The sequence below is a fragment of the Stenotrophomonas sp. GD03819 genome (genome assembly GCF_029841665.1).
Taxonomy (GTDB): domain Bacteria; phylum Pseudomonadota; class Gammaproteobacteria; order Xanthomonadales; family Xanthomonadaceae; genus Stenotrophomonas; species Stenotrophomonas geniculata.
The window spans coordinates 1-206,258 of record NZ_JAOCEW010000003.1 but is presented as its reverse complement, the minus strand read 5'-3'; the positions used below and the strand labels follow the sequence as shown (position 1 = coordinate 206,258).

Annotated in this window: 171 protein-coding genes, 1 other RNA gene, 3 pseudogenes and 2 riboswitches; of the genes and pseudogenes, 104 read left to right on the top strand and 71 right to left on the bottom strand. The window is 67.3% G+C overall.

Going from position 1 to position 206,258, the window contains the following annotated elements; genetic code table 11:
* On the top strand, positions 1-562 hold a 562-nt coding region (locus tag N5D45_RS03230; protein ID WP_279938456.1), incomplete at its 5' end, for an alpha-ketoglutarate-dependent dioxygenase AlkB.
* A 4-nt stretch (positions 563-566) separates the two neighbouring features.
* Here the strand turns inward: N5D45_RS03230 and N5D45_RS03225 are convergent.
* Genes N5D45_RS03225 through N5D45_RS03210 form a run of 4 tightly spaced genes read right to left on the bottom strand, consistent with a single transcriptional unit; the run spans position 567 to position 4,085 of the window.
* Positions 567-1,208 (bottom strand): ABC-type transport auxiliary lipoprotein family protein, encoded by a 642-nt coding sequence (locus N5D45_RS03225; RefSeq protein WP_049455356.1) that lies wholly within the window; start codon positions 1,206-1,208, stop codon positions 567-569.
* On the bottom strand, positions 1,205-2,131 hold the full coding sequence (locus tag N5D45_RS03220) for an MlaD family protein (protein ID WP_010480691.1): 927 nt from the start codon (positions 2,129-2,131) through the stop codon (positions 1,205-1,207). The genes N5D45_RS03225 and N5D45_RS03220 overlap by 4 nt, the downstream gene beginning before the upstream one ends.
* A 3-nt stretch (positions 2,132-2,134) precedes the next feature.
* Positions 2,135-2,962, bottom strand: coding sequence for an ABC transporter ATP-binding protein (locus N5D45_RS03215; protein ID WP_010480693.1), 828 nt, complete (start codon positions 2,960-2,962; stop codon positions 2,135-2,137).
* A gap of 1 nt (position 2,963) precedes the next feature.
* Entirely contained in the window at positions 2,964-4,085 is a 1,122-nt protein-coding gene (locus N5D45_RS03210) for an ABC transporter permease (protein WP_010480695.1), read from the bottom strand.
* Positions 4,086-4,177: 92 nt separating this feature from the next.
* Between N5D45_RS03210 and N5D45_RS03205 the strand changes: the two genes are divergently transcribed.
* Positions 4,178-5,437: a threonine/serine exporter family protein gene (locus N5D45_RS03205; protein ID WP_010480697.1), complete on the top strand. Its 1,260-nt coding sequence runs from the start codon at positions 4,178-4,180 to the stop codon at positions 5,435-5,437.
* A 135-nt stretch (positions 5,438-5,572) separates the two neighbouring features.
* Here the strand turns inward: N5D45_RS03205 and N5D45_RS03200 are convergent, their stop codons facing one another.
* The 3 genes from N5D45_RS03200 to N5D45_RS03190 all read right to left on the bottom strand — a co-directional run bounded on the left by N5D45_RS03200 (position 5,573) and on the right by N5D45_RS03190 (position 8,925).
* Positions 5,573-5,956 (bottom strand): H-NS histone family protein, encoded by a 384-nt coding sequence (locus N5D45_RS03200; protein WP_049398421.1) that lies wholly within the window; start codon positions 5,954-5,956, stop codon positions 5,573-5,575.
* A gap of 222 nt (positions 5,957-6,178) precedes the next feature.
* Entirely contained in the window at positions 6,179-7,882 is a 1,704-nt protein-coding gene (locus N5D45_RS03195) for a proline--tRNA ligase (RefSeq protein ID WP_164193497.1), read from the bottom strand.
* Positions 7,883-8,550: 668 nt separating this feature from the next.
* On the bottom strand, positions 8,551-8,925 hold the full coding sequence (locus tag N5D45_RS03190) for a DUF4124 domain-containing protein (protein WP_029379706.1): 375 nt from the start codon (positions 8,923-8,925) through the stop codon (positions 8,551-8,553).
* Positions 8,926-9,005: 80 nt separating this feature from the next.
* Between N5D45_RS03190 and pssA the strand changes: the two genes are divergently transcribed.
* Genes pssA through rimI form a run of 3 tightly spaced genes read left to right on the top strand, consistent with a single transcriptional unit; the run spans position 9,006 to position 10,782 of the window.
* On the top strand, positions 9,006-9,782 hold the full coding sequence (pssA, locus tag N5D45_RS03185) for a CDP-diacylglycerol--serine O-phosphatidyltransferase (RefSeq protein WP_057504174.1): 777 nt from the start codon (positions 9,006-9,008) through the stop codon (positions 9,780-9,782).
* Positions 9,779-10,288 carry a hypothetical protein gene (locus N5D45_RS03180; protein WP_049482122.1) on the top strand — a complete coding sequence of 170 codons (510 nt, stop codon included), beginning with the start codon at positions 9,779-9,781 and terminating at the stop codon, positions 10,286-10,288. The genes pssA and N5D45_RS03180 overlap by 4 nt, the downstream gene beginning before the upstream one ends.
* Positions 10,285-10,782: a ribosomal protein S18-alanine N-acetyltransferase gene (rimI, locus tag N5D45_RS03175; protein ID WP_010480714.1), complete on the top strand. Its 498-nt coding sequence runs from the start codon at positions 10,285-10,287 to the stop codon at positions 10,780-10,782. The genes N5D45_RS03180 and rimI overlap by 4 nt, the downstream gene beginning before the upstream one ends.
* Before the next feature lie 104 nt (positions 10,783-10,886).
* Here the strand turns inward: rimI and N5D45_RS03170 are convergent, their stop codons facing one another.
* The 4 genes from N5D45_RS03170 to N5D45_RS03155 form a co-directional block, all read right to left on the bottom strand.
* Positions 10,887-11,708, bottom strand: coding sequence for an EamA family transporter (locus tag N5D45_RS03170; RefSeq protein ID WP_057504175.1), 822 nt, complete (start codon positions 11,706-11,708; stop codon positions 10,887-10,889).
* 106 nt (positions 11,709-11,814) lie between these two features.
* Positions 11,815-14,643, bottom strand: coding sequence for a valine--tRNA ligase (locus N5D45_RS03165; RefSeq protein ID WP_164193808.1), 2,829 nt, complete (start codon positions 14,641-14,643; stop codon positions 11,815-11,817).
* A 72-nt stretch (positions 14,644-14,715) separates the two neighbouring features.
* Positions 14,716-15,141: a DNA polymerase III subunit chi gene (locus N5D45_RS03160; protein ID WP_010480719.1), complete on the bottom strand. Its 426-nt coding sequence runs from the start codon at positions 15,139-15,141 to the stop codon at positions 14,716-14,718.
* A gap of 82 nt (positions 15,142-15,223) precedes the next feature.
* Positions 15,224-16,702, bottom strand: coding sequence for a leucyl aminopeptidase (locus N5D45_RS03155; RefSeq protein ID WP_164193811.1), 1,479 nt, complete (start codon positions 16,700-16,702; stop codon positions 15,224-15,226).
* Between the two features lie 104 nt (positions 16,703-16,806).
* On the opposite strand from N5D45_RS03155, the gene lptF reads away from it, so the two are divergent.
* Both lptF and lptG read left to right on the top strand, forming a co-directional pair.
* Positions 16,807-17,889 (top strand): LPS export ABC transporter permease LptF, encoded by a 1,083-nt coding sequence (lptF, locus tag N5D45_RS03150; RefSeq protein WP_049410571.1) that lies wholly within the window; start codon positions 16,807-16,809, stop codon positions 17,887-17,889.
* A complete protein-coding gene (lptG, locus tag N5D45_RS03145; protein WP_043403322.1) occupies positions 17,886-18,992 on the top strand; it encodes an LPS export ABC transporter permease LptG in 1,107 nt (368 codons plus the stop codon). Before lptF ends, lptG begins: the two co-directional genes overlap by 4 nt.
* Positions 18,993-19,082: 90 nt before the next feature.
* Here lptG and N5D45_RS03140 read toward each other — a convergent pair whose 3' ends face one another.
* Positions 19,083-19,574, bottom strand: coding sequence for an RDD family protein (locus tag N5D45_RS03140; protein WP_164193813.1), 492 nt, complete (start codon positions 19,572-19,574; stop codon positions 19,083-19,085).
* A 56-nt stretch (positions 19,575-19,630) separates the two neighbouring features.
* Between N5D45_RS03140 and xerD the strand changes: the two genes are divergently transcribed.
* Both xerD and N5D45_RS03130 read left to right on the top strand, forming a co-directional pair.
* Positions 19,631-20,608 carry a site-specific tyrosine recombinase XerD gene (xerD, locus tag N5D45_RS03135; protein WP_010480724.1) on the top strand — a complete coding sequence of 326 codons (978 nt, stop codon included), beginning with the start codon at positions 19,631-19,633 and terminating at the stop codon, positions 20,606-20,608.
* A gap of 100 nt (positions 20,609-20,708) precedes the next feature.
* Positions 20,709-21,494 carry a thioredoxin fold domain-containing protein gene (locus N5D45_RS03130; protein WP_010480725.1) on the top strand — a complete coding sequence of 262 codons (786 nt, stop codon included), beginning with the start codon at positions 20,709-20,711 and terminating at the stop codon, positions 21,492-21,494.
* Positions 21,495-21,614: 120 nt separating this feature from the next.
* Here the strand turns inward: N5D45_RS03130 and N5D45_RS03125 are convergent, their stop codons facing one another.
* On the bottom strand, positions 21,615-23,714 hold the full coding sequence (locus N5D45_RS03125) for a glycosyl hydrolase family 18 protein (protein WP_279938455.1): 2,100 nt from the start codon (positions 23,712-23,714) through the stop codon (positions 21,615-21,617).
* 458 nt (positions 23,715-24,172) lie between these two features.
* Between N5D45_RS03125 and purL the strand changes: the two genes are divergently transcribed.
* From purL to pncB, 17 genes are all read left to right on the top strand, one after another.
* The gene (gene purL / locus N5D45_RS03120; RefSeq protein ID WP_197656647.1) at positions 24,173-28,057 is read left to right on the top strand and encodes a phosphoribosylformylglycinamidine synthase; all 3,885 of its coding nucleotides are present in this window, start codon (positions 24,173-24,175) and stop codon (positions 28,055-28,057) included.
* Between the two features lie 438 nt (positions 28,058-28,495).
* A complete protein-coding gene (locus tag N5D45_RS03115) occupies positions 28,496-35,677 on the top strand; it encodes an ESPR-type extended signal peptide-containing protein (protein ID WP_279938454.1) in 7,182 nt (2,393 codons plus the stop codon).
* A gap of 157 nt (positions 35,678-35,834) precedes the next feature.
* The gene (locus tag N5D45_RS03110; protein ID WP_010482036.1) at positions 35,835-37,688 is read left to right on the top strand and encodes a S8 family peptidase; all 1,854 of its coding nucleotides are present in this window, start codon (positions 35,835-35,837) and stop codon (positions 37,686-37,688) included.
* A 136-nt stretch (positions 37,689-37,824) separates the two neighbouring features.
* A complete protein-coding gene (gspE, locus tag N5D45_RS03105; protein ID WP_043402652.1) occupies positions 37,825-39,549 on the top strand; it encodes a type II secretion system ATPase GspE in 1,725 nt (574 codons plus the stop codon).
* Positions 39,550-39,573: 24 nt separating this feature from the next.
* Entirely contained in the window at positions 39,574-40,794 is a 1,221-nt protein-coding gene (locus N5D45_RS03100) for a type II secretion system F family protein (protein WP_057504182.1), read from the top strand.
* 49 nt (positions 40,795-40,843) lie between these two features.
* Positions 40,844-41,287 (top strand): type II secretion system major pseudopilin GspG, encoded by a 444-nt coding sequence (gene gspG, locus N5D45_RS03095; RefSeq protein WP_010482031.1) that lies wholly within the window; start codon positions 40,844-40,846, stop codon positions 41,285-41,287.
* A gap of 6 nt (positions 41,288-41,293) precedes the next feature.
* The gene (locus tag N5D45_RS03090) at positions 41,294-41,788 is read left to right on the top strand and encodes a GspH/FimT family pseudopilin (RefSeq protein WP_010482028.1); all 495 of its coding nucleotides are present in this window, start codon (positions 41,294-41,296) and stop codon (positions 41,786-41,788) included.
* On the top strand, positions 41,785-42,204 hold the full coding sequence (locus tag N5D45_RS03085) for a prepilin-type N-terminal cleavage/methylation domain-containing protein (RefSeq protein ID WP_010482027.1): 420 nt from the start codon (positions 41,785-41,787) through the stop codon (positions 42,202-42,204). The genes N5D45_RS03090 and N5D45_RS03085 overlap by 4 nt, the downstream gene beginning before the upstream one ends.
* Entirely contained in the window at positions 42,201-42,833 is a 633-nt protein-coding gene (locus tag N5D45_RS03080; protein ID WP_010482024.1) for a type II secretion system protein J, read from the top strand. The genes N5D45_RS03085 and N5D45_RS03080 overlap by 4 nt, the downstream gene beginning before the upstream one ends.
* Positions 42,830-43,693 (top strand): general secretion pathway protein GspK, encoded by an 864-nt coding sequence (locus tag N5D45_RS03075; protein WP_010482023.1) that lies wholly within the window; start codon positions 42,830-42,832, stop codon positions 43,691-43,693. Before N5D45_RS03080 ends, N5D45_RS03075 begins: the two co-directional genes overlap by 4 nt.
* Positions 43,690-44,835: a PilN domain-containing protein gene (locus tag N5D45_RS03070; RefSeq protein WP_019338027.1), complete on the top strand. Its 1,146-nt coding sequence runs from the start codon at positions 43,690-43,692 to the stop codon at positions 44,833-44,835. Before N5D45_RS03075 ends, N5D45_RS03070 begins: the two co-directional genes overlap by 4 nt.
* Positions 44,816-45,523, top strand: a complete 708-nt coding sequence (gspM, locus tag N5D45_RS03065) for a type II secretion system protein GspM (RefSeq protein ID WP_032952327.1) — start codon at positions 44,816-44,818, stop codon at positions 45,521-45,523. Before N5D45_RS03070 ends, gspM begins: the two co-directional genes overlap by 20 nt.
* On the top strand, positions 45,513-46,307 hold the full coding sequence (locus N5D45_RS03060; RefSeq protein WP_159359783.1) for a general secretion pathway protein GspN: 795 nt from the start codon (positions 45,513-45,515) through the stop codon (positions 46,305-46,307). The genes gspM and N5D45_RS03060 overlap by 11 nt, the downstream gene beginning before the upstream one ends.
* A gap of 9 nt (positions 46,308-46,316) precedes the next feature.
* Positions 46,317-48,518, top strand: a complete 2,202-nt coding sequence (gspD, locus tag N5D45_RS03055) for a type II secretion system secretin GspD (protein ID WP_260364036.1) — start codon at positions 46,317-46,319, stop codon at positions 48,516-48,518.
* 606 nt (positions 48,519-49,124) lie between these two features.
* Positions 49,125-49,979, top strand: a complete 855-nt coding sequence (locus N5D45_RS03050; RefSeq protein WP_019338031.1) for a glycosyltransferase — start codon at positions 49,125-49,127, stop codon at positions 49,977-49,979.
* Complete coding sequence (locus N5D45_RS03045; protein ID WP_057504211.1) at positions 49,976-50,815, top strand: glycosyltransferase family 2 protein; 840 nt, start codon at positions 49,976-49,978, stop codon at positions 50,813-50,815. Before N5D45_RS03050 ends, N5D45_RS03045 begins: the two co-directional genes overlap by 4 nt.
* A 107-nt stretch (positions 50,816-50,922) precedes the next feature.
* Complete coding sequence (gene pncB / locus N5D45_RS03040) at positions 50,923-52,101, top strand: nicotinate phosphoribosyltransferase (RefSeq protein ID WP_010482009.1); 1,179 nt, start codon at positions 50,923-50,925, stop codon at positions 52,099-52,101.
* Positions 52,102-52,126: 25 nt separating this feature from the next.
* On the opposite strand, the gene N5D45_RS03035 is transcribed toward pncB, so the two are convergent.
* Positions 52,127-52,492, bottom strand: a complete 366-nt coding sequence (locus N5D45_RS03035) for a hypothetical protein (RefSeq protein ID WP_279938453.1) — start codon at positions 52,490-52,492, stop codon at positions 52,127-52,129.
* Between the two features lie 459 nt (positions 52,493-52,951).
* On the opposite strand from N5D45_RS03035, the gene N5D45_RS03030 reads away from it, so the two are divergent.
* The 8 genes from N5D45_RS03030 (at position 52,952) to N5D45_RS02995 (ending at position 66,607) form a co-directional block, all read left to right on the top strand.
* Positions 52,952-53,491, top strand: a complete 540-nt coding sequence (locus N5D45_RS03030; protein ID WP_010482005.1) for a fimbrial protein — start codon at positions 52,952-52,954, stop codon at positions 53,489-53,491.
* A gap of 85 nt (positions 53,492-53,576) precedes the next feature.
* Positions 53,577-54,305, top strand: a complete 729-nt coding sequence (locus N5D45_RS03025) for a molecular chaperone (RefSeq protein WP_049411192.1) — start codon at positions 53,577-53,579, stop codon at positions 54,303-54,305.
* Positions 54,306-54,397: 92 nt separating this feature from the next.
* On the top strand, positions 54,398-56,962 hold the full coding sequence (locus N5D45_RS03020; RefSeq protein WP_057504212.1) for a fimbria/pilus outer membrane usher protein: 2,565 nt from the start codon (positions 54,398-54,400) through the stop codon (positions 56,960-56,962).
* On the top strand, positions 56,953-57,987 hold the full coding sequence (locus N5D45_RS03015; protein WP_010481999.1) for a fimbrial protein: 1,035 nt from the start codon (positions 56,953-56,955) through the stop codon (positions 57,985-57,987). The genes N5D45_RS03020 and N5D45_RS03015 overlap by 10 nt, the downstream gene beginning before the upstream one ends.
* Positions 57,988-58,254: 267 nt before the next feature.
* Complete coding sequence (wecB, locus tag N5D45_RS03010) at positions 58,255-59,439, top strand: UDP-N-acetylglucosamine 2-epimerase (non-hydrolyzing) (RefSeq protein ID WP_010481998.1); 1,185 nt, start codon at positions 58,255-58,257, stop codon at positions 59,437-59,439.
* A complete protein-coding gene (locus tag N5D45_RS03005) occupies positions 59,436-61,637 on the top strand; it encodes a hypothetical protein (RefSeq protein WP_279938452.1) in 2,202 nt (733 codons plus the stop codon). The genes wecB and N5D45_RS03005 overlap by 4 nt, the downstream gene beginning before the upstream one ends.
* A 6-nt stretch (positions 61,638-61,643) precedes the next feature.
* A complete protein-coding gene (locus tag N5D45_RS03000; RefSeq protein WP_279938451.1) occupies positions 61,644-63,791 on the top strand; it encodes a glycosyl transferase family protein in 2,148 nt (715 codons plus the stop codon).
* Positions 63,788-66,607, top strand: coding sequence for a hypothetical protein (locus N5D45_RS02995; protein WP_057504215.1), 2,820 nt, complete (start codon positions 63,788-63,790; stop codon positions 66,605-66,607). Before N5D45_RS03000 ends, N5D45_RS02995 begins: the two co-directional genes overlap by 4 nt.
* On the opposite strand, the gene N5D45_RS02990 is transcribed toward N5D45_RS02995, so the two are convergent.
* The 3 genes from N5D45_RS02990 to ettA form a co-directional block, all read right to left on the bottom strand.
* Positions 66,601-67,605: a DUF4434 domain-containing protein gene (locus N5D45_RS02990; RefSeq protein ID WP_231298670.1), complete on the bottom strand. Its 1,005-nt coding sequence runs from the start codon at positions 67,603-67,605 to the stop codon at positions 66,601-66,603. The genes N5D45_RS02995 and N5D45_RS02990 overlap by 7 nt on opposite strands.
* Before the next feature lie 115 nt (positions 67,606-67,720).
* A complete protein-coding gene (locus N5D45_RS02985) occupies positions 67,721-69,037 on the bottom strand; it encodes an NCS2 family permease (RefSeq protein WP_279938450.1) in 1,317 nt (438 codons plus the stop codon).
* Positions 69,038-69,120: 83 nt separating this feature from the next.
* Positions 69,121-70,785: an energy-dependent translational throttle protein EttA gene (gene ettA, locus N5D45_RS02980; RefSeq protein WP_010481992.1), complete on the bottom strand. Its 1,665-nt coding sequence runs from the start codon at positions 70,783-70,785 to the stop codon at positions 69,121-69,123.
* 254 nt (positions 70,786-71,039) lie between these two features.
* Between ettA and N5D45_RS02975 the strand changes: the two genes are divergently transcribed.
* From N5D45_RS02975 to ribD, 6 genes are all read left to right on the top strand, one after another.
* The gene (locus tag N5D45_RS02975; protein ID WP_019338039.1) at positions 71,040-71,513 is read left to right on the top strand and encodes an RcnB family protein; all 474 of its coding nucleotides are present in this window, start codon (positions 71,040-71,042) and stop codon (positions 71,511-71,513) included.
* 184 nt (positions 71,514-71,697) lie between these two features.
* Positions 71,698-72,951: a serine hydroxymethyltransferase gene (glyA, locus tag N5D45_RS02970; protein ID WP_010481990.1), complete on the top strand. Its 1,254-nt coding sequence runs from the start codon at positions 71,698-71,700 to the stop codon at positions 72,949-72,951.
* Positions 72,952-73,018: 67 nt separating this feature from the next.
* A complete protein-coding gene (locus tag N5D45_RS02965) occupies positions 73,019-73,438 on the top strand; it encodes a hypothetical protein (RefSeq protein ID WP_279938449.1) in 420 nt (139 codons plus the stop codon).
* A 27-nt stretch (positions 73,439-73,465) separates the two neighbouring features.
* Positions 73,466-73,915, top strand: coding sequence for a hypothetical protein (locus tag N5D45_RS02960; protein WP_049482087.1), 450 nt, complete (start codon positions 73,466-73,468; stop codon positions 73,913-73,915).
* A gap of 149 nt (positions 73,916-74,064) precedes the next feature.
* Positions 74,065-74,586: a transcriptional regulator NrdR gene (gene nrdR, locus N5D45_RS02955; RefSeq protein WP_010481984.1), complete on the top strand. Its 522-nt coding sequence runs from the start codon at positions 74,065-74,067 to the stop codon at positions 74,584-74,586.
* 128 nt (positions 74,587-74,714) lie between these two features.
* Positions 74,715-75,800, top strand: a complete 1,086-nt coding sequence (ribD, locus tag N5D45_RS02950; RefSeq protein ID WP_279938448.1) for a bifunctional diaminohydroxyphosphoribosylaminopyrimidine deaminase/5-amino-6-(5-phosphoribosylamino)uracil reductase RibD — start codon at positions 74,715-74,717, stop codon at positions 75,798-75,800.
* Between the two features lie 36 nt (positions 75,801-75,836).
* On the opposite strand, the gene N5D45_RS02945 is transcribed toward ribD, so the two are convergent.
* The 3 genes from N5D45_RS02945 to N5D45_RS02935 form a co-directional block, all read right to left on the bottom strand.
* Positions 75,837-76,505, bottom strand: a complete 669-nt coding sequence (locus tag N5D45_RS02945) for a hypothetical protein (protein WP_279938447.1) — start codon at positions 76,503-76,505, stop codon at positions 75,837-75,839.
* A gap of 131 nt (positions 76,506-76,636) precedes the next feature.
* Positions 76,637-77,521, bottom strand: coding sequence for a hypothetical protein (locus tag N5D45_RS02940; RefSeq protein WP_279938446.1), 885 nt, complete (start codon positions 77,519-77,521; stop codon positions 76,637-76,639).
* Positions 77,522-77,672: 151 nt separating this feature from the next.
* On the bottom strand, positions 77,673-78,293 hold the full coding sequence (locus tag N5D45_RS02935; RefSeq protein WP_010481980.1) for a hypothetical protein: 621 nt from the start codon (positions 78,291-78,293) through the stop codon (positions 77,673-77,675).
* A 188-nt stretch (positions 78,294-78,481) separates the two neighbouring features.
* A riboswitch (FMN riboswitch) is annotated at positions 78,482-78,627 on the top strand.
* 74 nt (positions 78,628-78,701) lie between these two features.
* Between N5D45_RS02935 and N5D45_RS02930 the strand changes: the two genes are divergently transcribed.
* From N5D45_RS02930 to thiL, 5 genes are all read left to right on the top strand, one after another.
* Entirely contained in the window at positions 78,702-79,328 is a 627-nt protein-coding gene (locus N5D45_RS02930) for a riboflavin synthase (RefSeq protein ID WP_164192276.1), read from the top strand.
* Positions 79,325-80,425, top strand: a complete 1,101-nt coding sequence (gene ribB / locus N5D45_RS02925) for a 3,4-dihydroxy-2-butanone-4-phosphate synthase (protein WP_279938445.1) — start codon at positions 79,325-79,327, stop codon at positions 80,423-80,425. Before N5D45_RS02930 ends, ribB begins: the two co-directional genes overlap by 4 nt.
* A 179-nt stretch (positions 80,426-80,604) precedes the next feature.
* Positions 80,605-81,072 (top strand): 6,7-dimethyl-8-ribityllumazine synthase, encoded by a 468-nt coding sequence (gene ribH / locus N5D45_RS02920; RefSeq protein ID WP_005408061.1) that lies wholly within the window; start codon positions 80,605-80,607, stop codon positions 81,070-81,072.
* Positions 81,069-81,548, top strand: coding sequence for a transcription antitermination factor NusB (gene nusB, locus N5D45_RS02915; RefSeq protein ID WP_005408062.1), 480 nt, complete (start codon positions 81,069-81,071; stop codon positions 81,546-81,548). The genes ribH and nusB overlap by 4 nt, the downstream gene beginning before the upstream one ends.
* A gap of 130 nt (positions 81,549-81,678) precedes the next feature.
* Positions 81,679-82,644 carry a thiamine-phosphate kinase gene (gene thiL, locus N5D45_RS02910; protein WP_057504223.1) on the top strand — a complete coding sequence of 322 codons (966 nt, stop codon included), beginning with the start codon at positions 81,679-81,681 and terminating at the stop codon, positions 82,642-82,644.
* 10 nt (positions 82,645-82,654) lie between these two features.
* Here the strand turns inward: thiL and N5D45_RS02905 are convergent, their stop codons facing one another.
* From N5D45_RS02905 to N5D45_RS02895, 3 genes are all read right to left on the bottom strand, one after another.
* Positions 82,655-85,645, bottom strand: coding sequence for an ATP-binding protein (locus N5D45_RS02905; RefSeq protein ID WP_279938444.1), 2,991 nt, complete (start codon positions 85,643-85,645; stop codon positions 82,655-82,657).
* A gap of 99 nt (positions 85,646-85,744) precedes the next feature.
* Entirely contained in the window at positions 85,745-86,467 is a 723-nt protein-coding gene (locus tag N5D45_RS02900) for a fimbria/pilus periplasmic chaperone (protein WP_197656662.1), read from the bottom strand.
* A 60-nt stretch (positions 86,468-86,527) separates the two neighbouring features.
* On the bottom strand, positions 86,528-87,040 hold the full coding sequence (locus N5D45_RS02895) for a fimbrial protein (protein WP_279938442.1): 513 nt from the start codon (positions 87,038-87,040) through the stop codon (positions 86,528-86,530).
* Between the two features lie 274 nt (positions 87,041-87,314).
* Between N5D45_RS02895 and N5D45_RS02890 the strand changes: the two genes are divergently transcribed.
* The 3 genes from N5D45_RS02890 to N5D45_RS02880 are packed head-to-tail and all read left to right on the top strand — an operon-like array spanning position 87,315 to position 91,326.
* A complete protein-coding gene (locus N5D45_RS02890) occupies positions 87,315-88,265 on the top strand; it encodes a fimbrial protein (protein WP_279938441.1) in 951 nt (316 codons plus the stop codon).
* Entirely contained in the window at positions 88,262-90,778 is a 2,517-nt protein-coding gene (locus N5D45_RS02885; protein WP_279938440.1) for a fimbria/pilus outer membrane usher protein, read from the top strand. Before N5D45_RS02890 ends, N5D45_RS02885 begins: the two co-directional genes overlap by 4 nt.
* A 38-nt stretch (positions 90,779-90,816) precedes the next feature.
* Positions 90,817-91,326, top strand: a complete 510-nt coding sequence (locus N5D45_RS02880; protein ID WP_279938439.1) for a fimbrial protein — start codon at positions 90,817-90,819, stop codon at positions 91,324-91,326.
* A gap of 95 nt (positions 91,327-91,421) precedes the next feature.
* Here the strand turns inward: N5D45_RS02880 and N5D45_RS02875 are convergent, their stop codons facing one another.
* Both N5D45_RS02875 and N5D45_RS02870 read right to left on the bottom strand, forming a co-directional pair.
* The gene (locus N5D45_RS02875) at positions 91,422-91,832 is read right to left on the bottom strand and encodes a hypothetical protein (RefSeq protein WP_279938438.1); all 411 of its coding nucleotides are present in this window, start codon (positions 91,830-91,832) and stop codon (positions 91,422-91,424) included.
* A gap of 544 nt (positions 91,833-92,376) precedes the next feature.
* The gene (locus N5D45_RS02870) at positions 92,377-94,767 is read right to left on the bottom strand and encodes an autotransporter outer membrane beta-barrel domain-containing protein (RefSeq protein WP_279938437.1); all 2,391 of its coding nucleotides are present in this window, start codon (positions 94,765-94,767) and stop codon (positions 92,377-92,379) included.
* 347 nt (positions 94,768-95,114) lie between these two features.
* Between N5D45_RS02870 and N5D45_RS02865 the strand changes: the two are divergent.
* Positions 95,115-98,341, top strand: a pseudogene (locus tag N5D45_RS02865) (autotransporter outer membrane beta-barrel domain-containing protein).
* 163 nt (positions 98,342-98,504) lie between these two features.
* Here N5D45_RS02865 and N5D45_RS02860 read toward each other — a convergent pair.
* The 4 genes from N5D45_RS02860 to N5D45_RS02845 all read right to left on the bottom strand — a co-directional run bounded on the left by N5D45_RS02860 (position 98,505) and on the right by N5D45_RS02845 (position 102,721).
* Complete coding sequence (locus N5D45_RS02860; protein ID WP_279938436.1) at positions 98,505-99,890, bottom strand: FAD-linked oxidase C-terminal domain-containing protein; 1,386 nt, start codon at positions 99,888-99,890, stop codon at positions 98,505-98,507.
* On the bottom strand, positions 99,887-100,531 hold the full coding sequence (locus tag N5D45_RS02855; protein ID WP_010481952.1) for a metal-dependent hydrolase: 645 nt from the start codon (positions 100,529-100,531) through the stop codon (positions 99,887-99,889). The genes N5D45_RS02860 and N5D45_RS02855 overlap by 4 nt, the downstream gene beginning before the upstream one ends.
* 110 nt (positions 100,532-100,641) lie before the next feature.
* Positions 100,642-101,010 carry a YraN family protein gene (locus tag N5D45_RS02850; protein WP_181299171.1) on the bottom strand — a complete coding sequence of 123 codons (369 nt, stop codon included), beginning with the start codon at positions 101,008-101,010 and terminating at the stop codon, positions 100,642-100,644.
* The gene (locus N5D45_RS02845; protein ID WP_164192211.1) at positions 101,000-102,721 is read right to left on the bottom strand and encodes a penicillin-binding protein activator; all 1,722 of its coding nucleotides are present in this window, start codon (positions 102,719-102,721) and stop codon (positions 101,000-101,002) included. Before N5D45_RS02845 ends, N5D45_RS02850 begins: the two co-directional genes overlap by 11 nt.
* 81 nt (positions 102,722-102,802) lie before the next feature.
* Between N5D45_RS02845 and rsmI the strand changes: the two genes are divergently transcribed.
* The gene (gene rsmI, locus N5D45_RS02840; RefSeq protein ID WP_005412235.1) at positions 102,803-103,621 is read left to right on the top strand and encodes a 16S rRNA (cytidine(1402)-2'-O)-methyltransferase; all 819 of its coding nucleotides are present in this window, start codon (positions 102,803-102,805) and stop codon (positions 103,619-103,621) included.
* 134 nt (positions 103,622-103,755) lie between these two features.
* An RNA gene (gene rnpB, locus N5D45_RS02835) (RNase P RNA component class A) lies at positions 103,756-104,107 on the top strand.
* An 89-nt stretch (positions 104,108-104,196) separates the two neighbouring features.
* Here rnpB and N5D45_RS02830 read toward each other — a convergent pair.
* Both N5D45_RS02830 and N5D45_RS02825 read right to left on the bottom strand, forming a co-directional pair.
* Positions 104,197-104,676 (bottom strand): DM13 domain-containing protein, encoded by a 480-nt coding sequence (locus N5D45_RS02830; protein WP_279938435.1) that lies wholly within the window; start codon positions 104,674-104,676, stop codon positions 104,197-104,199.
* 101 nt (positions 104,677-104,777) lie between these two features.
* The gene (locus N5D45_RS02825; RefSeq protein WP_043397934.1) at positions 104,778-105,530 is read right to left on the bottom strand and encodes an NRDE family protein; all 753 of its coding nucleotides are present in this window, start codon (positions 105,528-105,530) and stop codon (positions 104,778-104,780) included.
* A gap of 323 nt (positions 105,531-105,853) precedes the next feature.
* Here N5D45_RS02825 and mraZ point away from each other — a divergent pair, with 323 nt between their 5' ends.
* The 15 genes and pseudogenes from mraZ to lpxC all read left to right on the top strand — a co-directional run bounded on the left by mraZ (position 105,854) and on the right by lpxC (position 122,681).
* The gene (gene mraZ, locus N5D45_RS02820; RefSeq protein ID WP_004143635.1) at positions 105,854-106,300 is read left to right on the top strand and encodes a division/cell wall cluster transcriptional repressor MraZ; all 447 of its coding nucleotides are present in this window, start codon (positions 105,854-105,856) and stop codon (positions 106,298-106,300) included.
* 14 nt (positions 106,301-106,314) lie between these two features.
* Positions 106,315-107,283, top strand: a complete 969-nt coding sequence (rsmH, locus tag N5D45_RS02815) for a 16S rRNA (cytosine(1402)-N(4))-methyltransferase RsmH (protein WP_010481940.1) — start codon at positions 106,315-106,317, stop codon at positions 107,281-107,283.
* On the top strand, positions 107,280-107,543 hold the full coding sequence (ftsL, locus tag N5D45_RS02810; RefSeq protein WP_005412242.1) for a cell division protein FtsL: 264 nt from the start codon (positions 107,280-107,282) through the stop codon (positions 107,541-107,543). Before rsmH ends, ftsL begins: the two co-directional genes overlap by 4 nt.
* Positions 107,540-109,384 carry a penicillin-binding protein 2 gene (locus N5D45_RS02805; protein WP_043397940.1) on the top strand — a complete coding sequence of 615 codons (1,845 nt, stop codon included), beginning with the start codon at positions 107,540-107,542 and terminating at the stop codon, positions 109,382-109,384. The genes ftsL and N5D45_RS02805 overlap by 4 nt, the downstream gene beginning before the upstream one ends.
* Entirely contained in the window at positions 109,381-110,889 is a 1,509-nt protein-coding gene (locus N5D45_RS02800) for a UDP-N-acetylmuramoyl-L-alanyl-D-glutamate--2,6-diaminopimelate ligase (RefSeq protein WP_029379787.1), read from the top strand. The genes N5D45_RS02805 and N5D45_RS02800 overlap by 4 nt, the downstream gene beginning before the upstream one ends.
* Complete coding sequence (murF, locus tag N5D45_RS02795) at positions 110,886-112,280, top strand: UDP-N-acetylmuramoyl-tripeptide--D-alanyl-D-alanine ligase (protein ID WP_164192213.1); 1,395 nt, start codon at positions 110,886-110,888, stop codon at positions 112,278-112,280. The genes N5D45_RS02800 and murF overlap by 4 nt, the downstream gene beginning before the upstream one ends.
* Positions 112,270-113,355: a phospho-N-acetylmuramoyl-pentapeptide-transferase gene (gene mraY, locus N5D45_RS02790; protein WP_010481929.1), complete on the top strand. Its 1,086-nt coding sequence runs from the start codon at positions 112,270-112,272 to the stop codon at positions 113,353-113,355. The genes murF and mraY overlap by 11 nt, the downstream gene beginning before the upstream one ends.
* A 1-nt stretch (position 113,356) precedes the next feature.
* The gene (ftsW, locus tag N5D45_RS02785) at positions 113,357-114,676 is read left to right on the top strand and encodes a putative lipid II flippase FtsW (protein ID WP_049411261.1); all 1,320 of its coding nucleotides are present in this window, start codon (positions 113,357-113,359) and stop codon (positions 114,674-114,676) included.
* Positions 114,673-115,758: an undecaprenyldiphospho-muramoylpentapeptide beta-N-acetylglucosaminyltransferase gene (murG, locus tag N5D45_RS02780; protein WP_164192216.1), complete on the top strand. Its 1,086-nt coding sequence runs from the start codon at positions 114,673-114,675 to the stop codon at positions 115,756-115,758. Before ftsW ends, murG begins: the two co-directional genes overlap by 4 nt.
* Before the next feature lie 40 nt (positions 115,759-115,798).
* Positions 115,799-117,235, top strand: a complete 1,437-nt coding sequence (murC, locus tag N5D45_RS02775) for a UDP-N-acetylmuramate--L-alanine ligase (protein ID WP_043397956.1) — start codon at positions 115,799-115,801, stop codon at positions 117,233-117,235.
* Positions 117,232-118,194 carry a D-alanine--D-alanine ligase gene (locus tag N5D45_RS02770; RefSeq protein WP_164192218.1) on the top strand — a complete coding sequence of 321 codons (963 nt, stop codon included), beginning with the start codon at positions 117,232-117,234 and terminating at the stop codon, positions 118,192-118,194. Before murC ends, N5D45_RS02770 begins: the two co-directional genes overlap by 4 nt.
* Positions 118,191-118,865: pseudogene (locus N5D45_RS02765) on the top strand (cell division protein FtsQ/DivIB); the annotation flags it as partial. The gene N5D45_RS02770 and the pseudogene N5D45_RS02765, both read left to right, overlap by 4 nt.
* A 71-nt stretch (positions 118,866-118,936) precedes the next feature.
* The gene (ftsA, locus tag N5D45_RS02760; protein WP_005408083.1) at positions 118,937-120,172 is read left to right on the top strand and encodes a cell division protein FtsA; all 1,236 of its coding nucleotides are present in this window, start codon (positions 118,937-118,939) and stop codon (positions 120,170-120,172) included.
* 170 nt (positions 120,173-120,342) lie between these two features.
* Positions 120,343-121,578, top strand: a complete 1,236-nt coding sequence (gene ftsZ / locus N5D45_RS02755) for a cell division protein FtsZ (RefSeq protein WP_043397963.1) — start codon at positions 120,343-120,345, stop codon at positions 121,576-121,578.
* Between the two features lie 191 nt (positions 121,579-121,769).
* Complete coding sequence (gene lpxC, locus N5D45_RS02750) at positions 121,770-122,681, top strand: UDP-3-O-acyl-N-acetylglucosamine deacetylase (protein WP_164192221.1); 912 nt, start codon at positions 121,770-121,772, stop codon at positions 122,679-122,681.
* 282 nt (positions 122,682-122,963) lie between these two features.
* On the opposite strand, the gene N5D45_RS02745 is transcribed toward lpxC, so the two are convergent.
* A complete protein-coding gene (locus N5D45_RS02745) occupies positions 122,964-123,413 on the bottom strand; it encodes a DUF721 domain-containing protein (protein ID WP_029379786.1) in 450 nt (149 codons plus the stop codon).
* A gap of 12 nt (positions 123,414-123,425) precedes the next feature.
* Between N5D45_RS02745 and N5D45_RS02740 the strand changes: the two genes are divergently transcribed.
* The 3 genes from N5D45_RS02740 to N5D45_RS02730 all read left to right on the top strand — a co-directional run bounded on the left by N5D45_RS02740 (position 123,426) and on the right by N5D45_RS02730 (position 128,452).
* A complete protein-coding gene (locus tag N5D45_RS02740; RefSeq protein WP_043397967.1) occupies positions 123,426-124,382 on the top strand; it encodes a M23 family metallopeptidase in 957 nt (318 codons plus the stop codon).
* A 267-nt stretch (positions 124,383-124,649) separates the two neighbouring features.
* Complete coding sequence (secA, locus tag N5D45_RS02735; protein WP_057504234.1) at positions 124,650-127,382, top strand: preprotein translocase subunit SecA; 2,733 nt, start codon at positions 124,650-124,652, stop codon at positions 127,380-127,382.
* A 113-nt stretch (positions 127,383-127,495) separates the two neighbouring features.
* Positions 127,496-128,452 carry a Nudix family hydrolase gene (locus tag N5D45_RS02730; RefSeq protein WP_010481915.1) on the top strand — a complete coding sequence of 319 codons (957 nt, stop codon included), beginning with the start codon at positions 127,496-127,498 and terminating at the stop codon, positions 128,450-128,452.
* Between the two features lie 44 nt (positions 128,453-128,496).
* Here N5D45_RS02730 and N5D45_RS02725 read toward each other — a convergent pair whose 3' ends face one another.
* Complete coding sequence (locus N5D45_RS02725; protein ID WP_019338075.1) at positions 128,497-129,081, bottom strand: DUF4124 domain-containing protein; 585 nt, start codon at positions 129,079-129,081, stop codon at positions 128,497-128,499.
* A 40-nt stretch (positions 129,082-129,121) separates the two neighbouring features.
* Entirely contained in the window at positions 129,122-129,949 is an 828-nt protein-coding gene (metF, locus tag N5D45_RS02720; RefSeq protein WP_004143823.1) for a methylenetetrahydrofolate reductase [NAD(P)H], read from the bottom strand.
* Between the two features lie 203 nt (positions 129,950-130,152).
* Here metF and N5D45_RS02715 point away from each other — a divergent pair, with 203 nt between their 5' ends.
* The 3 genes from N5D45_RS02715 to N5D45_RS02705 are packed head-to-tail and all read left to right on the top strand — an operon-like array spanning position 130,153 to position 132,881.
* Complete coding sequence (locus N5D45_RS02715; protein WP_279938434.1) at positions 130,153-131,079, top strand: alpha/beta hydrolase; 927 nt, start codon at positions 130,153-130,155, stop codon at positions 131,077-131,079.
* A 24-nt stretch (positions 131,080-131,103) separates the two neighbouring features.
* The gene (locus tag N5D45_RS02710; protein WP_279938433.1) at positions 131,104-132,153 is read left to right on the top strand and encodes a histidine kinase; all 1,050 of its coding nucleotides are present in this window, start codon (positions 131,104-131,106) and stop codon (positions 132,151-132,153) included.
* A complete protein-coding gene (locus N5D45_RS02705; protein ID WP_279938432.1) occupies positions 132,150-132,881 on the top strand; it encodes a LytTR family DNA-binding domain-containing protein in 732 nt (243 codons plus the stop codon). The genes N5D45_RS02710 and N5D45_RS02705 overlap by 4 nt, the downstream gene beginning before the upstream one ends.
* A 6-nt stretch (positions 132,882-132,887) precedes the next feature.
* On the opposite strand, the gene N5D45_RS02700 is transcribed toward N5D45_RS02705, so the two are convergent.
* Positions 132,888-134,405, bottom strand: a complete 1,518-nt coding sequence (locus N5D45_RS02700) for an amidohydrolase family protein (RefSeq protein WP_279938431.1) — start codon at positions 134,403-134,405, stop codon at positions 132,888-132,890.
* Between the two features lie 136 nt (positions 134,406-134,541).
* On the opposite strand from N5D45_RS02700, the gene N5D45_RS02695 reads away from it, so the two are divergent.
* Both N5D45_RS02695 and N5D45_RS02690 read left to right on the top strand, forming a co-directional pair.
* A complete protein-coding gene (locus N5D45_RS02695) occupies positions 134,542-135,099 on the top strand; it encodes a DUF3228 family protein (protein ID WP_099590105.1) in 558 nt (185 codons plus the stop codon).
* A 90-nt stretch (positions 135,100-135,189) separates the two neighbouring features.
* The gene (locus N5D45_RS02690; protein WP_080354940.1) at positions 135,190-135,822 is read left to right on the top strand and encodes an energy transducer TonB; all 633 of its coding nucleotides are present in this window, start codon (positions 135,190-135,192) and stop codon (positions 135,820-135,822) included.
* Here the strand turns inward: N5D45_RS02690 and N5D45_RS02685 are convergent.
* From N5D45_RS02685 to ahcY, 4 genes are all read right to left on the bottom strand, one after another.
* Positions 135,819-136,322: a hypothetical protein gene (locus N5D45_RS02685; RefSeq protein WP_279938430.1), complete on the bottom strand. Its 504-nt coding sequence runs from the start codon at positions 136,320-136,322 to the stop codon at positions 135,819-135,821. The two genes, N5D45_RS02690 and N5D45_RS02685, sit on opposite strands and share 4 nt — an antisense overlap.
* Positions 136,322-136,795, bottom strand: a complete 474-nt coding sequence (gene ybaK, locus N5D45_RS02680) for a Cys-tRNA(Pro) deacylase (protein WP_019338083.1) — start codon at positions 136,793-136,795, stop codon at positions 136,322-136,324. The genes N5D45_RS02685 and ybaK overlap by 1 nt, the downstream gene beginning before the upstream one ends.
* Before the next feature lie 79 nt (positions 136,796-136,874).
* Positions 136,875-138,053 carry a hypothetical protein gene (locus N5D45_RS02675; RefSeq protein ID WP_141097673.1) on the bottom strand — a complete coding sequence of 393 codons (1,179 nt, stop codon included), beginning with the start codon at positions 138,051-138,053 and terminating at the stop codon, positions 136,875-136,877.
* 144 nt (positions 138,054-138,197) lie between these two features.
* A complete protein-coding gene (gene ahcY, locus N5D45_RS02670; RefSeq protein ID WP_279938429.1) occupies positions 138,198-139,643 on the bottom strand; it encodes an adenosylhomocysteinase in 1,446 nt (481 codons plus the stop codon).
* 36 nt (positions 139,644-139,679) lie between these two features.
* Positions 139,680-139,763: riboswitch (S-adenosyl-L-homocysteine riboswitch) on the bottom strand.
* Between the two features lie 120 nt (positions 139,764-139,883).
* Here ahcY and N5D45_RS02665 point away from each other — a divergent pair.
* The gene (locus N5D45_RS02665; RefSeq protein WP_279938428.1) at positions 139,884-142,400 is read left to right on the top strand and encodes a prolyl oligopeptidase family serine peptidase; all 2,517 of its coding nucleotides are present in this window, start codon (positions 139,884-139,886) and stop codon (positions 142,398-142,400) included.
* 234 nt (positions 142,401-142,634) lie between these two features.
* Positions 142,635-145,346 (top strand): phosphoenolpyruvate carboxylase, encoded by a 2,712-nt coding sequence (gene ppc / locus N5D45_RS02660; protein WP_279938427.1) that lies wholly within the window; start codon positions 142,635-142,637, stop codon positions 145,344-145,346.
* A gap of 67 nt (positions 145,347-145,413) precedes the next feature.
* Here ppc and N5D45_RS02655 read toward each other — a convergent pair whose 3' ends face one another.
* Positions 145,414-145,920: an acyl-CoA thioesterase gene (locus N5D45_RS02655; protein WP_005415314.1), complete on the bottom strand. Its 507-nt coding sequence runs from the start codon at positions 145,918-145,920 to the stop codon at positions 145,414-145,416.
* A 140-nt stretch (positions 145,921-146,060) separates the two neighbouring features.
* Complete coding sequence (gene metK / locus N5D45_RS02650; protein WP_010481882.1) at positions 146,061-147,272, bottom strand: methionine adenosyltransferase; 1,212 nt, start codon at positions 147,270-147,272, stop codon at positions 146,061-146,063.
* 326 nt (positions 147,273-147,598) lie between these two features.
* On the opposite strand from metK, the gene N5D45_RS02645 reads away from it, so the two are divergent.
* The 3 genes from N5D45_RS02645 to N5D45_RS02635 all read left to right on the top strand — a co-directional run bounded on the left by N5D45_RS02645 (position 147,599) and on the right by N5D45_RS02635 (position 151,277).
* Entirely contained in the window at positions 147,599-149,314 is a 1,716-nt protein-coding gene (locus N5D45_RS02645) for a lysophospholipid acyltransferase family protein (protein ID WP_279938426.1), read from the top strand.
* Positions 149,311-150,111, top strand: a complete 801-nt coding sequence (locus N5D45_RS02640; RefSeq protein ID WP_279938425.1) for a UDP-2,3-diacylglucosamine diphosphatase — start codon at positions 149,311-149,313, stop codon at positions 150,109-150,111. Before N5D45_RS02645 ends, N5D45_RS02640 begins: the two co-directional genes overlap by 4 nt.
* 119 nt (positions 150,112-150,230) lie before the next feature.
* Positions 150,231-151,277 carry a metal-dependent hydrolase gene (locus N5D45_RS02635; RefSeq protein WP_010481878.1) on the top strand — a complete coding sequence of 349 codons (1,047 nt, stop codon included), beginning with the start codon at positions 150,231-150,233 and terminating at the stop codon, positions 151,275-151,277.
* A 44-nt stretch (positions 151,278-151,321) separates the two neighbouring features.
* Here the strand turns inward: N5D45_RS02635 and N5D45_RS02630 are convergent, their stop codons facing one another.
* From N5D45_RS02630 to N5D45_RS02615, 4 genes are all read right to left on the bottom strand, one after another.
* On the bottom strand, positions 151,322-152,149 hold the full coding sequence (locus tag N5D45_RS02630) for a class I SAM-dependent methyltransferase (RefSeq protein ID WP_005415318.1): 828 nt from the start codon (positions 152,147-152,149) through the stop codon (positions 151,322-151,324).
* A 62-nt stretch (positions 152,150-152,211) separates the two neighbouring features.
* Entirely contained in the window at positions 152,212-153,207 is a 996-nt protein-coding gene (dusB, locus tag N5D45_RS02625) for a tRNA dihydrouridine synthase DusB (RefSeq protein WP_279938424.1), read from the bottom strand.
* 147 nt (positions 153,208-153,354) lie between these two features.
* A complete protein-coding gene (locus tag N5D45_RS02620) occupies positions 153,355-153,786 on the bottom strand; it encodes a hypothetical protein (protein ID WP_049482040.1) in 432 nt (143 codons plus the stop codon).
* 109 nt (positions 153,787-153,895) lie between these two features.
* Positions 153,896-154,813, bottom strand: a complete 918-nt coding sequence (locus N5D45_RS02615; protein ID WP_279938423.1) for a LysR family transcriptional regulator — start codon at positions 154,811-154,813, stop codon at positions 153,896-153,898.
* A gap of 94 nt (positions 154,814-154,907) precedes the next feature.
* Between N5D45_RS02615 and N5D45_RS02610 the strand changes: the two genes are divergently transcribed.
* A complete protein-coding gene (locus N5D45_RS02610; protein ID WP_345782123.1) occupies positions 154,908-156,128 on the top strand; it encodes an MFS transporter in 1,221 nt (406 codons plus the stop codon).
* A 64-nt stretch (positions 156,129-156,192) separates the two neighbouring features.
* Here N5D45_RS02610 and N5D45_RS02605 read toward each other — a convergent pair whose 3' ends face one another.
* Both N5D45_RS02605 and N5D45_RS02600 read right to left on the bottom strand, forming a co-directional pair.
* Positions 156,193-157,158, bottom strand: coding sequence for a ribokinase (locus tag N5D45_RS02605; protein WP_010481872.1), 966 nt, complete (start codon positions 157,156-157,158; stop codon positions 156,193-156,195).
* 25 nt (positions 157,159-157,183) lie between these two features.
* Complete coding sequence (locus N5D45_RS02600) at positions 157,184-158,482, bottom strand: nucleoside transporter C-terminal domain-containing protein (RefSeq protein WP_049453452.1); 1,299 nt, start codon at positions 158,480-158,482, stop codon at positions 157,184-157,186.
* A gap of 193 nt (positions 158,483-158,675) precedes the next feature.
* Between N5D45_RS02600 and N5D45_RS02595 the strand changes: the two genes are divergently transcribed.
* The 5 genes from N5D45_RS02595 (at position 158,676) to N5D45_RS02575 (ending at position 164,090) form a co-directional block, all read left to right on the top strand.
* A complete protein-coding gene (locus tag N5D45_RS02595; RefSeq protein WP_241877337.1) occupies positions 158,676-159,647 on the top strand; it encodes an aldo/keto reductase in 972 nt (323 codons plus the stop codon).
* Between the two features lie 247 nt (positions 159,648-159,894).
* The gene (locus tag N5D45_RS02590) at positions 159,895-160,089 is read left to right on the top strand and encodes a hemin uptake protein HemP (protein ID WP_005412278.1); all 195 of its coding nucleotides are present in this window, start codon (positions 159,895-159,897) and stop codon (positions 160,087-160,089) included.
* Between the two features lie 189 nt (positions 160,090-160,278).
* Positions 160,279-162,486 carry a TonB-dependent hemoglobin/transferrin/lactoferrin family receptor gene (locus N5D45_RS02585; protein WP_279938457.1) on the top strand — a complete coding sequence of 736 codons (2,208 nt, stop codon included), beginning with the start codon at positions 160,279-160,281 and terminating at the stop codon, positions 162,484-162,486.
* A gap of 4 nt (positions 162,487-162,490) precedes the next feature.
* On the top strand, positions 162,491-163,090 hold the full coding sequence (locus N5D45_RS02580; protein ID WP_109815228.1) for a Hemin transport protein: 600 nt from the start codon (positions 162,491-162,493) through the stop codon (positions 163,088-163,090).
* Between the two features lie 73 nt (positions 163,091-163,163).
* Positions 163,164-164,090, top strand: a complete 927-nt coding sequence (locus tag N5D45_RS02575; RefSeq protein ID WP_279938421.1) for a DUF6607 family protein — start codon at positions 163,164-163,166, stop codon at positions 164,088-164,090.
* 107 nt (positions 164,091-164,197) lie between these two features.
* Here N5D45_RS02575 and N5D45_RS02570 read toward each other — a convergent pair whose 3' ends face one another.
* Together N5D45_RS02570 and N5D45_RS02565 are read right to left on the bottom strand one after the other, a co-directional pair.
* Entirely contained in the window at positions 164,198-166,714 is a 2,517-nt protein-coding gene (locus N5D45_RS02570; protein ID WP_279938420.1) for an FtsX-like permease family protein, read from the bottom strand.
* Complete coding sequence (locus N5D45_RS02565; protein WP_134959139.1) at positions 166,711-167,358, bottom strand: ATP-binding cassette domain-containing protein; 648 nt, start codon at positions 167,356-167,358, stop codon at positions 166,711-166,713. The genes N5D45_RS02570 and N5D45_RS02565 overlap by 4 nt, the downstream gene beginning before the upstream one ends.
* 75 nt (positions 167,359-167,433) lie before the next feature.
* On the opposite strand from N5D45_RS02565, the gene N5D45_RS02560 reads away from it, so the two are divergent.
* From N5D45_RS02560 to N5D45_RS02550, 3 genes are all read left to right on the top strand, one after another.
* A complete protein-coding gene (locus N5D45_RS02560; RefSeq protein WP_279938419.1) occupies positions 167,434-168,078 on the top strand; it encodes an arylesterase in 645 nt (214 codons plus the stop codon).
* Positions 168,079-168,165: 87 nt separating this feature from the next.
* Positions 168,166-168,879, top strand: a complete 714-nt coding sequence (locus tag N5D45_RS02555) for a response regulator transcription factor (protein ID WP_002811889.1) — start codon at positions 168,166-168,168, stop codon at positions 168,877-168,879.
* Between the two features lie 155 nt (positions 168,880-169,034).
* Positions 169,035-170,306 carry a HAMP domain-containing sensor histidine kinase gene (locus tag N5D45_RS02550; protein ID WP_032129926.1) on the top strand — a complete coding sequence of 424 codons (1,272 nt, stop codon included), beginning with the start codon at positions 169,035-169,037 and terminating at the stop codon, positions 170,304-170,306.
* Positions 170,307-170,442: 136 nt separating this feature from the next.
* Here the strand turns inward: N5D45_RS02550 and N5D45_RS02545 are convergent, their stop codons facing one another.
* Positions 170,443-171,144, bottom strand: a complete 702-nt coding sequence (locus N5D45_RS02545) for an SGNH/GDSL hydrolase family protein (RefSeq protein WP_043398040.1) — start codon at positions 171,142-171,144, stop codon at positions 170,443-170,445.
* Positions 171,145-171,357: 213 nt separating this feature from the next.
* Between N5D45_RS02545 and N5D45_RS02540 the strand changes: the two genes are divergently transcribed.
* From N5D45_RS02540 to N5D45_RS02495, 10 genes are all read left to right on the top strand, one after another.
* Positions 171,358-171,753, top strand: coding sequence for a diacylglycerol kinase (locus N5D45_RS02540; protein WP_010481854.1), 396 nt, complete (start codon positions 171,358-171,360; stop codon positions 171,751-171,753).
* A 32-nt stretch (positions 171,754-171,785) separates the two neighbouring features.
* Entirely contained in the window at positions 171,786-172,535 is a 750-nt protein-coding gene (locus N5D45_RS02535; RefSeq protein ID WP_043398043.1) for a TerC family protein, read from the top strand.
* Between the two features lie 225 nt (positions 172,536-172,760).
* Positions 172,761-173,921 carry an MFS transporter gene (locus N5D45_RS02530; RefSeq protein ID WP_164192270.1) on the top strand — a complete coding sequence of 387 codons (1,161 nt, stop codon included), beginning with the start codon at positions 172,761-172,763 and terminating at the stop codon, positions 173,919-173,921.
* A gap of 659 nt (positions 173,922-174,580) precedes the next feature.
* Positions 174,581-175,198, top strand: coding sequence for a LemA family protein (locus N5D45_RS02525; RefSeq protein ID WP_164194539.1), 618 nt, complete (start codon positions 174,581-174,583; stop codon positions 175,196-175,198).
* A 3-nt stretch (positions 175,199-175,201) separates the two neighbouring features.
* Positions 175,202-176,089 carry a TPM domain-containing protein gene (locus N5D45_RS02520; RefSeq protein ID WP_279938418.1) on the top strand — a complete coding sequence of 296 codons (888 nt, stop codon included), beginning with the start codon at positions 175,202-175,204 and terminating at the stop codon, positions 176,087-176,089.
* Positions 176,089-176,583, top strand: coding sequence for a TPM domain-containing protein (locus N5D45_RS02515; protein ID WP_125438285.1), 495 nt, complete (start codon positions 176,089-176,091; stop codon positions 176,581-176,583). The genes N5D45_RS02520 and N5D45_RS02515 overlap by 1 nt, the downstream gene beginning before the upstream one ends.
* A 51-nt stretch (positions 176,584-176,634) precedes the next feature.
* Positions 176,635-177,522 carry a prolipoprotein diacylglyceryl transferase gene (lgt, locus tag N5D45_RS02510; protein ID WP_049411645.1) on the top strand — a complete coding sequence of 296 codons (888 nt, stop codon included), beginning with the start codon at positions 176,635-176,637 and terminating at the stop codon, positions 177,520-177,522.
* Positions 177,519-178,313 (top strand): thymidylate synthase, encoded by a 795-nt coding sequence (locus tag N5D45_RS02505; RefSeq protein ID WP_012479193.1) that lies wholly within the window; start codon positions 177,519-177,521, stop codon positions 178,311-178,313. The genes lgt and N5D45_RS02505 overlap by 4 nt, the downstream gene beginning before the upstream one ends.
* Complete coding sequence (locus tag N5D45_RS02500) at positions 178,310-178,873, top strand: hypothetical protein (RefSeq protein ID WP_231298644.1); 564 nt, start codon at positions 178,310-178,312, stop codon at positions 178,871-178,873. Before N5D45_RS02505 ends, N5D45_RS02500 begins: the two co-directional genes overlap by 4 nt.
* 13 nt (positions 178,874-178,886) lie before the next feature.
* On the top strand, positions 178,887-179,378 hold the full coding sequence (locus tag N5D45_RS02495; protein ID WP_164194269.1) for a dihydrofolate reductase: 492 nt from the start codon (positions 178,887-178,889) through the stop codon (positions 179,376-179,378).
* 88 nt (positions 179,379-179,466) lie between these two features.
* On the opposite strand, the gene N5D45_RS02490 is transcribed toward N5D45_RS02495, so the two are convergent.
* From N5D45_RS02490 to N5D45_RS02445, 10 genes and pseudogenes are all read right to left on the bottom strand, one after another.
* Positions 179,467-180,111, bottom strand: coding sequence for a DUF1287 domain-containing protein (locus N5D45_RS02490; RefSeq protein ID WP_099560575.1), 645 nt, complete (start codon positions 180,109-180,111; stop codon positions 179,467-179,469).
* Positions 180,108-181,130 (bottom strand): symmetrical bis(5'-nucleosyl)-tetraphosphatase, encoded by a 1,023-nt coding sequence (locus N5D45_RS02485; RefSeq protein ID WP_164194266.1) that lies wholly within the window; start codon positions 181,128-181,130, stop codon positions 180,108-180,110. The genes N5D45_RS02490 and N5D45_RS02485 overlap by 4 nt, the downstream gene beginning before the upstream one ends.
* A gap of 15 nt (positions 181,131-181,145) precedes the next feature.
* Positions 181,146-181,529 carry a Co2+/Mg2+ efflux protein ApaG gene (gene apaG, locus N5D45_RS02480; protein ID WP_005412297.1) on the bottom strand — a complete coding sequence of 128 codons (384 nt, stop codon included), beginning with the start codon at positions 181,527-181,529 and terminating at the stop codon, positions 181,146-181,148.
* Between the two features lie 13 nt (positions 181,530-181,542).
* Complete coding sequence (gene rsmA / locus N5D45_RS02475) at positions 181,543-182,346, bottom strand: 16S rRNA (adenine(1518)-N(6)/adenine(1519)-N(6))-dimethyltransferase RsmA (protein WP_005408139.1); 804 nt, start codon at positions 182,344-182,346, stop codon at positions 181,543-181,545.
* Complete coding sequence (gene pdxA, locus N5D45_RS02470; RefSeq protein ID WP_164194263.1) at positions 182,343-183,323, bottom strand: 4-hydroxythreonine-4-phosphate dehydrogenase PdxA; 981 nt, start codon at positions 183,321-183,323, stop codon at positions 182,343-182,345. Before pdxA ends, rsmA begins: the two co-directional genes overlap by 4 nt.
* An 18-nt stretch (positions 183,324-183,341) precedes the next feature.
* A pseudogene (locus tag N5D45_RS02465) lies at positions 183,342-184,673 on the bottom strand (peptidylprolyl isomerase); the annotation flags it as partial.
* Positions 184,670-187,171: an LPS-assembly protein LptD gene (gene lptD / locus N5D45_RS02460; RefSeq protein WP_082587878.1), complete on the bottom strand. Its 2,502-nt coding sequence runs from the start codon at positions 187,169-187,171 to the stop codon at positions 184,670-184,672. The pseudogene N5D45_RS02465 and the gene lptD, both read right to left, overlap by 4 nt.
* An 89-nt stretch (positions 187,172-187,260) precedes the next feature.
* Positions 187,261-188,199, bottom strand: coding sequence for a histone deacetylase family protein (locus N5D45_RS02455; protein ID WP_010481827.1), 939 nt, complete (start codon positions 188,197-188,199; stop codon positions 187,261-187,263).
* Positions 188,200-188,208: 9 nt separating this feature from the next.
* Positions 188,209-188,763 carry a cob(I)yrinic acid a,c-diamide adenosyltransferase gene (locus tag N5D45_RS02450; RefSeq protein ID WP_043398096.1) on the bottom strand — a complete coding sequence of 185 codons (555 nt, stop codon included), beginning with the start codon at positions 188,761-188,763 and terminating at the stop codon, positions 188,209-188,211.
* A gap of 8 nt (positions 188,764-188,771) precedes the next feature.
* Positions 188,772-189,356 carry a hypothetical protein gene (locus tag N5D45_RS02445; RefSeq protein WP_019338105.1) on the bottom strand — a complete coding sequence of 195 codons (585 nt, stop codon included), beginning with the start codon at positions 189,354-189,356 and terminating at the stop codon, positions 188,772-188,774.
* A gap of 106 nt (positions 189,357-189,462) precedes the next feature.
* On the opposite strand from N5D45_RS02445, the gene ubiH reads away from it, so the two are divergent.
* On the top strand, positions 189,463-190,671 hold the full coding sequence (ubiH, locus tag N5D45_RS02440) for a 2-octaprenyl-6-methoxyphenyl hydroxylase (RefSeq protein WP_043398102.1): 1,209 nt from the start codon (positions 189,463-189,465) through the stop codon (positions 190,669-190,671).
* A complete protein-coding gene (locus N5D45_RS02435; protein ID WP_043398105.1) occupies positions 190,668-191,849 on the top strand; it encodes a UbiH/UbiF family hydroxylase in 1,182 nt (393 codons plus the stop codon). The genes ubiH and N5D45_RS02435 overlap by 4 nt, the downstream gene beginning before the upstream one ends.
* Before the next feature lie 107 nt (positions 191,850-191,956).
* Here N5D45_RS02435 and N5D45_RS02430 read toward each other — a convergent pair whose 3' ends face one another.
* The 6 genes from N5D45_RS02430 to N5D45_RS02405 all read right to left on the bottom strand — a co-directional run bounded on the left by N5D45_RS02430 (position 191,957) and on the right by N5D45_RS02405 (position 197,330).
* A complete protein-coding gene (locus tag N5D45_RS02430; protein WP_010481819.1) occupies positions 191,957-192,352 on the bottom strand; it encodes a hypothetical protein in 396 nt (131 codons plus the stop codon).
* Positions 192,353-192,401: 49 nt separating this feature from the next.
* Positions 192,402-193,469, bottom strand: a complete 1,068-nt coding sequence (rlmM, locus tag N5D45_RS02425) for a 23S rRNA (cytidine(2498)-2'-O)-methyltransferase RlmM (RefSeq protein WP_197657308.1) — start codon at positions 193,467-193,469, stop codon at positions 192,402-192,404.
* Positions 193,453-194,013, bottom strand: a complete 561-nt coding sequence (locus N5D45_RS02420) for a nucleoside deaminase (protein WP_004154307.1) — start codon at positions 194,011-194,013, stop codon at positions 193,453-193,455. The genes rlmM and N5D45_RS02420 overlap by 17 nt, the downstream gene beginning before the upstream one ends.
* Before the next feature lie 98 nt (positions 194,014-194,111).
* Positions 194,112-194,834: a DUF6348 family protein gene (locus N5D45_RS02415; RefSeq protein ID WP_057503663.1), complete on the bottom strand. Its 723-nt coding sequence runs from the start codon at positions 194,832-194,834 to the stop codon at positions 194,112-194,114.
* A gap of 50 nt (positions 194,835-194,884) precedes the next feature.
* Entirely contained in the window at positions 194,885-195,538 is a 654-nt protein-coding gene (locus N5D45_RS02410) for a hypothetical protein (protein ID WP_279938417.1), read from the bottom strand.
* A gap of 43 nt (positions 195,539-195,581) precedes the next feature.
* Positions 195,582-197,330 carry a glutamine--tRNA ligase/YqeY domain fusion protein gene (locus tag N5D45_RS02405; RefSeq protein ID WP_197657306.1) on the bottom strand — a complete coding sequence of 583 codons (1,749 nt, stop codon included), beginning with the start codon at positions 197,328-197,330 and terminating at the stop codon, positions 195,582-195,584.
* 153 nt (positions 197,331-197,483) lie between these two features.
* Here N5D45_RS02405 and N5D45_RS02400 point away from each other — a divergent pair, with 153 nt between their 5' ends.
* Both N5D45_RS02400 and msrA read left to right on the top strand, forming a co-directional pair.
* Positions 197,484-197,747 (top strand): DUF2007 domain-containing protein, encoded by a 264-nt coding sequence (locus tag N5D45_RS02400; protein ID WP_010481810.1) that lies wholly within the window; start codon positions 197,484-197,486, stop codon positions 197,745-197,747.
* 30 nt (positions 197,748-197,777) lie between these two features.
* Positions 197,778-198,443, top strand: a complete 666-nt coding sequence (gene msrA / locus N5D45_RS02395) for a peptide-methionine (S)-S-oxide reductase MsrA (RefSeq protein WP_197657310.1) — start codon at positions 197,778-197,780, stop codon at positions 198,441-198,443.
* 646 nt (positions 198,444-199,089) lie between these two features.
* Here the strand turns inward: msrA and N5D45_RS02390 are convergent.
* The 5 genes from N5D45_RS02390 to ahpC form a co-directional block, all read right to left on the bottom strand.
* Positions 199,090-200,046 (bottom strand): transaldolase, encoded by a 957-nt coding sequence (locus N5D45_RS02390; RefSeq protein ID WP_010481808.1) that lies wholly within the window; start codon positions 200,044-200,046, stop codon positions 199,090-199,092.
* A gap of 50 nt (positions 200,047-200,096) precedes the next feature.
* Entirely contained in the window at positions 200,097-200,501 is a 405-nt protein-coding gene (gene rnk, locus N5D45_RS02385; RefSeq protein WP_005408156.1) for a nucleoside diphosphate kinase regulator, read from the bottom strand.
* A gap of 123 nt (positions 200,502-200,624) precedes the next feature.
* The gene (locus tag N5D45_RS02380) at positions 200,625-201,587 is read right to left on the bottom strand and encodes a LysR substrate-binding domain-containing protein (protein ID WP_043398116.1); all 963 of its coding nucleotides are present in this window, start codon (positions 201,585-201,587) and stop codon (positions 200,625-200,627) included.
* Positions 201,588-201,672: 85 nt separating this feature from the next.
* Complete coding sequence (gene ahpF / locus N5D45_RS02375) at positions 201,673-203,265, bottom strand: alkyl hydroperoxide reductase subunit F (RefSeq protein WP_279938416.1); 1,593 nt, start codon at positions 203,263-203,265, stop codon at positions 201,673-201,675.
* Between the two features lie 225 nt (positions 203,266-203,490).
* Complete coding sequence (gene ahpC / locus N5D45_RS02370) at positions 203,491-204,054, bottom strand: alkyl hydroperoxide reductase subunit C (RefSeq protein WP_005408159.1); 564 nt, start codon at positions 204,052-204,054, stop codon at positions 203,491-203,493.
* 353 nt (positions 204,055-204,407) lie between these two features.
* Here ahpC and prmC point away from each other — a divergent pair, with 353 nt between their 5' ends.
* Both prmC and pip read left to right on the top strand, forming a co-directional pair.
* A complete protein-coding gene (gene prmC / locus N5D45_RS02365; RefSeq protein ID WP_279938415.1) occupies positions 204,408-205,265 on the top strand; it encodes a peptide chain release factor N(5)-glutamine methyltransferase in 858 nt (285 codons plus the stop codon).
* A 48-nt stretch (positions 205,266-205,313) separates the two neighbouring features.
* The gene (pip, locus tag N5D45_RS02360) at positions 205,314-206,255 is read left to right on the top strand and encodes a prolyl aminopeptidase (protein WP_054171061.1); all 942 of its coding nucleotides are present in this window, start codon (positions 205,314-205,316) and stop codon (positions 206,253-206,255) included.
* The last annotated feature ends 3 nt before the right edge of the window (positions 206,256-206,258 follow it).

The following is a 206,258-nucleotide window of genomic DNA, read 5'->3' as shown; positions in this document are numbered from 1 at the left end:
TGCTGACGTCCAGCACCTGCGGGGTTGGCTGGCCCCGGCCGACGCGGACGCGCTGATGTCCGTGCTGCAGGCTGATGTGCCTTGGGAGGTCCATCGCATCCGCATGTTCGGCAACTGGGTGGATTCGCCGCGGCTGAGTTGCTGGATCGGCGATCCGCTGGCGCGCTACCGCTATTCCGGGGCTGAATTCGTGCCGCACCCCTGGCCACCCGCGTTGCAGGCCATGCGCGGGCGCCTGCAGGCGGAGGGCATCGGCCGCTTCAACAGCGTGCTGCTGAACCGCTATCGCGGCGGTGGCGACTACATGGGCTGGCACAGCGATGACGAGCCAGAGCTGGGGCCGACCCCGGTGATTGCTTCGCTGAGCCTGGGCGCGGCGCGCCGCTTCCTGCTGCGCCGGCGCGATGACCCGGCGCGGAAGGCCGAGTACCTGCTCGGCCATGGCGATCTGCTGGTGATGGCGGGGCAGACACAGCGGTTCTACCAGCACGCGCTGCCGAAGATGGCACGGGTGCAGGGCGAACGGATCAACCTGACGTTCCGCTGGATTACGCCACGCTGACCGGTCAGCGCGCGACGGTCGGCTGGTCGGCCTGCCCGCTTGTCAGCGTCCAGCCCACCATCTCCTGTGCCAGCTGCTGCAGGCCGCGCTCGAACGCGGCGGCAACCGCCGGCACGTCGGTACTGCCGACCGGCTGTGCCTGGCGGAAGGTACGGTCGGCGACCACGCGCTGGTCGGCCACATGGATCAGCTTGGCGTTGACCTCGATCACCACGGTCGGCGTGGCCTGGCCCAGGTAGTCCGATTCAAAGCGGCGCACATCGGTGGACAGCTTGTAGTCGGCACGGATGCCGGCACTGCTGCGCGCCACGCCACGGATGCGGCCGGAGTCCTCAAAGCCACGCAGCAAGGTGTCCTCGATCATGTCGGTGGCCGGCTGTGCCCAGCTGGCCCCCTTGTAGATCTCCATCTGCGACGGCGTCGGCCGCACGTTGATACGCGGGCTGTCGACCATGCGCGCGGCGCTGGGCTTGGCCAGCACCAGCTGCCAGCCCACCTGTGGCCACGCCGGGTCGGCCTTCACCTGCACGGACGGCGAGTACAGCGTCACTGCGGTTTTCTCGCTGCTGCCAAGGATGGAGCAGCCGCCCAGCAGGGTGACCATCGAAGCGGCCAGCAGCAGGCGCGGAAGGGCGGTCGGGCTCATTTGGGTTCGAACTCCTTCGGTGCGTCGCGGCCCAGCAGGTAGCGCGCGGGGTTGTTCTCGAGGCGGTCGCTGACCCGGCGCAGATCGCGGATCAGGCCGCGCAGTTCGGTCAGCGTCGGGCCGAGCTGGCCGAGGCCATCGTTGGCGAAGCTGTTGATCGCGGCACGGTTCTCGCCAAGGATCGAGTCGGCGTTGCCAGCGGCCGAATCAAGCTTGGCCAGGGTGGCGTCGAGCTTGTCGATGATGCCCGGCAGCTGCTGCACCAGGTTCTTGTCCAGGCGCTCGATGGTGCCATTGGTGGTCTTCAGCGTGGTGTCCAGGCTGCGGGCGGCATCGCGCGCGCTGAGCAGCAGCGCCTGCGTGCCCTGGTCGCGGTCGGCCAGGCCGCCGCTGATCGTTTCCAGGTTGGCCAGCGTCGCGTTGATCGAGGCCACGTTGCGGTCGCTGAGGATCTGGTCCATGCGCTCGACGATGCGGTTGGCAACGTCGGTGATGTTCTGCAGCGCCGACGGCGTGGTTGGAATGATCGGCGCCGGGTCCTTATTGACCGTGGTCAGTGCCGGCGACTGCGGCGTACCACCGCTGAGCTGGATGATCGACGGGCCGGTCAGGCTGGTGATCGCCAGCTTTGCACGGGTATCGGTCTTGACCGGGGTGGTCGAGTTCAGGCGGATGCGTGCGACCACCTGGCGCGGGTCGTCCGGAACCAGGTTCAGTTCGATGATCGAACCCACCGCGATGCCGTTGTACTGTACCGGGCTGCCCACCGACAGGCCAGTTACTGCCTCGCGGAACACCACGCGGTATTCCTGCCAGGTACGGTCGGAGGAGTACTTGGCCGCCCACAGGCCGAAGGCCAGCAGGGCCAGGCCGGTGATCAGGGTGAACGCGCCGATCAGCACGTAGTTGGCTTTGGTTTCCATGGCTCAGGCACTCTCGATCTGTTCGCCGCGCGCGGCACGCGCACGCGGTCCGTGGAAGTATTCCTGGATCCACGGATGATCCAGTTTCTCGATGTCCGGCAGTGGCGCGTTGGCCACCACTTTGCGGTCGGCGATCACTGCCACCCGGTCGCAGATCGCATACAGCGTGTCCAGGTCGTGGGTGATCAGGAACACGGTCAACCCCAGTGCTTCCTGCAGGGTCTTGATCAGGCGGTCGAAGGCGGCCGCGCCGATCGGGTCGAGTCCGGCGGTCGGTTCATCCAGGAACAGCAGCGGCGGGTCCAGTGCCAACGCGCGGGCCAGCCCGGCGCGCTTGCGCATGCCGCCGGACAGCTGCGAGGGCAGTTTGTTGATCGCATCGGCGGGCAGGCCGGCCAGCTTCACCTTCAGCAGCGCCAGTTCGTAGTGCCAGCGCTCGGGCAGTTCGCGGTGGTGCTCCTTCAACGGTACCTGCACGTTCTCGCCTACGGTCAGCGACGAGAACAACGCACCGTCCTGGAACAGCACGCCGGTGTTGCGTTCGATGTGCAGGCGGCTCTCGGCATCGTCGGCACGCGCGTCGCGGCCCAGCACCTCGATCCGGCCTTCGTCGGGCGTGCGCAGGCCGAGGATCGAGCGCATCAGTACCGACTTGCCGGTACCGGAGCCGCCCACCACGCCGAGAATTTCGCCGCGGCGCACGTCCAGGTCCAGGTCCTCGTGCACGGTCTGGCTGCCGAAGCGGTTGACCAGCCCGCGCACGCGGATGGCCAGGTCGTGGCCATCGTCGTCCTGCATGGGAATGTCGTCGGGCGTCGGATGCGTGCTCATGTCACCAGTCCATGTGCATGAACCACAACGCCGCGAAGGCGTCGATGATGATCACCAGCGAGATGGTCTGCACCACGCTGGAGGTGGTGCGTTCGCCCACCGACTGCGCCGTGCCTTCCACCTTCAGGCCTTCCAGGCAGCCGATCAGGCCGATCACCAGCGCGAACACCGGCGCCTTCGACAGGCCGACCAGCATGTGCCGCACTTCCATCGTCTCGTGCATGCGCGCGATGTACATCTGCGGCGGGATGTCGAGGTCGAACGCACCGACGGTGATGCCGCCAGCCAGGCCGGCCACCATCGCAATGAAGGTCAGCAGCGGCAGGGTGACCAGCAGCGCCAGCAGCCGTGGCAGCACCAGCAGGTCGATCGGATCCAGGCCCAGGGTGCGCATCGCATCGATTTCCTCGCGCGCTTTCATCGCACCGATCTGTGCGGTGAAGGCGCTGGCGGTGCGGCCGGCCAGCACGATGGCGGTCAGCAGCACCGCGAACTCGCGCAGGAAGGCGATGTTGACCAGCTCGACCACGTAGATCTCGGCGCCGAAGTCGCGAAGGATGGTCGAGCCGAGGAAGGCGATCACCGCGCCCACCAGGTAGGACAGCAGCGCCACCAGCGGTACCGCGTCCAGCCCGACCTGCTCCATCTGGTGCACGGTGGCGGTCAGGCGGAAGCGACGGGGTTCCTTGACCAGGCGAGCTCCCTTGACCAGGTTCTCGCCGAGGAAACTGCACAGCGCCTTGATGTTGTGGCCGGTGGCATGGACGCTGACACCCAGCCGTTCCAGCGCCGCCAGCACGCCGAAGTCGCGCTTGGGCTTGGGCCGGTCGTCGGCCACTTCCTCGATGGTGCACACCAGCGCCTGGTGATCCGGGCGGAACTTCAGTGCGTCCTCGCCGAGGTCGGCGCGATGGGCTACGCGCAGCACCTGCAGCACGCCGGCCGAATCCATTTTCTCGATGGCGGTGGCATCGATGCCGGTCAGCGTGTCGGGAACGCCGCGCAGGACTTCGGCCGCGGCCAGCGCGGTCTTCAAGGTCCAGGTGCCGGACAGGCGGATCACGCCCGGGTCATGGGCATCCTGTTCGAGCTGGGGGGCGTGGTTCGGGGTCACTTGGGCCATTCGGGTCGCAGCATAACCGTTCTGTATTGGGCTTCGCGTCGAACTCGGATGAATTTCTCCGGTAAGGCCCAGCCTAGGTAATACTACGGCGCATGTCCGCAGACGCTCACACGATCCCCACGCCCCAGGCCAGCTACGCACAGCGCGTGGCCTTCGTTTCCGAGATCGCCGGACGCCTGCACAGCTATGGCACAACGGCCCAGCGCCTGGAAACAGCGGTGGTGGCACTGGCCCGCCAGCTCGATCTGGATTGTGAACCGTGGTCGAATCCCACCGGTATCATCCTCAGCTTCAGCGACCCGGCGCAGGCGATCGGCTCCAGTGACATCACCCGCGTGATCCGCTTGGCGCCCGGCGAGAACGACCTGCACAAGCTCAGCGTCGCCGACCATATCGCCGAGGAAGTGGCCAATGGGCGGATGAGCATCGCCCAGGGCCACACCGCATTGCGCCAGCTGGACAAGGATCCGGGCCGGCGCGGCAAGCTGCGCACCATCCTTTCGTTCACCCTCGGCGCGGCCGGCGTGGCCGGCATGTGGAAGCTGCCGTGGCTGGACATCGCCACCGCCGGTGTCATCGGCCTGATGATCGGCCTGCTCGGCATGGTCACCGACCGTCGCCCGGCCACCCGCGAAGCCGCCGAGGCACTGGCCGCGCTGCTGGCCGGCCTGGTCGCCACGCTGGTCGCGTCCTTCATCGGCGCGCTCAACCTCAACACAGTGATCATCGCCTCGCTGGTGGTGCTGCTGCCGGGCATGTCGCTGACCAATGCGGTCAATGAACTGGCCAGCCAGCACTGGGTGTCGGGGACCGCGCGCTTCGCCGGTGCGCTGACCACCATCATGAAACTCAGTGTGGGCGCGATGATCGCGGTGACCCTGGCCGACGTGCTCGGCCTCGACCCGGTGATCCGCGCGGCGCGGCCGCAGGGGCCCTGGGTGGAGTGGGGCTCGCTGCTGACCGCGGCGTTCGCCTTCGCGATGCTGTTCAAGGCCAACCGCCGCGATTACCCGTGGGTGATCGCCGCCTCGGTGGCCGGCTATGCGATCTCCAAGTTCGGTGGCCACGCCTGGGGCGCGCCGGCCGGCATCTTCCTATCGGCGATGCTGCTGACCGCCGGTGGCAATCTGTTCGGCCGTCTCGTTGGCCGCCCAGGTGCGATCATCCGCCTGCCTGGCATCATCATGATGGTGCCAGGCAGCACCAGCCTGCGCGGCGTGCTGACCCTGGTCCAGCAGCAGGACGTGGGTGCCGGCCAGAGCGTGTTCCTCACCGTGCTCAACGTGGTGATGGCCCTGGTCGCCGGCCTGCTGTTCGGCAACCTGCTGATGCCCGCTCGCAAAACCCTGTAATGATGTCGGTGGGTGTGGACCGTTGGTCCACACGCCGGGAGGGCTGCTTGCTGTGGGTGTGGACCTCGGTCCACACACCGAAGAATGAAAAACGCCGGCTTTCGCCGGCGTTTTTCATCGCATTCCAATCCGGCCTCAGGCCTTCTTGATCAGGAAATCTTCCGGCTTCTTGTTGCCCTTGGCGGTCAGCTCGGCCATCCAGCGCGGCTGCTTGCCACGACCGGTCCAGGTTTCCTTGGGGTTGGCCGGGTTGCGGTACTTCGGAGCAACCTTGCCCAGCTTGCGGCCAGCGGTCTTCGACGGTGCCTTGGCGGCCTTGGCCACCTTGCGCGCGCGCGGGGCCGGGGCGTCGCCGAACAGTTCCTCGATGGTGTAACCCTCGGTCTTGGCCAGCTTGGTCAGCTGTGCCCGGACCTTGGTGATCGGCCGGCGCTTGGCGACGATGGTCTGCTGTTTCTTGGCGGTACGGATCAGGGCGCCCAGCTCGCGTGCCGACAGGCCGGTCAGGTCAATGCTCATTTACGGTTACTCCGGAAACTAATAAGTGGACGGGACGAGCCAGTCCATGGCGTCGCGGGACAGAATAAAGATGAATTAATCCCAGCACAAATGCAGGCGGGTCATGGCCTGGCAGCATCCCGGCTGCATTGCGTCTGTTTTGACCGGATTATGTCCGCTGCAATATTGCTCAAATGGGCGTCAGCTAGAAAAAGACCGGGGCATGCCCCGGTCTTTTCCTGATCAGTCCTGCAGACGCTGCAGCAGGGTGGCCTTGTCCAGGTTCTCGGCTTCGCTGGCGCGGCGCGAGCGGTACTCGTAGGTACCGGCGGCCAGGCCACGTTCGCTGACCACCACGCGGTGCGGGATGCCGATCAGTTCCATGTCGGCAAACATCGCGCCCGGGCGCAGGCCACGGTCGTCCAGCGCGGTATCGAGGCCGGCGTCGCGAAGTTCCTGCAGCAGGTTGGACGCTGCATCGGCGACGGCAGCGTCGCCCTTCGGGTTGATCACGCACACCACCACCTGCCACGGCGCCATCGCGTCCGGCCAGATGATGCCGGCATCGTCATGGTTCTGTTCGATCGCGGCAGCCACCACGCGCGAGATGCCGATGCCATAGCAGCCCATCGCCATCACCGCCGCCTTGCCGTTCTCGTCCAGCACCGTGGCATCCAGCGCTTCGGCGTACTTGCGGCCCAGCTGGAACACGTGGCCGACTTCGATGCCACGGGCGATCTTCAGTTCGCCGCCGTCCAGCGCGCGGTCACCGGCACGCACGTTGCGGATGTCGGCCACTTCCGGTTCCGGCAGGTCGCGGCCCCAGTTGACGCCGGCCAGGTGGAAACCGGCTTCGTTGGCGCCGACGACGAAGTCGGACATCGCCGCCACTTCGCGATCAGCCACCACGCGGATGGCCTTGGCCGGGGCGACCGGGCCGAGGAAGCCCGGCACGCTGCCCAGGTACTCGGCGATTTCCGCCTCGCTGGCAAAGCGCTGTTCGTCCAGGCCGGCAACCTTGGCCAGCTTGATCTCGTTGACCTCATGGTCGCCGCGCACCAGCACCAGGACGAACTGCTGTGCCTTGCCTTCGCCCGCGATCAGCGCCACCGACTTCACCGTGCGCTGCAGGTCGATGCCGAGCAGGGCCGCGACGTCCTCGCAGGTCTTCTGGGTGGGGGTGTCGACCTTGCGCATGGCTTCGCTGGCGGCGGCACGCGGTGCCGGATCGGCGGCGATCGCCGCTTCCATGTTGGCCGCGTAGTCCGAACCGGTGGAGAACACCAGCGCGTCCTCGCCGGAATCGGCGATCACGTGGAATTCCTGCGACGCATCGCCGCCGATCGCACCGGAGTCGGCCTGCACCATGCGGAAGTCCAGGCCGAGGCGGGTGAAGATGCGGCTGTAGGCCGACTTCATGTTCTCGTACTCGCGCACCAGGCACTCATCGTGCAGGTGGAACGAATAGGCGTCCTTCATCAGAAACTCGCGCGAACGCATCACGCCGAAGCGCGGACGGATCTCGTCGCGGAACTTGGTCTGCACCTGGTAGAAATTGACCGGCAGCTGCTTGTAGCTGGACAGCTCGCTGCGCGCGAAGTCGCAGGCGGCTTCTTCGGCGGTCGGGCTGTAGCAGAACACCTGGTCCTTGCGGTCCTTGATCTTCAACAGCTGCGGGCCGAACTTCTGCCAGCGGCCGGTCTGCTCCCATAGTTCCTTCGGCTGGATGGTCGGGATCTGGAATTCCACGGCACCGGCGCGGTCCATTTCCTCGCGCACGATGCGCTCGACCTTGCGCAGCACGCGCAGGCCCAGCGGCGACCAGGTGTACAGGCCCGATGCCAGCTTGCGGATCATGCCCGCGCGCAGCATCAGCCGGTGGCTGGTGAGCTCGGCGTCGCTGGGGGTTTCCTTGGTGGTGTGCAGGTGGAACTGGGAGAGGCGCATCGTCGGCTTCGGATAACGGCAGAGACGCCTATTCTGCCAGCCCGGCCGGGGGGAGGGGTATCGGCAGGGCTGCGCCCTGCACCCGCCTCAAGCAACGTCAACTGCAACTGCCGAAGCGACGGCAAAGGCGAGTTTACTGGGGGACGGCGGGGTGGGCCCGGTGGCAGGGGACGCCGTAAACCCCGCTCCGCGGTCCGGCCCAGCCGCTGGCGGCTGTGCGTTCGGGCGCTTGCGAAGCAGTGCTTCGCGAGCAAAGCGCCCTCACCCATGGGGGCTTGGTCGCGGCATCCATGCCGCTCACACCCCTGCCACCGTACCCACCCCGCCTTCGACAGATTCCTGCGACCTGCCTGCATTTCTGTAGAGTCGAGCCTTGCTCGGCTGCTGTTCGATCAATTCCCGAAATATTCGATTTCCATGGAGATTGATCCACATATGGCGTGGATCAACTGCCCACCGGCCACCGGCCACCGGCCAACTGTCGAAGGCGGGGGCACTGTGGGTTTGCGGGGTGTGAGCCGCATGGATGCGGCGACCAAGCCCCCAGGGATGGGTTTACGGCGTCCCCGCAAACCCACAGTGCCCCGCCATCCCTCAGGAAGCCGCTTTGGCGTTTGACGTTGCCGTTGCTTGAAGCAGGTGCAGGGCTGCAAGCCCTGCCGATACCCTCACTCCGCCGGGCAGTAAGCCTTGATGGCGGCTTCAGCCAATCCCTTCTGCGCACTGCGCTGCTCCGGAGCCAACGGGGTATCGGCCTTGCCATCGCCATCGGTGTCCTGCATCACCTGGCCGCCACCGTCCAGCAGGGCCAGGTTGGCCCGGGCCGTGCTGCACTGCTCAGGCACCGGTGCGGCGGGGGTCTCGGCGCTGGCCGCAGCCTGTGGGCTGCGCGCCTGCGCACGGGTCTCGAATTTCCTGCCCGCCGGAGGGGTCTCCGAATACTGGGTCACGCCATTGGCGTCCTTCCATTTATAGACCGGGCCGGCCACGACGTTGGCACTGGCCAACAGCAGCAGGCATCCAAGGCAGGACAGGGCACGCATGGCAAACTCCACGGAATGGGCGTAGAACGCCGATTGCAGCATTGGCGCCGAGCACTGGCAAGTCGATTAAACTGGATTCCATGGACCCGATCACACCGCCGCCGCGTTCGCGCACGATTTACCTGCTGCCCAACCTGTTCACCACCGCCGGCCTGTTTGCCGGCTTCTACGCGATCATCGCCGCGGCCAACGGGGACTTCGTCAACGCCAGCATCGCCGTGTTCGTGGCAGCGGTGATGGATGGCCTGGATGGGCGCGTGGCGCGCCTGACCGGTACCAGCAGCGAATTCGGCGTGCAGTACGACTCGCTGGCCGATCTGGTCAGCTTCGGCATGGCCCCGGCACTGGTGATGTACCACTGGGCGCTGTCGTGGCTGAAGTTCGATGACCCGCTGCTCGGCCGCGTCGGCTGGGCCGTGGCCTTCCTGTATGCCGCCTGCGCGGCGCTGCGCCTGGCCCGCTTCAACACCCAGGTGGCGGTGGTCGACAAGCGCTGGTTCGTCGGCCTGGCCAGCCCGGCCGCGGCCGGCCTGATGATGTCCTTCGTCTGGGCGTTCGCCGATGGCAACCTGGGCTGGGACGGCAACCAGCTGCGCTACGTGGCGCTGGCGGTGACGATCATCGCGGCGCTGCTGATGGTCAGCCGCATCCGCTTCTGGAGCTTCAAGGGCGGCGCTGCCAAGGGCACCCGTTCGGACCGCGTGCCGTTCCTGGTGCTGGCACTGGTACCGGTGGCCATCGCCATCGCGGTCATCGATCTGCCGCGCGTGCTGTTCGCGGTGGGCATCCTGTACGCCTTGTCCGGCCCGGTGATGTGGGCCGTGCAGCGCCTGCGCAAGAAGCCCGAGGCCGCGTGAGCCAGGACCTGCCCGTGCTGTGGTCACCGGCCCAGCAGGCCTGGCTGCAGGCCATGGGCTACACCGTCTACCACGACGGCCAGTTGGCCGCGGAACTGGATGCCGCGCTGCAGCTGAGCGTGGCCGAAGCCGAGACGGCTGCCGCGCCAGCGGCGGAGCAGGCGCGGGCATCCACCGCACCCGCGCGCGAGCCTCTGGCTGCGGCCACACCGGTTTCCCGCCAGGAGCGTCCGGCACCCCCGCGTCGCGAGACCCCGGTCAGCGCACCGGACACCGCGCCTGCCGCTGCCCGCCCGCTGCCCGGCGGCAATGCCCGGCAGCCGGTGGTGCGGCTGCCGGATCGCCTGCAGATCGCCTTGCTGCGCGCGTCCGGCTGCAACCCCAACGATCCGGCCACGCAGGCGCTGATGGACAGCTGGCCGCTGGACCAGCTGCGCCAGGACCCGGCCGCCAAGCGCGCGCTGTGGCCGCAGCTGCGCACCCTGCGCAAGCGGGGTACGCCATGAGTGCGGTCAGCCAGCCCGGTCCGGTCAGCCTGCGTGCGCTGCGCGAGAGCGACCTCAACGCGGTGATGGCGATTGAAGTACGCGGCTATCCGTTTCCCTGGACCCGCGGCATCTTCGTTGACTGCCTGCGTGCCGGTTATCCCGGTCTGGCGATGGAGCGCGATGGCCAGCTGATCGGCTACGGCGTGCTCAGCATCGCCGCCGACGAGGCCCATGTGCTGAACATCTGCATCGATCCGTTCACGCAGTCGCGTGGCCTCGGGCGGCAACTGCTGCGGGCGCTGGTGCAGCTGGCCGGCGACCGTGGCGCGCAGCGGGTGTTCCTGGAAGTGCGTCCGTCCAACACGCCGGCGCTGGCGCTGTACCACAGCGAAGGCTTCAACGAGATCGGTCGCCGCCCGCGTTACTACCCGGCCGCACAGGGCCGCGAGGACGCGGTGGTGATGGCGATCGAACTGGTCGACGGCGACCTGCAGGCGATGCCGCCGCTGTAACCGGGAAGGATTGCCGGCCAGCGGCCGGCACTACCGACGGATCTCCGCTGTCATCGACACATCACCTGCCGTGGTAGGTGCCAACCTTGGTTGGCACGCATTGCTCACGCCAACCGCAGTGCCAATACACCGCCTACGATGAGCGCCGCCGCCAGCCAGCGCGCACGCGGAATGCGCTCGCGCAGCAGGAACACCGAGATCAGCAGCGCGAACAGGATCGAAGACTCACGCAGCGCGGAGACCATCGCCACCGGCGCCTGGGTCATCGCCCACAACGCCATCGCATAGGACGCCGTGGTGCCGACGCCGCCGGCCAGACCGAGAGGCCAATGCTGCCGCGCATAGTCCAGCACCGCGCCGCGCCGGGTGTACAGCGCCCACAATGGCAGGGGAATGCCCGACAGCAGGTACAGCCACAGCGTGTAGCTGAGCGCACTGCCGGACTGGCGCGCACCCTGCGCGTCGACCAGGGTGTAGGTGGCGATCATCGCCGCGGTCAGCAGTGGCAAGCGCAGTTGGCCGCCACGCGCACCCAGTGCCATGCACAGGATGCCGGTGCTCACCAGCACCACGCCCAGCCACGCGGCAGCTGGCAATGGTTCGCCCAGCAGGGTGCCGGCCAGCGCAACCAGGATCGGCGCGCTGCCACGCATCAGGGGATAGGCCAGGCTCATGTCGACCTGCTGGTAGCAGCGTGCGACCAGGCTGTAGTACGTCACCTGCAACAGCACCGACGCGCCCAGCCACGGCAAGCAGTGCGCGGCCGGGAACGGCAGGAAGGGCAGGGCGGCCGCCGACAGCAGCGCGGCGCTGCCCGTGACCAGCACGGTGCCGAGGAATTTGTCTGGTCCGCGCTTGACGATCGCATTCCAGCTGGCATGCAGGGCCGCAGCCGCGAGGACCAGCAGGAAAATGGAAAGAGGCATCGGGCGATGATGCCATGTCGGGAAAATGTTCCGGGTTTGGTGGGTGCCAACCTTGGTTGGCACATCGCTCAGTGCGGACCGAGGTCCGCACCCACCAGCATGGTGCTTACAGCTTCGCGCGCTGCTCGCGCAGGCCGGCCAGCTGGGTGTTCCAGTCGACCAGGCGCACGCGTTCCTGCTCGACCACCGCCGGTGGCACCTTGTCGGTGAACCTGGCCAGCTTGGTCTCGCTCTTTTCCTTTTCGGCTTCGACGCGGGCGATTTCCTTGTCCAGGCGCACGCGCTCGGCGTCGAGATCGACCAGGCCTTCCAGCGGCACCAGCAGCTTCAGCTCGCCCACGATCGCAGCGGCAGCCGGCGGTGCGCTTTCGCCTTCGGCCAGCCACTGGATGCTGTCCAGCTTCAGCAGGAACGACAGCGAAGCGCTGAAGCGTTCGATGCGCACGCGGTCCTGTGCCAGGCCGGCCTGCAGGCGCAGCGGCACCAGCTTGGACGGGGCGACGTTCAATTCGCTGCGCACGCGGCGCACGGCAGTGATCACCGCCTTCAGCCATTCCACGTCGGCCTCGGCCTGGGCGAAATCGCCCTCGAACTCGGCCGCGGTCGGGTACGGGCGCAGCGACAGCGTGGTTTCGGCCAGGCCCAGGCGCGGGGCCAGCTGCTGCCACAGCTGTTCGGTGATGAACGGCGTGAGCGGGTGCAGCAGGCGCAGCAGCGCTTCCAGCACGTACAGCAGGGTGTGGCGGGTGCTTTCGGCATCGGCGCCGTCGGCACCGTTCAAGGCCGGCTTGCTCAGTTCCAGGAACCAGTCGCAGAACGCGTTCCAGGCGAACTCGTACAGGCACTGTGCCAGCAGATCGAAGCGGTAGGCGGCGAAATGGCCCTGCGCTTCGGCAGTGGTGGCGGCCAGGCGCGCGAGGATCCAGCGCTCGGCATCGGTGCGCGGCTTCGGCACGCCGGTGAACGCGGCACCTTCAGTGTTCATCAGCGCGAAGCGGCTGGCGTTCCACAGCTTGTTGCAGAAGTTCTTGTAGCCCTCGGCGCGGTTCATGTCGAACTTGATGTCGCGGCCGTGGGTGGCCAGCGCGGCGATGGTGAAGCGCAGCGCATCGGCACCGTGGGCAGCAATGCCGTCCGGGAATTCCTTGCGGGTGGCCTTTTCGATCTTCTCCACCATCTTCGGCTGCATCAGGCCGCCGGTACGCTTGGCGACCAGGTCGTCGATGGTGATGCCGTCGATGATGTCCAGCGGGTCGAGCACGTTGCCCTTGCTCTTGGACATCTTCTGGCCCTGGCCGTCGCGGATCAGGCCGGTGAAGTAGACGTCCTTGAACGGGATCTTCCCGACCAGGTTGTCGGTGGCCATGATCATGCGCGCCACCCAGAAGAAGATGATGTCGAAGCCGGTGATCAGCACCGACGACGGCAGGTAGCGGTCGAAGCCGCGCTCGGCCATCGCCTGTTCGTTCGGCCAGCCCAGGGTGGAGAATGGCCACAGCTGCGAGGAGAACCAGGTCTCCAGCACGTCGCTTTCCTGGTTCAGCACCACGTCGCTGCCGAGGTTGTTCTTCGCGCGCACTTCGTCTTCGCTGCGACCGACGTAGCAGTTGCCGGTGGCGGCGTCGAACCACGCCGGAATGCGGTGGCCCCACCACAGCTGGCGGCTGATGCACCAGTCCTGGATGTTGTTCATCCAGTGGCGGTAAGTGTTGATCCAGTTCGGCGGAACGAAGGCGATGCTTCCGTCCTCGACCAGTTCCAGGCCACGCTTGGCCAGGTCGTCCATCTTCACGAACCACTGGTCGGTCAGGTACGGCTCGATCACCTGGCCGGTGCGATCACCGCGCGGCACCTGCAGCTTGTGCGCCTTGGTCTCGACCAGGATGCCCAGGTCTTCCAGCTCGGCCAGCACGGCCTTGCGCGCGGCGTAGCGGTCCAGGCCCTGGAAGCGTTCGGGTGCGTTTTCATTCAGCGCCGCCACCGGGGTGAACAGGTTGATCATCGGCAGGCTGTGGCGCACGCCCACTTCATAGTCGTTGAAATCGTGCGCCGGGGTGACCTTGACCACGCCGGTGCCGAACGCACGGTCCACGTAATCGTCGGCGATCACCGGCACGCGGCGGCCGGTCAACGGCAGCACCACCTGCTTGCCGATCAGGTGCGCATAGCGCTCGTCTTCCGGATGCACCATCACCGCCGTATCACCCAGCAGGGTTTCCGGGCGCGTGGTGGCGACCACCAGGTAGTCGCGGGTTTCGCGCAGGGTTTCCACGCCGTCGGCATCGCGCTCGACGTGCTCGTAGCTCAGGCCTTCATCCAGCGTGTAGGCGATCGACCACAGGAAGCCGTCTTCCTCGGCGCTCTCCACTTCCAGGTCGGAAATGGCGGTCTTCAGCACCGGGTCCCAGTTGACCAGGCGCTGACCACGGTAGATCAGGCCCTGCTCGTACCAGCGCACGAAGGCTTCGTTGACGGCGGCCGACGGCTGCGGGTCCATGGTGAAGGTGCTGCGCGACCAGTCGGCGGAGGTGCCGAGGCGGCGCATCTGGCGCTCGATGGTGTCGCCGGACTGCTGCTTCCACTCCCAGACCTTGCCGATGAAGCCCTCGCGGCCCAGCGAATCGCGGGTCTCGCCCTTGCCTTCCAGCGCCAGGTTGCGGCTGACCACCATTTCGGTGGCAATGCCGGCATGGTCGGTACCGACCTGCCACAGCGTGTCGTAGCCACGCATGCGGTGGTAGCGCACCAGCGCATCCATCAGGGTCTGCTGGAACGCGTGGCCCATGTGCAGGGTGCCGGTTACGTTCGGCGGCGGCAGCAGGATGGTGTACGGCTCGCCCGTGCCGGACGGCTTGAAGTGGCCGGCCTTCTCCCAGGCCTCGTAGAGGTCGGTCTCGAAGGACTTCGGGTCGTAGCTGGAGGCGAGTTGGGTCATGCGGGGGAACCAGGAGGTAATCGTTGAAGGATCAGGGCGCGGCGGCGGCCCATCAAGGGGGCCGGGGCGCGCTTACATGTCGTGCTTGTTCAGGTCGTAACCGGCGGCCTTGTACTGGCGCCAGCGTTCGCGCAGCGGTTCGCGTGCTTCCGGGTCGGCCGGAACCACTTCCAGCACGCGCTCGCACTCGCCCAGCCAGGGCTCATCACGCAGGTTGATCACCAGCGGACGCGCCGGTGCCCCGGTGCCGGGTACGGCGATCAGCACCAGCGCCTCTTCCTCGTCCATGTCCTCGCCGGCGATCTGGTGCGGGATGTAGGCATCGTTGTCGAACGCCCACAGCAGCTCGTCCAGCTCCTCGGCCTGGGCCTGGTCGCGGGCCAGTACCAGGGTGAACAACCCGGCGTCGTTGGCCTTGCGCGCCAGTTCGCAGACCAGGCGCAACGGCTCGGTCAGGAAACGGGGCTTGGCGATCAGGTAGAAGTCGGCGCGGGGCATGGCAGGGTCCGGGTCAGGCAGGGTTCCGGCGGTGCCGGGCGAGGCCCCGGCCGGCGGGCGCCGGCCAGGGTCGGGTACGGCATCAGGCGCGGGCGGCCTGGTCCAGCAGCCACTGGCTCAGCAGGCCGACCGGGCGGCCGGTGGCCATGCCACGTTTGCCTTCATCGCTGGCCACGCCGGCGATGTCCAGGTGGGCCCAGCGCTGGCCTTCGGTGAAGCGCGACAGGAAGCAGCCAGCGGTGATCGCACCGGCCCAGCGGCCGCCGATGTTGTAGACGTCGGCGAAGGTCGAATCCAGCATCGGCTGGTACTCGTCCCACAGCGGCAGGCGCCAGGCGCGGTCGAACACGTGCTCGCCGGCGGCCAGCAGCTCGTTGGCCAGGTCGTCGTGCTTGCTCATCAGGCCGGCGGTCTGGTGGCCGAGGGCGACCATGCAGGCACCGGTCAGGGTGGCCACGTCGACCAGCGCGGTCGGCTCGAAGCGCTGCGCGTAAGTCAGCGCGTCGCACAGGATCAGGCGGCCTTCGGCGTCGGTGTTGCCCACTTCGATGGTCTTGCCCGACATCGAGGTGATCACGTCGGACGGGCGGTAGGCGTTGCCGTCGATGGCGTTTTCCACCGCCGGCACCACCACCACGAGGTTCAGCGGCAGCTTGGCCTTGACCGTAGCGACGAAGGTGCCGATGACGTTGGCGCCACCGCACATGTCGTACTTCATTTCTTCGATGCCGCCCTGGGTCTTCAGGTTGACGCCACCGGTATCGAAGGTGATGCCCTTGCCGACCAGCACGTACGGCTTGGCGTCGCCAGCACCGGTCCACTTCAGCACCACCAGGCGCGGGCGGTTGGCCGAACCACGGGCCACGGCCAGCAGCGAACCCATGCCCAGCGCTTCCATCTGGTGCTCGTCGAGGATCTCGGCTTCGGCACCGTCATGCTCGCCGGCAAACTTCACGCCCACCTCGGCCAGGTAGGCCGGGGTGCAGTAGTTCGGCGGCAGGTTGCCCAGCTCGCGGGCGAACTCGACACCGGCGGCGATGGCCTGGCCCTGGGCCAGGGCCTGCGCGTCGTCACCGGCGATGGCCAGCTGGGCCAGGCCGGCGTCGTCGGCCTTCTTCTTGCCCAGGGTGGCGGTGTAGCGGTAGGCGGCGTGATCGGCGGCGATCACCGCCTGGCGGATCGCCCAGGCCGCGTCGCGGTCCTTGATGGCCACTTCGGACAGGGTGAACAGTGCGCTGCGGGCAGCACCGGCCTTCAGCGCGCGCACGGCGTCGCCGACGGCCTTCAGGTACTGCGGCACGCCGAAACGGGCGACTTCGCCCAGGCCGACCACCAGCACGCGCGGGGCAGTCACGCCCGGCAGGTCATGCAGCAGGGTGGTGGCGCCGGTCTTGCCGGACAGGTCGCCGCGCTGGGCCAGGGCGGCCAGGCGGCCACCGCTGGCGGCGTCCAGGGCCTGTGCGGCCGGGGTCAGGGTATGGTCGGCATAGGCGCCGACCACCAGGCAATCAACGGCGGCGGCGGCCGGAGCAACGTGGTTCAGGGTGAATTCGAGGGCCATTGAGCAGATTCCATTGGCGAGTCCGTACAATCGCAGGCCGTTTACGCCCAGACAGTAGACTGGGCGGCACCGCGAACGAACCCCAGAGTTTAAACCACCGCCCCATGCTGAAGCTCGACCGATACCTGCTGGGCGATTTCGTCCAGAGTTTCCTGGCTACCCTGATCGTCCTGCTGGTGGTCAGCGTGGGCGGCGTGCTGGTGGACATCCTCGGCAACATCGCCGACGGGCGGCTGCCGGCCAAGCTGCTGTTCTCGCAGCTGGGCCTGCAGTTCATCGCCTACCTGCCGCTGATCCTGCCGCTGGCACTGATGCTGGGCCTGCTGCTGGCCATCGCCCGCCTGTACCGCGATTCGGAAATGGCGGTCATCACCGCCATTGGCGTGGGCCCCAAGCGCCTGCTGCGGCCGCTGTTGATGCTGGTGGTGCCGGTGGTGGTGCTGGTCGGCACCTGCTCGCTGTGGCTGGGCCCCTGGGCCGGCCGGGTGGCCGAGCAGATGATCATCGAGGCCAACCGCAGCGTGCTGATGGCCGGCCTGGAGCCGGGCCGCTTCACCCCGCTGCCCAATGGCGGCGTGGTCTACCTGTCCTCGATCTCGCCCGATGGCACCCAGCTGGGCAACGTGTTTCTGCAGCGCCAGAAGGATGACCGCCTGGAGGTGGTGTCGGCCAATGGCGGTCGCATGTTCTTCGAGGGTACCCGCCAGCGCTTCCTGGAGCTGGATGACGGCCACCAGGTGGAAGGGCCTGTAGCCGGTGCGCTGGACTACCGCCTGGCGACCTTCGCCCGCAATGACGTGGCCCTGCCCGATGGCGCGCAGACCCGCACCGAGGATGACCCGGAACTGATGCCGACCCTGCAGCTGATCGGCGATGAGCGTCCGCAGGCGCAGGCGCAGCTGCACCGCCGCCTGGCCCCGCCGCTGATCGCGCTGGCGTTCGCCCTGCTGACCGTGCCGCTGGGCCGCAGCTCGCCGCGCCAGCAGCGCTACGGCCGCATGATGCTGGCGCTGATGGCCTACATGGTCGGCACCAACCTGATGTTCATCGGCAGCGGCTGGATCGCCAACGGCAAGATCCCCCCTGCGCTCGGCCTGTGGTGGTTGACCCTGCCGCTGCTGGCGCTGGCCATCTGGATGTATGCACGTGATGGCCGCCTGGGCCGCCCGAAGGGAGCCCGCGCATGAGGCTGCGCCCGATGCGTTTCGACCTGTACCTGGGCCGGTCGGTGTTCACCACCGTGTTGCTGACCTGGGCCGTACTGGTCGGCCTGGACGTGGTGATGGCGTTCTCCGGCGAGTTCAAGGACATCGGCAAGAACGGCTACACCCTGGGCCATGCCGCCGCCTGGGTGCTGTATACGGTGCCACGCCGCGCTTACACCATGTTCCCCACCGCCGCGGTGATCGGCGCACTGATGGGCCTGGGCCAGCTGGCGGCGACCTCGGAGCTGACCGCGCTGCGTGCACTGGGGCTGTCGCGCAAGCGCCTGAGCGTTTCAGTGGCGATCGCGCTGTCGCTGCTGACCGCGGTGATGGTGCTCAGCGCCGAGACCCTGGGCCCCTGGGGCCAGGACCGTGCCGATGCGTTGAAGTCCAGTGCCAAGTGGGGGCGGGATATCGCCACCAGCCGTTATTCGGGCCTGTGGGCACGCGAGGGCGATACCTTCCTCAATGCGCAGAGTGGCGAGGAGCAGCTGGTTGGCGACAAGGGCACGCGCCTGATCCTGCGCGACGTGCGCCTGTATCACATCGCTGAAGACGGCCGGATCGCCTCGCTGACCCATGCTGCCACCGTCGAGCATGACAAGGATGGCTGGGTATTGACGGGCGTGCGCCGGGACACCTTTGGTGAACGCTCGGCCACGCGTGAGGAAGTGGCGCGCGAAGCGTGGAATTCTTCGCTGGATCCGGCGGCGCTGGCCACCGGCATCGCCAAGCCGCGCAACCTCAGCGTGGCCGAACTGAGCACCAGCATCGCCTATCGCCAGCGCAACGGGCTGGATGCGCGCGACTTCGAGGATGTGTACTGGAGCCGCTGGTTCTACCCGGTGAACGTGCTGGCGCTATGCCTGGCGGCGGTGCCGTTCGCGTTCGGTTCGCTGCGCAGCGGCGGCATGGGCAAGCGCCTGTTCCTGGGCATCCTGTTCGCGCTGGGCTTCTGGCTGCTGCAGCTGTTCTTTGGGCGCATGGCCGGCGCGTTGAAGTTCGATTACCGCATTGCCTATGCGCTGCCGCCGATCGTGATGCTGGCGGTGTCAGGACTGCTGTTCCGGCGCAAGTCGGGCTGATTCTGGTTGTTGTAGAGCCGAGCCTGTGCTCGGCTGTCACGTACAGTGCGGAAAGCAGCCGAGCACGGGCTCGGCTCTACAGACAGCGCCTTACCGTTTCGGCATCCGCACCAGGCGGGTACCGCTGGCGCGGTCATGCCAGGTCAGGCGTTCGCGATCGACCCACGCCCACCAGAATCCCAGTCCACCCAGCAGCAGGGACAGCGTGCCCACGGCGAAGCGCAGCCACAGCTGGCTGCGCCGCAGCGGCGCGCCATCGCTGGCGTGCAGTTTCAGCCGCCACGGCCGCATGCCCAGCGTCTGCCCGCCGCGGCGCCAGCTTGCCGTCGCGTACCACCCCGTGATCGCCCAGCACACCGCCCACAGCAGCCACTGCCAAGCACTGAACGGCGCGATGTTCTCGCGCTGGGCATGGCCGCTGAAGGTGTAGGCAAGGGTGAACAGGGCGCCGGCCAGCATCCACAGCGCCAGCACCGGCAGCGCGTCGTAGACCATCGCCAGCGCGCGCCACAGCAGCAATGCGCGCGGGCGGGGCAGCTCTGTAGCGGCCGCAGGGGCCGTATCAATGACGGGGCGGGACATGCGCCGAGCATACGCAATGCTGGCCGCATCCGCAGTGGCCCTCGTATCCTGCACGCATGGCCTCTGTTTCCACCCCCGCCGAACGCCGCCAGCTGGTGCAGCAACTGCCCGAGCTGCGCGCCGATGACAGCGTGCGCATCCAGCGCTTCCTCGATGCGATCTGGGCCGAGAACGGCCTGGCCCGCGCCACCCTCGACAGCTACCGGCGCGACCTGGAAGGGCTGGCACGCTGGATGGACGGGCGCGATGGTGGCCTGGCCGGCATCGAGCGTCCCGGCCTGTTCGACTATCTGGCTTGGCGTACCCGCCACGGCTGGTCACCGCGCAGCAATGCGCGGTTGCTGTCGGCGCTGCGGGCGTTCTTCGCCGATGGCGTGCGCCGCGGCGAACGCAGCGAGGATCCCAGCGCGCTGCTGGATCCGCCCAAGCTGCCACGATTGCTGCCCAAGGCGCTGGCCGAGAGCCAGATCGACGCGCTGTTGGCAGCACCGGATGTCGACAGCCCGCTGGGCCTGCGCGATCGGGCCATGCTGGAGCTGATGTATGCCGCCGGCCTGCGCGTGAGCGAGCTGGTGCTGCTGCCCGCCACCGCGGTCAACCTGCGCCAGGGCGTGCTGCGGGTGACCGGCAAGGGCAGCAAGGAACGGCTGGTGCCGCTGGGTGAGGAGTCGCAGCACTGGCTGGAGCGTTACCTGCAGCAGTCGCGCCCGCTGCTGGTCGGCAAGGGCAAGGTGCACGCGTTGGCAGACGGGCAGACACCGTTGTTCGTCGAGCCGACGCTGCATGCGCTGACCCGCCAGGCGTTCTGGCATCTGGTCAAGCGCCACGCCCAGGTGGCCGGCATCGATCCGGCGCGGATCAGCCCGCATGGCCTGCGGCACAGCTTTGCCACGCATCTGCTCAACCGCGGTGCCGACCTGCGCGCGCTGCAGATGCTGCTCGGCCACAGCTCGCTGTCGACCACCCAGATCTACACCCTGGTGGCCCGCGAACACCTGCAGAAGCTGCACGCACGCCACCATCCGCGCGGCTGAGCGCAGGCCTGAACCCCGGCCTCAAGCGTCGGGCGGTGTCGCGGCCCGGTCGCGGCAGCTGTGTCAGAATCCGGGGTCTTCTTCTGCCGCGGACCGCTCCATGCTCCGATTTGCCATCGCCGCCGTGTTCGGTGCGCTCAGCCTGACCGCCTGCGCCCAGCCGGCCCCGCCAGCTGCCAAGGCACCCGCCACCGCTGCGGCCAAGGCCAGCCCGGCCGCCAACGCGTCGGCCGATCAGGCCGTGCGCGCCGCGCTGACCGCGCTGAACCCCGGTTTCCAGGTGGACTACATCGGTGCTGCACCGTTCCCCGGCTTCCGTGAGGTCGTCGTGTCCGGCCAGCTGCTGTACGTGTCCGATGATGGCCGCTACCTGTTCCAGTCGCAGCCCTACGACACCCGCGCCAAGGGCCCGGCCAACAGCGAAGGTCTGCTCGGCTACCGCCGCGATCTGCTGGCCAAGGCCAACCATGGCGACCGCATCGTGTTCGCCGCGCCGAATGCCAAGTACACCATCAGCGTGTTCACCGACATCGAGTGTGGCTACTGCCGCAAGCTGCACCAGGACATCGCCGAGCTCAACCGCAACGGCATCACCGTCGAGTACCTGGCGTTCCCGCGCATGGGGCTGGGCAGCAAGGACTACACCGACATGATCTCGGTCTGGTGTGCAGCGGATCGCCGCCAGGCGCTGACCAATGCCAAGCGCGGTGGCAATGTGCCGGCCAAGAACTGCACCAACCCGGTGGCGATGCAGTACGCACTGGGCCAGCAGCTGGGCGTGAACGGGACGCCGGCGATCTTCGCGCCGGACGGTACCCAGCTGGGCGGTTACCTGCCGCCGGCGCAGCTGCGCGCGGCGCTGGAAAAGCTGTCGGCCAAGCGCTGATCGCCGCCGACCTTGTTTCTGTAGAGCCGAGCCCATGCTCGGATGATGTTTCCGCAGCCGAGCATGGGCTCGGCTCTACAGGTAGGAAGCCGGGGGCGCGCAGCACCCCCGGCTTTTTTCTTACTTCAGGCCATCACTGACCGCCTTGGTCAGCGTGCCCTGTGCATCGTCACCACTGAACTCCCAGACGAACGCGCCGCCCAGGCCCTGGGTCTTCACGTAGCCCATCTTGCGGGTGATGTTGGCCGGGGTATCGAAGCTCCACAGCGTGCTGCCGTTGTAGATCCAGGTGGCACCGGCGGTGTTGTCGGTGTAGCCCGGCCACGTCAGGTTCTTCAGCACCTTCCAGTCTTCGATGCCGGCCTCGTAGGTACCCGGCGCGGCGCCGGTGGCGGTCTGGTACAGGCCGTTGTTGGCGTTGGCCACACCGGTCCAGCCGCGCCCATAGTAGCCGATGCCCAGGTTGAGCTTGGCGGCGGGCACGCCTCGGCTGATGAAGGCCTCGATGGCGTCGTTGCTGTTGTACAGCTTCTGGTCGCCGGTGGACGGATCATTCGGCGAATCAAACAGCGCCGACTGGTGATTGGTCTTCGCATCCCACGCACCGTGGAAGTCGTAGGTCATCACGTTGATGTAGTCCAGGTACGGGTGGTACGCGGCCGGATCGGTGACGCGGATCTTGTCGATGCCGGCGCCCACCGCCACCGTCAGCAACAGGCCCGGACGCACCGCATCGAGCTGGCGGCGGAACTCGGCCATCAGTGCGGTGAAGTTGGCGTTGTCTTCCGGCTTGCCGCATTCGATGCCGCAGGCCACCGGGTATTCCCAGTCGATGTCGATGCCGTCGAACACGCCCAGCGCGGCACCGGCGCCACCGGCACCGTCGGTCACCGGCAGGTTGCCCTTGATGTAGGCGTCGATGCACGAGGCAACGAAGGCCTGGCGGTTTTCCGGGCGCGCCGCGCTGGAGAAGCCGCGCGACCAGGTCCAGCCACCCAGCGAGATCAGCACCTTCATGCCCGGGTACTTGGCCTTGAGCTGCTTGAGCTGGTTCCAGTTGCCGCGCAGCGGCTGGTCCCAGGTATCGGCGCTGCCGCTGACACTCTCGGCGGCACTGAAGGCCTTGGTGTAGTCGGCGAAGGCGTCGCCACCGGCACCGCTGTTCGGATCCGACGGCTGGGTGATGCCCACTTCGCAGCGGTTGTTGCGCACGTTGCCGAACGCGTAGTTGATGTGGGTCAGGCGTGCGGCCGAGCCGCTGCTGTCGATGTTCTTGACCCGGTAGTTGCGGCCGTAGATGCCCCACTGGGTGAAGTGGCCGATGACCCGCTTGCCGGTGGTGCCACCGTCACCGGCCAGCGTGCTGGCGCTGATCTCGGTGCCCTGTGCCGACGCATTGCCGGCGTTGTCGCGAGCGCGCACGCGGTAGCGGTAGCTGGTGGAGGCAGTCAGCCCGCCGTCGACATAGCTGGCACTGGACGGTGAACCGACCAGGCTGCCGTTGCGGTACACGTCGTAGCCGGCCACGCCGCTGCCGCCGGTGTTGTCGGTGGACGGGTTCCAGCTGAGTGCGATGCTGTTGGCGGTGCGCGTACCGACCGCCAGCCCGCCCGGCACGCTCGGTGCGGTGGTATCGCCACCGGCGGCGTTGACGGTGATGGTGATGGTCGCGGTGCTGCTGGTGGCGTTGTTGTTGTCAGTGGCCACCGCGCGCAGGGTGTGGCTGCCGACGCTGGCATTGGCCCAGCTGGCCGCGTACGGCGCACTGGTGGCCACGCCCAGCGTGCTGCCATCGCGGAAGAACTCGACCTTGGCGACGCTGCCGTCCGGATCACTGGCGTTGGCAGTCACGTTGACCGTGCTGCCGGCACTGAAGGTGGCGCCGTTGGCCGGCGAGGTCAGGCTGACCACCGGCGGCTGGTTGGCGCCGCTGCCATCGCAGGCGCCGAGGTTGGTGTAGTAGGGCGCACCGGCCGGATGGTCCGGCGGCGCGTTCCAGATGTCCTGGTTCGCCCGATAGAGGACGCCTCCTTTCTGCAGGGTATCGCCGGCCCGGTAGATCCTGGCCTGGTCCCACTGGGCCACCCCGGCACAACTGGCGGCCTGCGCCAGGCCGGGCAGGGCGGCGGCACCGGCGGCCACGGCAAGCAGCCAGGCCAGGCGGCGGGGACGACAGCTTCGGGTCGCACGTTCGGCACTGCGCACAATCGGGTCGTACATGGGTAAGTCTCCGATCAAAGGGCGCGCGGGCCCCGATGGCGCCGCGCGTGACGCAGGTCCGGGCATCGCCCGGGAAGGCGACGGAGGGGCCGGACGGAGGTACCTGGGAGGCCGGGGAGAGAGTCCGGCGCCAGGTAGGGACAACGTTGTCATCAATCGTGTGGTCAATCCGTGAGCAAGCGCATGGTTCGGGGAATCGGGCGGAGAGCGCGCTGCGCGCGGTCGGCGGCCATCGGCGGAGCCCCTCGTGGTTGGTCGGCACGCGAATTCAAGGGTTTGGCCGGGCGGGTGGGCGTCCCCCGCCACCGGACCCACCCCGCCATCCCACGGGAAGCCAGCTTTTGCTCTGGCCGTTGCCGTTGCCCTGGCCTCGGCGGGTGCCGGGCGCCGCCCGGCAGAGCCCTTCCCCCGCTTCCGGTACAATGTCGGGCCCGTTTCCCAACTACGGTTCCCCGGACATGATGGTCCTCGAGGGCGCGCCCGCCCTGTCGCCGTTCCGCCGCGAACGTCTTGAATCCCGCCTGCAGTCCATCGCTCCCTCCCTGCGCATCAGCGGTGCCTGGCACGTCTACTTCGTGCAGCCCGAAGGCAGCGCCACCCCCGACCTGACCACGCTGTGCCGCATCCTCGAAGCTGCGCCGCAGGCCGAGGCCCTGGCCGAAGGCGCGGTCAGCCGCATCGTGGTGCCGCGCCTGGGCACGTTGTCGCCGTGGTCGAGCAAGGCCACCGAGCTGGTCCGTGGTGCCGGGCAGCCGGTGAGCCGGGTCGAGCGCGGCCTGCGCATCGACGTGCAGGGCTGGCCGGCCGATGCCGCCGCCCAGCAGGCGCTGGTCAAGGCACTGCACGACCCGATGACGCAGTCGGTGCTGGAGACCGTGGAGCAGGGCCAGGCGCTGTTCTCGGCGCCGGCCCGTGGCGAACTGGAACGCGTGCCGGTGGACCAGCTGGAGGCCGCCAACCAGCGCCTCGGCCTGGCCATGGCCCAGGACGAGATCGACTACCTGCGCGAACGCTTCACCGCGCTGGGCCGCTCGCCGTCGGACGTGGAACTGATGATGTTCGCGCAGGCCAATTCCGAGCACTGCCGGCACAAGATCTTCAACGCCAGCTGGACCATCGACGGCCAGGAACAGGACCGCTCGCTGTTCCGGATGATCAAGAACACCCACCAGCAGACCCCGCAGCACACGCTCAGCGCGTACAGCGACAATGCCGCGGTGATCGAAGGCCATCCGGCGTCGCGCTACCGCCCCGATCCGGCCAGCGGCGAGTACCGCCGCGAAGCACAGGTGCCCAGCGCGTTCCAGATCAAGGTGGAAACGCACAACCACCCGACCGCGATCGCGCCGTTCCCGGGCGCATCGACCGGCAACGGTGGCGAGATCCGCGACGAAGGCGCGACCGGCCGTGGTGGCAAGCCGAAGGCGGGCCTGTCCGGTTTCTCGGTCTCGCACCTGCGCATTCCGGAACTGCCGCAGCCGTGGGAAGCGCCGCGCGCGCTGAACCCGCGGATGGCACCGGCACTGGAAATCATGACCGACGGCCCGCTGGGCGGCGCTGCGTTCAACAACGAGTTCGGCCGCCCGAACCTGCTCGGCTACTTCCGCAGCTTCGAGCTGCCGGAAGGCGCCGATCTGGTCCGCGCCTACGACAAGCCGATCATGCTGGCCGGTGGCCTCGGCGCGATCGATCGCGTACAGGTCGACAAGATCCCGCTGCAGGCCGGTGATGCGGTCATCGTGCTCGGTGGCCCGGCGATGCTGATCGGCCTGGGCGGCGGCGCCGCCAGTTCGGTGGCCTCCGGTGAAAGCGCCGAGGACCTGGACTTCGCCAGCGTGCAGCGCGACAACCCGGAAATGGAGCGTCGCTGCCAGGAGGTCATCGACCGCTGCGTGGCAATGGGTGCCAACAACCCGATCAAGTTCTTCCATGACGTCGGTGCAGGTGGCCTGTCCAATGCCATCCCCGAACTGCTGCACGACTCGAACGTCGGTGGTGTCATCGACCTGGGCAAGGTGCCCACCGATGACCCGTCGCTGTCGCCGATGCAGCTGTGGTGCAACGAATCGCAGGAACGCTACGTGCTCGGCGTGGCCCAGGAGCGCCTGGCCGAGTTCGCCGCGCTGTGCGCGCGCGAGCGCTGCCCGTTCGCTGCCGTTGGCGTGGCCACCGCTGAAGAGCACCTGGTGGTCGCCTACGGCGCCGTGCCGGGCCACACCCCGGCCGATGCGCCGATCGACCTGCCGATGGACGTGCTGTTCGGCAAGCCGCCGAAGATGCACCGCGACACCGCGCACCCGCCGGCACCGCGCTGGCCGGCGCTGAAGACCGGCGGCCTGGACCTGCAGGACGCCGGCCTGCGCGTGCTCGCGCACCCGACGGTCGCTTCGAAGAACTTCCTGGTCACCATCGGTGACCGCAGCGTCGGTGGCCTGACCGCGCGCGAACAGATGGTCGGCCCGTGGCAGCTGCCGGTGGCCGACGTGGCGATCACCCTGGCCGACTTCGACGGCGTGGCCGGCGAAGCGATGTCGATCGGCGAGCGCACCCCGCTGGCCCTGCTCGATGCGGCTGCTTCGGCACGCATGGCGGTGGGCGAAGCGCTGACCAACCTGTGCGCGGCCCCGGTCGATGCGCTGGATGAGATCAAGCTGTCGGCGAACTGGATGGCCGCGGCCGGCCACCCCGGCGAAGACGCGCTGCTGTACGACGCGGTGAAGGCGGTGGGCATGGAACTGTGCCCGCAGCTGGACATCAGCATCCCGGTCGGCAAGGACTCGCTGTCGATGCAGGCGCAGTGGCACGACCAGGGCGAAGCGCACAAGAGCGTGTCGCCGGTGTCGCTGGTGATCTCGGCGTTCGCGCCGGTGGCCGACGTGCGCCAGCAGCTGACCCCGCTGCTCGACCGTGATGTGGACAGCGAGCTGTGGTTGATCGGCCTCGGCGCCGGCAAGCAGCGCCTGGGCGGTTCGATCCTGGCGCAGGTGCATGCCGACCACGGCGACCTGCCGGCCTTCGCCGGCGCCGCACCGGACCTGGACGACCCGCAGCGCCTGCGTGGCTTCTTCGAGCTGATCCGCGATGCGCGCCAGGCCGGCCTGCTGCTGGCTTACCACGACCGCAGCGACGGCGGCGCCTTCGCCGCGCTGTGCGAAATGGCCTTCACCTCGCGGCTGGGCCTGGACATCACCCTCGATGCCTGGGGCGACGATCCGTTCCGCAGCCTGTTCAATGAAGAGCTGGGCGCGGTGGTGCAGATCGCCCGCGAAGACCGCGCCGCCTTTGCCGACCTGGTCGAGCGCCATGCACTGATCGAGTGTGCACAGCGCATCGCCAAGCCGACCACCGCACCGGTGGTGCGCGTGTCGCTGGCCGGCGAGAACCTGGCCGAATGGCGCTGGGAAGCGCTGTTCGACGCCTGGTGGTCGGTCACCCACGCGATGCAGAAGCGCCGCGACAACCCGGCCAATGCCGATGCCGAGCGCGAGATCGCCCGTGCCTTCACTGCGCCGGGCCTGAAGCCCAAGCTCAGCTTCGACCTCAATGAAGATGTGGCCGCCCCGTTCATCAGCACCGGCGCGCGTCCGCGCGTGGCGGTACTGCGCGAGCAGGGCGTCAACGGCCAGATCGAAATGGCCAACGCCTTCGAACGTGCCGGCTTCCGCGCCTTCGACGTGCATATGAGCGACCTGATCGAAGGCCGCGTGGCATTGCAGGACTTCACCGGCCTGGTCGCCTGCGGTGGCTTCAGCTACGGCGACGTGCTGGGTGCCGGCCGCGGCTGGGCCACCTCGATCCTGGAGCGCAGTGCGCTGCGTGATGCCTTTGCCGCGTTCTTCGCGCGCGAGGACAGCTTCGCGCTGGGCGTGTGCAACGGTTGCCAGATGATGAGCCAGCTCAAGGGCATCATTCCGGGGGCCGAGCACTGGCCGCAGTTCCGCCGCAACGCCAGTGAGCAGTTCGAAGCCCGTACCGCGCTGCTGGAAGTGGTGGAGTCGCCGTCGATCCTGCTGCGTGGCATGGCTGGTTCGCGCCTGCAGGTGGCGGTGGCGCATGGTGAAGGCCAGGCCGTGTTCGACAATGCCGTCGACCAGGCAGCCGCTCGCGTTTCGCTGCGCTACATCGATGGCAACGGCAACGTGGCCAGCCAGTACCCGCTGAACCCGAACGGTTCGCCGGACGGCATCACCGGCCTGACCAGCAGCGACGGCCGCGTCACCATCATGATGCCGCACCCGGAACGCACGCCGCGCGCGCTCAACATGAGCTGGGCGCCGGCCGAGTGGCAGGGTGACTCGCCGTGGATGCGCATGTTCCGCAACGCGCGGGTATGGTGCGGCTGATCGCAGCGTTCTGCGCAGGCCGCAATGCCGCTGCGTACGGAAAAACCCGCCGTTGATCGGCGGGTTTTTCTATGGGCGCGTGAAACTCCTGTCCCGACCGCTAGTTACATCGATTTTCATGCGGCGGAACTTCGTCACGCTTGCCTAACAAAACACTTTCATAAACAGGTGAAAGGGTGAACTGCTTCACGGCAATAGGATTTGTCGTGTCAAAGTCTTGACGATTTGGAAAGTTGCCGTTAACACTTGAACCCCGTTTCAGAATCATTCATTTCGCAGTAACCGGTTGGCGCACGCGCTCGGTTTTCTGTCGCTGCGCGCCGTTCGGCAATACCCCGCAGTAAATCACGCGAATAAACGCCCCCAGGGGACGTTGGGCCGGAAAGCCCAGCGGTGGCGTTGCTTTGCCCAAAACCAGTCCAATCAGGAGCCGTACCGATGAATCGGATTTATCGCAAGGTCTGGAACAAAGCATTGGGTCAGTTGGTGGTGGCCTCGGAACTGGCTTCCTCCGACAGCAGCAGTGGCGGGGTCGTCGACCAGCGCCGCGATGCGACGCAGGCCACGCCCGCACTGCTGGCGGTGGCACTGGGCCTGGTATTGGGGTTGGGCGTGAGCGGCACCGCCGCAGCACAGTCGGTGCAGATCGGCGGCAGCGCCACCTGCGTGGCATTCAGCGGCAAGCTGCTCGAAAAGTGCCTGATCGAAGGCTCGGCCAGCGCCAAGGGCAGCAACGCGGTGGCGATCGGCAGCAACAGCAGCGCCACTGCCGCCAACAGCGTAGCGCTGGGCGCCGGCTCCAAGGCCACGCGGGCCAACACGGTGTCCGTGGGTGATACCGGCAAGGAACGCCAGATCACCAATGTTGCCGCAGGCACCCAGGCCACCGATGCGGTAAACAAGTCACAGCTGGATGCGCAGGCGCGCGCCACGCAGGCCGCGCTGGCCGATGTCGCCGCAGATGGAAACCGCTATTTCAAGGCCGACGGCGCAGGTGATGACAGCGACGCGGCGAAGATCGACGGACAGGGCGCGGTTGCGGCGGGTGCGGGTGCACAGTCGCTGGCCAACACCACCACCGCCATCGGTACCCAGGCCATTGCCGCGGGCCTGGGCGCAAGCGCGTTCGGCCAGGGCGCATTGGCGATCGGTGATGCCAGCGTGGTGGTCGGGCAGAGCGCTGCCGCGTTCGGTCTTGGTGACACCGCCGTCGGCGCCAGTGCCTATGCCGCAAGCGAGAATGGCGCGGCCACCGCACTGGGTGCCTTGTCCGAAGCCACCGCCGATGGCGCGACCGCTGTCGGAGGCGGTGCCGTGGCGATGGGCCCGGGTAGCACCGCATTGGGCCGCGGCGCCACCGCCGCCAACGAAGCGTCGATCGCAGTCGGTGCGTTCAGCACTGCTGTCGGTGAATACAGCACCGCGCTGGGTTCGAATTCCGCTGCGGTTGCCACCGGCAGCGTGGCGCTGGGCGCGGGTTCGCTGGCCGACCGCGTCGATACCGTGTCAGTCGGTGCCGCCGAATACGGCCTGACCCGGCAGATCACCAGCGTTGCCGCAGGCACCGAAGACAACGATGCAGTCAATGTCGGCCAGCTGAAGGGCGTTGCCGCCGTGGCCGATGCCACCGCCAAGCGCTTCCAGGCCACCGGCAGCAGCAACAGCGATGCCGGTGCACTGGCCGAGGGTGACGATGCACTGGCGGCCGGCGAGGCCGCCAATGCCCTCGGCAACGGCACCACGGCCGTCGGTGCCGGGGCAACGGCGGTCGCGCAGAACGCGACCGCCGTGGGCAACAACGCACTGGCCTCGGGCCAGAACAGTGCCGCGTTCGGCAACAACGCGCAGGCCAACGGTCCAGGCAGCGTTGCCGTGGGTGGCGCTGCGGTGGATGCCGACGGCAACCCGCTGATCACCAGTGGCGGCGTGCCGGTGGAAACCGGCGCGACCAGCGCAGGCGTCGGTGGCACCGCCGTGGGCGCCAGTGCCGAAGCCAGCGGATTTGCGGCGTCGTCCTACGGTGTGGGTGCCTATGCGGCCGGCGCGCAGGCATCCGCGTTCGGTGCGGTGGCCAATGCCATCGGCGACTATTCCACCGCACTGGGTACCCAGAGCAATGCGACCGGCACCAGCAGCGTCGCCATCGGTGGCCCGGCCGACCTGATTCCCGGCCTGGGCTTCTTCGTGCAGACCCAGGCCAGCGGCGAAGCCGCGACCGCCGTTGGTGCCGGCGCCATCGCCAGTGGTGATCGTGCGGTGGCCAACGGCAGCCTGAGCGAAGCCTCAGGTGCTGAAGCCTCCGCTGTTGGCTACTTCGCCTATGCACCGGGTGAGAACGCCAGTGCGCTGGGCGCGCAGACCTGGGCCAGCGGTGCGCAGAGCACTGCAGTGGGTTACTACGCCACCGCACGCGGCACCAACAGCGTCGCGCTTGGCGCGAACTCCGAAGCAGTGCGTGCCAACAGCGTGGCCGTTGGCAGTGCAGGCAACGAGCGGCAGATCACCAGCGTTGCTGCGGGCAGCGAAGCCACCGATGCCGTGAACAAGGCGCAGCTCGATGCCGTGGCCAGCACCGCCGACAGCACCGCGCGCTTCTTCCAGGCACAGCCGGAAGCTGACAGCGATGCCGGCGCGCTGGCCGAGGGCGAGGGCGCTGTCGCCGCCGGTTCGTCGAGCAATGCGATCGGCGCCGGCGCAGTAGCCCATGGCGCGGCTGCGTCGGCCATCGGCGATGACAGCGTGGCCGTGGGCCGCAACAGCGCAGCCACCGGCAATGGCGGTGTCGCCATCGGTGGCCTCGGCCAGGCCTACGACGAGTTCAACCAGCCGATCATCGGTGCCGATGGCACGGCACAGCAGGTGGGCACCACTGCCGTCGCCGATGCCACGGCGGTGGGCAGTGGCGCGCAGGCCACCGGGGCTGCCAGCAGCGCCTTCGGCAACGCGGCCAAGGCCAGTGGTGACAACAGCTTCGCCGCCGGCGGCAAGTCGCGCGCCACCGGCAGCTATGCGGTCGCGGTCGGCGACAGCGCCTTCGCCAGCAGCGATGACAGCACCGCAGTAGGCGGCTACAGCTGGGCCACTGCCAGTGGTGCAGCAGCATTCGGTTCGGGTGCATGGGCCACCGCCACCAATGCCTCGGCGTTCGGTAATGCGGCGTGGGCCAGTGGCAGCGGCGCCACGTCCATCGGTTACAACAGCTGGGCCAACGGTGCCAGTTCCACGGCGGTCGGCCGCGGTGCCTTCGGCTATGGCGACAACAGCGTGGCACTGGGCTTCCAGGCGCTGGGCAACAGCATCAACAGCATCGCCATCGGCACCAATACAGTGGCCGGTGGTGAAAGCGCGATCGCGCTTGGCGCCGGCAGTAACGCCAGCGCCAGCAACGCTGTCGCGCTCGGCGCCGGTTCGGTTGCCAGTCGTGCACGTACGGTATCGGTGGGTAGCAGCGGCAACGAACGCCAGGTCACCAACGTCGCCGCGGGCACCCAGGCCACCGACGCAGTGAACAAGGCACAGCTGGATGCGGTTGCGACCGCCGCCACCACCACCAGTCGCTTCTTCCAGGCCAGCGGCAACGGCGACGACGTAGCCGGTGCACTGGTGGAGGGTGACAACGCACTGGCGGCCGGTGATGCCGCCAACGCCATCGGCAATGGCGCCACCGCACTGGGCAGCGGCGCCAACGCGCTGGCCAGCAACGCACAGGCGCTGGGTTTCAATGCACTTGCAACCGCGGCCAACGCCAGCGCTGTCGGTGCCAACGCACAGGCCACGGGCGAGTACGCCACCGCGCAGGGTGCGGAAAGCGAAGCCAGCGGCGAGCAGAGCGCGGCGTTCGGTGCGGCCAGCATCGCCAGCGGCGCCGGTAGCACTGCCAATGGCGTGCTGTCCGAAGCGTCCGGCGAAGAAGCCGTGGCCGTGGGCTACTTCAGCAATGCCAGCGGCGACGCGGCCACCGCTGTCGGCAGCGAGAGCGTGGCCAGTGGTACGGCGTCGGCGGCCTTCGGTATCGGTGCCGAAGCCAGCGGCGGTTACAGCACTGCCATCGGTGGCTATGCACAGGCCTCGGCCTTCAATGCCACCGCGTTCGGCAACTTCGCCAATGCCTCCGGTTCCAACAGTGTGGCGGTGGGTGGCGATTCGGAAGCCTCCGGCGCCTACAGCACCGCCACCGGCCAGGGCAGCCTGGCGACCGGCACCAACAGCGTCGCCGTGGGTGGTTCGTTGTTCGGCGTGCTGGCCACCGAGGCCTCGGGCAACTACTCCACCGCGGTGGGTGGTGGTGCCTGGTCGGGCGGCATCAACAGCACCGCGCTGGGCAATGCCGCCGAATCGCGCGGTGCCAACAGCGTGGCGCTGGGTGCCGATTCGATCGCCGATCGCGACAACACCGTGTCGGTGGGCGGCGGTGGCAACACCCGCCAGATCACCAATGTGGCCGATGGAACGCAGGGCAATGATGCGGTCAACAAGAACCAGCTCGACGCCGTCGCCGCGGCAGCGGAAAAGACCCGCCGGCAGTTCCAGGCCAGCGGCAACGCCGACGGTGAAACCGGCGCGCTGGTGGAGGGTGACAACGCGCTGGCGGCCGGTGATGCGGCCAACGCGATCGGCAACGGTGCCACCGCGCTCGGCAGCGGTGCCAATGCGCTGGCCGCCAACGCCACCGCCGTGGGCATCGATGCGCTGGCCACCGGCAGCAACGCGGCTGCCCTGGGCAGCACGGCACAGGCCACCGGCGAGGACAGCCTGGCCCTGGGCAGCGGTGCCGGCGCCAGCGAGGTTGGTGCAAGCGCGGTGGGGGCGCGTGCACAGGCCAGCGGCGCCTACAGCACGGCCACAGGTACAGAAGCCAATGCCAGCGGCGGGCAGGCGCTCGCAAGCGGTTTCCGCAGCGCGGCTTCGGCTGATGGCACCACCGCAGTGGGTGGCTACGCCGAAGCCAGCGGCCGCCTCGGCACCGCCCTGGGCTATGGCTCGGCGGCCAGCGCTGCCAACACCACTGCAGTCGGCTTCGGTGCCGCGGCGGCCGGTACCGGTGCCGTTGCCGTGGGTCAGTCCAGCGAGGCCAGTGGCGAGGAGAGCGTGGCCATCGGCGGCAGCACCTTCTTCGGCCTGATCCCGTCGCGTGCCAGTGGGACCGGTGCGGCGGCGTTCGGCGCCGGTGCATGGGCCACCGAGGACTACGCGACCGCGATTGGCTGGAACTCGTGGGCGGCCGGCAGCAGCGCCACCGCGCTGGGTGCCAACGCCACTGCCAATGGCAGCAACAGCGTCGCGCTCGGCGCCGGCTCCAAGGCTGGCCGTGACAACACCGTAGCCGTCGGCAAGGCCGGCGGTGAGCGCCAGGTGACCCACGTCGCGGCCGGCACCGAAGCCACCGATGCGGTGAACAAGGACCAGCTGGATGCGGTTGCCAGCGTCGCCGACAAGACCAGCCGGCAGTTCCAGGCCAGCGGCAATGCCGATGGCGAAGCCGGTGCACTGGTGGACGGCGACAACGCACTGGCTGCCGGCAATGCGGCCAACGCCATCGGCAACGGCGCCACCGCGCTGGGTAGTGGCGCCAATGCCATGGCCGCCAATGCCACTGCCGTGGGCTTCGATGCGCTGGCCACCGGCAACAATGCGGCGGCGCTCGGCAACGCGGCGCAGGCCGGAGGTGTCGACAGCGTAGCCGTGGGCAGTGGCGCCAGCGCCAGCGAACTCGGCGCCAGTGCTACCGGCGCCGGTGCACAGGCCAAGGGTGCCTACAGTACCGCCAGCGGTGCGCAGGCCACAGCCAGCGGCACCCAGTCACAGGCCAGTGGTTTCCGCGCCAATGCCTCGGCCGATGGTGCGTCTGCGCTGGGCAGCTATGCCGAGGCCAGCGGTCGCCTGGGTACCGCGGCCGGCTACGGCAGCAAGGCAACCGGCGCCAATGCCACGGCGGTAGGTGTGAGTGCCACCGCCAGTGCCGCAGGCAGCGTGGCGTTGGGCGCGGGCTCGGTCGCCGACCGTGCCAATACTGTGTCGGTCGGCAGCGCGAGCAGTGATCGTCAGATCACCCGTGTCGCTGCCGGTACCGAGCGCACCGATGCGGTCAATCGCGGCCAGCTCGATGCGGTCGCGGCGACCGCCGATGGCACGGCCCGCTACGTCAAGGCCACCGGCGCAGGTACCGCCAGTGCCAACGGCAGCGATGCCGCCGCGATCGGGTCGGCAGCCACTGCCAGCGGCGCACGCAGCAATGCCCTGGGTGCCAACGCGATGGCCATCGGCAACGGTGCCCTGGCACTGGGCACCAGCGCCGGCGCATCGGGCGCGAACTCGGTGGCGCTGGGTGCCGGTTCGCGTGCACTCGATGCCAACGTGGTGTCGGTCGGCGGTGGCAATGGCACCGATGGTCCGGCCACGCGCCGCATCGTCAATGTGGCCGATGGCCGCATCGCCGCCGGCAGCAGCGATGCCATCACCGGTTCGCAGCTCAACGTCACCAACCAGCGGGTGGGCGCGGTGGAAACCCGCGTCGGTGATTTCGATTCGCGCATCGCCACCGTGGAAACCACGGCGGCCAGCGCGGTCAGCTATGACGACGCCAGCCGTGACCGCCTGACCCTGTCCGGTTTCCAGGGCACCACCATCGACAACGTCGGTGCCGGCAGCATCGCTGCGGGCAGTCGCCAGGCGATCAACGGCGGCCAGCTGTTCCAGTCGCTCAGTGATGCCGCCAGCTTCCTCGGCGGTGGTGCCAGCGTTGGCATGCAGGGTGTGTTCGTGGCGCCGAACTATGTGATCCAGGGCGCCACCTACAGCAATGTCGGCGATGCGCTCGGCGCGCTGGACCGCAAGGTCAGCGAGATCGACCGCCGCACCGCCGGTGGCACGCGTGCCGGGACTGCCAGCCTGCGCGCAATGAGTACCCCGCTGGATGACAGCCCGCTGGCCAGCGCCGCCGATGCACCTGCAACGGCCGACGCGGCACCGGCCAGCACCGCGCGCGTGCAGGGCACGCCGACCGCTGCCGCCGCCGGTGCCGGGATTCCGGTCGGCACCCCGGCGACGGGCTTCAACGCCGTCGCCATGGGCGAGGGCGCCGTTGCCAGTGGCGCCTCGTCCACCGCCATCGGCCAGGGCGCCAATGCCACCGCGGCGAACGCGGTGGCACTGGGGCAGGGCTCGGTTGCCGATCGTGCCAACACGGTCTCGGTGGGCAGTGAAGGCAACGAGCGCCAGGTCACCAACGTGGCGGCCGGTACCACGGCCACCGATGCGGTCAACAAGGGCCAGCTCGACCGTGGCATGGCCACGGCCAACAGCTACACCGACAGCCGCGTCCAGGCCGTCGCCGACAGCTTCGATGTGTTCAAGGGCGAAATCGACGGACGCCTGCGCCACATGGATCGCCGCATCGACCGCCAGGGGGCGATGAGCGCGGCGATGCTCAACATGGCCACCAGTGCCGCCGGTATCCGCACCCAGAACCGGGTCGGCGTCGGCATTGGCTTCCAGGGCGGCGAGTCGGCGCTGTCGCTGGGCTACCAGCGTGCGATCAGCGATCGCGCCACGGTGACCTTCGGTGGTGCCTTCAGCAGCGACGACAGCTCGGTTGGCGTCGGTGCCGGCTTCGGCTGGTAAGCCACTCCATCGCGCCGGCGGCCACCCACGCCGGCGCAGCACCTGCAGTGAGGGCCTGGGGGGAGGTCACGGCAATCCCGGCTGGGCCGGCCGGGAGTCGTCAAGGAATGATGGCCGCAGTGTTGGTTCGATCCATGACCCAGAAGAGGAATTCGACGTGATCAAGAAGCAGAACCTTCGCATCAATGTGCTTGCCGCCGCCGTGCTGTCGATGACGGCTGTCGGTGCCGTCCACGCCGCTGGACTGCCGACCCGTGAACCGGTGCGCCAGGCCAGCACCGCCCAGCCGGGAACCGAGCGCATCATCGTCAAGTACCGGGCCGGTGCTGCTGCCGCCACTGACCGCTCGGCGAAGCTGTCCACCGTGCAGTCCGCACTGACCCGTGCCAGCCTCTCCGGCGGCACATCCCGCGCCAGCACGCTCGGCCCGCAGGTGGTCCGCAAGCTGTCTACCGGGGCGGACCTCATCCGTGTGCAGGGCCGCCTGGCCCCGGCCGAACTGCAGCGCGTACTGAAGGAGCTGAAGGCCGACCCGTCGGTGCAGTACGCCGAAGCCGACGTGAAGCTGCGCCGCACCGAACTGCGTGCCGGCAACGTACAGCCGGCGCTGGTGCCGAACGATCCCTTCTACCAGCAGAACCAGTGGCATCTGCATAATGCGGTCGGCGGCATCAACGCACCGGCGGCATGGGATGTCTCGCAGGGTGAGGGCATCGTGGTGGCGGTGATCGATACCGGCATCCTGCCGCAGCATCCGGACCTGGTCGGCAACCTGCTGGAGGGTTATGACTTCATCAGCGACGCGGAGACCTCGCGGCGCCCGACCAATGATCGCGTGCCGGGTGCGCAGGACTACGGTGATTGGGTCGAGAATGACAACGAGTGCTATGACGGTTCGCTGGCCGAGGACAGTTCCTGGCACGGCACCCACGTCGCCGGCACCGTGGCCGAGCAGACCAACAACGGCGTCGGCATGGCCGGTGTCGCCTACAAGGCCAAGGTACTGCCGGTGCGCGTGCTCGGTAAGTGCGGTGGCTACCTGTCCGACATCGCCGATGCGGTGGTCTGGGCATCGGGTGGCACGGTGGCCGGCATTCCGGCCAACACCAATCCGGCCGAGATCATCAACATGAGCCTGGGTGGCGGTGGCGCCTGCGCCAGCACCTACCAGGACGCGATCAACGGCGCGATCTCGCGCGGTACCACCGTGGTGGTGGCGGCCGGCAATGAAGCCGACAACGCGTCCAAGTACCAGCCGGCCAGCTGCGAAGGCGTGGTGACCGTGGGTGCCACCCGCATCACCGGTGGCATCACCTACTACTCCAACTACGGCACCCGCGTGGACCTGTCCGGTCCGGGTGGCGGTGGCAGTGTGGACGGCAACCCGGGCGGCTACATCTGGCAGACCGGCTCCAATGCGGCCACCACGCCGGAATCGGGCACGCCGGGCTACATGGGCATGGGCGGTACCTCGATGGCCTCGCCGCATGTGGCCGCCGTTGCCGCACTGGTGCAGAGCGCGCTGATCGCCAAGGGCAAGGATCCGTTGACCCCGGCCGCGATGCGTACCCTGTTGAAGGAAACCGCACGTCCGTTCCCGGTCGCCATTCCGGCGGCGACCCCGATCGGTACCGGTATTCTCGATGCCAAGGCCGCGCTGGCCAAGGCACTGGAAGAACCGTGCACCGAGAACTGCGGGCCGGTGGCCACGCCGCTGACCAACAAGGCCGCCGTGGGTGGCCTGAACGGTGCCGCCGCCAGCAGCCGCCTGTACAGCTTCGAAGCCGTCGCCGGCAAGCAGCTCAGCGTGATCACCTACGGTGGCACCGGCAATGTCTCGGTCTACATCGCGCAGGGGCGTGAACCGAGCGCCAGCGACAACGACGCCAAGTCGACCCGTCCGGGCACGTCCGAGACGGTGCGGGTGAACAAGCCGGTGGCCGGTACCTACTACATCAAGGTAGTCGGCGAAGCGGCCTACAACGGCGTGAGCATCCTTGCCACGCAGTAAGCTGGAACTGTCGTAATTGAATGGCCGAAGCCCGTCATCCCGTGTGACGGGCTTCGTCTTTTTACGAAAGGTGGTGGAGGGGCGGCGGAAATCATGGCTTAACTGTTAAAGTCGAGCCGATTGACAGGAGAGTCATGTGAACGCGCTTGCTGCTACCGCCGCTGCCGACAACGCTGAAGGCCGCATCCTGGATGCGCTGCTGGCGCGCGGCCGGCTGAAGGAAGGCGATCTGGCACGTGCGCGGCCGCTGCACGCAGAGGCCGGCGGCAGCCTGCTGGGCCTGCTGGTGCGGCTGGGGCTGGTGTCCGAGCGTGACCAGGCACAGGCCAGCGCCGAAGTGCTGGGCCTGCCGCTGCTGGAAGGCAAGCAGCTGCCGGAAGCACCGCCACAAGGGCTGGCGGAAGGCCTGCCGTTGTCACTGCGCTTCCTCAAGCAGTTCCACGTCTGCCCGCTGGCCCTGGATGAACAGGGCGTACGGCTGTGGCTGGCCGACGCCCATGATCCCTACCCGCAGCAGGCGGTGCAGCTGGCACTGGGCGTGCCGGTGACGCCGGTGCTGGGCATGCGTGCGGAGATCGATGACCTGGTCGAGCGCTGGTTCGGCCAGGGCCGCAGCGCGATGGGCGCGATCGTCGAAACCGCCGATGGCGAGGGCGGTGCGGTCGATGACATCGAGCACCTGCGCGACCTCGCCTCGGAAGCGCCGGTGATCCGCCTGGTCAACCTGGTGATCCAGCGTGCAGTGGAGCTGCGCGCTTCGGACATCCATGTCGAACCATTCGAGAGCCGGCTGAAGGTGCGCTACCGCGTCGACGGTGTACTGGTGGAGGGCGAAAGCCCGCCGGCCAACCTCACCGCGGCGGTGATCAGCCGCATCAAGATCATGGCCCGGCTCAACATCGCAGAGCGCCGCCTGCCGCAGGATGGCCGCATCATGCTGCGCGTGCAGGGCAAGGAGCTGGACCTGCGCGTGAGCACGGTCCCGACCGCGCACGGCGAAAGCGTGGTGATGCGATTGCTGGACCGCGAAACGGTGGTGTTCGATTTCCACCGCCTCGGCTTCACCGATGCGTTCCTGCCGCAGTTCCGCAAGGTGCTGGAGCAGCCGCATGGCATCCTGCTGGTGACCGGCCCCACCGGCTCGGGCAAGACCACCACGCTGTATACCGCGCTGAGCCAGCTCAATACCGCCGACGTCAAGATCATCACGGTCGAAGACCCGGTGGAATACCAGATCGAGGGCATCAACCAGATCCAGGCCAAGCCGCAGATCGGCCTGGACTTCGCCAACGCCCTGCGCAGCATCGTGCGCCAGGATCCGGACATCATCATGATCGGCGAAATGCGCGACCTGGAAACCGCGCGCATTGCGATCCAGTCGGCGTTGACCGGCCACCTGGTGCTGTCCACCCTGCATACCAACAACGCAGCGGGTGGCATCACCCGCCTGCTCGACATGGGCGTGGAAGACTACCTGCTCACGTCCACCATCAACGGCATCCTCGCCCAGCGCCTGGTGCGCCGGCTGGAACCGACCCACGCCGAGCGCTATGAGGCCTCGCCGGAGGAAATCGAACGATTCGAACTGCGCCGCCTGCAGCCGGAAGGGCCGATCCACCTGTATCGCCCGAAGCCCTCCGCGCTGGCGCCGACCGGTTATCTCGGCCGCACCACCATCATGGAATTCCTGGTGATGAACGATGCGCTGCGGCGCGCGGTGATGCGCCGCGATGGCATGGGCGAGATCGAACGCATCGCCCGCGAAGCGGGCATGCGCACGATGTACGAAGATGGCCTGTCCAAGGCCCTCAGTGGCCAGACGACCATCGAGGAAGTCCTGCGTGTCACCGAGGAAAGCTGATGCGCGCAGGACGCCGGGGCTGACATGCCGACCTACCGTTACAAGGCACTGAATCCGCACGGCGAGATCTTCGACGGGCAGATGGAAGCGGCCAGCGAGGCCGAACTGGTCGCGCGCCTGCAGGACCAGGGTCATCTGCCGATGGAAACGCAGCTGGCCGATGGCGGTGCGATCGGCGGCAGTACCTGGCGCAACCTGTTCCGCCAACGGCCGCTGCAGGGCGCGGCATTGCTGCAGTTCACCCAGCAGCTGGCGACACTGCTCGGTGCAGGCCAGCCGCTGGATCGCGCGCTGTCGATCCTGCTCGGCCTGCCGGAAGACGAACGCTCGCGCCGTGCGATCACCGACATCCGCGATGTGGTGCGCGGTGGTGCGCCGCTGTCGACCGCACTGGAGCGCCAGCATGGGTTGTTCTCGCGCCTGTACGTGAACATGGTGCGTGCCGGTGAGGCCGGCGGCAGCCTGCACGAAACCCTGCAGCGCCTGGCCGACTACCTCGAACGCAGCCGGGCCCTGCAGGGCAAGGTGATCAACGCGCTGGTGTACCCGGCCATCCTGCTGGTGGTGGTGGGCGGTGCGCTGCTGTTCCTGCTCGGCTACGTGGTGCCGCAGTTCGCGCAGATGTACGAGAGCCTGGATGTTGCGCTGCCGTGGTTCACCAACGCGGTATTGCAGCTGGGCCTGTTCGTGCGTGACTGGTGGGTGTTGCTGCTGGTGGTGCCGGCAGTACTTGCGCTGTTCTTCGAACGCAAGGCACGGCAACCGGCCTTCCGGCTGGCGCTGGATGGCTGGCTGCTGCAGCGTCGCAGCATCGGCCGCCTGCTGGGTGAACTGGAAACCGCGCGGCTGGCCCGCACGCTGGGCACCCTGCTGCGCAATGGGGTGCCGCTGCTGGGTGCCCTGGGCATCGCCCGCAACGTACTGGGCAACCGCGCGCTGGCCGCCGATGTGGAAGCTGCCGCGGATGAAGTGAAGAATGGTACCGGCCTGTCGCTGGCACTGTCGCGCGGCAAGCGTTTCCCGCGCCTGGCGCTGCAGATGATCCAGGTCGGCGAGGAATCCGGTGCACTCGATACCATGCTGCTGAAAGCGGCCGATACCTTCGAACAGGACAGCGCCCGGCGCATCGACCGCCTGCTGGCGGCGATGGTGCCGGCGATCACCCTCGTACTGGCCTCGGTGGTCGGCGCGGTGATCGTCGCCGTGCTGGTGCCGCTGTACGACCTGACCAATGCCATCGGTTGACGATGGATCCCTACGCAACCCCGACACTCCGCAACTGAAAGGACCGACCATGATTGCTTCCCGTCGACCGATCCGCCTTTCCTTCACCGCCGCGCGCAACCAGTCGGGCATGAGCCTGCTGGAGATCATCATCGTCATCGTGCTGATCGGCGCGGTGCTGACCCTGGTCGCCAGCCGCGTGCTGGGTGGCGCCGACCGCGGCAAGGCCAACATCGCCAAGGCACAGGTGCAGACCGTCGCATCCAAGGTCGACAACTACCAGATCGATACCGGCAAGCTGCCCGGCTCGCTCAATGATCTGGTGACTGCACCGGCTGGCGTCGGTGGCTGGTTGGGCCCGTATGCCAAGCCGGCCGATCTGAACGACCCGTGGGGCCATGCGCTGGAGTACCGCACGCCGGGCGAAGGCCAGCCGTATGAGCTGATCAGCCTGGGCAAGGATGGCAAGGCCGGCGGCAGCAGCGTCGACGCTGACATCCGCTACCAGCCGTAACCGGGCATGTCGCATTTCCTGCCGCGCCGGTTGCCACGCCCGCGCCTGCCCGGCAGGCGCGCAGCGGGCCTGTCGCTGCTGGAAATGCTGCTGGTGATCGCGCTGATCGCCGCGATCGGCCTGATCACCGCTGCCGGCCTGTCGCGCGGTTTTGCCGGCATGCAGCTGCGCAGCGCTGGCAAGGACATCGCCAACCAGCTGCGCGTGGTGCGCGCGCAGGCGATCGCCCGGGGCGAACCGCAGCGCTTTGTCATCGAGCCGGCCAAGCGGCGCTGGGAAGGCGCCAACCAGCGCCACGGCGACGTGCCGGCACAGCTGCAGGTCCAGTTCGAAGGCGCCGCGCAGCTGGCCACCGCGCCAGGGCAGGGCGTGATCGAGTTCCATCCCGACGGCGGCTCCAGCGGCGGTCGCATCCGGCTGCAGCGTGATGATGCCGAATGGCGCATCGACGTGGGTTGGCTGACCGGTGAGGTCCGCTCCGGCCCCTGGCGGGCGCAATGAAGCGGCGCGCCCGCGGCTTCACCCTGCTGGAAGTGATCATCGCCTTTGCCCTGCTCGGGCTGGCGCTGACCCTGCTGCTGGGCAGCCTGTCAGGCGGCGCCAGGCAGGTGCGTGAGGCCGAACTGCGCACGCGCGCAATACTGCATGCGCAGTCGTTGCTGGCCGAAACCGGCGTCGCCACGCCGCTGCAGGTGGGCAGCCAGCAGGGCGACTGGGAGCAGGGACGCTACCACTGGGAACTGCAGGTGCAGCCGTGGGTGGAGCCACGTGCAGGCAGCGTCGTGCAGACACAGTCAGCCGGTGCCCCCTGGCTGGCCGAACTGCAGCTGCAGGTGCGTTGGGGTGACAGCGAACGCGAGCAGCTGCGCTGGCGCAGCCTGCGCCTGCTGCCGCCGGATCTGGAGCGTGCGCGATGACGCGCCGTGCTGCAGGTTTCACGCTGGTTGAAGTGATGCTGGCCACGGTGCTGTTGGCCGGTGGCCTGGCGCTGGCGTTCGCCAGCGTGCGCTCGGCGATGGCGGTCAGCCAGCGTGGCGAGCAGATTGCGGCCGAGAGTGAGCGCATGCGCGCGGTGCAGGCCCTGTTGCGGCGGCAGCTGGCCGGTGCGCTGCGCACGCCGCTGGAAGTCCCCGATCCCACCCGCGAACCGATCTTCTTCCAGGGCGAAGAACAGCGCATGATGTTCGCCGCTGATCTCCCGGGTTACCTCGGCCGTGGCGGAGCCTACCTGCACGCGCTGCAGGTGGACGGCCGCGATGGCCAGCAGCGCCTGCTGCTGGACCTGGTGCTGCTGCAGGAAGGCGAGCGCATCGCCGAAAATCCGCCGCGCCCACCGGAAGTGCTGGTGGAGAACCTGAAGTCGGTGCAGCTGCGCTATCGCGGCATCGATGCCAGTACCGGCCAGATGAGCGACTGGATGCCGCGCTGGGACGATACCCGTCGTCTGCCGATGCTGGTGGAGATCCAGATCGTGCCCGCCAAGGGGGCGCCCTGGCCCACGCTGGTGGTGGCACCGCGCGCTGGCGGCAGCGGAGGCGCGCGATGAACCGGCAACACGGTGCGGCACTGGTCCTGGTGCTGTGGTTGATCGCATTGATGACCGCGCTGGTCGGTGCGTTCGCGCTGAGCGCACGGGTCGAGCATCTGCAGCAGCGGGTGCTGGATGACGACGCACGCGGCCAGGAACGGGCGCGCGCCGGCCTGGAGTACGCGCTGCTGCGGCTGTCCGCCGATCCGCTGCGGGCGCCCTGGCGTGCCGATGGCCGCACCTACCGCTGGCAGTTCGATGACGCCAGCATCGAGATCAAGGTGCTGGACGAGAACGGCAAGATCAACCTGAACCTGGCCGACGTGACCCTGCTGACCGCGTTCCTCAAGGCGCTCGGCGAAGACGAAGGGGCGGCCCGGCAGATGGCCGGCGCCATTGTCGACTGGCGTGATGAAGACAGCCTGCTGCAGCCGGGTGGTGGCGCCGAAGCGCCGGACTATGCGGCGGCCGGGTTGCCGTATGGCCCGCGCAACAAGCGTTTCGAGACGCTCGGCGAACTGCAGCGGGTACTGGGGATGCGCGGTCCGCTGTACAAGGCCATGCTGCCGCACCTGACCCTGTACAGCCGCCAGGCGCGCCCGGATCCCCAGTTCGCCAGCGCGCCGGTGCTGACCGCACTGGGCCTGGATGCGGATACCGTGCTGGCGCAGCGCGCGCAGCAGGAGCGTGACGCAGATACCGCTGGCGGTGCGACAACGCTTGCCAGCAGCAGCGGCACCTATAGTATCGAGTCTCGTGCAACCGATGGCAGTGGACGCCGGTCGGTGTTGCAGGCAGTGGTACGCAATGGCTCGGGCGGGGTTCCCGGGCGGTCCTACACAGTGCTTCGCTGGGAGCAGGGAATGACAGCAAGATGACGGCATGGCAGGACAGTGTGCGGCAGGTGCAGGGCCGGATCGGCCCTGGCGCCGGCCGTTTCCTGCGCTGGTGGCGGCAATCGCTGCTGGCCTGGGTGCCGGCGCGTTGGCAGTGGGCACTGGGCTGGGCACAGGCGCGCCTGCTGCTGCAGCGCCAGGGTGACCAGCTGCAGGTCTGGCGAGAGGCCGGTGAGCGCCGCGAAGCGGTCGCCAGCGTGCCGTGGCCGCTGTCGCCGGCCGAACTGGACCGCGTGCTGGAACCGCGACTGCGCAGCCTGCCGCGGGCGTGGCTGCTGCCGGCCAGCGAAGTATTGCGTCGTCATCTGCGCCTGCCTGCGGCTGCGGCCGACCGCCTGCGCGCCGTGGTCGGTTTCGAGATCGACCGCCAGACGCCGTTCGAATCCAGCCAGGTCAGCTATGACGTGCGTGAACTCGGGAGCGCGGCCGAAGGCCAGCTGCAGGTCGAACTGGTTGCCTGGCCATTGCGCCAGCTTGAAGCGTGGCGCGCCAGCGTGGGCGAGTGGGCCGATGCGCTGGCCGGTGTCGATGCCATCGACGCCCACGGTGACCCCCTGCAGGTGAATCTGTTGCCGCCGGGGCAGCGCCAGCTGCGGGTGGATCCGACGCGGCGCTGGAATGTGCTGCTGGCCGTGGCCGCGCTGGTGATGCTGGTGCTGGCGGCCCTGCAGCTGCTCGACAACCGCCGTGCCGCCGCCGATGAGCTGCGTGCGCAGGTTGAACGCAGTGCGCGCAGTGCGCGTGGTGTCGCCAGCGAACGCGCGCAGCTGCAGGCACTGATCGATGGTGCCGCATTCCTGGAAAAGCAGCGCAGCCAGCGCGCCGGAACGGTGGAAATCTGGAATGAACTGACCCGGCGCCTGCCGGAGGGCACCTACCTGGAAAAGCTGGCCATCGAGAACAACAACCTGCAGCTGATCGGCCTGAGCCGCGAGGCCTCGCAGCTGGTGCAGCTGCTGCAGGATGCGCCGCAGTGGCGCAAGGTCAATCTGACCGGCGTACTGCAGGCCGATGGCGCCGCCAGTGGCCGTGACCGCTTCACCATGACCGCCGAACTGCAGCCGTTGCCGGCTGCGGCCCCGACCCGGGAGGCGGCCGATGCCGATGCCAAGCGCACGCCGTGACCGCTGGCTGGCACTGGCGCTGCTGCTGGCAGTGCTGGGCCTGGCCTACCTGCTGCTGGTGCACCCCTGGTTCACCCAGCCGCTGCGCGAAATCGATGCCGACGTGGCCGCCCTGCGCGAGCGCGAACAGCGCGTGCAGGCGCAGCTGCAGCAGCAGCCGCAGATCGAACAACGCCTGCGCGCCACCCGCGAGGCACTGCAGCAGCGGCCGGGCTTCCTGCGTGAAGCCACCGCCGAAGCTGCAGCCGCTGCGCTCGGCGCGAAGCTGCAGGATGCGGTGGCGATGGCCAGCCCGGGCAACCGCAGCTGCACCATCAGCAACCGCACGCCACTGACCGACAACCGTCGTGACGCCGAGTTCGTGCGCGTTGCCATGCAGGTGCGCCTGCGTTGCGGTGTGGCCGAACTGGCCACGGTGCTGCACAGCCTGGAAACCGGCAGCCCGCGCCTGTTCGTCGACAACCTCAACCTGATCGCGCAGCGCTTTCAGCAGTCGCCGAATGAATCCGGGCTGGGCCTGGACGTGTCGTTCGAACTGGCCGGCTACCTGCTGCCCGGTGCCGCTGCCGATGGCGCTGCGCCGGCACCTGCAGCCGAGCCGGGCGCGGCGCCGCAACCGCCTTCGGCTGCACCGGCACCCTCACCGGCTGTGCCGGAAGAGGGGCAGGAGGTGGCCGATGAAGCTTGAGCAGATCAGCCTGCGCACCGGTTTCCTGCTGGCACTGGCCGGCTGGGCGGCAGCGGTCTGGCTGGCCACCGGCTTCGGCCTGGGCAGCCAGCTGCCAGGTGCCGATGGCGATGCCGATGCAGTGCCTTCGTTGCCGGTGCTGCCGCCGTTGGCCGCAGAACGCATGGCCAGCGCCGACAGCTACAGTGCCATCGGCGAGCGACCGCTGTTCGCCGAGGACCGCAGGCCGAAGCCCTACCTGCTCGGTGGCAGCGAGCCTGCCGCCAGCGCCGCGCTGCGCCTGACCGGCGTGCTGCTGACCGGCGACTTCGGCATGGCCACCTTCACCACCGAACAGAACCGTTCGTTGCGCCTGCGCCTCAACGGTGAAGCCGTCGACGGCTGGCAGCTGGTGGCACTGCAGCCGCGCCAGGCCACCGTGATCGGCCCCGGTGGCAACCAGGTGCTGGAACTGGCGGTCTTCAACGGCCAGGGCGGTGAGCCGCCGACCGTGCTGCGCGGCGCCAACGGTGCGCCGCCGGCAGGTGCGATCGTTGTGCCGCCCCCGGCAGGTGCTCCGCCGACACCGCCGCCGGCTGCGGCAACCCCATCGCCGTCGCCTGCTGCCAGTACGCCCGCGCCCTCGGCTGCGGCGGCCACCACACCGCCTGCCACCAACAACGGCCCCAGCGAAGCGCAGATGCAGGCCATCCGCGAACGCATCCAGGCCCGTCGCCGCCAGCTGCAGCAACAACAACAGCAGCAACAACCGTCGCCGCCCCCGGGCGATGGCACCAACCGATAGAGTGAATGCATGAGCCTGCGTTTCCTTCCCTGGTCCTTTGCCCTCGCGCTGCTGGTCGGCTGCAGCACCGTGTCCGCGCCGCATGTGCAGCGCAAGGGCAATCTGTCGCCCACTGCCGAGGCCGGCCAGGCGGCCAATGTCGCCGCGGATGCTGCCCGTGACGCGCAGGGCGCTCCGCAGGCAGTGATCCGCCGTGGCACCGGCACCATGATCAACCGCGAAGCAGCACGCGCACCGGCACCGGCACTGCATGGCGCCAGCACCGGTGAAGCAACCTTCAATTTCGAAGGCGAATCGGTGCATGCGGTGGTCAAGGCCATCCTCGGTGACATGCTGGGCCAGAACTACGTGATCGCACCGGGGGTGCAGGGCACGGTCACCCTGGCCACGCCCAAGCCGGTGTCGCCGGCGCAGGCGTTGAACCTGCTGGAGATGGTGCTGGGCTGGAACAACGCACGCATGGTCTACAGCGGTGGCCGCTACAACATCGTCGCCGCCGACCAGGCGCTGGCCGGTACGGTCGCGCCGAGCACGGCGCCCGCTGCCAGTGCGCGAGGCTTCGAGGTACGGGTCATCCCGCTGCAGTTCATCTCCGCTACCGAAATGAAGAAGGTACTGGAGCCGTATGCGCGGCCCAATGCCATCGTCAACGTCGACAGCGGCCGCAACGTGATCACCCTGGGTGGTACCCGCGCCGAGCTGGAAAACTACATGCGCACCGTCGAGATCTTCGACGTCGACTGGCTGTCGGGCATGTCGGTGGGCGTGTTCCCGATCCAGTCGGGCAAGGCCGAACAGGTGGCTGCCGACCTGGAGAAAGTGTTCGGCGAGGAGAGCAAGACGCCCAGCGCCGGCATGTTCCGCTTCCTGCCCCTGGAAAACGCCAACGCGGTGCTGGTGATCACCCCGCAGGTGCGCTACCTGGACCAGATCCAGCAGTGGCTGGACCGCATTGATACGGCCGGTGGCAGTGCCCGCCTGTTCTCCTACGAGCTGCGCTACATCAAGGCGCGTGACCTGGCCGAACGGCTCAGTGAAGCCTTCGCCAGCAGCGGCAGCCGTGGCGGTTCCAGCCCGGCCTCGCTGGCCCCGGGTGCGATGCCGTCGCAGCTGGGCAGCGACGGCGACCGTGGCATGGACAGCAACAACAGCAGCAGTTTCGGCTCGACCCCGGGCAGCGGTTCCAGTGGTGCCGGCAACGGCAGCATGAACCTGCCGCAGCGCCAGTCCGGCAACGTCAGCGTCAGCCTGGAAGTGGAGGGCGATCGCGTGGGCGTGTCGGCGGTGGAGGAAACCAATACCCTGCTGGTGCGCTCGACCCCGCAGGCCTGGCGCTCGATCCGCGAGGTGATCGAGAAGCTGGACGTGATGCCGCTGCAGGTGCACATCGAAGCGCAGGTGGCCGAAGTCTCGCTGGACGGTGACCTGAAGTACGGCGTGAACTGGTTCTTCGACAACGCCGTGGCCGGGCGCGCACTGACGGGAGCCCTGGGCGGCGTGACCCTGCCGGCAGCAGCGGGTGGCTCCTGGAGCAGCTTCGCCGGTGCCGCGACCGGTGGCGAAGGCCTGGGCTGGGCGTTCACCGGCCACAATGGTGCGGCGGTGGTGAGCGCGCTGGACAAGGTCACCGATGTACGCCTGCTGCAGACCCCTTCGGTGTTCGTGCGCAACAACGCCGAGGCCACGCTCAACGTGGGCGACAAGGTGCCGATCAACACCACCACGGTGAACACCGGCATCGGCACCAGCAGCTACAGCTCGGTGCAGTACATCGACACCGGCGTGATCCTGAAGGTACGCCCGCGCGTGACCCGCGACGGCACGGTGTTCCTCGACATCGTGCAGGAAGTGAGCAGCGCCTCGAACGTACCGGAGAACTGCAACCCGCAGGAGCGCAACTGCAACCCGCGCATTTCCACCAAGAAGCTGTCGACCGAAGCGGCGGTGCAGAGTGGCGACACCATCATGCTGGCCGGCCTGATCACCGATACGGCCACCGATGGCAGCAGCGGCATTCCCGGCCTGAGCCGGATTCCGGTGGTGGGCGCGCTGTTCGGGCAGAAGAGCCGCACCAGCCGTCGTTCGGAGGTGATCGTGCTGCTGACCCCGAGCATCGTGCGCAACAGCCAGGAAGCACGCAATCTGACCGACGAGTACAGCCAGCGCTTCCGCGCGATGGAACCGCTGAACCAGCCGCGCGCAAAGAAGTAAGGGGGTTGCGGCAGGGCTGCGCCCTGCACCCGCAGAGGCTGAAGCTGGAGCAACGGCAACGGCAACGGCAACAGCAACAGCAACAGCAACAGCGGGTTTACTGAGGGATGGTGGGGCACTGTGGGTTTGCGGGGACGCCGTAAACCCGTCCATGGGGGCTTGGTCGCCGCATCCATGCGGCTCACACCCCGCAAACCCACAGTGCCCCGCCTTCGACAGTTTCCTGCTGCTGTTGGTAGGTGTCGACCTTGGTCGACACGATCCACGCCATGTGTGGATGACTCTCCATCGAAATCGAATATTTCGATATATGTGAGATCTGAGCCGAGCATGGCTCGGCTCTACAGAAGAGCAGGCAGGTCGCGGAAATCTGTCGAAGGCGGGGTGGGTCCGGTTGCGGGGGCGTGAGCCGCATGGATGCGGCGACCGAGCTTACATGGACGTACTTGCAGCGTCCTCCGCAACCGGACCCACCCCGCCAACCCCCAGGAACCCAGCTTTTGCTTCGGCTGTTGCTGTTGCCCTGGCCTGAAGCGGGTGCCGGGTGCAGCCCGGCCGATACCCTCTCAGTGCTAGTCTGTGGCTACCGACAACCACGGAGGCGGGATGGGGGCGATCGTGTTGTTGCCGCTGTGCGTGGACGATGCCGCGCTCGACCGCTGCCTGGCCGCACTGGATGCGGGCACCGCGCCGGGGACCGCGGTCTGGCTGGCCGACGACGCGCAGACCGGGCCGCGTGCGCAGGCGGTGGTGGAACACTGGTTGGCGCACACGCCACTGCAGGCCGAGTACACCCGGCGTGCACGGCCACTGGGTGAAGTCGCCCACCTGGACGAGATGCTGCGCGCCTGCGATGGCATGGACGTGGCGGTGCTGGCACCGGACAGCGTGCCCGCACCGGGCTGGCTGCAGCAGCTGCAGGACGCCTTCGCCCGCGATGCCGCCATCGCGACCGCAACCCCATGGTGCAATGCCGGCGAAACCGCTGCGTGGCCCCGGCTGGGCGAGATCAATCCGGAACCCGACGATGCCGCGCTGCTGGCGCAGACCTGTGCCGGCCTGCCAGCGCTGCACCCGGAGCTGCCGTCGGCGGTCACCCACGCGGTGCTGGTGCGGGGCAACGCGCGCCGGCGTGCCGGCGGCCTGGACGTGGACAGCTATGCCGGCTGGAACGCGGCGCTGGTGGACCTGAGCCTGCGCATGGCCGGCCTGGGATGGCGCAACGTGTTGTGCGAGACCGCCTTCGTCAGCCGGGCAGGGGAGGCGGTCAGCCGTGATGGCGATCTCGAGGCCCTGGCCGCGCGCTGGCCGGGCTGGGTGCCTCGGCTGGCTGACTTCCTGATGCATGATCCACTGCACGGGCTGCGTGCCGACCTGCAGCAGCGCATGCGGCAGGCGATAATGCCGAAGGAACAGGGGGACCTGTTCGTCCCGTCTTCCGCGCCGGAGCCTCCTGCTTGAATGTTGCCATTGCCGCCATCGTCGTCACCTACCAGAGTGGCAGCACCATCGATGCCTGCCTCTCGCGCCTGCGCCAGGCGCAGGACGTGGCCGAGATCCGGGTGATCGACAATGGCTCGATGGATGGCACGCTGGATATCGTGCGGCGCCATGCCAGCCACGACCCGCGCGTGCGTTTCGTCGGCAATCCGGACAATCCCGGCTTTGCCGCCGCCAACAACCAGGGCGTGGCCGATTCGCACAGCCCATGGCTGGCCTTCATCAACCCGGACCTGATGGTTGAACCGGAAACACTGGCCGCACTGCGCGCCCGTGCCGAAGCGTTGGGCGACTGCCTGCTCGGCGTCGAACAGGTCGACGAGCAGGGCCATGCCGACGAGGCCGTGCGCCGCCGCGATCCGGACTTCCTGATGATGCTGCGCTCGCCAGGCAAGGGCTCGAAGCTGGCGGTGCCGCGTGACCCGCAGCAGGTGCTGCAGCGGGTGCCGGCGTTGTCTGGCGCGCTGCTGATGATGCCGCGTGCATTGTTCGACTGCATCGGAGGCTGGGACGCGGGCTATCGTCTGCACGCCGAAGACCTGGACCTGTGCCGGCGCGCGCGCGAAGCCGGGGCGGTGGTGGCGATCGCCAATGACCTGCAGGTCACCCACGTTCGTGGCGTCTCCAGCCGCTCGCGGCCGTTCTTCGTTGAATGGCACAAGCACAAGGGCCTGTGGCGCTATTTCCAGAAGTTCGAGGCCAGGCAGCGTTCGCTGCCGGTACGGGTGGCGGTGTGGGGCGCGATCTGGGCGCACGCCCTGATGCTGGTGCCGCGCCTGCTGCGCAGGTCGTTGTAGAGCCGAGCCCACGCGCGGCTCAGGCAACAATCCAACCGGGCGTGGGCCCGGCTCTACGGAAGGCGGACGCGCCCACGGTTCACTCCGCCGGGCGCATAATCCGCCCCATGCCTATCATCCAGTCCCTGCTCGACACCGATCTGTACAAGTTCACCATGATGCAGGCGGTGCTCCACCAGCACCCCGGTGCCCAGGTGCAGTACCGGTTCAAGTGCCGCACGCCCGGCATCGACCTGGCCCACTACATCGACCAGATCGACGAAGAGATCGACCACCTGTGCAGCCTGCGCTTCAGCGACGCGGAGCTGGACTACATGCGTGGCCTGCGCTTCGTGAAGCCGGATTTCGCCGATTTCCTCGGCCTGTTCCACCTCGACCGCAAGTACATCCAGCTACGCGCGTCGAAGACCGTGCCCGGTGAGATCGAACTGGACATCACCGGCCCGTGGCTGCACACCATCCTGTTCGAAGTGCCGCTGCTGGCGATCATCAACGAAGTCTGGTTCCGCAACACCACCACCGCCGACTTCGCCGAGGGTGAGCGCCGCCTGCAGGCCAAGGCCGCGCTGCTGCGCGATACCCCTGGCTTCGAGCAGTGCCGCATTGCCGACTACGGCAGCCGCCGCCGCTACTCGCGTGACTGGCACGCCCGTCTGCTGCCGCTGCTGCGCGACGCGCTCGGCCCGCAGCTGGTCGGCACCAGCAACGTGCACTTCGCCCGCCTGTACGGCATGACCCCGCACGGCACCATGGCGCATGAGTATCTGCAGGCCTTCCAGGCACTGGGCCCGCGCCTGCGCGACTCGCAGGTGGCGGCACTGGAATCGTGGGCACGCGAGTATCGCGGCGATCTGGGCATCGCGCTGTCCGACGTGGTCGGCCTGGATGCGTTCCTGCGCGACTTCGATATGTACTTCTGCAAGCTGTTCGACGGTGTCCGCCACGATTCGGGCGATCCGTTCGACTGGGGCGACCGCATGCTGGCGCACTTCCAGCAGCGCCGGGTGGATGCACGCAGCAAGGTGCTGGTGTTCAGCGATGGGCTCGACATCGCCAAGGTGATGCGCCTGTACGACTACTTCCGTGGTCGCTGCCAGGTCGCCTTCGGCGTCGGCACCCACCTGACCAATGATCTGGGGCCAACGCCGCTCAACATCGTCATCAAGATGGTCCGCTGCAACGGCCAGCCGGTGGCCAAGCTCAGCGATTCGCCGGGCAAGAGCATGTGCGACGACCCGGGCTATCTGGCCTATCTGCGCCAGGTCTTCGAGCTGCCGCCGGCGTAAACGCGTCGGCTTGCAGCACGCCGGCTTACAGGTAGTCGACCACCACCAGGTAGGCGCCCTGCAGCGGCTGCTGCTTCGAAGCCTGCACGCTGTAACGCTCGGAGAAGGCGATATCGCCGGCGCGCATCGCGCTGGCCGACACCGACAGCTTCTGGCCCTGGCGCTTGCCGTCGCGCAGCGTGGCGGCCCGGCCATCGGCAAGGGCCGTCACGGCAACCGTCGAGCCCTTGGCCGACGGCGGGCAGGCGGCCAGGCTCAGCTCACCCTGGGACAGGGCCGTCGTGCAGCCCGGCTCGGCGATGCGGCCGCTGAAACGGATGCTGCCGCTGCTGGCCTGGGCCAGTGCGCTGACGGACATCAGGGCCACGCACAGCAGAATGGAGTTCCTCATGACACGTTCTCTGGTTCGGTGTGTCCTAGTTAGCGACAGGTTCGATCCGTCTTTAATAGGACAAATCCGAATCTGCTAGGGCCATCACCAAGAAAGAGTGATGCGCATCAAATAAGGCGATTTTCACTTGAAAAAAGCCTGTTTCCGCGCATGCCAAACGCGTCAGCAGGAGCGTCATGCAGGGTCGTTTGTGACCTGATCCGGCCACCGTCACCTTCCCCACGCTCCCTGGATCTCGATTTCGCCTATCACGTCACATTTAAAGCGTCAATGAATTGGCGTTCAGAAAAATAATGAGACTTTCATCACAGTTGTGCCTATACTTGCGTCACGGATTCAGGGGAAGGTATGTCCGAGTCCGGCCACAGGTGAGACGCAAGGATGGGTCTTGATAGCCCGGCAGTGCTCCTTGCTTCCTCCTCTACTTCTCATCTCTTCAGTAGGGTTAGGTAAAAGCGAATGCACAAGATCAATATCATCGCCGCTCTGATGCTGGCCGCCGCTCCGCTGGCCGCCAACGCCGCCGACGGCACCATCACCTTCAACGGCAAGGTGACCGACAAGACCTGCACCATCTCGACCCCGGGCGGCAAGGACTTCGCCGTCAACCTGCCGACCGTGTCCAAGAACACCCTGGCCACCGCCGGTGCCGTTGCGGGCCGTACCCCGTTCGCCATCAACCTGAGCAAGTGCAGCGCCGGCAACGTCGCCACCTACTTCGAGCCGGGTTCCACCGTTGACTTCAACAGCGGCCGCCTGGTCAACCAGGCTTCGGCCAACGCTGCCACCAACGTGCAGCTGCAGCTGCTGGGCTCGAACAACACGTTCCTGCCGATCAAGGCGGCTGGCACCGGTCTGGCCCAGGACAACTCGCAGTGGGTGACCGTGGCCGGCGACGGCACCGCCAACCTGAACTACTACGCTGAGTACTACGCCACTGCCGCCGCCACCCCGGGCGACGTCACCAGCAGCGTCAAGTACACGATCATCTACAACTGATCGTAGTCGTACCCGCACTGGCCGGCGTACGCGCCGGCCAGTGCATCGCGGCCCCAGGCCACATACCTCGAGCGTAGTACTTCCGATGAAAGCAATCTTTCCCCGGGCGCTGCTGCTGGCAGCGTTCACGCTGCCCTTCTGCCAGAACGCTCTGGCCGGCGTGGTGGTCAATGGCACGCGAGTGATCTATCCGGCGCAGGCGCGCGAAGTCACCGTGCAGGTCGACAACGTGGGCGATTCGCCGGCGCTGGTGCAGGCCTGGATCGACAGCGGCGACGCCAACCAGACCGCCGATACCAGCGATGCCCCGTTCGTGCTGACGCCGCCGATCGCGCGCGTCGAACCGGGCCGCAGCCAGGCGCTTCGCCTGATCTTCTCCGGCGCGCAACTGCCGACCGACCGTGAGTCGGTGTTCTGGCTCAACGTGCTGGATGTTCCGCCGTCCCCGGACAACGCCGACAGCGGCGAACAGAATTACCTGCAGGTCGCGTTCCGTTCGCGCCTGAAGCTTTTCTACCGGCCGCAGGGCCTGAAGGGCGTCGCCAACGACGCGCCGGCAGCGCTGCGCTGGACCCGCACCGGCGACCGCCTGCGGGTGGAAAACCCGAGCCCCTTCCACGTCACTCTGGCCGAAGTACATGCCGTGACCGGCAGCAGTGAAAAGGCCGTCGAGGACAAGGGCGCGATGGTCGCGCCGAAGCAGAGCCTGGAGTTCGCCGCACCGGCGGGCACCGACCAGGTCCGCTTCATCACCATCAACGACTACGGCGGCCGGGTGGAACACACCATCCGCCTCGGCAGCACCGGGGGCTGAACGCGCCGCGCTGGCCCTTGGCCTGCGCATCCCGCCACCGCCGCTGTGCGGCGAATTGAAGGAATGTCAGTGTGATCGGAAACAGATTGACATTGTCGATCCATCAGGCGCTTTGCCTGCTGGTTGCTGGCGTGGCCTGCCCAGGATGGGCGCTGGCTGCCCCGGCCAATCTCGGCGAACAGGCCCTGATGGCGCAGAGTGGTGCGGCCAATGCGCGTGCACCGGAGTCGGCCCAGTTCAATTCCAGCTTCCTGTCTGGCCAGGCCAAGCAGGTCGACCTGGCGGCCTTCAGCAACGGCAACCCGATGGTGGCCGGCAACTATCGTGTCGACGTCTACGTCAACGGTGCCTGGCAGGGCCGTCGCGATCTGCAGTTCAAGGCCGATGCGCAGGGCCGTGTCGACGCCTGCCTGCCGCTGCCGATGCTGGAAGAAATGGGCGTGGACAGCGAAGCCGTGCTGCTGCAGCAGGATCCGTCCGTGCCGACCGACAAGACCAGCTGCGTGCCGGTCCAGCAGCGCATGGCCAATGCCTATGGTGTCTATGACAGCGGCAACCTGCGCTACGACCTGAGCATCCCGCAGGTGTTCCTGCGCCGTGAGGCACGCGGCTACGTCAACCCGGCGCTGTGGGACCGCGGCATCAATGCCGGCTTCGTCGGCTACAGCTTCAATGCCATCGACAGCGACAGCCGTGTCGAAGGTGGCCAGCGCAACCGCAGTGCCTACCTCGGCCTCAACGCCGGCATGAACCTGGGTGGCTGGCAGTTCCGCCACGATTCGAACCTGACCTGGTCCGAGGGCGATGGCCGCCATTGGCAGAGCATCGCCACCTATGCACAGCGCGGCATTCCGCAGGTGCGCGGCATGCTCACCATCGGTGAGGCCTACACCACCGGTGAACTGTTCGACTCGATCGGTTACCGCGGTGCCAGCCTGGCCAGCGACGACCGCATGCTGCCCGATTCGCTGCGCGGCTACGCGCCGGTCGTGCGCGGCATCGCCGAGACCAATGCACGCATCGAAGTGCGCCAGAACGAGCAGCTGATCTACTCCTCCACCGTGTCGCCGGGCAGCTTCGTCATCGACGACCTGTACCCGACCGGCTACGGCGGCGATCTGGAAGTGAGCGTGATCGAGGCCGATGGCCGCCGCCGCGAATTCAAGGTGCCGTTCGGTTCGGTGCCGCAGATGCTGCGCGAAGGCGTGTCGCGTTACTCGCTGACCGCCGGCCAGGTGCGCAACAAGCTGCTGGCCGATGAGCCGTGGCTGGTGCAGGGCACCTACCAGCGCGGTATCGGCAACCAGCTGACGCTGTACGGCGGCAGCGCACTGAGCGACGGCTACCTGTCGCTGCTGTACGGCGTCGGCCTGTCCACGCCGGTTGGCGCGTTCGCCGCCGACGTCACCCACGCACGTACGACGTTCGACCACTACGGCAACCACACCGGTGCCAGCGTGCGCTTGAGCTACAGCAACATGATCGGCGAGACCGGGACGAACCTGACCCTGGCCGCCTACCGCTATTCGACCGAAGGCTTCTACAGCCTGCAGGATGCGCTGTACGGCCGTGATTCGGACAAGCGCGGCATCGATCCGACCACCCGTGGCCGCCAGCGCAGCCAGTTCCAGGTGACCCTGAACCAGCCGTTGGGCCGTCGGGGCGGCGCGTTGTACGTGACCGGCTCGGTGCGCGACTTCTACGACCGTTCCGGCACCTCCAAGCAGTACCAGGTCGGCTACAACAACGCCTGGCGTTCGGTGAACTACGGCTTCTCGGCGCTGCGCACCGAAGAGGGCGTACTCGGCCGCTCGGATACCCAGTACCTGCTGTCGATGAGCGTGCCGCTGGGCCGTGGTGCCCACCCGGTGTCGTTCAGTGCTGATCTTGGCGTGCGCGACCGCGGGGGCTACGACAACAGCCGCGTTGGCATCACCGGTTCGGCCGGTGTCGACAACAACTTCAGCTATGGCGCGGCCCTGTCCGATTCCCGCGAGGGCAGCACCACCGCGATCGGCAACGTCGAATACCGCAGCCGCTATTCCGCATTGAACGCCAGCTACAGCCACTCGCGTGACTTCCGTCAGGCTTCGGTGGGTGCCAATGGCAGCGTGGTCGTGCATCCGGGTGGTTTCACCTTCACCCCGCAGCGTGGCGACACCATGGTGCTGGTGGAAGCACCGGGCGCGCGCGATGCGATCGTCAGCAACGCCCCGGGCCTGCGCGTCGATGGCCGCGGCTACGCCGTGGTGCCGTACGTGTCGCCGTACCGCCTCAACACCGTCACCCTCGACCCGCAGGGCATGGCCCACGACGTCGAGCTGGAAAGCACCAGCCAGTCGATCGCGCCGTTCGCCGGTGCCATCAGCTACCTGCGCTTCGATACCCGCAAGGGCAACGCGCTGCTGATCCAGGTGCGCAACCCGGATGGTCGCACCATGCCGTTCGGTGCGCAGGTCAAGGACGAGCAGGGCCAGCCGGTGGGCATGGTCAGCCAGGGCGGCCGCCTGTACGTGCGCAGTGAAAAGAACCAGGGCCGCCTGCTGGTGGAATGGGGCGCAGGCGCCGACCAGCGCTGCACCGTCGATTACCAGGTTCCGGCGGGCGCCGATGCGTCCAAGACCGGCTTCATCCCGCTGGAGGCAGCATGCCGATGATTTCTTCCCGAGGCCGCAAGGCGCTGGCTGCCGTGGCCGTGCTCGGTGGTGTGTTGCTGGCGCAGCAGGCCAGTGCTGCGTGCCGGATCAGCTCCAGCTGGTTCACGGCCCAGGACGTCACCATGGACATGGGCCAGATCGTGATCCTGCCCAGCACACCGGTTGGCGGCGTGATCAAGGAAATCAGCGAGTCGATCACCCAGCGCGACCGTGTGGCCAGCTGCGATTGGAACGGTGGTCGTTCGATCGGCGAGTACGTCAACGCGGCGCAGAAGCGTCCGGTTCCTGGTTTTGCGAATACCTATGAAACCGACGTCCCCGGTGTTGGCATCAAGCTGTTCCGTGATTCCGGGGCGATCCAGGTCTACTACCCGCATCAGCTCAGCTTTGGCGGTGGCAGCACCGTTACGCTGATTGGCGGTCGCTTCCGCATCCAGCTGATCAAGACCGCAGCACAGACTGGCTCGGGCGTGATCGCGCCCAATGGGCGCTTCACCACATACTACTTCGACGGTGACAGTGCCAGCCGCCCAGTGCTGACTTCAACCTTCAAGGGCTCGGGCACCACCGTGGTCAGCCCGACCTGTGAAGTGCAGGCCGGCAGCCGCAACATCGCCGTCGATTTCGGCAGCGTGCCCAACACCACCTTCACCGGTGTCGGCTCCAAGGCCGTCGATCGCGATTTCGAGATCCGCCTGAACTGCCAGGGCAGCAATGTTGCCCAGTACCAGAGCAAGATCGGCATCCGCCTGGATGCCGACCAGGACAGCTCGAACATGCCGGGCGTGCTGAAGCTGAGCGCCGCCAGCAACAGCGCCACCCGCATCGGCATCCAGATGGTCCAGCGTGACGGCACCACCGAGCGCGAAGTCCGCTTCGGCCAGACCATCAACGTGGGCACCACCGCACCGGGCACCAGTGTCATGGCGCTGCCGCTGCGCGCCCGCTATGTGCAGACCCAGGCCGGCACGGTAGGTGCGGGTGTCGCGAACGGCCAGGCCACCTTCACCATCCAGTACGAGTAAGGCGGTCCCAGGCTGCGGCCACTGCTGCGTTTCACTGCAACGTCGCCCGTTCCACGGGCGGCGTTGACTGCGTCTTGATCTTCCAACGATGAAGATCAATGCCACGACGCGCGTACCATCATTCGAATGTGATGTACGTCGCGATTTTGGAGTTTCCTCATGAGGTGACCGTCTCCTGCCTGCGGGTGTTGGACGGGAACGCCGAAAGGATCCAGACGTGGCTACAGCTCCTGGCATTCCCTCGCGCCGTCCGTCCGGAGCGCTGCGGTGAAGGTCCTGTCGGTGTTCGGCACGCGACCGGAAGCGATCAAGATGGGGCCGCTGGTGCGTGCCCTGGGCGAGGCTGCGGATATCGAATCGGTGGTCTGCATCACCGGCCAGCACCGGGCAATGCTGGACCAGGTGATGTCGCTGTTCGAGATCACCGCCGACCATGACCTCGATGTCATGGTCCCCAACCAGACCCTCAATGGCTTGTGCGCGAAGCTGTTCGAGCGGCTTGACGCGCTGTACACGCAGGTCCGTCCGGACCGGGTGCTGGTGCACGGCGATACCACCACGGCGATGACCGCCGCGCTGGCCGCGTTCCACCATCGCATTCCGATCGGTCATGTCGAGGCCGGACTGCGCACCGGTGACATCAACCGGCCGTGGCCGGAGGAAATGAACCGGCGGGTGATCGATGTGGTCGGCCACCAGCTGTACGCGCCCACGCCCAGCTCGCGCGCCAACCTGGCCGGTGAACACCTGGGCGGGCAGATCCTGGTCACCGGCAACACCGTCATCGATGCCCTGCAGCAGACCGTGGAGCGCCTGGATGCCGACCCGGCGCTGCGTGCGCGGGCTGACGAACCCTTCCATATGCTTGATCCCGATCGTCGCCTGCTGCTGGTCACTGGCCACCGCCGTGAGAGCTTCGGCCAGGGCTTCGAGGACATCTGCCGCGCGCTGGCCGAGCTGGCCCGGCGGCCGGACCTGCAGGTGCTGTACCCGGTGCATCTCAACCCGAACGTGCAGGGCCCGGTCAACGCCCACCTCGGCCATCTCGACAACGTGCATCTGGTGCCGCCGCAGGACTACCTGCGCTTCGTGCGCCTGATGCAGCGCGCCGACGTCATCCTCACCGACTCCGGTGGCGTGCAGGAAGAAGCGCCGGCGCTGGCCAAGTCCGTGCTGGTCATGCGCGACGTCACCGAACGCCCGGAGGCGGTCGAGGCCGGTGTGGTGACGCTGGTCGGCACCACGCCCTCGCGCATTGTCGAAGCGGTCAACGCGGCACTGGCACAACCACCGCACCCGACCCGCTTCGATCCCGACGCCAGCCCCTACGGCGATGGCCGTGCCAGCGCGCGCATCGTCGCCGCCCTGCGTGGCACGCCCCTTCCCGAATTCTCGCCCGGCCTCCGCAGCGGCGGTGCCGCCCACTCCCATCCACGCGAAGTGACGCCATGACCCAGACCGGCCGCTCTCCCCTGTTTGCATCCGCCGCCGCGTTCGTCCTGTCGGGCGTGGTTGGCAGTGCCCATGCCGCCGACAGCGTCGCCGGCCAGTTCGCCGAATGGAGCGGCGACAGCACGGTCAGCCGGCAGATGACCCTGCGCGAACTCGGTTTCCGCCAACCGCTGGTGCTCAGCGGGCAGGAGAGCCAGCGCGAGGTCTATCTGCCGGTGCCGGCTGGCGTTGCCACCCGCGATGCACAGCTGCAGCTCGATGGGCGCTATGTACGCGGGCACGCTGGGCGTACCTCGGGCTTGTGGTCGGTGGATGGCGATCCAATCGCCGCGCGCTCGATCACCGATGCCCAGGGCGATGCCAGCCAGCTGCTGGCCATCGATGGCGAACCCCGCCAGAACGGCTTCGTGCGGGTCGGCGTCGGCTGGTGGTCGATCGTGTCCGACTATCAATGTGCCGACCAGAGCGCGCCGGCCAACGTGCTGCGGCTGTCGCCGGACTCGCGTTTCAGCTACCGCTTCGACGGCCGCGCCGTGGATACCGTGGCCAAGGCGTGGGGCGCGCTGCCCCCGCAGGTGCGCCTGCTGGTGGATGGCAAGGCACTGCAGGCGCCCGCCTACGATGCGGCCTGGCGCATCGGTACCGCAATGCAGGCCGGTGGCAAGCAGGTGCAGGTGGTGGCGCTGCCCAAGGTTGGTGACAGTGTCGACCTGACCGGCATCAGCATCCCGGCCAGCCTGCAGGGCGTGCCGGCCTATGACGCGCTGGCCGCGGGCGAGCGGGCATACGCGATCAAGGATCTGGCCGAAGTCGGTGCGCTGCTGTCGCTGCGGGACAGCGGGCCGTTGGCCGCCGATGTGATGATCGGCAGTGATGCGCTGCGGGCCGGCGTGCGCGCGGCGCTGGATGCGCTGGCCGCACAGGTTGCCACCACTGGCGCCGACGCGGGCACGGCGTTCGCCGCGTGGCGCGGTACCGACATGGGTGGCCTGGAAAAGCCCGCGACCAGCGCCTCGGTCAGCGTGGTGGCCGTTGCCGGCCGTCCCACGCTGGTGGTCGACCCGGCGGCGGCGGGCAAGGTCGCCGGGCTGCTCGCCGAGCAGTGGCGCAGCTATGCGCTGGGCCGCAGCCTGCAGGTCAGCGCAGCGGGCACGCCGAAGCTGGACGGTGACCAGGTGCTGCTGAGCCGGCTCGGCAACATCGCCGGCACGATGGATGTCGTCACCCGCGCGGACCGCAGTGCCACCTTCGACCTCGGCGCGCTGTCGGCCGATGGGCGCCTGCCCGAAGAGGTGGTGATCGACGTCTCGGCGGCCCCCAACGCGGCGGGGCAGGGCGTGGTGGCCACCATCCACTTCAACGATTACCTGCTGGGGGGCAAGGTGTTGTCGGCCAACGGCCAGCCGCAGCGGCTGGTGGCCAAGGTGCCGGCCTATGCGCTGTCGGCGCGCAACGAGATCCGGGTCAGCTTCCTGCGCCAGCCGGCACGCCCCTATTGCCACGATCCGGCCACCGCCTATCCGGTATCGGTCCTGCCCAGCAGTCACCTGACCCTGGCCAAGCGTTCGCTGGGCAGTGATTTCGTCGGTGCCAGCAGCCAGCTGTCACGCGGCAACCAGGTGTTCGTGCCCGCCACGTGGCTGCAGGATGCGCCGGCATCGCTGCGCAAGGTGATCGCGGTGGCCAGTGCAGTGGGCGCCTCGCCGGAGGCGTCGGCGCTGAAGGTGGTCGATGCCGGTGCGGCGGTCAGCCCGGGTACGCCGTGGCTGGCCTTCGGTGTGGCGCCGTCGGGTGTTGATGTGGCCGGCCTGAAGGACGGCCACCTGCTGATCGGCGGGAAGCCGCAGCCGCTGCTGGATGTCGGCGGCCTGGATCGCGCTGCGGTGGTGCAGGTCGGCACCTCCGGCGGCCAGCTCGGCGTGCTGTACAGCGACCTGGGCGCACAGGCACCGTCGTTCGGCGCACCGTTCCGGCTGCTGCGCGGTGATCTTGCGGTGCTCGACGGCAGTGATGCCGTGCGCGAGTTCGATCGCCAGGATCCTTACGGAAGCCGCGTTGCCCAGGATGGCAATCCGCAATCGAAGTGGGAACGGCACATGGTCTGGTTGCTGCTGCTGGTCGGCGTGATCGTGTTCGCGCTGCTGGCCGCCCGCGTCACCCAGGTGCGCCGCCGCAAGTCCGCCAACACAGGGCACTGATCCACCGTGGACGGTCTGTTCTGGAACATCCAGCTGGCCAACTATTACGCCGCCCTGGAAACCACGGCGGCGGCGGTGGCCGTGCTGATCCTGATCTCCAGCCTCGATGACCTGTTCATCGATGTCTGGTACTGGGTTCGCGAGAGCTGGCGCGCGCTCACCATCAAGCGTCGCGAAGCGTACCGGCCGCTGACCCAGGAAGACCTGATGCAGCGGCCGCAACAGCCGCTGGCGATCATGGTGCCGGCGTGGATGGAATACGACGTCATCGCGCAGATGGTGGAGAACATGATCAACGTGCTCGACTACCGCGAGTACGTCGTGTTCGTCGGCACCTATCCCAACGACCAGCAGACCATCGACGAAGTGGAGCGCATGCGCCGCCGCTACAAGCGCCTGCGCCGCGTGGAGGTGCCGCACGACGGGCCGACCAGCAAGGCCGATTGCCTGAACTGGCTGATCCTGGCCATCTTCGATTACGAGAAGCGCCACGACATCGAATTCGCCGGAGTGATCCTGCACGACAGCGAGGACGTGCTGCACCCGATGGAACTGCGCTTCTACAACTACCTGCTGCCACGCAAGGACATGATCCAGTTGCCGGTGACCTCGCTGGACCGCGAGTGGTACGAACTGGTGGCCGGCGTCTACATGGACGAGTTCGCCGAATGGCACGCAAAGGATCTGGTGGTGCGCGAGAGCGTGTCCGGCATGGTGCCCTCCGCGGGCGTGGGTACCTGCTTCTCCCGGCGCGCGCTGCTGGCGCTGAGCGCGCAGACCGACAACCAGCCCTTCAATACCGACAGCCTCACCGAGGACTACGACGTCGGTGCGCGGCTGGCGGCGATGGGCATGCAGTCGATCTTCGCCCGCTTCCCGGTGCAGTTCCGCGTGCGCCGTCCGTCATGGTTCGGCTGGGGACCGGTGCGCGAGCGCACCCAGCAGATGGCGCTGTGCGTGCGCGAGTACTTCCCCGACAACTTCCGCGCGTCGTACCGGCAGAAGGCACGCTGGGTGCTGGGCATCGGCCTGCAGAGCTGGGAGTCGCTGGGCTGGCGCGGCTCACTGGCCACCAAGTACCTGCTGGCACGCGACCGCAAGGGCATCATCACCTCGTTCGTCAGCATCATCGCCTACATCATCTTCCTGCAGCTGCTGCTGTTCTGGCTGTTGAAGATGACCGGGCTGTGGACGATGCAGTTCCCCAGCGTGTTCCAGGCCGGTACCTGGCAGATGAATGTCGCGCTGCTGACCACCGCAGCGCTGGCGACCCGGGTCGTGCAGCGCTTCTATTTCGTCAACCGGTTGTACGGCTGGGAGCATGCGTTGATGTCGATCCCGCGCATGGTGGTCGGCAACATGATCAATTTCATGGCCACCGCCCGTGCCTGGAAGGTGTTCCTCGCCTACCTGCTGTTCGGCAAGCGCATGGTCTGGGACAAGACAATGCACGACTTCCCCGATGCGGCGCAGCTGGTGCAGACCCGCAAGCAACTGGGTGAGCTGTTGACCACCTGGCAGGCGGTGGAACCCGAGCGCCTGCAGCAGGCGCTGGACCAGCAGCAGGCAGGCCGCCAGCAGCCGCTGGGCCGCATCCTGCTCACCCAGGGCTGGCTGGATGACGAGACCCTGGCCGAGGCCATCGCGTTCCAGGGTGACCTGCCACGCGCGGTGATCGACGTGGATTACCTGCGTGCCTGCCAGTTCCCGGTCAGTGCCGATGCCTGCGTGCAATGGCGCATGCTGCCGCTGCCGCCGCGCCAGGAAGGCACCCTGCGACTGGCCGTGACCAGTCCGCTGCCCGAGGACGCCGTGGCATTGCTGAAGCAGGAAACGCGCAGCGAGCACATCGAACAGAGCATTGCCCGCGAAAACGAGATCAACGCGGGCCTGCGCCTGATCGGTGGCGAACGGCAGTGGCACCTGGACAACGTGCCATTGCTGGGCGACCTGCTGGTGGAAATGCGCCTGATCGATCACGCACGCTTCGAGATCGCACTGGACGACTACATGCCGCAGCGCGACGGTCGCATCGGCGACTACCTGGTCAAGCAGGGCATCACCACCGAGGAGGCCGTGGCCCAGGCCATGCAGGAGCAGCGCCGGCGTGCGGCCACGCTGCAGTCGCCGCCGCCCGGAGCCTTGCCGGCATGAAGACCACGCTGCTGTCCACCGTCATTGCCGTGGCACTGGCCACGGCCGCCGCGCCGGTGATGGCGCAGGCCGAGGTGCCACTGCCGCTGTCCGGTGCGGCCTACCGCATCGCCGAGCAGGCGTTTGCTGCCTATGAACGTGGCGATTACCCCACGGCCTACCGGCAGTCCAGCGAAGCGATCCGGCTGCGCCCGGACGTGGTGCGGCTGCGTCTGCTGCAGATCTATGCGCTGCAGAAGCTTGGTCGTGGCGCAGAAGCGCAGCAGCAGGCGCGCCGTGCGCTGGACGCGGGGATGAAGGATCCAGCCTTGCCTGCGCTGGCCGCCGCGCCCAGGACGACCACAGGTGCAGCGCGTAGCACAGCGGTGCCGCGTGCACCCGCAACGGTGGCCGGCCACAACAACCGGCAGGCCTACATGCTGGCAACCGAAGCCTATGCGGCCTACGACGCCGGGCAGATGGGCATCGCCGCCAGAAAGGCCGAACAGGCGTTCCGGCAGCAGCCGGAACAGGGCGCATGGGCCCTGCTGTGGGTGGCGGCGCTGGAGGCACAGCAACAGCCCGAACAGGCCGACGCCGCCATCGGCACCGCGCTGCAGTTGGGTGCACCGAATGTCGAAGCGCTGCGCGCGCGGCGCGTGACACTGGGCCGCCAACGCGCGCTGCTGCAGGCACAGCAGGCCTATCAATTGCTGTCCGCAGGCGAGGATGCCGCCGCCATTGAGCAGGCGCACGCCGCCGTGGAACTGGCACCCGACGTTGCTTCATACCGGTTGCTGCTGATCACCGCGCAGCTGCAGGGCGATCAGCTGGCCGACGCTGAGCACAGTGCTGATCAGGCATTGCAGGTGGACGCCAACGATCTCAATGCCCGGGTGATGCGTGGCTACCTGCGCCAGCGCCAGGGCAGTACGCTGCGGGCCAATGAGGATTTCGATGCCGCGCTCGCCACGCCGGGATCAACCGCGCAGCAGCGCAACGTGCGGCTGCTGGCGGTGGATGCGGCGCTGGCCGCAGGTGATCGGGTACGCGCAGCTGCACTGCTGGCACCGTTGCAGGCGGCGCTACCGGCAGTTGAAGGCGATGCACGGACACGGCAGCTGCTGCAGCAGGGCATCGAGCAGCGCAGCCGGGCGACCCGTGCCAGTCGCGAGCCTCCCCGCATCAGCGCCGAGGCCTACCCGGCACCGGTCCAGCACTGCCAGTCCGGTGACAGCGGCAACGTCTGCGAACTGGTGCCGGCCGATCTGCAGGGGGATGGCGGTGCCGCACAGCGTGCCTACGCTGCCTACGCGCGCCAGGATTACGCCGATGCCATCGGTGAGGCGCGGCAGGCCGTGCAACTCGCACCGGACGACGCGAACCTGCAAGGCCTGCTGACCACCACGCTGGCGGCGGGCAACCGTGCCCAGCAGGACGAAGCGCGGCAGCGCCTGGATACGGCACTGGCACAGCGTCCTGATGACGCGGGTGCACTGATGCAGCGCGGCTACCTCAACCAGAGGGCCCACGAACCGGCGCGCGCACTGGCCGACTTCCGTGCCGCCGAGGCCACCGGAAAGGCACCGAAAAGCGTAGTGCTCGACCAGGCCTACGCCAGCGCAGCCAACGGCGACCATGCGCAGGCGGTGACGCTGCTGCGCAGCGCCATTGATCGCGCCGATGCCGGTGAGCTGCCACTGGATGCGCACCAGCACTACAACGTGCGCAATGCCATCGCCAATTACTCGCGCGAGTGGGGCGTGATCGCCTCGGCGGGTTTCCGTGGTGCTCGCCAGGCGGCGACCAATGTCGGCGGTGCGGCGATCAGTACGCCCGGCGATTCGGTGTTCAGCACGCTGGAGGCGTTCTGGCGGCCCCCGGCCTTCAACGACCAGCATGGCACGCTGGAACTCTACGCGCGCCTGCTCAACACGCTGTACGACGAGGGTGGCACTTACGAATCGATCCGCGCGGTGGACCCGTGCACCGGCGAATCAACGCCGGATGCGCGTGCACGCGCGGAGCGCCTCAGCCACTCGCGTTCCACTACCGGCTGGCCCTCCACCATCGCGTCCTTCGGCATGCGCTACGCGTTTGGCCAGAGCGGTTTGAGTGCTGGCATCGAGCGCCGACAGTTCCTCGGCAGTGCAACCAGCCAGGGCGAGGTCTACCCCGAGTCGGCAGCGGTGCAGTGCCGCCTGCAGCTGGCCCTGAACCGGCCACTGGAAGCCAGCACGCTGGCGCGCTACCGGCTGGCCAGTGGTTCCGGTGGCTGGATGTCCTACCTGACCTATGGCTACTACCATGGCACCGATCTGCGCACCGATGTGAACCAGTGGTGGATGGTCAGTGGCTACGCGCAGGGGGGATACACCTGGGACGACAACGGTGCCACCTTCACCCTCGACGCGCTTGATGCCAACGGCACGCCGGTGCGGCGCCTGGGCGAGGCCAATGGGCGCCTGCATCGCGAACAGTGGTTCGCTGCCGGTGAACTGCGCGCCGGGCGCAGTTTCCGCTTCGGTGCAGGGCAGACGCATTGGGTGGTCACACCCTATGTCGTGGTGGGTGCCGATTGGCTGGACCAGCGCTCGCGCGTGCGCGACATCCGTTATCCGCCGTTCCCGGCGCAGTCGTTCGCGCTCAACGATACGCAGCGCAGCTGGTCACTTGGTGCAGGGCCGGGCGTGGGCGTGCGTTACGGGTTCCGCGAGGACCACTACAACACGCCGCGTTCCTACCTGGACCTGACCGTGCAGTACCGCTTCGCGATCGGTGGCGGTGATACACAGCGCGCCAAGGGCCTGTTCGCTACCGCCATCCTCTACTACTGAGGCAGGCCCCAGCGTCGCCGCAGCGCTGCGGCCTGCGGCGTGTCCTGGGTCAGCCATGGCTCCAGTGCATAGACCAGCACGTGCTGTGCGCCGCTGTCGCGTGCCCATGCCAACTGCCGCTGGATACGTGCGGCATCGGCGGTTTCGCCCTTGAATCCGCTGCCATCAGCGGCGCTGCCAGGCAGTTCGCGGAACAGTTCGACGATCGCATCGAAGCCGATGCCGTGTGCATGGAAATGATCGAGCAACGGCTGGAGCTGCTGCACGTTGCCGGCACCGGCCACCCCCACGCCATCCTGCACCATCGGCCGTAGCGTGGCCTGTGCCAGCACCGCCTGCCACAGCGTGACCAGGTTGCCATCGGTCTGCAGGCGGCTGAAGTAACAGGAGATCGCACAGTCACCGCCGCGCGTGCTGGCGGCCTGCACCAGCCCGTGCAGCCACTGCGCCAGCCATTGCTGGCGGACCGGATCGGCCCAGTGGTACTGCTCCAGTTCGTAGGGCAGGTACCAGCCCCCGAAGGCCGGCTGCTGCGCCCAGGGTGCCTGTGTCAACCAGCTGCGTGCGTACGCCAGGCTCTCGGCCAGGAAGGCCTTCAGCGTGGCGTCGTCCGCGGCGATGGCCTGCCACCAGCGTTGCTGGAAGGGCAGGCCGACGCGGATGCGGATGCCGTTCTCGCCGGCGGCGGTGAACAGCTGCTGCAGGCTGCCGTCGGGCAGTGACCAGTCGCCGTCGCTGCCACCGACGATGCCGGTCCATTGCAGCACCAGCTGACGGCAGCCCAGCGTATGCGCAAGCTTCAAGGATCGCTGCCAGTCGGCCAGGCCCCATTGCAGGTGGCTGCGCCACGGCTGCAGGAAGGTGCCATCGACCTGCACCGGCAGCGAGCAGCCGGGCAGGGTGGCGAGCGTAGCGGCCAACGGCGCCAGCACTGCCGCGCGCAGCAAGCGACGGCGCAACGGCGAAGAAGGATCCGCGGGAAGGTCGGGCCGAACCATGCCCGCATCATCCCAGAGCGCCGTGCGTGGCGGGTGAACCTTGCGTCCGGTAGTCCCGGTCGCGGGCCGAAGCGTGCTCTGGTAGCGCCGGCCGCTGGCCGGCATCGCCTACCGCTTATTCCAGCGCGTAGCGCAGGGTAAACAGCACCGCCACCAGCCACACGGCCGGATGCACTTCGCGCCAGCGCCCGGTACCGGCCTTCAGCGCGGCATAGGCAATGAAGCCGAACGCCAGGCCGTTGGCGATCGAGTAGGTGAACGGCATCGCCAGCGCACAGAGTGCGGCTGGCACCGATTCGGTCAGGTCGCTCCAGTCCACTTCCACCAGCTCACGCAGCATCAGGCCAGCCACGAACAGCAGTGCCGGCGCGGTGGCATAGCTGGGCACCATTGCCGCAAGCGGCGAGAACAGCAGCGCCGCCAGGAACAGCGCCGACACCACCAGCGCGGTCAGGCCGGTGCGGCCGCCCACCTGCACGCCCGAGGCGCTTTCGGCAAAGGCCGTGGTGCTGCTGGTGCCAAGCATCGAACCGGGCACGATCGCGGTGCTGTCGGCCAGCAGCGCACGGCCGAAACGCTTCTGCGCGCCCGGCAGCTTCAGCAGGCCGGCGCGACCGACCACGCCGTACAGCGTGCCGGTGGCATCGAACACTTCCACCAGCACGAACACCAGCACCACCTGCAGCAGCACTGCGATCGGTGCGCCGCCGTCATGGTGCAGCAGGCCCGGCAGGTCCAGCTGCAGGAAGGTGGGTGCGAGGCTCGGCGGCAGCGAGACCAGGCCCTGGTACTGCACGTCGCCCAACGCCCAGCCCGCGCCGGTCACCGCCAGGATGCCGATCAGGATCGCACCGCGGATGCGGCGTGCTTCCAGCACCGCGATCAGCAGGAAGCCGGCCAGTGCCAGCAGCGGCGGCGCCGTGTTCAACGGGCCCAGCGCCACCAGCGTGTCTTCATTGCCGACGATCACGCCGGACTTCTGCAGCGCGATGATCGCCAGGAACAGGCCGATGCCGGCCACGATCGCCGAGCGCAGCGACGAGGGGATGCCGGACACCAGCCATGCGCGCACGCCGGTCAGCGACAGCACCAGGAACACCAGGCCGGAGATGAACACCGCACCCAGCGCCTGCTGCCACGGCAGGCCAGCGGCACCGACCACGGTGAAGGCGAAGAACGCGTTCAGGCCCATGCCCGGTGCCATCCCCACGGGGAAGTTGGCGGCCAGCGCCATCACCGCCGAACCCAGCGCCGCAGCCAGGCAGGTGGCCACGAACACCGCGCCCGCGTCCATGCCGGTGGTGCCGAGGATCTCGGGGTTCACGAAGACGATGTAGGACATCGTCAGGAAGGTGGTGACACCGGCCAGCAGCTCGGTACGCACGGTGGTGCCGTGTTGCTGCAGCTGGAACAGGCGCTCGAACAGGGACATGGGGCTTCTCGCGAAGGTGTCGCCAGCAAGCGGGCGACCCACAGAAGGAGAAAGGCCGCGCGAGCGCGGCCTTTCCGGTTGCCTTATTTCAGCGCCTTGAAGCGCAGGCGCTTCGGCGCAGCGTCGTCGCCCATGCGGCGGCGCTTGTCTTCTTCGTACTCGCGGTAGTTGCCCTGGAAGAACTCCACGTGCGAGTCGCCTTCGAACGCCAGGATGTGGGTCGCGATGCGATCCAGGAACCAGCGGTCATGCGAGATGACGAAGGTGTTGCCCGGGAACTCCAGCAGCGCATCTTCCAGCGCACGCAGGGTTTCGATGTCCAGGTCGTTGGACGGTTCGTCGAGCAGCAGCACGTTGCCACCCTGCAGCAGGGTCTTGGCCATGTGCAGGCGGCCACGCTCACCACCGGACAGCGAACCGACCATCTTCTGCTGGTCCTGGCCCTTGAAGTTGAAGCGGCCGATGTAGGCGCGCGACTGGATCTCGATGCCGTTGATGTTGAGGATGTCCAGGCCGCCCGCGATTTCCTGGAAGACGTTGTGGTTGCCTTCCAGCGCGTCGCGGCTCTGGTCCACGTAGGACAGCTTCACGGTCGGGCCGACCACGATCTCGCCGGTGTCCGGCTTTTCCTGGCCGGTGATCATCTTGAACAGGGTCGACTTACCGGCACCGTTCGGGCCGATGATGCCGACGATGGCGCCGGCCGGCACCAGGAAGCTCAGGTTGTCGAACAGCAGGCGGTCGCCGAACTTCTTGGAGACGTTCTTGAACTCCATCACCGCGTTGCCCAGGCGCTCGCCCGGCGGGATGAAGATTTCATTGGTCTCGTTGCGCTTCTGGTAATCGACCGACTGCAGCTCTTCCAGGCGGGCCAGACGGGCCTTGCCCTTGGTGCGGCCGCCCTTGGCGTTCTGGCGCGACCACTCCAGTTCCTTCTGGATCGCCTTCTGGCGGGCCTTTTCCTGGTTGTCTTCCTGCTTCAGGCGCTCGTCCTTCTGGGTCAGCCAGTCGGTGTAGTTGCCCTTCCACGGAATGCCGCGGCCGCGGTCCAGTTCCAGGATCCATTCGGCGGCGTTGTCCAGGAAGTAGCGATCGTGGGTGACCGCCACCACGGTGCCGGTGTAGCGCGCCAGGAACTGTTCCAGCCATTCCACCGACTCGGCGTCGAGGTGGTTGGTCGGTTCGTCGAGCAGCAGCATGTCCGGCTTCTGCAGCAGCAGGCGGCACAGGGCCACGCGGCGCTTTTCACCACCGGACAGCTTGCCGACCACGGCATCCCACGGCGGCAGGCGCAGCGCATCGGCGGCCACGTCCAGCTGGTTTTCCAGGGTGTGTGCGTCGCCAGCGGCCAGGATCGCCTCCAGGCGCTCCTGTTCCTTGGCCAGCGCGTCGAAGTCGGCGCCTTCCTCGGCGTAGGCGGCGTACACCGCTTCCAGCGCGGCCTGGGCCTGCAGCACTTCGCCCACGCCTTCCTCCACCGCTTCACGCACGGTCTTGGTCGGGTCCAGCTCCGGTTCCTGCGCCAGGTAGCCGACCTTGATGCCCGGCTGCGGGCGGGCTTCGCCCTCGAAATCGGTGTCCACGCCGGCCATGATCTTCAGCACGGTGGACTTGCCGGCGCCGTTCAGGCCCAGCAGGCCGATCTTCGCGCCCGGGAAGAAGGACAGCGAGATGTCCTTGATGATCTGCCGCTTGGGCGGGACCACCTTGGACACGCGGTTCATGGTGTAGATGTATTGCGAGGACATGCGGTCTCCGTAGGCGCGGCCCTGCGCCCGGTCCGTCACGGGAAGATCCCGTTGCGGCAGCGGGCACAGACTGAAATGGAATACCGCCAATTATAGCCGGAACCGGTTCCGGGCCGCGCCCGGGAAGGGGGCGCCGGGCTGGCCGCCCCCTGAATAGTGCGTCACAGTCCTGCAACGGGAAGCGTTTCCAGCCGGAAACGGTTCAGATCGGTTGCGCAATATGGGCTCACCACCCACCCGAGCAGAGGTCTGACATGCGCATCAATCGAGTAATGGCCAGTGCCGTGGCCTCTGTGCTGGCGCTGGGCGCCGTGGCCCCGGCGTTCGCCGACAACGACCATCGCCGCAACCACGACCGCCGCGAATGGCGCGAGGATCGCCGTGAGTGGCGCCACGACCGCCGTGACTGGGAGCGCGACCGCCGCGAGGCCCGGCGCGACTACCGCCAGGATCGCCGCGAGTGGCACCGTGATCATGACCGCTACTACCGCCCGGCACCGCCGCGTGTGGTGTACCGCCCGGCCTATGGCCCGGGCTATGGCTGGAAGGTCGGCCATCGCTACCGCGACTATTACCGCGGCCCGATCTATGTGGTGAACGACTACCCGCGCTATCACCTGCGTCGCCCGCCCTACGGGCACCACTGGATCCGCGATGACCGCGGCAACATGCTGCTGGTTGCCATCGCCACCGGTGTGATCGCCCAGTACGTGCTCAGCAACCGCTGAGTCGGCGGTCATATCCCCGCATGGCGTGGATCTACCGGCACGGCGGGGCAGCGCAATCGAAACCATACGGGGCCGGATTCCTTCGGGGATGCCGGCCCCGTCCGTTTCGGCCCCAGCAGGCCGGTGCGGGGCTACAATCGGGGGCTGAGCCGTACCCCCTTTTCCCTGCCTGCTGGAGTACCCGATGTTCCCGCGTGACGTCCGCATCGAATCCTACGATCCCGAACTGGCCAAGGCCATCGCCGCTGAAACCCAGCGCCAGGAAGACCACGTCGAGCTGATCGCCAGCGAGAACTACACCAGCCCGGCGGTGATGGAAGCCCAGGGCAGCCAGCTGACCAACAAGTACGCTGAAGGCTACCCGGGCAAGCGCTACTACGGTGGCTGCGAATACGTGGACATCGCCGAGCAGCTGGCGATCGACCGCCTCAAGCAGCTGTTCGGCGCGGACTACGCCAACGTGCAGCCGCACAGCGGTTCGCAGGCCAACCAGGCCGTGTACTTCGCCCTGCTGCAGCCGGGTGACACCATCCTCGGCATGAGCCTGGCCCACGGCGGCCACCTCACCCACGGTGCCAAGGTGAATGCCTCGGGCAAGCTGTTCAACGCCGTGCAGTACGGCGTGAACGATCAGGGCCTGATCGATTACGACGAAGTCGAGCGCCTGGCCCTGGAGCACAAGCCGAAGATGGTCGTGGCCGGCTTCTCGGCCTACTCGCAGGTGATCGACTGGGCACGCTTCCGCGCCATCGCCGACAAGGTCGGTGCCTACCTGTTCGTCGACATGGCCCACGTTGCCGGCCTGGTCGCCGCAGGCGTGTACCCCAGCCCGCTGGAGCACGCCCACGTGGTCACCTCCACCACCCACAAGACCCTGCGCGGCCCGCGCGGCGGCATCATCGTCGCCAAGGGCGCCGACGAAGACCTGGTCAAGAAGCTGCAGTCGATCGTGTTCCCGGGCATCCAGGGTGGTCCGCTGATGCACGTCATCGCCGGCAAGGCCGTCGCCTTCAAGGAAGCGCTGGAACCGGGCTTCAAGGCCTACCAGCAGCAGGTGGTGAAGAACGCCCAGGCGATGGCCAACACGCTCATCGCGCGCGGCTACAAGATCGTCTCCGGTGGCACCCAGAACCACCTGATGCTGGTCGACATGATCGGCAAGGACGTGTCCGGCAAGGACGCGGAAGCGGCGCTGGGCAAGGCGCACATCACCGTCAACAAGAACTCGGTGCCGAACGACCCGCGTTCGCCGTTCGTGACCTCGGGCCTGCGCCTGGGTACCCCGGCGGTGACCACCCGTGGTTACGTTGAACAGGACTGCGTGGACCTGGCCAACTGGATCGCCGACGTGCTCGACGCGCCGAACGATGACGCCGTGATCGCCCGCGTGCGCGACGCCGTCAGCGCGCAGTGCCGCAAGTACCCGGTCTACGGCTGATCGGGGAGTGGGGTCGGATCCCTTCCCGCAGGGAAGGGCTCTGACCCCAGCATTGGAGTGACCGCGCATGGATGAGCGCCACCTCAAGTATCTGTACACCGCCCTGGCGGTGCTGCTTGGCCTGCCCAGCCTGGCGATGGGCGGCGCGGCAGCGACCATGCTGCTGCTGATGGGGCTGGGCCAGTTCGGTCACGGCACGCTGGCCTCGGTGACGGTGATGCCGCTGTGGGGCCTGGCCGGCATTGCCGGCTGCCTGGCCTGGTTGTGGCTCAGTGCGGGTTTTCTGATGCGGGGGCGTGCCGGGCTGCACGTGCACCGTCTCTGGTGGTGGATGCTGCTGGCGGGCGGTCTCGCCGCCTTGCCCCCGCTGGGGCTGGCGCTGTGGTGGGGCGTCACCGTGCACGCCGAAGGCATCACCCTGTTGCTGCTGGGCCCGTCGATGCTGGTGCCGGCTGCGATGCTGGTGTGGATCAAACGCTGCGCATGACGTGGCCCATGGAAGGAAATCGAACGCATGGATGAGCGTCTGCACAAACGCTGGATGGCGATCGCCGGCCTGCTGGCAGGCCTGCCCACCGTGGCGGCAGGCGGCACGGGTGCCGTGCTGGGGCTGATGGTCGTATGGGATGGCAAGTACCTGACAGGCGACGAGCACACACTGTTGCTGCTGTGGTCGACGGCTGGAATCATCGGCCTGCTGTCGTGGTTGTGGTTGAGCGGCCTGTTCCTGGGGCGTGGCCTTGTCGGCCTGCGCGATTCCCCGGTTGTCGCCTGGGTGGGGTTGGCGCTGGGGGGGCTGGCCGCATTGGCCGTGGTTGCCGCCACGCTGTACTTCACCTTCAAGCACGGGGAGATCTCGACATTGGCCTTCCTCGGCTTTGGCCCACCGTTGCTGGTGATGGCCGGGCACCTGGTGTGGCTGCGCTGGGCACGCGCAGCCTCGGTGCCGCCGGCACCCGGTTGAGCGCACAGCGCTGACCGCGCTGGAGGCTCTGTTCGGCTGAAATGCACGCACTTCCGCGCAGACAGCATTTGCTGCGGGACCCTTTCTCAGGTACCTTTGCGACGCTGCCATGACCGTGGCAATAGGTACTTCCCTGAGCCAGGCGTTCCATGCATTGCCCCTTCTGCCAACATGCCGATACCCGGGTCATCGACTCGCGCGTCTCCGAAGACGGCGCGACGATCCGTCGTCGGCGTGAATGCGAAGCCTGTGGCGAGCGCTTCAGCACCCTGGAAACGGTTGAGCTGAAGCTGCCGGCCATCGTCAAGAGCGATGGCACCCGCGAGGCGTTCGACCAGCGCAAGGTCCGCGCTGGCTTCGACCGCGCGCTGCAGAAGCGTGCGGTGGCCGAAGACAAGATCGAAGCGGCCGTGCGTGCGGTGGTTCACCAGCTGCGCATCAGCGGCGAGCGCGAAGTGCCTTCGATCAAGGTCGGCGAGTTCGTCATGAACGAACTGCGCAAGCTCGACCACGTCGGCTATGTGCGCTTCGCATCGGTCTACCGCAGCTTCGAGGACGTGGCCGATTTCCGCGAGGAGATCGAGAAGCTGGAACGCGACCTGCCGTCCAGCACCGAACAGCTGCAGCTGCTGGGCGACGTGATTGCCCTGACCAAGAAGAAGAAGGGCTGACCGCCTTTTCCCTGGTAGATGCCAACCTTGGTTGGCACTGATGGCGTGGATCTCCTTTGCTCTGGTGGGTGCCAACCTTGGTTGGCACTGATGGCATGGATGCACACCGGCGGCGTTACCATGGCCGCATGACCACCCCGTTCTCCGTCCTCGACCACCTGCACATGGCCAACGCACTTCGCCTGGCCGGGCGTGCCGCCTACACCACCCGCCCCAACCCGATGGTCGGCTGCGTGATCGCCCATGGCGAACGCGTGGTCGGGCAGGGCTGGCACCAGCGCGCCGGTGGCCCGCATGCTGAAGTGTTCGCGCTGCGCGAGGCCGGCAGCGACGCCCGTGGCGCCACCGCCTACGTCACCCTGGAACCCTGCGCGCACTACGGGCGCACGCCACCGTGTGCGCTGGCACTGATCGAAGCGGGCGTGTCGCGTGTGGTCGCGGCGATGCGCGATCCGTTCCCCAAGGTCGATGGCGGTGGCTTCGATCTGCTGCGCAATGCAGGCATCGACGTCGCCGAAGGGCTGATGGCGGCACAGGCGCGCGAGCTCAACAAGGGCTTCCTGTCGCGCGTGGAGCGCAACCGCCCGTGGCTGCGGGTGAAGCTGGCCGCCAGCCTGGATGGCCGTACCGCGATGGCCGATGGCAGCTCCAAGTGGATTACCGGTCCGGCCGCGCGCGAAGACGTGCAGCACTGGCGCGCACGTTCGGGTGCGATCCTGACCGGCGCCGACACCGTGCTGGCCGACGACCCGATGCTGACCGTGCGCCTGGCCGATACCGAGGTGATGCCGCCGCTGCGCGTGGTGCTTGATTCACGCCTGCGCTCGCTGGAATGCAGCCGTGTGCGCGAGGGTGGGGCGCCGACCTTGTACCTGCATGGCACAGCAGTGAGCGCACCGGATGCGGCCGACGCCGAATTTGCCAGCGTGCCCTGTGTTGATGGGCGGTTGGACCTGGGCGCGGTACTGGCGCTGCTGGCCGAACGTGGCATCAACGAAGTGCATACCGAAGCCGGCGCGACGCTGGCCGGTGCCTTGCTGCGCGGCGGCTGGGTGGACGAACTGCTGCTGTATCAGGCGCCCACGCTGCTGGGCGATAACGGTCGTCCGCTGCTGGCCGGCCTCGGCATCGAGGCGATGGACCAGCAGCGCCGATTGCGCGTGGTCGACCAGCGGCAGGTGGGCGAAGACATCAGGTTGCTGCTGCGGACATAACGGGCCCAGGTAGTGCAGGGTTGAGCCCGACGGACTTCAAACGTCATCACACAGCTCATCCTCCTGCGGCAGCAGCGGTTCACCCAGCCACAACTCGATCGGCAGCAATCGCCACAGGATTGTCTGGTAGAGCTGATGCACACGCTCGGCATGGGCGAACGCATGGCGTGCCTGGGACCACCCGGTGACCCGGCTGCAATGTGGTACATCGGGTCCGTCGCGCAGCATCGCCGCCCAGCGCAGGAAAAGCGCATCGATGCGTGCCTGGCGCCCTGCTTCAGGCGCGGCCCGCAACGCCAGATACTCCTGCCGGAGGGGTTCCACGTCGGGATGCTGGCAGACCAGTGGGTACAGGCCGATCTCCGGCGATCCCGACGGCACGAACTCCCGGGCAGCGCAGCTGACCCTCGGCAGTCGCATTGCCAGTGCCTGCACAAAGGCTCGCGTGGCAGCCGGGGAAGGCGCAGTAGAACCCTGCCGCGCGAGTGCCGCAGGCACATCGTCCACAAGCAACTGCCACTCCAGGGCAACGGCAGGCTCGTATCCCTCTCCCTGCTCGCGCAGTATCTGCCGGGCCGCGGCATCGTCGTGCAGCAGCACCTGCGCCTGCAGGGTGTATTCGGCCTGCGGCGAAAGATCGCCTGGCGCGGAGGCTACCGCCCAGAGCGGTGCTCCCAGCAGCAGGATGAAGACGGGTTTCAGCATGGCGGCACACGGGCAATCCAGGAGGGCCCTGAGGATCAGGGGCGTTCCTTGCACGGATCCATGCAACTTGTCTGAAAATGTGCAGCGTTGCGGGCGTCGCCGGGCATGGCCCGGCGCTACCGCTTACCAGCTCACGCGCATTCGTCGGTCCACATCATCTCGGCGATCGGGCGCAGTGCCTTGCACTCCTGCGTCATCTCCTCGGCCGACTGCACCTGCGCCTTGGCCTTCAGTTCCTCGGCCATCGCATCCACGCCGCTGATCTGCTCCGGCGCGATCTTCGCCACGCAGGCGCGGTGCTGCTGCAGCAGCAGGTCGCAGCCCGGTACGCCGGTTACTTTCGGCGCGCTGGCGGCCTGTGCATCCTGCATCCAGTCCTCGAACGGCGCCAGCGCACCGGCTACGGTGCCCACCAGATCGTCGAAATTACCGCTGTACCAGTAGCCGTTGTCCTTGGCCGGGTACAGGGTGAAGGTGCCGCTGACCGGCACGCGCACGCCACTCTGCAGTGCCTGGGTGTAGGCATCGGTGAACTGCTTGCGCGCGGCCGGGCTGGCGTCAGACGCGAGGCTGGCGGCAAACAGCGGGCGGACCTTGCCCAGGTCGGGCAGCTGGCAGCTGTAGGTGATCCGCGCCAGCTTCTGGTCTTCAACGTATTCGTTGTCTTCGACCACGCTCTTGGTCGCGCGGCACTTCGAATCACGCAGCGCCTTGGCATACAGCGCTTCGGTGGCCGCAGCGTCGGACTTGTCACCGGCGCTGGCCAGCACGGTCTGCCAGGGCTCGGCCAATGCCTTGGCCAGCGCACCCGGGTTTGGGGTCACGGCGTCCTGGCCTTCGAAGGCCGGCTTCAGTGCGTCGTTGAGCGTGCGCGTGGCGACCGCGTCGTCTTCCAGCAGCACGCGTGCGTACAGGTCGAAGGCCTGCTCGGGCGTCAGCTGGGCCGGTGCAGCGCTGGCAATCAGCGGGGCGCACAGCAGCACGCTGGCCAGAAGGGTACGGGTGGGGGTCTTCATGACGGTGTTTTCCTGTTCCAGAGGCGCGCAAGCCTAGCGCATCTGCCCACACTTTCGATGGCGCGATGCAGCCAGGTGACGGTGTGCAGCGGACAAAAAACGGGCCCCTTGCGGGGCCCGTTCGATCGCACGACGAGGAGCGATCGTTGGATCAGAAGCTGGCGCGCACGCCGGCCGAGTACTGGGTGACGTCACGGTAGCCGGAGATCTCGCCCACCAGACCCCAGGTCCTGGTGAAGTTGATCTGGCCGCCGACGGTGCCGACCCAGGTGCCCTTGAAGTTGTTGCCGCCGTCCATGTAGCCGGCCTTGGCCCAGGCTTCGGTCATGCGCGACGGCTTGCCGCGGATGCCCAGGGTGGCGCGGCCCAGGTTGGTGTGGTCCTTGTAGCGGTCGCTGTAGCCGTCGTAACGGTCGGTCAGTTCAGCACTCTGGCGCACCCAGGCGATATCGGCGGTGAAGTCCAGGCGGTCGGTCCACGGCATGTGGTAGCCGATGCCCAGCTCCGGCTGGTTCAGTTCCAGCTTCAGCGAGCCGTCGCTGTAATGGTAGGTCTTGCTGGTGCGCGACCAGCCACCGAACACGTAGACCTGTTCGGCGATGGCCACAGAGCCACGCAGGTAGCCGCCGTCGACCTTCGGGTCGTCCAGTGCGTTGTCGTCAACCTTGACCTGCGTCCAACCGCCTTCGACGTAGGTGTAGCTCAGGGCGTCGGCCGAAGCCGAGAGCGGGGCGGCGGCCAGCAGGGCGGCCACGATCAGCATCTTGCGCATGGGAATTCCTGTGAATTTCAGTCCTTTGGCGGGCCTGCCCCAGCGGGCTGCCCGTGGCGACCTCATGTCGTCCAGGGTGGAATTTTAATGAAAGTTTTACAAGTTGCGAGCGACGGCCGTCACAGCTGTGGCATCCGACCCCGTTCAGCCCGGGCTGGTACACTAGCCGGGCCGGTTCGCCGGTACACAAACGTCTTCAGGGCGGGGTGCAATTCCCCACCGGCGGTAGGTGCGCAAGCACGAGCCCGCGAGCGCCCCGGCCCACGGCCGGGGGTCAGCAGATCCGGTCCAATGCCGGAGCCGACGGTCATAGTCCGGATGAAAGAAGACGGTGCCACAGGGCTCATGCCCTGCGCGTGCCTGTTTGCCTTGCGGCGTTTTTCGCTCACTTTTCGCGGAGAACGTTTCTTGTTTACTGGAATCATCGAAGGCGTCGGCCGTCTGGCCGCACGCGAATCCATCGGCGGCGATGTCCGCTTCACCTTCAATGTCGGGAATCTGCCGTTCGAAAACGTGCAGATGGGCGAGAGCATTGCCATCAACGGCGTCTGCCTCACCGTCATCGCATTCGACGCCAGCAGCTTCCAGGCCGATGCCTCCACCGAGACCCTGGGCCTGACCACGCTGGGCCAGTTGGGCGAAGGGGCGGTCATCAATCTCGAACGTGCCATGCGCCCGACCGACCGCCTCGGCGGCCATCTGGTCAGCGGACACGTCGACGGCCTCGGCCAGGTGCTGTCCATCCACGAAGACGCGCGTGCCCAGCGTTGGCGTTTCGCCGCGCCGGCCTCGCTGCGCCGCTACATCGCCAAGAAGGGCTCGATCTGCGTGGATGGCGTCAGCCTCACGGTCAACGAAGTGGACGATGAAGGGTTTGACGTCGCCCTGATCCCGCACACGGTGGCCAACACTGCCTTCTCCGCCGCAGGCGTAGGCAGCGCGGTCAATCTTGAAATCGATCTGGTCGCCCGCTATGTGGAGCGGTTGATCAGCGTGCCGGCCAACGGTCAGCACCCGCACGGAGATGCCGCATGAATTTCGCCCCGATTCCGGACATCCTGGAAGACATCCGCCTGGGCCGCATGGTGGTCATCGTCGATGACGAAGACCGCGAGAACGAAGGCGACCTGATCATGGCCGCCGAGCTGGTCAAGGCCAGCGACATCAACTTCATGGTCACCCATGGCCGTGGCCTGGTCTGCCTGCCGTTGAACCGCACCCGCGCCGCCGATCTCGGCCTGGCGCCGATGGTGCAGGCCAATACCGCGCAGTTCCAGACCAATTTCACGGTCAGCATCGAGGCCGCCGAGGGCGTCACCACCGGCATCTCGGCGCATGACCGCGCCCACACCATCCGCACCGCGGTGAAGCCCAACGCCAAGCCGTCGGACCTGCACCAGCCGGGCCACATCTTCCCGCTGATCGCCCAGCCGGGTGGCGTGCTGACCCGCGCCGGCCACACCGAAGCCGCCGTGGACATGGCCATGCTGGCCGGGCTGGAGCCGGCCGGCGTGCTGGTGGAGATCCTGAACCCGGATGGCAGCATGGCGCGCCGCGCGGAGCTGGAAGTGTTCGCCCGCGAGCACGGCCTGAAGATGGGCTCCATCGCCGACCTGATCGCCTACCGCCTGGCCACCGAAAAGACCGTCGAACGCGTGGACGAGCGCGAGATCGAGACCGAATTCGGCCCGTTCAAGCTGGTCACCTACCGCGACCGCATCGCCCACGACCTGCATTTCGCCCTGGTCCGTGGCACGCCGGATGCCGACACCCCCACCCTGGTGCGGGTGCAGGTGGAAAACCCGTTGGCCGACCTGCTGCACTGGCGCCGCGACGATTTCGGCGTGGCCGCCACCGATGCCCTGCGTGCGATCGATGCTGAAGGCAGCGGCGTGATGGTGGTGCTGCAGGCCCCGCGTGATGGCGAGGCCCTGCTGGCCCGCCTGCGCCAGCAGCCGGCGCCGGTGGTGCCGGGCAAGGACAAGGACGTGAGCCAGTGGCGCCGCAACGGTGCCGGCGCGCAGATCCTGTCCGACCTGGGCCTGGGCAAGCTGCGCGTGCTGGGCACCCCGCGCCGCCAGATTGGCCTGGCCGGGTACGGCCTGGAAGTGGTGGAGACGGTGGCCCTGTAACCCCCTTGGTGTGCCGACCAACGGTCGGCACCCACCGTCCGCCCTCTGGTGGGTGCCGACCATGCCCTGCCTGTGGTGGGTGCCGACCGTTGGTCGGCACACCCTGCAGGCCCCCGCCAGCCACGGCCGGGGCCCATCCACGCTAGAATTACCCCCTTATCGAGTCCCCCAAGCCGCATATGAGCCACTTCGAAGGCGATCTTCGCACTCCCGAATCGGCGCGCTTCGCCATCCTGGCCAGCCGCTGGAACGCCCGCATCACCGATACGCTGGTCGCTGGCGCCCGCCAGAGCCTGGCCGGCAACGGCATCACCGAAGCCAACATCGACGTGATCCGCGTGCCGGGTGCCTGGGAACTGCCGCTGGTCGCCGCGCGCCTGGCTGCCGCCCATGAACACGCCGCCATCCTCACCCTGGGCTGCGTGATCCGTGGCGATACCCGCCACTATGAACACGTGGCCGACCGCTGCGCCGAGGGCCTGATGCGCGTGCAGCTGGACTTCGGCGTGCCGGTGCTGAACGGCGTGCTGGCGGTGGAACGCGTTGAAGACGCCGAGGCCCGCGCAGGCGGCAGCCACGGCAACAAGGGCGAGGAAGTCGCACTCGCCGCATTGGAAATGGTCAATCTTCTGGAGCAGCTGCCATGAACAAGAACACCCAGGGCAAGCCCTCCGGTAAACCCGTCCGCCGCGATGGCGTCGATCCGGTGCTGCGCTCGCGCGCCCGCCGTCGTGCCGTGCAGGCCATCTACGCCTGGCAGATCTCCGGCGGCAACGCACAGTCGCTGATCGCCCAGTTCGCTCACGAGCAGGCCCGCGAAATCGCCGATCTGGCGTACTTCGAGGCACTGCTGCACGGCGTGCTCGACAACCGCCGCGACATCGACGAAGCGCTCGGCCCGTACCTGGACCGTGGCATCGAGGAAGTGGACGCGATCGAACGCGCGGTGCTGCGCCTGGCCGCCTACGAGCTGCGTTACCGCCTGGACGTGCCATACCGCGTGGTGATCAACGAAGCCATCGAATCGGCCAAGCGTTTCGGTTCCGAACACGGCCACACCTACGTCAACGGCGTGCTGGATCGTGCTGCCGTGGAATGGCGCAAGGTCGAATCGGGTCACTGACCCGGTTCTGCTCGTCCTGGACGGGCCGTGACCTGCTGGGTCGATACCGGCCCTGACTCCGCTTCTGGTGGGTGCCAACCCTGGTTGGCACCGATCCCCGATATCGCCGCCACCCCCACGGGAACGCCCCATGTCCCTGGCTGAATTCGCCCTCATCGACCGCATCCGCGCCCGCACCGTCGAGCGCGACGACATCGTGCTCGGTATTGGTGATGACGCTGCACTGCTGCAGCCGCGCCCGAACGAACAGCTGGTGGTCACTGCCGATACGCTCAACAGCGGCGTGCACTTCCCGGCCGAAACGCCGGCGTTCGATATCGGCTGGAAGACGCTGGCCGTGAATCTCTCCGACCTCGCCGCGATGGGCGCGCGCCCGGCGTGGTGCACGCTGGCGCTGTCGTTGCCGGAAGCCAGCGAAGACTGGATCGAGGCCTTCGCCGACGGTTTCTTCGCACTGGCCGACCAGCACGACATCGCCCTGATTGGTGGCGACACCACGCGTGGCCCGCTGTCGCTGTCGGTCACCGCGATGGGTCAGGTCTCACGCGGCCAGGCGCTGCGTCGTGATCGCGCACAGATTGGCGATGACATCTGGGTCAGCGGCACCCTCGGCGACGCCGCCGGTGCACTGCGCCTGTGGCAGCAGGGTGCGCTGAACGTGGCCACCGCCACCCTGCTGGCCGACTACGAAAGCCTGCGCCTGCGCCTGCTGCGGCCGACCCCGCGCGTCACCCTGGGCCTGCGCCTGCGTGCGTTCGCGCACGCGGCGGTGGACGTGTCCGATGGCCTGCTGGCCGACCTGGGCCACATCGCCACGCGCAGTGCGGTGGCCGCGCATGTCGATGCCGATCTGTTGCCGATCTCGAATGCGCTGCGTGAGTTGCTTGGGCGCGAAACCGCCCGCGAATGCGCACTGCGGGGTGGCGACGACTACGAACTGTGCTTCACGGCGGCTGCCGACCAGCGCGACGCGCTGCATTACCTCGCCGAATCGCTGGATGTGCCGCTGACCCGTATCGGCCGCATTGCCGAAGGGCAGGGCGTGCACGTGGATGGCGAAGCCGCCGGCGGCGGCTACCAGCACTTCGCCGGTTGAGGGTGCGGGCTCAAGCCTGCTGCGCGGCAACCTGACGTTCGATGCCAGCCGCGATCAACGCGATGGCCTCAATGACGGTTGCCTTCGACGTCGCATCTGTCGCACCGCTGCTGCGCAAGGCCTGCTCGGCCTGCTGGCAGCTGCGCGCCGCCTGGGGCTCTCCCAGAAATACCAGCGCGCCGGCGAAGCTGTGCAGCTGATCGATCATGGCCGGTGCATCGGCACAGTCCAGCGCCTGGGTCAGCGCCGCGTAGTCGCGATGCGCGGTCTGCAGGAACGCCTCGCGCATCTGCCGCTGAACCGCCTCGCTCACCACCGGAGGTAAGGGTGGCTGTGCCGAGCGATCGAGGTCGAATCCATGCAGCGCGGCCTCCAGCGACGGCAGGTCGAGCGGCTTCAGCAGCAGCGTGGACATGCCGGCCTCGCTTACGCGCTTTGCGTCCTCGGGCATCGCATTGGCGGTGAGTGCGACGATGGGGATGGAGGGGTCATCCGCACGCAGTTTCCGGGCCAGCCCGTATCCGTCCAGGTGCGGCATGTTCAGATCAGTCAGCACGATGTCGAACCGGCCCGCGCGCCAGCGTTGCCACGCCTCCTCGCCGTCGGCCGCGAGGGTGACCTGCCAACCCAGCGCATGCAGTTGCCCCAGCGTCACGTCACGGCTGATCACGCTGTCATCCACCAGCAAGGCGTGGCCACGCGGGGAATGCGCGCGCTCTACAGGCGCTGGCCGTGGCGGCGTGCCTGCCACGGCGGTGGTCCGGCGTGCTGGAATGTCCAGGCGGAAAACGCTGCCGGTGCCCGGGGTGCTGCGCACGCCAAGGGTGCCGCCGAGCAGTTCGGCGAAGCGTTGGCACAAGGCCAGCCCCAGGCCGCTGCCGCCGTGCTGCCGTGCCGAGCCGGCACCGACCTGCACGAACGGTTTGAACAACACGGCCTGTGCTTCGGCATCGATGCCCGGGCCGGTATCGCGCACCTCCACGTGCAGCCACTCGCTGCCATCGGGCTGCACCGAGGCATCAATGCTGACCGCCACCGTTCCCGATGCCGTGAACTTCACCGCGTTGCCCACCAGGTTGTTGATCACCTGCGCCACGCGGCCTGCGTCGGCCACGTAGGCCGGCCCCAGCGCATCGCCGGTGTGCAGCTCCAGGCGCAGGCCTTTTGCGCTGGCCTGTGGCTCGAACAGTGTCGCGGTCTGCTGCAGCAACGCACGCGGGTCGAAAGGCGCCGGTTCCAGCGTCATCAGCCCGGCTTCGATACGGGAAAGATCCAAGGTGTCGTTCACCAGCCCCTGCAGCACATCGGCAGCGCTGCGCGCGCGCGTGACATGCGCGTGCGCCGCCGCCGGCATGGTCTGGCGGGCAAGCAGTTCAAGGTGGCCGAGCACGCCGCTCAAAGGGGTACGTATTTCATGGCTGATCATTGCCACGAAGGCGGTCTTGGCCTGGTCCGCGGCCTCGGCATCGTGCTGGGCCTGTTCGGCATGACGCCGTGCATCCAGCAGGCGCTGCTGGGTTTCGGTCTGTGCGGTCACATCGGTCACCGCGCAGACCCAGATCGCCCGCCGCTGGTAGCGCGCGGCGGCCACAATGGATTGCAGGTAGCGCGATGGACCGTGCTCATCCGCGGACGGCGCCTCGAACAGCTGCCCGTGTACCTGGCCGTCAACGCGTTGCACCAGGCGGCCGACCAGTGCGTCCAACAGGTTGCCGGTGGTGTCGCCGATCAGCTGCTCCAGTGCCTGGTTGTGCAGGATCAACTGCCCGCTCTGCTGGTCGAGCAGGCACAGGCCGACCGGCGACGTTTCGATCAGCGTGCGGCTCAACGCTTCGCTTTCATGCACCCGTGCGGCTTCTTCCAGCGCCGGCCGCAGCACGCGCCGGTCCACCAGCAGCAACAGCGTCCACAGCGCGGCCAGCAGGGCGGTCAGGGCCAGCCCGCCCCCGAGCAGATAGGTCTGCTGCGCCGTCCAGATGTCGGTCCAGCGGTAGAGCCGCAGCAGCGTCCAGTCGATGCCCTGCAAGGGTGCGGACATCACGAAGGCACGGCCGGCAGGCAGTGCCAACAGCGTAGGCCGGGGCGATGGCGCGGCGCGCAGCGCAGGCCCGGAAATCGCAGCGTCCGCAGCACTGCGCAGAACATCGTTTCCCTGCCGGTCCAGCACCACCCACGTCCCCGGGCTGGCCTCCTCCAACCGCTCGCGCAGGCCTTGAAGCGGTTCAAACGTCAGCCGGTTGATGAAGGGGGTGCCATTGCTGCGCAGGCGCATCTGGGTGACCAGTGCATCCTCGCCGGTGAACGGATTGCGGCCGAAGTAGGCGCGCAGCCGGCCACTGTCCAGTTGAAGCTCGGAGTCCGCACCCGCTGACTGCCAGCCGGCATCGGCGGTCTGTGCCAGCGCGGCCAGTGCCTGTTCACGGGTAGGCACCTTCATGAGTTGCAGCAGCTGCGCTTCATCATGCAGCCCGGCGATCGCAAACAGGCGCCCTTCCGGTTCGAAGGCGAAGGAGATCAAGGAAGTGGGCGAATCCTGCGCCGCGACGGTGGCGGCCATGTACGCCGAATAGGTCTGCACCATGCCCAGGTACGCCGCCTCCGCCTGTGGCGGAAGACGGCCCTCGCGCGGGGACAGCGCCAGCCAGGGGACGGACAGGGCGCCGGGTGCCACCACGCCGGCCTGGCCATCCTGTGCTGAAAAGCGGGCAGCAACAGGCAGGCCACCGGCCACCAGTGCGGTTTGCTGGGTAGCCCACAGCATGGCGTTGGTGTTCAAGCTGGCCACGTAGGCCCGCCTGCGCTCGCCAATGTAGCGATCCACCGTCTGCTGGCCGCGCTGCAGCGCCTCGCGCTCGTTGAGGTGCACCGTTTCCAGCCGCAGCCACAGTGCGGCGCAGCCGGCGGCCAGGAGAAGCAGGGTCAAGATGGCACCGCCACCGAACAGCAGCCGGCGCTGCAAGCCTTGCAGGGTGGCAAGCACGGAGCCCAGGGGTGACGCCATGGTGCGAACCTGCGATGTGAGACTGTGGCCTGCAGCGTGACGCGTCTGCCACCCTCGGCGCAAGTCGTTGCCGGTGCACTGCGGAAGCCCGATCTACGCTTACCGATCAACGCGCGCCTCGGCCTCACGGGGCGTGCCGTAATCATCCAGCCATTTGAACGCCACCGTTGCGGGCATCGCTGCACCTTCCGGAAGCGCATAGCGCACCTGTGCCCCCGGCGCGATCATGTCCACCTCCACGCGGCGGCCATCGACCAGCGTCAATGAACTCAACGACACGTGGTACGCGCTCGGGTTGCGTACCTGCAGGGCATCACCATCGGCAGACCATTGCAGCGTGGCCGCCGCATCGCGTGCATTGCCCGGCAGCCCGGCGGGGCGATGGAACAGCTTCACCCGTGTACGCACCGCGAACTGCAGCAGGTTCCTGCCGCTGGCATCGCTGGGCTTGGGCGGAATGTCCAGCAGATTGAAATAGAACACCGATTCGCGGTCGGTCGGCAGCGGTGCTTCCGACGGGCGTGGTGCGTAAGTGACGCGATATGCCTGGCCCTGCTTGGGCTGCAGCAGGCGTGGCTCGGCCGGTGTCAGCCGGAACGGCGTGCGTACGTTCTCCGGGCGCGACTGGCTGTCGCCGTCATCGATCCACACCTGGGTCATCGCCGGCAGTTCACCCACGTTGTTGGCCCTGACTGTCACGTCGCGGCCCTTGCTGGCATCGTGCACGATGCGCGTGCCCTGCAGCGTCACCGCAGCCGATGCCGGCAGGGCTACCGAGACAGACAGCAGCGCGCATATCCACGTCATGGCGCGGAGTTTCATGGTCAACCTCGTTGAAAGGGGCAGGCCGTTGCTGCGTGGCGCCGGCCTGCCGGAAGCGCGTTACTTGTAGAGCACCACGAAGTCGCCCGAGGCATTGGCGGTGCCAGCGGTCGCGTTGGTGGCCGGCGAGGCGTACCACGCGCTGTAGTCCAGCTGGCCGCTGCCACCGGCGGCGATGGTCACCCACACGGCCGGGTCCTCACCGATCTTCTGCTGGTTGCCCGCAGCGTCGTACAGGGCAACGCCCACGTTGGTGGCGGTCGAGGCTGCGGTCAGTGCCAGGTTGCCGGTGCTGCCGTGGGGCGTGCCGCCGAAACGCACACCTACATCCTGTGATGCACCCGAACCCGAGCAGTCCAGGGCGATGGTGAAGTTCTTCTGGCCGGCACGGGTGCTGGCGTTGACCGAGGCCAGATCCACCTTGCCCATCGGCACGGTGATGGTGCCGCCGGTGGAGCCCACCGAACAGGTGGAGGTCATCAGTTCGCCGGTGATTTCCAGCGTTTCGGCAGACACCGACGACGCGGCGATGGCGAAGACGGAAAGGGACAGCAGGCGGAGCGTCAGGGACATGACAGTTCTCGGTTGTGGAATGAAGGCACGCAGTGGCCGCCCACGGCAGCCAGCGCGGCCAGTTTCGACGCGCGCGCCAGGCCACGGAATGCAACAAGTTGCAAAAGCGCGTTGACGTTCGCGAACTGCAATTAATCCGATAGAAAGCGGTAGCCGCACTGCCTAGACTGCGCGGCCTCGATTGGTTGCCGGAAGAATTGCCGTGTGCGCTCCCGCCCTACTTCCCGTCGCTACGTGGTGCAGATCGCGTGTGCCCGGGTTGCTGGTGCTATTGATGACTGCTGCGATTGCGCTGCAAGCCCAGCAGGCCAGTGCGGGCTGTGTGAGGTTGAATCCGGGTGATCAGGATTTGACCGTGTTGCTGACCATGCCGAACGTAGATCGGCCAGATACGTTCTATCGGGTTGCCAATACAGGGGCCATCGCCAGTGGATTCGAATGTGATGCTGGAACGACTGCATTCATCATCGATGCGCCATCGGCGGGTCTCTCCTACGAGCGGGACGTAGCCTATGGGGGCACTCTGTACAAGCTGTACAGCTTGGGTCCGCGTTCGCCCTTGATTGGCTTTGCTCATAGTGTGCGACCCACCCGAGTGGGGGCGTTCGGTGGTCCGGCCCTGGAGATAGGTGGATCAAATAGAAATCCGGGCTATACGCTCACTGCTGATGAGCCGATGACGGTCAGTGTGTTTCTGGCGTTCTTCTTCCGCGGCGGCGCGATGGAGAGCATCCCCATGACCAACCTGGGCACCATTACCTCGTCGGTTGAGGGTGACCCCAGTCAATCGATGCAGCACCATGTGCGGCTGGAGATCACCGTCCCCCCCGTCACCTGCACCCTCGCCAACGTGTCCCACACGCTCGACGACGTTGTCGCCAACGAACTCGCCGCCAGCGGCAGCAACGCAAAGGAATCCAGCTTCGACGTTGCGATGAACTGCCCGATGGACAACATCGACGTGCAGCTGTCGGTGGCCGACGCCAATGGCCCGGGCAGCCGCAACGGCCAGCTGGCACCGGCTCCAGGTACCACAGCCGGTGGCGTGCAGGTGCAGCTGCTGCGCGGTGGCCAGCCGGTGCAGTTCGGCCAGGCGTGGTCGCACGGCTGGTCCAGCAAGGGGCAACAGGCCATTCCGTTCAGTGCGCGCTATCTGCGTACGGCCGATCCGCTGGTGCCCGGCGACGTCAAGGGCGAGGCGGTGCTGACCGCCGACTACCGATGATGGCTGTCAATCGTACCCGTGCCGCCACGCGCTCGCTCTGCGCCGCCATCGGTGGGGTGCTGTCGGCTGGATTCGCACTGGATGCCACGGCAGTCCCGGTCGAGTTCAGCGAAGGTTTCCTGATCGGCGGCGAAGCCATCGACATGGCGCGATACGCCAACGGCAATCCGCTGCCGGCCGGCGACTACGCGGTGGACGTGCATGTGAACGGCGAGTACCTGCGCAGCCAGGACATCCGTTTCGTCATCCAGAACGACCCGCAGATTGCGGTGCCGTGCCTGTCACCGGCGCTGGTGCGCGGCCTGCCGTTGAAGCCTGCATTCCTGGAGGCACTGCCCGCCGAAGAAAGCAGCTGTGTGGATCTGCCAGCGCTGGTGGAGGGCGCCAACAGCACCTTCGACAGTGGCGAGCTGCAGTTGTCCCTCAGCATTCCGCAGGCGGCACAGGCCATCGCCGCGCGTGGCTTCGTGGCACCGGAACTGCGCGACGACGGCATCACCGCTGCCTTCATCGATTACAGCGCCAACCACTACCGCAGCCAAGGCAGCGACAGCAGTTACCTTGGGTTGCGGGCAGGCGTGAACCTGGGCGCATGGCGCCTTCGCCACCGCGCATCGTTCACCCATGGCAGACAGGGCACCCGGCACGAGGTCATCAGCAGCCATCTACAGCGCGACATTCCGCGCTGGAACAGCCAACTGCTGCTGGGCCAGGGCAACACCGGCGGCGAGCTGTTCGAAAGCGTGCCGTTTACCGGCGTGCGCGTAGCCAGCGACGAGCGCATGCTGCCCGATTCGCTGCGTGGCTATGCGCCGATGGTGCAGGGCATCGCCGAAGGCAATGCGGTGGTCACCATCCGCCAGAACGGCAGCATCATCCACGAAAGCAATGTGGCGCCGGGCCCGTTCACCATCGAGGATCTGTATCCCACCAACTTCGGCGGCGATCTGGACGTCAGCGTTACCGAAGCAGATGGCCGCGTGCAGCGTTTCAGCGTCAACTTCTCGGCCGTTCCGCAGGCGCTTCGCGCGGGTTCGTCGCGCTTCGCGGTCACTGCCGGCGAGCTGCGCGACACCGGCAACACGCTGCAGACGCTGCGCTTCACCGAAGGAACCTATGCCCGCGGCGTGAACAACCGGCTTACCGTGCTGGGTGGCGCCCAGCTGGGTGAGGGCTATCGCGCGTTGCTGGCCGGTGCTGCGGTCAACACCGCCATCGGTGCATTTGGTGCCGATGTCACCCATTCGCGCGCCTGGCAGCGCGGCAGCGAAACCATTGCGGGCAACAGCTTCCGCCTGAACTACCAGCGCTATGTGGCGCGAACCGGTACCAATGTCGGCCTGGCTGCGTACCGCTACAGCACCCGTGGGTTTCTCAGCCTCAACGACGTGGCGCGGGTGCAGAACGACGATTGGGGGCTGGGACAGCGCGCCCGCCAGCGCTACCAGGTGAACTTCTCGCAGAGGGTGGGCCAGCGCAGCAACCTGTATCTCAGCGGCGGCCATGTGTCTTACTGGGACAGCGCCCGACGCCGCAACGATTTCCAGGTGGGCTTCCAGAGCACGCTGGGGCGGGTCAACTACGGTGTGTCCGCGCTGCGCTTCCGCATGGGCGATGGCCGCCAGGACACGCGCTATGCGTTCACCCTCAGCGTGCCGCTGGGCCGTAGCGCCAACGCACCGCGTGCCAGCACCCAGCTCAGCCAGGCCGATAGTGGCAGGCAGTCGCAGCTGGGCATCACCGGCAGCCTGGGTGAGTCACGTGCGCTGAGCTACAGCCTGTCCAGCGCACAAGGCAATGGACAGAACAGCCATAGTGCTTATGCCGCGTGGCAAGGCAGCCGTGGCAATCTCAATGCCGGCTACAGCCGCAGTGGCGACTACCACAGCCTGTCGCTTGGCGCATCGGGCAGCGTGGCGCTGCACAGCGGTGGCCTGAACCTGGGTGCTCCCGTGGGCGACGGCTTCGCGCTGGTGCAGGCGCCGGGTGCGCAGGGCGCACGCATCGGCAGCAGCACCGACCTGCGCGTGGCGCGCAACGGCTACGCGCTGCTGCCGCACATCAGTCCCTATCGCTGGAACACCATCGACCTGGATCCCTCCGGCCTGCCGATCGAGGTGGAGCTGCTGCAGACCTCGCAGCGTGTGGCACCCACCGCCGGTGGCATCGTGCGCGTGCCGTTCCAGGTGCGCCGCGAGCGCACGCTGTTCATCGACGCCACTGACGCGCTGGGCCAGCCGCTGCCGTTTGCGGCGGTGGTGCAGGGCGAAGACGGCGCGCCGGCCGGTGCAGTCGGGCAGGGCGGGGTGATCCAGCTGCGCGGTGCGCAGGACAGCGGCGCGTTGATCGTCGATCCCGATGGCAAGCGGCGCTGCCGCATCGACTACCGCATGCCCGAGGCGCCGGATGCCTACGGGTTGTCGTGGAGCCAGGCCGTGTGCGTGCCGCAGCCGCTGCCGCCGGAAGGTCTGCAAGTACGTGCAGCCGATCCAATGGACATCACCGCACCGTGATCCCTCGTTTCCTCAAATCAACCTGCAGGAGCAACGCCATGTTCCCTACCCGATTTCAACTGATTGCAGTGCCGATGCTGTGCCTGATGGCTTCAACCGCGCATGCCCAGGCCACTCTCACCATCAGCGGCCGCGTGCTGCCGGGCACCTGCACGCTGGCGGCCCCGGCGATCGCGCTGGACCCGGTGAAGGCCGATGAAATGACGCCAGGTGCCGCCAGCAGCGTGAAGGCCGGTGCACTGAACTTCACTGGCTGCGTGGGTGTCAGCCGCGCGCGCCTGTCCTTCGATGGCACGGCCGCCGACGGCGATCCGGAGCGCTGGAAGAACACTGCCGCCACCACGCCAGCAACGGGTGTGACGGTCGCGCTGCTGGCCGGCGCGACCGGCAACACCTATCTGAAGAAGGGCGACACCGATATTCCGGTGGCTGTCTCTGGCGCGACGGCGTCCTATCCGCTGCGCGCGGGTTACTTCATTCCCAACACCAGTGGTATCAACGCCGGCAATATCTCCACCGAGATCGTGGTCACCGCCGCCTACGATTGAAAGCCGGTACGGCCCTGTAGAGCCGAGCCCACGCTCGGCTGCTCTTCGGTCAGGCTCCAGGCAAGCCGGGCGTGGGCTCGGCTCTACAGAAGCCGCTAAGCTGCGTGCAGCTGCACATCCACATACTCGGCCAACCCCCGGCACGCCAGCAGCAACCCCTCGCGCGCGTCATCGTCCACCTGCTGGCTGATCTCGCCATCCACGCGCACGCGCTCGGTGGCGTGCAGCAGTTCAAGTAGAAATGTCAGCCCGGCATTGGCGCGGTCGATGCGCGCCAGTGCCAGCCGCTGCCCCGGCGTGCGGCCTTTGCCCGGCCACGGCTGTCCATCGGCGGCGTCGCCCTGGCGGATGTGCTGCAGGCAGTGCAGCAGCGTGATGGTGCCGGGCGCTTCGACCTCCTGCAGTGCGGCGAAGGTGCTTTCCAGCGTGCGCGCCAGATCGTCGGGCAGGCGCGTGGCGGCCTCGCCCAAGGTGGCAAACAGATGGGGATAGTGTGACGTGGTCATGGCGGCGTCCTTGTGTGCGAAGCAAGGGGCCACCCCGCTTAACAGCGAGGGTGGCGGACGGTGCGTGGTTGCAATACCGGAGGTTGATGTAAAAGCGCCAGCGGGCACGAGGCCCCCACGCACCGCCCGCCATGTAAACGCGGACGGAATGCCTGTCGACGTCGCCCGAGGGACGAGCGACGCCGACAGGCAAGCGTAACCAAACACATCAACCTAACGGGATTGCAAGCCCGTGCCACCCGTTGTCGGTGGCGGACACATGATGCGCACGAAGGTGCCGCTGTACCAATCAGAAAAGTTTCAAATTCAAAGTTGTTGCAATCTGCATGCGCGCGTTGCGTGGTCATGCAGAGTGAGGCGATTGCGTCAGAGTTCGCACGGCTTCACTGTAGAGCCGAGCCTATGCTCGGCTCGGCTCACCGCGCGAAGCGCGGCGTTCTTCGTGATCTGATCGGAGATCAGCCGAGCGTGGGCTCGGCTCTACAGAAAGCGCATCGTGCACAGTGGAACGGCGCCGGATTGTTTTGGCGCCGTTCTCTTTCCATTACCAGCTGTACGCCACCGACAGGTTGGCAGTCGCTTCGCGGTACCCGCTGTCACCGCGTATCACCCCGAACCCGCCCCACGCACTGAAACCGGAACGGAATTCCACCCGTGCACCTGCACTCAATTCATAACGGTTGCGCGGAATGCCGGCCTTCAGCACTTCGTCATCGAAGGCAATGCCATTGCCAGCGCCATCGCGGTACCAGTTGGCCGCCAGGTACGGGCTGACCGAGGCCCCCGCGGCCGAGCGCGATTCACCCTGCAGGCGCAGGCCGGCACGGCCGGACAAACCGCTGTTGCCCTGCGCACGTACCACGGTGCCGTTGATTTCGGTATGCACGTCGGTCTTCGCGTCGGTGTAGACCAGTTGCAGCTCCGGCTGCAGGCTCAGCGCGGTGCCGCCGATCTGGCCGATGTCGAAGCGGTAACCGGCTTCCACCGACGACTGCCAGATGTCCGAGTCGTAGCGCTCCTCGGCCAGGCCCTCGCCCTGCACACGGTTGCGGAATTGGCCGCGCTGCACGCTGGCATCCACGTACATGGCGTCGTTGGCCCAGTTGCCGTACACGCCCAGCGCGCCACCTTCCACCTTGCCGCGTGCGCTGAAACCGGTCACGTCCGAGCGCGAGGTAGCGCTGCTGCGTGCGGCGGTGCCCATCACACCGACGCGGCCACGGCCGTCATCGAACACGCCGATGTCCGCACCCAGCTGCAGGCGCGAGCGGTCCACGCGCAGGTCGAGCTGGTCATCCACCGCACCCAGCTTGCTTTGCGTAGCGTCAACACGCGCCCAGCCACGGATGCCATCCGCCGGAGCGGCGCCGCCCTGGCGGTCGCGGTAGGTATGGCGCACCATCTGGTCCAGCGCGAACTGGTTGGCCAGATACGCGCCGGTCTCCGGGCGCAGGATCGGCGTCGGCGGGTCGATCGGATCGACCGGGTCCACCGGCGTGCACTCCGGCAGGGTCGGGTCGGCCAGACACGGGTCCGGCGCACCGCCCAGTTCCGAGCGCAGGTACCAGTTCCCATTGGCATCCTTCACCAGGAAGTACTCGTACTGACCGCCCACAGCGCGGCCGACCAGATCGAACTGAGCGTTGGACGCGCCGCCGATATCGATCAGCTCGATGCCGCGATCGGTCTTCGCACCGGCACCGCCGGCATTGAGCACGCGCACGTTGGCCTGGCCGTTGGCATCGCCGGCGATCACCAGCGTGTCGGTCAGCGATGCGTCGTCACCCAGTTGGGTGTTGAACAACAGGGTGCCGCCGTTGCCGGTGAACTCGTCCAGGCTGAGGGTGTTGAAGCTGCTTCCATTGCCCAGCGCGACGGTACCGCTCGCGCCCAGCGTGAGATGGCCGACGTTGCTGTCACCGGTCATCAGCCAGGTGGCATCGCTGTCGATGCTGGCAGTGGTGACGTTGATGAAGTGGCCGTCGATCTGCGCCTTGTTGCGCAGGAAGACGTCCAGGCTGCCATCAACCGTTGCGGCATCGAAGCTGACATTGCCGATCAGGCGCGTGTCATCCACGTTGAAGCGCACATGGCTGGCCCCCGGCGTGCTGCTACCGGTAAGCGAGTCCACCTGCAGCAGGTTGCCATTCCCCCCGATCAACCGTGCACCGTTTGCCACGGTGATCTCGAAGTCGGCAGCCTCGTCGGCGCCCACGCGGATCGCCGCGCCGCGCCCGGAGCGAATAGTGGAACCGTCAATACCCAGACGTAGCGTGTCGGGCGTATGGATCGAACCGTACATCAACACCCCCACGTTGTCGGCGTCGATTTCCGAGCCATTGACGATGTCTACCCGGCCATTTTCCATGCGCACGCCCAGACCACTGGACATATCGCTACCGCTTGTCGTGTCCTCCACGCGCACATGGGTGGAATCCAGAATGGACCAGGCGCCAGGCAAGGGAATGCCGCCGGGGGTGCTGCCCAGCGTCAGGCCGATGCTGAGTGGATTGCTCGGCAACAGGCCGTCGGCAGCGGTGACAAGAATGCGGCTGCCGATCAGGTGCGCCGACGAGGAGCCCTGGACCAAGATGCCGCCGCCACGCAACGTGCTGCGTTCCGACTGCAGGCTCGCCGTGCCATCCAGCTCGACAGCACGCTGGTAGGAGCCGCTGCGGTTGATGGTGGCATCTGACATGTACACGAGTGAATCAACCGCACGGATGCTGTTGGTCTGCCCACCGACCACTGTCAACACCGCGTTGTTGCGCAGTGTCCACTCTTCAATCGGGTCGCCGTTGTTGACCAACCCAACGGTACCGTCCAGATCACCGGCCCAGGCGCCGGCCAGCGGCAGCATGCAGAGTGCGAGGACGATTCCACGCGCCAGCGGGCGTTGATGAGGATGAGCAGTGCGGGTGCGATGACGGTTCATGGTCCTGTCCTTTCTGGGAAAGAGTCGACACAGGGAGTCGTTCAGGTGCTCGTTCACGGATGTGGCCTTTTCGACCTGTTCGCGTGAAGCGCGCGTGATGAGCCTAACCAGGCAACCTGTGTCTTGATCGGCACGAATTCTGGCCGCGGGCACGGCGCCGGCCCATGCAATTAGTTGCAAAGCGCTGGCCGTCTGGACGATCGGGTCGGCCGATGTTCAGCACAGTGAATCCGGTCCGTACTTGGGCGCGACAGGACGACGCAGCGGCTGCGGTATGCAACCAATTCGATAGGCGCCATTGCGGCCGCTTCCTACGGTAGGGGCCCTTCCATTGGAGCGTCCCCCGCATGCGTCGTGTACTTCCCCGCTCCCATCTGCTTGCCGTGGGGTTGTCCGCCGCCCTGGCGTCGTCGGCCGCCATGGCACAGCAGGTCATCGCCGATGGCGACGAACAGAACCCGGCTGCGGGCGATTACCACACCACTGACCCGGTGGAGCCGGGCAATCCGGGTGGGCATGCGTTCCTTGCCATCAACGGTGGCAGCCTCATTCCAACTGGACCGGTCAATTTGATTACCGAAGGGCTGCGTGCTGCCGCTGCACGCGCCGAGGGTGCGGGAAGTCGTATCGAACTGCAGGCGGGTAGCGTCTTGACCTCCGGCTATGGTGCTGCCGGCCTTTCCGCCGCCAATGGTGGCCAGGTTCACGCCAGCGGAACGCATATCGAAACGCGCGGCACGGCAGCGTCGGGGGCGGAAGCGCTGTCCGGTGCGCTGTCACTGGACAACGTGCGGATCACTACCCGTGGCGGGTTGGCCCATGGCGTCAGCGTGCAGCAGGGGCAGGCAGTAGTGCGCGACAGCGCGATCGAGATTCTTGGCGACCAGTCCAATGGGTTGGACGTGCGTGATGGAACACTGCTGGCCGAACGTCTGCAGATCGCTGTGGCGGGGGCAGGTCATGGGGTGTGGGCGCAGGGTGGCAGCGATGTCACCCTGCGCTCGGCGCGGATAGATGGCAGCGGCGCCGGTGCATCGGGCGTGCTGGTGGGGCTGGGCAGCAAGGTGGTGTTGGAAGATGTCGACATCGATCTGACCCACGAGCGCTCCGGAATGGGATTGTTCGTCGGCGGTGAGCTTGAGATGCGTGGAGGCAGCGTGCATGCACGTGGCGACAACGCCACCGCGGTCAGCTTCGCCACCGGTGGCGGCGGCGTGCTGCGCCTGGATGTGGTGGAGCTGTCCGGTCACTTCGGCATCCATATGACCGAAGGCGCGGACCTCACCCTGCACGGCAGCCGGCTCGACAGCGTATCGATCGGCATCGACATGAACCAGCGCGATGTGGTTGCGCGTGTGACCGATTCGTTCATCACTACTCGCAATGGCGTTGGCATTCGAGTGACGAATGGCGATCTGGTAGTCGACGGATCGACCATTACGGCCAATGGCACCTATTGGCAGGCGATATCGGTGCTGGGAGGTACCGCGCAGGTTACCGGCAGCCGATTGCGGACCCTTGGCCAGAATGGTCATGGGTTGTATGCCGAAGGCGGTGTATCTGCTGCACCACTAGCGAACGGCAACATGATCGATATTCTTACCGAAGGCGACGGCGCCATTGGTGCGATCGCCCGCCTTGGCGGCACCGTACACCTTGCCGACAGCGTGGTGCGCACCACCGGCATCAATTCATACGGTGTGTTGTCGGGGGCAGGGGCGAAATGACGCTGGCCAACACCCATGTGCGCACTGAAGGCGAAGGTGCCTGGGCGGCGGTGATCAACGACAACGGCCAGATGAGCATCGACGGCGGCTCGCTGGTGAGTGCGCAGCACGGTGGCATCTGGTTGCGCAGCAGCCGTGATCCAGTGCTGACGTTGAGTAACGGTGTGGTGGTGTCCGGTGGCAACGGCATCGGCCTGGCACTGGATGCTGCCGTGGCCGGACGCTTCGACGTGGCGCTGGACGGTGGCTCGCAACTGCACGGCGATATCGTCATCACGCCCGACGACGAAGACGCCGGGCTGGTGCCGCAGTCCGAGGTGCATGTGCGTCTGGCGGATGGTGCGCTGTGGCAGGGGGCTTCCGATCTGGTGCAGACGCTTGCGCTTGAAAGCGGCAGCCAATGGACGTTGACCGGCGATGCGACCGTGGGCGAGTTGCAGGCGCGCGACAGCGTGGTGGCGTTGTCCGATGGCAGCGGCCGCTTCAATACGCTCACGGTGGAGGGTGACCTGCACAGCGAGGGCGCCACCTTCCTGTTCCAGGGCGCGCTGGCTGGCGATGATTCGGCCATCGACCGCCTGCACGTGCGCGGTGATACTTCTGGTGATGCCCTGATTGCGGTGAGGAACATCGGCGGTGTGGGGGCGCCCACTGTGGATGGCATCCAGCTGATCGAAGTGGACGGCACATCGCTAGCCAGCTATACGCTGACCGGGCGTGCGGTGGGCGGTTCGTACGAGTACTTCCTGTTCCAGGGCGGTCTGGCCGATCCCACCGATGGCCATTGGTACCTGCGCTCGCAGTGGTTTGATGTCTGCGAGGACGACCCGGCAGCGCCGGGCTGCGTGGTGAACCCAGGCCCGGGTCCGGATCCGGGTGAGGGCGGTGAAGGCGGGGGCGGCGGCGGAATCGTCGATCCGATCCGGCCGCCGCCGGTGCTGCGCCCGGAAGCCGGTGCCTATCTGGCGAACCAGTCCGCCGCAGTGAACATGTTCGCGCACCGGATGCATGATCGCACCGGCACCCTAACGGGTGAGCGCACTGCCTGGGCACGCGTAGGTCGTGGCAATGCGGACTTCACTGCGGTGGGTGGCCAGCTGCCGGTGGATGGCAATACGTCGGTGCTGCAGATCGGCAGTGACCTGCTGCGACATGGCAATGCCACGTTCGGTGTGATGCTGGGCAATGGCCGTGCTGACAATCGTGTCGCCTCGGATCTGACCGGCTACACCGCCACCGGCCGCGTGCGTGGTACCGCCGTGGGTGTGTACGGCACCTGGATGCAGGATGCGGAAGGCACCGGCGGTGCCTATGTGGATGCGACCATGCAGTTCGGCCGCTTCGACAACCGTGTGCAGGGTATCGGTCTGGAGCCGGAGCACTATGATGCGCGTGTGGCCACTGCGTCACTGGAAGTGGGCCATACCTTCAATGTGTGGCAGGGGGCTGGCAGTGCACTTTACGTGCAGCCGCAGCTGCAGCTGACGTATGCAGGCTATCGCGCGGATCGCCACGTGGAGAGCAATGGCACGGTTGTCGACCATGCGGATGCAGGTGGCCTGAGCGGGCGCCTGGGCGTGCGCCTGTTCGGTCATGGCACTGCGGGTGGCAACACCGTGCAGCCGTACCTGGGCATGAACTGGCTGCGCGGCAGCGGTACCAGCAGGTTGCAGTTCAACGATGACACGCTGGGCGCGGATGTGCCGCGCAATCGTTATGAAGTGCAGGCCGGTGCCGAGTTGAAGCTGGGCCAGCGCTGGGGCGCATGGGGCGGGCTGAGCGTACAGCGCGGTGAGCACGGCTACCGCAACGTGGGTGGTCAGGTGGGCGTGCGCATGGCCTGGTAAGCGGCAATGCCGGGGTCGGCACGCGGACCCCTGTAGAGCCGAGCCCACGCTCGGCTCACCGCGCGAAGCGCGGGTGCATCGTGATCTGAACGAAGAGCAGCCGAGCGTGGGCTCGGCTCTACAGGTGCACGCCTTGGTAGCGCCGGTTCATGCCCGGCCAGCATCACACCGGCGGCAGCACCTTGCCCGGGTTGAGAATGCCATCCGGGTCCAGCGCGGTCTTGATCGCGCGCATCGTCGCCAGCGTGGCCGGGCTGAACGCCTGTGCCATGAAATCGCGCTTGGCCAGTCCAATGCCGTGTTCTCCCGACAACGTGCCGCCCAGCGACAGCGTCAGTTCGAAGATCTTCGGCAGCGCGGCATGCGCGCGTGTGTTCTCGTCGGCGTCATCCGGGTGGTAGAGAATGTTGACGTGCAGGTTGCCGTTGCCGGCATGACCGAAGGTGACGATGGTCAACGAATAGTCGCGGGCCAACGCCTGCACGCCGGCCACCAGGTCGGGGATGCGCGACACCGGCACCACCACGTCTTCATTGATCTTGCCGGGCGCGACGGTACGCAGTGCGGGCGACAAGGCCTTGCGTGCGGCCCATAGCTGGTCGCGCGCGCGGCCTTCCATCGCCACGTCCAGTTCGATCATGCCGTCGCCTTCGGCGGCGCTGGCCAGTGCCTGCAGCAGGTAGGGCAGGGTATCGTGGTCACCATCGGCTTCGACCAGCAGCATCGCGCCCGCCTCGGGCACCTCGGCACCATTGAGGCGCAGCAGCTCCAGGCTGCGGGCGTCCATGAATTCCAGGCGCGTGGGCACCACCGGCTGCGACATCAGGCGTGACACCGCAGCGGCCGCCGCATCGGCGTCGCGGTACAGCACGCGCAGGCCGGCCTGGCTGACCGGCAGTGGGGTGAGCTTGAGGGTGGCTTCCACGATCAGCGCCAGCGTGCCTTCGCTGCCCACCAGCAGGTGGGTGAGGTCGTAGCCTGTGGAGTCCTTGGTGTAGGCGCCACCGCAGCGGATCACCTCGCCGGTGCCGGTGACCGCGACCAGGCCCAGCACGTTGTCGCGGCTGGTGCCGTACTTCACCGCGCGCGGGCCACCGGCGTTGCAGGCCAGGTTGCCACCCACGCTGCAGATCTCCGCGCTGGATGGGTCCGGCGCCCAGAACAGGCCGTGCGGCGCCAGCGCCTGCTGCAGCGTTCCATTGAGCACGCCGGGCTGCACCACGGCGCAGCGATCACCGGCACGGATCTCCACGATGCGGTCCATGCGGGTGAACGACAGCACGATGCTGCCGGGCAATGGCACCGAAGCACCAGTGGTGCCGGTGCCCGCGCCGCGCGCAACCAGCGCCACGTGATGTGCACGGCAGGCGCGCACCAGTGCCTGCACCTGTTCGACGCTGGCGGGCAGCGCGACGGCAGCGGGGCGCTGGTGGCGCCACGAGTTGTCCTGCGCGTTCGCCTCCAGCGCGCTGTCATCCATGCGCCAGCCCTCCGCTCCCAGCAGGGCAGACAGTTCGGCAATCAATGCGGCGGGCAGGGCAGTACTCATGACAGATCTCGTGGGGCAGCAGGAGCGGGTTGGATCAGTTTCCAGGCAACAACGGCGCCGGCCAGCGGCAGCCAGACCCAGCGCAGTTCAGAGAGCAGGGTGGCGATGCCGCGCGCGCTGAAGAACTGCGGCGCAAACGGTGAAACGCGGATCGGCCGCCACGGGGCAAAGAAGCGCTGTTCGCTCCACGGCCAGGCGAGGGCAACGCCGAGGCCACCGGAGGTCATTGCGTCGAGCAGGGGATGGCTGGCGGCGCAGATGAAGACGAACACCGCCGCCTGTACGGTGGACGCCAACGTTGGCCCTCGCTGGGTAGGTGCCAACCTTGGTTGGCGCGAAACCGCCGACCAAGGTCGGCGACTACCGGAGCTGTGTGGTGCCGACCAAGGTCGGCCGCTACCAAAGAACGCCCACACCGCGGCCAACGCGGCCAGCACGCAGGCAAACAACAACGAATGGCTGGCACCGCGATGGCCGAACGCATCGGCATAGGGAATGTGCAGGGCAAAGGCCAGCACGTCGGCATCGGGCAGCATCGCGGCGACCACACCGGCAGCCAGCAGCCATGCCGGAATGCGGCCACGATCCGCGGCGCACCACAGCGCCAAAGGCACAGCGGCATGGGTGATGATCGACGGCATCAGTCACGCACCATGGTCGTGCCGGCCAGGCTGCGCGCTGGTAGGTGCCAACCTTGGTTGGCACAGAAGCGCCGACCAAGGTCGGCCTCTACCAGAGCGGACGGTACACATCAGCAATCATCCAGCCGGAACGCATCGCGCAGCCAGTTCAACTGCGGCGGTTCACCCGTGGCTTCCACCACATCGAAACGGCAGGGCGCATCGGCAAGCGCGGGATGGTCCTGCAGGTACAACAACGCGGCATGCGCCAGGCGTCGACACTTGCGCACATCCACTGAGGCCGCACCGCCACCGAAATCGGATCGCGCGCGGTAACGCACTTCCACGAACACCACGGTGCCGGCGTCGTCCATCACCAGGTCCAGTTCACCGCCGCGATAACGCACGTTGCGCGCACGCGGCTGCAGTCCGGCCTGTTGCAGATGCCGCTCGGCGGCGGCTTCCACCGCCGAGCCCCGTTGGCTGCGCTCAGCGACCACCGACGATCGGCATCGGCCGGCCGCCATTGAAGGTGGACCAGGCCGGCTGGCGCAGGATGTTGCCGTTGCTGTCCAGGAACAGGGTGCCGGTGGCGCCGTCCAGGCCGCCTTCGTTGGACAGCTTGTCCAGGTAGGCGGTGATCTTCCAGGCATCGGCGCCGAAGGCGAACAGGCGGCCGGCGGCACCGCGTGCGCTGGGCAGGGTGCTGGCGACCTGGCTGGCCGAGGGCAGGCCGGACACGCTGCGCACGTTCCAGGCTTCGTTCGGGTAGACGATGCCGTCCAGCGCCACGTCTTCTTCCACCTTGCCGCTGCCGACGGTCAGCTGCGAGGTGCCCACGCGGGTGGCGCCACCGGCACCGGCCAGCGCCAGCTGCGGCGCCAGCAGGCGGGCCTGCGGCGCGCGCACGGCGAGGAACACGGCATCGACCTGGCCGGCATTGCGCACCTGCGCGCCGACATCGCCAACCGCGTCGCTGACGCCGACGGTGGCCACCACCTGGCCACCACGCTGGGCGAAGCGCTGGGCGAAGGCGGCGGCGGCACGGCGGCCGGTATCGTCGGCGCTGTTGATCACCAACGCCTTGCCGCGCTCGCGGCCACGCAGGTATTCGGCAGCGACGATGCCGTCGTCTTCCGGTGCCAGCGAGAAGCCGGCGCTGCCGGCCGGCGGCGCGTCCTTGCCACGGTTCAGGGCCAGCACCGGCACCTGCAGCTGCTGGCGGCCATAGACCGCATCCACTTCGTCGCGGCCCAGCGGGCCGACCACGAAGTCGGCGCCGGAGGCGACGGCCTTGTCATAGGCGGCCAGCGCACCGGCCGGGGTACCGGCGGTGTCGATGAAGTTGATGTCCGGGCGGCGGCGGGTCTCGCCGTAGTACGCGGCCAGCAGGCCATCACGCACCGGCTGCGCGGCGGTGGCCAGGCGGCCGCTGAGCGGCAGCAGCACGGCCAGCTTGGCCGGCGGACGGTAGCCGTCGCTCATGGCCGGCGGGCGCTTGCTGGTATCGAACTGGGCGGCGCCATCGCGGTCGAACGGGCGCGGCAGCGGCAGGCCACGCGCGATCAGTGCGCGGCCGGCGAAGTTGTACAGCGGGTCGTTGGCCGGCAGCGCGGCGGCACGGCTGCGCAGGGTGGCATCGTCAAGCGTACCGAGCAGACCGGCGATGGCGGCCTGGTTCTCATTGCGTGCGCTGCCGGTCAGGCTGGCGTGGGCGCGGGCGCGCTCGGTGGCGGCACCGAAGGCATCGCCGGTGCCCTGCAGCGCGTTGGCGCGGGCTACGTGCCAGCGCGTGCGCAGCGCGGGGAAGACGTTGTCGCCCTGTTCCTTCAGCAGGGCCAAGGCCTGCGCCGGCTGCCTGTCGGCCAGTGCCAGCTCAGCGCCGGTCAGCTGGTAGCGCTGCAGGCTGGTGCCGGACAGCTGGCGGGCGGTGAGCTGGCCAAGCAGGCTGCGCGCGCGGGCACTGTCGCCGGCCAGGTGCCAGGCCCAGGCGGCATCGGCCAGGGCGTTGCTGCGGGCGCCACCTTTCAGGGTTGCGGCCAGCGCTTCCAGCTGCAGGGCGGCGTCGCGCGGTTTGCCTTGTTCGATCAGCGCCAGCGCCTGGCTCTGGGCCGGCGATTCGGGCGCGCTGGTCAGGCTGGTGGTGGCACAGCCGGCCAGCAGCATCAGCGACAGCGACAGGGCGGAGATCCGTGCGGCGGGCTTGTTCATGATCGGGTCCATGCGATGAGGGCAGCGGCCTTGGCCGGGTACACGCTACGATTCTACCCTTGCCCCGTGAGTACCGCTGAAATGAGTGTCCCAACCCTGTACGTCGTCGCCACCCCGATCGGCAACCTGGCCGATCTGAGCCCGCGCGCGCAGGAGGTGCTGCGTTCGGTGGCGGCCATCTGTGCCGAGGACACCCGCCGCAGCGGCCAGTTGCTGTCCCATTTCGGCATCCAGCAGCCGCTGGTGGCCCTGCATGAACACAATGAAGAGGCCCTGGCGCAGCGCTTGGTGTCGCGCCTGCAGGCCGGTGAGTCGCTGGCGCTGGTCAGCGATGCCGGCACCCCGCTGGTCAGTGACCCCGGTTTCCGCCTGGTGCGTGCCGCGCGCGCGGCCGGCATCAAGGTCAGCCCGATCCCGGGGGCCTGTGCCGCCATCGCCGCGCTGAGCGTGGCCGGCCTGCCCAGCGACCGCTTCAGCTTCGAAGGTTTCCTGCCGGCCAAGGCCAGCGGCCGCCGCGACCGGCTGCAGGCGCTGGCGGGTGAAGTGCGCACGATGGTGTTCTACGAATCCTCGCACCGCATCGCCGAGTCGCTGGCCGACATGGCCGCGATCTTCGGCGGCGAGCGCCCGGCGGTGCTGGCGCGCGAGCTGACCAAGCTGTTCGAGACCGTGCTCGATGGCGATCTGGCGGGGCTGCTGGCCAAAGTGGAAGCCGACGAGAACCAGCGCAAGGGCGAGTTCGTGGTGATGGTGCAGGGTGCCGGCGACGATGAGGAAGCGCAGTTGGCGCATGGCCGCCGTGTCTACGCCAAGCTGAGCGAGCATCTGCCGCCGTCGACCGCAGCGAAACTGGCTGCCGAGCTGACCGGCGCGCCGCGCAAGGCGTTGTACGGGAGTTGATGGATCGTGCGGACCAAGGTCCGCACCCATCAGAGCGGAGATGGCAATAGATCCACGCCATGCGTGGATGGATGAACCGGATGCCGCGATCAGCACGGCAGGAAGGACGTGCGTAGGCTAGAATGTGCGCTGGCGGAGTCGGCCAGACAGTCGCGTCATCCCTTCGGGGGTGCCGAGGAAAGTCCGGGCTCCATAGGGCAAGGTGCCAGGTAACGCCTGGGCGGCGCAAGCCGACGGAAAGTGCAACAGAAAGATACCGCCTACGTCTTCTTCGGAAGGCCGGTAAGGGTGAAATGGTGCGGTAAGAGCGCACCGCGAGTCTGGTAACAGACCGGCACGGCAAACCCCACCTGGAGCAAGACCAAATAGGGATCCTTTGGCGCGGCCCGCGTTGGATCCGGGTAGGTTGCTTGAGCGTTGCGGTGACGTAACGCCTAGAGGAATGACTGTCCACGACAGAACCCGGCTTATCGGCCGGCTCCGCCTCTTTCTTACGGTAGGCCGAGCATGGCTCGGCTCTACAGTAGAGCCGAGCCATGCTCGGCTGCTCTCCGCCCAGATGCTTGGGATGTTGTTCAACCCGGCGTGCGGTACTGCCCGGCGGAAATGAACTGCTCGAACCGTTCGCACCACACCACTACGGTGGTGTAATCGTCCACGTTGACGCTTTCAGGCACGTCCACCAGGATACGGTTGAAGGTCTTCACCTCGCCGATGCGCTGGGCCTGTGCCTTGATCTTCAGGAAATCGGCCTTGTTGTCGACGAAGTCGCGCACGAGGTAGACCTTGTAGTCCGGCCCCGGGCCCATCTTGCCGTCGAACGCGACCTGGCGCGGGCTGACGCTGACCTTGCCGTCGGCCCAGTGCACGGCGTCGCTGCCCTTGAGGTCGCGACGGAAGGTGGTGTGGTAACGGGCGTCGCCCATCGCCGCCTGTACCTGCGCGACCGGCGGGTCGTCGGGAGCGATCAGGATCGGCAGCAGGTAGATGCCAAGGCCGAAGCCCAGGCCGAGGGCGAGCAGGTGGGTGACGACAAGTACGAGAACACGGCGCATCGATGACTCCCTGTGGATCGGTGAGGCGCGCGGCAGAACCGCGCCGGGTCATCGTGTGGCGTGCGTGCAGACATTTATAGACACAGAAAACAGGTACAGGGTCAGAAATCGACCTGGCTCTGGCCGAGGGCGACACCCTGCGGGCCGAAGCGACGCTCGTGGATCTGCCCGTGCCCTTCGGCATCGATCAGCAGGACCGTGCTGGCGCGGGTGCCATAGTCGTCGCCGCGGATGAAGGCCGGGCTCAGCCAGCGCTCGCGTTCCAATCCGATGCCGGTGTCGGGCAGGTCGCTGTCGGCGGGGCGATGTTCGTCCGCCAGGGCGGCCCAGAGCGGGGTCAGGTCCTCATCGCCGGCCTCGAACCAGGCTTCAAGCGCAGCCATCAGCCGCCGGGTCTTCGGCCAGGGCGCGTCCAGCGCGCCGTTGGACATGCCATGCACGCCCGGGCCCAGGCGCTGGCGCTCGGCAGGGTGGTTGCCCAGGAACTCCAGGCTGTGGCCGTCGGCCAGCAGCAGGTTGAATGGGGCGTAGGCGCCGGCCACCGTTGCCAGTCGGTCGATATGCACGGCGGCGGGGTCGCGGCCGCGCAGGAAGTCGGCCACCAGCGCACCCCGTGAAGGACCGGTCTGGGCGGCCAGCGGGTCGCGGACATTGGTGACCACGGCCATGCGTCCACCGGCACCGACGCCGGCCCAGCCGCCGCCGGAGCGCAGGTCGCGCCCCCCGATGACGGAGGTCTCATCTTGCCAGGGGGCCAGCGCCGCCGTCGGGCGGGCGTGGAACTCATCACGGTTGCCGGTCATCACCAGCCGCCAGCGCGGGTGGTGCATCCAGCCAAGAGCGAGCAGGCACATGGCCTCATTGTGCACGGTTTGCGCAGTCTGGCGCCGCTTCCTGCCCGTCCCGGATGAATGCGCGAGCGATGTTTCACGCTCTGTCCACACCCCTGAACTTCCGTTCAATCTCAAAAATTGAGACGGATCAGCAACTTGTGGATAAGCCTTGAACAATTCTCTAAAGGTTGTTGCAAGCCATTGATGCGGCTGGCGATTTCCCCGCTGAAAAGTTGTTGACAACCCTTCGGCCGCTGCTAAGGTGGGCATCAGAGGGAAATCTGGGTGTTTTGTGGGTTTTCGTGGTTCAATGTTTCACCGGGCGAAGGATAGGTGCACGCGTCGTGTTCCAGGGCGAGACGGCCATCACAGTTGACGATAAAGGGCGCATGGCGGTTCCCACCGCTTACCGCGACCTCGTCGCGCGCGCCAGCAACAACCGTCTCGTGCTGACCTACAACCCGTTCGAAGCCGGCTGCCTGTGGCTGTATGCAGAGTCGGAATGGGAGCGGGTCCGCGACGACGTCATGTCCAAGCCCAACACCCAGCGCGTCGTGCGCCTGTTGCAGCAGAAGCTGGTCGGCTCGGCCGCCCATCTGGAGCTCGACGGCAACGGTCGCATCAGCATCCCCGCCAGCCACCGCGGTGCGGTGGGCATTGAGAAGAAGGCGGTATTGCTCGGTATGGGCGACAAGTTCGAATTGTGGAGCGAGCAGGCGCATCGGGCCCTGATCCAGCAGACGTTGTCTGACGAGGATCTGGGTGATGGGTTGCTCGACCTGAAGTTGTGAGCCGGGGTGCCCGGATGCGCCCAGAAGCGCAGGCCGGTCACCTTCCGGTGTCGCAGTCGCCGGCGGTGCACCTGCCGGTCCTGTACACCCAGGTCATCGAAGGCCTGAGGGTGATCGAAAACGGACGTTATCTGGATGGCACGTTCGGTCGTGGCGGTCATGCACGTGGCGTGCTCACCCAGCTTGGTCCCGAGGGGCGCCTGCTGGTCATGGACAAGGATCCGGAAGCCATTGCCGTTGCCGAGCGCGATTTCGCGCCGGACCCGCGCGTGTCCATCTTCCGTGGCAGCTTCGCCCAGCTGCTGCAGTGGGATGCGACGGCCGAAGGCCTGGACGGCGTGCTGTTCGACCTGGGCGTGTCGTCGCCGCAGCTGGACGTGGCCGAACGTGGCTTCAGCTTCGGCAAGGACGGCCCGCTGGACATGCGCATGGATCCGGACAGCGGCGAAAGCGCCGCGCAGTGGATCAACCGCGTCGAAGACCGCGAGATTGCCGACGTGCTGTGGACCTACGGCGAAGAGCGGCAGAGCCGCCGCATCGCCCGTGCCATCGTGGCCCGCCGCGAGAAGCAGCCGTTCACCCGCACCGCCGAACTGGCCGAGCTGATCGCCTCGGTGATGCCGCGGGGCAAGGACAAGATCCACCCGGCCACGCGCAGCTTCCAGGCCATCCGCATCCACATCAACCGCGAGCTGGCCGATCTGGAAGCCGGGCTCGATGCGGCGGTGGAACGGCTCAAGCCCGGTGGCCGCCTGGCGGTGATCAGCTTCCATTCGCTGGAAGACCGCATCGTCAAGCAGTACATGAACCGCCTGGCCAAGGCGCCGCCGGCCAACCGCCGCCTGCCCGAGGCGGTCGCGTTCGTGCCGACGCTGGACCTGATCGGCGGTGCCATCAAGGCCACCGACGAAGAGCTGGCCGCCAACCCGCGCGCCCGCAGCGCCGTGCTGCGCGTGGCCCAGAAGCGGGAGGCCGATGCATGAGCCGGCTGCTGCTGATCATCCTGCTGGCTTCCACCGTGGCCTCGGCGATCGGCGTCGTGTTCGTGCGTCACCGTCACCGGCAGACGTTCATCGAGTTGTCGCGCGCCGAGCGCAAGCGCGATGACATCAATCTGGAATTCGGCCGCCTGCAGCTGGAGCAGGCGACCTTGGCCGAAGCCAACCGTGTCGATCGCATCGCCCGCGAGAAGCTCGGCATGAAGTTCCCCGAGGCCGCCGACATCGTGGTGGTGCGGCCATGAGCAAGACCGGCCGCAACCGCCCGCGCAACGCCTTCAACCTGCGCCAGCGCCTGCGCTGGGTCGCGCTGGCGCTCGGCCTGTGCTCGGTGTCGCTGGTCGGTCGTGCCGCCTACGTGCAGATCGTCAACAGCGATTTCTACCAGCGCCAGGGCGAGGCCCGCTACCTGCGCGAACTGCCGATCAAGACCTCGCGCGGCATGATCACCGACCGCAATGGCGAGCCGCTGGCGGTATCCACGCCGGTCGCCTCGATCTGGGTCAACCCGCAGGACCTGCTGCGCTCGCCCGAGCGCATTCCGGAGCTGGCCCAGGCGGTCGGCATGTCGGTGGATGAGCTGAGCAGCCGCCTGTCGCAGAAGTCGGACAAGGAATTCATGTACCTGCGTCGCCGGATCAATCCGGACGAGGCAGAAAAGGTGGTAGCGCTGAAGATTCCGGGCGTGGCCGCGCAGCGCGAGTTCCGCCGCTTCTACCCGCAGGGCGAAGCGATGGCGCACGTGCTGGGCTTCACCAACATTGACGACCGCGGCCAGGAAGGCCTGGAGCTGGCCTTCGACGAATGGCTGCGCGGCAAGGCCGGTGCGAAGCGGGTCATCCGCAACCGCAAGGGCGAGACCGTCGAAAGCGATCTGCTGCGCGCCGCCGAACCGGGCAAGGACCTGACCCTCAGCATCGATCGCCGCATCCAGTACCTGGCGTTCAAGGAACTGCGCAACGCGCTGGTGGCCAACAAGGCGGCCGGCGGTTCGATGGTGATCATGGACGTGACCACCGGCGAGATCCTGGCCATGGTCAACCTGCCGACCTACAACCCGAATTCGCTGACCGGCGCGCTGCCCGATGCGCGCCGCAACCGTGCGGTGACCGACCTGGTCGAGCCGGGTTCGACGATGAAGCCGCTGACCATCGCCACCGCGCTGCAGGCCGGCGCGGTGACCAAGGACACCATCATCGATACCAACCCGGGTTACATGACCCTGGGTCGCTTCACCATCCGCGACGTGCCGCGCAACAACGGCGTGCTGAACGTGACCGGCGTGATCACCCGCAGTTCGAACGTGGGCGCGGCCAAGGTTGCGGCGAAGATGCCGGACCAGGTGTTCTACGACGGCGTGCGCCGCTTCGGCTATGGCTCGGTGCCGCATAGCGGTTTCCCCGGTGAATCCGGTGGCGTGGTGCTGCGCCCGGCGCGCTGGTCGGGCACCACCAAGACCACGATGTCCTACGGCTACGGCCTGAACGTCACCCCGCTGCAGATCGCTACGGCTTATTCGGCACTGGCGAACGGCGGTCGTCTGATCGCGCCGACCTTCGTCAAGGGCCAGCGCAATGAAGGTCAGCAGATCATCGACGAGAATGTCGCCAAGCAGGTGGTGGCGATGATGGAAACGGTGGTCACCCAGGGCGGCGCCAAGCAGGCGGCGGTGCTGGGTTACCGCGTGGCCGGCAAGACCGGTACCGCGCGAAAGGCCGGTCCGGGCGGCTACGAGCGCGGCCACTACAACGCGCTGTTCGCCGGCGTGGTGCCGGCCACCAACCCGCGCTTCGCCACCGTCATCGTCATCAACGACCCGCAGGCCGGCAAGTTCTACGGTGGCCTGGTGTCGGCGCCGGTCTACCACAACGTGATGGAAGGCACTCTGCGCCTGATGGACGTGCCGCTGGACGACCTGCAGTCGTGGCTGGCCGCACAGCAGTCCGGCAAGGTCGGCCACTCGGCCTCGATCCTGCCTGCGCCGCCCGCAGAGGCTGCGCTGCCGGTGGATGCCGCCGCTGAATTCGACGCTGCGCTGCCCAGCGCGCAAGCCCAGACGCCGCCCGCTACGGGAGGCACGCAATGAGTCCTTCGATGTTGCTTTCGCAGTTGCTTCCGGACGTGGCCCTGGCGGGCCATGATCCCGTTCTGACCGGCCTGGTGCTGGACAGCCGCGCCGTGCGCCCCGGCAATGCCTTCGTCGCCATCGCCGGTTTCGGCGCGCATGGCCTGGGCTTTGTCGAGCAGGCCCGCGCGGCGGGCGCTGGCGCCATCCTGTTCGAGCCGCCGGCCCCTGCCGAGTTGCCGGCCCCGGCCGATGCGATCGCGGTGCCGGGCCTGCGTGCGCGCATGGGGGCGATGGCCGACCAGTTCCATGGCGCACCGTCGCGGGCGATGGCGATGGTGGGCGTGACCGGCACCAACGGCAAGACCTCCACCGTGCAGCTGCTGGCCCAGGCCTGGCACCTGCTCGGCACGCCCAGTGGCAGTATCGGCACGCTGGGCGCCGGACTTTATGGTGCGGTTGAACCGACCGGTTTCACTACGCCGCTGGTGCTGCAGATGCATGCGCTGCTGGCGCAGCTGCGCGACGCCGGTGCGCGCGCGGTGGCGATGGAAGTCAGCTCGCACGCGCTGGACCAGGGCCGCGTCGATGCCGTGCATTACGACGTGGCGGTGTTCACCAACCTCACCCGCGATCATCTGGATTACCACGGCGACATGGCCAGCTACGGCGCGGCCAAGGCGCGGCTGTTCCATCGTCCGGGCCTGAAGGCTGCGGTGATCAATCTTGACGACGCCTTCGGCCGCCAGCTGTTTGCCGGCCTGCCGGCGGGCGTGCAGCCGATCGGACTGAGCTCGCGTGGTGCCAGCGATGCCAGCGTGCGCGCTGAAGCGCTGCAGCTGGATGGCCGAGGCATTGCGTTCGAACTGGTCATCGACGGCCAACGTGCCGCGGTGCAGTCGCCGCTGCTGGGCCGCTTCAACGTAGACAACCTGCTGGCCGTGGCCGGTACCCTGCATGCACAGGGCCAGCCGCTGCCGCGCATCGCTGAAGTGCTGTCGGCGCTGCAGCCGATCCGCGGCCGCATGAACCGCCTCGGCGGCGAAGACGGCCTGCCGACCGTGGTGGTCGATTACGCACATACCCCGGACGCGCTGGAACAGGCATTGGACAGCCTGCACGGCCACCTGCACGGCGCGCTGTTCTGCGTTTTTGGCTGCGGTGGCGAGCGCGATACCGGCAAGCGTCCTCAGATGGCCGCGATCGCCGAGCGCCTGGCCAACCAGGTCATCGTCACCGACGACAACCCGCGTGGCGAGGATGGCGACGTGATCGTGGCCGACATCCTGGCGGGCTTCCAGAATGCCGATGCCGTGACCGTGCAGCGCAGCCGCGCGCGTGCGATCGGCCTGGCGGTGAAGCGCGCCGGTGCCGGCGACATCATCCTGATTGCCGGCAAGGGCCACGAGCCATACCAGGAAGTAAATGGCGTACGCCATGACTTCGACGACACCGAAGTGGCCGCCGCTGCGTTGGCTGCCAAGGCCGGTGTTCTGAGCTCGCAGGCCGGGGAGGGCATCGCATGAAGCGCACCCTGCTTTCGCTGATCGCACACTGGGCCGGCGGCGAGATCCACGGCGACGACGTGGCCATCGATGCGGTCAGCCATGACACCCGCAGCCTCGGTCCGGGCAGCCTGTATGTGGCGCTGCGCGGCGAGCGTTTCGACGGCCATGATTTCGCCGCCGACGCGCAGGCGCGCGGTGGCAGTGCGCTGCTGGTCGAGCGCCTGCTGCCGATCGAACTGCCGCAGGTGCTGGTGGCCGACAGCGAACTGGCGCTGGCGAAGATCGCCACCGGCATGCAGCGTGACCGCGGCACCGAGGTGTTCGCGATCACCGGCAGCAACGGCAAGACCAGCGTGAAGAGCCTGCTGCTGTCGATCCTGCAGCAGGTGGCACAGCACGCGCACAAGGTGGTCTACGCCAACCCGGGCAACCGCAACAACGAGATCGGCCTGCCGCTGGCGGTGATCGATGCGCCGGAAGATGCCGACTACGCCGTCTACGAGATGGGCGCTGGCAAGCCGGGTGACATCGCCTACCTGACCGATATCGCGCGCCCGCGCTATGCGCTGGTCAACAACATCGCCCCGGCCCATCTGGAACGCATGGGCAGCCTGCTCGGCGTGGCAGTGACCAAGGGCGCGATCTATGCCGCATTGCCGGCCGATGGTGTGGCGGTGATCAACGCCGACGATGCCTACGGCCGCTGGTTCGAACAGCATTTCGTCGGCACTCCGCCGCGCTGCCGCGTGCTGCGCTATGGCCTGGAACATACCGCCGACGTGACCGCGCGCGACATCCGCGCCGGTGCGCAGGGCAGCCAGTTCACCCTGGTTTCGCCGGCCGGCGAAGCGCGCGTGGTGCTCGGCCTGCCGGGTCGCCACAACGTCAGCAATGCACTGGCCGCGGCCAGCCTGGCGCTGGCCGCCGGTGTCGATCTCGCGCTGATTGCCGCCGGTCTGGCCGAGGCACAGCCGGTGCCGGGTCGGCAGATCGCCCATCAGCTGCGCAACGGCGCGGTGCTGGTGGATGACAGCTACAACGCCAATCCCGGCTCGCTGGCTGCGGCCATCGATGCCCTGGCCGCAGCCCCGGAAGAGGGCTGGCTGGTGCTGGGCGACATGCGCGAGCTGGGGCCGGACGCTGAAGCGCTGCACGCGCAGGCGGGGCTCCGCGCGCGCGCTGGTGGGCTCAAGCGCCTGTATGCGCTGGGCCCGCTCAGCGCCGCTGCCGCCACCGCCTTCGGCGAAGGCGGCCGTCATTTCGCCACCCATGACGCGCTGTCGCAGGCGCTGAAGGACGAGTTGCACGCCGGCGTGCGCTGCCTGGTCAAGGGTTCCCGTGGCAGCGCCATGGACACGATTGTCAAAGCGCTGCTGGCGCAAGGAGAGGAATCCCCGCATGTTGTATGAACTGGCTCGATGGTTGCAGCAGTTGGAGAGCCTGTTCGGGCTGTTCAACTACCAGACGTTCCGCGCCATCCTTGCCGCGCTGACGGCCCTGTTCCTGTCGCTGTGGCTCGGCCCGGCGATGATCCGCAAGCTTGCCCAGTTCAAGGGCGGCCAGCCGATCCGCAAGGACGGTCCGCAGACCCATTTCTCCAAGGCCGGCACACCGACCATGGGCGGTTCGCTGATCCTGCTCACCATCACACTGTCGGTGCTGATGTGGGCTGACCTGCGCAACCGCTACGTGTGGCTGGTGCTGGCGGTGATGCTGTGCTTCGGCGCCATCGGCTGGTATGACGACTGGATCAAGATCGTCCGCCGCGACCCGAACGGCCTGAAGTCGCGCTGGAAGTACCTGCTGCAGTCGATCTTCGGCCTGGCCGCGGGCCTGTTCCTGTTCTACACGGCCGACGTGCCGGCGGCGCTGACCTTCTACATCCCGATGTTCAAGTCGATCGCGCTGCCGCTGGCCGGCATCGGCTTCGTGGCCATCGCCTACTTCTGGATCGTCGGTTTCTCCAACGCGGTGAACCTGACCGACGGCCTGGACGGCCTGGCGATCATGCCGACCGTGCTGGTGGCCTGCGCGCTGGGTGTGTTCGCCTACGCCTCGGGCAACGTGGTGTTCGCCAACTACCTGCAGATCCCGCAGATCCCGGGCGCCGGCGAACTGGTCATCATCTGCGCGGCCATCGCCGGTGCGGGCCTCGGCTTCCTGTGGTTCAACACCTATCCGGCCATGGTGTTCATGGGCGACATCGGTGCACTGGCGCTGGGTGCGGTGCTGGGCACGATCGCGGTGATCACCCGCCAGGAACTGGTGCTGGTGATCATGGGCGGCGTGTTCGTCATCGAAACGCTGTCGGTGATGATCCAGGTCGCCTCGTTCAAGCTGACCGGCAAGCGCGTGTTCCGCATGGCGCCGATCCATCACCACTTCGAACTGAAGGGCTGGCCGGAGCCGCGCGTGATCGTGCGCTTCTGGATCATCTCCGTCGTGCTCGTGCTGATCGGCCTGGCCACGTTGAAGGTGCGCTGAGATGAACGACCTGTCCCGCCAGGCAACACGCCTTGAAGCCATCGAAGGCAGCTACGACAAGTGGCTGCTGGGCGCGATCATCGCGCTCACGGGCATTGGCGTGGTGATGGTGGCGTCCAGTTCGATCGCGCTGATGAGCAGCCCGTTCTACTACCTCAACCGCCACCTGATCTTCCTGGCGGTGGGCATCGTGCTGGCGGTCGTTGCCGCCCGCACTGAACTGAAGTCCATCGAGCAGTACAACCAGATGCTGCTGCTGGGCTGCTTCGTGCTGCTGCTGGCGGTGTTCGCACCGGGCCTGGGCAGCACGGTCAACGGCGCACGCCGCTGGATCAACCTGGGCATCTCCAAGTTCCAGACGGTGGAAGCGGTGAAGGTGCTCTACATCGTCTGGCTGTCCAGCTATCTGGTGCGCTTCCGCGACGAGGTCAACGCGACCTGGCCGGCGATGCTCAAGCCGTTGGGCGTGGCCGGTGCGCTGGTGCTGTTGCTGCTGCTGCAGCCGGACTTCGGTTCGTCCACCCTGCTGCTGGCGATCACCGCCGGCATGCTGGTGCTGGGCGGGGTGAACATGCCGCGCATGTCGATGCCGGTGATCATCGGCCTGGTCGGCATGAGCGCGCTGGCGATCATCGAGCCGTACCGCATGCGCCGCATCACCTCCTTCCTGGACCCGTGGGCCGACCAGCAGGGCGACGGCTACCAACTGTCCAACGCGCTGATGGCGGTGGGCCGTGGCGAGTGGACCGGCGTCGGTCTGGGCAACTCGGTGCAGAAGCTGTACTACCTGCCTGAAGCGCACACCGACTTCATCTTCTCGGTCACCGCCGAGGAATTCGGCTTCCTGGGCACCTGCGTGATCGTGGCCCTGTACGCGCTGCTGGTCGGCCGTACCTTCTGGCTGGGCATGCGCTGCGTGGAAATGAAGCGCCACTTCTCCGGCTATATCGCCTTCGGCATCGGCCTGTGGATCAGCATGCAGACCTTCGTCTCGATCGGCGTGAACCTGGGCATCCTGCCGACCAAGGGCCTGACCCTGCCGCTGATCTCTTCCGGCGGTTCGTCGGTGCTGATGACCTGCGTGGCGATGGGCCTGCTGCTGCGCGTGTCCTATGAGCTCAAGCGCGCCGAGCGCCGCCAGGCCGTGCGCATCGGCGGCGCCGAAGACGCCGCTGCCGAGCCGATGGACGGGCCCGCCGCGCCGGTGGCCGCCAGCGTGCCGATGAGCGCCGAGCCGGTGGCTGCCGCTGCGCCGAACGCTGCGCGTGGCACCAGCCGCCTGCAGTCGCGCATCGAACCGACCTTCGGGAGGCTGTCATGAGCAGTGCTTCCAACGCCCGCCCGGTGATGATCCTGGCCGGTGGCACCGGCGGTCACATCTTCCCCGGCCTGGCCGTGGCCCGCGTGCTGCGCCAGCGCGGCGTGCCGGTCACCTGGATGGGTGCCGACGGTGCGATGGAAACGCGCCTGGTGCCACAGCACGACATTCCGATCGACACACTGGCCATCACCGGCCTGCGCGGCAAGGGCAAGCTGGCCCTGCTGGGCGCGCCGTGGCGGCTGATGCGCGCGCTGCGCGCGGCCGGCATGATCATCCGCAAGCGCCAGCCGCGAGCGGTGGTCGCCTTCGGTGGCTTTGCCTCTGGCCCCGGTGGCATGGCCACCCGCCTGCACGGCCTGCCGCTGCTGGTACACGAACAGAATCGCGCGCCCGGCATGACCAACCGCATCCTGTCGCGCTATGCGCGCCGGTTGCTGACCGGCTTCCCCGGCACCTTCGCCGCGCGCGAGGAGTTCGTCGGCAACCCGGTGCGTGCGGAGATCGCCGCCATCGCGCCGCCGGAACAGCGCTTCGCCGACCGCCACGGCCCGCTGCGCGTGCTGGTGGTCGGCGGCAGCCAGGGGGCGCGTGCGCTCAACACCGGCGTGCCGCAGGCGATTGCCGCGCTGGGCACGGGTGTGCCGGTGCAGGTGCGCCACCAGAGTGGCGAGAAGCTGCATGCCGAAGCGGTCGAGGCGTATGCCAAGGCCGGCGTGCAGGCTGAAATCACCCCGTTCATCGCGGACATGGCCGAAGCCTTCGCCTGGGCCGACCTGGTCGTGTGCCGTTCCGGTGCGTCCACGCTGGCCGAGCTGTGCGCGGTCGGTGTCGGCAGCGTGCTGGTGCCTTTCCCCGCTGCCGTCGACGATCACCAGACCCGCAATGCGGAGTACCTGGTCGAGCGTGGCGCGGCGGTGTTGCTGAAGCAGGACGGAACGCTGGCCGACGGCATTGCCGCACTGCTGCGCGATCTGTCCGAAAATCCCGCCCGCCGCATGCAGATGGCGCAAGCCGCGCGTGCCCTGGCCAAGGTCGATGCCGCCGAGCGCATCGCCGATATCATTCTTGAGGAAGTTGTATGAAGAAGGCATGCCACTGCGCCTGCCCTGCGCGAGGCCGCGCATGATCCGTCGCCTGCACGACACCAACGACCTGGTGCGCGCATTCCCGCGCGTGCATTTCGTCGGCATCGGCGGCACCGGCATGAGCGGTATCGCCGAAGTGATGCTGACGCTGGGCTATGAAGTGTCCGGTTCGGACAACGCCGACAACGTGGCGACCCGCCGCCTGGCCAGCCTGGGTGCGCGCATCATGCGCGGCCACTCGGCGGCCAACGTGCTGGGCACCGACTGCGTTGTGGTCTCCAGCGCCATCCGCGAAGACAACCCGGAACTGATGGAAGCGCGCAGCCAGCGCATTCCGATCATGCCGCGCGCAGCGATGCTGGCCGAACTGATGCGTTTCCGCCGCGGCATCGCCGTGGCCGGCACCCATGGCAAGACCACCACCACCAGCCTCACCGCTGCGGTGCTGAGCGAAGGTGGCCTGGACCCGACGTTCGTGATCGGTGGTCAGCTGCTGGCTGCCGGTGCCAACGCCAAGCTGGGCAGCGGGCAGTGGCTGGTGGCCGAGGCCGACGAAAGCGATGGCAGCTTCCTGCGCCTGAACCCGCTGATGTCGATCATCACCAACATCGATGCCGATCATCTGGAGAACTACGGCAACGACTTCGCCCGCGTGCAGGCGGCGTTCGCCGAGTTCCTGCAGCGCCTGCCGTTCTACGGCCTGGCGGTGCTGTGCATCGACGACCCGGAAGTGGCTGCACTGGCCGCCAAGACCCCGCGCCACGTGATGAGCTACGGCATGAGCCCGCAGGCCGACGTGCGCGCCGAGAACGTGGTGCAGGAAGGCTCGCGCATGCGCTTCACCCTGCGCCTGCCGCAGGGCACCAGCCAGGAAGTGGTGCTGGCGCTGCCCGGCAAGCATAACGTGCTGAACGCGCTGGCCGCCGCTGCAGTGGGCTGGCAGCTGGGCGTGGCCCCGGATGCCATCGCACGCGCGCTGGAAGCCTTTGCCGGTGTCGGCCGTCGCTTCAACGACCTGGGCGAGGTGACCACCGCCAGCGGTGCCAAGGTCCGCATCATCGATGACTACGGTCATCACCCGAGCGAGCTGGAAGCCGTGTTCGCTGCCGCCCGCGGTGGCTGGGCCGACAAGCGCCTGGTGGTGGCCTTCCAGCCGCACCGCTACAGCCGTACCCGCGACCAGTTCGACAAGTTCGCCGCGGTGCTGTCCAGCGTCGACGCGCTGGTGCTGAGCGAGGTCTACCCGGCCGGTGAAGAGCCGATTGCCGGTGCCGACTCGCACGCGCTGGCCCGTGCCATCCGTGCGCGCGGCCGCAGCGAGCCGGTGGTGGTGGGCAAGGCCGCCGAACTGGCCAGCGTGCTGCCGGACGTACTGCAGGACGGTGACCTGCTGCTGATGATGGGGGCGGGCGATATTGGCGCCGTGGCCACCCACATCGCGGTGGAAGGCTTCAAGGGGGAGGGCGAGGCGTGAGCACGCTGACCTTCCCGCCGCTGCACGTGACCGACCCGGCCGAGTTCGGCCGCGTCGCCGTGCTGCTGGGCGGTAGCTCCAGCGAACGCGAGGTATCGCTGGATTCTGGCCGCAACGTGCTCGAAGCCCTGCAGTCACGCGGCGTCGATGCGTTTGCCGTGGACGGCATCCCTGCGCTGGCCAAGGTGCTGGCCGCCGGTGGCATCGATCGCGTGTTCAACATCCTGCATGGCCACAACGGTGGTGGTGAGGACGGCATCGTGCAGGGCTTGATGGACGCCTTCGGCGTGCCGTACACCGGCTCGGACGTGCTGGGTTCGGCGCTGAGCATGGACAAGATCCGCACCAAGCAGGTGTGGCTGTCGCTGGGCCTGCCGACCCCGCAGTACAGGAAGGTCGACGCGTCGAACGTACATGCGCTGGCGGCCGAACTGGGCCTGCCGGTGGTGGTGAAGCCGGCCAACGAAGGTTCCAGCGTGGGCATCAGCCGGGTGACCGATGATGCGGGCCTGGATGAGGCCGTGGCGCTGGCCGCGCGCTACGACGGCCAGCTGCTGATGGAGCAGATGGTGGTGGGCGACGAACTGACCGTGGCCATCCTGGGGGATGTCGCGCTGCCGTCGATCCGCATCGTGCCCAAGGGCCAGTGGTACGACTACAACGCCAAGTACATCGCCGAAGACACCCAATATCTGTGCCCGGGCCTGGACGGTGACGACGAAGAAGAAATCCGGCGCATCGCGCTGGCCGCATTCCGTGCCGCCGGTTGCCGTGGCTGGGGCCGCGTGGATGTCATGCGTGATCGCAGCAGCGGCCGCTTCTTCCTGCTGGAAGTGAACACCGCGCCGGGCATGACCAGCCATTCGCTGGTGCCCAAGGCCGCAGGCCAGGCCGGAATCAGCTTCGAAGAGCTGGTGTGGCGCGTGCTGGAACAGACCCTGGAGGCCTCGCACGCATGAACGCTGTGCTGCGCATCTTCGTCTGGCTGTTGGCGCTGTCGGTGGTTGCACTGCCGGTGGTGGCCGTGGTCAATGGCTGGGTCGGCGCCGAGCGCTGGCCGCTGGCGAAGCTGCGCGTGCATGGTGAGTTCAAGCGGGTGCCGGCCGAACAGCTGCAGCAGGTGCTGCTGCCGTACGCGCGCGCCGGCTTCTTCGCGGTCAAGCTGCAGGACGCGCAGGACGCGCTGGAACAGCTGCCGTGGGTGGAAAGCGCGCAGGTGCGCAAGCAGTGGCCGGACGTGCTGGAAGTGACCCTGGTCGAGCACAAGCCGTTCGCGCGCTGGGGCAGCGACCGCCTGGTTTCCGAGCAGGGCAAGTTGTTCCCCACGCCGAAGAAGCTGGCCGACCTGGCGCTGCCCGAACTGGATGGCCCCGACAGCCAGACAGAAGAAGTGATGAAGCTGTACAGCGACTCGCGTGCATTGTTCGCACCGGCCGGCGTCGACGTGCGCCGGGTGACGATGGATGCACGCGGCAGCTGGTCGCTGGTGCTGAGCAACGGCACCGAAGTGGTGGTGGGCCGCGACGACGCGCGCTCGCGCATGCAGCGCTTCGTCAAGGTGCTGCCGCAGCTGAACCGTCAGGACGCGCCGATCGAGCGCGCCGACCTCCGTTACACCAATGGTTTCACGCTGAGCTGGGGTACCCCGGCCACGCCGGCGAAAACGCCGGCGACCCCAGCCAGCAGGACGCAGGAAAGGACATGAATCGCAAGGGTGACAAATCGCTGATCGTTGGCCTGGACATCGGCACCTCCAAGGTGGTGGCGCTGGTGGGCGAGTATTCGCCGGGCAACCCGATCGAAGTGATCGGCATCGGCTCGCACGAGTCGCGCGGTTTGAAGCGCGGCGTGGTGGTGGACATCGAATCGACCGTGCAGTCGATCCAGCGCGCGGTGGAAGAAGCCGAGCTGATGGCCGGCTGCGAGATCCGCTCGGTGTACGCCTCGATCTCCGGCAACCACGTGCAGTGCAAGAATTCGCCGGGCATCGTGCCGATCCGTGACGGGGAAGTGACCTGGGGCGACCTGGATCGCGTGCTCGACGCGGCCAAGGCGGTGGCGATTCCGGCCGACCAGAAGATCCTGCACGCGATCCCGCGCGAGTACGTGCTGGACGACTCGCAGGAAGGCATCCGCAACCCGGTCGGCATGACCGGCGTGCGCCTGGAGGTGCACGCGCACCTGGTGGTGTGCGCGCAGTCGGCCGCGGCCAACATCAGCAAGTGCGTGCAGCGCTGCGGCCTGCAGGTGGATGATCTGGTGCTGTCCTCGCTGGCCTCCAGCGTGGCGGTGCTGACTGCTGACGAGCGCGAGCTGGGCGTGGTGCTGGTCGACATGGGCGCCGGCACCACCGACATCGCGGTGTTCGTGCAGGGTGCGATCTGCCACACCGCCTCGCTGCCGATCGCCGGCGACCACGTCACCAACGACATCGCGCACATGCTGCGCACGCCGACCCCGGAAGCCGAGCAGATCAAGGTGCGCTACGCCTGCGCCCTGGCCCAGCTGGCCACCGCCGAGGAAAGCATCCAGGTGCCGTCGGTGGGTGACCGTCCGCCGCGCCGCATGCCGCGCCACTCGCTGGCGCAGGCGGTGCAGGGTCGTTACGAGGAGATCTTCGAGATGGTGCAGGCCGAACTGCGCCGCTCCGGCTTCGAGGAACTGGTGCGCGCCGGCATGGTGCTGACCGGTGGTGCGTCGAAGATGGAAGGCGTGGTCGAGCTGGCCGAGGAAATGCTGCAGATGCCGGTGCGCGTGGGCATTCCGCAGCACGTCACCGGCCTCGGCGAAGTAGTCGGCAACCCGGTGCATGCCACCGGCGTGGGCCTGCTGCTGATGGGCAGCCAGATCGAGCATCCGCGCCGGCCGTCGCTGCCGACCGGGCGCGCTGGAAGCATGTTCAAGAAACTCAAGACCTGGTTCCGCGGCGAGTTCTGACGCGGAATCCGCAAACCTGGGCATCGCCCAGGCGCAACACCCGCAGTACCCGCATCACAAGGCAACACCGGCAACACACAACCCACACAGCCGCAACGTCGGCATGCAGCAGGACGGCAGGACGCCCGAATGCCCATGCCAGCCAAAGCGGATACAACGAGGACACGGACATGGCGCATTTTGAACTGATCGAAAAGATGGCACCCAATGCGGTGATCAAGGTGGTTGGCGTGGGCGGCGGCGGCGGCAATGCCGTGGCGCACATGGTCAACTCGGCGGTGGATGGCGTGGAATTCATCACCGCCAACACCGACTCGCAGGCCATCAAGAATTGTGGTGCCAAGCTGCAGCTGCAGCTGGGTACCAACGTGACCAAGGGCCTGGGCGCAGGCGCGAATCCGGAAGTCGGCCGCCAGGCCGCGCTGGAAGACCGTGAGCGCATCATGGACGCGCTGCAGGGTGCGGACATGGTCTTCATCACCGCCGGCATGGGCGGTGGCACCGGCACCGGCGCGGCACCGGTGGTGGCGCAGCTGGCCAAGGAAATGGGCATCCTGACCGTGGCCGTGGTCACCAAGCCGTTCCCGTTCGAAGGCCGTCGCCGCATGCAGGTGGCGCTGAAGGGCATCGAGGAACTGAGCCAGCACTGCGACTCGCTGATCACCATCCCGAACGAGAAGCTGATCACCGTGCTGGGCCGCAACGCGACCATGATCCAGGCCTTCCGTGCCGCCAACGACGTGCTGCAGGGCGCCGTGCAGGGCATCGCCGACCTGATCGTGCGTCCGGGCCTGATCAACGTCGACTTCGCCGACGTGCGCACCGTCATGTCCGAAATGGGCCTGGCGATGATGGGTACCGGCACCGCCCGTGGTGATGACCGCGCCCAGGCCGCCGCCGAAGCCGCGATCCAGAACCCGCTGCTGGACGATGTGAACCTGGCCGGTGCCAACGGCATCCTGGTCAACATCACCGCCGGTGCGGACTTCACCATGGCCGAGTTCGACGAGATCGGCCGCACCATCGATGGCTTCGCTTCCGAAGACGCCACCGTGGTGGTCGGTACCGTGCTGGATCCGGACATGCAGGACGAAGTGCGCGTGACCGTGGTCGCTACCGGCCTGAACCGCGTGTCGGCCAGCAAGACCCAGCGTCCGGGCGAGCGTGCGCCGATCAAGCTGGTCCGCAATGCCACCACCGGCCAGCCGGAATTCGGTGACTTCGACAACGGCGGCGACGCTGTGTCCAAGGCCGTCGGTGGCATGGGCCTGGGCCTGCGTCGTGCCAGCAGCGATACCGCAGCGGCTTCGGCCCCGTCGGCCCCGGCGGCTTCGGCACCGGCTGCGGCGGAACTGCCGAACGACTACCTGGACATCCCGGCGTTCCTGCGCCGCCAGGCGGACTAAGCGGGGCGGCCCGGGGTTGTCCTCCCCGGGTTGCGCCACCATGTCCTGAAAATGCGGGCGCCGGGCCAGGATGGGCCCGGCCGCCCTGCTTCATGTGCGTCCCATTGGCGCGCCGGTGCGTCCTGCCTGCTTTCAGCCGGGGTAGGGGACCTTGCGTGTTAATCTAATGTGTCACTTCCGGTCCATCCCCCATGATCCAGCAACGCACCCTCAAGAACACGATCCGCGCCACCGGCGTTGGCCTGCACAGCGGTGACAAGGTCTACATGACCCTGCGCCCGGCACCGGTCAACCATGGCATCGTGTTCCGCCGCGTGGACCTGGACCCGGTGGTGGAAGTGCCGGCCAAGGCCGAGCTGGTCACCGAAGTGACCCTGTGCACCGGCCTGACCTGCAACGACGCCAAGATCCAGACCGTCGAACACCTGATGTCTGCGCTGGCCGGCCTGGGTGTGGACAACATCATCGTCGAACTGTCCTCGGCCGAGCTGCCGATCATGGACGGTTCGGCCGGCCCCTTCGTGTTCCTGCTGCAGTCGGCGGGCATCGTGGAACAGGATGCGCCCAAGCGCTTCATCCGCGTGCTGAAGACCGTGGAAGTGACCGAGGGCGACAAGGTGGCCCGCTTCAGCCCGTACGAGGGCTACAAGCTGGGCTTCACCATCCAGTTCGACCACCCGATGATCCCGGCCAAGCAGTCGCGCCAGGAAATCGAGTTCTCGACGCTGGCCTACACCAAGGAAATCTCCCGCGCGCGCACCTTCGGCTTCATGCGCGACCTGGAATACATGCGCGAGCGCAACCTGGGCCTGGGCGGTTCGATGGACAACGCCATCGTGCTGGACGAGTTCCGTGTGCTCAACGAAGACGGCCTGCGCTACGCCGACGAATTCGTGCGCCACAAGATCCTCGACGCGATCGGCGACCTTTATCTGGCCGGTGGCCAGGTGCTGGGTGCCTACGAGGGCTTCAAGTCGGGTCACGCGCTCAACAACAAGCTGGTGCGCGCGCTGATGGCCGATGCCACCGCCTGGGAATGGGTCAGCTTCGACTCGCCGGCCACGCCGGATCCGGTCGAATATGGCACTCCGGCCTATGCCTGATTTCTGCAGGTTGTTGAATTGAAAGACAAAAACGCCGCCTTCCAGGGCGGCGTTGTCGTTTCAGGCATCTTCGTCGCATTCAGCATGCTTGACGCGCATCAAGGCCGGTTCGAGGTCACGGTTTTGTGAACCTGTTGGATCGGAAGCCTGAATTTAACGTAGTTTTAACAACAATCTAACGACAGGCCCCCGGATGGCAGCTAGGATGCGACCCGGCCCCCGAAATGTTTCACGCCGTGGTGACACGTGCGACGGGGAGCGGAGCCGGATGCTCCGTTGTCGTCAGGACCGCTTCTTCGGCTTCGAAGGAACGTCCTGCAGGCAAGCCAAGGCGTCGCGTAGCCCTTTGTGCGTGGCGGCTGAAACTGCGTGGGGTCCATTCCGGTTGTCGAGCGCTGGGGAGCGCGTGGGAGTGGGAGACGCAGTCTTGATGGTCACCTTGGTGGCCTTCAGCCCGATGGAACGGGCCGCGTCGAGCAACTGGGCTTCGGCAAGCCGCAACTTGGCATGCCAGACCGGGGACTCGACGAGAAAAACGAGGTGTTCCCCGTCCACATTGGCCAGCCGGCAACGGCTGCGCAGAGGTGGCGGCAACTGGGGGCGCAACTGACGGTCCAGCGCGTCGAGCCACAAGGCACGCCGCAGCGGGTTCCCGCTTTTGTCCGCCATCACCGCATCCAGCGCCGGCTTCGGCACTGACGCGGGGCGAACGCTGGATTTCGGCTCAGACATGAAAACTCACTGATGGCATTCAAAAAGATCGTAATCAAAACGCGTGAAGGACAGGCCAAATCGTCGCCCATCGCGCGTTTGCGGTTCTATTTCGAGGACCGCCCCCGCGCCCTGCTGGGCAGCGTGCTCGGGGTAGGCTGCATTATCGGCCTTGCCGGTGGCATTGGCGCCAGCGCGCTGAATGACTCCCGCCTGCAGGCCAAGGTCGAGCGCCAGGATGCGGAGCTGGCCAAGGTCAAGCGCGATGCGCAGACCCAGGTCAACGCGCTGGCGGCCCGCCTCGGCGAGCTGCAGGCCCAGGCCACACGCCTCAACGCCCTCGGCGAACGGCTGACCCAGATGGGCAAGCTGGAAGACGGCGAGTTCGACTTCAACGAGACCCCCGGCCTCGGTGACGGTGACGCCGGCGGCCCGACCAGCGACATCCCGGTCAAGGACGTCAACGCCGACTTACAGGTGCTGGAGCAGCGCTTCGCTGCTTCAGGCCGCCAGTTGTCGGTGATGGAATCGCTGATGTTCGACCACCAGCTGCAGCAGAACGCCGTGCCCTCGCGCATGCCGATCCGCAACAGCTATGTGACCTCCGGTTTCGGCACCCGTGCCGACCCGTTCGGCCGCGGTGCCGCCACCCACAAGGGCATGGACTTCCACGCCAAGGTCGGTGACCCGGTGATGGCCGTGGCCGAAGGCGTGGTCAGCTTCTCCGGCGTCAAGGGCGGCTACGGCAACGTGGTCGACGTCGACCACGGTAACGGCTACGTCACCCGCTACGCGCACAATTCGCGCCTGGTGGTGAAGGTTGGCGACCTGGTCCGTGCCGGGCAGGAAGTGGCCAAGGCCGGTTCCACCGGTCGTTCGACCGGCGCCCACGTGCACTTCGAGGTGTGGGAGAACGGCAACGTGGTCAACCCGCGCAAGTTCCTTGGCGACGGCGGCAATACGCCGGTCGGCCGCATCAGCCGCGGTTGAACCCAACGCCGGGCATGGCCCGGCGCTACCGGCACGCCGTCGGATCCCGGCGGTAGCGCGGGGCCATGCCCCGCGAGCGCGAAGCGCGGCCGCCAGGACCCCGGTCCCGGCCGCCTGGACGACCGCAAAGGGTTGAAACCCCTCACGGCCGTCCCAAGCTACAATGGGTGTTGCCATCGACAGGGCGCCAGGCGCCCTGTTTCGTTTGCGGCGGACGGATCCCAAGGGGGAGGCCGGGCGTCGTGTCCATCCAACCCGGTTCCTTCAATGATCAACAGCCTGCTTACCCGCGTATTTGGCAGTCGTAACGAACGACAGCTGCGCCAGCTCAACCGCATCGTCGCCAAGATCAATGCGCTGGAACCGGAGATCGAGAAGCTTTCCGACGAGCAGCTTCAGGCCAAGACGCCGGAGTTCAAGCAGCGCATCGCCAATGGTGAAGCCCTGGACAAGGTGCTGCCGGAAGCGTTCGCGGTCTGCCGCGAGGCCGGCCGCCGCGTGCTGGGCATGCGCCACTACGACGTGCAGCTGATCGGCGGCATGGTGCTTCACCTGGGCAAGATCGCAGAAATGCGCACCGGTGAAGGCAAGACCCTGGTGGCGACCCTGCCGGTGTACCTCAACGCGCTGGAAGGCAAGGGCGTGCACGTGGTCACCGTGAACGACTACCTGGCGCGCCGTGACGCCGCGCAGATGGGCAAGCTGTACAACTGGCTGGGCCTGAGCGTGGGCGTGGTCTACCCGGGCATGCCGCACAGCGACAAGCGCGAAGCCTACGCCTCGGACATCACCTACGGCACCAACAACGAATTCGGTTTCGACTACCTGCGCGACAACATGGCGCTGTCCAAGGCCGACCGCTACCAGCGCGGCCTGCACTACGCCATCGTCGACGAAGTCGACTCCATCCTGATCGACGAAGCGCGTACCCCGCTGATCATCTCCGGCCCGGCCGATGATTCCCCGGAGCTGTACATCCGCGTCAACCGCGTCGTGCCGAACCTGGTCAAGCAGGAAGTGGAAGACGGCGAAGGCGACTTCTGGGTCGACGAGAAGGGCAAGCAGGTGCACCTGTCCGAAGCGGGCATGGAGCACGCCGAGCAGCTGCTGGTCGAGGCCGGCATCCTCGACGGCGAGACCGAAGGCCTGTACGCGCCGCAGAACCTGACCGTGGTCCACCACCTCAACGCCGCACTGCGCGCGCACGCGATCTACCAGCGTGACGTGGACTACATCGTGCGCGATGGCGAAGTGGTCATCGTCGATGAGTTCACCGGCCGCACCCTGTCCGGCCGTCGCTGGTCCGATGGCCTGCACCAGGCGGTGGAAGCGAAGGAAGGCGTGCCGGTCCAGCGCGAGAACCAGACGCTGGCGAGCATCACCTTCCAGAACCTGTTCCGCATGTACAAGAAGCTGTCCGGCATGACCGGTACGGCCGATACCGAAGCCTTCGAGTTCCAGAGCATCTACGGCCTGGAAGTGGTGGTGATTCCGACCAACCGCCCGACCATCCGCAAGGACAGCCCGGACCAGGTGTTCCTCAACCGCAAGGGCAAGTTCAATGCGGTGCTGGCCGACATCGAAGAGTGCGCCAAGCGCGGCCAGCCGGTGCTGGTGGGTACCACCTCGATCGAAACCTCGGAAATGCTGTCCGAGCACCTGCGCAAGGCGGGCGTGAAGCACGAAGTGCTAAACGCCAAGCAGCATGACCGCGAAGCGACCATCGTCGCCAATGCCGGCCGTCCGGCGGCCGTGACCATTGCCACCAACATGGCCGGCCGTGGTACCGACATCGTGCTGGGCGGTTCGCTGGAAGCGGAAATCCACGAGCTGGGCGAAGGTGCCACCGAGGAGCAGAAGGCCGCGGTCAAGGCCGAATGGCAGAAGCGCCACGAGGCCGTCAAGGCTGCCGGCGGCCTGCACATCGTCGGTACCGAACGCCATGAATCGCGCCGTATCGACAACCAGCTGCGTGGCCGTTCGGGCCGCCAGGGTGACCCGGGTTCGTCCCGCTTCTACCTGTCGCTGGAAGACAACCTGATGCGCATCTTCGCCTCCGACTGGGTGCAGAAGGCCATGCGCATGATGGGCATGAAGGAAGATGACGTCATCGAGGACCGCCTGGTCAGCCGCCAGATCGAGAAGGCGCAGCGCAAGGTCGAGGCCCACAACTTCGACATCCGCAAGAACCTGCTGGACTTCGACGACGTCAACAACGACCAGCGCAAGGTGATCTACGCCCAGCGCGACGAGCTGCTGGACGCCGAGTCGGTGAAGGACAACGTCGACGGCATCCGCGACGACGTGATCTTCGACGTGGTGGCCCGCTTCGTGCCGCCGAACTCGATCGACGAGCAGTGGGACCTGCGTGGCCTGGAAGCGACCCTGGAGTCGGACTTCGGCCTGCAGATGTCGCTGACCGACCTGGTCAAGTCGCACGAAGAGCTGGACGCCGAAGCCATCGCTGCCAAGGTGCAGGAACGCGTCAACCAGCACTTCGCCGAGAAGGAAGCCGGCGTGGGCGAAGAGACCATGCGCGCGCTGGAGAAGCACGTGATGCTGACCGTGCTGGACCAGAGCTGGAAGGAGCACCTGGCCCGCATGGATTACCTGCGCCAGGGCATCTACCTGCGTGGTTACGCGCAGAAGCAGCCGAAGCAGGAGTACAAGAAGGAAGCCTTCGAACTGTTCTCGGACATGCTGGAGAACGTCAAGCGCGAAGTGGTGACCCTGCTGTCGCGCGTGCGCATCCGCAGCGACGAGGAAGTGCAGGCGCTGGAAGCGGCCGAACGCCAGCAGGCCGAAGCCCGCCTGAGCCAGTCGCAGTTCCAGCACCAGGACGTGGGCGGCTACAGCGCCGACGAGGAAGCCGCGCAGGTGCAGGCTGCCCAGCAGGGCAACGCACAGGTGCAGCGCGACGAGCCGAAGATCGGCCGCAACGATCCATGCCCGTGCGGCAGTGGCAAGAAGTACAAGCACTGCCACGGCCAGCTGAGCTGACCCCGAAGAGCCCCGCGAAAGCGGGGTTCTTCTTTTATGGCGGCTGTTTCGCAGGGCTGATCCGGCCGGATCCGAGATTGCACGGGCCGCCCTGTTCTGGGCATGCTTCCTCCATGCCTTCCCCCACCCGATCGATCCACGTTGTGGCCGCCGTCATCACCGACGCCCGTGGCCGCGTGCTGCTCAACCGCCGTACCGAGAACCGCGACATGGCTGGCCTGTGGGAATTCCCCGGCGGCAAGCGCGAATCCGGCGAGACCTCCGAGCAGGCCCTGGTGCGCGAGCTGCGCGAGGAACTGGGCATCGAGGCCGATGTCGGCGAGTGGCTGATGGACGTGCCGCAGCGCTATCCGGACAAGCACCTGACCCTGGAAGTGCGCCACGTGCGCAGCTGGAAGGGAACCCCCCGCGGCCGTGAAGGGCAGGCGATCACCTGGGTGGCGCCGGACAAGCTGGGCCGCTATTCAATGCCGCCGGCAGACCTGCCGGTGGTGGCCGCCCTGCGCCAGCCCGACAGCTACCTGATCACCCCGGCGCCGGCCGATGATGAGGGCGGCATGCAGCATTGGCACGAACAGCTGCAGCGCGCGGTGGCCGCGGGCCAGCAGCGCATCCAGCTGCGCTTGCCGACGGCGCATCCGCAGCGCCAGGCGATGGTCGAGCAGGCCCTGCGCGCGCATCGTCGCAGCGGCGTGCAGTGGCTGCTCAACCGCGATATCGAGCTGGCACGCGCACTGGGCGTGGGCGTGCATCTGGGCAGCGAACAGCTGCTGGAGCTGTCGCAGCGTCCGCTGCCCGAAGGCCAGCTGGTGGCCGCGTCCTGCCATGACCTGCAGCAGCTGCAGGCCGCACAGCAGTTGGGCTGCGACTTCGCCGTGCTGGGTCCGGTGCAGGCCACGGCCAGCCATCCCGATGCCGTGCCGCTGGGCTGGGATGCCTTCGCCGAGCTGCGTGCGCAGGTGTCACTGCCGATCTACGCGCTGGGTGGCATGGGCAGTGGCCACATCAGTGAGGCGCGTCGCCATGGTGGGCAGGGCATCGCCGCCATTCGTGCGCTGTGGCCGGCGTGATGTCAGGGTCGGATCATCGCAACGCGGGGCTCTGACCCTCCCGATCACAACGTGATCCAGAAACACCCGTACTGCCGTCGCAACCCCAGCACCGTCGAAGCGCGCGACACGCTGCCGGGCAAGGTCTGTTCCAGGCGCAGGCCGATCGGATGCCGCGCCACAGAGGCCACAGAGTCGGATCCCTGCGCAGCAGGGCTCTGGCCCTCATCCTGCGATTGCGGCAGCGCCTGCGAGGGATACACCGGCACCACGTCCACCAATGGCCGCCGCGCCAACGATTCCAGTTGGCCGAGGATGCGCTGCGCACCCGCATCAGAGACCGCGCCCCACAGGTACAGCGAGGACAGCCGGTTCACATCGTTGCTGAGGATGCCAGTACGCAGCGCATCCACCAGTTCGCTCAGTCGCCGCGGGCAGCGTGCCCCCAGGGTGTCGCGCTGCAGGGTGTTGCCGGCGGGCGCAGGCGGCGGCAGCCGCGACTGCGCACCCAGGCTGTCGCAGGGACGGTCGGTATACACGCTCTGGCCCTGGGCATCGGTACAGCGGTTCAGGCGCGTGGACTGCGCCTGGGCGACGCTCGACAGCACGCACAGCGGCAGCAGCAACAGCAGGAAGGAAAGCCGGATCATTCCTGCAGGGTAGCGCCGATCACGCTTGCGCGTCGTGCTCTCAGCCCTGCAGCAGCTTCAGCACCGAGGTGGTCGGCTTGGCCAGGTTCAGGGTGTAGAAGTGCAGGCCGGGTGCGCCGCCCTCGATCAGGCGCTGGCACAGCCGGGCCACCACTTCAGTGCCGAATGCACGCACTGACTCCGCGTCATCGCCATAGGCCTGCATCTTGCGGCTGATCCAACGCGGAATCTCCGCACCACATTGTTCGGAGAAGCGACGCAGCTGGCTGAAGTTGGCAATCGGCATGATGCCGGGGGTGATCGGTACCTGCACGCCCAGCCGCCGTACTTCGTCGACGAAATGGAAGTACGCGTCCGGGTTGAAGAAGTACTGGGTGATCGCCGCATCGGCACCGGCATCGATCTTGGCCTTGAAGTGCTTCAGGTCGGCCAGTGCGTCGGAGGCCTGCGGATGCGTTTCTGGGTACGCGCCTACTTCGATATGGAACGCATCGCCGTGCTCGGCGCGGATGAAGTCGATCAGTTCGGCGGCATAGCGCATGTCGCCGGGAAAGCCCATGCCCGACGGCAGGTCGCCGCGCAGCGCGACCAGGCGGCGGCAGCCGATGGCGCGGTACAGCTTGAGCAGCTCGCGGATTTCCTGGCGGGTGCCGCCCACGCACGACAGGTGCGGCGCGGCATCGAAACCGTGGTGCTGGTTGAGATGGCGCACGGTTTCGGAGGTGTAGCTCAGGGTCGAGCCACCAGCGCCGAAGGTACACGACACGTACTCGGGACCGTAGTCCTTCAGCTTGGCCGCGGCGCGGTCCAGCTGGCTGCGCTGTTCGTCGGTCTTGGGCGGATAGAACTCGAAGCTGATGGCAGTCATGGCACGGGCGGTGGCGGCGGGTGCGGGTCAGTATATCGCTTCATCAAGATGGATGTTTGACGGCTGCGTGAGGGCAGGCCATCCGTGGCACGCGACCGTTCGCCCAGGTGTCCGGCCGTTGCTCCGAAATCGTAACCGGGGGCACTGGCCCGGCGGCACGCTGTTCCCATCCCGGCACCACCCACCCGACGAAGGAGCAGACGATGAAGATCTTCCTGGCACTGTGGTACGCAATGAAGGCCTTGGCCCGGCTGGCGATGATCGGCATGGCGATGGCCGTGCTTGGCTCCGGTCCGGCCCATGCGGCGGCCGCCACAGGCACCGGCAAGGTGCAGGTCGAGGTGGTCGGCAAGGGCCGTCCGCTGCTGATGATCCCCGGTCTCAACAGCAGCGCCGAGGTCTGGCGCGAGACCTGCCTGGCGCTGAAGGACGTGCAGTGCCATCTGGTGCAGCTGCCCGGCTTTGCCGGCGCCGCAGCCGCCGATCCGCGCCCGGCCGACTTCCTGCCGGCCATGCGCGGGCAGCTGCTGGCCTACCTGCATGACCGGCACCTGGGCCCGGTGGTGGTGATCGGACACAGCCTGGGTGGCCTGCTGGGCCTGCAGATGGCGCAGGCCGAGCCGGCGGCGGTCAGCGCCCTGGTAGTGGTCGATGCACTGCCGTTTCTGCCAGCCGCGCGTGACCCGAAGGCCACCGCAGACAGCGTGCGGCCGATGGCCGACCAGCTGCGCAAGGGCATGCTCGCTGCCGACGCCGCGCAATGGCAGGCGCAGTTGAAGGCGGGCCTTCCGGGCATGACCCGTGATCCGCAGCGCCAGGCCGAGCTGGGCCGCTGGGGCGAAGGCAGTGACCGCCAGACCACCGCCGATGCCATGCATGCGGTGATGACCACCGACCTGCGCGACAGCATCGCCTCGATCAGCGCACCGACGCTGGTGCTGGGCAGCTGGACCGGTTACCAGCCGATGGGCGGCACCGAGGCCAGCACGCGCGCGGTGTTCCAGGCCCAGTACGCGAAGCTTCAGGGCGTGCAGATTGCGATGAGCGCACAGGGGTTCCACTTCCTGATGTGGGATGATCCGCGCTGGCTGCAGGAGCAGGTGCAGCGTTTCCTCGCCGCGCACCCCTGACCCTTGTCCTCGCCGAGAGCCCGCATGGACGCCACTACCTCATCCCGCCGCTTCTGGACGCTCAATGCACTGGCATGGGCGGGTTATGCGATGTACGGGCTGTGGGCGGGGATGCGGATCGGCGGCGGCGTGGTGTTCAGCGGCATCGTGTTGATCACCGTCAGCGTGGCCGCCTGCCTGTGGCTGTGCAGTGGCATGCTGCGCGCGGTGGCGCTGCGCCAGCGCTGGTGGGAGGGGAGCCTGGGCAGCCTGGTGTTGAAACTGGCCGCCGGTGTGGTGGCCGGTGCCAGCGTCGCACAGGCGATGACGGCGGCGCTGCTGCTGCCGGCGCTGGCACTGGGCTGGGTGCAGCTGCCCGGTGGCCACGCGGATTACCGATGGTCTTCGCTGCTGGTGTACTGGATGAACACCGCGCTGTTCCTGCTGATGTGGACCGGCCTGTGGGCCGGCCTGCACGGTCTGCGCCGGGCGCGCCACAGTGAACTGGCCCGGCTGCGAGCCGAAGCCGAACGCAGCGCACTGGAGCGCGATGCACTGCGCGCACGGCTCAACCCGCACTTCATGTTCAATGCGCTGAACAACCTGCGCGCGCTGATCCTGGAAGATCCCGAGCGTGCGCGTGACATGGTCACCCGCCTGTCGCGCACGCTGCGCCAGGCGCTGGCGCACAACCGCAGTGAGCAGGTCACGCTGGCCGAAGAACTGGCGGTGGTGGACGACTATCTGGCGATCGAGGCCATCCACTTCGAGCAGCGCCTGCAGGTAGCTCGGCGCATCGATGCTGACGCCCTGCAGGCGCAGTTGCCGGCGATGGCGCTGCAGCTGCTGGTGGAGAATGCGATCAAGCACGGCATTGCCAGCCGCCCCGGTGGTGGCGAGGTACAGATCCAGGCCACGCTGGACGACGATGTATTGCGACTGCAGGTGGACAACCCGCCGGGCAGCGCCGGCGAGCCTGCCCATGGGCATGGCGTCGGCCTGACCTACCTGCATGCGCAGCTCGGCACGCAGGGGCGTTTCACGCTGCAACCGGTCGGCGACCGCATGCAGGCCCTGCTGGAGATTCCACAATGAGTGCCATGCTGCGTGTGTTGATCGTTGATGATGCGCGGCTGGCGCGGCAGGAGCTGCGTACGCTGTTGTCGGCGCTGCCATGGGTGCAGTGCGTGGGTGAGGCCGACGATGTGCCTGCCGCGCGCGAGGCGATCGCCACGCTGGCGCCGGACCTGGTGCTGCTGGACGTGCAGATGCCTTCCGGCAGTGGTTTCGATGTGCTGGACGGCCTGGAGACGGTGCCTGCAGTGGTGTTCGTCACCGCCTACGACACCTACGCCGTGCGCGCGTTCCAGGCCAATGCGCTGGATTATCTGGTGAAGCCTGTCGAGGCGCCACGCTTGCTGGAGGCGCTGGAGCGGGCGCGCCAGCGCGAGGTGGTGGCGGGCGAAACGCGGGAGCCGCGCAGCACACTGGGCGCGCAGGACCAGGTGTTCGTGCGCGAGGGAGAACGCTGCTGGTTCGTGGCGGTCTCCGAGATCCGCCGGCTGGTGGTGGATGGCAATTACACGCGGCTGTGGTTCCGCGACCAGAACGCCTTGCTGACCCGCAGCCTGAGCGCGTTGGAAGCACGCCTGCCGCAGGATCTGTTCTTCCGTGCCAACCGTAATACGCTGGTCAACCTGCGCCGCATTCGTGGCGTGACGCCCAGCATCGCAGACGGCTACGACCTGACGCTGGATGACGGCAGCGAGGTGGAAGTGTCGCGGCGGCAGGCACGTGAACTGCGCGAGCGGATGGCGTTGTAGCTGCCGCTACAGCTCGGCACTGACCGGGCTGGTGATGAAGCCCCACAGCAGGCGTGCCATTACGGCGGGTGAGCGTGCCTGCCCGCGCGCATAGGCCAGCAGCGCATCCAGCCGCGGGCGGTCATAGAGGTGGCCGGCCAGCAGTACCGCATGCACGCGACGGGTATTGGCGGTGTCGTGCAGCGGGTTGCCATCAAGCAGCACCAGGTCTGCGGCTTTGCCGACTTCGACGCTGCCATGCGATGCCTGTAACTGCAGATGACGCGCGGCCTGCAGCGTGGCTGCGCGCAGCACGTCGGCCTGGCTCAGGCCGGCGTGCCGCAGCCACTGCAGTTCATCGTGGTAGCGGAAGCCGCCCAATCCGGTATCGGTGCCGACCAGCACGGTGACGCCGGCACGATGCGCCGCACCGGTCAGTGCCAACCCATGCTCGAAGTAGGTCTTCAGTGCGTCTTCGCCGCGTCGGCCGGGATAGCGCGCCACGGTGGCCTGCAGGTCATCACGCCACGCCCAGCGTGAGAGCGGGTCCAGATAGGCCAAGCGCGGATCGTTGACGAAGGCGGGGTCGCGTGCACGTGCATCTTCTTCGCGGGTGACATGCGTTGGAACGAATGCTGCAGCACTGGCCTGCATCAAACCGAACGCTTTGCTGCAGAGCGCGGGCTGATAGCTGGCCACCATGCGTTCGGCCAGTCCAGTCGGGTCGTCGCCGTCAAGCGCGCCACCGCGCCATGCCACCGCGTTGTCGAAGCAGTGGCGCACGAACAGATGGGCGTGTTCGAAGCTTCGCTGGCCTGCCTGCACCGCGTCTTCCAGAGGCACAGCCCTGGGCAGGTGGCCGACCAGTGGACGGTGCAGCTGCCGTGCCTCGGTGGCCAGCCGCTGGTAGGTATCCGCACGCAGCTTGTTGTAGACCTTCAACGCGTCGACGCCACGGGCGCTGTACGCGTGCGCCCGCAATGCGGCTGCCTCTGGCGAGAGTGATGGATCCTCGAAATAGAAGCTGGCGATCTGCACGAAGCGGGGTGTGACCTGTTGCCCTGCGATGGCCTGTGCAGTCCAGCGGCGCTTGTCAGCCACGCAGGCGATCAGCGGGTCGGTAGCCTGTGGGCAGTCCATCATGTCGCGGGTGCCGGTGATGCCGTTGGCCAGCATCAACGGGAACTGCAGCTGCGGTGACAGCTGCAGTGCATGGGTGTGCATGTCCCAGAAACCGGGCAGCAGCCAGCGGCCACCGGCATCGAGCACCGGCAATGTGGTGTCCCGTGGAGCTTTGCCAATGGCAGTGATCGTGCCGTCGCGCACTGTCACTGTGGTGGGGGCGCTGACCTGGCCACGCGCGACGTCCACCACCCGCGCGTTGACGATCACGCGGCTGTTGCCCGGCTCGGGCAACGGCGGTGCCGACAGCGGCCAGAGCAGAGCGGCGGCGAACAGCAATGGCGGCGCCAGCAGGAGGATGGCCAGAACGATCGGCCATCGCCGACGGTGGGCGGAACGGGGCAACGCGCGTGCTGCATCCATGAGCCGGCAATCCTTGCATTGGGTCGTCCGCAGGGTGCTGCAAGCCGGACACGGGCGCCAGTGACCATCGGCATCTGGCCCTGCCTGGCTCCGGGGCGGTTACCCTGTGCGGTGGAACTCCTGATCACGCCCTGCCATGTCCATCGTCCTCACCGATTTCGCCCGTCCCCGCCTGTTCCCGCGCGTGCCGCGCGGCAACACCATCCAGGACTGCACTGCCGAGCAGTTCGAGGCACACCTCAATGCGCACGCACCGCTGAAGGTGCTCGACGGCTACGCGCCGTTCTGCAAGTTGTTCGTCTATGAGAACTGGACCAGCACGCGCTGCCTGACGGTGCCGGTCACCGAGGACAACCGCCATCTGCTGCGCAGCGGCTACGAAGCGCGCAACCGTGAGGAACTGCCGGTACTGGTGCGCTGGTTCGAGGGTGTGGAGTCCCCGCGCGCGAACTACCTGGTGGTGATCCTGTACAGCGCCGGGCAGCTGGCGAGGGAAGGTTCACCGATCGAGGCCGACTGGGGCATCGTCGGCTGCATCTACACCGCCGAACCGGAAGAGGTGCCGATGGCGCCGATCACGATGATGCGCAATGCGCTGGGCGTGGAGGAGGGCGGTTCCGGTGTACCGCTGGACCGGGAGGCCTACCGGCGCTCGGTGGCGTTCTGGGAGAACAACGCCAACTGGCGGCCCTGAGCCCACGCTGTGGCCGGACAGCCGGCATGTGAACAGGGTGACGGCAGTGGAGCGCTACCATGGCGGTGAATCAACGCAGGGAGCACAGGGATGGATGTTCGACGTTGGATGCCGTTTGCATGGGTCGCCGCAGGCCTGTTGGCCGCAAGTGAAAGCTCGGCAGCAAAGTACGATGCCGGCGCTGCCTGTGGGGCCCTGTCCGACGTGACGCAGATCCGCGACGCGGGCGTGGGGTCACTGCAGGCTCAGGCAACCTCGGGGCGTTGCACGTTCCATGTGGAAGCGGATGACGCAGCAGCGCTTTCGCGTCAGCAGTCATTGCTCCAGAGCGTGTCGGCGATTGCCTGTGGTGGGCCAGCCACCACCCGGCCTTCGCAAGGGGCTGCGGGCTTCGACCTGCAGATGCCTGCCCGTTGCCCGCTCTCTTCCAGCACGCCGTTGATTGCCCGGGAAGGAGGCTGGCACCAGCGGCGGCTCTCGTCGGTCCCGGCGTATCCCGCGGCCGCCATGCGCGAAGCCCAGCAGGGCGGTGTCGAGCTGATGCTGCTGCTGGATGCACAAGGCAAGACCCAGGCGATCATCCTGTCCCGGTCCAGTGGGTACCCACTGCTCGATGCGGCGGCGCTCAAGCACGCGCGCGACTGGCGTTATGAGCGTGAAGCGGCGGGCAAGGCGCCAGACATGAGCCTGATACGCGGAACGGTCACGTTCAAGCTCAACTAGGGCATATGCAGGGCGGGCTCGGCCTTCCACTCCCACCAGCGGTAGTGGTACTCGCGCTCGGTCGCGCTCCATTGCCGCGCGCAGCAGGTGCACGTCAGCCGGTAGCATTCGCCCCAGCCATCCTCCGCTTCGCCCCGTGCACGCAGCTGCACGTGACCTTGTTCCAGCAGCGGCTCGGGGCTGAAGAACACATAGGAAGGGTAGAGCGCACACAGGCAGCCTTCGCGCGCCTGCCAGTAGCGCAGCCGTTGCAGGGCCGCCTTGAGGTGAGCCTGGTTGCTGATCAGCATGCCGCCAAGGGCGACGCCCTGGCAGCTGCGTTCAATCGTATCCACATGCGCGCTCAACGCCTCCAGGGATGCGGGAGTGAACAATCGGGCGACGGTGCGTGCGGCATCGGTGATGCGCGTTGCGTCGCGCGACAACAGGTCCTGCAGCAGCACGTCGGCCTGCGCATCGTCGAGCCGGGGAATCGGCGCTGCAGACCACGGCCAGCGCATCAGCGTGACTTGCCGATGGCAGCGTAGTGGCCGGCGGTGAGGCGCAGCAGGTCAGCCGGCGCCAGTTCCACTTCCAGGCCGCGGCGACCGGCGCTGACATGCAGCGCGGGCAATGCCTGCGCGCTGGCGTCCAGGAAGGTGCGCAGGCGCTTCTTCTGCCCGAGCGGGCTGATGCCACCGACCAGGTAACCCGTCGCGCGCTGTGCGGCGTCGGCGGCGGCCATCTCGCACTTCTTGCAGCCGGCCGCTTCGGCCAATGCCTTCAAGTCCAGCTGGCCGGCCACCGGCACGATCGCCACCAGCAGTTCGTGTGCCTCGGTGCTGGCCAGGAGGGTCTTGAACACCTGGGCCGGATCGAGACCGAGCTTGTCGACGGCTTCGCCGCCATAGGATTCGGCGTGGGCGTCGTGCACGTAGCTGCGCACGGTGTGGGCGATCTTCTCGCGCTTGAGCAGGTTGATGGCCGGGGTCATGGGGACATCGTAGCGTGGGGCGGGGGTGTTGCCTTGACCGAGGCTCGCCTGAGGGCGAGGACTGGACGCAACCGCGTTATTAGATACCTGCCCAAGCTGGCTTGGATACAGCTGTCGGCATCCACGGGTAGTGGTTCGTGTCAGTCACAAAGTTGGAGCTGAAATGATATCGGTGCCCCCAGAATTCAATGGAATCAACACTCTCAAGCGGAGTGTTGAGATTTGATATGTTTAAGCTCCAAAATGGGTTATCAACGTTTGTGATGAAGGACGCGTTGGCGCTTTCGGACTTGACCAATTCACCCAGAGTTAGTCTGTCCTCATGAAGGAGCGCCACTTCCCTTTCTGCCTTCTTGGCGATTTCTGTGAAGTCACTGAAGATGGGTTCTATCCCGTCGGAGAGATTTTTCTGATGGAATATAATGCTAATCTTTTGATCGAATACGACGTCGTGATTATGAGATATGTTTCCAAATGCTGGTATTTCGCTTACGCAAATGCACGCATTTCTAATGCCGTCATATTTCTTTAGCATTTCCTCGGTTCGGAATTTCCCGAGTTGATAAGAAAAGTAATGTGTTCCGAATTGATTCTTTTCCAGTAGTGGGGTTTTGAAGCCAATTTCGGTGCGAACCCATTGTTGATCTTGGCTCTGGAAAAGTGATATCTCGACTACCTCGTTCTTGATTGACGAAAGCTTTTTGTACCACTCGCTGTCATTGTTTGTAGGAGTTGCACTGGATATTGCGTTGATTCGATCAATGCATGTTTCAATTTCGAGAAGTACGTGTTTTGTATTTTGCTTTATGAGATCGAGGTCGTCTTTTTTTAACGGCCTGAAATGCGCAAGTGAATTTCTTACTGTGCCGATTTCATTTAATTTGTTTAGTATAATCTGTTTCGTCGCCTTGAAATAGGGCGCGAAATGCTTCCAGTATGCGTCGGATGTTATTATTGTTGTGAGCTCTCCGCTGTTTAAGTAGAGCATTGGGGAGCTTACCTCGTATCCGAGATAGCCATGCTCGCGTGCTTGAGCTAAACGCTTCTTTGTCTCGCTTTTAATGGTTGAGTTGCCTGAGATGGCGGCATTATCCCATTTCTCGCCGAGCTCCTTCTTCAGAATTATGTAGGCGAAAATTCTAAGTGAATTCTCGAATCTGAAAAGAATGTTTAGAGCTTCATAGTAGTAGAGGTCGAGCCAAGTGGGTGGCACTCGGACGCTGTTTCCCTCAATTTCTGTAGCTTCTCTCCATTGCATCGTGATTCTTCCTTAGGCTTATCTAGGTGATGTCAATCATAGATTCAACAGCATTGATGTGTAAAAAAACGGGCGCCCGAAGGCGCCCGTTCCGTGTGTTGCATGCTCCGGTGGTGCAGGCCGCTGGCCGGCACCCCGCAGGCATCAGTAGCGGTAATGGTCCGGCTTGAACGGGCCTTCCACCGGCACGCCGATGTAGTCAGCCTGTTCCTGGCTCAGGGTGGTCAGCTTCACGCCGATCTTTTCCAGGTGCAGGCGGGCCACTTCTTCGTCCAGCTTCTTCGGCAGCAGGTAGACCTTCTTCTCGTAGCTGTCCTTGTTCGCCCACAGGTCGATCTGTGCCAGGGTCTGGTTGGCGAAGCTGTTGGACATCACGAAGCTCGGGTGGCCGGTGGCGCAGCCCAGGTTCACCAGGCGGCCTTCGGCCAGCAGGAAGATCGCGTTGCCGTTCGGGAAGATGTACTTGTCCACCTGCGGCTTGATGTTGACGTGCTTGATGCCGGCGAACGACACCAGCGCATCGACCTGGATCTCGTTGTCGAAGTGGCCGATGTTGCAGACGATGGCCTGGTCCTTCATCGCGCTCAGGTGCTCGATGCGGATGATGTCCTTGTTGCCGGTGGTGGTGACGTACAGGTCGGCACGGCCCAGGGTCGATTCGATGGTGTTGACCTCATAGCCTTCCATCGCCGCCTGCAGGGCGCAGATCGGGTCGATCTCGGTGACGATCACGCGCGCGCCATAGGTACGCAGCGAGGCGGCGCAGCCCTTGCCCACGTCACCGTAGCCGCAGACCACGGCCACCTTGCCGGCCAGCATCACGTCCATCGCGCGCTTCAGGCCATCGGCCAGCGACTCGCGGCAGCCGTACAGGTTGTCGAACTTGCTCTTGGTGACCGAGTCGTTGACGTTGATCGCCGGAATCAGCAGGGTGCCGGCCTGGGCCAGCTGGTACAGGCGGTGCACGCCGGTAGTGGTCTCCTCGGAGACGCCCTTCCAGTCCTTGACCACGCGGCCCCAGTAACCCGGGCGCTCCTTGGCGACGCGCTTGAGCAGGTTCTTGATGACCTGTTCTTCGTGCGAGGACGAGGCGGTGTTGACCCAGTCGCTGCCGTTTTCCAGCTCGTAGCCCTTGTGGATCAGCAGGGTCACATCACCGCCGTCGTCCACCACCAGCTCCGGGCCGGTCAGGGTGCCGTCGGCCAGGGTGAAGGTCAGCGCGTCCAGGGTGCAGTCCCAGTACTCTTCCAGGGTCTCGCCCTTCCACGCGAACACCGGGGTGCCGGTGGCGGCGATGGCGGCGGCCGCGTGGTCCTGGGTCGAGAAGATGTTGCACGAGGCCCAGCGCACGTCGGCGCCGATGTCCTTCAGGGTCTCGATCAGCACCGCGGTCTGGATGGTCATGTGCAGCGAACCGGTCACGCGCACGCCCTTCAGCGGCAGGCTGGCGGCATGCTTGCGACGGATCGACATCAGGCCCGGCATTTCGTGCTCGGCGATGTCCAGTTCCTTGCGGCCCCAGTCGGCCAGCGTGATATCGCGGATCTTGTAATCACCTTCGGTGGAGAAGGTCTTGGCAACAGCGTTCATTCGTGTGCTCCGGTTGTGGACGAGCGGGTGCTCGCATCTAGCCGGGCGCCGTTGTTACAAAGCCACCTTACCGAGCCTGGCCGGGCCTCGTGGGATCCGGTCGCAGCGCCCCTCGGCAGGGGAGAACCCCCATTATATCGCGGCCCCGCCATGACATCGGAACGACCCAACCATCGGCAGATGGGATCGCGTGCACAGACTGTTAAGGTCGGTGTTTTCACGCATCACACAGGTGGAACGATGAGCATGCACGCGCGCCGCACACGGCGCTGGACCGGCTTGGTCCTGTCGATGGGACTGCTGGCGGTGGCCCCGCTGGCCTGGGCGGCAGCGCCGCAGCCTGCGGCCGCACAGGCCCAGGGCGTCAACGGCTATGAACTGCCGTCGGCCGCGCTGCAGGCGGTGGTGGACGCGCCCCGTGCGCCCTCGTTGTACCTGTCGCCACGCCGCGACGTGGCCGCGATGATGCAGATGCCGTCGCTGCCTTCGATCCAGGTGGTGGCGCAGCCGGAACTGAAGCTGGCCGGCCTGCGCATCAACCCGCGTACGTTCTCCGACAGCCGCTTCAGCTTCGGCGAGAAGCTGTGGCTGATGCACGTGGCCGACGGCAAGGAACGGCAGATCAGCGGCCTGCCGGCCAAGCTGTCGATCGCCAGTGTGATGTGGTCGCCGGACCAGAAGTGGCTGGCCTTCAACCAGGTCGATGCCGCCAGTGGCGCCAATGAACTGTGGCTGGTGGACGTGGCCGGTGGCAGTGCCCGCCGTCTGGTTGCCGGCCTGAACACGGTGATCGGCAGCGGCTACCAGTGGCTGCCGGACAGCCGCGGCCTGGTGGTGTTCACCCGCCCTGCCAGCCTCGGTGCGGCCCCGGCCGCCGACGGCATTCCGACCGGCCCGGCCGTGCAGCAGACCCGCCAGGGCGGCGGCGTGGTGTCGATCCGTACCTACCAGGACCTGCTGAAGAACGAGGCCGACGCCCGCCAGTTCGATTACTACGCCACCACCCAGCCGATGGAAGTCAGCCTGGATGGCAGCACCCGCGCGATCGGCGCGGCCGGCATCTTCATGGGCTTTGCAGTGTCGCCGGATGGCCGCTTCGTGCTGCGCCAGCCGGTGCAGCGGCCGTACTCCTACGTGGTGCCGGTGAGCAGTTTCCCGCGCCGCATCGAAGTGATCGACCGTGCCAGCGGCAAGCTGGTGCACACCGTGGCCGTGCGTCCGCTGGTGGAAGGCCTGCCGACCGGCAACGACGCCGAAGTGACCGGCGTGCGCGACATCAGCTGGCGGGGTGATGCCGATGCCACCCTGGTCTGGGCCGAGGCACAGGACGGTGGTGATCCGAACCGGGAGGCCAAGGTGCGCGATGCGGTGCTGATGCAGGCCGCGCCGTTCGACAAGCCGCCGGTCACCCTGGCCCAGCTCGGCAGCCGTCTGGTGGGTATCAACTGGGGCCGTGGCGACCTGGCCCTGCTGACCGAGTCGTGGTGGAAGACGCGCAAGACCAGGACCTGGCTGATTGCCCCGGACAATGCCGGTGCCGAGCCGCGCCTGCTGTGGGATCGTGACGCGCAGGACCGCTATTCCGATCCGGGCCGTCCGCTGTTGTCCAGCGACGACCGCGGGCGCTCGCTGCTGCAGACCACCGCCGATGGCAGCAGCCTGTACCTGGCCGGTGCCGGTGCATCGCCGGAGGGCGACCGCCCGTTCGTGGACCGCTTCGACATCTCCACGGGCAAGGCCACCCGCCTGTTCCACTCGCAGGCGCCCAGCTACGCCGCGCCAGTGGCGCTGCTGGACGACCGGGGCAGCTCGCTGCTGCTGAGCCGTGAAAGCCCGGATGAGCCGGCCAACTTCTATGTGCAGTCGCTGGCCGATGCCGGTGCCGCACCGCGCGCGCTGACCCATTTCGCCCATCCGCTCCCGCAGCTCAAGGGCGTGCAGAAGGAGCAGATCCGCTACAAGCGCAAGGATGGCGTCGACCTGACCGCGACCCTGCTGCTGCCGCCGGGTTACGACCCGAAGCGCGATGGTCCGCGTCCGCTGCTGATGTGGGCCTACCCGGGTGAGTTCAAGAGCGCGGCGGCGGCCAGCCAGGTGACCGATTCGCCGTACCGCTTCAATGCGGTCAGCTACTGGGGCCCGCAGGCGTTCCTGGCCAAGGGCTATGTGGTGCTGGCCAGTCCGTCGATGCCGATCATCGGTGAGGGCGACAAGGAGCCGAACGACACCTACATCGAACAGCTGGTGGCCAACGCGCAGGCCGCGGTGGATGAGGTGGTGCGTCGTGGCGTGACCGATCGCGATCACATCGCCATCGGCGGCCATTCCTACGGCGCGTTCATGACCGCCAACCTGCTGGCGCACACCCGCCTGTTCAAGGCCGGCATCGCGCGCAGCGGTGCCTACAACCGCACGCTCACCCCGTTCGGTTTCCAGGCCGAGGAACGCAACTACTGGCAGGCGCAGGACGTCTACCAGAAGATGGCGCCGTTCAATTATGCCGACAAGATCAAGGATCCGATCCTGTTCATCCATGGCGTGGACGACAACAACTCCGGCACCTTCCCGATCCAGAGCGAGCGCATGTTCGCGGCGGTGAAGGGCCTGGGGGGTACCGCGCGGCTGGTGATGCTGCCGAACGAATCGCATGCCTACCGCGCACGCGAATCGATCATGACCATGCTGGCCGAGAGCGAGCGCTGGCTGGAGCAGACCATCGGCCCGGCCGAGCAGGGCAAGGCGAAGAAGAAGCGCTGACTAGTGTGACGGCGGCCCCCGCAACGGGGCCGCCTGTGCGGCTGCGCCGCCGCCCGAGCATGGGCTCGGGCGCTACACGGTGTCACGCGCCACGACGCTTGTAGAGCCGAGCCCATGCTCGGCTGCGTCCGTCATGGATACGTGCAGATGAAACCATTTTTGCATCGCAGCACGACGCCCGTTCTGGTTTAGGCTTGGTGCCTGGATCCGTTGACCGAGGCCTGTGCGTCGCCGATGAACGAGTACCGCAGCAGCATCGAGTTTGCTTCTCCCGATCTTCCGCTTCGCGATGACGTGCGCCGGCTCGGCGCGCTGGTCGGTGACCTGCTGGTGGAACAGGTGTCCGCCGCGTTTCTCGACGACGTCGAAGACGTGCGCACCCGCGCCATCGCCCGCCGCGAGAATCAAGCTCCATTGTCGGAGCTGGCCGATGGCCTGGCCGGGCGCACGCCGCAGCAGGCCGAAACCATGGTGCGTGCGTTCAGCACGTACTTCCAGGTGGTCAACATCGCCGAGCGCGTGCATCGCATCCGCCGTCGCCGTGACTATCAGCGCGCCGGTACCGCAGGTGCACAGCCTGATGGCCTGCAGGACGCGCTGCAGCACCTGAAGGCGCAGGGCGTGGGCCTGGACGAACTCGCGCAGTGGCTCCCGCGCATCGACATCGAACCGGTGTTCACCGCGCACCCGACCGAGGCGGTGCGCCGCGCGCTGCTGGAAAAAGAGCAGCTGATGGTGGCCAGCCTGGTCGACAACCTCGACGGCCAGCGCACGCCAGGTGAGGCCGCGGCCGACGCCGCGCGCTTCCGCATGGCGCTGACGGCCTCGTGGCAGACCACCGACTCCTCGCCGGTGCGGCCCACCGTGGATGACGAGCGCGAACATGTCGGCTTCTATCTGGTGCAGGTGTTGTACCGGGTGATTCCGGTGCTGTACGAATCGCTGCAGCAGGCGCTGCGCGATACCTACGGTGAAGAACTGCCATTGCCGCGCCTGCTGCGTTTCGGCACGTGGGTAGGCGGCGACATGGATGGCAATCCGAATGTGGATGCCACCACCATCCGCAACACGCTGGATGCGCAGCGGCAGGCAGTGCTGGGGCGCTACCAGAAGGAACTGCTGCAGCTGGCCAGCCTGCTCAGCCAGTCTACCGAGCGGGTGGGTGTGAGTGATTCGCTGCAGGCACGCGTGGCGCAGTACCAGCAGCTGCTGCCGCAGGTGCAGTCGCGCCCGCGTCATGCCGACATGCCGTACCGCCTGCTCAATGACCGCATGCGCGCACGCCTGCAGGCGACGCTGGATGATGGCAGGGGCGCCTACGCCGGCCCCGCCGAACTGATCGACGACCTGCAGCTGATCCTCGACAGCCTGCGCGCCAATCGCGGCGAACATGCAGGCGGCTTCGCCGTGCAGCGCCTGCTGTGGCGGGTGAAGACCTTCGGCTTCCATCTGGCGCGGTTGGATGTGCGCCAGGAATCGAGCGTGCATGCGCGCGCACTGGCTGCGGTGCTGGGCGGCGAAGAAAGCTGGCAGGCGCTGGATGCGCTGGGCCGTGCGCGCCTGCTGGGCCCGCATGCCAGCGGGGAAGACACGCTGCCCAATGGCGATGACGAGGGCAACCAGCGGCTGGATGCGGTGTTCGCTGCACTGGCCGATGCGCGCGCGCGGCATGGCAGCGATGCACTGGGCAGCTACATCATCTCGATGGCACACGACCGCAGCGATGTGCTGGCGGTGCTGGCGCTGGCGCGCCGTGGCGGCCTGGTGGAAGAAGGCGGTTCGGTGCCGCTCGACATCGCGCCGTTGTTCGAAACCGTGGATGACCTCAAGCGTGGCACGGCCACCCTGCGTGACCTGCTGGCCGACCCGGTCTACCGCGCCCATCTGCGTGCGCGCGACGACGTGCAGATGGTGATGCTGGGCTATTCGGACAGCAGCAAGGACGGTGGCATTGCCGCTTCGCGCTGGGGCCTGCAGCGTGCGCAGGTGGAACTGCTGGAGGTGGCGGCCGAGGCCGGCATCCGCCTGACCTTCTTCCATGGCCGTGGCGGTTCGATCAGCCGTGGCGGTGGCAAGACCACGCACGCGGTCGATGCGTCGCCGCGCGGCAGCATCGATGGCCGCCTGCGGGTGACCGAGCAGGGCGAGGTGATCCATCGCAAATACGGCATCCGGGCGCTGGCCCTGCGCTCGCTGGAACAGGCCGCCGGTGCAGTGCTGCGCGCCAGCCTGCGCCCGCGTGCCGCCGAGCCGCGCGAGGATGAGTGGCGGCCGGTGATGGACGCGGTGGCCTCGGCCAGCAGCGAGGTGTATCGCGCGTTCGTTGGCCAGGCCGGCTTCATGGACTACTTCCGTACCGCCACACCCATCGACGTGATCGAGCGGATGACGCTGGGGTCGCGTCCTTCGCGTCGGCTCGGCCAGGACGCGGCACTGGGCAACCTGCGCGCGATTCCCTGGGTGTTCGCCTGGAGCCAGGCACGCGCGGTCATCCCCGGCTGGTACGGCGTGGGCAGTGGCCTGCAGGCAGCGGTCGATGCCGGCCACGAACAGACCCTGCGCGATATGGCGCGTGACTGGCCGTTCTTCCGCACCTTCCTGGACGACATCGCGATGGTGCTGTCCAAGGGCGATATCACCATCGCCGAGCAGTTCTCGCTGTTGTCGGGCGACCTGCATGGGCGTTTCTTCCCGCAGGTGCAGCGTGAACTGGAACTCACCCGGCACTGGCTGCTGGCGTTGATGGACCAGCAGACGCTGCTGGACCACGATGCGCGGCTGGCGCTGTCGATCCGCCTGCGCAATCCCTACGTCGATCCGATCAGCGTGCTGCAGGTGGATCTGCTGCAGCGTTGGCGGGCCAGCGGACGCGAGGATGACGAACTGCTGCGCGCGCTCGTGGCGTGCGTGAACGGTGTTTCGCAGGGCGTGCAGAACACCGGGTGATGCGTATCCGCCGGGCATGGCCCGGCGCTACCTGCCTCGGTGGGTGCGGGGCGTGCCCCGCACGCCCTCACTCCTCCGGCGACGGCGGATTCGACGCCAGCAGTTCCAGGTGCCGCTGTTCCATTTCCTGGCGCAGCTGGCGGCGGATCTGTGCGGCGGCCTGGCGGCGCTTTTCATCGGACGTTGCCGGCTGCAAGGGCGGGACAGGCGTCGGCCGGCCTTCTTCATCCACTGCGACCATCGTGAAGAAGCAGCTGTTGGCGTGGCGCACGCTGCGCTTGAGGATGTCCTCGGCCACCACCTTGATGCCGATCTCCATCGATGAGGTGCCGGTGTAGTTCACCGAGGCCAGGAAGGTGACCAGCTCGCCCACCGCGATGGGCTGGCGGAACATCACCTGGTCCACCGACAGGGTGACCACGTAGCTGCCGGCATAGCGGCTGGCGCAGGCGTAGGCCACCTGGTCAAGCAGGCGCAGGATGGCGCCACCATGGACCTTGCCGGAGAAATTGGCCATCTCCGGCGACATCAGCACGGTCATGGACAGCTGGTGGGTTTTCAGTTCGGTCGACATGGGGCGATTGTATCGGCGTGGCGTAGCTCTTGTAGAGCCGAGCCCATGCTCGGCTGCTCTTGTCGCAGGAAAAAGAAAGCCGAGCATGGGCTCGGCTCTACAGAAAGCAGAAGGGCCGCGTGAGCGGCCCTTCGTGTTTCTTACTTCAGCTTCGCATCGGCGCGCAGGGCGGCGGCGCGATCGGTCTTCTCCCAGGAGAAGGCCGTGGCGTTGACGGTCTCGCCTTCGCCGTTGAGGTAGCTGAACTCCTTCGGCTTGCGGCCGAAGTGACCATAGGCCGCGGTCTGCTGGTACATCGGGTGCACCAGGTCCAGCATCTTGATGATGCCGTACGGGCGCAGGTCGAAGTGCTTGCGGATCAGCTTCTCGATCTTGTCGTCGCTGATCTTGCCGGTGCCGAAGGTGGTGACCGAGATCGAGGTCGGCTCAGCCACGCCGATGGCGTAGGAGACCTGCACTTCGCAACGGTCGGCCAGGCCGGCGGCAACCACGTTCTTGGCGACGTAGCGGGCCGCGTAGGCTGCCGAACGGTCGACCTTGGACGGGTCCTTGCCGGAGAAGGCGCCACCACCGTGACGGGCCCAGCCGCCGTAGGTGTCGACGATGATCTTGCGGCCGGTCAGGCCGCAGTCGCCCACCGGGCCACCGATCTCGAACTTGCCGGTCGGGTTGATGTGGAACTTGGTGCCCTTGTGCAGCCACTTCGCCGGCAGCACCGGCTTGATGATTTCTTCGCGGACGGCCTCGATGAGGTCCTTCTGCTTGATGCCCGGGGCATGCTGGGTCGACAGGACCACGGCGTCGATGGCCGAGACCACGCCGTTTTCATAGCGCAGGGTGACCTGGCTCTTGGCGTCCGGGCGCAGCCACGACAGCGGCGAGTTCTTCTTCTTGCGGATCTTGGCCTGCTGCTCGACCAGGCGGTGCGACAGGTGGATCGCGGCCGGCATGTAGCTGTCGGTCTCGTTGGTGGCATAGCCGAACATCAGGCCCTGGTCGCCAGCGCCCATTTCTTCCGGCTTCTTGCGATCCACGCCCTGGGCGATGTGCGGCGACTGCTTGCCGATCAGGTTCAGCACGCCGCAGGTGGCGCCGTCGAAGCCGACGTCGGAGCTGTCGTAGCCGATGTCCGTGATGACCTTGCGGGTCAGTGCTTCCAGGTCGATCCAGGCGCTGGTGGTGATTTCACCGGCCACGATGGCAACACCGGTCTTGACCATGGTCTCGCAGGCCACGCGGGCGCGCTGGTCCTGGGTCAGGATCGCGTCCAGCACCGCATCGGAGATCTGGTCGGCAACCTTGTCCGGATGGCCTTCGGAGACCGACTCGGAGGTGAAGAGATAGCTGGACATCAGGCGTAATATCCCTTGATTCGGATGGAAAGATGGGCGCGAATGATACACGGGGTGCGCCGCCTGTGCATTGTGAACCGGTACCGGTTGCCGGTGGTTAAGCCCGCGTAGGCCTGGCAAGGGCCGTCGTGACGGGATTGGGCCCGGCCTCGAGGCCCAGTGTTCCACCAGCGTGACGACGGATGGGGCTGTCCAACCCCGGACCGCGCAGGCCGCGACCCTGCCAGGCCGGCCGTCATCGTTCTGCCCCGAAACCGCCATCTGGCTGCCGCCTGCCGGGCGCAGGCTGTCGGCCAATCCGGCCGCCGGGCATGAGTGGATCCGCCATGCAGGAACTCGAACAGCGTCTCCAGCAACGCTTCCCCGATTGGTTCCACGGCCGCCGGGGCCAACTGGCGCGGCCGCTGCTGCGCAGTGTCGGCCGCTGGTCGCGGTTGGACCAGATCGAAGCGTTCCTGCAGCGCAGTGCGGGATTGCGCGGATTCGGCTTCGTCGCCGCCGCCCTGGAATTCATCGATGGCCAGTACCAGGTGGATCCGGCCGCGCTGGCGAAGATTCCCGCCACCGGCCGCCTGCTGATCGTCGCCAACCACCCCTCGGGGGCGCTGGACGCCCTCGCACTGCTGGACGCGGTCGGCCGCATCCGTCGTGACGTGCGGATCGTGGCCAACGATCTGTTGGGGGCCATCGCGCCACTGCAGGACCTGCTGTTGCCGGTGCGCATCCTTGGCGGCAAGGCCCAGCGCGGCAGTCTGCACGCGGTGGAGGAGGCGCTGGCCGCCGAGCAGTGCGTGATCGTGTTCCCGGCGGGTGAGGTCTCGCGCCTGTCGCTGCGCGGCATCCGCGATGGCCGCTGGCAGCGCGGGTTCGTCCGCTTTGCCCGTGCCGCCGGTGCGCCGGTGCTGCCGGTGCGCGTGGAAGCACGCAATTCGGCACTGTTCTACGGCGCCTCGACCCTGTTCAAGCCGGCTGGCACGGCGCTGCTGGCGCGCGAGATGTTCACCCGCCGTGGCCGCCCGCTGCGCCTGAGCATCGGCGAGCCAATGCAGCTGGGCAAAGGCGGCGACCCGGGCGCACAGCTGCTGGCGGTACGCCGCGCGCTCTATGCGCTGGGCCGCAATGGCACAGCCGGTATTGCCGCTGCCTGCGCAGGTCCGGAGCCGCTGGCTGCCCCGGTGCCGCCCTCGCAGGTCGCCGCAGGGATTGCCGCAGCGACCCAGCTGGGCCAGACCGCCGATGGCAAGCAGATCCTGCTGGCCACCTGTACCGCTGATTCACCGCTGCTGCTGGAGCTGGGCCGCCTGCGCGAGCTGACGTTCCGCCAGGTGGGCGAGGGCACCGGGCGCAGCCGCGACCTGGACGACTACGACCTGCGGTACGAGCACATCGTGATCTGGGACGCGGCCGCGCAGCGCATCGCCGGCGCGTATCGGATCATGCGCGGCGCCCATGCGCTGGCCCGGCACGGCCTGTCCGGGCTCTACAGTGCGTCGCTGTTCCGCTATTCCGACGATGCCATCACCCACATCGCCGAGGGCCTGGAACTGGGCCGCAGCTTCGTGGTGCCCGATTACTGGGGCAGCCGCAGCCTGGATTACCTGTGGCAGGGCATCGGCGCCTACCTGCAGTGCCGGCCGGGTATCCGCTACCTGTTCGGCGCCGTGTCGATCAGCGCGGCGCTGCCACGCGATGCGCGCGAGCAGCTGGTGGCGTACTACCAGCGCTATTACAGCGGTACTGCTGGCCTGGTCGAATCGAACCGCCCGTTCCAGTACTTCGCCGCGCCGCCCAGTTTCGGCGAGCTGGATGCAGGCGCCGCGTTCGATGTGCTCAAGGCCAACCTGGCCGCACTTGGCACCGGCGTGCCCACGCTGTACCGCCAGTACACCGATCTGTGTGAACCCGGTGGCGCGCGCTTCCTCGCCTTCGGCGTGGACCCGGACTTCAGCGATTCGATCGACGGCCTGATCGAAGTGGACCTGTGTGCGATCCGGCCGAACAAGCGCAAACGCTACCTGCGCGACGCGGGGACGCTGGCATGAGCGCGCTGGCGAACCTGTCGCCGCACCGGCGCGCAGTGTTCGTCTCCGATGTACATCTGGGTTCACGTCACTGCCATGCCATCGAGCTGGCACGGTTCCTCTCGCAGCTGCGCTGCGAACGGTTGTATCTGGTCGGCGACATCATCGACCTGTGGTGGATGGCGCACCGCCGGGCCAACTGGCGGCAGTCACACAGCGAAGTCATCCAGGCCCTGCACGCGTTGCGCCGTGCCGGGACCGAGATCGTCTACATCCCCGGCAACCACGATGCTTCGCTGCGCCAGGTCTGCGGGTTGATACTGCCGGCGATGCAGGTGCGCCGCCGCGCCATCCACGTGACCGCCGATGGCCGCCGGCTGCTGGTCGCGCATGGGGACGAGTACGACGGCGTGACCCACTTCGGCGGCCTGCAGGAGAAATTCGGCGATTGGCTGTACTACCGCATCCTGACCGGCAACCAGGCGTTGAACGCGGTGCGGCGCCTGCTGGGGATGCGCTACTGGTCATTGTCTGAATTCCTGAAGAAGCGCAGCGGCGCCGCCGAACGCTACATCGAACGCTTCGTGCAGGCCGGGCTGGACGATGTCCGCCGTCGCGGACTGGATGGCATCATCTGTGGCCACATCCACCGCGCTGCGTTGATTGAACGCGATGGCCTGGTCTACGCGAACGACGGCGACTGGGTGGAAAGCCTGACCGCGCTGGCCGAAGACCACGATGGCGCGCTGCGCCTGCTGGACCACAACGGCCAGACGCTGGTGGAGCTGCCGGGCGCGCGCCTGTCGCAGGCGGCGTAACCCGCGTCTGTCCCCTTGTAGAGCCGAGCCCATGCTCGGCTGCTCTTCATTGCGTGTAACGGCAGCCGAGCATGGGCTCGGCTCTACATGCACCGTCCGTAAGCCGCTAGCATCGGTCCATGGATTCCCTGACCCAGATCGTGCTCGGCGGCGCCGTCGCCGCTGCCATCGCTCCGCCCGGCCAGCGCCGCGCGGCCCTGTTGGCCGGTGCCGCGCTCGGCACCTTGCCGGACCTCGATGCCCTGTGGCTTGGCTTCACCGCCGCCGACCCCGTGGCGAACATGATCGAGCACCGCAGCTTCAGCCATTCGCTGCTGGTGCTGCCCTGGGTGGCAGCGCTGATCTGGTGGCTGTTCAAGCGCTTCGGCAACGGCCGCGTTGCGCAGTCACCGGTGCGCTGGTTCTGGGCGATCCAGCTGGCGCTGGTCACCCATCCGCTGTTGGATGCATTCACCGTTTACGGCACCCAGTTGTGGTGGCCGTTGCGGCCACACCCGACCATGGGCTCCAGCGTCTTCATCATCGATCCCGGCTACACGGTGTGGCTGCTGCTGGGCTGCGTGCTGGCCTGGTTTGGCCGCGCCCGCCCCTGGGCTGGCAAGGTGCTGGGTGTGGCGTTGCTGGCCAGCAGTGCCTATCTGGGCTGGGGCCTGATCGCCAAGGCCCAGGTCGACCGTGCTGCCCAGCAGAGCCTGGCGGCGATGGGCCTGGGCGATGCCCCGCGCTTCTCGGTGCCGATGCCGTTCAACACCCTGCTGTGGCGGGTGGTGGCGATGACGCCGAACGGCTACGTGGTGGGCGACCGCTCGCTGGTGGCCGACCATGGGCCGATGCAGTTCGAAGGCCACGCGTCCAACGTGCAGGCACTGCGTGAAGCAGGGGGCATCCCGGCGGTGCAGCAGCTGACCTGGTTCAACCGTGGCTTCATGCGTGCGCAGGTGATGGACGGCCGGCTGGTGCTGAGCGACCTGCGCATGGGCCTGGAACCGGACTACACCTTCAACTTCGCCGTGGCCGAGCAGGTCGACGGGCAGTGGCGGCCAATCACGCCCGAGCAGCTGCGGGCGGATTACAGCAGTCCCGCCGCGCGCGCTGATGCCGGGCGCCGGCTGGCGGCGATGTGGCAGCGGATCTGGCATGCGCCCGTAGTCGGCGCTGTCGAGTAGATCCACGCCATGCGTGGATGCGGGAGCATTGGTGCCGCGTCGGCTCAATACACCGTGGCGCGGCCCTGCACGAACGAATAGAAGAACACCGCATTCGGGTCGTTCTGCACCAGGCGGAACTCGCGACGCATGCCTTCCACGGTTTCCTCGTCCACCGAGCCGGCCTGCAGCAGTTGGTCGGCGGCCGACAGCAGCAGCTGCTCCCAGAACGCGATCATCGTCTTGCGCCGCGCCGGTTCGCGGTTGTCCAGGTGGATGGTCTTGATCTCGGTGTGCACGTCGCGGAAGCCGCCGGCCAGCAGCAGGTTGCCCAGCTTGGCGCCAACGAACGGGTCACCCCCGTGGTCGTACTGGAAATCGTTGAACGCCATCCAGTAACGCCAGATGTGCGGCGAATACGGGTCGAGCAGGAACGAGGCATTCATCACCTCGGTGATGTAGACCGGCGAACCCGGTGCCAGCACCCGGCGCACCTCGCTCAGCACGCGCGCCGGTGACGGCACGTGCTCCAGTACCCAGCACAGGAACGCCGAGTCGAAACTGCGTGCCTCGAACGGGAGCTCGCCGGCGTCAGCCTGCTGCAGGGTGTAGCGATCGCTGCACCACGGCGTGCGCGCCAGGTTCTCGCGCGCGGTGGCCAGCTGGGTCTCGCTCAGGTCCACACCGGTCACGTGCAGCTCGGGGAAGCGGCGCAGCAGGATCTCGGTCTGCGCACCCACGCCGCTGCCGACTTCCAGCAGGCGCCGCGCGCCGCTGTAGTCGATCTGGCCGAAGATGCTCGATTCCAGCAGGCGGGCCTGGGTCATCAGGCGCTGCTGCTCGGTGCCGGAAAACCCGTGCAGGTAGGTCGGGGAAGAAATCGGCGGGGTCATGGGGCGGGCTCTCGGTGTTCAAGACGGTCGAGCAGGCTCGACTCTGCGACGCAGCGATGCGGTCAGGCGGCCGAAGACAACGCCGGTTCCCCGGCGATCAGGCGGTCGAAGTACTCGGTGGTCAGCGCGATCTGGCTCTGCGGGTCTTCGGCGCGGTTGACCACGGCGCGGAAGGCCGCATTCTCCGGCCGGTCCTTGGCATACCAGCCCAGGTGCTTGCGCGCGATGCGCACGCCCTGCGGCTCGCCATAGAACGCATGCAGCGCGTGCAGGTGGCCGAGCAGGATGTCGCGCACTTCCGCCAACGACGGTGGTGGCAGTTCCTGGCCGGTGGCCAGATAGTGCGCCACTTCGCGGAAGATCCACGGCCGGCCCTGTGCCGAGCGGCCGATCATCACCGCGTCCACGCCGGTCTGCTGCAGCACGTATGCCGCCTTCTGCGGCGAATCGATATCGCCGTTGGCGATCACCGGAATGCGCAGCGCGGCCTTGATCTCGCCGATCGTGGCGTACTCGGCCTGGCCGGTGTAATGCTGGTCGCGGGTGCGGCCATGCACCGCCAGCGCGGCGATGCCGCTGTCCTCGGCGATGCGGGCGATCACCGGGCCATTGCGATGGTCGCAGTCCCACCCGGTGCGGATCTTCAGGGTGACCGGAACGTCCACCGCGTTGACCACGGCCTCGAGGATGCGCGCCACCAGCTGCTCGTCACGCATCAGCGCCGAGCCGGCCCAGGCGTTGCACACCTTCTTGGCCGGGCAGCCCATGTTGATGTCGATGATCTGCGCGCCGTGGTCGACGTTGTAGCGTGCGGCTTCGGCCAGCTGCTGCGGCTCGGTGCCGGCGATCTGCACGCTGATCGGGGCCGGCTCGCCATCATGATCCATGCGGTGGATCGACTTGCGCGTGTTCCAGAAACGCGGGTCGCTGATGGTCATTTCCGAGGCGGCCAGCCCCGCGCCCAACCGTTTGCACAGCAGGCGGAAGGGCTTGTCGGTGACGCCGGCCATGGGCGCCAGCACGACGTTGGGGGCAATGGTGTACGGGCCGATCTGCATGCGCCCATTGTAGGGCGCGGGCGGCGGTACGGCCGTGTCGGACGCGGTCCGGTTCAGGCCGATCGGCACCGACCTCATGCCGTACCGGCATCAGCAGATGCTTGACGGTTGCTTCCGCCGCCCCCAAGGGCGGGCGATGGTAGGCGGCTACCCCAGGCTCTGCCAGGCCTGGCGGGTACCCAGGGCGAAGGCCAGCCCCAGGCTGAGGCACACCAGTGAACTGACCACCCAGAAGCGCCGGCCGTTGTCGCCGGGCTGGAGCAGGGCCAGCCCGAAGCCCATCGCCGCGCGCAGCAGCAACAGCAGGGCGATGCCCGACAGGACCAGACGGCTGGCCGGCAGCGGCGAATGCCAGCCCGCGGCTGCGAGTGCGTACAGTGTCCAGGCCACCAGCACGGCCGTAATGCCGGCGGTCATCAGCGGCGGCCACCAATGCCCGGCCTGTGCCAGCCGGACCATGCGCGGGCCAGCACCGAAGTACCTGTACCACGCGGCGCCGAAGGCAATACAGCCGATATGCAGCAGGGCCGCAATGGCACTACCGGCGGCGGCAACCAGCAACCAAGGGAATCCGTCCATGTCCTGCCCACGCTGAAACGCTGCGCGGATGGTGGGTGAGGGGCGGGATGCGGGCAATGCGACCGGCAGTCGCAGCCGTCCGATGCGACCACAGATGATAGCGCTGCGCTCAGCGCGGCGGATCGATCTGCAACCCGGCGCCGAGACGGTCCAGGGCCACGTCCACGCGTGGCAGCCGCTGCCGACCTTGCGGCCACAACAGGCGCAGCGGCAGGCCGCGGCAGTCCAGCGACGGCAGGATCGAGACCAGGCTGCCGCGCGCCAGCGCGTCATCGACAAGCCAGGTGGCCAGCTGCGCGATGCCGAAGCCGGCCTCGACCGCCGCCACCTGGGCCTCGGCGCTGCCAACCACCAGGCGCGCGCGGGCCTGCAGCGGTGTACTGCGCTGCCCGCCATCGGCCACCTGCCACGGCCCGATGCTGCCGTCCGCGCGTCCGAACAGCACACCGTCATGCCCGGTCAGCTCGGCGGCCGAGCGGGGCTGGCCATGCCGGAGCAGGTAGGCCGGGGAGGCGCAGAAGCGCAGGCATTCGTAACCGAGCTGGCGGCTGCCCAGCGTGGCGGGCAGCGGCTCGGGACCGCCGATGCGTACGGCGAGGTCGACGCCGTCCTCGGCGAGGTCGCTGAAGCGGTCGCTGAAGGTCACCTGCGGATGCAGCTGTGGAAACTCGGCGGCCAGCTGCAGCAGCAACGGCCAGACTTTGAGGCGCCCGAAGGTGGCCGGCGCATCCACCCGCAGGCGGCCCACGGGAGCGTCTGCGTGCGAGACCAGCACTGACTCGGCATCGGCCAGTTCGCCCAGCACCCGCACGCAGGTGCGGTAGAAGCCCTCACCGGCCTCGGTCAGGCGAAGGCGGCGCGTGCTGCGTTCGAACAACCGCGCTCCCAGCCGCGCCTCCAGCCGCGCGATGGTCTTGCCCACCGCCGAACTGGTCAGGTGCAGGCGTTCGGCGGCGGCAGTGAAACTGCCGGCATCGGCGGTGGCGACGAAGGCCTCTATGCCGCGCAGGCGCTCGGTGGGAAGCATGGGGAGAAATTCTGTCCGGAATCGATGGAAAACATAGCAGCAATCGGAACTCACGGAGGAAATAGGCTGGCGACCCCTGTTCTGATGCCCGCCCATGTCCTCCCTTGATTCCGCCGTGACCGCTGTCCACGCAAACGCTCGCGCACGTCTTTCAGTCGTCCTGCTGGCGGTGTCCGCCTTCGTCATCGTCACCACCGAGTTCCTGATCGTCGGCCTGTTGCCCGCGCTGGCGCGCGAACTTGGCCTGGGCATCGCCCGAGCGGGGCAGATGGTCACCTTGTTCGCGTTCACCGTGATGCTGGCCGGGCCACCCTTGACCGCGCTGCTGTCACACGTCGGCCGGCGCCGCCTGTTCGTGGTCATCCTGCTGTTGTTCGCGGCTTCCAACGCGCTGGCCGCGATGGCCACGCAGCCGTGGCTGCTGGCGCTGGCGCGGGTGCTGCCGGCACTGGCCCTGCCGGTGTTCTGGGGCACCGCCAGCGAGACTGCTGTGCAGCTGGCTCCTGCAGGGCAGGGAGGCCGTGCGGTCGCGCGGGTCTACCTGGGTATCACCGCCGCAATGCTGTTCGGTATCCCACTGGGGACGTTGGCCGCCGACGCCCTCGGTTGGCGCGGCAGCTTCTGGCTGTTGGCGGCCCTGTCGCTGTTGATGGCGGGCGCGCTGGCGTTGTGGATGCCGGACACCGTGGCCGGGCCGCGGCGCGCGCTGGGCGAGCAGGCACGTGTACTGCGCCAGCCGCAGTTGCTGGGCCATGTGCTGCTGTCGGTGCTGGTGTTCACCGCGATGTTTGCTGCCTACACCTACCTGGCCGATGTACTGGAGCGGCTGATGCGGGTACCGGCGGCACAGGTGGGTTGGTGGTTGATGGGCTTCGGCGCCGTGGGACTGCTCGGCAATGCACTGGGTGGGCGCTGGGTCGATCGTGCGCCCCTGGGCGCGACCCTGGTGTTCTGCGCGGTGCTGGCGCTGGGCATGCTGGCCAGTGTCGGGCTGGCCGGCCACGGCGCATTCGTGCTCATCGCATTGGTCCTGTGGGGTGTGGCGCATACCGCATTGTTCCCGCTGTGCCAGGTGCGGGTGATGCGTGCAGCGCCCCAGGCACAGGCGTTGGCCGGAACCTTGAATGTGTCTGCGGCCAACGCCGGCATCGGCCTGGGTGCGCTGCTGGGAGGTGGGGCCATCGAACGCTTCGGCCTGGCATCGCTGGGCGCGGTGGGCGCAGCCGTCGCGTTGCTGGCGATTGCCGCTGGCCTGTTGCTGGGATGGCTTGCGCGGTCTCGTTCATCCACGCATGGTGTGGATCTGCCTCATTGAAAAGCAAACAGAAAAGCCCGGGTGTCTGCACACCCGGGCTTCTTCATCCACGCATGGCGTGGAATTACTTTGCTTCGGCGTCGGCCGGGGTGAAACGCGGCATTGCCGCAGCGGCACCTTCCTTCTCGGTCGAACGACCGGCGAACTGGTTGGCGAAGCGCACGTGACGGGCGAACGGGGCGTCGGCCACCTGTGCCAGCGATGCGGCCAGCGCACCGTTGAAGGCGTCGCCGGCGCCGGTGGTGTCGATCGCCTGCACCTGTTCGGCACCCACGCGGTAGTACGGCTGGGTATCGCCGCGCAGGTTCTCGTCGGCATGCGACACGAACACGCCCACCGAACCCAGGGTCACCACCACCGTGCCGTTGCCGACCAGCTTGCGGCACAGCGCGTGCAGGCTGGCGCCATCCAGCGCGGCGACGTCGTTGGCATCCACGCGCTCACCGACATGACGGCCGAGCAGGGCGGCGAACTCGGTCTCGTTCGGGGTGATCACATCGGCCAGCTTGAGCAGGCCGATGGTGGAGGGGGCATCGGCCGGTGCGGTGTTGAGCACGGTGGTGACGCCGGCCTCGCGGGCCGTGGCCAGTGCCGCTTCGATGGTCTGCACCGGCGATTCCAGCTGCACCAGCACCACCTTGGCGCCGGTCAGCAGCGCCTGCTGCTGTTGCAGGAAGTCGGTGCTCAGCGCGGCGTTGGCACCCGGGCCGATCACGATGGTGTTGCGGCCGCGCGCGTCCACATAGATGCCGGCGGTGCCGGTCGGTTCGCTGCTGGCCTCGGCGATCAGACCGAAGCCGTCCTGCGCGGCCAGCTCACGGGCGGTGGCGCCACCGGCGTCGTCGCCCAGCGCGCACACGAAGTGGGTGTCGGCACCGGCGCGGCAGGCCGCCACGGCCTGGTTGAAGCCCTTGCCACCGGGGCCGGTGCTGTAACGGCCGGCAATGGTCGCACCCGGTGCCGGCAGCGACTCGCATCGCCACACGTGATCGACATTGAAGGAACCGACGACAACGACACTGCTGCTCATAGGGAATCTTTTCTCAACCAAGGGTTCAACTGAAGTGCGTCAGCACGCCGGCGATGGTCGCCGTCATGAAGGTGGCAATGGTACCGCCCAGCACGGCGCGCAGGCCGAACTTGGCCAGGTCGTGGCGACGTTCCGGGGCCAGCCCGCCGATGCCGCCGATCTGGATCGCGATCGAGCTGAAGTTGGCGAAGCCGCACAGCGCGTAGGTAGCGATCAGGCGACCTTCCTCGGACAGGCTCACGCCGGCGATCTGGCCGTTCACGATCTGCGACAGCTCGGTGTAGGCCACGAACTCGTTGATCACGACCTTCTGGCCGATCAGCGAGCCGACGGTGGTGGCATCGGCCCACGGGGTGCCGATCACCCAGGCGATCGGGGCCAGTACGTAACCGAAGATGGTCGACAGGTTGGTCGGCTTGCCGATGGCAGCGGCCAGGCCGGTCACATCGCCAATCCAGGTAAGCGGTGCGTTCAACAGCGCGATCAGAGCGATGAAGGCCAGCAGCATCGCACCGATGTTCAGCGCCAGCTTCAGGCCGTCACCGGCGCCGGCAGCGGCCGCGTCGATGATGTTGCTGGAGGTCTTTTCGACTTCCATCTTCACCGTGCCGCGGGTCAGCGGGGTGCCGGTTTCCGGGATCAGCAGCTTGGCCACGACCAGGGTGGCCGGGGCCGCCATGATGCTGGCCGCCAGCAGGTGCTTGGCATAGAAGGCCTGCTGCGCCGGATCACCGCCGCCGAGCATGCCCACGTAGGCCGCCAGCACGCCACCGGCGATGTGTGCCATGCCGCCGATCATCATGGTCAGCAGCTCGGACTGGGTCATCCTGGCGATGTACGGGCGCACGGTCAGCGGCGCCTCGGTCTGGCCGATGAAGACGCTGGCGCAGACGCTGGTGGTTTCCGCGCCGGACACGCGCATCACCTTGGTGATCGACCACGCCATCACGCGCACAATCGCCTGCATGACGTTGAGGTGGTACATCACCCCCATCAGTGCAGAGAAGAAGATGATGGTCGGCAACACCTGGAAGGCAAAGATGAAGCCGTAATTCTTGGTGTCCATCAACGAGCCGAAGATGAAGCCCGAGCCCTCGTTGACGTAGCTGAGGATCTTGACGAAGCCCTTGCCCAGCGCGTCGAACACGTCGCGCCCGCCCGGCACCAGGATCACCAGCGCCGCAAAGGCGATCTGCAGGGTGATACCGGTGGCAACCAGCTTCCAGTCAACCGCGCGCTTGTTATTGGAAAACAACCAGGTGATGCCGATCAGCACCGCCAACCCGAACAGGCCGAAGCCGATCCTGCCCAAACCTTCGACCATGTGAGTGACTCCCCTGGGGCGTCGCGAAAAACGGGAAGCCTAGTGCAGGGCAGGGGCCGGGGCAAGAAAAAGCAGCGTGTGCGCGGCCATCGGTGCCGATCAGGCCAGCAACGGCAAGGGCTTGCGGCTGGCGGCGGCAGGTAGAATGGGGTTTGATCCCGGCCCGGATGCGGGCCCGCAGCAGGAGATTTGCATGCAATACCGTCGCCTGGGCTCCACCGGCCTGCCGATTTCCGCCTTGTCCTTCGGCGCCTGGGTGACCTTCGGCGATCAGGTTCCGCGCGATGAGGCCCGCAACCTGGTGGCCGCCGCCTGGGATCATGGCGTCAATTTCTTCGACAACGCCGAGGGCTATGCCAACGGCCGTGCCGAACAGGTCATGGGGGACGTGATCACCGACCTGCGCCTGCCGCGCGACGGCTTCTGCGTGTCCAGCAAGGTGTTCTTCGGCAGCGCCAAGGACCCGCGACCGACCCAGCGCGGACTGTCGCGCAAGCACGTGACCGACGCCTGCCACGCTGCACTCAAGCGCCTGCGGGTGGACTACCTGGACCTTTATTACTGCCACCGCCCGGATCCGGACGCGCCGATCGCCGAGACCGTGCACGCCATGGATACCCTGGTACGGCAGGGCAAGATCCTTTACTGGGGCACCTCGGAGTGGCCGGCGGCGCAGATCCAGCAGGCGCTGGACATCGCCGAGGCGCGCAACCTGCAGGGCCCGTCGATGGAGCAGCCGCAGTACAACCTGCTGCACCGCGAGCGGGTCGAGGTCGAGTACGCGCCGCTGTATGCCGGTGCCGGCCTGGGCACCACCATCTTCTCGCCGCTGGCCTCGGGCCTGCTCACCGGCAAGTACGACCAGGGCATCCCGGCCGATGCAAGGCTGGGGCGCGAAGGCATGGAGTGGTTGCAGGACCTGGTGCTGGGGGCCGACGCCGGGGCCCGCCTGGGTCAGGTGCGCCGTTTCAGCGAAGTCGCGCGCGCGCTGGGCCAGGCCCCGGCCACGCTGGCGATTGCCTGGTGCCTGCGCAACCCGAATGTCTCCAGCGTGATCCTCGGCGCCAGCCGGGTCAGCCAGCTGCTGCAGAACCTGCAGGCACTGGACGTGCTGGAGCAGGTCGACGCCGCCGGCTGGGCCCAGGTCGAAGCCGTCTTCGCCTGACAGCCCTTTGCGGAGTCGAGCCATGCTCGACTCCGCGCGCAGCGCGGGCGTTTCCTGGCGACGGCGCCAAGAGCAGTCGAGCGTGGCTCGACTCTACAAAGGTGTCGCATTCAATCTTTTGATTGATGGTGTTTATCGAATTTCCGAATTCGATCATTAATCTCATCAATGAAATTGAGAATGGTTGTTGATTGTCAACTGAGAATCATTATCATTTAACTCGTCCCTCGCACGAGTCCAGATGCTCATGAATGCTCAACCTGTACTGCTGCGCCCCGAAACGCTGACGCTCCGCGATCGACCGGTCCGCGTCGTTCCGCCGGAAGAGGTCATCGACAGCGAAGCCCTGCTCAAGGGCCGTCGTGAAATCCTGATCCAGCACGGCGACCGCTTCTATCGCCTGCGGCACACCAGCAACGACAAGCTGATCCTGACCAAGTAATCGCGGCCTGGTCGCCCGCCTCCCTCCCTCCTGCCGGCAGCGCCGACAGGGTGGGCGACCCGTCCGCTCCTGCTCTCTCCCCCTCGGTCTACCGCGTGCACCTTCCGGGTGTGCCGGTAACCGGGGGTTCCCCTGCCTGACCAAACGAACCCGATGACCCGCCATACCGCCCTTTGCCTTGCTGTCTGGATGGCGCTGCCGCTGTCCGCCCACGCTGCTGCCACTGCCGCACCCGATGCGCGCGAATTCGATCGGGTGCAGGTCACCGCCACCCGCACCGAGCGGGCCGTGAGCGACGTGGCGGCCACCGTGGACGTCATCGACCGTGAGCAGATGGACCGGCACCTGGTGCAGGACATCAAGGATCTGGTGCGCTACGAACCGGGCCTGTCGGTCACCCGCAGCGCGACCCGCTTCGGCCTGGATGGTTTCCGCATCCGTGGCCTGGACGGCAACCGCGTGCGCATCCAGACCGACGGCATCGTCATGCCGACCCGGTTCGACATCGGTTCGTTCGCCAGTTCCAACCGCAACTTCACCGACCTTGATACGCTCAAGCGCGTCGAGATCGTGCGTGGCCCGGCCAGCTCGCTGTACGGCTCCGATGCACTCGGTGGCGTGGTCGCGTTCGTGACCAAGGACCCGGCCGACTACCTCAAGGATGGCAAGAACAGCTACTTCGGCCTGAAGTTCGGCTACGACGGTGAGTGGACGGGCCTGCTTGGCGGTGCCACGGCGGCCTTTGGTGGTGACCATTGGAGCGGCCTGGTCAACGTCAACCACCACCAGGGTCAGGAAAACGACAACAAGGGCACGGTGCGCAGCGACAACGACACCCGCACGGCGTCCAATCCGCAGGATCGCGACGGCCGCAGCCTGCTCAGCAAGCTGGTCTACGCACCGAGCGAGGACCAGCGCTTCCGCCTGACCGTGGAAGGCAACGAAGACACCACCGATACCAATGTCCTGTCGGCGATTGCCAGTGTTGCGCCGCGTCCCGGCGCGATGGCTGCCGCAACTGGCATGAAGTCCCACGACACCCAGAAGCGCAACCGCGTGTCCTTCGCCCACGAAATGGATGCGCTGGACCAGCCGTTCGCCGACAGCCTGCACTGGCAGGTGTACGCGCAGAACAGCGAAACCCGGCAGCAGACCGACGAAACGCGCACCGACGGCACCCGCCGCCACCGCGTGTTCTCCTTCGACCAGCATGCCTATGGCCTGCAGGCGCAGTTCAACAAGGCGTTCACCACCGGCAGCGTCGAGCACGCAGTGACCTACGGTTTCGAAGGCACCCGTACCGAGATCCGCCAGAAGCGCGACGGCTACCAGGTCAGCAAGGCGGGCGTGGTCAGCAACACGGTGTTGCCGGACACCTTCCCGGTGCGTGACTTCCCGATCAGCAAGACCACCGAGCTGGGCCTGTATGCACAGGATGAGATGCGCTTTGCCGATGGCAGGCTGTCGCTGGTGCCGGGCGTGCGCGTGGACCGCTACGAGCTGAAGCCGGAAGTGGACAGCATCTTCGCCGAAGACAACCCGACCACGGCCGTGGCGCAGCTGAAGAAGACCAGCGTGTCGCCGAAGCTGGGCATGGTCTGGCGCTTCACCGACCAGTGGTCGTTGTTCGCCGGTTATGCGCGTGGCTTCCGATCGCCGCCGTACAACGACGTCAACATCGGCCTGACCAATGTCGCCTTCCGCTATACCGCCATCGCCAATCCGGACCTGAAGCCCGAAACCAGCGACGGCTACGAACTGGGCCTGCGCTTCATCGCGCCGGCGGCGTACGTCAGCGTCAGCGGCTACTACAACGACTACAAGGATTTCATCCAGTCCAACGTCGATACCGGCCGCAACGCACAGGGTTTGACCGTGTTCCAGTCGCAGAACATCGCCGAAGCACGCATCTATGGCGCGGAAATGAAGGCCGGCATCGAGTTCGGCGAGCTCAGCCCGGCGCTGAAGGGCTGGGCGCTGCGCAGTGCGTTGGCATGGTCGCGTGGTGACAACCGGACCGATGACGAGCCGCTGGCCTCGGTCGATCCGCTTCGCGGCACGCTGGGCCTGATGTACGACACCGATACCTGGGGCGTCGAACTGGCCGGCACCTTCGTACAGCGCAAGAAGCGCCTGCCGCCGCCTGCTGCGCAGACCAATCCGAACGCACCGGCACCCTTCGTCTACCAGCCGGCCGGCTACGGCGTGCTCGACCTGATGGCGCACTGGAACTTCGCGCCGGGTGCCACCTTCAATGTCGGCGTGTTCAACCTGGCCGACAAGCGCTACATCGAATGGTCGTCGATCACCCCGAGCCTGATCACCAATCGCGCACTGAGCGATCGTTTCAGCAGCCCGGGCCGCACCTTCTCCGCCAGCCTTGCCGTTTCCTGGTGACCTCATGAGCCGAGCACTGTCCGCACGCAGGAATGACTCCATCGCCGCGCCGCACAGCGGGGCCTGGCCGACCCCGGCACAGCTGGCCACGCTCGGCACCGTGTTGTGCCTGTACCACGCTGACGGCAACGAGCTGGGTGGCTGGCGCCAGGCCGTACGCGTGCACGCCTGCCAGGGCGTGGACAGCGAGGGCCTGCGCGAAAGCCTGTGCTTCCTCGATGGCCGCGGCCGCTGCGTGTGGCGTCTGTACCTGCTACCGGACAGCGATTTCCTGGCCTGGGACCGGCTGGTGGCCGCGTTGCCGCCGGGACCGGAACACGACAGCGATGGCAGCGTCGGCGAACGACTGTGGCGGCGCCTGGCCGGCCATCTCGGCGGCCAGCGCTGGCGCCTGTGCGCGCTGCGCCTGCACGCCGCCGACGACGGGCGCACCCTGGCGGCCAGCCTGTCGACCCTGTCCTCGCTGGGCGCGGCCACCGCCCGCCGCATCGCACGCCTGGAAGGTGCTGAAGGCGAACTGGTGATCGACGACTGTTGTTGTGCCGACGCCGCCCGGCGCCCGGCGCCACGGATTCCCGGCGACCTGCCGCTGATCCGTCTGTGACCCTCTCCTGATGGAACGCCCGTTGGCCACGGATGGCCCCTCAATGAATCTGCACCCCCGAAGGAAGACCCCGATGAAGCTCCAGACAGCCAGCGCCATGCTGCTGCTCGCCGCCAGCGGCGTGGCCAGCGCGCAGCCCTCCGATATCGCCCGCGACCACGACAGCATCCTTGCCATGCAGGGTGAGTACACCGTGGACTTCGCGTTCGACGAGACCGTGCTGCTGAAGCCGGGCTACGAGCGTGCATCGGCGATGCGCAGCGGTGGCAGCGAAGTGGTCATCGTGGTCGAGGACACGCCGAAGCGCATCGTGCTGCAGCACCTGCTGCTGGACGAGAAGAGCGGCCACATCACCAAGCACTGGCGCCAGGACTGGGTGTACGAGGCACCGAACCGTTTCGAGTTCAGTGCCGACCAGACCTGGAAGGTGCGCAGCATTCCGGCGGCGGTGAACCAGGGCGCCTGGACCCAGTGCGTGTACGAAGTGAGCGACGCACCGCGCTACTGCGGCACCGGCACCTGGACCTACACCAACAACGTGCCGAGCTGGACCAGCGACCTGAGCTGGCGCCCGCTGCCGCGCCGTGAGTACACCAAGCGCAGCGACTACAACGCGCTGGCCGTGATCAACCGCCACACGCTGACCCCGAACGGCTGGACCCACGAACAGTTCAACACCAAGGTGCAGCGCAACGCCGACGGCAGCCAGGTGGAGATCGCACGCGAGTTCGGCTTCAACGACTACGTGAAGACCACCGAGATCGACTTCACCCCGGCGCGCGACTACTGGAAGGCGACTGCCGGTTACTGGGCCAAGGTGCGCCAGCGCTGGGACGGTTTCCTGGCCCAGGCCCCGGGCGTGCACCTGAAGACCAGGATCGACGGCATGGCGATGATCATTCCGCTGTTCACCCAGGCCGAAGAAATCCAGTCCGGCAAGAAGGTGAAGGACACGCAGATCGACGACGTGTTCGCCAAGTACGTGGAAAAAGCCCAGTAGATCCACGCCATGCGTGGATGTGCTTGTTCCTCGAACACTGGCAACGCCGTCATGTGCTCTTGGTAGGTGCCGAGCTTGCTCGGCACGCGCCCCGGTCCGGCGCCGCCTCAGGCCTCGCGCAGGGCCAGTGCCGGTGGCGTATGCAGGATCGCCCGCGTACCCCACCAGCCGGCCAGCAGGCTCAACCCGATACCGGCCACGCCGCCGATCAGCAGGCCCGGCCACGGCGGCAGCAACGGCAGCTCGAACACCTTCTGCGAGACCGCCACACCGATGGCGGCCGCCGCCCCCACCGCCAGCAACGCGGCCAGGGTGCCCAGCGCGCCGAATTCCACCAGCACCGCGCCGCGCAGCTGCCGCCGGGTCGCGCCCAGCGTGCGCAGCACCGCGCTGTCGTAGCGACGCTCGCCCGCCGTGGCCTGCAGCGCGGCCAGCAGCACCAGTACGCCGGCCAGCAGGCTGAACACCATCACCAGCTGCACCGCCTGTGCCACCCGTTCCATCACATCGCGCACCTGCGAGATCACCGCATCCACGTCCAGCAGCGACAGGTTGGGCTGCGCGCGTACCAGCTCGCCCAGTCCGGCTGCCTTGCCGGCCGGCAGATGGAACGCCGACAGCAGGTTGTGCGGGGTGTCGCCCACCGCATTCGGGTTCAGCAGCACGAAGAAGTTCGGCCGGAAGGTGTTCCAGTCCGCCTTGCGCACGCTGGTGACGGTGAACTCGCGCTCCTGTTCGCCCACGGCAATGGCGATGCGGTCGCCCGGATGCACGCCGTAGCGCCTGGCCCAGCCGATTTCCACCGATGCTTGCGGCGCCGTGCTGTCGGCCTTCCAGAACGTGCCGTTCAGCAGCGTGTTGGCCGGCGGGAAGCTGCTGCGCCAGCTGAAGTTCAACGGCCGGTTTTCATCATCGTCGTCCCGCTGTGCTTCGCCTGACGGTGGCTGCCCGCTCTGTTCCGGCGAGCGGTCCACGCGCAGCGGCGGCTTGCCGTTGATCGCGATCAGGCGGCCGGTGGCCATTGGTTCGATGCTGGCGTCGTTGGCGCCCAGCCCGCGCAGCGCTGCCAGCACGCTGTCGCGTTGCTCGGGCTGGATGTTGATCAGGAAGTAGTTCGGTGTATCCGCAGGCAACCGCTCGCGCCACTGCTGCAGCAGGCCGGGACCGGTCACTGCCAGCAACAGCAGCGCGCACAGCGACAGTGACAAGCCCACCAGCTGCATCACCGCCAGCATCCGGCGCCGGGTCAGCGCCGCCAGGCCCAACCGCCAGTGGCCGTGCAGGCGATGCTGCAGGCCGCGCATCAACTGCAGCAGCACGAAACCGACCACGCCGGCCGCCACCGCCAGCCCGCCCAGGCCCCCCAGCACCCACAAGGCCAGCTTGAGGTCGCCGGTGACCTGCACCGCCAGCACCAGGCTGGCCCCCAGCGCGGCCACATAGGCCAGCAGCGAGGCCGGTGGCAGCGTGGCGAAGGAACGGTTGAGTACGCGCATTGGCGGCACCCCGCGCAGGCGCAGCAGCGGTGGCAGGCCGAAGCCGAACAGCAGCAACAGGCCGATGCCGGCACCGGTCAGCGCCGGCATTGCCTCCGGCAGTGGCAGGCGCTGCGGCACCAGGCTGCCCAGCACCTGTACCAGCCCTTCCTGGGCGGCCATGCCCAGGCCGATGCCAAGCGCACAGGCCGGTACTGCCAGCATCAGCAGCTGCAGTGCCAGGCCGAGCAGGATGTCGCGCTGGCGCGCACCGAGGCAGCGCAGGATCGCCACCTGGTCGATGCGGCGCAGGGCGAAGCGGTTGGCCGCCAATGCGGTGGCCACGCCCGCCAGCAGCACCGCCAGCAGCGCGCTCAGGCCGAGGAAGCGGCCGGCCAGGTCGAAGGCCTGGCGCACGCCGCGCTGGGTGTCATCCACGCTCAGCAGGCGCAGGCCCTTCACCTGTGGCAGCAGCCACTCGCGCAGGGACGCGATCTGCCCCGCCGGTCCCGCAAACATCAGCCGGTAGTTGATGCGGCTGCCGGGGCCGAGCAGGCCGGTGTCTTCCACATCAGCACGGTTGATCAGCAGGGTGGGGGATAGGGTCAACAGGTCGCCACCGGCATCCGGCTCGGCCTCGATGATGCCGGCAATACGCAGCGTGCCGGCGCCGAATTCGAGGTCATCGCCGGTCTTCAGCCCCAGCCCCTGCAGCAGGCGCGGGTCGGCATAGGCCTGGCCCTTGGGGGGCATGCCGGCCTCGGCGATCAGGGCGCCGCCAGGTGTGGCACGCACCCGCAGCGTGCCGCGCAGTGGATAGCCCGCCTGCACCGCCTTGATGCTGGCCATCTGGCTGGCATCACCGTTGAACAGCACGCTGCCGAAGCTGGCGATGCGGGTGAAGGCCAGTCCACGCCGCTGCGCCTCGTCGGCGAACGCCTGCGGCGGGTCATCGCGCCCGGCAATGCCGAGGTCACCGCCGAGCATTTCCGCTGCGCTGCCGGTCAGTGCCAGGTTGACCCGGTTCACCAGCGTGCCGACTGCGGTCATCACTGCCACGCCCAGCACCAGTGCGGCGAACACGGTCAGCAGGTCGCCGGCCAGCGCCTCGCGGCGCAGCGCGCGCCACGCGTGCCGCAGCAGGTTCATGCCTGCGCCCCACGCTCGACCGGCAGCAGGCGGCCGTTGTCGATGCGGTGGATGTACTGGCAACGCTGGGCCAGGCGCAGGTCGTGGGTGACCAGCACCAGCGTGGTGCCGCTGCTCGCGTTGAGTTCGAACAGCAGGTCGCTGATGTGCTGGCCGGTGGCGTGGTCCAGCGAGCCGGTCGGTTCGTCGGCGAACAGGATGCGTGGGCGGGTGACGAAGGCGCGCGCCAGTGCCACGCGCTGCTGCTCGCCGCCGGACAGCTGGCGCGGGTAGTGGCGAGCGCGATGGGCCAGGCCGACCTGGGCCAGCACTTCATCGACCCGTACGCGGTCCTCGCGCCCGGCCAGCTCCAGTGGCAGCGCCACGTTCTCGGCGGCGGTCAGCGCCGGCAGCAGGTGGAAGCTCTGGAAGACGAAACCGACCTCGCGTGCGCGCAGCTGGGCACGTGCTTCCTCATCCAGTGTCGCCAGATCCTGCCCGGCGAGGCCTATGCGGCCGCGGCTGGGCAGGTCCAGCCCGGCCAGCAGGCCGAGCAGGGTGGTCTTGCCGGAACCGGAGGCGCCGACGATGGCCGCGCTGGTGCCTTCATGGACGGTCAGGGTGATGTTGTCCAGTATGTGGACTTCACCCTCCGGGCCCTGCACTGATTTGCCGACCTGGTCGACGGCGATGGCAACGGACGCGCTGCGGGGGGACAGGCTGTCGATGAGGAGACTCCAATGCGCAAGACGGGATGGAGCCGGCGAGCCGGCGTGATGATGGTGCTGCTGCTAGGGTTCCTGCTGCTGCCCGGGCTGGCCTGTGCCAAAGGTCCGGCCGGCACCGTGCTGGTCCTGGGCGACAGCCTCAGTGCAGCCCACAATATCCCCGTCGACGCCGGCTGGGTCAGCCTGCTGCAGCAGCGGGTCAGGCAGCAGTCGAAAACCTCGGCACGCATCGTCAACGCCAGCATGAGCGGGGAAACCACCGCCGGCGCGCTGACCCGCCTGCCGGGCCTGCTGGCGAAGGAAAAACCGACCGTGGTGGTGATTGCCCTCGGCGGCAATGACGCGCTGCGCGGACTGACCCCGGCGCAGGTGCAGGGCAACCTGGAAAAGATGGTGCAGGCCAGCCAGAAGGCCGGTGCCAAGGTGCTGCTGCTGGGCATCGACGTGCCGCCCAACTACGGCCCGGCCTACCGCCAGCGCCTGGCCGCGGCCTACAAGGCGCTGGCCACGCAGTACAAGGTGCCGCTGCTGCCGTTCCTGCTGGAGGGCGTGGCCCTGCAGCCGGGCATGATGCAGGCCGATGGCCTGCACCCGACCGCACAGGCGCAGCCGAAGGTGCTGGACAACGTCTGGCCGCTGCTGCGCCCTCTGCTCTGAACGATTTACTTCCCTCTTGACGGAACTTCACATCGCGTCCACCGTCGATCCGGCATGTTTCACAAAGCTGAAGTTAGAGGGAATCACATGCGTCAGACGAAGGAGACCTCCGGCTTGGTGCTGGTGGTCGAAGACAACCGCAACATCTCCGAGATGATCGGGGAATACCTGGAAGGTCGCGGCTTTGAAGTCGACTATGCACAGGACGGCCTGGATGGCTACCGCCTTGCGGCGGAAAACAGCTATGACGTCGTGGTGCTCGACTTGATGTTGCCGCGCCTGGATGGCATCGAAGTGTGCCGTCGCCTGCGCAACGATGCGCGCAAGTCCACCCCGGTGCTGATGCTCACGGCACGCGACACGCTGGACGACAAGCTCACCGGCCTCGGTTTCGGCGCCGATGACTACCTGACCAAGCCGTTCGCGATCCAGGAGCTGGAAGCCCGCCTGCGCGCGCTGATCCGCCGCGAACGTCGCCAGGTGGGGTCGGAAGTGCTCAAGGTCGCCGACCTGGTGCTCGATCCGGTCAGCATGCGTGCCACCCGTGCCGGTACCGAGCTGCAGCTGTCGCCGATCGGCCTGCGCCTGCTGACCATCCTGATGCGCGAATCGCCGCGCGTGGTCACCCGCCAGGAGATCGAACGCGAGATCTGGGGCAACGGCCTGCCGGATTCGGACACCCTGCGCAGCCATCTGTACAACCTGCGCAAGATCATCGACAAGCCGTTCGACCGTCCGCTGCTGCATACCGTGCAGAGTGCCGGCTACCGCATTGCCGACATCGCCCAGCCGATGGCCTGAGCAGGCCCGCGCCGGTGCAGCCGCAGGCCGGGCCGGGCTGCGGCCCGGCACAAGGGCAGGGGATGATCGTCCGGCAGTGCCGCCGGTCATCGCCCGTGCATCCCAACGGCGCGGTGCGCTGCCTATAATCGCAGCGCTCTGACCGGGACTCCGCAATGCCGCACGGCCTGCCGCGCAAGATCCGTATCGCTTTCATCCTGCAGGCAGTGCTGGCCAGCCTGGGCATCCTGCTCGGTGCGTGGCTGGTTTCGCTGGTGATCAAGCACAGCCTGGTCGGCGCCGCCCTGCGCGAGGAGGCGGCGTACTTCTGGACGCTGCACGAGGCCTCGCCGGTGCAGCCCCCGCCCAACACCCAGAACATCCGTGGCTACCTGCTGGAAAGCGGGCAGTCGGCCCTGTCGCTGCCGGCCAACCTGCGCAATCTGGAACCCGGCTTCCACGAACTGCCCAAGGACGACCAGCTGGTGCTGGTCGATGTGCGCCCGGCCGGCCGCCTGTACCTGGTGTTCCTGCGTTCGCGCGCGGAGATGCTGGCGTTCTGGTTCGGCATCGTGCCGGTGCTGCTGACCCTGCTGGCGGTGTATGGCGCCAGCTGGGTGACCTATCGGGCCTCCAAGCGCCTGGTGTCGCCGGTGAACTGGCTGGCGCGGCGCGTCTCACGCTGGGACCCGGGCCACCCGGAGGCAGCCGACCTGGAACCGAACAAGCTGCCGGCGGACATGCAGGGCGAGACCCGGCAGCTGGCGGCCGCACTGCATTCGCTGGCCAACCGGGTCAGCGCGCATGTGGCGCGCGAGCGCAATTTCACCCGCGACGCCAGCCATGAACTGCGCACACCGTTGACCGTCATCCGCGTCGCCAGCGACATGGCACTGGGCGATGACAGCCTGGAGCCGCGCCTGCGCCGCAGCCTGCAGCGCATCCAGCGTGCAGGCCGTGACATGGAGGCGGTGATCGATGCCTTCCTGATCCTGGCCCGCGAGGCCGACGTCGAGCCCCAGGTCGAGCTGTTCGACGTCAACGACATCGTCCGCTATGAAGTGGACAACGCCAACGAACTGCTGGGTACGCGCCCGGTGTCGGTGCACCTGCACAGCGATGGCCCGGTGCAACTGCATGCGCCGCCGCGGGTGCTGCAGGTGGTGGTCAGCAACCTGGTGCGCAACGCCTGCAGCTACACCGACGAAGGGCGCATCGACGTGCATGTGCACAACGACCGGGTGGTGGTGCGCGATACCGGTATCGGCATGTCGGCCGACGCGCTGTCGCGGGCCTTCGAGCCGTTCTACCGTGCCGAGCCGAGCCGTCCGCAGGGCACCGGCCTGGGCCTGTCGATCGTGCGCCGGCTGTGCGACCGCTTCGGCTGGAAGGTCAGCCTGGCCAGCGAGCCAGGCCAGGGCACCGAGGCCACGGTGATCTTCCGCTGAGGCGGCACCTGCTGCCTCGGTAGATGCCGACCTTGGTCGGCGCTTTCAACAGGAGTCACGCCGGTGCCCGATGCCAACCAAGGTTGGCATCGACCGGAAGGCGTGCGCGTGGCGCCTCTGCGGCGTCCGCAGTCCCTCAGTTGCAGTTGACCTTCGGCGCCAGTGCCTTGGTCCAGATGTCATAGCCGGCCGGGGTCATGTGCAGCATGTCCTCGCGGAACAGCGACGCATCCGGCTGGCCATCGGTGCCGAGCATGGGTGTGTAGACGTCGGTGAAACCGGTATTGGGCAGCTTGGCCAGGGCGGCCTTGATCAGCGCGTTGGCCTCGTTGATCGCCGGCAGCAGATGCGCACGCGACGGGCTCGGCTTGATCGACAGGTACTCGACCCTGGTCTTCGGCAGGTCGCGATGCACGCGCTGCACGAAGGCAACCACATCGTCACGCACCTGCACGGCGCTGCGGCCGCTGTTGAGGTCGTTGTCACCGGCGTAGAAGAACACCTTGCACGGCGCATACGGCACCACGATGCGGTCGGCATACCAGGTGCTGTCGCGCACTTCCGAACCGCCGAAGCCGCGGTTGAACACCGGCTGGCCGGGGAAGTCGGCTGCCAGGCCTTCCCACATGCGGATCGAGGAGCTGCCGATGAACTCGATGCCGCCCCGTGGCGGCGGGTTGGCCTGGTCGGCGCTGGCGAAGCGGGCCATGTCGCCGGCCCAGGCCACGTTGGAGACCTGCTCGGGCACGCGCGGCGGCTTGGCCGGGCTCAGCGCCTGGGCCAGGGGGGCGACGGTCAGCAGGCCCAGCATCAGCAGGCAGGTACGGCGACGGGACATCAGGCGCTCCAGCAGGGAAGGGGAAAGCCATCATAGAAGCTGGGGCGGGCCGGGGCTTGCCCTAGACAGTCCATTCACCGGGCCGGTGCCGGGATGCGGCTGGCGGCCTTGTGGCAAAATGGCGGCCATCTGCCTATCCCTGTGCACCCATGATTCCCTGCCGTGCGTCTGAGCGGTCGCTGCGCCGCGCCCCTGTTGCTGGATGTTCCACCCGTGGCTGATCAGTTTGGCCATCTGCCCCGCGGCCCGCGCCGCATCGTCCAGGCCGCCCGCTGGTCCTGGCAGGGCCTGCGCGCCGCCTGGCTGCACGAGTCCTCGTTCCGGCTGGAGGTCTACCTGCTGATCCTGCTGACCCCGGTCGCGATCTGGCTGGGCCAGACCCCGGTCGAGCGCGCGCTGCTGATCGGCTCGATGCTGCTGGTGCTGGCGATGGAACTGGCCAACTCGGCCATCGAAGCGGTGATCGAACGTTACGGCAGCGAGATCCATGAACTGGCCGGCCGCGCCAAGGACATGGGCTCGGCGGCGGTCTTCGTGCTGATGATGAACGTGCTTCTGTGCTGGGCGCTGGTCGTGGTCCCGCATGCAATGGCCGGCAATTACGGCTGATCCCCATTCCCCCACTGCCCTGAAGAGTTTCCATGTCCTTTGAGTTCCTCGCCGACCCCAATGCCTGGGTGACCCTGTTCACCCTGAGCGCACTGGAAATCGTGCTCGGCATCGACAACCTGGTGTTCATTTCCATCGCCGTCAGCAAGCTGCCCGAAGAGCGCCGCCCGTTCGCGCGCAAGCTCGGCATCGCGGTGGCCTGCATCACCCGTATCGCCCTGCTGGTGTCGCTGGCGTATCTGGCACACATGGCGGCCAACCTGTTCACGGTGGCCGGCATGGGCATCTCCATCCGTGACCTGGTGTTGATCGTCGGCGGCCTGTTCCTGATCATCAAGGGCTTCATGGAGATCAAGGAACTGATCAGCGGCGGCGAGGATGAAGATCCCAGCACCACCAAGGCGTCGGCCGTGTTCGGCTACGTGATTGCGCAGATCGCGGTCATCGACATCGTGTTCTCGCTGGACTCGGTGATCACCGCCGTCGGCATCGCCGACCACATCCCGGTGATGGTCGCCGCGATCCTGCTGTCGGTGGCGGTGATGCTGCTGGCCGCCAACCCGCTGGGCCGCTTCATCGATGCCAACCCGACCGTGAAGATGCTGGCGCTGGCCTTCATCCTGCTGATCGGCGCGGTGCTGATCCTGGATGGCCTGGATGTGCACATTCCCAAGCCCTACATCTACGCTGCCATGGGCTTCTCGGTGCTGGTGGAGTGGCTGAACCTGCTGATGCGCCGCCGCGCCCGCGAACACAATGTGCCGGGCGCCGGCAACTGGTAAGCGCGCCACAGGCGTGTGAGTCCCTCGGAACCCCCGGCATGCCGGGGGTTCTGCGTTGTGGGGGCTCGGCTTCACTATCGCGCTGCGTTTTTTGCACTTGTAGCGGGTTTCCGGGCCCCACTTGTGAACCTGGATCAATAGTGTTTTCCCGGGGCGAGGCTTAATCCGGCACAGCAAAGCGCGCAGGCTACGCACTCCCGATTCCCGCCCCCAGGAAAACCTCCCATGAATCCCAGAGCCGCCTTGCTGGCGCTTGCCGTCGGCGCCTTCGCCATCGGAACCACCGAGTTTGCGCCGATGGGCCTGTTGCCAGTCATCGCCGACGGCGTGGGCGTGGGCATTCCCACCGCCGGCATGCTGATCACCGCCTACGCCGTGGGCGTGATGCTGGGGGCCCCGGTAATGACGCTGCTGATGGGACGGTTCGGCAAGCGCACCGCGCTGATGCTGCTGATGTCGATCTTCGTGGTCGGCAACCTGCTCTCGGCACTGGCCCCGAACTACGGCCTGCTGCTGCTGTCGCGTCTGGTCACCAGTCTCAATCACGGTGCCTTCTTCGGCATCGGTGCAGTGGTCGCCGCCAGCCTGGTACCGAAGGAAAAGCAGGCTGCAGCCGTGGCCACCATGTTCATGGGCCTGACCATCGCCAACATTGGTGGTGTGCCGCTGGCAACCTGGGTGGGCCAGCAGCTGGGCTGGCGCCTGTCCTTCGCCGGTACTGCGGTGCTGGGCCTGGTCGCGATCACCGCGCTGGGCTTCGCGCTGCCGGCGTCCGCGCCGGGACCGCGCCCGGACGTGCGCCGTGAACTGAAGGCGATCCTGCAACCGCAGGTGCTGCTGGCGATGGCCACCACCGTGCTTGGCGCCGGTGCGATGTTCACCCTCTATACCTACGTCGCACCGGTACTGACCGAGTTGACCGGCGCCTCCAACGCCTTCATCGCGATGTCGCTGGCCCTGATCGGCATCGGCTTCACCTTCGGCAACGGCATCGGCGGGCGCATGGCTGACTGGTCGCTGGATGGCGCCACGCGCATCCTGCTGGCGGTCCTGGCCGTACTCATGTTCGTGCTGCCACTGGCCTTCATGCACCATGCTACTGCGGCGCTGGGCGTGCTGCTGTTCGGCGCAGCGACCTTCGCTATCGTGCCGCCGCTGCAGATCCGGGTGATGCAGGCGGCCAGCGAGGCGCCGGGCCTGGCGTCGTCGATCAACGTCGGTGCGTTCAACCTGGGCAATGCGGTGGGCGCCGCGCTGGGTGGTGCGGTGATCAGTTCGGGGCTGGGTTACGCGGCGATCCCGGTGGCCGGTGGCCTGCTGGCGGCCACGGGGTTGCTGCTGGCATGGCTGGGGCGTCCGCGCGCTGCGGTGGCTGAGGCCTGCTGAGGGGTGTTGGATTCCGGCAGGGCTGCGCCCTGCACCCGCAGAGGCAACGTCAAAAGCTGGGCTACTGAGGGATGGCGGGGCGGGTCCGGTGGCGGGGGACGCCGTAAACCCGTCCCTGGGGGCTTGGCCGCGGCATCCATGCCGCGGACACCCCCGCCACCGGACCCACCCCGCCTTCGACAGTCTTCCGCGATCTGTCGGAATGCGTTCTGCGCTGCTGTTGGTAGGTGTCGATCTTGGTCGACACGGTAGATCCACGCCATGCGTGGATGGCAGACACCAGGAATGTCTGAAGGGTCGGCTTTTGCCTTTGGCTTTTCTTTTGATCTTCTCTTTTGATCTTCCCGCGGTGCGCAGAAAACTGTCCATGGCCGGGAGGGTGGGTCGGCTGGGGGCGTGAGCGCCATGGGCCCGAGGCATGCCACGGGCGGGTTGGGCAGGATGCCCAACCCCGGTCTTGCCGTGTGCGCAGGACAGTGCACACGAGCAAGCGGCGACCGAGCTTACATGGACGTACTTGCAGCGGCCCCCAGCCGACCCACCCTCCCGGCCCATCCCCGAGCTGGCTGGACCACACCGCGGAGGGGGCGGCGCCCGATGGCCGGTCTTTCACCCGAACCATGGCATGCTCGGCGCCAAGCCCACCCGGAACCTCCGCCATGCGCCTGTTCACCCGCGTCCTGCCCCTGATGCTGTTGGCCTCCCTGCTGTCCGGCTGTGGCTACAACGCCATCCAGCAGAAGGATGAAGCGGTCAAGGCCAGCTGGTCGGAGGTCATCAACCAGTACAAGCGCCGCGCCGACCTGGTGCCCAACCTGGTGCAGACCGTGAAGGGCTTCGCCAGCCAGGAAGAGCGCGTGCTGACCGAAGTCACCAATGCCCGTTCGCGTGTCGGCCAGATCAACGTCAATGCCGACGACGAAGCCTCGCTCAAGCAGTTCCAGCAGGCCCAGGGCGAACTCGGCAGCGCCCTGTCGCGGCTGCTGGTGGTGACCGAGAACTATCCGGAGCTGAAGTCCAACCAGAACTTCCGCGACCTGCAGGCGCAGCTGGAAGGTACCGAGAACCGGGTCACCGTCGCCCGCGGCCGTTACATCCAGCAGGTGCAGGACTACAACACCTACATCCGCTCGTTCCCGCAGGTGATCACCGCCAAGCTCTTCGGCTACAAGACCAAGCCGAACTTCACCGTGGACAACGAAGCACAGATCTCCACCGCGCCGGCGGTCGATTTCGGCAACACGCCGCAGCAGCCGGCACCGCAGCCGGGCCACTGACCCATGCGCCTGGCCACTGCGCTGCTGGCCCTGCTGCTGTGGCTGCCGCTGGCCTCGCAGGCGCAGCAGCTGGCGCCGGTTCCTGCGCTGGATTCGCCGGTGGTCGATACCACCGGCACGCTGGATGCCGCGCAGAAGCAGGCACTGGTGCAGCAGGCGATGGAACTGCAGCAGCGCAAGGGCAGCCAGCTGCAGGTGCTGGTGGTGCCCACTACCCAGCCGGAAGACATCGCGCAGTACACCACGCGCGTCTTCGACCAGTGGCAGATTGGCCGCAAGGGCGTGGATGACGGCGTGTTGCTGGTAGTGGCCAAGGACGACCGGCGCGTGCGCATCGAGCCGGGCTACGGTCTGGAAGGTGCGATTCCCGATGCCATCGCCAACCGGGTCATCCAGGAATACCTGGTGCCGCGCTTCCGCAGCGGCGACTACGCCGGTGGCATCACCGATGCCACGGCGGTTCTGGTCAAGTTGATCGACGGCGAAACGCTGCCGGCACCGGTCAGCGGCCATCGCGGGCGTGAGCCCAGCGGTGGCGGTGATACCTGGTTCCTGGCGCTGTTCATCGGTGTGTTCGCCGGCAGCATCCTGCGCGGCGTGTTCTCGCGCGTGCCGCGTCCGCTGCGTGGCGTGCTCGGCGGTGCCGGTGCGGCGCTGGCGGCGTTCCTGTTCACGTCCACGCTGCTGGCCAGTGGCCTGGCGGGCATCGTGGGCCTGATCGTGGCCATGCTCTCAGGCCACCCGGGCCGCTTTGCCGGTGGCGCTGGCTGGGGCGGTGGCAGCTGGGGCGGCGGAGGCGGCTTTGGCGGGGGCGGTGGATTCGGTGGTGGCGGCGGCTGGGGCGGTGGTGGTGGCCGCTCCGGCGGTGGCGGTGCTTCGGGGGGCTGGTGATGATCCAACGACTGTGTCGTCATGTGTTTTCGCCGTCGGTACGGCGCGCGTTCCCGCCGGCCACCCTGCAGGCGATCACCGAGGCCATCGCGGCCGGTGAGCAGCGCCACGGCGGGCAGGTGATGTTCGCGGTGGAAGCGGACCTGCCGCTGGCCGCGCTGTGGCACAGGGTCACCCCACGCCAGGCCGCCGAGCATGCCTTCGCGCGCCTGCGCACCTGGGATACCACCCACAACAATGGCGTGCTGATCTACCTGCTGCTGGCCGACCACGCCATCGAGATCATTGCCGACCGTGGCCTGCACGGCCGGGTCAGCCCGGCGCAGTGGCAGCGGGTCTGCACCCACCTGCGCGAGGGCCTGCGTGGTTCCCATCCGGTGGAAGCGCTGCAGGATGCCATCGACGAGGTCTCCAGCCTGATCGAAGGGCACTTTCCGGCCTCGACGCGGTCGAACGATGACGCGTTGCCGAACTCGCCCCAGCTCCTTGGTTGAGCCGGGGCGGCACTGGCCCGAGAATAGGCGTTCAACCGCAAGGCACCTTCCATGATCTATTTCCACGACATCGACCCCATCGCCCTCTCGCTGGGGCCGATCAAGGTGCACTGGTACGGCATCATGTACCTGCTCGGCTTCACCGCGGCCTGGCTGCTGGGCCGCAAGCGCATCGCCGCCGGTCGCCTGCCGGGCGTCGATGCCAACGGCTTCTCCGACCTGCTGTTCTACGCCATGCTCGGCGTGGTGCTGGGCGGGCGCATCGGCTACATGCTGTTCTACGCGCTGGGCGATTTCCTGCACAACCCGCTGCTGCTGTTCAAGGTCTGGGATGGCGGCATGAGCTTCCACGGCGGCCTGCTCGGCGTACTCGGTGCCTGCTGGTGGTGGTCGCGCAAGCACGCGCTGCACTTCTTCGACACCATGGATTTCATGGCGCCGCTGGTGCCGCTGGGCCTGGGCTTCGGCCGCATCGGCAACTTCATCGGCGCCGAGCTGTGGGGCAAGTACACCGACGGCACGTGGGGCGTGGTGTTCCCGTCCGGCCTGCCGGCGCCGCTGAACCAGCTCGACCACGCGACCCTGCAGACGCAGTTCGCGACCGGTGCGCTGAACCAGTTCGCGCGTCATCCGTCGCAGCTGTATGAAGCGTTCCTGGAAGGCCTGGTGATGTTCGTGGTGCTGTGGGCCGTGTCGGCCAAGCCGCGCCACCGTTACCTGGTGGGTGGCCTGTTCGCGCTGATGTACGGCCTGTTCCGCTTCGCCGTGGAGTTCGTGCGCATGCCCGACAACGGTGTCTACGTGGCCTTCGACTGGCTGACCCGCGGCCAGATCCTCAGCCTGCCGCTGATCGCCTTCGGCCTGGTGCTGCTGGTGATGTCGCGCCGCGCGCCGGTACTGCAGCCGCAGCTGCCGGTGGCTGCCGAGGGCAAGGCATGAAGGCTTACCTGGACCTGCTCTCGCACGTGCTCGAGCACGGCGCCGAGAAGAGCGACCGCACCGGTACCGGTACCCGCAGCGTGTTCGGCTGGCAGATGCGTTTCAACCTGGCCGACGGCTTCCCGCTGGTCACCACCAAGAAACTGCACCTGCGCTCGATCATCCATGAGCTGCTGTGGTTCCTGAAGGGCGACACCAACATCGGCTACCTGAAGGACAACCAGGTGCGGATCTGGGACGAGTGGGCCGACGAGAACGGCGACCTCGGCCCGGTCTATGGCAAGCAGTGGCGCAGCTGGGCCACCGCCGATGGTCGCGAGATCGACCAGATGCAGTGGCTGGTGGACGAGATCAAGCGCAACCCCGATTCGCGCCGGCTGGTGGTCAGCGCCTGGAACGTAGGCGAGCTATCGCAGATGGCGCTGATGCCGTGCCACAACCTGTTCCAGTTCTATGTGGTGGACGGCAAGCTCAGCTGCCAGCTCTACCAGCGCAGCGGCGACATCTTCCTCGGCGTGCCGTTCAACATCGCCAGCTACGCGCTGCTGACCCACATGGTGGCGCAGGCCACCGGCCTGGGCGTGGGTGATTTCGTGCATACGCTGGGCGATGCGCACCTGTATTCGAACCACTTCGAGCAGGCGCGCGAGCAGCTGTCGCGTGAACCGCGCGCGCTGCCGAAGCTGTGGTTGAACCCGGAGGTGACCGACCTGTTCGGCTTCCAGTTCGACGACATCCGCATCGACGGCTACGATCCGCACCCGGCGATCAAGGCGCCGGTGGCGGTATGAGTTCCCGATTGATTTCCAGCGGCCTGCTGGCGCTGTGCGGCATGTTGCCGCTGGCCATGGTGCAGGCGGGACCGGCCGATGCGCTGTCGTTGGCCCGGCAGGTCAATGAGCAGATCGTGCACAAGCACATGCGCGAGGAAGTGCAGGCGTTCGCTGGGGCGTTCAACGGCAGCACGATGATGCCCCAGGATGTGCCGGAAGGCTGCCGGGCGCAGATGCGTGAGGCGGTAACCGGCATGTACACGGCGATGACCGAGCACCTGAAGGCGGGTGTCGAGGATCCGGCCTATCAGCGCGTGCTCGAGCAGCAGCTTGCCACCGTCTATTCAAGTGACCAGTTGCAGGCATTTCTGGCACGTCGTGCCAGCACCGACACTGCTGCGTTGTCGGCAGACATCCTGTCAGGACCGGGCCTGAAGGATATCGAAGAGGCGCAGAAGCAGAAGATCCTCGATGGCCTGGATGAGCAGTCCACATCCAGCCCCGGGCTGGCAGCGGCGCTGCAGGCTGCCAGTGCCGCCAACGCTGCCTGCGAACGCCTGCAGATCGACGCCAGCTGAGGAGGTGGTAGCAATGAAGCTGTCGATGATCGTGGCGCTGGATCGTAATCGTGGCATCGGCCAGGGCAATGCCATGCCCTGGCACCTGCCGGATGATTTCAAGCACTTCAAGGCGCTCACCCTGGGCAAGCCGATCCTGATGGGGCGCAAGACCGCCGAATCGATCGGCCGCGTGCTGCCGGGGCGGACCAACCTGGTGCTGACCCGCAGCGGCCAGGTGCCGTTCGAGGGCATGCGCGCGGTAGCGTCGCTGGATGAGGCGAAGACGATTGCCGAACGCGAGGGCGCCAGCGAGCTGTGCATCATCGGCGGCGGCGAGATCTTCCACCAGCTGCTGGACCAGGCCAGTGACCTGTACCTGACCTGGGTGGATGCCGAAGTCCCCGCCGATACCCATTTCCCCGAGGTGGATGCGCAGGACTGGCGGGAAGTGAGCAGCGAGCCGCACCCGGCCGACGAAAGCCATGCCCACGCGTTCCGCTTCGTGCACTACGTGCGCCGCTGAAGATGGTTTCCTGTAGAGCCGAGCCATGCTCGGCTGCTGTTGCCGGACACATCCCGTAGCCGAGCATGGCTCGGCTCTACAGGATTGCCTACGGCATCCGGTAATGCCCGATGATGGCGTGCTGGAACAGCAGATTCTCTTCGCGCGTGCCGCGCGCGATGTTGTGCAGCACCAGCGGCGTGCCGTTGGCCAGCCTGCGGTCGGAGACGATGCCCACGTGCAGCAGGCCGTTGCCGTTGAGCTTCCAGGCGACGATGTCGCCGGCCGCGTAGTCGGCGGCGAGGGCCGTGATCGGCTGCTGCCAGCCCTGCCGTTCGAACCAGCGCATCAGGTTCGGTACGCGGCGATGATCGATGTTGCGATCCGGTCGTGACAGGCCCCAGATCGCCGGATAGGCACTGAAGTTGCCGCGCATGTCCTCATGCACGCGGGCCTGCAGGTCCACGTCCAGGCTGCGCAGCGCGCGCACCACCACGTCGGTGCACACGCCGCGATCAACCGGGACGTCTCCACCGGGATAGGCCAGCACCTGATAGGCAGGGTCGTAGCGGGTGGTGACGCCGATCTGCGCGCGCGCTGCAGCCACCAGTGGCGGCGAAGGCGCCTGCGGTTGCGATGGCGTGTGGCCGACGTTTCCGCCGCCGGTGGGGGCCGGGGCCGAAGTGGGCTGGCAGCCGCTGGCCAGGGCCAGCGTCAGCAGCACCATCCATGGTGCCCAGTCGCGCCGCGTCATGCCTGCGGCGGAGGACTGTTGTTGCCGGGGCCCGCGGAGCCACCACCACCGCCACCACGGCGACGACGACGGCGCGGGCCGCGATTGCCCGGGGTGGCGGCCGGAGCGTTACCGCCGCCCTGTTCCTTGCCCTGCGCCGACGCAGCCGGGCGCTCGTGCGCCGGGCGCGCGGGCGGGCGGGCGTTGGGCACGGGGGCGGGTACATCGCGGCCTGGTACCTGCACCACGCGCAGTTCATCGGTATCGAGCTGGATCGCGGTGAGCTTGCCGCCCCAGACCGCGCCGGTGTCGATGGCGTGCACGCCCTGGGTGATGGTCAGGCCCAGCGCCGACCAGTGGCCGCAGACCACCTTCAGGTCGCGCTCGACCCGGCCCGGCACTTCGAACCAGGGATACAGCCCCTGTTCCTGCGTGCCCGGCGTGCCCTTGTCCTCGATGCCGATGCGTCCGCGCGGGGTGCAGTAGCGCATGCGGGTGAGCACGTTGATGATCGCGCGCGAGCGGTCGTAGCCGGACAGGTTGGGGGCCCAGCTCGGCTTGTCGCCGTACATGTTGCGGAACAACTTGCGGTAGCCGGCGCCGTGCAACTGTGCCTCGACTTCAGCCGCATGCTTCTCGGCCATCTGCGTGGTCCACTTCGGCGCCAGGCCGGCGTGCACCATCATCCAGCCCAGTTCGCGGTCCACGTGCACCAGCTTCTGCAGGCGCAGCCAGTCCAGCAGTTCGTCGCGGTCCTCGGCCTGCACGATGCGCAGCAGGTCCGGGTTGACCTTGCGCTGTTCCTCTTCGGTGCGCGCACCGACGGCCAGCAGCGAAAGGTCATGGTTGCCCAGCACCACCACGCTGTGATCGCGCAGCGAATGCACCAGCCGCAGCGTTTCCAGCGACTGGCCACCCCGGTTCACCAGGTCGCCGCAGAACCACAGGGTGTCCTGCGCCGGGTCGAAACGGATCTTTTCCAGCAGTCGCTGGGTGACGTCATAGCAGCCCTGCAGGTCGCCGATCGCCCACACACTCATCGTTCGGCCTCCGTGTCAGTGCAGGGTACGCGGGATGGCCAGCACGAAAGGTGCGACCGGCGCGGCAAATTCGGTGCCGTCGTCGGCGACCATGTCGTAGTGGCCCTGCATGGTCCCGTGATCGGTCCCCAGCATGACACCGGACGTGTAATGGAAGTCTTCACCGGGACGCAGGCGCGGCTGCTCGCCGATCACCCCGTCGCCGTCGACATGCTCGACGCGGCCGTTGGCATCGGTGATGCGCCAGTGGCGTGCGACCAGGCGCGCGGCAACACGTCCCTGGTTGTGGATGCGGATCGTGTAGGCGAACGCATAGCGCCCGTCTTCCGGCGCGGATTGATCGTCGAGGAAGCGCGGTGCGACTTCGACGGAGATGGCATAAACGTCAGCGTCTTCCATACCGGCAGTGTAATCAGGAGGCATTGGCCAAGGCGATGAATTCGGCCACGTCCAGCTGTTCGGCGCGGGCATCGGGACGCACGCCGGCGGCAACGAACTGTTCGGCGGACACCACGTTGTTCAGGGCGTTGCGCAGGGTCTTGCGGCGCTGCCCGAAGGCGGCCTTGACCACCTCGGCGAAACGCTTGTGGTCGTTGATGTTGATTGTGGCCGGGTCACGCGGCACCAGCCGCACCACGGCCGAATCGACCTTCGGCGGCGGCCGGAACGCGCCCGGCGGCACCACGAACAGCGAGGTCACCTGGCAGTAGGCCTGCAGCATCACGCTGAGCCGGCCGTACACCTTGCTGCCGGGGCCGGCGGCCATGCGGTCGACCACTTCCTTCTGCAGCATGAAGTGCATGTCGCGGATCACCGCGGCATGTTCCAGTGCATGGAACAGGATCGGCGAGGAGATGTTGTAGGGCAGGTTGCCGACCAGGCGGATCGGCTGGCCGGCAGCCAGCTCGGTGAAGTCCACGCGCAGCACGTCGCGGTGGACGATGGTCAGCTCGCCCAGCGGCTCGGCGGCGGCGGTCAGCGGCGCGATCAGGTCGCGGTCGAACTCGATCACCGTCAGTTTCGGATGCACGCGCAGCAGCGGCAGGGTGATCGCGCCCTGGCCGGGACCGATCTCGACCAGGCGGTCACCGTCTTTCGGGTTGACCGCCATCACGATCTTGTCGATGTAGTGGCGGTCGGCCAGGAAATGCTGGCCAAGCTGCTTCTTGGCCGGGGCGGTGAACACCGGGCCGGAGGGGGAATGCGGGGAATTCATGCGCTCAGTGTACGTTGCCGCGCAAGCTGCGCACACAACGTCGTTGCCGCCTGCAGGCTGGAAGGATCGGCAATGCCGCGCCCGGCCATATCCAGTGCTGTGCCATGGTCCACCGCCACGCGCGGGTAGGGCAGGCCCAGGGTCAGGTTCACCGCCTGCTCGAAGCCCGAATACTTCAGCACCGGCAGGCCCTGGTCGTGGTACATCGCCAGCACGGTGTCGACGCCCGCCAGCTTGGCCGGCAGGAAGGCGGTATCGGCCGGCAGCGGCCCGATCAGGTCCATGCCCTCGGCGCGCAGGCGCTGCAGCAGCGGGATGATCAGGTCCAGCTCCTCACGACCCAGATGGCCGTCTTCGCCGGCGTGCGGATTCAGGCCGAGCACGGCGATGCGCGGCGCAGGCAGGCCGAACTCGCGGCGCAGGGCGGCATGCACGGTGCGCAGGATGTGTTCCAGGCGGGGCGCGGTGATCGCGTCGGCCACCTCGCGCAGTGGCAGGTGGGTAGTGGCCAGGGCCACGCGGACGATGTGGTTGGCCAGCATCATCACCACCTTCACCCCGGCCTGGTCGGCCAGCAGTTCGGTGGTCCCACTGTAGGCGATGCCGCCTTCGTTGATGACCGCCTTGTGCACCGGGCCGGTGACCACGCCGTGCAGTTCGCCAGACAGGCAGGCCTGGCCAGCACCGAGCAGGGCACCGATGACGGCGCCGGCATTGGCTGGGTTGGCCTGGCCGAAGTGGCTGGGCACGGTATTGGCCACAACGCGCACACGCAGATCGCCGGGGACGCGTGCTTCGGCGTCCTCGGGCAGCAGCTGCAGCGGCAGGTTCAGCGCGGCGGCGGCCGCGCGCAGGGTATCCGGGTCGGCGAAGGCCAGCAGCCGGCAATCTTCACGCGGCTGCTGGACGAGGCGGACACACAGCTCCGGGCCGATCCCGGCGGGCTCGCCCGGTACCAGAGCGAGCTCGGGACGCATCGGTCAGGACTGCGGCGGCGTGGCGGTGTTTTCCGCGCGGTCGCCGCTGCGGAAGCTGACGTAGGCTTCGCCACGCAGTTCCTGCAGGAAGCGGTTGTACTCGTCTTCCAGCTTGCGGCGGCCGATGGTCTCGCGGACCTGGGCACGCTGGTTGTCGGTGGTCACGTCGGTCTGGCGGGTGCCCACGCGCTGCACGATGTGCCAGCCGGCATCGGTGCGGAACGGCTGGCTGACGCCGCCATCCTGGATGCCGGCCACCTGCTGGCCGAACGCCGGACCGAACGCGTCGGCCGGGAACCAGCCCAGATCGCCGCCCTGGCCCTTGCTGTTGTTGTCCTCGGAGGACTCCTTGGCCACGGTCTCGAAGTCCGCGCCACCGGCGATGCGGGCCCGCAGGGTATCGATCTTGGCCTTGGCGGCAGCGTCGCTCTGGTGATCGTCCACGCGTACCAGGATGTGGCGGCCGTGGTACTCGGTGACCGTGTGCTCACCACCGCTGGCGGCGCTGGCATCACGCACTTCCACCAGCTTCAGCAGCTGGAAGCCGCTGGGGCCGCGGATCGGGCCGACCACTTCGCCGGGCTTCATCTTTTCCATCATCTGCGCGAAGGCCTGCGGGATTTCATCCAGGCTGCGCCAGCCCAGGTCGCCGCCTTCCAGCGCGTTGGGGCTGTCCGAATAACGCACGGCGGCCGCATTGAAGTCCAGCTCACCCTTGTCCAGCAGGGCCTTCACGCCTTCAGCCTTCTTCTGGCCGGTGGCGATCTGGTCGGCGTTGGAGCCGTCGGGCAGGGCGATCAGGATGTGTGCCAGGTGGTACTGGTTGCCCACCGTGGCCTGCTGCTTCAGCGCGGCGTCCACTTCACCCTCGCTGACACTGATGCGGCTCTGCGCGAAGCTCTGGCGCAGGCGCTGCACGGTGATTTCATCGCGCACCGAAGCACGGAAATCGTTGAAATCGATGCCGTCGTGGGCCAGGCGCTGGCGCAGTGCATCCAGGTCCGAGCCGTTCTGCTGGGCGATGGCATTCATCGCCTGGTTCAGCTCCTGGTCGCTGACGCGGATGCCGCTGCCCTGGGCGCGGGCCACCTGCAGCTTGACCAGCACCAGGCGCTCGAGCACCTGGCGGCTGAGCACGTCTTCCGGCGGCAGCTGGTTTTCACGGCCGGCGTACTGCGCCTTGATGTTGGCGATCGCACGCTGGAGCTCGCTCTGCAGGATCACGTCCTCGTCGACGACGGCGGCGATGCGGTCCAACGGCTGCGCCTCCTGCGCGAGCACCTGCAGGGGGGCGGACACGCTGGACACCGCCAGCAGGGAGGCGAGAAGAACGGGGAAGCGCTTGGTCATGGGATCTGATTCGGATCGTAGTCATCCCGGGTCGCCCCGGTGTTGCTGGGCGGCACGAGATAGAGGTCGTCGCGGTTGTAGCCGAGGATAGCACGGCGCAGCGTACGGTCCGTGTCCTGGCCGATGGAGCTGAGGCCCTTGAGCACGAACTCCAGCTGGAAGGAGTTGTTCATGTCGCCTTCGCGGTTGCGCACGTAGCGGCGGGCCACCGCACGGACCGCCAGGCAGCAGCTGTCCCACTGCACGCCGGCGATGATCTCCAGCGGTTCCTTGTCCTGCAGCGAGTAGTAATACCGGCCCACCAGGCTCCAGCGCGCATTCAGCGGGTACAGGAACGACAGGTCGGCCTGCTCCAGCAGGGTCCGGTCATGCTTGTTGGCGGTCGCCGGGGCGCCGGCGTTGATGCGGTAGCGGTAGCTGAGGTTGATCACGCCATCGTTGGGCATCAGATAGCGGGCGCGGACGCTGGCCAGATCCTCGCGCTTGTACTTCGGGTCCCACTGGTAGGTGGCGCCCAGGGTCCAGCGGTCGTTGATCATGTAGTTGCCGTCGGCGATCCAGGCCGACTTGCCCTTCTCCACTGGTGCGCCGCCCGGCGTGGTGCTGACCCGCGATTCGTCGAAGTACTGGATCTGGCCGATCGCGGCCGAGAAGCGTTCCTTGCCGGTGGTCTGGTCGATGAAGCGGGTGCCCAGTGCCAGGGTCAGCTGGTTGGCATCGTTCTGGCGGTCGGCGCCGGTATAGCGCGAGTCGCGGAACAGCTGGCCCCAGCTGAAGGTGAAGTCACGGGTGTCGAAGATCGGCAGCTCGTCCTGGTTGCGATAGGGCGTGCGCAGGTAGAACAGGCGCGGCTCCAGGGTCTGCAGGAATGACTTGCCACCGATCGACGTCTCGCGATCGAAGAACAGGCCGGCATCAAGGCTGCCGATCGGCAGGCTGCGGCTGGGCGAGGTATTGCCGCGCAGCTGTTCCGGGGTGGCCGTGGCCGGGTCGATGCCCTGCGAGCGCAGGATCTGGGCCTGGATGCCGTTGACGCCGTCGACCAGGCCGCGGTCCAGCTGGTAGGCCGTATAGCGGTAGGCCAGGGTCGGGGTGATGTACCAGGCCGCGCCACTGATCGGGAACGACACGTACGGCTTCACGTCCAGGCGCGAGCCACCGCTGATGCCAAGACCGGATGTCTGCTGGATGCCGTTCCGCGTGTACTGCAGATCCGTGCCCCGGTCCGGTCCGTACTTGAAGTTGACGTCGTCGTGGGTGAAGCGCACCGCTTCGGTGTAGATGCCGGTTTCCAGCCACGGCAGCACCGGCTTGTTCCAGTTCAAGAACAGGCGTGGCTCGCGGTTGTAGGGCAGGGCGCGCTCGTCGAGGGTGTAGTCGGTCAGCTGCCAGCGGTCGGCCATGATGCCGGCCGTCCAGTTCTGGCCGGTGCCGTACAGGCCGATGGTGCTCTGCAGGTTGGAGGCGGTCACGCCCACCAGGCGGTTGGCGAAGTCCTCGACATAGCGCTCGTCGCTCACCCAGGCCAGGTTGGCGCGGGCCTGCCAGTGGCTGTTCACGTTGTGGTAGCCGTCGAACATCACCCGGCCGCGGTCGCGGTCGCGCAGCTTGTCGCTGGGCATGTAGCTGGTCAGCACCTCGCCACGGCCGCCGTTGTAGAGGTAGCGGAACTCGTTGTCGAGCAGCAGGCCGCGCCGGCTCATGTAGCGCGGGGTCAGGGTGTCATCGTAGTTCGGCGCCAGATTGAAGTAGATCGGCTGCGCGTAGTCGAAACCGTTGCGGCCGGACATGCCCAGCTGCGGGAACAGCAGGCCGGTCTTGCGGCGGTCATCGATCGGGAACTTGAAGTAGGGCGCCCACAGCACCGGCACCTTGCCGATGCGCAGCACCGCGTTGCGGGCCGTGCCGAAGCCTTCGTCGTTGTCCACTTCGATCTGCGGCGCCGACAGCTTCCATACCGGCTGCGACGGGTCGCAGGTGGTGTAGGTGGAGCGGTGCATCTGGCCGACCGCGCCCTGCAGGTCGACCGACTCGGCATCGCCGTTGCCCCGGCGCGACACCAGCTGGTACTTGATGTCGGAGATCTTGTGGGTGTCGCTTTCCTGGTTGCCTTCGGCGCGCTTGGCGACCATCCGGATCGACCCGTCCTGGTAGCGGACATTGCCGTCGGCGATGTAGTTGCCGGTCTCGGTGTCGAAGCTGAGCTTGTCGGTACCGACGAACTGGTCACCGCGGCGCAGCGCCACGTTGCCCTCGTACTGCGGCACGGTGGTGGTGCCCAGCAGCTGGTCGCCTTCGATGTCGGTCGGCTGGTTCTCGCGGGCGGCCGCGGCGGCAGCCTTGTCCTGGGCGGGGACCGGGGTGGGGGCGTCTGTGAACGCGGGAATGACGTCGGTGGCCGGGCACAGGCCCCAGTTGAGCGGCTTATCATCGGCCATCGCCGGCAGGCTGATGGCGATGCTCAGAGGCAGGGGAAGCAGGCGGAGGGCTCGGCGCACGCGGTTCGGATTCGGGCGAAAACGGACGGTAGCTTGCCCCATCCCTTGCATAGGGGCAATGAAGGGCGCCGGAGCCTGCCGGTTCGGGTTCATCCGGCGGAGGCACCCGCAGAGGGGGTGATCAGGGCCTGGACATGGGCCACGCTGCACTCGGCCAGGGCCTGCAGGTCGTAGCCTCCCTCCAGCATCGAGACCACCCGGCCGGCCGCGTGCCGGCGTGCCAGCGCGTGCAGTTCACGGGTGATCCAGGCGAAATCGTCGGTCTCCAGCATCAGGTCCGCCTGCGGATCACGCAGGTGGGCGTCGAAGCCGGCCGAGATCAGCAGCAGCTGCGGGCGGAAGTCGTCGATGGCCGGCAGCATCTCGTCGGCCCAGACGTTGCGGAAGCGGAAGCCGCCGCTGCCCGGCGGCAGCAGGATGTTCATCAGGTTGCCGGCACCGCGGTCGCGGCGCAGGCCGGAATTGGGAAACAGCCCGGCCTGGTGGGTGCTGTAGTACGAGACCCGGGCATCGTGCTGGAAGATGTCCTGGGTGCCATTGCCGTGGTGCACGTCGAAATCGACCACCGCGATCCGCTCCAGGCCATGGCGGTCGCGGGCATAGGCGGCGGCGATGGCGATGTTGTTCAACAGGCAGAAGCCCATCGCCGTGCTGCTGGTGGCGTGGTGGCCCGGCGGGCGCACCGCGCAGAAGGCCAGCGGGTCCTCGCCCAGCATCACCGCATCGACTGCGGCCACACCGGCACCGGCGGCGTGCACGGCGGCGCTGGCCGAGCCGGGCGAGGTCCAGGTGTCCATGTCCAGCTGGCGCAACGGCGCGGTCTGCGGCTGCAGCACGAAGTCGAGCAGGGCGCTGTCGTGGACCCGGGTCAGTTCGCCGAACTTGGCCGGCGGCGCTTCGCGCCAGTCCAGCTGGCCGGGGAAGGCCGCGTGCAGCGCGTCCAGCACATGCTGCAGGCGTTGCGGGCATTCGGGATGGCCGGGACCGGGGTCATGCAGCAGGCAGGACGGGTGGGTATAGACCAGCATCGTGCCGACTCAGCGCTGGCGCTGCTGCGGTTGCCACAGCGCTTCGCCCTGGCCATCGGCGCGGGCCAGCACCCGGGCCAGCACGAACAGCAGGTCCGACAGCCGGTTGAGGTACTGCAGCGCCTCGCTGCGCACGGCTTCGTGGCGGGCCAGGGTGACCGTTTCGCGCTCGGCGCGGCGGACGATGGTGCGGGCCAGATGGCAGCGCGCGGCGGCTTCGCCGCCGGCTGGCAGGATGAATTCCTTCAGCATCGGCAGGTCGGCGTTGTAATGGTCCAGCTGCTGTTCCAGGGCCGAAACGTCGGCGGCATGGATCGCAGCGTGGCCGGGGATGCACAGTTCGGCGCCCAGGTCGAACAGCTGGTGCTGCAGATGCACCACCAGCGCGCGCACATCCTCGGGCAGGGGAGCGGCCAGCAGCAGGCCGAGCGCGGCGTTGGCCTCGTCGACGGTGCCGAAGGACGCCACGCGGGCGTCATCCTTGGCCACGCGCTGGCCGTCGCCAAGGCCGGTACTGCCGTCGTCGCCGGTGCGGGTGTAGATGCGCGAGAGGCGATGACCCATGGCGCGGCTCAGTGGCGGATGTCGCGGCGGGCCTGCTGGAGCTTCAACACCTGCTCCACGGCCAGCTGCAGGGCGGCGGCCAGCGCTACATAGATCGCCGTGGTGCGCAGGTAGGGCCCGAACCACTGCGCGTAGTTCTGCGCCCAGCCGGCCAGGGTCGGCTCGGCCACGTTGCGGCTGGACCAGTAGAAGCCGCCCTGTGCCAGCAGGTGGCAGACCGCCACCGAGGCGACCAGCAGCAGTGCGCCCTTGGCCAGTACCGGCCAGCGCGCGCTCTGGTAGTTGCGGCCCAGCAGCATGCCGCCGGCCCACAAAGAGAAGTAGGCCGGCAGCAGCAGCCAGTAGCCCGGCGACACGCAGTAGTGCTGCCAGAAATCCAGTCCGCTGCTGCGGATCACGATCCAGTCGACCAGCACGGCGAACACCATCAGCAGCGGGAACGCCCAGCGCGTCCAGCGGGCCAGGTAGAAGCCACCGATGAAGAACACGGCCCAGGAGGCATCCGGAATGGCCGCGAAGTGGTTGACCCGGGTCGCCGCCAGCAGCAGTACGAGTACGGACAGGACGAAGGCGCGGTTGGCGGTATCGGACATGGCGGGGGCCCGGAGCGGATTCAGGTTTCATTCTAGCCCGCCGCGCAGGTTGGCGCAGGTGCCGCCCGTTCGGCGTACAGTCGGGACGAGCGCGTATCATGAACACATGAGTGAACGACATGACGTGCTGATCGTCGGTGGTGGCCTGGTCGGTGCCAGCCTGGCCATTGCCCTGGACCGCCTGGGCCGCGACGTGGGCCTGCTCGAGGCCAGCCCGGCCGGCGAGCTGCCTGCGGTGTTCGACCAGCGCAATCTCAGTTTCGCCGCTGCCACCGTCAATGCGCTGACCGCGCTGGGGGTGATGCAGAAGCTGGCAATGGCACCGGGCCCGATCCGGCGCATCCATGTCAGTCGTGCCGGCGATTTCGGCCGTGTGCAGCTCGAAGCGGCCGATTACGACCGGCCGTGGTTCGGCCAGGTGGTGGTCGCGCGCGATTTCGGCCAGGCGCTGGAAGCGCGGCTTCAGGAGCTGCCGCGCCTGCGCCGTTACCGGCCGATGCGGTTCCTGGGACTGGGCGAGGTGGTGGACGGCTACCGCCAGGTGCGGGTGGCTGACGAGGCGGGTGAACGCGTGCTGCTGGCACGTCTGGTGGTGGGGGCCGATGGCACCACCAGCGGCGTGCGTGGCGCGCTGGGCATCGAGGTCGACCGCCATGATTTCCAGCAGACCCTGTTCGTGGCCCGCGTGCGCAGCCAGCGCGCGCCGGACGGCACGGCCTGGGAGCGGTTCACCGATACCGGCCCGACTGCCCTGCTGCCGCGTGGCGATCGTCACTTCGGCACTGTGCATGGCGTAGCGCGCGACCACGCCGATGCGGTGATGGCGCTGGACGATGCGGCGTGGCTGCAACGCCTGCAGAACGCGATCGGCTGGCGTGCCGGCCGCCTGCTCGAATCCGGTCCACGCAGTGCTTATCCGCTCATCCAGGTACTGGCGCGCGCGTTGGCCAGTGAACGCACGGTACTGCTGGGCAATGCCGCGCAGACCATTCATCCGCTGGGTGCACAGGGCTTCAACCTGGGCCTGCGCGATGCGCTGACCCTGGCCGAGCTGCTGGAGGATGCGCATGAGGATGCCGGCAGTGATGCACTGCTGCAGGCCTACGTCGCGCGCCGCGAGGAAGACCGCCGGCAGACGGTGGCGTTCTCCGGTGGGCTGGCACGCCTGACCAGCAACCCGGCGCCGCTGATGCGGCCGCTGCGCAGCCTCGGCCTGGTGGCCGCGCAACGCGCGTCGGTGCAGTCGATGCTGGTCGGTGGCGCGATGGGCTTCCGTGGCGACGTGCCGCGCCTGTGCCGTGGAGAAGCCGCATGAGCCGGCGCACGCGTCTTGATGTGGCCATCGTCGGTGGTGGCGTGGTCGGTGCCGCGTGTGCGCTGGCGCTGGCCGATGCCGGCCTGTCGGTTGCGCTGGTGGAAGGCCGTGAACCGGCGCCGTGGCAGGCCGCACAGCCTGACCTGCGCGTGTTCGCCTTTGCCGCCGACAACGTGCAGCTGTTGAACCGCCTGGGCGTGTGGCCGGCGATCGCGCAGGCCCGCGCCTGGCCCTACCGGCGCATGCAGGTGTGGGACGCGGCCGGTGGCGAGGATCTGCTGTTCGACGCTGATCGTTTCGGCCGGCGCGAACTGGGCTACATCGTCGAGAACGGCCTGCTGCAGGACCGCCTGTGGGCGGCGCTGCCGGCGGCGGGCGTGCAGCTGCACTGCCCGGCACGGGTGGAAGCACTGGAGCAGGACGAGGATGGCGTGCGCCTGCGCCTGGATGACGGTCGCCGCCTGGAAGCGGCGTTGGCGGTGGCCGCCGACGGTGCCGAATCGACCCTGCGCCAGCTGGCCGGGATCGAGGTTGAAAAGCATGACTACCACCAGCGTGGCGTGGTGGCCTACGTGGACAGCGATCTTCCCAACCAGGCCACGGCCTGGCAGCGTTTCCTGCCGAGCGGTCCACTGGCGCTGCTGCCGGTGGCCGAGCGCCGCAGCTCCATCGTCTGGACCCTGCCCGAGGATGAAGCGGCTCGCGTGCTGGCGTTGGACGAGGACAGCTTCAACCGCGAACTGACCCGCGCCTTCGCTGCACGCCTGGGCGAACTGCGTCTGGCCTCGCCGCGTGCGGCGTTCCCGCTGCGCCGCCAGCTGGCCCGTCACTATGTGGCCGGCCGCGTGCTGGCGCTGGGCGATGCCGCACATGTGGTGCATCCGCTGGCCGGGCAGGGCGTGAACCTGGGGCTGCGCGATGTCGCCGCCCTGCAGCAGTGGCTGGCGCCGTCCGCCGAGCGTCGGGGCCAGCCGCGGCTGTCGCCGCAGCGCCTGCAGCGCTGGGCGCGCGAACGGCGCAGCGACAACCACATCGCCGCCTACAGCTTCGATGCGATCAACCGCCTGTTCTCCAATGACGAAATGCACCTGACCCTGGCCCGCGGTCGTGCGCTGGGCTGTGTCGGCAAATGGCCGCCGCTGGTGCAGGCGTTCTGGAAGCGCGCCGCTGGGGTGTAAGCGGAATACATGCCGCACGACGCTTCCGGCATCAGTGAACAAAAAAGGGGACGGAGGGGATCAAGTCGTTTGTGCCACAAACGACTTGATCCCCTCCGTCCCTTTTTTCAGTCGACCAGCCAACCGGCCAGGTCTGCACGATCCAGCTTGCCGCGACGCTTCACGTCCAATGCATTGAACTCATCGGCCAGCGCCGGGTTGGCCTGTGCTTCCTCGCGGCTGATGAAACCATCGCCGTTCACATCCAGCGCGGCGAAGTGGATGCGGTACTGGCCGACCACGCTGCTCGGTTCCAGCGAACGCACGGTCACCTGTGCCTCGCCGGCTGGTCGTGCAATCTCGACGCTGCCGCTGACCCGGCCAGCATCCAGCGGTTGCTGGCGGATCGCGCCGCCGGTGGGGCCCAGCGGCTGGCTCTGCGCAGGGGTGTGCGGCAGGTGCTGGGCCATGGCCGGTGCGGCTGCCAGCAAAGTGATCAGCAGGGTGAGCGAGTGGTAGCGCATGGTTCCGTTCCCCGATAGCGCCGGGCCATGCCCGGCGGATGCAATGGGTTCAGCGCAGCGGCGAGGCCAGCACCGTGATTTCTTCCCGATCGTGATACAGCTGCTTGGCGCGCACCACCAGCGGCTTGCCGGCCTGGTCCTGGAACAGGTCCAGGCACAAGCGGGTTTCGTCCCAGCGCTTCTTCATCGGCAGCTTCAGATTGAAGATCGCGTGCCGGCACCAGCCTTCGCGGAACCAGGTGGCCATGCGCTCGGCCACGCGCCGCGGCTGCTCGACCATGTCGCAGACCATCCAGTCCAGCGGCTGCTCCGGATGCCAGTGGAAGCCATCGGCGCGCAGGTGCTCGACCAGGCCGGTGTCCAGCACGTGCTGGCGCAGCGGACCGTTGTCGATGCTCAGTACGTGCATGTGCTGGCGGGTCAGCACCCAGGTCCAGCCGCCCGGTGCGGCGCCCAGGTCGGCCGCACGCATGCCGGGCTTGGCCAGCGCTTCGCGCTCTTCCGGCGTCAGCAGGGTCAGCAGCGCTTCGTCCAGCTTCAGCGCCGAACGCGAAGGCGCTTCGGGCAGCAGCTTCAGGCGCGGGATGCCCAGCGCCCACGGCGCGCTGTCGGCCGGGTCGGCCACGCAGACGAAGGCGTGGGTACCGTCGACGAACACCACGTGCAGGCGCGGCAGGCGCGTATTGGGCTTGTCGGTCAGCTTGCCGGCCTTGCGCAGCGCCGGGCGCAGCGCATTGCCGAAGGCACGGGCCAGACCGGACAGTGGCTTGCCGGCGTCCGAATCGGGGTGCTCCACCCACAGGTCGCCAAAGCGCGGCGCATCGGCCAGCACCTCCAGCATCGGGGTGATCCGGTCAGCCGGGTCCAGCTGCGGCAGCTCGGCCAGTACCACCAGCTTCTGCCGCGCGAAGATCAGCTCGCGCCAGCGCAGGCGCGGTGCCAGCGCAGCCGCCTCGTCGCACATGAACAGCACGTAGCCGTCATTGCGCTGGGTGCGCGCGTAGCCGGCGAAACCGGCTTCACCGGCGCGGAACTGCAGCTCGCCGGCCAGCTCGGGCTCGAAGCCCTGCCGGCACAGGCACAGCAGGCCGATGCCGGTTTCAGTAGCGGGCGCCATCGCTTTCCCCATAGGCACGCAGCACGCTGCGCGCAGCGTCGCGGTTCAAGCCCTGCACGACTTCGATGCCGCGCTTGTTGAGTTCACCCACCCAGTCCGCCGGCAGCGGGCCTTCGTCGAACGGGGTCAGTTCCTCGACGTCGGCCGAGTTGGCGCCGATCAGCAGGCGGTCGATGCCGGCCCATACGGTGGCGCCGTAGCACTGGCAGCACGGCTGCGAGCTGGTGGCCAGGGTGACAGGCGACAGCACCGCGTTCAGGCGCGGGGTCTGCAGGCGCTGCTGGGCCAGCATGTAGGCCATGTTCTCGGCGTGCGCCAGCGAGGTCGCATGCGGCATCACCCGGTTCACGCCGGCGGCGATGACCTTGTCATCCGGGCCGAACACCACGGCACCGAACGGGCCGCCACTGGCGTGTTCGACGTTCAGCCGCGACAGCTCGATCGCCAGCGCGACCTTGGCCTCATCGCCCGGATATCGACGATCCAGGTCGATCTGGTCGTGGATCCAGGCGGGAAGGGTCAGGTGGACTTGCGCGTACAGCATCGCGAGGGTGCCTCGTAGTGGGATGGAAGAAAGTGCGGTTGCTTGGGAAACCGGCGCGCAGTGTAGCTGCACCGGCCTGTATCGGGTGTGGCGGCGGATCAGCCCGGTGAACCGGTACGGATCACCACGTACTGCTTGCGGAATTCCAGCCCGGCCGGCGGCCAGCTGGCCGCGTAGGCGCGCAGCAGGGGAAGGGCGCCGGCGAAGTCGTGGCCGTTGACCCGGCAATCGGCCTCGCACAGGCCATCGGCATCGCGCGAGGCGAACAGGCGGATGGCAAGGAACTGGCGCGCCTTCAGCAGGTCGTCGAAGGCGTCCATGCTCTTGGTGAACAGACAGCAGGGGCAGGAACCGTGGTCGTCCTCGCTGCAGGTGGAGGCATCCACCTCCTGCGCGCGGTAGTGCGCCAACGGCCCCAGCACCACGGTGCGTTCGTGTTCCTCGCCGTCGTCGCTGGCCGGATAGGTCAGGCCCAGCATCGGCAGGCCCTGTGCATCTTCGGCGCCGATCGCGGTCTGCAGGGTCGCCAGATCCACCCGCACCCAGGTCTGGAAGCCGGACAGCAGCGACGCCTGCTCATCGGCACCGTTGGCGTGCTGGTACTCGAACAGGCCATCGGCGAACAGCACGGGGTGCTCGATCTCGATGACCGTGGAGGTCTGCCAGCCGCCGTTGTCGCGCGCGTGTGCCGCCATCGCATGCGGTGTCAGGCGCAGGCCGCTGTCCAGCAGCAGCGCGCCGCCGTCGACGCGACTGGCGATGCCGGCGTCCTGCAGGACCTGCTGCAGCAGCGGGAGGAGGGCGGCGGAGGTCGTGGTCATGTCAGGCCTGTGGGTGGATGGGGTGAAACATCCAGGCAGGGCCTGGGGATCTAGCGGTCGAGCGCGTCGAGTTCGGCGCGATATCGCAGCGCGTCGGGCTGCTGCTGCGGATCGTTGCCGTGGTCGCGCAGCCAGGTTTCCAGCTCGCGGCGATAGTCCGCGCGGAAACCGGCATTGCCCGGGCTGAAGTGCAGCTTGCGTGCCGCCACCTCCACGCGTTCGCGCGCAGTGGCACGGGCCTGGGCGATGCCGTGCGGGGATTCGTTGGTGAGGATGACGAAGTTGCGCGGGAAACCCGGCGTGTACTTCACCACGAATGGCTGGTCGGGCGCCGGGATGCGGATCGCGTTCTCCAGCGGCCACAGCGAGGCGGTGTTGGTGTGGAACACCACTTCCACATCGCGGCCTTCGGCAGTGCGCAGTACCGCTTCGTAGCGCCAGATGTACTGCTCGTTCATCGTCGAGCTGGTCCGCTCGGACTTCACGATCACCGCTTCACCGCGCTCGCCCACCACGTTGAGGAAGGCGGCGTTGAGAAAGTGGCCGAGGATGATGTTGAGCATCGCCAGCGGGAACACCACGATGGCGTAGCCCGGAAAGCGCCGCCACCACGAGACCAGCCCGGCCAGCACCATCGCCGAAAAGAACGTCAGCAGCGGATGCTGCGAGATGAACCAGAGCAGGGCGGAAAGTGCGGTGATCATCGTAGGGTTCGTGCGGGCGCCTTCCCGGCGCCCGCGCAGGTCCTCAGGCCGACCAGGTGTCGCGCAGGGTCACGCTGCGGTTGAACACCGGCTTGGCCTCGGTGTGGTCGCGGCGGTCGGCCACGAAGTAGCCGGTACGCTCGAACTGGAACGACTGCTCCGGCGCGGCGCTGGCCGCGGCCGGCTCGACATAGCCGGTGACGGTGCGGCGCGATTCCGGGTTGAGGTAGTCGCGGTAGGTCTTGCCTTCCGATTCGTCGTCCGGATTGGCCACCGAGAACAGGCGGTCATACAGGCGGATCTCGGCCAGCACACCGTGCACGGCGCTGACCCAATGGATGGTGCCCTTGACCTTGCGGTTGGCGCCTTCCATGCCCGGACGCGATTCCGGATCCAGCCAGCCGCGCAGCTCGGTGATGGTGCCGTCGGCATCCTTGATCACTTCATCGCAGCGGATGATGCCGGCGCCGCGCAGGCGCACTTCGCCACCCGGCACCAGGCGCTTCCAGCCCTTCGGCGGTACTTCGGCGAAGTCCTCGCGGTCGATCCACACTTCGCGTGCGAACGGTACTTCGCGGCTGCCGAAGCTCTCGTCCTTCGGGTGGTTGCTGAAGGTCAGCTGTTCTTCGTGGCCTTCCGGCAGGTTGGTCAGCACCAGCTTGACCGGATCGATCACCGCCATGCGGCGCGGCGCGGCACTGTCCAGGTCTTCGCGCAGCGCGCCTTCCAGCACGCTGAAGTCGATCAGCGAGTTCTGCTTGCTGATGCCCACGCGTTCGGCGAACAGGCGCATCGCCGCAGGGGTATAGCCACGGCGACGCAGGCCCTGCAGGGTCGGCATGCGCGGGTCTTCCCAGCCGTCCACCAGCTGTTCGGTGACCAGCGCCATCAGCTTGCGCTTGCTCATCACCGTGTAGTTGATGTTCAGGCGCGAGAACTCGATCTGGCGCGGCTTGGCTGCTTCGCGCGGCAGGCCGGCGTCGACCAGCGGTTGGGTCAGCGCATCGTCATGGGCGAAATCGACGTTGTCCACGCACCAGTCGTACAGCGGGCGGTGGTCTTCGAATTCCAGCGTGCACAACGAGTGGGTGATGCCCTCGATCGAATCACCCAGCGCATGGGCGAAGTCGTACATCGGGTAGATCGGCCACGCGTTGCCGGTGTTCTGGTGCTCGACGTGCTTGATGCGGTACAGCGCCGGATCGCGCAGGTTGATGTTGCCGCTGGCCATGTCGATCTTGGCGCGCAGGGTACGCGCGCCATCCGGGAATTCACCGGCCCGCATGCGGCGGAACAGGTCGAGGTTTTCCTCGACGCTGCGGTCGCGCCACGGCGACGGGCGGCCCGGCTCGGTCAGGGTGCCGCGGTAAGCGCGCACTTCCTCGGCCGACAGGTCGCAGACATAGGCCTTGCCCTGTTCGATCAGCTTCTCGGCGGCCAGGTAATAAGTCTGGAAGTAGTCCGAGGCGTGGCGCAGCTCGTTCCAGCTGAAGCCCAGCCAGCGCACGTCGTCCTGGATCGCGGCCACGTATTCCGGATCTTCCTTGGCCGGGTTGGTGTCGTCGAAACGCAGGTTGCAGACGCCGCTGAATTCACCGGCGATGCCGAAGTTCAGGCAGATCGACTTGGCGTGGCCGATGTGCAGGTAGCCGTTCGGCTCTGGCGGGAAGCGGGTCTTGATCGCCTGGTGCTTTCCGCTGGCCAGGTCCTCGCGCACGATCTGGCGGATGAAATCGCGCTTTTCGTGGCTGTCGGCGGGGGTCTCGGGGCTGGCGGGGGTGTGCTCGGACATGAGTCGGCGAAAAGAAAGGCAGAAAGACCAACAGTCTAGCGCGTACGGGGCAGGGCTGCCCGGTAGGGCTGGCCGGCGGAATGGTCACGCGCCGTCACCACCACCATTCAGCCCCCGGGCGTATGCTGGACCCATGTCCCATGGAGCCGCCGCATGCACATCGTGTACAAGGCCGACAACCTGTTCGACGCCCACCTGGTCAAGCACGCGCTGGAAGATGCCGGCATCCCGGCCTTCGTGTTCGGCGAGTCGCTGCTGGGTGGCATGGGCGAGCTGCCGCTGTTCGGCGTGCTGCGGGTGGGCATCCCCGACGCGGCGCGGCCGCAGGCCGAGGACATCGTGGCGGCGCTGGACTTGGGCCACGCGCCGGACGCCCCCATCTCAGATGCAGACGACATAGCCGGACTTCCGGCGTAGGAGCGCATCATGTTGGGAATTGGCCAGGGCATCCTCGGCATCGGCGCCTTCAAGCAGCGCCTGCCGCGCCCGGAAGAAGCACTGCCGGGGCGTGACCAACCGCTGCCGCTGCACAGCAACCAGCACTTCGTGAACAGCCATCCGCTGAAGGACCGTTTCGCCGGCCTGCAGCAGATCCGTTTCGCGCTGGGCTGCTTCTGGGGCGCCGAGCGCAAGTTCTGGACCGAACCGGGCGTGTACAGCACCTCGGTCGGCTATGCCGGCGGCATTACCCCGAACCCGACCTATGAAGAGGTCTGCTCGGGCCTGACCGGCCACACCGAAGTGGTGCAGGTGGTGTTCGACCCGGCGGTGGTGAGCCTGGAGCGGCTGCTTCAGCTGTTCTGGGAGAGCCACGACCCGACCCAGGGCATGCGCCAGGGCAACGACACCGGCACCCAGTACCGCTCGGCGATCCACGTCACCGACGAGGCGCAGTACAAGGCAGCGCTGGCCAGCCGCGAGGCCTACCAGGCGCAGCTGGACGCGGCTGGCTACGGCCCGATCACCACCGAGATCGTGTATCCGGCGCCTGAGTATTACTACGCCGAGGATTACCACCAGCAGTACCTGGCGAAGAACCCGAACGGTTACTGCGGGATTGGTGGCACCGGCGTGAGCTGCCCGATCGGGTTGGATGTGGAGGCGCCGCGCTGACGCGCGGTGGTCCGCCCGCGGCGGGCAACGTCAACGGCTGAAAGCCAAAGCCAAAGCGGCTCTGGGTTGCTGCTTGTTGGGTGGGGCGGTGTGGGTTGGCAGGACACGCCGTAAACCCGTCCTTGGGGGCTCGATGGCGCCTTGCTCGTGTGCGCGGTCCTGCGCACACGGCAAGACCGGGGTTGGGCGTCCTGCCCAACCCGCCCGAGGCATGCCTCGGGCCCATGGCGCCAACGGTCCTGCCAACCCACACCGCCCCACCCCCGACAGTTTCCCGGTGACGGTGGGAAAGAGCATTGGGTTACTGACGAACTGATGGAAAACAAAAAGGACGCGGCGTTCGCCGCGTCCTTTTTGTTTGGTTCTGCATTGCCCTTGTAGAGCCGAGCCATGCTCGGCTCCGAGCAAGCGGAGCGCGCGACCCGCTGTTGCTCTTCTTTCCTTCTTCCGTGGCGGGCGGCCGCAGGAAACTGTCGAAGGCAGGGTGGGTAGGCCGTGCAGGGGCGTGAGCCGCATGGATGCGGCGACCGAGCTTACAGGGACGTACTTGCAGCGTCCCCTGCACGGCCTACCCACCCTGCCAACCGCATGATCGGCTCTTCGCGACCAACCGACCCGCCACGAGGGGCTCAGCCGTTGGCCGGAATCACAGTGCCGCGCGGATCCGCTCGCGCAGTGCTTCCAGATCCTTGGCAAACGCCTCGATACCGGTTGCCAGCTTCTCGGTCGCCATCGGATCGGCCGCCAGATCCGCCGCGAACTTCGCTGCATCGATCGGGGTCACCGCCACGCCGTCGGCGGCACCGGCCACCAGCTTGCGCGGCAGCTCGCCGTGGTCGGCGTCCAGCTTCTCCAGCAGGTCCGGCGAAATCGTCAGGCGGTCGCAGCCGGCCAGTGCTTCGATCTGCGCGGTCGAACGGAACGAGGCACCCATCACCACCGTCGACGAACCGCGACGCTTGAATTCGGCATACACGCCACGCACGAACTTCACGCCCGGGTCTTCGTCGATGCTGGCCGGGGTCTGGCCGTTGGCCACGTACCAATCGAGGATGCGGCCGACGAACGGCGAGATCAGGAACGCGCCGGCTTCGCTGCAGGCCAGTGCCTGGGTCGGGTTGAAGATCAGGGTCAGGTTGCAGTCGATACCCTCGGCCTGCAGGATGCGCGCGGCTTCCACGCCTTCCCAGGTCGCGGCGATCTTGATCAGGATCTTCTCGCGCGGCACGCCTGCATCAGCGTACATCTGGATGAACTGGCGGGCCTTGGCCACGGTGGCGGCGGTGTCGTAAGCCTGGTCGGCATCCACTTCGGTGGACACGCGGCCCGGCACCAGCGTGCTCAGCAGCGCGCCGACGCCGATGGTCAGGCGGTCGGCCACGGCATGCACCACGGCTTCGCGGTCGCCACTCTGCTGGCGGCCCCAGGCCAGTTCGCGTTCGATCAGCTCGGCGTAGACCGGCAGGTCCAGCGCCTTCTTCACCAGGGTCGGGTTGGTGGTGCAGTCCACCGGCTGCAGGCGCTTGATGGCGTCGTAGTCACCGGTATCGGCAACGACCACGGACAGTTCGCGCAGCTGGGACAGTTTGGACGGGGTACTCATTACGGCTCCTGGTGCAGGGGGATCGAATCGCGCGCGGTGCGCAGCGGTAATCAGGGGCGGTCGTTGTGGACCGCGGTCACGCGCAGGCGCAGCTTGCGGCCGCCGGGCGCGTTCCAGTCGATGCTCTGGCCGATCGAAAGGCCGAGCAGGGCGCTGCCGACCGGGGCCAGCACGGAAACCTTGCCTTCATCGACGTTGGCTTCGCGGGGGAAGACCAGGGTCAGGACGTGCTTCTCGCCCGAGACTTCATCTTCGCACTCCACGCGCGAATGCATCATGACGATGCCTTCGGGAATCTGGTCCGGTGCCAGCACGGTGGCACGGTTGAGTTCTTCAGCAAGCGCGAGCGCGGCAGGCGTCTGGCTCAGCGCAGGGGATTCGAGCATGGCGTCCAGGCGGTCCATGTCGAAGGTGGAAACGGTGATCGACGGCGGCAGGCCGCTGGCGGTACTCATGGTGAAGCTCCTTGGTTGAAAGCCATGCAAAAGGCGGCACCTGCTGGCGCCGCCTGTCTGTATTGTGGGGACAAATGCGGCCGGAATCGACTCCTGTCGATTCCAGGCCGGTACTGCGGGGGCTCAGCCGTTCAGCGCGGGGCCGGGCAGGGCGGCAGTGTCGCCGGCGGTGTTGACCGCCTCCAGGGTGAACAGCGCCTGCGGCAGGCGCTTGAACTGGTCGGCCAGCTCCATCAGGAAGTCGTTCATGGCCGAGCTGCGGCGCCAGATCATGGCGATGCGGCGGCTGGGACGGCCTTCGCCGGTGAAATCGAGCAGGCGGATGTTGTTCGAGCGCGGGACCGGCGGTTGCACCGACAGGCTCGGCAGCAGAGTGATGCCGACGTCGGCGGCAACCATCTGCCGCAGCGTCTCCAGGCTGGTGGCGCGGAACTCGGACTTCTCGTTGGCACCGAACAGGCGGCAGACTTCCAGTGCCTGGTCGCGCAGGCAATGCCCGTCTTCCAGCAGCAGCAGCTTCTGCGTGGCCAGTTCCTGCACGTCCAGGTGTTCGCGACGGGCCAGCGGGTGGCGCCCGGAAACAGCCAGCAGGAACGGCTCCTCGAACAGGAATTCGGCGTGCAGCTGGTCATCGATCACCGGCAGCGCCAGCAGTGCGGCGTCCAGCTTGCCCTCGCGCAGGCGGTCCAGCAGCACGTCGCTCTTTTCTTCGACCAGCAGCAGTTCCAGTTCGGGGAAGCGCTCGCGGATGCGCGGGATCACATGCGGCAGCAGGTACGGGCCCAGGGTCGGGAAGATCCCCAGGCGCACCGTACCGGCTTCCGGATCGCGGCTGCGTCGCGCCGCTTCCTTCAGCTGTTCCACTTCGGACACGATCACCCGCGCCCGCGCGGCAGCTTCCTGGCCGGCCGGGGTCAGCATCACCTTGCGCGGTGCGCGTTCCACCAGCGGCAGGCCCAGCTCTTCTTCCAGCTTGCGGATCTGCGTGGACAGCGTGGGCTGGCTGACGAAGCAGGAGGCGGCAGCCCGGCCGAAATGCTTGTGGTCGGCCAGGGCTACCAGGTACTTCAGATCACGTAGGTTCATCCTTACACCCCAGGGGTAACGGACCGGCTGACGGCGTGGTTACCCGACAGGCAGACAATGTTCCCGGTGATCTGGGAACGGTGGATCAGGCAGCTTCAGCAACGGCACCGCTGCTGCTGCTCACCGACGAGCGGATCAGGTGGTCGAACGCGCTCAGTGCGGCGGTCGAACCGGCGCCCATGGCGATGATGATCTGCTTGTAGGGTACCGTCGTGCAATCGCCAGCAGCGAACACACCCGGCAGGTTGGTCTGGCCACGGTCGTCGATGACGACCTCGCCACGCGGCGACAGCGCCACGGTGTCCTTCAGCCACTCGGTGTTGGGCAGCAGGCCGATCTGCACGAAGATACCTTCCAGCTCGACGCGGTGGGCGTCGCCGCCGACGCGGTCCTTGTAGACCAGGCCGGTGACACGGCTGCCGTCGCCCAGCACCTCGGTGGTCTGCGCGCTGGTCAGCACGGTGACGTTGGCCAGGCTGCGCAGCTTCTTCTGCAGTACTTCATCGGCGCGCAGGCTGGAATCGAATTCCAGCAGGGTCACATGCGACACGATGCCGGCCAGGTCGATGGCCGCTTCCACGCCGGAGTTGCCGCCGCCGATCACCGCCACGCGCTTGCCCTTGAACAGCGGGCCATCGCAATGCGGGCAGTAGGCCACGCCCTTGTTGCGGTACTGGTCCTCGCCCGGCACGTTCATCTGCCGCCAGCGTGCGCCGGTGGACAGGATCACCGAACGCGACTTCAGCACCGCGCCGTTCTCCAGCTGCACCTGCACCAGGCCGTCTTCACCGGCCGGCACCAGCGCGCTGGCGCGCTGCAGGTTCATGATGTCCACCTCGTACTCGCGCACGTGCTGTTCCAGCGCCGTGGCCAGCTTCGGGCCTTCGGTCTCCTTCACCGAAATGAAGTTCTCGATCGCCATGGTGTCCAGCACCTGGCCACCGAAACGCTCGGCGGCGATGCCGGTGCGGATGCCCTTGCGTGCGGCGTAGATCGCTGCTGCCGCACCAGCCGGGCCTCCGCCCACCACCAGCACGTCGAAGGCGTCCTTGGCGGCGATCTTCTCGGCATCGCGCTTGCTGGCATTGGTGTCCAGCTTGGCCACGATCTGCTCGAGGGTCATGCGGCCCTGGTCGAACACTTCACCGTTGAGGTACACGGTCGGCACCGACATGATCTCGCGCTTCTCGACTTCGTCCTGGAACAGGGCACCGTCGATGGCCACGTGCTGGATGCGCGGGTTGAGCACCGCCGCCAGGTTCAGCGCCTGCACCACGTCCGGGCAGTTCTGGCAGGACAGCGAGAAGTAGGTTTCGAACCGGTACTCGCCTTCCAGGTTCTGCACCTGCTCGATCAGCTCGGCGGTGGCCTTGGACGGGTGGCCGCCCACCTGCAGCAGGGCCAGCACCAGCGAGGTGAACTCGTGGCCCATCGGCAGGCCGGCGAAGGTCAGGTGGATATCCTGGCCCGGCGTGCCCAGGCCGAACGAGGGCACGCGGCCCTGGCCGTCACGCAGCACCTGCAGCGAGATCTTGTCCGACAGGCTTTCCAGGGTCTGCAGCAGTTCCAGCATTTCCTGCGACTTGGCGCCGTCGTCGGCGTGCGCGGTGATCTGGATCGGGCGGGTCACGCGCTCCAGATAGGTCTTCAGCTGCGACTGCAGGTTGGCGTCCAACATCGGGTCATCTCCTGGCTTCAGGCAAACAGGGGGCGTGGCACCGCTGTAGAAGGTAGCGGACCAGCAGGGGGTAGGGGTGAACCCAAGACAGCGACCGTGGAAGGGGCTGGCTGGCCAAGGCTGGCGCGCGTTGGCTGTCTTGGGTTCACCCCCACGCCGGCGGGGGGACCGGCACGGGGATGAAAGGCGCGCCGTGGCGTGGGGCCACGGCAGGCCGGTACTGCGTTAGATCTTGCCGACCAGGTCCAGCGACGGGGTCAGGGTCTTCTCGCCTTCCTTCCACTTGGCCGGGCAGACCTGGTTCGGGTTGGCGGCGGTGAACTGGGCAGCCTTCAGCTTGCGCAGGGTCTCGGACACGTCACGGGCGATCTCGTTGGAGTGGATCTCCAAGGTCTTGATCACGCCTTCCGGGTTGATGATGAAGGTGCCGCGCAGGGCCAGGCCTTCTTCCGGAATGTGCACGCCGAAGGCATTGGTCAGCTGGTGGGTCGGGTCGCCGACCAGCGGGAACTGGGCCTTGCCGACGGCCGGCGAGGTTTCGTGCCACACCTTGTGCGAGAAGTGGGTGTCGGTGGTGACGATGTAGACCTCGGCGCCGGCCTTCTTGAACTCGGCGTAATGGTCAGCCGCGTCCTCGATCTCGGTCGGGCAGTTGAAGGTGAAGGCGGCCGGCATGAAGATAAGGACGGACCACTGGCCCTTCAGGCTGGCGTCGGAAACCTTGATGAACTCGCCATTGTGGTAAGCGTTGGCTTCGAACGGCTGGATCTGGGTGTTGATCAGGGACATCGTTTTTCCTCTGGTGAAGGGGAGTGGGTGAATCGACAGGAGCTAGGTTACCGACTCGCTGGCGATAAGAACAATCCATTGATTGCATCTATTCGATAGATGGAGTCTATCAAATGGCCATGAGCCGGCACTGAACCTTGCTGCTCCCATCCTGCAACTGCCTGTATGACAAGGAAAATCTTTCCCGGCAGGTGAATGCGGCCGATAGCCCGTCCTTATTCCGTTCGCCAGAACCTGAACGGATTCCGCTGTTGTAGAGCCGAGCCTACGCTCGGTTGCGGATCTGTAGAGCCGAGCCCACGCTCGGCTGTCCCAGAAGCAGCCGAGCATGGGCTCGGCTCTACAATTGCGGCATGTCTGTCAAAACCGAACCCACCCTGCGCCAGATCGTGGCCGAGGCCAGCGCCCGCCTGGGCGGCATCGACGCCCGCCACGAGGCCGAACTGCTGCTGCTGCACGTACTGGAGCGCCCGCGCAGCTGGTTGTTCGCGCACGCCACCGACCCGCTTCCGTCCACCGATCAGGCCACCTTCGAAGCACTGCTGGCCCGCCGCGTGGCCGGTGAGCCGGTGGCCTACCTGACCGGCCGCCGCGGTTTCTGGACGCTGGACCTGGAGGTCGACCCGGCCACGCTGATTCCGCGCCCGGAAACCGAGCTGCTGGTGGAACTGGCGCTCGAGCGCCTGCCGGCCAATCGCGACCTGCAGGTGGCCGACCTCGGCACCGGCAGCGGTGCGATCGCCTTGGCGCTGGCCAGCGAGCGGCCGCAGGCGCAGGTGCTGGCCACCGATGCCAGCCCGGGCGCGCTGGCCGTGGCCAAGCGCAACGCCGCGCGCCATGAACTGCGCAACGTGCGCTTCGCCGAGGGCGGGCACGACTGGTATGCGCCGCTGCAGGGCGCGCGTTTCGACCTGATTGCCAGCAACCCACCGTACATCGCCAGCGACGACCCGCACCTGGAACAGGGTGACCTGCGCTTCGAACCGGCCACCGCGCTGGCCTCGGGTCCGGATGGCCTGGATGACATCCGCCGCATCGTCGACGGTGGCCAGGCCCACCTGCTGCCTGATGGTTGGCTGCTGATCGAGCACGGTTGGGACCAGGGCGAGGCGATCCGCGCGTTGTTCGACGCGGAGGGTTTTACCGAGGTGCAGACCGTGCAGGACCTGGAGCAGCGCGACCGCATCACCCTGGGCCGGCGTCCGGCCTAGAATGGAGGTTCTCCTGCCCCGGCAGGGCATCACCCTGGAGCTGCACGCATGCGTACGCTGTACCCCGCCATCACCCCCTACGACGTCGGCACCCTGAAGGTCGACGATCGCCACACCCTGTACTTCGAACAGTGCGGCAACCCGGACGGCAAGCCGGTGGTGATGCTGCACGGTGGCCCGGGCGGCGGCTGCAGCGACAAGATGCGCCAGTTCCACGACCCGTCCAAGTACCGCATCATCCTGTTCGACCAGCGCGGTGCCGGCCGTTCCACCCCGCACGCGGACCTGGTGGACAACACCACCTGGGACCTCGTTGCCGATATCGAGAAGCTGCGCGAACACCTCAAGGTCGATCGCTGGCAGGTGTTCGGTGGCAGCTGGGGTTCGACCCTGGCCCTGGCCTATGCCGAAACCCACCCGCAGCGCGTGACCGAACTGGTCCTGCGTGGCATCTTCATGCTGCGTCGCTGGGAGCTGGAATGGTTCTACCAGGAAGGCGCCAACCGCCTGTTCCCGGATGCATGGGAGCACTATCTGAAGCCGATTCCGTCGGTGGAGCGTCATGACCTGATCTCGGCCTTCCACCGCCGCCTGACCAGCGACGACGAAACCACCCGCCTGGAAGCGGCCAAGGCGTGGGCGGTGTGGGAAGGCGCGACCAGCTTCCTGCATGTCGATGATGACTTCATCAACAGCCACGAAGACCCACATTTCGCCCTGGCGTTTGCCCGCATCGAGAACCACTACTTCGTCAACGGCGGCTTCTTCGAGGTGGAAGACCAGCTGCTGCGCGACGCACACCGCATTGCCGACATCCCGGGAGTGATCGTGCACGGGCGCTACGACGTGGTCTGCCCGCTGGCCAACGCCTGGGACCTGACCAAGGTGTGGCCGAAGGCGAAGCTGGACATCACCCCGGCCTCGGGCCACTCGGCGTTCGAGGCCGAGAACGTGGATGCGCTGGTACGCGCCACCGATAGCTTCGCCTGATGC

Excerpts from the sequence above, each read along its gene's own strand:
- N5D45_RS03195 (WP_164193497.1), bottom strand. The coding sequence starts at position 7,882 with ATGCGCCTCTCCCAGTTCCACCTGCACACCACCAAGGAAACCCCCAGC.
- pdxA (WP_164194263.1), bottom strand. The coding sequence starts at position 183,323 with ATGCGTCCCGAGCTCGCTCTGGTACCGGGCGAGCCCGCCGGGATCGGC.
- murF (WP_164192213.1), top strand. The coding sequence starts at position 110,886 with ATGAAGCGCACCCTGCTTTCGCTGATCGCACACTGGGCCGGCGGCGAG.
- mraY (WP_010481929.1), top strand. The coding sequence starts at position 112,270 with ATGTTGTATGAACTGGCTCGATGGTTGCAGCAGTTGGAGAGCCTGTTC.
- N5D45_RS02890 (WP_279938441.1), top strand. The coding sequence starts at position 87,315 with ATGACTGCTGCGATTGCGCTGCAAGCCCAGCAGGCCAGTGCGGGCTGT.
- N5D45_RS03060 (WP_159359783.1), top strand. The coding sequence starts at position 45,513 with ATGAAGCTTGAGCAGATCAGCCTGCGCACCGGTTTCCTGCTGGCACTG.
- N5D45_RS03205 (WP_010480697.1), top strand. The coding sequence starts at position 4,178 with ATGTCCGCAGACGCTCACACGATCCCCACGCCCCAGGCCAGCTACGCA.
- N5D45_RS02705 (WP_279938432.1), top strand. The coding sequence starts at position 132,150 with ATGAGTGCCATGCTGCGTGTGTTGATCGTTGATGATGCGCGGCTGGCG.
- rsmH (WP_010481940.1), top strand. The coding sequence starts at position 106,315 with ATGCGCCCAGAAGCGCAGGCCGGTCACCTTCCGGTGTCGCAGTCGCCG.
- rlmM (WP_197657308.1), bottom strand. The coding sequence starts at position 193,469 with ATGGCGCCCGCTACTGAAACCGGCATCGGCCTGCTGTGCCTGTGCCGG.
- N5D45_RS02675 (WP_141097673.1), bottom strand. The coding sequence starts at position 138,053 with ATGCAATGGAGAGAAGCTACAGAAATTGAGGGAAACAGCGTCCGAGTG.
- N5D45_RS02495 (WP_164194269.1), top strand. The coding sequence starts at position 178,887 with ATGAAGCTGTCGATGATCGTGGCGCTGGATCGTAATCGTGGCATCGGC.
- purL (WP_197656647.1), top strand. The coding sequence starts at position 24,173 with ATGATGGTCCTCGAGGGCGCGCCCGCCCTGTCGCCGTTCCGCCGCGAA.
- ettA (WP_010481992.1), bottom strand. The coding sequence starts at position 70,785 with ATGTCCTCGCAATACATCTACACCATGAACCGCGTGTCCAAGGTGGTC.
- N5D45_RS02390 (WP_010481808.1), bottom strand. The coding sequence starts at position 200,046 with ATGAGTACCCCGTCCAAACTGTCCCAGCTGCGCGAACTGTCCGTGGTC.
- secA (WP_057504234.1), top strand. The coding sequence starts at position 124,650 with ATGATCAACAGCCTGCTTACCCGCGTATTTGGCAGTCGTAACGAACGA.
- N5D45_RS02530 (WP_164192270.1), top strand. The coding sequence starts at position 172,761 with ATGAATCCCAGAGCCGCCTTGCTGGCGCTTGCCGTCGGCGCCTTCGCC.
- N5D45_RS03100 (WP_057504182.1), top strand. The coding sequence starts at position 39,574 with ATGCCGACCTACCGTTACAAGGCACTGAATCCGCACGGCGAGATCTTC.
- ftsW (WP_049411261.1), top strand. The coding sequence starts at position 113,357 with ATGAACGACCTGTCCCGCCAGGCAACACGCCTTGAAGCCATCGAAGGC.
- N5D45_RS02410 (WP_279938417.1), bottom strand. The coding sequence starts at position 195,538 with ATGATCACCGCACTTTCCGCCCTGCTCTGGTTCATCTCGCAGCATCCG.
- N5D45_RS02620 (WP_049482040.1), bottom strand. The coding sequence starts at position 153,786 with ATGGACGGATTCCCTTGGTTGCTGGTTGCCGCCGCCGGTAGTGCCATT.
- N5D45_RS02745 (WP_029379786.1), bottom strand. The coding sequence starts at position 123,413 with ATGTCTGAGCCGAAATCCAGCGTTCGCCCCGCGTCAGTGCCGAAGCCG.
- N5D45_RS02550 (WP_032129926.1), top strand. The coding sequence starts at position 169,035 with ATGCCGCACGGCCTGCCGCGCAAGATCCGTATCGCTTTCATCCTGCAG.
- N5D45_RS03130 (WP_010480725.1), top strand. The coding sequence starts at position 20,709 with ATGCTCCGATTTGCCATCGCCGCCGTGTTCGGTGCGCTCAGCCTGACC.
- N5D45_RS02525 (WP_164194539.1), top strand. The coding sequence starts at position 174,581 with ATGCGCCTGTTCACCCGCGTCCTGCCCCTGATGCTGTTGGCCTCCCTG.
- N5D45_RS02560 (WP_279938419.1), top strand. The coding sequence starts at position 167,434 with ATGCGCAAGACGGGATGGAGCCGGCGAGCCGGCGTGATGATGGTGCTG.
- ubiH (WP_043398102.1), top strand. The coding sequence starts at position 189,463 with ATGAGTGAACGACATGACGTGCTGATCGTCGGTGGTGGCCTGGTCGGT.
- N5D45_RS03140 (WP_164193813.1), bottom strand. The coding sequence starts at position 19,574 with ATGTCCCGCCCCGTCATTGATACGGCCCCTGCGGCCGCTACAGAGCTG.
- N5D45_RS02645 (WP_279938426.1), top strand. The coding sequence starts at position 147,599 with ATGCAGGAACTCGAACAGCGTCTCCAGCAACGCTTCCCCGATTGGTTC.
- N5D45_RS02570 (WP_279938420.1), bottom strand. The coding sequence starts at position 166,714 with ATGAACCTGCTGCGGCACGCGTGGCGCGCGCTGCGCCGCGAGGCGCTG.
- N5D45_RS03115 (WP_279938454.1), top strand. The coding sequence starts at position 28,496 with ATGAATCGGATTTATCGCAAGGTCTGGAACAAAGCATTGGGTCAGTTG.
- dusB (WP_279938424.1), bottom strand. The coding sequence starts at position 153,207 with ATGCAGATCGGCCCGTACACCATTGCCCCCAACGTCGTGCTGGCGCCC.
- pncB (WP_010482009.1), top strand. The coding sequence starts at position 50,923 with ATGCCTATCATCCAGTCCCTGCTCGACACCGATCTGTACAAGTTCACC.
- ybaK (WP_019338083.1), bottom strand. The coding sequence starts at position 136,795 with ATGACCCCGGCCATCAACCTGCTCAAGCGCGAGAAGATCGCCCACACC.
- N5D45_RS03165 (WP_164193808.1), bottom strand. The coding sequence starts at position 14,643 with ATGACCCAACTCGCCTCCAGCTACGACCCGAAGTCCTTCGAGACCGAC.
- N5D45_RS03155 (WP_164193811.1), bottom strand. The coding sequence starts at position 16,702 with ATGGCCCTCGAATTCACCCTGAACCACGTTGCTCCGGCCGCCGCCGCC.
- N5D45_RS02595 (WP_241877337.1), top strand. The coding sequence starts at position 158,676 with ATGCAATACCGTCGCCTGGGCTCCACCGGCCTGCCGATTTCCGCCTTG.
- N5D45_RS02590 (WP_005412278.1), top strand. The coding sequence starts at position 159,895 with ATGAATGCTCAACCTGTACTGCTGCGCCCCGAAACGCTGACGCTCCGC.
- N5D45_RS02845 (WP_164192211.1), bottom strand. The coding sequence starts at position 102,721 with ATGAACAAGCCCGCCGCACGGATCTCCGCCCTGTCGCTGTCGCTGATG.
- N5D45_RS02640 (WP_279938425.1), top strand. The coding sequence starts at position 149,311 with ATGAGCGCGCTGGCGAACCTGTCGCCGCACCGGCGCGCAGTGTTCGTC.
- N5D45_RS02740 (WP_043397967.1), top strand. The coding sequence starts at position 123,426 with ATGGCATTCAAAAAGATCGTAATCAAAACGCGTGAAGGACAGGCCAAA.
- N5D45_RS03125 (WP_279938455.1), bottom strand. The coding sequence starts at position 23,714 with ATGTACGACCCGATTGTGCGCAGTGCCGAACGTGCGACCCGAAGCTGT.
- N5D45_RS02415 (WP_057503663.1), bottom strand. The coding sequence starts at position 194,834 with ATGACCACGACCTCCGCCGCCCTCCTCCCGCTGCTGCAGCAGGTCCTG.
- N5D45_RS02855 (WP_010481952.1), bottom strand. The coding sequence starts at position 100,531 with ATGCCGTCGATCATCACCCATGCCGCTGTGCCTTTGGCGCTGTGGTGC.
- murC (WP_043397956.1), top strand. The coding sequence starts at position 115,799 with ATGATCCGTCGCCTGCACGACACCAACGACCTGGTGCGCGCATTCCCG.
- N5D45_RS02380 (WP_043398116.1), bottom strand. The coding sequence starts at position 201,587 with ATGAACCTACGTGATCTGAAGTACCTGGTAGCCCTGGCCGACCACAAG.
- rsmI (WP_005412235.1), top strand. The coding sequence starts at position 102,803 with ATGAGTGTCCCAACCCTGTACGTCGTCGCCACCCCGATCGGCAACCTG.
- lpxC (WP_164192221.1), top strand. The coding sequence starts at position 121,770 with ATGATCCAGCAACGCACCCTCAAGAACACGATCCGCGCCACCGGCGTT.
- N5D45_RS02665 (WP_279938428.1), top strand. The coding sequence starts at position 139,884 with ATGAGCATGCACGCGCGCCGCACACGGCGCTGGACCGGCTTGGTCCTG.
- N5D45_RS02995 (WP_057504215.1), top strand. The coding sequence starts at position 63,788 with ATGAAGACCACGCTGCTGTCCACCGTCATTGCCGTGGCACTGGCCACG.
- N5D45_RS02730 (WP_010481915.1), top strand. The coding sequence starts at position 127,496 with ATGCCTTCCCCCACCCGATCGATCCACGTTGTGGCCGCCGTCATCACC.
- N5D45_RS03215 (WP_010480693.1), bottom strand. The coding sequence starts at position 2,962 with ATGAGCACGCATCCGACGCCCGACGACATTCCCATGCAGGACGACGAT.
- N5D45_RS02535 (WP_043398043.1), top strand. The coding sequence starts at position 171,786 with ATGTCCTTTGAGTTCCTCGCCGACCCCAATGCCTGGGTGACCCTGTTC.
- N5D45_RS03075 (WP_010482023.1), top strand. The coding sequence starts at position 42,830 with ATGAACCGGCAACACGGTGCGGCACTGGTCCTGGTGCTGTGGTTGATC.
- rimI (WP_010480714.1), top strand. The coding sequence starts at position 10,285 with ATGAGTGCGGTCAGCCAGCCCGGTCCGGTCAGCCTGCGTGCGCTGCGC.
- N5D45_RS02485 (WP_164194266.1), bottom strand. The coding sequence starts at position 181,130 with ATGAGTGTGTGGGCGATCGGCGACCTGCAGGGCTGCTATGACGTCACC.
- N5D45_RS02610 (WP_345782123.1), top strand. The coding sequence starts at position 154,908 with ATGTCCTCCCTTGATTCCGCCGTGACCGCTGTCCACGCAAACGCTCGC.
- N5D45_RS02860 (WP_279938436.1), bottom strand. The coding sequence starts at position 99,890 with ATGAGTACTGCCCTGCCCGCCGCATTGATTGCCGAACTGTCTGCCCTG.
- ftsL (WP_005412242.1), top strand. The coding sequence starts at position 107,280 with ATGAGCCGGCTGCTGCTGATCATCCTGCTGGCTTCCACCGTGGCCTCG.
- N5D45_RS02715 (WP_279938434.1), top strand. The coding sequence starts at position 130,153 with ATGAAGATCTTCCTGGCACTGTGGTACGCAATGAAGGCCTTGGCCCGG.
- N5D45_RS03220 (WP_010480691.1), bottom strand. The coding sequence starts at position 2,131 with ATGGAAACCAAAGCCAACTACGTGCTGATCGGCGCGTTCACCCTGATC.
- N5D45_RS02445 (WP_019338105.1), bottom strand. The coding sequence starts at position 189,356 with ATGTCCGATACCGCCAACCGCGCCTTCGTCCTGTCCGTACTCGTACTG.
- N5D45_RS02420 (WP_004154307.1), bottom strand. The coding sequence starts at position 194,013 with ATGCTGTACGCGCAAGTCCACCTGACCCTTCCCGCCTGGATCCACGAC.
- N5D45_RS02695 (WP_099590105.1), top strand. The coding sequence starts at position 134,542 with ATGTCCATCGTCCTCACCGATTTCGCCCGTCCCCGCCTGTTCCCGCGC.
- N5D45_RS02585 (WP_279938457.1), top strand. The coding sequence starts at position 160,279 with ATGGCGCTGCCGCTGTCCGCCCACGCTGCTGCCACTGCCGCACCCGAT.
- N5D45_RS02905 (WP_279938444.1), bottom strand. The coding sequence starts at position 85,645 with ATGGCGTCACCCCTGGGCTCCGTGCTTGCCACCCTGCAAGGCTTGCAG.
- xerD (WP_010480724.1), top strand. The coding sequence starts at position 19,631 with ATGGCCTCTGTTTCCACCCCCGCCGAACGCCGCCAGCTGGTGCAGCAA.
- glyA (WP_010481990.1), top strand. The coding sequence starts at position 71,698 with ATGTTCCCGCGTGACGTCCGCATCGAATCCTACGATCCCGAACTGGCC.
- ribH (WP_005408061.1), top strand. The coding sequence starts at position 80,605 with ATGAGCCACTTCGAAGGCGATCTTCGCACTCCCGAATCGGCGCGCTTC.
- ftsA (WP_005408083.1), top strand. The coding sequence starts at position 118,937 with ATGAATCGCAAGGGTGACAAATCGCTGATCGTTGGCCTGGACATCGGC.
- N5D45_RS02985 (WP_279938450.1), bottom strand. The coding sequence starts at position 69,037 with ATGTCCCTGTTCGAGCGCCTGTTCCAGCTGCAGCAACACGGCACCACC.
- N5D45_RS02405 (WP_197657306.1), bottom strand. The coding sequence starts at position 197,330 with ATGTCCGAGCACACCCCCGCCAGCCCCGAGACCCCCGCCGACAGCCAC.
- N5D45_RS02895 (WP_279938442.1), bottom strand. The coding sequence starts at position 87,040 with ATGTCCCTGACGCTCCGCCTGCTGTCCCTTTCCGTCTTCGCCATCGCC.
- nrdR (WP_010481984.1), top strand. The coding sequence starts at position 74,065 with ATGCATTGCCCCTTCTGCCAACATGCCGATACCCGGGTCATCGACTCG.
- N5D45_RS02505 (WP_012479193.1), top strand. The coding sequence starts at position 177,519 with ATGAAGGCTTACCTGGACCTGCTCTCGCACGTGCTCGAGCACGGCGCC.
- N5D45_RS03050 (WP_019338031.1), top strand. The coding sequence starts at position 49,125 with ATGGGGGCGATCGTGTTGTTGCCGCTGTGCGTGGACGATGCCGCGCTC.
- ftsZ (WP_043397963.1), top strand. The coding sequence starts at position 120,343 with ATGGCGCATTTTGAACTGATCGAAAAGATGGCACCCAATGCGGTGATC.
- N5D45_RS02935 (WP_010481980.1), bottom strand. The coding sequence starts at position 78,293 with ATGCGCAAGATGCTGATCGTGGCCGCCCTGCTGGCCGCCGCCCCGCTC.
- N5D45_RS03015 (WP_010481999.1), top strand. The coding sequence starts at position 56,953 with ATGCCGATGATTTCTTCCCGAGGCCGCAAGGCGCTGGCTGCCGTGGCC.
- ppc (WP_279938427.1), top strand. The coding sequence starts at position 142,635 with ATGAACGAGTACCGCAGCAGCATCGAGTTTGCTTCTCCCGATCTTCCG.
- N5D45_RS02700 (WP_279938431.1), bottom strand. The coding sequence starts at position 134,405 with ATGGATGCAGCACGCGCGTTGCCCCGTTCCGCCCACCGTCGGCGATGG.
- N5D45_RS02545 (WP_043398040.1), bottom strand. The coding sequence starts at position 171,144 with ATGTCCCGTCGCCGTACCTGCCTGCTGATGCTGGGCCTGCTGACCGTC.
- N5D45_RS02725 (WP_019338075.1), bottom strand. The coding sequence starts at position 129,081 with ATGATCCGGCTTTCCTTCCTGCTGTTGCTGCTGCCGCTGTGCGTGCTG.
- N5D45_RS02830 (WP_279938435.1), bottom strand. The coding sequence starts at position 104,676 with ATGCGCCGTGTTCTCGTACTTGTCGTCACCCACCTGCTCGCCCTCGGC.
- N5D45_RS02690 (WP_080354940.1), top strand. The coding sequence starts at position 135,190 with ATGGATGTTCGACGTTGGATGCCGTTTGCATGGGTCGCCGCAGGCCTG.
- N5D45_RS02515 (WP_125438285.1), top strand. The coding sequence starts at position 176,089 with ATGATCCAACGACTGTGTCGTCATGTGTTTTCGCCGTCGGTACGGCGC.
- N5D45_RS03170 (WP_057504175.1), bottom strand. The coding sequence starts at position 11,708 with ATGCCTCTTTCCATTTTCCTGCTGGTCCTCGCGGCTGCGGCCCTGCAT.
- rnk (WP_005408156.1), bottom strand. The coding sequence starts at position 200,501 with ATGAGTACCGCCAGCGGCCTGCCGCCGTCGATCACCGTTTCCACCTTC.
- N5D45_RS02455 (WP_010481827.1), bottom strand. The coding sequence starts at position 188,199 with ATGCTGGTCTATACCCACCCGTCCTGCCTGCTGCATGACCCCGGTCCC.
- N5D45_RS02490 (WP_099560575.1), bottom strand. The coding sequence starts at position 180,111 with ATGACGCGGCGCGACTGGGCACCATGGATGGTGCTGCTGACGCTGGCC.
- N5D45_RS03035 (WP_279938453.1), bottom strand. The coding sequence starts at position 52,492 with ATGAGGAACTCCATTCTGCTGTGCGTGGCCCTGATGTCCGTCAGCGCA.
- metF (WP_004143823.1), bottom strand. The coding sequence starts at position 129,949 with ATGACTGCCATCAGCTTCGAGTTCTATCCGCCCAAGACCGACGAACAG.
- gspG (WP_010482031.1), top strand. The coding sequence starts at position 40,844 with ATGATTGCTTCCCGTCGACCGATCCGCCTTTCCTTCACCGCCGCGCGC.
- lptG (WP_043403322.1), top strand. The coding sequence starts at position 17,886 with ATGAGGCTGCGCCCGATGCGTTTCGACCTGTACCTGGGCCGGTCGGTG.
- N5D45_RS02575 (WP_279938421.1), top strand. The coding sequence starts at position 163,164 with ATGAAGCTCCAGACAGCCAGCGCCATGCTGCTGCTCGCCGCCAGCGGC.
- metK (WP_010481882.1), bottom strand. The coding sequence starts at position 147,272 with ATGTCCAGCTATCTCTTCACCTCCGAGTCGGTCTCCGAAGGCCATCCG.
- N5D45_RS03225 (WP_049455356.1), bottom strand. The coding sequence starts at position 1,208 with ATGAGCCCGACCGCCCTTCCGCGCCTGCTGCTGGCCGCTTCGATGGTC.
- nusB (WP_005408062.1), top strand. The coding sequence starts at position 81,069 with ATGAACAAGAACACCCAGGGCAAGCCCTCCGGTAAACCCGTCCGCCGC.
- N5D45_RS02875 (WP_279938438.1), bottom strand. The coding sequence starts at position 91,832 with ATGACCACGTCACACTATCCCCATCTGTTTGCCACCTTGGGCGAGGCC.
- N5D45_RS03160 (WP_010480719.1), bottom strand. The coding sequence starts at position 15,141 with ATGCCCCGCGCCGACTTCTACCTGATCGCCAAGCCCCGTTTCCTGACC.
- N5D45_RS02805 (WP_043397940.1), top strand. The coding sequence starts at position 107,540 with ATGAGCAAGACCGGCCGCAACCGCCCGCGCAACGCCTTCAACCTGCGC.
- pip (WP_054171061.1), top strand. The coding sequence starts at position 205,314 with ATGCGTACGCTGTACCCCGCCATCACCCCCTACGACGTCGGCACCCTG.
- N5D45_RS03090 (WP_010482028.1), top strand. The coding sequence starts at position 41,294 with ATGTCGCATTTCCTGCCGCGCCGGTTGCCACGCCCGCGCCTGCCCGGC.
- thiL (WP_057504223.1), top strand. The coding sequence starts at position 81,679 with ATGTCCCTGGCTGAATTCGCCCTCATCGACCGCATCCGCGCCCGCACC.
- lgt (WP_049411645.1), top strand. The coding sequence starts at position 176,635 with ATGATCTATTTCCACGACATCGACCCCATCGCCCTCTCGCTGGGGCCG.
- N5D45_RS02580 (WP_109815228.1), top strand. The coding sequence starts at position 162,491 with ATGAGCCGAGCACTGTCCGCACGCAGGAATGACTCCATCGCCGCGCCG.
- ahcY (WP_279938429.1), bottom strand. The coding sequence starts at position 139,643 with ATGAACGCTGTTGCCAAGACCTTCTCCACCGAAGGTGATTACAAGATC.
- N5D45_RS02400 (WP_010481810.1), top strand. The coding sequence starts at position 197,484 with ATGCACATCGTGTACAAGGCCGACAACCTGTTCGACGCCCACCTGGTC.
- prmC (WP_279938415.1), top strand. The coding sequence starts at position 204,408 with ATGTCTGTCAAAACCGAACCCACCCTGCGCCAGATCGTGGCCGAGGCC.
- N5D45_RS02430 (WP_010481819.1), bottom strand. The coding sequence starts at position 192,352 with ATGCGCTACCACTCGCTCACCCTGCTGATCACTTTGCTGGCAGCCGCA.
- N5D45_RS02870 (WP_279938437.1), bottom strand. The coding sequence starts at position 94,767 with ATGAACCGTCATCGCACCCGCACTGCTCATCCTCATCAACGCCCGCTG.
- gspD (WP_260364036.1), top strand. The coding sequence starts at position 46,317 with ATGAGCCTGCGTTTCCTTCCCTGGTCCTTTGCCCTCGCGCTGCTGGTC.
- N5D45_RS02600 (WP_049453452.1), bottom strand. The coding sequence starts at position 158,482 with ATGGTCGAAGGTTTGGGCAGGATCGGCTTCGGCCTGTTCGGGTTGGCG.
- N5D45_RS03200 (WP_049398421.1), bottom strand. The coding sequence starts at position 5,956 with ATGAGCATTGACCTGACCGGCCTGTCGGCACGCGAGCTGGGCGCCCTG.
- N5D45_RS02500 (WP_231298644.1), top strand. The coding sequence starts at position 178,310 with ATGAGTTCCCGATTGATTTCCAGCGGCCTGCTGGCGCTGTGCGGCATG.
- gspM (WP_032952327.1), top strand. The coding sequence starts at position 44,816 with ATGCCAAGCGCACGCCGTGACCGCTGGCTGGCACTGGCGCTGCTGCTG.
- N5D45_RS03030 (WP_010482005.1), top strand. The coding sequence starts at position 52,952 with ATGCACAAGATCAATATCATCGCCGCTCTGATGCTGGCCGCCGCTCCG.
- N5D45_RS02655 (WP_005415314.1), bottom strand. The coding sequence starts at position 145,920 with ATGTCGACCGAACTGAAAACCCACCAGCTGTCCATGACCGTGCTGATG.
- N5D45_RS03190 (WP_029379706.1), bottom strand. The coding sequence starts at position 8,925 with ATGCGTGCCCTGTCCTGCCTTGGATGCCTGCTGCTGTTGGCCAGTGCC.
- apaG (WP_005412297.1), bottom strand. The coding sequence starts at position 181,529 with ATGGAAGACGCTGACGTTTATGCCATCTCCGTCGAAGTCGCACCGCGC.
- murG (WP_164192216.1), top strand. The coding sequence starts at position 114,673 with ATGAGCAGTGCTTCCAACGCCCGCCCGGTGATGATCCTGGCCGGTGGC.
- N5D45_RS02555 (WP_002811889.1), top strand. The coding sequence starts at position 168,166 with ATGCGTCAGACGAAGGAGACCTCCGGCTTGGTGCTGGTGGTCGAAGAC.
- ribB (WP_279938445.1), top strand. The coding sequence starts at position 79,325 with ATGAATTTCGCCCCGATTCCGGACATCCTGGAAGACATCCGCCTGGGC.
- N5D45_RS02945 (WP_279938447.1), bottom strand. The coding sequence starts at position 76,505 with ATGCTGAAACCCGTCTTCATCCTGCTGCTGGGAGCACCGCTCTGGGCG.
- ahpF (WP_279938416.1), bottom strand. The coding sequence starts at position 203,265 with ATGTTGGACGCCAACCTGCAGTCGCAGCTGAAGACCTATCTGGAGCGC.
- ahpC (WP_005408159.1), bottom strand. The coding sequence starts at position 204,054 with ATGTCCCTGATCAACACCCAGATCCAGCCGTTCGAAGCCAACGCTTAC.
- ribD (WP_279938448.1), top strand. The coding sequence starts at position 74,715 with ATGACCACCCCGTTCTCCGTCCTCGACCACCTGCACATGGCCAACGCA.
- N5D45_RS02615 (WP_279938423.1), bottom strand. The coding sequence starts at position 154,813 with ATGCTTCCCACCGAGCGCCTGCGCGGCATAGAGGCCTTCGTCGCCACC.
- N5D45_RS02635 (WP_010481878.1), top strand. The coding sequence starts at position 150,231 with ATGGATTCCCTGACCCAGATCGTGCTCGGCGGCGCCGTCGCCGCTGCC.
- N5D45_RS02435 (WP_043398105.1), top strand. The coding sequence starts at position 190,668 with ATGAGCCGGCGCACGCGTCTTGATGTGGCCATCGTCGGTGGTGGCGTG.
- N5D45_RS02885 (WP_279938440.1), top strand. The coding sequence starts at position 88,262 with ATGATGGCTGTCAATCGTACCCGTGCCGCCACGCGCTCGCTCTGCGCC.
- N5D45_RS02520 (WP_279938418.1), top strand. The coding sequence starts at position 175,202 with ATGCGCCTGGCCACTGCGCTGCTGGCCCTGCTGCTGTGGCTGCCGCTG.
- N5D45_RS02965 (WP_279938449.1), top strand. The coding sequence starts at position 73,019 with ATGGATGAGCGCCACCTCAAGTATCTGTACACCGCCCTGGCGGTGCTG.
- N5D45_RS03210 (WP_010480695.1), bottom strand. The coding sequence starts at position 4,085 with ATGGCCCAAGTGACCCCGAACCACGCCCCCCAGCTCGAACAGGATGCC.
- N5D45_RS02940 (WP_279938446.1), bottom strand. The coding sequence starts at position 77,521 with ATGAAGACCCCCACCCGTACCCTTCTGGCCAGCGTGCTGCTGTGCGCC.
- N5D45_RS02450 (WP_043398096.1), bottom strand. The coding sequence starts at position 188,763 with ATGGGTCATCGCCTCTCGCGCATCTACACCCGCACCGGCGACGACGGC.
- N5D45_RS03085 (WP_010482027.1), top strand. The coding sequence starts at position 41,785 with ATGAAGCGGCGCGCCCGCGGCTTCACCCTGCTGGAAGTGATCATCGCC.
- N5D45_RS03080 (WP_010482024.1), top strand. The coding sequence starts at position 42,201 with ATGACGCGCCGTGCTGCAGGTTTCACGCTGGTTGAAGTGATGCTGGCC.
- N5D45_RS02605 (WP_010481872.1), bottom strand. The coding sequence starts at position 157,158 with ATGAGCAGCAGTGTCGTTGTCGTCGGTTCCTTCAATGTCGATCACGTG.
- lptF (WP_049410571.1), top strand. The coding sequence starts at position 16,807 with ATGCTGAAGCTCGACCGATACCTGCTGGGCGATTTCGTCCAGAGTTTC.
- N5D45_RS02990 (WP_231298670.1), bottom strand. The coding sequence starts at position 67,605 with ATGGTTCGGCCCGACCTTCCCGCGGATCCTTCTTCGCCGTTGCGCCGT.
- N5D45_RS02630 (WP_005415318.1), bottom strand. The coding sequence starts at position 152,149 with ATGACCCCGCCGATTTCTTCCCCGACCTACCTGCACGGGTTTTCCGGC.
- N5D45_RS03025 (WP_049411192.1), top strand. The coding sequence starts at position 53,577 with ATGAAAGCAATCTTTCCCCGGGCGCTGCTGCTGGCAGCGTTCACGCTG.
- N5D45_RS02685 (WP_279938430.1), bottom strand. The coding sequence starts at position 136,322 with ATGCGCTGGCCGTGGTCTGCAGCGCCGATTCCCCGGCTCGACGATGCG.
- N5D45_RS02960 (WP_049482087.1), top strand. The coding sequence starts at position 73,466 with ATGGATGAGCGTCTGCACAAACGCTGGATGGCGATCGCCGGCCTGCTG.
- rsmA (WP_005408139.1), bottom strand. The coding sequence starts at position 182,346 with ATGAATTCCCCGCATTCCCCCTCCGGCCCGGTGTTCACCGCCCCGGCC.
- N5D45_RS02975 (WP_019338039.1), top strand. The coding sequence starts at position 71,040 with ATGCGCATCAATCGAGTAATGGCCAGTGCCGTGGCCTCTGTGCTGGCG.
- N5D45_RS02710 (WP_279938433.1), top strand. The coding sequence starts at position 131,104 with ATGGACGCCACTACCTCATCCCGCCGCTTCTGGACGCTCAATGCACTG.
- N5D45_RS02900 (WP_197656662.1), bottom strand. The coding sequence starts at position 86,467 with ATGAAACTCCGCGCCATGACGTGGATATGCGCGCTGCTGTCTGTCTCG.
- N5D45_RS03070 (WP_019338027.1), top strand. The coding sequence starts at position 43,690 with ATGACGGCATGGCAGGACAGTGTGCGGCAGGTGCAGGGCCGGATCGGC.
- N5D45_RS02800 (WP_029379787.1), top strand. The coding sequence starts at position 109,381 with ATGAGTCCTTCGATGTTGCTTTCGCAGTTGCTTCCGGACGTGGCCCTG.
- pssA (WP_057504174.1), top strand. The coding sequence starts at position 9,006 with ATGGACCCGATCACACCGCCGCCGCGTTCGCGCACGATTTACCTGCTG.
- N5D45_RS03005 (WP_279938452.1), top strand. The coding sequence starts at position 59,436 with ATGACCCAGACCGGCCGCTCTCCCCTGTTTGCATCCGCCGCCGCGTTC.
- N5D45_RS02825 (WP_043397934.1), bottom strand. The coding sequence starts at position 105,530 with ATGTGCCTGCTCGCTCTTGGCTGGATGCACCACCCGCGCTGGCGGCTG.
- N5D45_RS02880 (WP_279938439.1), top strand. The coding sequence starts at position 90,817 with ATGTTCCCTACCCGATTTCAACTGATTGCAGTGCCGATGCTGTGCCTG.